Genomic DNA, 229,245 nt, shown 5'->3' with positions numbered 1-229,245 from the left:
TTCTGGCCACGCCGGTCTACGGCCAGGTGGCGCTGCTGCTGGCCGCCATCGTGCTGATCCGTCTGCTGCCGCAAGGCATCACCGGCCGATTCTTCAAGCGAGCAATCTGATGCGTGTACCCGTGATTTCTCTGGGGCTGGGCGCCGTGGCCATCGCGGCCGCGGTGTTCCTGCCCACCGTCGTCGATATGTTCAGCCTGCTGTCCATGACCGTCTACCTGGTCATGGCCCTGCTGGCCCTGAGCCTGGCTTTTGTCTGGGGGCATGGCGGCATCCTGTGCTTTGGACAGGCGGCCTTCTTTGGCCTGGGCGCCTATGCCTGGGCGGTCGGCGCCTTTAACTTCGGGCCGGGCCTGGGGGCCATGGCGCTGGCTGTCGCCGTGCCGGCGGCCTTTGCCGCGCTGCTGGGCTATTTCATGTTCTACGGCAAGATCAGCGACGTGTACCTGGGCGTCATCACGCTGGCCGTGACGCTGATCCTCTTTAACTTGATGAATTCCACGTCGGGCGACAGCTATCGCATCGGCGAGGCCCTGCTGGGCGGCTTCAACGGCATTCCGTCGATCCCGCCGCTGACCTTGCCCGGCGCGGCCGAACCGCTGTCTCCGGAAGGCAGCTTCACGCTGGCTGCCTTGCTCCTGATCGCGGCCTATTTCGGCCTGCGCGCCGTCATGGCGTCGCGCCTTGGACGCGTGGTCGCCGCGGTGCGCGAGAACGAACAGCGCGCCCTGCTGCTGGGCTACGACGCCAGCCTGTACAAGCTGGCCGCCTTTACGCTGGGCGGCGCGCTGGCCGGGCTGGCGGGCATGCTGTACGCGAACTGGGGCGCGTTCGTCAGTCCCGGCGTCTTCGGCCTGTCGCAGTCGGCGCAGATCATCATCTGGGTGATTGTCGGCGGACGCGGCACCCTGATCGGTCCCGTCATCGCGTGCGTGGCGCTGCAAGCCATGGTCACCCAACTGGGCGCACAGCACACCGTGGACACCGGCCTCGTGCTCGGGGTGATCCTCATCCTGTTTGTGCTGTTGATCCCCCGGGGCCTGGCGCCGACGGTGGCCGACGCCGCCCGCCGTCTGTTGCGCTCGCCGAAGGAGCAGGCATGAGTACGCTTTTGTTGGAAACCCAGGGCCTGGGCGTAAGTTTTGGCGGCGTGCACGCGGTGCGTGAAGTCGATTTCCGCCTGGAACTGGGCGAGGTGCGCTGCCTGATCGGTCCCAATGGCGCCGGCAAGAGCACATTCTTCAAGATGCTGTCGGGACAGTTGCGCCCGACCCACGGCGAGATCCGCTTCAAGGGCCAACCCCTGCGCGGCCTGGCGACGCACGAAGTGGCGCGGCTGGGCATCGGCATCAAGACCCAGGTGCCCAGCGTCTTCGAAGGCCTGGACGTGCGCGAGAACCTGAGGCTGGCGGCCGCGCGGCGCGCCGAGGGTGCGCCGGCCGAGATCGCCGCCCAAGTGCTGGCCGAGATCGGCCTGCAGGCGCAGGCCGCCACGCCCGTCAACGCGCTGGCCCACGGTCAACGCCAGTGGGTCGAGCTGGGCATGATCCTGGCATCGCGGCCCGAACTGGTCCTGCTGGACGAACCGGCGGCCGGCATGACGCACCAGGAAGTGCGCAGGACCGCCGAGGTGATCGCGGCCATCAACCGCCACAGCACCGTCGTCGTGGTCGAGCATGACATGGCCTTCATCCGCCTGATCGCGGGCCGCATCACCGTTTTCAACCAGGGCGAAGTGCTGGCGGAAGGCAGTTTCGACGACATCATGGCGCACGAAGGCGTGCGCGCCGCCTATCTGGGCAAGCAAGGAGAAACGCATGCTCCACGCGCATGATCTGAAAGCCGGCTACGGCCGCATCCCGGTGCTGCATGGCGTCAGTTTCCAGATGGCCGCCGGAGAATTCACCGGCATCCTGGGCCGCAACGGCATGGGCAAGACCACGCTGCTGCGCGCGCTGATGGGCGAACTGCCGCTCACCGGCGGCGAGCTGACGCTGGGCGAACGAAAGATAGGCGCGCTGGCGCCGCACGCGCGGGCCCGCCAGGGCCTGGGCTTCGTGCCCCAGGGGCGGCAGATCTTCCCAGCGCTGAGCGTGGCCGAGAACCTGCGCATGGGCTGCGTGAAGAATCTGCGCGAGGCCGACGCCAGGATCGATTCGGTGCTGACGGTTTTTCCGCGCCTGCAGCGCCTGCTGGACCGCCCGGGCGGCAGCCTGTCGGGCGGCGAGCAGCAACTGCTGGCGCTGGCCCGCTGCCTGTGCGGCGAGCCCCGGCTCATGCTGCTGGACGAACCCACCGAAGGCATCCAGCCCTCGATCTGCGATGAGATCGTCGAAGCCTTGCAGACCCTGCGCGCCTCGCATGGCATTGCCATCCTGCTGGTCGAACAGGACATCGACTTTCTGTGCGCGTTGTCCGACCGAATCCTGGTGCTGGAAAAAGGCGAGCTGATCGCCGACGTTCCCACCGCCACCACCACTCCCCAAGAGATCGCCCGGCGTTTCGGCGGTCTGCAATCCTGATACGGAATCCGAGATGTCCCTTCCCCGTCCCACTCTGGAAGCGCTGGACCAGGCCGCGCGCCGCATCGGCCTGAATCTGGACGACGCCACACTGCGGGCCTACGACCGCATTCTGGAGGCCACGTTTGCCGACTATGACCAGGTCGATGCCTTGATCGACCAGCCCCCGGTCGTGCGCTATCCGCGCACGCCGGGCGAGCAGCCCGAAAACAACCCGCTCAACGCCTGGTATGTGCGCACCGACATCGATGGCCGCCCCGGCGGCCCGCTGGCCGGCAAGCGCGTGGTGCTCAAGGACAACGTGTGCCTGGCCGGCGTGCCCATGATGAACGGCGCGGCTACGCTGCGCGGCTATGTGCCGGACCAGGACGCGACGGTCGCCACCCGCATCCTGGACGCGGGCGGCCGCATCGTGGGCAAAGCGCACTGCGAGTATTTCTGCGTGTCGGGCAGCAGCCATACCAATGCCGCGGGCCCCGTGCGCAATCCGCGCAACCCCGACCATTCGGCGGGCGGCTCCTCCTCGGGCGCGGCGGCCCTGGTCGGCGCGGGCGAAGCCGACATGGCGATCGGCACCGACCAGGGCGGATCGGTGCGCATTCCCGCCGCGTACTCGGGCATTTACGGCATGAAGCCCACTCATGGCCTCATCCCCTACACCGGCATCATGCCGATTGAAATGACGCTGGACCACGCCGGCATCATGACCGCCACGGTGGCCGACAACGCCTTGCTGCTGGACGCCATCGCGGGCGCCGATGGCCTGGATCCGCGCCAGCAGAACCTGCCGGCTGGGCGCCCCGCCTATTGCGATGCGCTGGGCCAGCCGCTCAAGGGCTTGCGCATCGGGGTGGTGCCCGAAGGCTTTGGCTGGCACAACAGCGAACCCGAGGTCGACGATGGCGTGCGCCGGGCCGCCGCCGAACTGGCCGCGTTGGGCGCAGAGGTCATCGAACTGCCGGTGCCCCTGCACCGCAAGGGCCACGCGATCTGGACGCCGATCGCCGTTGAAGGCACGACCCAGCAGATGAAGGGCTTCAACTACGGCACCAACTGGAAGGGCCTGTACGTGACCGGCCTGATGCAGGCGCAGCGCCACTGGCGCGACCACGCCGACGAATTCCCCCACGACGTCAAGACCTGCCTGCTGGCCGGCGAGTATTTCTATGCGCGCTACGGCGGCCAGTACTATGGCAAGGCGCAAAACCTCGCGCGCCGCCTGCGCCAGGCCTATGATCAGGCTTTGGCCCGCGTCGACGTGCTGCTGATGCCGACGGTGCCGATGCGCGCGCCGCGCCTCATCGATGCCGGCGCGGCGCCCGACCTCTTCGTGACCCGCGCCCTTGAGATGAACGCCAACACCGCGCCCTTCGACGTCACTGGCCACCCGGCCATTTCCGTGCCCTGCGCCCTGCGCGATGGCCTGCCGGTCGGCATGATGCTGATCGGCCGTCATTTCGACGAATCGACGCTGTACCGCGCCGCCCATGCTTTCGAGCGTTCGCTCGACTGGACGGCGCTGTGAGCCCCGCACACGGTCATCGGGTCGGCCTGCTGTTTTCGCACGAAAGCCTGACGGCGGCCACCGAGGTCACCCAGGAAAACGCCACCCTGCTGGCCATCGACGAGGTCAATGCCGCCGGAGGCATTGCCGGCGTGCCGCTGATCCCGGTGCGCGCCCAGGTCGGCGCGCAGCCGCCCGACTACCGCCAGGCCGCCGAGTGGCTGTGCGACGTGCAGCGCGTGCCGCTGATCTTCGGCACGCATATGTCCAGCACCCGCAAGGCGGTGCTGCCCGTCATTGAAAGCCGCCGCGCGCTGCTGTTCTACGCCACGCTGTACGAAGGCTTCGAGTATTCCCCGAACTGCTTCTACAGCGGCTCGGTGCCCAATCAGAACTCGGTGCAACTGGCCAGCTATGTCATCCGGCACTTTGGCAACCGGGTTTTCTTCATTGGCGGCCAGTATGTCTACCCCCGCGAGTCCAACCGCATCATGCGCGAGCTGTATGAACAGGCGGGCGGCGAGGTGGTCGACGAGGTCTATCTGCCGCTGAACGCCCCGCAAGAGGACGTGACCGAAGTGCTCAAGCGCGCGGTGGCGCTTTGCCCGGACGCCATTTACTCGACGATGGTCGGGCGTGACATCGTCAAGCTGTATCGCGCCTACCGCGAACTGGGCCTGGATCCGGCCCGCATGCCCATCGTCAGCCTCGCCACCAACGAGACCGACGTCGCCGCGCTGACCGCCGAACAGGCCGAAGGGCACATCACGGCCGCGCCGTATTTCGCCACCCTGGACACCGAGCCCAGCCGACGCTTTGCCCACGCCTATCGCGCCCGCTTCGGTGAAGACAGCCCGATCACGGCTGGCGCCGAGGCCGCGTATTTCCAGGTGCATCTGGTGGCCTTGGCCGCGCGCCAGGCCGGCAGCCTGGCCCCGCCCGATCTGGTGCGGGCGCTGGACGGCGCCCAGTTCGAGGCGCCGCAGGGCCTGGTCACCATAGACGGCGACACGCAGCACACCTCGCTCTGGCCACGCATCGCCCGCATCAATGCCCAGCGGCAGTTTGAAATCATTTATGCCGCGCGTGCCGCGGTGCGGCCGGTGCCGTACCTGGTTGACCACGCGCTGGACCCTGAGGCCCTGGCGCTACCGTGACTGCTCCCCCGACCCGGCCCGGCCGCAGCACCACGGCGCTGCGTGAACTCAATGGCCTGCGTGTGCTGGTTCTGCACCCGCAAGACGCCGAGTCGCGCCTGTTAATGTCGCATTTGAAGCGCATCGGCTGCGTGCCGACCCAGCAATGGCCACTGCCCGAAAAGCTTGGCGCCGACGCCGACGTGGTGGTCCTGCCCATCGAGGAAGACCAGCGCGACGCGATCCAGAAGCTGGCCGACGGCTTGAACGAGCTGAGCCCGCCGTTGGTCGGCATCGTCGAATACGAAAACCCGGCCACGTTGCAACTGGTGCTGCAAAGCGGCTGCACCGGCGTCATCGAACGCCCCATCCGGCCCTTCGGTCTCCTGACCCAGCTCCTGCTGGCCCGCACCGCCTGGCGCCAGCAGGCCGCCACGCTGGCCCACGTGCGCAAGCTGGAAGACCGTTACGCCGCCGTCAGCAAGGTCGCCACCGCGAAAACCCTGCTGATCGCCCGCGAGGGCATTACCGAACACGAAGCGCACCGCCGTATCCAGGGCCGCGCCATGGCCACGCGATCCTCGCTGGAAGACGTGGCGCAAACCATCATCAACGAACTCTCCTGATCCCATGTCCGCCTTCTCCTTCCAGACCGTCGCCCACATCCTTGTTGAACCTGGCCTGGCCCGCCGCTTGGGCGCCCTGCTGCGCGAGCGTCATGCCGGCGCGCGAGCCGTGCTGGTAACCGACGCCTTTTTGCACCACAGCGGCGCGCTGGCGCCGGCGCTGGACAGCCTGGCCGACCACGGCTGGCAAACCCTGGTCATCGACGATGTCGTCGCCGACCCGCCCGAAGCCGTGGTCCAGGCCGCCGCCGAGCGCGCGCGCCAGTTCAATGCCGACGTGGTCATCGGCTTTGGCGGCGGTTCGTCGATGGACGTGGCCAAGCTGGTGGCCGTGCTGTGCAAGAGCGAGCAGCCCCTGTCGGCCATGTACGGCATCAATCAGGTCACCGGCTCGCGCCTGCCGCTGATCCAGGTGCCGACCACGGCCGGCACCGGCTCGGAAGTCACGCCCATTTCCATCGTGACCACGGGCGCCACCACGAAAAGCGGCGTGGTCGCGCCGCAGTTGTACGCCGACGCGGCCTTTCTGGATGCCGAACTGACCGTCGGCCTGCCGTCCTCGGCCACCGCCGCCACCGGCGTGGACGCCATGGTGCATGCCATCGAGGCCTACACCAGCAAGCGCCTGAAGAACCCCTTGTCCGATCATCTGGCCATCCTGGCCCTGAAACTGCTCTCCGCCAACCTGCTTACGGTCTGCCGCGACGGCGCCAATCTGCAGGCGCGTTCGGACATGCTGCTGGGCGCCATGCTGGCGGGCCAGGCCTTCGCCAATGCCCCTGTGGGCGGCGTTCATGCCTTGGCCTATCCGATCGGCGGCATTTTCCATGTGCCGCACGGGTTGTCGAACGCGCTGGTGCTGCCCGCCGTGCTGCATTTCAATGCGCAGGCGGCGGCGCCCCTCTACGCAGAGCTGGGACAGGCCGTGGGCCTGCCGCCCGCCGCCGACGCGGCAGCAGGCGCGGCCGCCTTCATCGCCTTTCTGGAAGACTTGATCCGCCAGGCCGAACTGCCACAGGGCCTGCGCGCCGTCGGTATCGGCGAGGCGGATCTGCCCGGCTTGGCCAGCGCCGCCATGGCCCAGCAGCGCCTGCTGATGAACAATCCGCTGCCGATAGACGAGGTCCAGGCCCTGGAAATCTACCGCGCTGCCTTCTGAGGCCCGTCACCCCATCGGCAACCCGGCGTGTCTCCAGCCTTCGATTCCCCCGGCCAGGTAGAACGCCTCGACCCCGTGCGCCCGGAGCGCCAGCGCGACGCTCTGGCTGACTTCATGGCCGTGGACGCAATAGACGATGGCGGGCAGGCCGCGGGCGATGTCGGACTGCCATTGCCCGGCCAAGGCAGGATCGCGCCATTGCGCACCGGGGATCTTGTCCTGCGCGTTGTCGAAAACCGCGCGTCGCCGCACGTCGATGATGGGGGTGCCCGCCTGCCCTTCCGCCTCTGACGGCGAAACGCCCAGCGGCGCGCTGGCGATCTCGATGAGGCGCGCATACTCGGGAGCAATGGATTCCCAACGTACTTGCGCCAGGCAGGCGTCCACGTACGCGCTGGCCTGGCCGCCGAAGCCGTCCAGGAATGCGCGGTCGGACATCTCCAGCGCCAGCAGGATCGTGGCGCCGGCCGGCATCTGGGCGGGATCGTACGTCCAGTGATTGATCAGCCTGGCCTCGCGCCTGGACCACGACAGGGTCGCCCACCCTGCCTCTCCCCCTTGCGACAGGGCCAACGCCTTGAAATCCGCGCGCCAACCGTCCACCGATCCGAAATCCCGCTCCAGGGCCACCGACAGCCCGCCTTGGGGAATGACGCCATCGCCGCCCAGGTAATTCCTTGCGGCGTCGCTGCGCAGCGGCGTGGCGCTCCGACCGGGAACCTGTACCGGATCCCGCGCCTGTGGTTTGGTCAACGCATTCATGGTGATGCTCCTGGGAAGGTTGCGTGGGCGCGGCGGTGCGGGCTCACAAGGCTAGTTTCACTGCCAGTCCAATGGCAGCGCATGCCCCGATGACTTCGATAACGCCGCGCTTGAACTTGAAAAGCGCGATGGCCGCGGCCAGAGCGATCAGCGCCGAACCCAGGTCGAAGCGCCCTGCCAGGCCGTCGGGCCACAGAACGTGGTAGCCGAAGAACACCGCCAGGTTGAGGATGACGCCCACCACCGCGGCAGTGATGGCCGTGAGCGGCGCGGTGAACTTCAGGTCTTCTTTGGTCGCTTCAACCAGCGGGCCGCCAGCCAGAACGAACAGGAACGACGGCAGGAAGGTGAACCAGGTGACGACAGTGGCCGCCAGCGCGCCGGCCAGGAACAAGGCGTCGGGGCCCATGAGCGCCTGGGCGTAGCCGCCGACAAAGCCCACGAAGGCGACCACCATGATGAGCGGCCCGGGCGTGGTTTCTCCCAACGCCAGTCCGTCGATCATCTGAATCGGCGTCAGCCAGGCATACGTGTCGACCGCGCCCTGATAGATATAGGGAAGCACCGCATACGCGCCGCCGAAAGTCAGGAAGGCCGCTTTCGTGAAGAACCAGCCCATCTGCGTGTAGGCGCCCTGCCAGCCATACGCGGCCGTCAGCAACGCCATGGGCACGGCCCAGAGCAAGGCCCCTGTCGCCAGAATGGCCGCCAGGCGTGTCCAGCGGAACCGGGCGTGCGCGGGCGTGGGCGTGTCGTCGTCAACCAGCGCGGGACCGAACCCCCGGGCGCCGGCGCCGTGACGCGCGCCGGTCCGAAAATGGTCGGGCCAGCGCTTGCCTCCGATGAAGCCGATCAGCGCGGCGGCCGCAACGATCAGCGGAAACGGCACATTCAATGCAAAGATCGCCACGAAAGCGGCGCCCGCGATGCTCCACAGCACCGGGCTCTTGAGCGCGCGCGACCCGATGCGGTGCGCCGCATGCAGGACGATTGCGGTGACCGCCGGCTTGATGCCGTAGAAGATCCCGGCGATGACGGGGACGTCGCCATGGGCCACGTAGACCCAGGACAAGCCGATCAGGATGAACAGCGAAGGCAGCACGAACAGCGCGCCGGCGACGATGCCGCCCCAGGTGCGGTGCAGCAGCCAGCCGATGTAGGTCGCCAGTTGCTGGGCTTCCGGCCCGGGCAGCAGCATGCAGTAGTTCAGCGCGTGCAGAAAGCGGCGTTCGCTGATCCAGCGGCGGCGCTCCACCAGTTCGGTGTGCATGATGGCGATTTGACCGGCCGGTCCGCCAAAGCTGATGAAGCCCAGCTTCAGCCAGAACCAGAAGGCCTGGGTGAAGCTGACGGGCTGCGGCAATTCCGCAGGCGCGACGGCCGGCGTGGCCGGCGCTGCCAGGGTGTCCTGCGAGTGGGTATTCATGTTGCGACCTCTTTTCCAAAGCTGGCCGCCAAACCGTCGAAAACGCCGCAGGCCAGGGCAAGCAACTGATCGTCGTCGGGGATGGTGTCGCGCAGCCCGGCCAGGACTTGCTCGACCCCCGCCGCCTCGGCGGGTTGGACGCCACCGACATCCAGGTAGTGCACGATGGCGCCCAGGCGTTCGAGCGCGGGGTTGTGCAGGCCAAACGCCGTCAACAGCGTTTCGAACGTCACCAGCGCGCCCACGTGCGAAAACATTGCGCCATCGAAGTCGAAACCCAGCGCATCGCGGGGACAATCCGCCGGTGATGAGAGCCAGAGGATGCGGGCTTCTGGATCGATATGTCGGCGGATCAGCCAGGCGCTGGCCAACCGGTCCACCCAAGGGCGGGCGCGGGTGGCCCAGGTCCGGCCTCGGTAATCGGCCGTGGGCAGACGGGCAACGGCCGTGCTTACCGCATGCGGTTCATCAGGCGACAAGGCGCGACTGGCGCCCTCTTCCAGCGCGGTCAGCGCGGCCTGCGTCTGCCGCTGCGCCTCGCCCGCAAAAAAGTCGATTGCGGAAATCTGCGTGAACCGCTTGCGCAGCTTGCGCGCCTGTTTGAGCGTTTCCATGGCATTGGCGGTCGTGAGCGCGGCGCGCGCCTGCGCCACTTCCTGCATCAGCTCGGCATAGTCTGCCGAACGGTCGAACAGCGCGCGATACTCGCCCTCGTCCTCCGGCGTACAGGCGGCCGCCTGCAGCAGAAACACGCTGCCCCCGTTATCGCGCACATCTTGCGCGATGGCAGCCAAATCGCTGTCCTGTTGACCGGGCAACAGGTAGACCCCGTCACGCAACACGGCGGCCCCGCAGGACTTCAGGGCTCGCCAGGCGCGCATGCGGGCGGTGGCGTTTTCAGTAGACAGCGAAAGGATGAGGATGAGCCAGTTCATGAGAAAAGCGTACTGCGTAATTGTTGTATACGCTACAGCTATGTAGAGTTTCCTACACAATTAAATTGCCGGATTTCAATAGTTTAATAGTTCAATAATCGTTGTATTATCGACTCATGAACGAAGACCAAGCCATCATGGCGCTCGGCGCCCTTGCCCATCCCCAACGATTGCGGACGTTCCGCGCCCTGGTCGTGGCCGGGCCGCCCGGATTGACGCCCAGCGTGCTGGCGGACCAGCTTGAGGTTGCGCGAAACACGCTGTCTTTCCATCTGAAAGAGCTTGCCCACGCCGGCCTGGTCAGCGTCGAGCAACAAGGACGCAATCTGATTTACCGCGCCGATTTCTCGCGCATGAATGGATTGCTCGGCTATCTCACCGAACACTGCTGCCAGGGCGAATCTTGCGAGGCGTCCGTCCCGGGCGCCTGCACGACCTGCTGATAGGACCACCCCATGTCGCACTCCCCTTTCAATGTGCTCTTTCTCTGCACCGGCAATTCCGCACGCTCCATCCTGGCCGAAGGGCTGCTCAATGGCCTGGGCGGCGACCGCTTTCGCGCCTACTCCGCCGGCAGCTCGCCCAAGGGCGAGGTCCATCCCCTGGCCATCGCCACGCTGGGATCGTATTCACTGCCCACGGCGGGCTATCGCAGCAAAAGCTGGGACGAGTTCGCGGCGCCCGATGCCCCGAAAATGGACTTCATCATCACCGTGTGCGACAACGCCGCGGGCGAAGTCTGCCCGGTATGGCCCGGCCAGCCGATGACCGCGCATTGGGGCGTGTCGGACCCCGCCGCCCATGAAGGCAGCGAAGAAGAACGCCTCAAGGCCTTTCACGATGCGGCCCGCATGCTCAAGCGGCGCATCGAACTCTTCCTGTCCTTGCCGCTGGACCGGCTGGATGCCCTGTCGCTCCAGCACGAGCTGCGCGGCATCGGCCAATCGGGGGAGTGAATCGATGTCGTCCAGCACAAACGCGAACACAAGCGCGAGCACAAACACGGGCACAAACGCGGCATCGGCGCCGACGCCACGCCAGCGCCCCGGCATGAACGTTTTCGAGCGCTACCTCACGGTATGGGTCTTCCTGTGCATCGTGTCGGGCGTGATCCTCGGCCAGGCCATGCCGACGGTCTTCCAGGCCATCGGGCGCATGGAAGTCGCCCAGGTCAATCTGCCCGTGGGCGTGTTGATCTGGGTGATGATCATTCCGATGCTGCTCAAGGTGGATTTTGGCGCGCTGGGCCAGGTCAGGCAGCACTGGCGAGGCATCGGCGTCACGCTGTTCATCAACTGGGCCGTCAAGCCGTTCTCGATGGCGTTCCTGGGCTGGCTGTTCATCCGCCAGGTCTTTTCGCCATGGCTGCCGGCGGACCAGCTGGATAGCTACATCGCGGGCCTGATCCTGCTGGCGGCGGCGCCCTGCACCGCGATGGTCTTCGTCTGGAGCCGGCTGACCGGCGGAGACCCCGTTTTCACGCTCTCTCAGGTGGCGCTGAACGACACGATCATGGTGTTCGCCTTCGCGCCCGTGGTCGGACTGTTGCTGGGCCTGTCCGCCATCACCGTGCCGTGGGACACCTTGCTGGTGTCGGTGGGACTGTACATCGTGATTCCGGTCATCCTTGCCCAGGTCTGGCGCCGGGCGCTGCTGCGTCGCGGCCAGGCGGCGTTCGACGCGGCGTTGGCGCGCATCGGGCCGTTTTCGATGGCGGCCCTGCTGCTGACGCTGGTGCTGCTGTTCGCCTTCCAGGGCGAAGCCATCATCGGCCAGCCGCTGGTGATTGCCATGCTGGCCGTTCCCATCCTCATCCAGGTGTTTTTCAATTCGGGCCTGGCGTACTGGCTCAATCGCCGCGTGGGCGAAAAACACAGCATTGCGTGCCCGTCGGCGCTGATCGGCGCGTCCAACTTTTTCGAGCTGGCCGTCGCCGCCGCGATCAGCCTGTTCGGCTTCCAGTCGGGCGCCGCGCTGGCGACCGTGGTCGGCGTGCTCATCGAGGTGCCGGTCATGCTGCTCGTCGTGCGCATCGTCAATCGAAGCAAGGGATGGTACGAGGCCGGCATCCCGCGGCAATGACGCGGAAGGGCCAACCGCCCTGCCGCGGCATGCGGCCCCCTTTGACATCCATTCCCGCACCCTCAACAGAGACAAGTCATGAGTTCCATCACGATCTATCACAACCCCGCCTGCGGCACGTCGCGCAACGTGCTTGGGCTCATCCGCAATAGCGGCGCGGAACCGACCATCATCGAATACCTGAAAACGCCGCCCGACGCCGATACCTTGCGGTCGCTGCTCCATGCCATGGGAATGCCGGCGCGAGACCTGCTGCGCCAGAAAGGCACGCCGTACGACGAACTCGGGCTCTCGGATCCCGCCTGGACCGAGGATGCGTTGATCGGTTTCATGCTCCAGCATCCGATCCTGATCAATCGCCCCATCGTGACCACCCCGCTGGGCACCCGGCTGTGCCGCCCGTCGGAGACGGTCCTGGACATCCTGCCCCAGCCGCAGCGCGGCGCCTTCAACAAGGAAGACGGCGAGCCGCTCATCGACGCGGAGGGAAACCGTGTCTGAGACGGCGACCGACCTGCCCAATATCGATCCCGCCCTGTTCGCACCGCCCGATACCGGCAAGCTCTACGCCCCGGTGCGCGCCGCGCATGCCCCCCGCATCCTGCTGCTCTACGGGTCCCTGCGCGTGCGGTCCTACAGCCGCCTGGCCGCCGAGGAAGCCGCCAGGCTGGTGCAGGCGCTCGGCGGCGAGGCCCGGTTGTACAACCCCTCCGGGCTGCCGCTGGTGGATGACGCCACCGACGATCATCCCAAGGTCCGGGAACTGCACGAGCTGGTCCAGTGGTCCGAAGGCATGATCTGGAGTTCGCCGGAGCGGCACGGCGCCATGACGGGCCTGATGAAGACGCAGATCGATTGGATACCGTTGTCGGTGGGCGCGTTGCGGCCCACCCAGGGCAAGACCCTTGCCGTCATGCAGGTCTCGGGCGGGTCGCAATCCTTCAACGCCGTGAACCAGATGCGCGTGCTGGGGCGTTGGATGCGCATGCTGACCATTCCCAATCAGTCCTCGGTGGCCAAGGCCTACCAGGAGTTTGACGACGCGGGCCGGATGAAGCCCTCTCCTTACTATGACCGCCTGGTCGACGTCGTGGAGGAGTTGATGAAGTTCACCCTGCTCACGCGGGACGTCGCGCCGTATCTGGTGGACCGCTACAGCGAGCGCAAGGAAACGGCCGCCGCGCTGTCGGGCCGCATGAAACAGGCTTCCCTCTAGGCAGTTGGCGTTTCCCGATGCGTAGATTGACCGGAATCAATATCCGGCGTGCGCGTGCGCTGATACTGGTGGCACGCCCCATCCACCGGAGACCAGCATGTACGAGAGAATCCTTGTTCCCATCGACGGAAGCGACACCTCCCAATTCGGCCTGCAAGAAGCCATCCGGGTGGCCAAGCTGGCGCATGCGCGCATACGCCTGATCCACGTCATCGACGAGCTGTCGTTTGCGCTGACGGTCGACGCCTACAGCTATCACGCCGGCGAGCTGCTGGACCTGATGCGCAAGAACGGCGCCAAGCTGGTGGAAACCGCGCAGAACACGGTCCGCGCCCAAGGCATCGAAGCGGACACGGCCCTGTACGAGAACCTGGATCGGACCGTGCAGCAGCGGGTACTGGACGAAGCCGCCGCCTGGAAAGCCGATCTGATCGTCATCGGCACGCACGGCCGCCGGGGCGCCCGGCGCCTGGTCCTGGGCAGCAGCGCCGAAGGCATCTTGCGGGGAGCGACGGTGCCGGTCCTGCTGGTGCGGTCTCCGGAAGGCACCTCCTGACCTGCCGGGGGCCGCGCCGTGCCGCGGGTGCAACCCATTTGCGCGCAGGTGCTGGCGGACCGTTATGCGGCGCCCGGGGAGCGGGACGCCTTGCGCATCTTTGCGCGCGTGGCGGCGGCGCTCGCCCTCGCCGAGCCCCCCGCGCTGCAGGCCGACCGAGCCAGGCAGTTCCTGGCCAACATGCAGGCCGGCGCGATCGGCGCGGGCCGGATCATGGCGAATGCGGGCACGGACACCTGCGCGACCATGGTGAACTGCTTCGTGCAGCCGGTGGGCGGCGGCCCGGGCGCCCTCTCCTTCGAGGCCGGGCTGGAACAGGCCTGTGCGACATTGGCCATGGGCGGCGGGGTCGGCTATGACTTCTCGGCGCTGGCGCCCGTGGCCGCGGCGGCCGGGACGGCGGCGCCGGCCGTATGCGAGGCCATCGACCGCTACGACACCGCTTGCGCCAGCCTGCAATTCCAGGGCAGCCGGCGCGGGGCGCAGATGGCGGTGCTTTCCTGCGCGCATCCCGACGTGCTGGCGTTTGCCCGGGCCAAGCATGGGCGCCGGCGGTGGCGCACCTTCAACGTGTCCGTCGCGGTCACCGATGCATTCCTGGCCGCGGTGCAGCGCGACGAGCCCTGGCCCCTGGTGCATCCCGCGCCACCCGGGCCTCAGGCCATCGCGGCGGGCGCGTTTCTGCGGGACGATGGCCAATGGCAGTATGGCCTGGCGCCCGCCCGTTCGCTTTGGGACGCCATCGTCCAGGAATCGGTGCATAGCGCGGAGCCCGGCCTGCTGTATATCGACACCATCAACCGGCGCAACAATCTGCGCGCGCTCGAAACCCTGCGCGCCACCAACCCCTGCGGCGAACAGCCCTTGCCCGATTACGGGTGCTGCGTGCTGGGCCCGATCGATCTGACTCGCCTGGTCATGCACCCTTTCGGGCTGGGCGGCCGCGCGGAGCTGGACATGGAGAAGCTGGCCGGCCTGGTCCGGACCCAGGTACGCATGCTGGACAACGTCATCGACCTGACGCGCTGGCCGCTTCCCGCCCAACGCGCCGAGGCGTTGTCCAAACGGCGGGTGGGCGTCGGCGTGACCGGCCTGGCCGACATGCTTACGATGCTGCAACTGCGCTATGACAGCGAATCGGGCAGGCAGGCCGCAAGCGCCGTCGCGCGGTGCCTGCGGGACAGCGCCTATGCGGCATCGGCCGCATTGGCGGCCGAGCGCAAGCCGTTTCCCCTTTACCGGCCCCGCGACTATCTGACGGCGGGCGCCATCGGCGACGCACTCCCGGTCCGCGTGCGCGCGGCAATCCGGCAACATGGCCTGCGCAACAGCCATCTGGTGTCTTACGCGCCGACGGGCAGCGTCAGCCTGGCCTTCGCGGACAACTGCTCAAACGGCATCGAACCGCCCTATGGCTGGGCATACCGCCGCCGGGTCACGCTGCGCGGAACGCCAGTCGACATGACCGTGGAAAACCACGCCTGGCGGCTCTGGCGCAGCCTGCATCCCCACGCGCCCCTGCCCGCGGGCTTTCGCACCGCGGCGCAGATCGCGCCGGAAGATCATGTGGCGATGCTGGGCGCGCTGCAGCCGTTTGTCGACGCCGCCATCTCCAAGACCGTGCCGGTGCCGACGGATTGCAGCGTCGAGCGGGCGCAGGCCCTGTTCATGTCGGCGTGGCGGCTGGGCCTGAAGGGACTGACGCTGTTCCGGCCCGAGCGCGGGCTGGACGCGGTGCTGGGGGATGCGGAAACGGGGACGCCCGCGCCTTGCGAGGTCTGCTTGTGACGCCGGTCCGATGCGAGGCCGGCCAGTGAATCACGACGCTGACCGCACGCACCCCGCCTGGGGCATTCAGGGGACAAGGACCGCCGTCGCCTGGATGCGGCCTTCGCGCAGGTCGTCCAGGGCGCGGTTGGCGTCTTCAAGGCGATAGGTGCGGATGTCGGTGCGCAAATCCCATGCTGCCGCCTTGCCGAGAAACTCCCTGCCGTCTTCGCGCGTGAGGTTGGCGACGGACGAGACGGCGCGCTCGCCCCAGAGCAGGCGATACGGAAACGCCGGAATGTCGGACATGTGGATGCCGGCGCAAACCACCCTGCCCCCGCGGCGCACGGCCTGCAGGGCGCGCGGGACCAGCGCGCCCACGGGGGCAAAAATGATGGCGCCGTCCAGGAGCGCCGGCGGCGCCTGGCCGCTGTCGCCGGCCCAGTCCGCGCCCAGCGCCAGCGCGTGCCGCTGCGCCGGGGCGTCGCCAGGACGGGTGAACGCATAGACTTCCCGCTGCTGGCGCCGGCACACCTGGGTCACGAGCTGCGCGGCCGATCCGAACCCGTAGATCCCCACGCGGTGCGCGTTGCCGGCGGCGCGCAGCGCCCGCCACCCGATGAGCCCCGCGCAGAGCCATGGCGCCACGTGCGTGGCAACGCCCGCTCGCGGCAATGCAAACAGGTAGTCCGCGTCCGCCAGCATGTGCGTGGCAAAGCGGCCATCTCGGGTGTAGCCGTTGAACAGTGCCTCTTCGCAGAGGTTCTCCTGCCCGGCCAGGCAGAATTCGCAATGGCCGCAGGTGCGCGCCAACCAGGCGGCGCCAACATAGTGGCCCAGCAACGCGGCGTCGGCGCCCGCGCCCACCGCTTCGACGATGCCCGCCACTTCATGGCCGGGGATGCGCGGATAGCTCTGGTCGGGCAATTCGCCATCCACGACGTGCAGGTCCGTTCGGCACACCGCGCACGCCAGCACCCTCAACCGGACCTGGCCGGGGCCTGGCTCGGGCGTCGGGCGTGTTTCCAGCGCCAGCGGCATCCCCGCTTCCCGCAGGACCATCGCTCTCATGGCGTCCGCACCAATAGCACGGGAACGTCCGCGACCCGCAGCACGCCATGGGCGTTGCTGCCCAGCATCACGCGCTTGACGCCATGGCGCCCGTGCGTGCCCATGACGATCAGGTCGGCCTTGCGGTCCCGGGCGGACTGGACGATCCGCTCTGCCACCGGCGCCGCGCCCGGCTCCAGCAGCACGGCCTCTGCCTGCACCCCGGCTGCGGCCGCGCGGTCGCGGGCCCGGTCCAGCAGGTCCGCCGCGGCCTGTTTCGTGACTTCGTTCAGCCCGCGCACGTACTCGGCCGCATAGGGATTCGCGCCTATGGCGTCGGCCGGTTCCTCCAGGGCGTGGACGAGTATGAGGCGGCCCCCGGACGCCCGGGCGTTCCCGATGGCTTCGGCCAAGGCGCGTTCGGCGGCGTGACTGCTGTCGATGGCCACGAGGATGCGCTGGTACATGGATTCCCCCGTGTCGGAGGCGCGAGGCGTGCGCCTAGTGGGAAAACAGCACAGGCGCCGTCATCGCCTTGAGCAGCGAGCGCGTCGCGCCGCCCATGACCAGTTCGCGCATGCGGCTGTGCCCATACGCGCCCATCACGATGAGGTCGGCGTTGAAGTCCGCGGCCGCCGTCAGGATGGCGTTGCCGATATCGATATCCCGCGTGTCGCGGTCTTCATGCTCGGGCTGCGGAAAGCCGTGGCAAGAGCAGTAGGCGGCAAGGTCCTCAAAGGGAATCTCGCGGTCGCCCCGCGTGTCGGCGCCTTCGTCCAGGGTCAGCACCTGCAAGGCCGCGGCATGGCGCAGCAGCGGCGCCGCATCGGCCAGCGCGCGGGCCGCCTCGCGGCCACGGTCCCAGCAATACACCACCCGGGTGCCGACCGTGTTGAACGTTCCGGCAAGGGGCAGGACCATGACCGGGCGCCCCGCCGACAGCACGACCTGTTCGACGAAATCGTTGCCGGTGGCGGCTTCGGGATCCTGTGGATTGGCCTGACCGACAACCAGCATGTCTGAGCAGCGCGCATGCCGGGCGGCGCACTCCGCGGGCGTGCCCGCTTCGCCCTGCCGCCAGGAGGCCGCCACGCCGGCATCCTGGGCCGCCTGGCTGAATGACTTCTGCAAGGCGCTGCGGGCTTTTTCATTGATCTGCACGGCCTTGTCCATGGAGCGGACCCAAAGCCCCGCCTCATCGTAGAAGTAGCCCGGCGCGACGTAGCTCGCGTAGATCCCGGTCAGGTGGGCATCGTGCGCCTTCGCGACGCGCAGGCAGAAGTCGATCCGGCGCTGGCAATCGGCGCCATGATCCAAATGGACGGCAATTCGGCGAAACATGGTGACCTCCCGGGGGCGTAAGCAGCGGGGCGTTGCTGGGTGCACGCGGTCATTCGATCCGCAGCGACTTGTGCTGGCGTTTTTGCGGCGGTATCGGGCAAGCGCGCCATGGCTGTCTCCGTCGTGGAAATGACCGGATAGCGACTCCCGCGAATAGCCTCCCGCCTTGAGTCCATCTTGCGCGGTTGAGCCCGGCCAATGTTGACGATTGTCAATGCCAAAACGGGGACGCTGCGATTTGCGCCGACACCCCTGGCTGGCTGAGGCGGCCCGCCGGCCAGATGGATGAGCCCTTGCACGGCAAGGGCGGATGCAAACATTGACCGCCGTCAATGGCTGCGGCAAGGTATGCGTCATGATGGAACCGGACAGCCCTGGCTGTCTTCCGAGACACCCCAACCCGCGAGGCCATTGTGAAGAACGTGCTCATCCCCATCGACGGATCCGAAAACTCCCTGCGCGCGGTCAACTACATGATCGAACACGTCCGGGAATACGGCCCCTGCACCATCCATCTCCTGAACGTGCAGATGCCCATCGTGTCGGGGACGGTTCGCGCGTTCATTTCCAAAGAGATGATCCAGGACTACTACGATGATGAGTCCAAGGCCGCGCTCAACGAGGCGAAAGCGGCATTGGACAAGGCAGGCGTCATGTACCAGCCCGCCATGCGCGTGGGGCAGATCGCCACGACCATCACCGCCTACGCCACTGAACAGGGCTGCGACCACATCGTCATGGGATCGCGGGGCCTGGGCGCGGCGGGCAGCCTGCTGCTGGGGTCGGTGGCCTTGAAGGTGCTGCACACCACCCACGTCCCCGTCGTTCTCATCAATTAGGCCGAGGCCGCCATGCGCAAGGGGACTCCTCGCGGCGCATGGCGTTCCAGCGCGGCCGCCTGCACGCGCCACGTTCTCGGCGCAATCGCGGTATGCCTCGGCGCGGTGCCCGTGCTGGCGCAGGTGTTGCCCGAGGAGGTCGAGCGCGCCTTCCGCCAGGAAGTCTCGCCCGCGCTCGCGCTGCCGAAAGACGAACAAGCCAGGTACGGCGCCCTGGCCGAACAGTCCCTGCACGCGGCCGGCGTGTTAGCGCTGGGACCGCAGTACGTCCTGGTCGTCGACCGCAACGTCAAGGTGCAGGCGGCGATCCTGTACTGGCTGCGCGTCGGGGAGCCGCCCCATTACGTCGGCGCCGCGCCGGTCTCCACCGGACGGGTCGGACAATTCGATCACTTTGAAACGCCTGCCGGGGTGTTTGCCCACACGCTGGCCAATCCCGACTTCCGCGCCGAGGGCACGCCCAACGCCAAGGGCATCCTGGGCTATGGCGCGAAAGGCATGCGTGTGTACGACTTTGGCTGGCAGGACGCCCGCCAAGGCTGGACGCCGGACGGCGTCAGCACCATGCGCCTGCAGATGCACGCAACCGACCCGCGCGTCCTGGAGCCCCGGCTCGGCACCCCGCAGTCCAAGGGCTGCATTCGCATCCCCGCCACCCTCAACCAGTTGATCGACCGCCTGGGCCTGCTGGATGCGGAATACGAACTCGCCGCCGATCTGGTCTCTACACCCTGGGTACTGCGGCGGGACCGCACGCCCGTCCTCGGCGCGGGCCGCTACCTGATCGTCGTCGAGACCATCCGCGATGAGCGGCCGGCCTGGTCGCCCGCGCCGGATCGCCGACGGGACCCACCATGAGGACAGGGCCGCCAAGGCCCAACCGGTGCCGGACCACAGATCGCCGTACCAGCATGGCGGCCAGGCACCCCTGCCGCGTTCAATCCAGCACCGCGGTCTCCGCCTGCTCGACGGCGTGACAGCGCCAGCCCAGTTCGTCCTTGATGCGCAGGCGCAGCGCATCGGCGGCGTCCGGTTCACCGTGCACGATAAACGTGTGCCTGGGCGCCCTGGAAAACCCGCCCAGCCAGCGCATGATCTCGTCCGCATCCGCGTGCGCCGACAGCATCGACAGATTGTCCACTTCGGCGCGCACGGGCACGTATTCGCCGTGGATCTTGACCGTGCGGGCGCCGTCCAGCATCGCCGCGCCCCGGGTGCCCATCGCCTGAAAGCCGGCGAACAGGACCGTATTGCGCGGATCGCTGGCATAGTGCTTCAGATGGTGAATGACGCGCCCGCCCGTCGCCATGCCGCTCGCGGACAGAATGATTTTCGGCATCGGCGAGCGGTCCAGCGCCTTGGACTGCTCCACGTCGGCCACGCAGGTGGCCACGCCGTACGCGGCCCGGGCGTCGTGGCGCGACAGCCGCTGGTCGGCGCTGTGACGCAGATAGACATCGACGGCGCTGCTCGCCATGGGGCTGTCCAGGTAGATTGGCAGGTCGCGCGGAATGCGCCCCGCCTGCTTGAGTTGCCACAGGTGAAACAGCAGCAGTTGCGCACGACCGACGGCAAACGAGGGAATCACGATGGTGCCGCCCCGTTTGATGGTGCGGCCGATGATGGCCGCCAACGCGTCGGACACGCTTTCCGTACCGTGGCGCCGGTTGCCGTAGGTCGATTCGACGATCAGATAGTCCGAGGCGGCGACGGATTCGGGCGGCGGCATCAGCGGGTCGTCATAGCGGCCCAGGTCTCCCGAAAACGCCAGGCTTGCGCCTGGACAGGCAAATTCGACGATCGCGGCGCCCAGGATATGCCCGGCCCGCGTGAACCGGAATTGCAGGCCGGCCGGAAGCGCCGTCATCTGGCCGAACGGCAGCGGCCGCAGCGCGGCAATGGCGCGGTGGGCATCGGCCACGGTGTAGAGCGGCAGCGCCGGCCGGTGCCGCGACAGCCCGTGCCGGTTCAGGTAGTCGGCGTCGGCCTCCTGCAGATGGGCGCTATCCAGCAGCAGCAGCCGGCACAGGTCCAAGGTGGCTTCCGAACAGTAGATCGGACCGGCGAATCCCTCGCGGACCAGCCGGGGCAGATAGCCCGAATGATCCAGGTGGGCATGCGAGAGCACCACCGCCTCGATCTTTGACGGCGCCACGGGAAACGGCGCCCAGTTGAGCTGCCGCAGCGGCTTGACGCCCTGGAACATCCCGCAATCCAGCAGGATCAATCGACCGGCGGCATCGAGCAGGTGGCGCGAGCCGGTCACCGTGCCGGCGGCGCCGCAAAAGTGCAATCGCAGCTTGTGTGCCATGGGTCATCTCCGGACGTCGTCGCGGGCAGGTTCTTGCTTGACGAAAATCAAGATGGCTGCCGTTCGCAGGGTCACCATATAACGGACTAACGGAACAAAGCACATGCCGGGGTACGCCCCGTCACCCTGGAGAAAGCCATGAAAGCGCGCGACCTCATGACCGCAGCCCCCTATTGCGTATCCGCCAGGACCCCTGTCTCCCAGATTATGCATGCCATGCTGAATCAGGACATCAGCGCGGTGATGGTGACCGGGGACGACGGCGCGCTGCTCGGCGTGGTCAGTGAAGGCGACCTGGTGCGGCGCCAGGACAGTGCGCACCAGAAAAAAATGGACCATTGGCTGTCCCTGCTGGCCGAGGGCGAGGCGTTGAACCTGGAGTTCCTGCACAGCCTGCAACTGGGCGAACAGACGGCGTCCGCTGTGATGAGCAGTCCGGCGATCACCGTCGACGAGTCCGCCGACCTGGCCGAAATCGCGGATGTGCTGCTCAAGCGGGGCATCAAGCGCGTCCCGGTGACCAGCAAGGGAAAACTGGTCGGCGTGGTCAGCCGGCGCGACATACTCCGGGCGCTGCTCGCCCAGGAATCCTGAGGCCGCCATTGCGCCAAGGAGCGATCGCCATGCGGATCGGCATTGTTTTCTATTCGCGCACGGGCACCGGGCGCGCGGTGGCCGAGCGTCTGGCATCGATGACCGGCTGGCCGGCCCATGAAGTGCGGGACGCCAAGCCCCGCGCGGGACTCGCGGGGGATCTGCGCTGCGTCGTCGATTGCTTCCTTAAGCGCAGCCCGGAATTTCGGTTCGACGGCCCTGCCCTGGACCAATACGACCATGTGATCCTGATCGCGCCCGTGTGGCTGCGATCGCTGGCCGCCCCGATGCGCGCATTCCTGCAGGCGCAGGGCCGCTTGATCCGGGCCTACTCCGTCATCTGCGTCATGTCGGGATATGGCGGGTTCCGTGCGGTGGACGACGTCGCGGCCATTGCGGGCTCCAAGCCCAGGACCATCCTGCTCCTGAAACAGTACGACGTGCTGGCCGAGGAGTGCGATGCCGCGCTCTGCCGGTTCCGCGACCAGACCCTCGCGGCGGGATCGGGGGGGACCAGCGACGCCCTGCTGTCCTCGGTGGACTGAATCGCGCGCCATGCCGGCCGCAGGCACGGCGCTGAATGCACGAGCACTAGTGCATTCAGCGGACCATGCCACGCGGCTATCGCTGTTCGCGGAAATGTGTGTTGCAATGATCCATGGCCCGCACGACGGGCCGAACCTGGCACACATATCCTGCAATGACGCTCTCCCCTGGTGCGCCTCCGCTGCTCGATATCATCCAGTCCGCCACCGAACCGATCATCACGGTCGACGAGTTGCAGCGCATCGTGATGTTCAACGCCGCGGCGGAGCGCGTATTCATGTGCGCGGCCGCGCAGGCCATAGGCGCCAGCGTGGACATCCTGATCCCCGTGCGCTTCCGCTCGATCCATGCCAAGCACGTCAAGCGCTTCATGGACACCGGCATATCCGAACGCCAGATGGGACTGGGCGCCCCGCTCTGGGGCCTGCGGTCCAATGGCGAAGAGTTCCCGATGGAGGCGTCGATTTCCCAGACGTGCACCGAGTCGGGCGTCTTTCTGACCATCTTCCTGCGCGACATCACCGAGCGCCAGCGCATCGACCAGACGCTGCGCGCCTCGCGCGATGAACTGACCCGCCTGTCCAACGCCTTGCTGCATGTGCGCGAACAGGAGAAAAAGCACATCGCGCGCGAGCTTCACGACGACCTGGGACAGAGCCTGACGGCCTTGACGATGGAACTGTCCCAGCTGGAAGCCGGTCTTGCGCCCGCCGACACCGACGCGCGGGAGCGCGTGCGGGCGATCCGCAAGCTCATCAAAGGCACGTTTGCCTCCTTGCGGCGCATCGCGGCCGACCTGCGGCCCGTCATGCTGGACGACCTGGGGCTGGCCGCGGCGGTCGAATGGCTGGTCGCGAATTTCGTGTCCCGATACGGCATCGACACCGAGACCGACATCCAGATCGGCCCCTCGGAGCCGCCCAAGCAGGTTGCCACGACCCTGTTTCGCGTCGTCCAGGAGGCGCTGACCAATATCGCCAAACACGCCCAGGCCACTACCGTCCACGTTCGGCTGGCCTGCGATGCCACGCATTGCGCGCTCACCGTGCGCGACGACGGCGTGGGCGCCACGCCGGAAAACCTGACCAAGAAGCTGCCCCTCTCGCTCGGTCTGCAAGGCATCCGCGAGCGGGTCCGGCTGCTCAACGGCGAGGTGACGATCCACACGCGCAAGAAAGGCGGATTCCGGCTGGAGGTCTGGATACCGGCCCGGGAGTCCGACACGCCATGGGAGGCCACATGATCACCGTCTTGCTGGCGGATGACCACACGCTGTTGCGCGAAGGCCTGCGCCGCCTGCTGGAGCAGGCCGGAGACATCTGTGTCCAGGGCGAGGCCGGAGACGGGGCCGCAGCGATGAAACTGCTGGGCGAGCGGCAATGGGACCTGCTGGTCCTGGACATGTCCATGCCGGGCCGCGATGGCGTGGACCTGATCCGGCACATAAAAAGCGTGCACCCGAGCGTTCCGATCCTGGTGCTGACGATGCACGGCGAACAGCAGTACGCCGTCCAGGCGATCAAGGCCGGCGCGTCCGGTTACCTGACCAAGGACAGCGCCAGCGAAGAACTGGTCCAGGCGGTGCGCAAAGTCGCGGGCGGCGGACGTTACCTGAGCCAGTCGCTCGCCGAAAGCATTGCCTTTGACCGGCATACGGATGCGGGCGCGCTGCCGCATATGCTGCTGTCGGATCGGGAGCTGTCGGTCTTTCGCCACCTGGCGTCCGGCATGAGCAATTCGGACATCGCAGGCCGGTTGTTCGTCAGCGTGAAGACGGTCAGCACTTACAAGAGCCGGATCCTGATCAAACTGAATCTGCGCAACCAGGCCGATCTGGTGCGCTATGCGATCCGGCACCGCCTGGTCGACGACCAGGATGCGCCGGGCGGCTGACCGCGCCGTGTAGGAATATTCCTACACCTGTCAGCATCCGCGCGCAAAAACTGGCGATCCGCGCTGATAGCCGGACCTGAGCCCGCATCCGATACTACGTTCAGCCAGGCACGAATGGAGGGTTCCTGGCATCAGGCGGGATACCCCCATCATCCAACCCAGTGAGGTGCGGCCATGGACACACCCCTAGTTTTCTCCGGCTCCCGGACATGGCAGGGTACCCTGCCCTCCGGCTGCGAACGATGCGCCCTGGCACGCTTGTGCCACGCGGCCGCCGACGGCCTGTCGACCGCGCCGGCCTCCGCGATACGCTGCCGGCGGCTGGTCCGGCGGGGGGAATCCGTGTTCCGAGCCGGGGATGCGCTGCAGAACCTGTATGAGCTGCGGTCGGGGTCCGTCAAGATGCGCGTCACCAACCGGGCCGGGCTGGAGCAGATCACCGGGTTTCCCTCGGCGGGTGCGCTGCTGGGTATGGACGCCGTGGAAACCGGCACGCACCGTTGCGACGCCATCGCGCTGGAAGACTCGATGGTCTGCATTCTGCCGTTCAGCGACGTGCTGGCGAAGTGCCGCGACGACTTTGTCTTCGCCCAGCAGTTCCACCGGCTCATCGCCCACGACATCGACCAATACCGCAGGCTGCTGCTGACCCTGGGCTGCATGAAGACCGAGGAGCGTGTCGCCGACTTCCTGATCGGCATGTCCGATCAGATGTCGGCCAATGGCTATTCCCCGCACGTCTTCACCTTGAAAATGACGCGCGAGGACATCGCCAACCATCTGGGCATGAAGGTCGAAACCGTCTGCCGCGTGCTGGGCCGTCTGCAGGAAGCTTCACTGGTCAACGTCCGCAGACGGCAACTGGAGATCCGGGACGTCGAAGCCCTTCGGCAGATGAGCTGCGGCTGAGCAAACCGCCCGGGGACGCGCAGACAGTCCCTGCGGAAGTTGAGTTTGGTCAACATCCCGGCGGCTGGACGACCTAACCTGTCTGGATAACGCCTATCGGCGATGCGCATCGTTCGGTAGAACGGCCCGATCGACCTGGAGGATGGTTCCATGCAACCCGACTACGAGCCCTATGTGGCGCTGTACAAGTACGGCCTTCATTCCGCGATGGCCGCGGCAACCGGCTACTTCGAATTCGCGCGGCAACTGCGCGCCCTGCAATTGAAGACCGACAAGGAAATGCTGGCGTTTGCGCAGGAAGTCAACGCCGAGATCGACTCCGCGAACTCGTTCGCGGCGGTCTGCGCCCTGCAGCAGAAATTCGTGACCGATCTGATGAACCGCGAGTTCGGCTATCTGCGCGAAGTGGAGAAAATCACGCGCGAGGCCTCGACCACGACCGCCGCCGCGCTGCGCGACAGCAAGAATCCATGGCAGGAGCGCATGTCGCAGATCGCGGAAAGCACCGCGAAGTTCCTGGCGGACGGCAACGCCAGAAGCGCGATGGCGCGCGCCAGCCATTGATGCCGGCTCATCCACCCCGCCGATGACGCCCGCCAGTGAATTTTTTAACGATGTTGTCCAATGACGTTCACCTGTGAAGCCGGCCTTTGACGTGTGGCTGCCCCGCGAAGCCGGGCAGCCCATTCCCTGCGCGAATGCCGTGCCCGGGACGGATAGTTCCCTGGCGGCGCTGGACTATTTCAGGGCGGCCTTTCTTGCGCAACTGACGGGCGGCATCTCGCCGAACGCCGTTGCGCTCGCGCTGTCCGACTGGCTGCTCCATCTGCACGCGGCCCCTGGCCGGCAACTGGAACTGGCCCTGAAATGGCACGATGCCGTCCAGGAACTGGCCACGCATGCCGCGCTGCTGATGTCCGGGCGCCCGCCCGCGTGCCCGGACGCGCCGTCCGACCGCCGCTGCGCCACGCCCGCCTGGCAAACCGAACCCTTCCAGTTGTGGCAGCATGGCTTTCGGGAAGTCCGGCAGTGGTGGGCCGACGCGACCTGCGGCGTCCCCGGGGTCTCTTCCCATCACACCGACCTCGTTTCGTTCTGCGCCCGCCAATGGTGCGACCTGTTCGCGCCCGCGAACTTTCCCTGGTCGAACCCGGAGGTCTTGGAACGCACGGCTGCCGAGCACGGGCTAAACCTGCTGGCCGGCATGGGCCATCTTGCGGACGATCTCGCGCGCAAGGCCTGGGGCCTGCCGGAACACGGGCTGGAGGACTTCAAGGTCGGCGTCAATGTCGCGGTAACGCCTGGCGCGGTGGTGTTTCGCAACCACCTGATCGAACTCATCCAATATGCGCCGTCCACCGACGAGGTGCGCCCCGAACCCATCCTGATCACGCCGGCCTGGATCATGAAGTACTACGTGCTGGATCTGTCGCCCGGCAATTCCCTGATCCGGTATCTGGTGGCGCAAGGCTTCACGGTCTTCTGTATTTCCTGGCGCAACGTCAGCGCGGGGGACCGGGATCTGTCCCTGGAAGACTACCGCCGGCTGGGTTTCATGGCGGCGCTGGATGCGGTGAACCGCTGCGTACCCGGCCAACGGGTGCATGCGGTGGGCTATTGCCTGGGCGGCACACTCTTGTCGATCGCGGCGGCGGCCATGGCCAGCCAGGCCGACGACCGCCTGGCGACGATCACGTTGCTGGCCGCGCAGACCGACTTCAGCGAACCGGGCGGGCTGGGACTCTACATCGACGCCAGCGAGGTCCACTTCCTGGAAAGCGTCATGTGGGCGCAGGGCTATCTGTCGGCCGACCAGATGGCGGCGGCCTTCCAGTCCCTGCGGCCCATCGAGGACGTGGCGGGCCGCGCGGTGCGCACCTATCTCCTCGGAGAGCGCGCCCACCCCACGGACCTGGTCGCCTGGAACGCGGATTCGACGCACATGCCCTACAGGATGCACGCCGAGTACCTGCGCAAGCTGTTCCTGGAGAACGAACTGGCCGCCGGCCGCTACGAGGTCGACGGCCGCACGATCGCCCTGCGCAACATCCGCACGCCCATATTCGCCCTGGGCACGGTCAATGATCACATTGCGCCGTGGCGTTCCGTGTTCAAGCTCCACTACCTGACCGATGCAGACATCCGCTTCGTCCTGACCAGCGGCGGCCACAATGCCGGCGTGGTCAGCGAACCGGGGCATCCCGGACGCTGGCACCGGCTGTGCCCGCGGCCGAAAAACGGACTGCGCGCCGGGCCCGATGACTGGCTGGCCGCGACGAACTTGTGCGAGGGATCATGGTGGCCGACGTGGGTGGAATGGCTGGCCCACCGATCGGGAGCGCCCCGCCCCGCCAATCCGAGGCTGGGCGAGCCGGACGCCGATTCGGACGCGTTGATGGCTGCCCCGGGCAGCTACGTCCGCCAGGGCTGACCGCCCGCGGCGGCGCGTCGCATCGACGGCCTACTTGTCTTGGTTCAGCAGGGCCCGCGCTTCGGCCCTGCGGCCCTCATCTGCCGTTTCCCGGCCCGGTCGCGGCGGCGCCTTCAAGGCCTTTTCCAGATAGGGAATCGCCTCGACCTTGCGGTTCCGGTACATCAGGTAGTCGGCATAGAAGTAATTGGCGTCGATGCCGTCCGGATTCACGGCCAGGGCCTGTTTCAGCAGCTCCTCGGCCTTCTTGTTGTCGCCGAACCCCACCGGCCAGCCGGGCACCTTGTAGTACAGGACGCCCAGGCTGTTCAGCGCGGATCCGCCCAGCGCCTTGCTGTCGATCGCAATGGCGGTTTCGTATTCGGCCTTGGCCTGCTTGGCCAGGCCAAGCGCCCCAAGCCCGCCCTTGGCGCCTGCCCAGGAGCTGAGGACGATGCCCTCCCAGATGTGCGGTTCCGCACGCCCGGAGAATTGGGCGGTCAGTTCGTGCGCCTGCTTCGATAGCGCTTCGAAGCGCGCGGCGCGCTTGTCAGCGGGGACGGCGTACTGGATCGTGGCCCAGTCCGTCTGCAGCGCCCGGATTCCCTCGTCGAGATCGGGCGCGGGCGCGGCGGCGCCGGCGGAAAATGAAATGGCCAGGCTGGCGAGCATGCCCGCAAGGCCTTGGCGTGCAAGGGTGTTCTGGATCATGAAGAGGCTCCGGAAGGAAATTTCAAGGACGTCAGCGCCCGGCGGTGCTTGGCAAACGCCCCGTCGAGCCATTCGGGGCATATGCCGTTGAGGCGGGCGGCAATCGCCTCCAGCGTGCCCGCATACCGCTGGCGCGACTCGCTTTGCAGCATGCGCGCCACGCACCGGGCCACGGCTTGCGGCGAGTCGCTGGCCGAACCGGTCGCGCTGTTGAACGCCTGCACCTGCGGCGTGTTGAAGCTGGTGTCGATGGCGCGCGGCGCGTAGTACTGGACGCGGATCGCGGAGTCGGCAAGTTCGCGGCGCAACGCTTCGGTGTAGAGGCGCAACGCCGCCTTGCTCGCCCCGTAGACCGCGAATCCGGGGACACCCAGGCTGCCCAATGTCGAGCCGATGTTCAGTATCTGCGCCCGTTCGCGGCTGTGCAGAAGCGGCAACATGCCGGCGGTCAACAACATCGGCGCCACGATGTTGGTCTCGGCGATGCGGCGCGCCACCTCCGGATTCAGGTCTTGCGCGGGGCCAAACGCAGAAATGGCCGCGTTGTTGATCAGGACATTGACCCGCCGGGCCGCGGCGGCGTCGATGATCGCGCGCCGGCCCTCGTCGGTGGTCACGTCCACGACCAGGGCATCCACGCGAGACCGGTCCCCTGCGCCGCCATTCAATGCCCGGGCCAGCGACAACAAGGGGCCGGGCGTGCGGCCGACCAGCAGCAGGCGGGCGCCCTCCTCGAACAGCCGCTGGGCGATGGCGCTGCCCAGGCCGCCGGCGGCCCCGGTCAGCACGACGGAAGCATCCCTGGGGCTCATGCGGCCTCCTCTTGCGGCTGGGCGCGCGGCAAGGCGCGGAAAATCGCGCCGTACAGGCGATAGAACATGTTGGCGGCGTGGATGACGGCGGACTGGTCTTCGGCGCTGTCCAGCCGGTTCATCAACTCGGCGAAGTGCGCCGTGTGCGCCTGGTCCAGGGTGCCGTGCGAGCGCAGGTAGCTGAACGCCGAGGCAGGCAATGCGAGGGCGCGCTGGATCTGGTCGGCCGCGTTCAGCGCGAGCGTGACGCTGGTGCCCTCCAGCACGTGCACCATGCCGAAGAATCCGACGGGATTGCGCCGCGAGATCGTGTCGTAGGCATAGGCGACCATGACTTCCGTCTGGGGACCCGGCCCGGCGCGGCGGACGGCATCGGGGTCGTCGCCCAGCGCGCGCAGGTCGTTCAGGATCCAGGCGTCGTGCCCGGTTTCCTCTTCGATGTATTCATCGATCTCTGGCCGCATCCAGGCCAGGCGCTCGGGAATCCGCGCCCGGCAGGCATGCATCAACGGCACGGTGTGGCTGACATGGTGGTAGGCCTCGCGCAGGAACGCGGCATAGGCGGGCAAGGTGACCTTGCCCTGCAGGCAGTCCTGGATGATGGGTATCGTCACCAGCGACTCGCGGCTCTGCCGGGTGCCGTCCAGCAATTGTTCGAAAAAGGTCATGTCGTCTCTACAGAATGGGTTGCGCGGCTTTCCGCGGAAAAAGTTGATCTGCGTGCAAGGCGGAAATGGCGTCGCGGCGCGGGCGTCCATTCGCCGTGGACAGGCCGCTCGCCACCGTGAACTCGTCCCGCGCCAGCATCCAGGGACCGATGCGCGCGTAGTCAGGCAGCGCGCCGTTCGTGCGTTCGATGGCCGCGTGCAGCTGCGCCTCGCCGATGCCGGGTTGCGGCCAGATCACGGCGCCCAGTTCGGCCTGGCCCTCGCCCAGCACCACGGCCTGCGCAATGCAAGCCTGGCTCGTCAGCAGGACTTCTATCCACTCCGGCGACACGTTGCGGCCAAAGCCGGTGATCAGCAGGTTCTTCTTGCGCCCCTGGACGTGCAGGAAGCCCGCGTCGTCCAGGCGGCCCAGGTCGCCGGTCGGCAGCCAGCGAGGAAGCGCCGTGTCCTGTCCGAGGTAGCCGAGCGCGGGGCTGCCGGCGACCTCGATTTCGCCATCGGGCGCGATCCGCACTTGCGCGTGCGGCAACGGGCGGCCAGCGGAGCCCGGGCTATCGTCGCCCGGCAGGTTCAGGGTCTGCACCGAACAGGCCTCGGACAGGCCATAACCTTCATACGCCGGCAGCCCCTGTGCGCGGGCGGCGGCCAACAGTTCGCGCCCCACCGCCGCGCCGCCCACCGCCAACAGCCGCAGACCGCTCGGCGCCTGAGCGCCCGTTGTGCGCAGCCATCCGGTATATGCCCTGAGCATCTGGGGCAGGACGATGGCGCTTTGCGCGTCGGACGCGCCCAGCGCGGCGTGGAACATGGCGGGGTCGAAACGCGACGACCCTTGCAGTCCGATCCGGGCCAAGGGCTGCGTGATCATTGCCGCGCCTTCGATCAGGGCGGCATAGACCCCCGCGATGTTTTCCAGCAGGACAGGCAGCGGCAAGGCGGTGAGATGACGGCGCACGTTCAGCGGGCGGGTGGCCGCCGCCAGGCCGCTGGCGACGTTGAGCATTTCCTCGGCGCCCAGGCATACGCCCTTGGGCGCGCCCGTCGAGCCGGACGTGAAGGTGATCTTTACCGTCCGGTCCGGCAACGTCACCGGCGTCGCCGAACGATGGAACAAGGACGGGCTGTCCGGCCGCCCGCTGTTCGCCTCGAAACCCCGTTCGAGCAGGATGGGCGCCAGGGAGTCCGGTCCCGCAACGACGTCCGCGCCCGCTGCGTCGATCGTGGCAAGCCATTGCGCCGGCGTGAAGAACAAGGGCAGCGGCACGTGCACGATTCCCAGTTGCAGGCACGCAAGATCAAGAATGATCCAGTCTGCGCCGTTATCCATGACCGAGGCCAGGACACGGGCCGGGCGCGCCGGACGCGCCGCAATGCGTTCGGCGCACGCATCCACCTGGCGCGCCAGGTCCGCGTAGCTCGAGGATTGCGATGCCCCCTGCACCGCCAGGCGGTCCGCCCTGCCGGGTTCGCGCAGGAGAGACAGAAATTCCTGCGCGTTCATGCCTCGATCTCCTGGAACCGTTCGACAATGGTGTGCAGGCGGCCGGCAAAGACCTGGGGCGCGTGCGCATAGTAGCTGCCCCAGTCGCTGCGCGTTTTCTCGTCCAGGTGATGCGCCGTGGCCGCCGAGATGGGTTGATGGGCCAAGCCCATCCGGGCGAAAAGATGGTGCAGCTCTCGGGTCAAGGTGCTGACTGCCCAGCTATACCCTTGCTGATGCAGGTGGCGCGCCAGCAGCGGGACAAGCAGCCTGCCCGCTCCCGGCCGCACCGCGGCGAACTGGCCGGCCTCGACGATAAGGCGGCGCGCGACCGGCGCATCCTCATCGCGCAGATACTGCTCGATGGGCGCGGCAAGGTATCGCTCCAAAAACAGCGGCGTTTCGGCGCCCCGGTAGCCGGCGGCGGCAATGATTTCCCCATTGGTCTGCACGCTGACCAGCGTGGGCAGCCATTCGTTCAGCCTGGCGCCAAACCGTTCCTGGTAGCGCTGGCGGATGTAGGATTCCACCTCTGCGCGCAAGGGGTCGCCGGGCGCGTGGATATGCAGGGTCGACACGGGGGACGGCATCCGCAATGGACTCGCCAGTCGTGTTGGGGGGAGCGAACACTTTGTCAACGGCATGCTGGCGTCCATCTGCTCGGGTTGGTTCATGATGGGGCGCAGCTTAGGCAAGGAACCTTAATGAGAAATTAACGGTCCGGCGGTGCTAATCTGCGTCGAACCTGCCTCAAACGTGTCGCAAAGCTTCACATGCGTATTCTCATCATCGAAGACGACCCCCTGATCGGCGATGGCCTGAAATCCGGCCTGCGCCTGCTCGGCTATGCCGTCGACTGGTTTGCCAACGGTCGCGATGGCGACCAGGCCATGAACGTGGTGCACTACGATGCGGTCGTGCTGGACCTGGGACTGCCCGGCGAGGACGGCGTCGCCTTGTTGACGCGCTGGCGTAACGCCGGCCGCCACCTACCGGTCGTCATCCTGACGGCGCGCGAGTCGGTGGACAGCCGCATCGCGGGGCTGGATGCCGGCGCGGATGACTACCTGATCAAGCCCATCACGCTCGATGAATTGGCGGCCCGTCTGCGGGCGGTGACCCGGCGGGTGGCGGGCAAGCCCGAACCGGTGTGGCGCCACGGCGATCTGGAATACCAGCCTGCCCTGCACGAGGTGAGCTGGAAGGGGCACAAGGTGGACCTCACGACGCGGGAGGCCCTGCTGCTGGAGCTGTTTCTCACGCATCCGAACCGCGTGCTCACGCGCGACTTCATCCGCGACAAACTCTACGATTGGGACGCCGATCTGGAGAGCAACGCGCTGGAGGTATTTGTGCACCATCTACGCAAGAAAATCCATCCCAAGATCGTGCGCACGGTGCGCGGATCGGGATATGCCCTGGGACAGGTGGACGCCGAACCATGACGCTGCAACGCAGGCTGATTTTCGCGGTGCTGCTCGCAGCGCCCCTGGCTTGGCTGATCACCATTGCCGGGACCTACTGGCGGGCCTCCCATGAGATCAACGAACTCTACGACACGGACATGCTGCGGCTGGCGCAGCAGACGATCGCCGTGGCGGCGCTGATCCCTGCGTCGGCCACCTCGGTGCCGGCGCCGGTGCCAGCGCGCTCGCCCGCCTCGGGCGATTACGGCGACGCGGGCCTGGGCGACCTGTCCGTGGCGATCTGGCGCAACGAAGGCGCCCCCCTGGTGCTGGACCCGGAGGCGCTGCAGTTTCCGCGCGCGGCAGAGCGCGAAGGTTTCGTCGACAGCATCGTCAATGGCGTGCCCTGGCGCCTGGTGTATCTGGACGATCCTTCCGGCCGGACGCGCGTTGCCGTCGGCCAGCGCGTGGGCGAACGCAACGATCTCGTCGTGGCCTATATTGCGAGCCAGATCGTGCCGTGGCTGGTCGGCCTGCCCGTGCTGATCGTCCTGCTGATCATCGCCGTCCGGCGGGCGATCAAGCCGGTCCACGACCTTTCGCATCAGCTGGAACGCCGCAGCCCGGACGACGCCTCGCAACTGGAGATTGCCGACGTGCCCGGCGAGCTGCGGGGGTTGGTCAAGGCGATGAACGGCCTGCTGGCCCGTGTCGGGGCCCTGATCGAGCAGGAGCGCCGCCTCACCGCGGACGCCGCGCACGAATTGCGCACGCCGCTGGCCGCCTTGCGGGCGCAATGGGACGTGGTCCAGCGCACCGGCGATCCCGCCCAGGCGCAGCTTGCGCGCACCAGCGTGACGCGCGGCATGGAAAGGCTGGATCGGCTCGTTTCGCAACTGTTGACGATGGCCCGGCTGGATTCCACGAACCACAGCGGCTTTGACCGCTCGGTCGATTGGCGGGCCGTGGCCGAGCAGGCGGTGGGCGATTGCCTCTGGATCGCGGACCGGCGCGACATCGACATTGCCATCGAATGGCCCGAGGCCGGCGTGTTGCCGCTGCCGATGGCCGGCGACGAGACGGCGCTGACGATCATGCTCAAGAACATCCTGGACAACGCGATCCGCTACGGCCCTCGCCATTCGCAGGTGCGGCTGAAATTTTCAGCCGCGCAGATCACCGTGGACGATGAAGGCCAGGGCATCGCGCCCGAAATCCTGCCCAGACTGGGAGACCGGTTCCTGCGCGCGGCGGGCAATGAGGAATCGGGCAGCGGCCTGGGCGTGTCGATCGCCCGGCGGATTGCGCGCAATCACGGGATGCTCGTCAGGTTCTCCATGCGTGAGGCCGCGGACGATTTCGGTCCTGGCCTGCGCGTTTCGATCATGCGCGGCGCGTAGCGCGGCGGCCTCGCGGGCCACGCCGCGATACCGCTACAGCGCCGCAGCGCGCGAGGCAAGCTTGCGGTTGCCAGCACTGTTGGGTTTGAACGCCATGCGCTCGGCGCTCAACGCCTTCGCCAGCGAGCGCGCGCCTTCACGCAGGGCCGCCTCGACCAGCGTCAGCGCCAGCACGTCGCGCTGGGCGTGGCTGCCGCCGAAACGATGCGCAATGAGGCGCACGTCCCGCAGCAGGTCCACGGTCAGCGCGTAGTCTTCGCGCACGAAGGCCACCAGCGCGTGCGCCACCGGCAGTCCCACGTCGCGCGTCATCATGGCGTTGGTGCCCGCTTCCTGCGCGGCGGCTTCCATGGCCTCGATCAGTTGCTGCGCCGCGGCGCCGTCGCCCGAGCCCAGGTAAGCCATCAGGGCGTGCACATCGTTGAAGGCGTAATAGCCCGTCCCGGCGCGCGCCTGCCACACGTCGGCCAACTGGCGCCAGCGCGGGCCGACGTCGACCCCGCGCAGCAACAGCCGCCACAGCATCGCGGAGGCGTCGATCAGGTCCAGCACCTGCCCGGTGGACGATTCGCGCAGGCGCTTGTCGTAAAGCGCCAGCACCTCGTCGGTCTCGTCGCGGTCCAGATGAAACAGCGCCAGGTGCCACCAGTTGTGGATCGACAGCATGTTGTCGGTGGACCAATCGTCCCGGCGGCCGTTCAACCAAGCGACGCCCTCGTCCACCCTGCCCTGCATCTCCAGGACATGCGCCACGGCATGCACGGCCCACGGATCGCGGGGGTTCAGGTCCAGCGCGCGGCGTCCCTGGGCTTCGGCCTTGTCGTACAGGTTGGTCTCTTCCAGCCCGAAGGCATACATGCCCAGCACATAGCCGAAGTCCGGCATGCCCTGGTTCCAGGCGGGCAGGATGCCGGCCACGCGGTCGCGCAGCATGGTGGAACGGCCCAGCAGGAAGTCGCCGATATGGCCGACCTGCAGCGCCAACGTGTCGTGGGGATAGTCGATCAGAATGTCGGCGTAGCGCCGCAGGGAATGGGAGAACTCGCCATCCAGCCATGCCCGCGCGGCCGCCGTGTGGCGCCGTTCGCGCTCATTGGCGATGTCGTACAGGCCTTCCGCCGCCTCCACGCTTTCGCGCAGCAGCGGCTCGACGCACTTGTCGCTGGCCGTGATCATCATCCCGGCCCGCAACAGGTGGCCCATGACGAACACCGGGTCGTCGGCCAAGGCCTGGTCGATGATGCCCAAGGGGTCGCCGTAGTAGCCGTGAAACAGGGTCTGCGCCCGTTCGTAGGCGTCCATGGACGCCTGTTCATCCGTCGAAACGGGATTGCCCCGCACGTCGCTCAGCGCCATGGTGCTCTCCTTGGATGCCGCCCCCGCGTAGGGCTCCGAAAATATAAGCATGAACGCGGCCGCCGGGCAAAGCGCAGTCGCGCTAGTGCGCCTGCACCGGATTTGCGCGGCGGCGCAGCCCGGCGCTATGGTTCCAGGGCGCAGCACCAAACGGCGATACCCGGGCAGGCAGGCTGCCGTCACAGGAGGTCCTATGTGGGAACCCAGCGAAAGCTACCCCGATCCGGCCATCACGGTGCTGGATCCCCGATTCCAGGATATCCGGATCGGCAACGCCGCCGTCGAACGCCTGGCGACGGGAATCCGCTATGGCGAAGGCCCGGTCTGGTTCGGGGACGCCAGGTGCCTGCTCTGGAGCGACATTCCCAACAATCGCATCATGCGGTGGGACGACGAAACCGGCACCGTGTCCGTGTACCGTAAACCGTCCGGCTACGCCAACGGCAACACGCGCGACCGCCAGGGCCGGCTCATCAGTTGCGAACATGGCGAGCGCCGCGTGGTGCGCACCGAGTACGACGGCACGTTGACAGTGCTGGCGGACCGTTTCGAGGGCAAACGGCTCAATGCCCCCAATGACGTCATCGTGCGCCGCGACGGGTCGATCTGGTTCTCGGACCCGCTGTTCGGCATTCTCAACAACTATGAGGGCTACCAGGCGCAACCCGAGCTGCCCACGCACGTCTACCGGCTGGACCCGGTCTCGGGGCGGCTGCAGGCCGTGATCCGGGACATCCGGAATCCCAACGGACTTTGCTTTTCGCCGGACGAAAGTCTGCTGTACGTGGTCGACAACGGCTCCGCGCCGAACCGGATCCTCGTTTATGGGGTGCGGGACGATGGCGCGCTGGACGACGGACGCGTCTTTGTCCAGGCGCATGGCGACAGCATTCCGGACGGCATACGCTGCGACACGGCGGGCAATGTCTGGGCGGGCTGGGGACCGGGACCGGCCCTGAGCGGGGTGATGGTGTATGCGCCGGACGGCACCGCGATCGGCCGGATCGCCCTGCCCGACCGTTGCGCCAACCTGTGCTTTGGCGGGCCGCGGCGCAATCGCCTCTTCATGGTCACGGGGCAATGCCTGTTCGCGCTGTACGTGAATGCGCAGGGCGCAGCCCACTGCTGAACGGCGTGCGTGGCCGGCGCGTCCCCGCCGCCAGCGCCCGGCCAAGGGGCAGGCTGGCCGCTACAGGAATCCGATCCAACGCCCCGCCACCAGGCACCCGAGCCACAGCGCCAGCGAGGCCGCCGCCTGCACACGCAGCGCGCCCGATGGCTGGCGCCCGGCCGCCACGCCGGCCCACGCCCCGCCCTGCCGCACCAGCCAGGCGTTGGCCGCGCCCGCCGCCAGCAGGCCCATCTTCACCCCGAACGCCGGATTCTGCAGATAATCGAAGGGCCGCACCGAAAACAGCATGGCGCCCGTCAGCACGGCCAGCGCCAGGCCCGTGGCCGCGGTGCGCGCCAGCACAGGCGCCAGGACGGCCAGCGGTCCGGGCTTGAGGATCCCGAGCAGGCGCAGATCCAGCGGCACGATGGAGCCGATCAGCAGGCCGATGGCGCCGATATGGGCGGCATTGACCAGCAGATACAAGGTGCCCGACCGGCGCAGCCACAGCGACGGCGGCACGGATTCGAGCTGTTCGAGCGCGAGCCGCAGCAGTTCTGGCATCGGAACCGGCGCGCGCGCTCAGGGCTTTTTGATGCGGCTGGGATAAATGTCGTAGGTCTTGCCGCCCACCGTCACCTGCACGGCCTTCATGCGCTTGTTGGCGGCGTCCTGGTCGCGGTTGCCCACGGCGGTAATGGCGTCGCCCGGCTTGGCCGATCCCTGGACGAATCCGGCCTCTTTGGTCTGCGAGGGGTTGCCGAGTTCGACGGTCCAGAGCCCGTCCTTGGCCCGGACCTTCAGCGTGGGATGCGGCGGCGCGATCTGTACCTGCTCGACCGTGCCCTCCAGGGTCATCTGTTCGGATTCGGCCCAAGTCCAGCCGTGGTGCGCCATCGCCGAGGGGACGGCCCCGGCCGATGCGCATAGCGCCAGTGCTGCAATGGACGCGCGTGGGGAAAGCTTCATGTCATGCCTCCGGAAGTTGCGGTCGCCTGCTGTCCTGTCCCGGCCTCGCGCGGACGCGATCGTCGGTCAAAAGAGCATAGCAGTGTCGCGCGGCCAGACAAGGTGCAGGAAACCGCCGCTTTCGGGCACCGGCGGCGATGCGGCGCGCAGGCTCCCCCAGGAAAACCCTGCGGAACTTTCGTCTTTGGGTTACGGTCGTTTTATGTTCAGACAATTGTCAGCATATGCCGATAGTTGCCTCGAATCCTTCGTCGCGCGCCCCCTCCAGGAGAATTGCATGTCACTGCTCCGTCCGCGTCCCCTCGCGAATCCGCCCTCGACCCCGACCGCGCGACCGCCCGACCATTCCCCTTCAGACGGCCTTTCCGTGCGCGCCGCCCCGAATCTTCGGCGCGCACGCTCATGAGCAGTGTTCCCGACACCCTGAACGAACGCGCGCGCGCCGGCCTGTCGGTCATGGACGCGACGGTGGTGCTGGTCGGCGTGGTCGTCGGCATCGGCATCTTTGGATTTCCTCCGCTGGTGGCGCAGCACGCCGCATCCGAGGCCATTTACATCGGCCTCTGGTGCGCCGGCGGACTGGTCATGCTGGTGGGCGCGCTGTGCTATGCGGAACTGGGCTCGGCCTACCCCGGCGCGGGCGGCGAATACCTGTACCTCACCCGGGCATGGGGCGCGCGCGTGGGCCTGATGTTTGCGTGGGCCCGCTGTTCCGTCATCCAGACCGGCGCCATCGCGGTGGTGGCCTTCATTTACGGCGATTACGCGCAACGGCTGCTGCCGCTGGGGTCGCAGGGACCTGCCGTGCATGCGGCAATCTCCGTCGTCCTGCTGACCGGCCTGAACATGGTCGGCACGCGGTATTCCAAGCGCCTGCAATGGTTCTTTACCGTGCTGACCCTCATCGCCCTGGCTGCGGTGCTGCTTGCCAGCCTCACCGCCTCGGGTGGCGGGTCCGTCGATGCGGCGGCGCCGGCCGCCCCCCTGTCGGGCAATGCGGCCGGCCTGCTGGGGATGGGCATGGTTTTCGTGCTGCTGACGTACGGCGGCTGGAACGAGGCCGCCTACCTCAGCGGCGAGTTGCGCGACCCCGCCCGCAACATGAGCCGGGTGCTGCTGATCGGCACCGCCGTGGTGACCGGCGCGTACGTGCTGACCAACATCGCGCTGCTCGAAATATTCGGCCTGCAGAAACTGCGCGACACGCCCGCGCTGGGGGCCGAAGTCATGCAACTGGCCGCGGGCCCCTACGCGGCGGCGTTGCTCAGCCTGACCATCTGCGCCTCGGCGCTGAGCACGATCAATGGCACGATCATCACGGGCGCGCGGGTGTACTACGCACTGGGCCGCGACGTCCCGCGGCTGCATGCGCTGGCCGGATGGAACGCGCGCAACGAGACCCCGGTCAGCGCGCTGCTGATCCAGGGGCTGATCACGCTGGCGCTGGTGGCCCTGGGCGCATTCAGCGAAAACAGCGTGCAGACCATGGTGGCGTACACCGCGCCGGTGTTCTGGATTTTCATGTTGCTGGTGGCGGCATCCGTGTGGCGCCTGCGCCGCGTGGACCCCGACCGCCCGCGGCCGTTCCGGGTGCCGCTCTTTCCGTTGCCGCCGCTGCTGTTGGCGCTGACCTGCGCCGGATTGGTCGTCTCCAGCGCCATGTACGCCGGCGCGGGCGCCCTGATCGGCCTGGTCGTCCTGGCCGCCGGCGTGCCTTTGATGCGCGTGCTCAAGCCCGCCCCGGCCGCCGGCTGAAACGGTTCATTTCCCACGTCCTCCCCCGTCCAAGGAACCCTCACCATGCAACGCTCTCCCCTGCTACTGAAAGCCGCAACGCGGGTACCCGCCTCCCGCCTACAAGCCGCGATGCTGGCTTCGGCATTGGCGTTCACGCTGCTGGGCGCGGCTGCGGCCATGGCCCAGACCACCGCCGCCCCGCCCGCCAAGGCGGCTGAACAGAAGGCCTATGTACCCGACGTGGGCCAGCAGGGCAAGGACGTCATCTGGGTGCCGACGCCCCAGGCTCTCGTCGACAAGATGCTCGACATGGCCAAGGTGACGCCCAAGGACCGGCTGATGGACCTGGGTTCCGGCGACGGCCGCACCGTCATCACCGCGGCCCAACGCGGGCTGACCGCGCAAGGCATCGAATACAACCCCGACATGGTCGAGCTGTCCCGCGAGAACGCCAAGCGCGCGGGGGTGGCCGACCGCGCCACCTTCGTCGCCGCGGATCTCTTCACCACCGACCTGTCCCAGGCTGACGTGATCACGATGTTCCTGCTGTCGACCATCAACGAAAAGCTGCGGCCGAAGATCCTGGATCTGCGGCCCGGCACGCGGATCGTGTCGAACACCTTCCGCATGGGCGACTGGGAGCCGGACGCCTCGGAGACCTTGACCCAGAATTGCCAGACCTACTGCACGGCCCTGCTCTGGATCGTGCCCGCCAAGGTCCAGGGCAAGTGGGACCTGGACGGCCAGACCTTGCAGCTGGAACAGCGCTACCAGATGCTGTCCGGCAAGCTGGGCGCCACGCCGATTTCCGACGCGCGGCTCGACGGGACGTCCATCACGTTCACGGCGGACGGCGTGCGCTATGCAGGGGTGGTCAATGGCCGCAACATGACCGGCAACGCGGCGGGCAAGGGGCAATGGCAGGCCAAGCGCATGTAGCCGCCTCGCGGCCCGCGTCGGCGCGGGCCGCACCGGCTGTGCGCCGTTGACCCGCCGCGTCCTCATGCAATAGCATCTGTTGCATGAGAAGAGACAGCAAGCTATCCGGGGTCCTGCACGTCCTGCTGCACATGGCCGAACACGCTGGCCCCATGACGTCGGACGACCTGGGCCGCGTCATGCAGACCAATCCCGTCGTCATCCGCCGCATCATGGCCGGCCTGCGCGAACAAGGCCTGGTCCGTTCCGAAAAGGGCCACGGCGGCGGGTGGTCGATTTCCTGCGATTTCAACGCGGTGACGCTGCGCGACATCTACGACGCGCTCGGTGCGCCGGAGATCTTCGCCATGGGCAACCGCAGCGAATCGCCGGGATGCCTGGTGGAAGAAGCGGTCAACGCCTCGCTGGACGACGCTTTCGTGCAAGCCCAGGCGCTACTGCTGGACCGTTTTGACAAGGTGACGCTGGCCGCGCTGAGCCGGGATTTCCACCGGCGCATGTCGGCGCGCGGGCAGGCCTTCGACCCCCAGGCGGCGCACCAGGCCTGAACGCCCTACCCGCCGGGCTGGCGCCACGCCATCAATGACGCCTCCACGTGGGCGATCTCGTCGTCGGACATGCCCGCCGCTTCGTAGTAGCGCCGCCGGTCCCGCACGACGTCGCGCACGCGGTCGATGATGGACTGCGCCGCCGCTTCCGACCGCAGCCCGAAGCGCCGGTACTCGGTCAGGCAGTTGGCGAACGTGCTTTCGCGGCCCGCCGCGCCGATGTGCAGATAGTGCTTGGCCGAGCCCTCCTGCGTGACCACGTCGAACAGCGGCGCCAGCCGGTAGGTCTGCGCCGATTCATCCTTCAGGAAGCCCACGTTCTTCAGATGATCGTCCGTGTTGTGCACCGCGACGTTCAGGATCATGCGCGCATACAGCTCCAGCAGGTCCTGGACGGGATGGGATGAAATGCGGCGCGCGACGTCCGCCAGGCGCGCATAGGAATACGTGGCCTTGCCGCGCGGACCGTCCAGCTCGCGTTTGCCGATCTGCACGGAGGGGCTGATCAGCGACGCGCCGCTCAGAAAGTGCCGCCGCGCGATGATGGGGTCCGCGCCATGCTCGACGGGCAGCAATTGCCGGTCGAACCGGTGCGTCAGCAGCACGGCGCCCAGATGCGTCTGCGCCAGGCGGATCTCGGGGACCGACAGGCCGATGGCCTTGGCCATCTGCAGATTGGCGAACTCCACGCGCTGCCGGTCATAGGAATCGCCCTTGCGCGGGAACTTCGCGATCCACATCTCGCCTTCCGCGTCCCGCACGATCGTCTTGGGGCGCGCGCCTCCGATGTCCCACGAGCTTCCCAGGATGTCTCGGTACAGCCCCTTGGGCTTGATGCCCTGGTCGATGTCGGCAAGCAGGTCCGCCAGCGACTCGAGCTGGCTGACTTCGGGCAACCGGTACGTCTTGCGCATGTTGGGCGTCAGTTGCCGGGCGCTGAAAAAAAGCGCGCCCACGCCCATGCCCCGCCCCTTGAGCAGCACCTCGTTTTCGGTCACGCGGGCGCCAGCGTTGTCGATGCGCATCACGTTGCGGCCCCACGCATCCGGCGCGGCGTCAAAGATGGCGCCCAGGGTTTGATAGCGGCTTTCGGTGCGGAACGTGGTGGTGGCGTCCGAGAGCGGCAGGTTGAGCGGGTCCAGCGAAAACGCGCGCGGATCGTTCACATACGACTGCACGTAGGTGAACTCGGCGAAAAAGTGATTCTCGTCGGTGTCGTCCAGGGTCAGGATGCCCGCCAGCACCGCTTCGCCCCGTATGTCCACGTAGACGAACAGTTCGCTTTCGACGGTTTTGTGTTTTTTGGCAGCCACGATGTGGGACGCAGGGGTTACAGGCTGGCAGGGTCGGTGCGGTGCGAATGCGGCGCTTTGCGGCTGCCGCGGCTGGGTCGGCGCAGGGCATCCAGGCGTTTGCCCACGCCGTCCGCGTCCGGGTCGCCCAGGGCGAACACCTGATCGCCAAAGCCGTAGAGCAACAGCGCCTCGATGGCAAGCGCAAGCGAAACGCCGCCGTCGCCGCGCTCCAGGCGGTTGATGGTGGCGCGCGAGACACCCATGCGGCTGGCCAGCGTGGCCTCGGTCTCGTTACGGCGCAGGCGCGCCGTGCGGACGTTGGCGCCCAGACGGGCCAGGGCCTCGGCCGCTTCGAAGCTGGGTTCGATCTTCTTTTTCATGAATCGATAATAGCGCGTAAAGCCGTTTAATGCACTATTAATGAGTCATTTCGTAGTGACGCTCGCAGCCCAATAGACTAACCATTCTTCGATCTGTTTATCGATCACAAATCGATTTTATGCGCCATTAATAGCACATGGAAACCATAGGCGATCCACATGAAATCGGCATCACATCGCCATCAAATCCCTTAGCCGCGGCGTGACGTGGTCACCGCCTGATCCAACCGCAAGGCGGCGCGCCGGGTGTCCAGCGTCACGCGCGCACCCAGCGGCAGCGTCAGATTGGGCTCGCCATGCCCGCTGGGCCAGCCGGCCAGGACCGGGATTCCCCGGGGGGCAAACTGCTCCAGCAATAGCGGGTACAGCAGGCTCTGCGCCTGCGCGTCGTCCATGTTCGTGCCCAGAATGCGGGTGAACGTGCCTACCACCACCCCTTTGACACCGTCGAACTTGCCCGCGACCGCCAACTGACTGAGCAGCCGGTCCACCCTTGGCAATGCCTCGTTGACGTCTTCGAAGAAAAGAATGGCGTCACGGGTGTCGATCTCGTGCCTGGAACCCGTCAGCGCGGCGATGAGCGCCAGGTTGCCGCCGACCAGACGGCCGCTGGCGGTGCCCGCGACCACCTCCACCGGCCAGCTGTCGGGCGGCGCCTGAATCCAGGCGCCCTCCCCGATCTGGCCGCCGATCATCGCCAACACGTGCGACTCGGTGGGCTCGCGCTTGCCCGCCAGCAGATCCTGCGCCAGCATCGGCCCATGGAACGTCACAAAGCCCGCATGCCGCTGCATGGCCAGGTGCAGCGCGGTGATGTCGCTATAGCCGATGAAGGGTTTGGGATGCTGGCGCAGCAGGCCGTAATCGAGCTTGTCCAGCAGCCGCCACGACCCAAAGCCGCCCTGCAGGCACCACACCGCGCCGACGTCCGGGGCGGCGAATGCGGCGTGCAGATCGGCCAGCCGTTCGGCGTCCGTGCCCGCCAGGTACTCGTACGGCGCCTCGAGCCGTTTGCGCGATGCCGGCATGACCTGCGGCACGAAGCCGCGATCCTCCAGCCATTGCGCCGCAAGATCGCTGGCATTTGGGGCGGCGGACGCAGGCGCCACGATGGCAACCTTCGCGCCAGGCTTGAGCGCCGGCACGGGTGCGGCCGCCGCCTTGGCATTCGAGGGCGGCGGCGCCGGTTGACTGGACGGCGCGCCCCGGGGCGAAACTTGCCGGCCCCCTGCGCATCCGCCCAGGGCCAGGCCCGACAGGCACAACGCGCCCGCGTTCAGCAATAGCCGGCGCCGGCCAGCGTCGGGATAGCCGAGCTTGCCACTCGCCATGCCGTCCGTCGCCCGCCAGGACTGGGCGTCAGCAATCGGGGATCTGGACGGCCCGGACATCAGAATCGCTCGTACTCAAGCCGATACCGCCATTGGCCCACGGCAAGACCGGCCATCGGCAGACGGCCGATGCGCAGGCGCCGCAGCGCCAGCAGGCGCAAGCCTGCCGCCGCGCACAGGGCTTCGATGAAGCCGGGCGCCGGCGTCTTCAAGGCAAACCGCAGGTGACCCTCGCTTTGCCAGCTCACCTTCAGGGGCGTGGCGGGCATTCCTTCGTACGCCATGCCTCGCTGCATCCGAGCTAGATCCGCATCGCTCAACTGCCCTTCGACCTGCGCGACATACTCCTGCTCCACGTGGCGGCCCTCCTCCACGAGCTTGCGGGCCACCGGGTACTCCTGCGTGTAGACCACCAGCCCGCTTGCCGCGCGCTCCAGGGGGGTCACCAGTTTCAGGCCGTTGAATATGCGCTTGAGGAATCGCTGTCCGGACCGGTCGCCCGGCATCAGGTTCTCGGGCAGGATGAGATCGCGCGCCGAGCCAGGCTGGTCGTCGGCGTACATGCCCGCCGGCTTGTGGATCAATATCGTCACGGGGCGCCCCTCTTCGAGCCGCGCCCCGGGCAGGAGCGCGACGGTCTGGGATGGGCCCACCCGCATTCCCGGTTCCTCCTGCACCTTGCCGTCCACCGCGACCCAGCCGCCTTCGATGTAGCGCTCGGCATCGCCGCGCGAACACGACTGCTCGGCCGCAAGCCGCTTTGCCAGACGCACGGTATCGTCCGCTGCGCGGGGTCTGGCCGGGCTCACCGGTCCGCCAGCCTCTCGGCCTTGCGAGGGTTTCGGCGGTCTGGACGGGGTGGGCGGTCTCGGCGATTTGGGCGACTTGGACGATTTGGGCGATTCAGACGAACGAGGGCCGCGTCCAGGCGCCTCGGCGCGGGGCGCCCGGGCGCGACCGGTGTCTGCGCTGCCGCTGTCTGCGCTGCGCTTGGCGGGGCGACGCGCAACGGTCAGCGTGCCAGGTTTGGTGGGCCGCACAGGAGTGCTCATCCGGCCACCTCGCGGCGCAAGGACTTGGGGAGAAAAAGGGAAAGATCGGGCGCGCTCGCGGGCGGCGCGAAGAAATGCATCGTCATGGGTGGTGCCGGGTATTGCGAAAAGCGGGCCACATGGCCAGCGCCTTGGAACGGATGTTACGCCCTTTTCCGGTGCGTTCCAGGCGGCGGCTCTCGCTGCAGGGCCAGCGCGTCCGGATCGACCCGTGCGGGCGGCGGCACCTCGTCCACCCACGCGTTCAACAGCGTCGAGGTCACCGCCAGGATCACCGGTCCGATGAACAGCCCGACGATGCCGAACGCGATCATGCCTCCCAGGACGCCGGACAGAATGAGCAGCATCGACAGGTTCACGCCGCGCTTGATGAGTAGCGGACGCAGCAGGTTGTCCAGCATGCCAACCACGATGGCCCACACCAGCAGGACTGCCGCCGCCAGCTTCATGTCGTGTTGGAACAACCAGGCCACGCCGCCAAGCAGCGGCAGGATCGGCCCGAGCTGGGCCAGGCAAAGCATCAGCATCAGGGCGGTGAGAATGCCGGCGGCTGGCACGCCGGCCATCCACAGTCCGATACCGCCCAGCGCCGACTGCACCACCGCCGTGACCACGATCCCCAGCGCCACGGCGCGGATCGCCGACGCGGCCAGCATGATCGCCGCCACGCCGCGTTGCCCGGCGAGCCGATTCGCAAACCGCCGGACAAATTCCGCAGCCATGTCGCCCTTGGTGTACAGGATGCCCGCAATGATCACGGTGATCAGCATGTGCATCACGAACACCCCGACGATGGCGGCATGGCCCAGCAGCCAGGTGGCGGCCGTGGTCAGGTACGGCTCGATCCGAGCCAGCAGGCCACCAGCGCCCGCGTCCGACAGCGTCTGCCACTCCTGGGCGATTCTCGGCCCCACCAGCGGAAGGCCGCCTATCCACGCAGGCGGCGCGAGCAAGGCATAGTCAGGCAGGCTCTTGACCGCGGCCACGATGGTGCCGCCGTGCTGCGCCAGGGTGGAGATCGCCTGGTACAGCGGCAGCACGATCACGAACAGCAGGATGAGGAGCATTGCCACGGTGGCGATCCACCGCCGCCCGCCGCATCGCCGCTGGATGCCCAGCAGCACCGGCCAGGTGGCCACGACGATGGTCGTCGCCCAGATCAGCCCGGGCAGGAACGGCCGGAGGATATACAGACTGCCGATCATCAGCGCCAAAAGCATCACGATGACAAGCAGGACCCGGGCTATGTCGACTGACTGGCGTGGTATCACCCGATGCTCCTGGCAGGGCTGCCGCCCTCGTTGCGGTGGATGCGGACGGGCGGCGCCCGCCCTGCAAGCCAACGCGATCAGTCGAATGTATCCGAAATCCGCGTGAACCTGAATGGGAAAGTCACGCTTTGCGTCGCGGCCGCGGCGACGTCCGGCGTCGCCCGCCGGCGCCCCTTACGCGGCGCCCAGCATCGCGCGAAGCCGGCCCCGGATCGCACCGGCATACGCCCAGCACCAGACCCCGAGCGCCAGCATGGCCACCGTAAAGTAAGCGCGCGCGCTCTCCGGTATGGGATTCAGGCGGGATAACGTGACAAAAGGCTCGAACCCCAGGAAATCTGTGGCCGCCAGCGTGCTGAAAATCAGGGCCAGGACGGGGCCGGTAAAGTGCGGGCGCTCTCCCCGCGCCTGGGGATCGGCAAGAAAGCGCCAGTGCACCCAGCGTGCAAGCTGGATGCCCACGGCCACCAAGGGAATAAGAAGCGCGCACTGCAGCACCAGCAGCGCCAGAATGACTTGAGTAGGAAGCATGGGCGGATTTTATCGGATCCGTCCAACGGCCCGGATGCGGCCCGAATGCGACCCGAATGCGGCCCGGATGGGGCCCAAGCGGCGAGCCCGCATCCGCGCCGCGCCGTCACAGCGCAGTAACGCGCCGCACTGGTCCTAGGCCCCCAACTGAAATGCACGCCAGCCCGAACCCGCGGCGGTCAGCCATTCCTGCACGTATTCCAGGCTCAGGGCGATCGACAGGACCTCTCCCTGGAACAGCACGTCAGGCTGCGCGCGCAGCCAGTTGAAGTCTTCGATGCCGCGGATGTCGCAGGCCAGCACTCTGAGGCCCTGGCGCGACGCCTGGCCCAGCAGACTGAAAAACCGCTCCTGCAAGCCGCGCTGCCTGTTGATGCCTTCGGGGATGCCGACCCGGATGCCCGTGGCGCGCAGCGTGCCGAACGGCATGGATTCGCCGGCCTGCGAACAGGGCAACAGCCGCACGCGCAGCGCGGGCCGCAGTTCGTTATAGAGATGGAAAAGACTGGAGCCCTCCGCGAGGCGGTCGCTGAGGGGCACGTTGTAGGTGACCTTGGCGCAGGGATAGATCGGCAGGCTGCGGTCTTCAGGGGTGGTCTCGCGCAGCAGATCGCCTTCCACGGCGCCAATGCGCAGATCCTGGCACAACTGTTCGGGTAGGCGGATATCGGAGTTGACGTTGAGGGGATGGTCCATCGTGAGCGGCGCCATGCAGCCCGCCGCCCGAAAGACGCGCCCTGCCCGGCGCAAGGCGTCCGCCGAGGCTTCGTTGGTGATGAAGTGCGGGGTTCGGTTCGTCCACCCGCCTACCAGCGCCATTTCGCGCACGACTCCTTTGGCGTCCAGCACTGGTTGAATTTTTAGCGGCTCGCTCAAGAGCGAGGCGGATTCGACCAAATTGATAGCGTTCATATGAGTTGTGTTGTGGACTCGCCAGTCGTGAAGAAACCGGATACCGTGAAGAACCCGGATACAGCGGCGCGGCGGGGCGAATCTATGGCCGGAAAGTGGCCATGGTCTAGCGATGGCTACGCAGTATAGGAACGGCTATCCCGCACTCCAATAATAAAAATTTGATTTGCGAAAACGCCCGAATACGCCTGTATTTACGGGCCTGGGCGCCCGCCGGGCTGTCAGCGAAATTTCAGAATATTCTTATATCCACTGCCCGGGGCTCTACCTACGATGGGCGCATGCCCGTTCAGGAACCCATCTCTCTCGCGCGCGACGTCCAGCCAGTCCCCCGCGCTCCGACGCTGCTTTTGCATCTGTTCGCCGCCGCGCTGCTCGCCTGCATCGCGGCGGCGGCCGGTTTTTATGTGTACTGGTCGTTCACCGACACCGTTTCCGCGTACCGCCGGCAAATGAACGCCGCCGCGTACAACGCGCAGATCTTCTTCGACCAGCGCGAGTCGCTGGTCCGTTCGCTGGCCTCTTCCTCGGTCCGCAATGCCGATGCCGCCGCGGCTTCCGAAACGCCCCCCTACTTCGGCAACACCCGCCAGATCGAGGTCTTCCCCCTGCACGAAGAGCAAAACGCCTACGACTGGGCCCTGATCCTCACGCCGCGCGACCTCAACGACATTGCCCTCGCGCGTACCCAATTGCTCTTCAGTTCGGCCCGCAATGGCCAGACTGCCTACATCGCGCCGCGTCCCTCGCAGGCGCCCGCCATCGACGCCGCCAAGCAATCCTGGATCGCACGCTCGCTGGCCGTGGCGGATCCCAGCGTCTCGCAAGGCGGCTACAGCCCCATCGTCTGGCTAAAACCGCCCATGGACGTTGCCAGCGCGCTGTACCTGTACACACCCGTGGATCCCGCCACGCCCCGCGCCGGCTGGATCGGCCTTGAAGTCAGCGACATCGATGCGGCGATCGACCTGTCTTCCATGCGCGGCGGCAACTACGCCCTGTACGACCAGAACGACTCGCCGGTCCTGTACAGCCCGGCCGAGGCAAAAGTCGTTGCAGGGCTGGGCAATTACGCCGGCAAGGAGGATTCGTTCGGTTGGTGGGGACCCGGGCTGCTGCCCCGTTTTGTCGTGCTGAACAAATCCGTGGGCGAGGCCGGGTGGCGGCTGGTGTACTACACACCGATCAGCCGGATCCTGGGCGATACCGCCCCTGCCATCCAGGCGGCGCTCGGCGGCGCCGCGCTGCTGTTCGCGATGGTGATCCTGGGCATACGCCACATCAAGAAAAAACTCGTCGCGCCGGCCCTGCGCCAGTACGAAGCCCTGGCCGACAGCGTGGCCCTGAATCGCAAGCTGGTCGAGGTCGCGCCGGTCGGCCTGTGCCTCCTGCGTCGCGCCGATGGCACCCCGCTGCTTTCAAATGAACTTGCGCGGCAATGGCTGCTGGGCGACTCCGAACTGCTAGCCAAGCTGCTGGCAGAGGACAACTTCTGCGCTGAACGTGAATACGTCCTGAGCGACGGACGGTGCGTCTACCTCACCTTCGCCCCGATCACCTTTCATGCCGAGGACGTCGTCCTTTGCGGCATCAACGACATCACCGCATTCAAGCGGGTCGAGCAATCCATTACTCAGGCCAAGCTGCACGCCGACGCCGCCAACCACGCCAAGACGGTCTTCCTGACCACCATGAGCCACGAGATCCGCACGCCCTTGTTCGGCATTCTCGGCACGCTGGAAATGCTGAGCCTGACCGCCATGGACAGCCAGCAGCAGCAATACCTCGAAACCATGCAGCAGTCCTCCGCCACCTTGCTGCGCACCATCAACAATACGCTGGACCTGTCTCGCATCGAAGCGGGTTACCTGACGCTCGAAACGGCCGAATTCTCGCCCGCGGAAATGCTGGACGGCGTAGTCAGCAGCTACGCCGCGCGCGCCGAGGCCAAGGGCCTGCACATCTACGCGCTGGCCGACGTCGCGTCGCCGCCGGTCGTCGTGGGCGATGTCACGCGCGTGCGCCAGATCCTGAACAACCTGGTCAGCAACGCCATCAAGTACACCAGTTCCGGCCAGGTGGTGCTGCGCCTGCAGGCCCTCAGCCAGGACGCGCACTCCGCGACCATGAAATTCCAGGTGGCGGACACCGGCATGGGCATCTCCGCGGAGCATCACGCCCAATTGTTCGAACCCTACTTCCAGGCTGAAAGCGGCTCCACCCAGACCGTTCCCGGCACGGGCCTGGGACTTGCCATCTGCCGGCGGCTGGCCGACATGATGGGCGGCACCCTCAGCGCGGTCAGCGAACCCGGCCTGGGCACCAGCATGTCCCTGGAGCTCACCTTGCCGTTGGCGGGCGACGCGCATTCGGAAATGGGAATACGGCTGGATCCCCGGCCGGTATTCGTGCGGGGCGCCGTCAACGACGTGGTGAACAACCTTTGCCAGTGGCTACGCCACTGCGGCGCCATGGCCATGCCCTACAAGACGTCGCTTCATGGCCGGCTGGAGGGCGGCGTGCTGGTTGAAACCTGGCCCCGCGACTTGACGCCTGCGCCGTGGACCGGCGCCCGGGTGATCGCGCAACCTCCCGGCGTCCGGCCGCGGCTGGAGGGAGGGCGCAACAGCTGGATGGCCAATGCGCATAGCCTGGCCAGCATCGTCGCGGCGGTCCGCCTCGCCCAGGACGGCGTGGCGGCCAAGGTCACGCTCGAACTCAAGGCGTCTCGGGACGCGCTCGACATGCATGTGCTGGTCGTGGAGGACAACCCGATCAGCCGGCAGATATTGCGGGAGCAACTGGAGCACCTGGGATGCACGATTGTCCCGGCCGCCAATGGCAAGGAGGCACTGGAGGTGCCGGACATACCCGGCTTCGATGCCATCTTGACCGACCTGCAGATGCCCGAAATGGACGGCTACGCCCTCACCCGTGCGCTGCGCGGTCAGGGCTATACGCGCCCCATCGTGGGAATCACCGCCAGCGCATTCACGGACGACTTACGGCGCAGCACCGAAGCGGGCATGACGACCGTGCTGCTCAAGCCGCTGCCTATATCCGCGTTGCGTCAGGCCTTAATTGCGCTTAAGGAAGTCATATGATGAAGAAGTTGTCCGACTACAGAATTCTGATCGTGGACGATCATCCGTTTCAATGCGTCCACCTCGCGGATTTGCTGGAGTCGGCAGGGTTCAGCCACGCCGATGTCGCCCCTAGCGCCGAGGCTGCCCTGGAAATGATGGGTCTGCAGGCCTATCACCTTGTGCTGATGGACCTGAACATGGCGGGTATGGACGGCGTGCAATTCATAGACCAGCTCGCCAAGCTGCATCACAACCCGATGCTGGCGATCGTGTCGGCATGCCCCCGGCGCATCATGAACAGCGTTGCCCTGATGGCCAAGGAAAAGGGCCTGGCGGTGCTGGGCACGTTCTCCAAGCCCTTGACTCCTGAACACGCCCGGCATTTGTCCAACCAGCTCCGCCAAAGCCGCCCTGAACCCTCAAAGCCCCAATTCCCGACCGAGGCCGGCACGGTATTTGACCGGGGGTCCCTGGAACACGCCCTGAGCCACGGCCATCTGCGGGCCTGGTTTCAGCCCAAGAAAGCGCTCGCCAGCGGCCGGATCGTGAGCGCCGAGGCGCTGGTCCGCTGGCAGCATCCGGAATTCGGCTTCATGCTCCCGGGATCCTTTCTTTCCGCGGTGCGGCGGCATGGCCTGGACAAGGCCCTGCTGCGGCGCATGCTCGAAGACGCCCTTGACGCTCACCTGCATTGGCGGCAGCAGGGATACCGGATGCCGGTGTCGGTCAACCTGCCCACGCAGCTCCTGGACGACCCGGATCTCCCCGACGAGCTGGAGCAGATAGTCGTGGCCAAGGGGGTGGCGACGCAAGAAATCTCGTTCGAACTGCTCGAAGACGAGACAACCACCATACAAGGCCAATACTATATGGGGGCCAGCAGGCTGCGTCTGAAGGGCTTCGGGCTGGCGCAAGACGACTTTGGCAGAGGATACAGCTCCATGTACAGCCTGATTTCCACGCCATTCACCGAGTTGAAGATCGATCGCGCTTTCGTCAGTGGCGCGGCCAACGATGAAGGACGCGCCGCGGCGCTCGTCTCATCCGTGCAGCTTGGCCGCCAGCTCGGGCTCCAGGTCACCGCCGAAGGCGTCGAAACCAGCAAGGACCTCGAATTCCTGCGGCGCATCGGCTGCGACTGCGCGCAAGGCTTCCTCATTTCGGCCGCCGTGGACATCGACGGATTCAGCCAGTTGCTTGCCATGGAGAGGCAGGCCATGGACCCCTTGCAGCAGTAAGAAGCCGCCCATGCGCAAGCAGGACACGCCTTTTGCCAGGATTACGCGAACCTCGCGCTGGCTGAACTTCGCCCTGTTCGGCATCCTGCCTTTCGCGCTGGTGCTGGTCGGGGCGCTCTATTGGGGATTGAACCGCATCGTCGAGCAGGAACGTGACCGCCTGAAGCTCGACTTTTCCATCCTCGTCGGCTACATCCATGCCCAAGAGCAGTTCCTGGGCAGACTGCGCGCGCAGCACTCTTCCCTGCCCGTGGAAAGCCTGGCCAGCACCATCGACCTGCATGCGGCCGACGTGCCGGAGCGCTTCGGAATGCAGGTCTTCGAGGGACAAAACACCTACGCGGAGATGCCATTTTCGCTGGCGTGCGAAGACGCCTCGGACTGCCCCACCGCAGGCCGCCGGCTTGCGAACCTGGGGGGCTTCCTGGCCGATTTTTATTCCAGCTTCTGGGCCGCGTCGTACTTTCCCGCATCCACGATATTCCTGATCAACCAGGCCGACAGCATCAGTCTGAGCGTGCCCGCCGTGGGCGCCGCATCGGGGTATGAACGCCTCAGCCCCACCACGTTCCTGGCGGTGACGGACGCCGTGCGGGCCGAGCTGCGCCGCCTGCAGACGGTCCAACAGCGTCTCATCGATCACGACGTGCCCGGCCACGCGGAGTCCCCCGGGGCCAACCGCGTCCATTGGTTCAGGACCGACGGGCTTCCCGGCAACATGCTGGGCCTGATCTACGCGGACATGCCGCAAGCGGTCTGGACCAGCGGCCAGGGCAAGCCGTCTGCCGTCTATGCGGTGACCCAGTTCAACCACCAGCGGATCAACATCTTCGAGAAGACCCTGCGCAAGCCGCTGCACGGCGGATTCTGGCTGACCCATCGCGAGGAAGGCCTGCTGCTCGGCGACCGACAGGGTCCCGCGCCAACCGAGGACGGGATGCGCTACACGGCCGACGGCATCGTGTTGCGCATAACGGATCCAACCGGGGTGTGGGCCGGGACATACCGGGTCAGCTATGGCGCATTCTTCCAGGACAATCTCTGGCTTCCCGTCATCGCCGGCCTGTTGCTCCTGCTCAGCCTCGGAACCGGCATCGTGTCGTCGCGCTGGTACAGCCGGCGGGTGATCGCGCCCGCGCTGGACGCGCAGCGCGACATCATCGAAAAAGAAGAATTCAGCCGCACGCTGATCGAAACCGCGCCGGTGGCCCTGTGCGTGCTGGCGCGGCCGGTGGGCGCGGTCGTATTCGGCAACAGCCTGGCGCTGCAATGGTTGGGGGCCGAAGCCGGCCGTGAACTGGACAATTCACCGGAAACCAACCTGTTCCTGCGCCACGTCCTTGGCGCTACCGGTCCCGGCACCATTCCCAGCTTCCAGGCCACCGACGGGCGTCCCCTCTATGTCGCCTACGCCCCCACGCGCTACAACCACCAAGACGTCGTGCTTTGCGCGTTTTCCGACATCAGCGCCCGCGCCGTCATCGAACAGACCCTGGCGCAAGCCAAGCGCGAAGCCGACAAAGCGAGCGAAGCCAAATCCACATTCCTGGCCACAATGAGCCACGAAATCCGCACGCCGCTCTATGGCGTACTGGGCACGCTGGAACTGATGAGCCTGACCTCCCTGGACGCCGAACAGCGGCAACACCTGGAACGCATGCAAAGCTCGTCGGCCATCCTGTTGCAGCTCATCAGCGATATCCTGGACATCACCAAGATCGAGACCGGCCAGCTCGTCCTGGAATCCTCGGAGTTCAATCCGCGCGAACTTGTGCAAGGCTGCACCAACGCCTACGCCGCGATGGCCAGCCAGAAGGGCCTGCTGCTCTTTTCCTGCGTGGACCTTGCCGTGCCCGAATGGATGACGGGCGATGCGGTGCGTATCCGCCAGATCCTGAGCAACCTGCTCAGCAACGCCATCAAGTTCAGCGATTCCGGGCATGTGATCGCCCGCCTGACGGTGGCCAAGGTCGAGCCCGACACGACGCACCTGATGCTGCAGGTGGTCGACACAGGGATCGGCATCGCCAAGGAGGAACAGTCGCAGCTCTTCGTCCCCTTCTACCAGATCAACAGCGGTTCCCACACGGTGCGAGGCACCGGCATCGGCCTTTCGATCTGCGCGCGCCTGGCCGGCCTGATGGGCACCGAAATCCGCGTGACCAGCGAGTTGGGACTGGGCAGCAGCTTTTCGCTGGAGCTTCCGCTGCAGGTCGCCTCCGGCCAGCCCGCCAGCCCGCCCGACCTGAGCAATATCAGCGTGTATGTCCGCAGCCCGCATCACGAACTGTCCGACAACATCTGCCAATGGCTAAAGCGCTGGGGCGCGCAGGCGGTTCCCGCGCCCCAGATCCTGCCGGCCGGCGGCCCGGACGACGTCTTGGTCGACGTCCTGTACCCGGGCAACTTCGACGCGATGGAATGGACAGGACATCATGTGCTGGCCAGCGCCACCGCCAAGCCCCCATCCGCACGGACCATCAAGGTCATCAACAGCGTGGAGCACATTGCCGCGGGCATACTGGCCGCCGTGCGCGGGGAGCGCGCATTGATGCCCCCGACCGACATCGGCGCCTTTGCTCCGCTTGGCCTGTCGATACTTGCTGCCGAAGACAACCCCATCAACCAGGCCACGCTCCAGCATCAGCTCGAACAGCTCGGATGCGAGGTCACCCTGGCGTCCGACGGCGCCGAGGCACTGATGTTGTGGGGGCTTGCGCACTACGACGTCGTCCTGACCGACGTCAACATGCCGCGCATGAACGGCTACGAGCTCGCCAGGGAACTGCGGCTGCGCGGCGCCACCATTCCCATCATTGGCGTTACGGCCAACGCCATGCGCGAAGAGGAGCAGCGTTGCCTGGCCGCGGGAATGACGGCTTGGCTCGTCAAGCCCATCGGCCTGGCCACCCTGCGCTGGCACCTGCAGGGCGACGGCGCGACGTCCCCCAGCCAGGCGGACCCGGACACCCAGCCTCGTCCGTCCTGGGACCCCGAGCCCGCGCCGATCGTGCCCGAAAAATACCGGGCGCTGTTTGTCAGCACGATGGAAGCGGACGTTTCCGAAATGGAACGCGCCCTGGACATCAACGACCAGCGGCTGCTCGGACGGACCCTGCACCGAATGCGTGGCGCGCTTAGCGTGATGCAGATGACGGCGCTGACCGAGCGATTGGAAGCCTTGGAGGCCATGCTGCGCAATTGGGGATTGGATTCCGCCGCGCAAGCCGAAGGCCGGGTCGTGGCCAAGCTACTGCGCGATACGCTGGCTGACATTTGAAGCCCAGGTCGCAACGACTTTGCGTCGGCGGTCACGGACAAGCGACCAGTAACCGACGCCCGTACTGTGCACCTTATGTAACTCTAATTATCGAAACCTTTCTATATTTTTTTGAATGCCCGACAGTTAGATTGAACGGTTCCCCCTTTCCTGGCGAGCCGGATTGCGTCTGGTGTGCCCGGAGACCCAACCGTCACTTCTAGCCTTTTCAGTAGAATTTGGACATAAAATGGACAACGACGGAAGTACTGAGAATCCTGGCGCCCCCGGCCTGGTAGGGCCAGCCACGAACCTACTTCCCAAGACGGGCGCGCTCGTCGAGCAGGACGGACAACCAGGCTCGATCGATTGCCAATCGGACGGCGAATCCATGAGTAAGCTTCCGGCCGGCCAAAACGTGCGGATCATCCTCGCCGATGACCATCCCGTCATCTCCCTCGCGCTTGCTGACTCCCTGAACGAAATCCCCGGATTCACCGTGATCGCCACGGCGCGGTCCGGGCTTGAACTGATCACGGCGGTGCAAGAGGATCCGTGCCATCTCATCGTCACCGACTTTTCCATGAGTTCAAAGTCCGCGGACGAGGACGGCTTGCGCCTGATTCAGCGGTTACAGCGCCTGTTTCCGGATATTCCCATCGTGGTGTTCACGATGCTGTCGAACAGCGGCATTCTGAGCCAACTGCGCCAGATCGGCGTGGCTGGCATCGTCAGCAAGGAAGAACCCATTGAAGCGCTGGTCGCCATATGCGTGCGGGCGTTGACGGAAAAAGGGCCTATCCTGTCCGATAGCATCAGCGCGCGCCTCAGCCACAACGATGTGACGATGGGGCGTGCCAGCCGCACGAAGGGGTTGTCCCCGAAAGAGCTGGAAGTGGTGCGGATGTTTTCGCAGGGGCTTTCGGTGACTGAAATCGCACGCCGCCTCAACCGATCGGTCGCTACCATCGGCACGCAAAAACAATCCGCCATGCGCAAGCTGAATATCGAAACCAACGCCGAACTGCTCAGGTACGCCGATGAGCAGGGCTTTTCCTGACCCTGCTCCCTGCGGCAGTCAAGGATTGCCCTGCGAAGACTCAGCCACCGAACATGAGGAATGAAAAATGAAGCCTCATTGCCGGCAGCGGGGAAAACCCGAAAAATCATAGGATTACGAATAAATGGACGCGCGTCTCACGCGTCCGCGATGCCCTTCGGGATCAGGGCGCCGGGCTGCTGCTGGAAGGCGGCTTGTTCGTGGAGGCGGAGGCGGCCTCCTGGCTGGCCAGGAGGCGGCGTGCCAGGTCGCCGAATTGGGCGTCCCGGGATTTCAACTGGGACAGCAGCTCATCGGACTGCGCGGTCGCCGCGGCGAGTCTGCGCATCAGATCCGCTTCGCGTGATTGGACGGCCTGAAGCGCCTGGGCGGCGACGGCGGACTCGATGTCACGCTGGCGCGCGTCCGCGAGCGCCTGTGCCTGGACAAGCTGCGCGTCCTGTTCGGCCGCGCGCTGCTGCTGTTGCGCTTCTGCCAGGGCCTCGCGCAATTGGTCGGCCTGCTGCTGACTGGCCGCCTGCAGGGCTTCCAGACGCGCCTGCAGGCGCTTGACGGAACTGCGTTCGGTATCCAGCTCGTTCAACCAGCGGCGTTCGTGGGCGGCGTGGCGCGCATCCAGCGCGGCCATGGCTTGCGTGTGGCGCTCGCGCGCCAGATCGGCGTCGGCCAGCAGTGCCTTGTTGGCGCTGCGTGCATCCGTCAGGCTTTCCTGGGCGACGGCCAGCGCCTTGTCGCGCTGGCGCAGTTGCGCTTCGGCGGCTTGCAGGCGTTCTTCGGTGGCGGCCAATTGCGCGGTGGCGACCTTCAGCCCTTCTTGCAGGTCGCGCTCCCGGTTGATCAGTTGGGCCTCGCGCTGCTGGAGCTGCTCGGCCAGGGCCTGGTGACGTTCCGCTTCTCTTTCGAGGGCGTCCCGGCGTTCCTGGTAGGCCTGGGCCTGTTCGGCACGCGCCGCCGCCAACGCGGCGTCCCAGAAATGCGCGGCCGCCTGGGCGATGGGATCGGGCACCTCGGGTGGCGCGGCGAAGGCACGAGGGTCCTTGATGCGGGCGCCCAGCGCGCGGAACCAGGTTTCCAGGTGGGGGCTGACGGTATTTGGCGATCCGCGGCCGATTTTCTGGCGTACCCGCTCGATGGTCGGCCGGGCGCCTTCCAGCAGGAGCGCGTCGGCGGCAGTCCAGACGTCTGATTCAGTAATACCCGTGGCCATGATTGATTTCCTGTCGCCGCGCGAAGAATTACCCACGATAATGGAACCTTATCGTGCGTAAAAAGCTTTCTATGTAAGATATCATACAGCATATGTAGTAGATATATAATTTCATCGCATTTCGGCCTTAGGGCGGCGGATCGCGCCCCATGTACCCCGCTACGGCCGCCCGCAGCTACGTCGCGGCCACGCCCGTGGTTCCTTTTCCCCTTGATGCCAGAACTCTCCTTGCCAAACCCCCGACCTTTACCGGCCTCCCTCCCCGCCCCGGCCTCGCTCCGCCCCCTGGATCCCCAGGCGCTCGATGCACGGGCCGATGCCGCGGTGCGCGGACTCATGCGGGAAGGCAGTTCCGCCAACACGGCTGCAAGCTATCGGGCGGCGATGCGCTACTGGACGGCCTGGTTCGAACTGCGCTATGGCCGTGCGTTCGCCCTGCCCTTGCCCGAGACCGTCGTCATTCAGTTCGTCGTGGATCACGCGCAGCGCTCGACCGAGGACGGACTGGCGTGGGAATTGCCGCTGGCCCTGGATCAGGAGCTGGTGCGGCTGAAAGCCAAGGGCAGGCTGGGAGCGCCCAGCCTGAACACGCTGCTGCAGCGGTTGTCGGTGCTGTCAAAGGCGCATGAACTGCTGGGGCACCCAAATCCTTGCCGCGGGGCCGCGGTCCGAGAACTGCTGTCGAAGACGCGGCGCGCCTATGCCCGGCGCGGCATTGCGCCCGCCAAGAAAGAGGCGCTGACGCGCGAGCCGCTGCAGGCCATGCTAGACACCTGCGACGATTCCTTGCGCGGCAAGCGCGATCGCGCGCTGCTGCTCTTTGCCTGGGCCAGCGGCGGCCGCCGGCGATCCGAGGTGGTGCGCGCCACCATGGAAAACACGCAGCGCACGGCGGACGGCTACCTCTATACGATGGCGCACTCCAAGACCAATCAGACCGGCGCCAGCCGGGCCCAGGACCAGAAACCCATTCTGGGCAAGGCCGCGCAGGCGCTGGACGATTGGCTGGCGGCCAGCGCGATCCGCCAGGGGCCGATCTTCCGGCGGGTGCGGCGCGGCGATGTGATCGGCGAGCCCCTGGCCGCCGCGGCCGTGCGCGAGATCGTGCTGGCGCGCAGCCGGCTGGCGGGATTGGAGGGCGATTTTTCGGCGCACAGCCTGCGCTCCGGCTTTGTCACGGAGGCCGGGCGGCGCAACGTGCCGTTGGGCGACACGATGGCGATGACCGGCCACGCCAGCGTGGCCACGGTGATGGGGTATTTCCGGGCGGGAGCGGCCGCGCTGTCGCCCGCTGCCCGCCTGCTGGACGAACCACAGGCGCCGGACCTACAGGATGACCGGGACCTGCCGTAATGGTGGCGGTGACATTAAAATCACTGCGCCCCGGCCTGCCGGCCCGTCTGACGTCGTCGGATCGTGTTGCCACGGCGGGGCGCCGGCTCGTCCCCTGCCCGTTCCGATCCCATGCAAATCAATCTCCGCGGGCTAGTGCTTGCGCTTACCGTCTTCAGCGCCATCGCCGCCACAGCCAATGCCCTGTATGCCAGCTACCTCGTGCAGCGCGAGCAGTTGATCCAGAACACGCTTGAATCGAACCGCGTGTATGCGGTGAAGCTGGCGGAAAGCGCGGGCGGCTTCCTGAGATCGGCGCAGCAGCAGTTGGCATACAGCGCACGGCACATGCCGGAACTGATCGGGTCGCCCGATCGGCTTGCCGCCGAGGTCATGCGCGTGCAGCAGCAGACGGACAGCTTCAATTCGGTGGGCGTCGTCAGCGCGGATGGCACGATTCTGGCGACGACACAGACGTTCCGCAGCTTCCTGGGCACCCAGATTGACACGCCGGGCAGCCGCGCGGCGCTGCGCACCCGGCAGCCCCTGATCAGCAAGCCCTATGTGTCCATCGCCGGCAACCTGATGATCAATGTCTCCCACCCCATCTACTCGAGCGATGGCGCGTACCTGGGCTATCTCGCCGGCTTGCTCTATCTACGCAACGAAAGCGCCCTGCACGAGCTGCTAGGCAAGCATCACTACCATGACGGCTCTTATCTGTATGTGGTGGACGGAGATGGCCGGCTCATCTATCACACCGACAGCGAGCGCGTGGGAGAAACGGTGCTGTCCAATCCGGTCGTCGCCGCCGTGATCAAGGGCGAGGCCGGCGCGATGCGCGTGGTCAATACCAAGGGCGTGGACATGCTGGCGGGCTATGCGCCGGTGCCGACGAGCGGCTGGGGCGTGGTGGCGCAACGCCCCGCGAAGGTCACGCTGGAGCCGATCCATGATCTGATCTGGGCGCTGCTGGGTTATGCCGCGCCGCTGGCCGTGGCGTTCCTGCTGGCCATCTGGTGGTGCGCCCGCATGATCTCGCTGCCCCTGTCGCAACTGGCCACGACGGTGGAACACCAGGACGTGGACGTTGCGATGCAGCGGGTGCAATCGGTGAGGGCCTGGTATTTCGAGGCAGAACGGCTCAAGCGCGCGGTGATCGCCAGTTTCACCAGCCTGCAGGACAAGATCGGCAAGCTGAACCTCGCCAGCATTACGGATCCGCTGACGGGGCTGCGCAATCGCCGCGGCACGCAGGACGCCGTGGAGCTGATGCAGGCCCGCGCCACGCCGTTTTCGGTCGTGGCGCTGGACATCGACCATTTCAAGCAGATCAACGACACCTATGGCCACAATGCCGGCGACGAGGTGATCCGCGACATGGCGCAGATCATGCGCGAGTGCTCGCGGCCCTCGGACGTGCTTTGCCGCATCGGCGGCGAGGAATTCCTGATCCTGCTGCCGGGCGTCGCCCCCCGCGAAGCGGCCAATGTCGCCGACAGGCTGCGGGTACATATCGCCTCGCGGGAATTGCGCGGGGCCAGCCGCGTCACGATCTCGGCGGGCGTGGCCCACTGGACGTCGAGCGGGCCCGACGTCGACGAAACGTTCCGGGCCGCCGATGCGGCGCTGTATGCGGCCAAGCAGCAGGGGCGCAATCGCGTGGTGATGCACGGCGCATGAGCGGGGGCCGGCGCAGGTGCGCCAGTCACACCAGCAAAGCGGCGTCGATGCAAATTTGCGCAGGAAATTGCAATGAACCGAGTTTCAGCGACATAGTATTGCTGGAATAGATTGAAATGCCGCACGAATTGCTCAAACAGCGTTCGTCGCGCCGGCATTTACAGTATCCTGCGCGGCTTCGACTTCGCATGGATCTGCTTGCCGAGTATGTTGCGCCCCGCCGCCGCGCCCAAATCCCTGGAACGTCATTTCGTCGCGCTGGCCGCAGGCGTGCTGTTGTTGGTGGGGGTGCTGGCCGGCATCCTTCTGTTCCAGAGCTGGCGCTCTTACAGCGCGGCGTCGGAGGCGCGGCAGGCATTCGGATCGGTGCGCGCCACCATCCGGGTCATGGAGTTTACGTCGGCCGAACGCGGACCGATGAACGCCGCCCTGGGCTCGGCCCTGCCCGTGCCGGATTCGGTGCTCGCAAACCTGGGCGCGGCGCGCGCTGGCACCGACAGGCTGGTCGACGCGCTGCTGGCGCTGCATTCGGCGCCAGAAGATGAGGGCAAGCGCGCGGAGCTCGAGCGGATACGCCGGGCGCTGGCCGACGCACGGCGGGAGATCGATACACGTATCGCCACGCCGCGCGACGCGTTGTCGAGTCAGATGCTGTGGGAGTCGGTCAGCGCCATGGTGCGCATCGTTCCGATGTGGCAGGCGAGTCTGGCCGCCAATGCCGGGCTGGTCATGCGCAGCGAAGCCAATGCGCCTAGCCTGCTGTCGCTGGCACTCCTGGCCAGCGAGCTGCGCGAACAAGCGGGCCTGCTGGGGTCCACCTTCACGCCCGCATTGGGCAGGCACCGGAAACTGACCGCCGAGGAACAGTTCCGCATCGAGCGCGTGCTGGGCCGGATTGACGAGTTGCGCGCGCTGATCGATGGCCGCATGGCCAGCTACCGGGATGCGCGGGCGTCCGACGCACAGGCGCGGATGGAACGGCGTTATTTCGGGGAGGGACTGGCGTATCTGGCGTGGGTGCGTGAGGAGGCGTCGCGGCAATCGGAGGCGTCCGTCACGACGCAGGCGGTCGCCACGACGTATGTGCCGCTGATGGGGGCGATCACCGAGTTCCGGGATGTGCTGCTGGACGAGATGGAACGCCACATCGACGCGCATCGTGCGGGCGCGGCGCGGCTGTTGGCGGTGACCCTGGCGGCGACCGCCCTGCTGGCGGCCGCCCTGGCGGTGGCGCTGGTGCAGTTCAGGACGCGGGTGATCCAGCCCTTCGCACTGGCCACGCGCATCATCAGCGCGATTGCGAACGGCCTGGCGCCGGCCCGGATCCCCTCCGGCGGGCACCATGGCGAAGTGCAAGAGGTATTCAATGCCTTGCGGGTGCTCAAGCGGAACGCCGCCGCGCAAATGCGCCTGCAGGCTGAACGGGACCGGCTGATCGAGGACCTGGCCCACATGGCGGAAACAGACTACCTGACGGGGCTGCTGAACCGGCGCGCCTTCGAGACGCGCTTTCAGGCGATACGTGCCCTGTGGGACGAAAACCGGCCAATGCTGGCTTTGGTCCTGTTCGACATCGACCACTTCAAATCCATCAATGACACCCATGGCCACGCAAGCGGCGATCTGGCGCTGAAGGCTGTCGCCGAGCTATGCCGCACGACCTGGCGGCAGCAGGACGTCGTGGCGCGTGTGGGCGGGGAGGAATTTGCGGTGCTGTGCCGCACACGCAGCGCGCAGCAAGCGGTGGAGATGGCTGAGCGCCTGCGCGCCCGCATCTGCGCTTGCGCCGTCACGTCGGAGAACGGCGTCACATTCAACCTGACGGCCAGCTTTGGCGTGGCCTGCGTATCGTGGAGCCAGGCGGAATCCGCCAGCGGCCTGTTCCGGGCCGCGGACGAACTCCTGTATCTGGCGAAGTTGAATGGGCGCAACCAGGTCCAGCAGCGCACCCTGGGTTGAGCGAGGCTTATGCCTTGTCGTGCGAGGCTTGCGCCTTCTTGGATGTGTCGGCGTCGCGGGACGTGGTGTCGCGGCGGTCAGACTGCTTGTTGGCGTCGGGCGCCTTCCAATTCAGCGGGGGGATCTCGAAGCTTCCCTTCTTGGCAGTCAATTGATGAGACATAAGCATGCTCCTGGACAGGCGCATGGCTTCCCCCGCCGAGCATTGCGCACAGATTCAGGCGGGCCATGAATGCCGCGGACGCGGGGGAGCATTCAGGAACGTGGCGGCGCCAGGAAAGATTGCCATCGGCTGGTTTGCAAAAAGCTTGTTCTTATAATTTTGCCGATAGATAAAAGATTTTAGCACAATTATGGTGAAAATAGCCAGCTTTAATCGTGGCGCACGTGGAACCCGGGATTGACCTGCGAGATTGAAGGCAGAACAAGCCGCTGCCCCCGAGGGTCAGCAATGGAAAGCCGCGCGGCGGTTCAGAGGTCGGCCTCGGGGGCCGGAGCGGCACCGTGGGCGTCGATGTGGCCCAGCGAGCGGCCCGGGTCGAGCCGGTCGCGCACGCGCTGTTTCAGGACCTTGGCGTCGGGAAAGCCGCCGTCGCGCTTGCGGTCCCAGATGAGATCGCCGTTGTAGGTGATCTGGAAAATGCCGCCGGTGCCGGGCTGCAGTGCGACTTCGCCCAGGTCGGTCGAAAACGTGGAGAGCAGTTCCTGCGCCATCCAGGCGGCGCGCAGCAGCCACTGGCACTGCGTGCAATACAGGATGACGATGCGAGGGCGCAAGGCGGGCGGGCTCATGGGACAGGCATTCTACGCCAGCCCGCGCGCGGGCGATCATGGATAATGTCGGGTTTTCCCGGGTCTGCAATGGCCCAGAGCCTGCAATGAAGTCTGCCCTGACGCCCCGAGGCCAGCGCTGGCTGATCGGTCTGCTGATGGGACTGGTCACGCTCACGCCGATGGCCATCGACATCTACCTGCCCTCCCTGCCCGCCATGGCGCTCGCTTTTGGCGAGCCCATCGGCGCACTGCAGGCCAGCATCACGCTGTTCATCTTTGCGGTGGGCGTGGGTCAGGTGCTGATCGGACCGCTGGCCGACCGCTATGGCAGGCGGCCGGTGGCCCTGTGCGGCGCGCTGGCCTATCTGCTGGGCTCCGCACTGGGCGCGGTCGCGAATTCGCTCGATGTCTTTTACGCGGCGCGCGTCATCCAGGGACTGGGCGCATGTTCGGCGTCGCTGGTGGCGTTTGCCGCCGTGCGCGATTGCTTCAGCCCGGCGGTCGGCGCGCGCGTGTACAGCTATCTGAACGGGGCGCTGTGCTCGGTGCCGGCGCTGGCGCCGATGGTGGGCGGCGTGCTGGCGGTGCATGCCGGGTGGCGCAGCACGTTTGTGTTCATGGCGCTGTTCTCGCTGGCGCTGGCGGCGCTGCTCGCCCTGCGGTTCGAGGAGACCCGCGCCAAGCCGGCGCACCGGTCCGGCGCGCTCTACAGCCTGCCCCGCTATGCGCCCATCGTGGCGAGCGGCCGGTTTCTGTATTTCGCCCTGTTCGGCACGGCGGGCATGGCGATGATCCTGGTGTTCGTGTCGGCTGCGCCAGTGGTGCTGGTGCAGCAGCTCGGGTATTCCGAGCTGGGGTTTTCCGCCTGGTTCGGCGGCAACGCGGCGATCAATATCGCGGCGTTCTTCGTGGCGCCCGCCTTTATTGCGCGCTACGGCCGCTACACCATGGTGCGCGTCGGCATGGCCGCCCTGCTGCTGGCGTCGGCCATGCATGTCTGCGCATGGCTGTGGGCGCCGGTTTCCGCGTGGATCTTCATGCTGCCCGTGTGCGTGCTGACCGTGGGATTCTCGCTCGCGCTGGGGTCGGGGCTGAGCCTGGCGCTGGAGCCCTTTGCAGACCGGGCGGGCACTGCCGCCGCGGTCTACGGGCTGTTCCAGATGAGCGGTTCGGCGGTCATTGCGACCGTGCTGCTGGACAGCGGCATGGCGCCGCAGGCGGCCATGGCCCTGATCGGCGCCGTGATCGTGGCGCCGCTGCTGTTGCTGGCCCCCGCCCTGGGACGGCGCCTGGCGGCCGGTTCCTGAACGCCGGGGCGCGGCCCGCGGGGTGCGCTAGTATCCAGGAACACTCTTCCTGGAGGCGACATGTCCATCGAAAAACCCGCGGACGAACCGCTGCTGCTGTCCACCGCCCAAGCCGGCGTGGTCACGCTGCGCCTGAACCGGCCATCCCAGTTCAATGCCTTGTCCGAGGCGCTGCTGGCGGCCCTGCAACAAGAGATCGACAGGCTGGCAAGGGACCCGGACCTGCGCTGCGTGGTGCTGGAATCCGCCGGGCGCGCGTTTTGCGCGGGCCATGACCTGCGCGAGATGCGCAGCCAGCCCGACCTGGACTACTACCGCGCGCTGTTCCGCCAATGCGGGCGCGTCATGCAGGGCTTGCAGGCGCTGCCGGTGCCCGTGATCGCCAAAGTGCACGGCATCGCGACGGCGGCGGGTTGCCAGTTGGTCGCGAGCTGCGATATGGCGGTCGCCGCCGATACCGCGAAGTTCGCCGTGTCCGGCATCAACGTGGGCCTGTTCTGCGCGACGCCAGCCGTCGCATTGACGCGCAATGTATCGGCCAAGCGCGCCTTCGAGATGCTGATGACGGCGCGTTTCATCGATGCCGGCCAGGCGGCGGACTGGGGGCTGATCAACGATGCGGTGCCCGAGAGCGAGCTGGACGCACGGGTGCGTGCGCTGGTGGACGACATCCTGTCCAAGAGCCCGACGGCGGTGCGTTACGGCAAGCGCATGTTCTACCAGCAGCGTCAGATGGCGCTGGCCGACGCCTACGACTATGCGGGCGACGTCATGGCCCGCAACATGATGGAAGCCGATGCGTGCGAAGGCATCGACGCCTTCCTGCAAAAGCGCCCCGCCCGCTGGGGCGCATGAGGCCACGCCGGGAGCGGCCGCGCGGCCAGGGCTAGACCAGCCATCCCAGTGTCCAGCCGCTGGCCGCGGCCAGCAGCACCACCCACAGGGGCGACCAACGGGCGTAGACCAGCAGCGCGAACAGGAGCAGCGCAAGGGCAAAGTCGGCCTTGCCCAGGATGGCGCTGGTCCAGACGGGGTCGTACAGCGCGCCCAGCAGGATGCCGACCACGCTGGCATTCACGCCCGCCACCATGTTGCGCACGCCGGGCCGGCGGCGCAGCGTGTCCCAGAACGGCAGGGCCGCGGTCAGCAGCAAGGCGCCCGGCAGGAAGATGACGCACAGCAGCGTCAGCCCGCCCGCCCAGCCGGACAAGGGGCCCGGCGACAGCGCGCCCAGGAACGCCGCGAAGGTGAACAACGGGCCGGGCACGGCCTGCGCCGCGCCATAACCCGCCAGGAAATCCGCGCTGGACACCATGCCCGACGAGACCGACGCGGTCTCCAGCAGCGGCAGCACCACGTGCCCGCCGCCGAAGACCAGCGCGCCGGCACGGTAGAAGTCCGCGATCTGGCCAGCCAGCGCGCTGTCCGACATCAATGCCCAAAGCGGCAGGCCCGCCATCAGCGCCGCGAAGATGCCCAGCGCGGCCAGGGCCGCGCCGCGCGGCACGCCCGAAGCGCCCTGGGACAGGATGGGCCGCGGCGGCAATTGCAGGAAGACCGCGCCCAGCACCGCGCCCAGCAGAACGGCCGCCATCTGGGCAAACGCGGTGGGCAGCACCACGGTGAGCAGCGCCGCGCCCACCGCGAGGGCGGCGCGGGACCGGTCTGGACACAGGGAGCGCCCCATGCCCCAGACTGCCTGGGCGACGATGGCCACGGCGGCCACCTTCAGCCCCTGAATCGCCGCCGATCCCGATAGCCAGCCATAGTGGGAAAGGCCCATCGCGAAGCCGATCAGCGCCAGCGCGGACGGCAGCGTGAACGCCACCCAGGCGGCCAGCATGCCGGACCAGCCGGCCCGGCGCAGTCCGATCGCCATGCCGACCTGGCTGCTGGCCGGCCCCGGCAGAAATTGGCACAAGGCCACGAGATCCGAGAAGGCGTAGTCGTCCAGCCATCGGCGGCGGTCGACGAACTCGGCGCGGAAGTAGCCCAGGTGGGCCACCGGGCCGCCGAAGGACGTTAAGCCCAGGCGCAGGAACACCAGGAAGACTTCGAGACAGGATCCGCGTCCGCCATGGACGCGGGCGCCTGTCGCCGGTTTGCTGTCGACGTGTTCGTCATGGGGGGATGGATGCGGCATCGGCTCGGGCGTCTTGGACAGGCGGGGTGACGATTTTCAGGCCCCAGATCCAAGCTTATAGCCGGGCCGCGCCGGGGATTCAATCGGATAAATGTCAACGGCGCGCGCCCAAGGGGTGCTTGCCCGGCGGCAACATGGCCCATATCGAAAGCCGCTTCATGGCACTTCCGGGTTGGGCCAACGGGCCGCATCATGCGCCTGTCTCCCCTATCACCGACCATTCAGAAAGGCATGACCATGACCCAGCGCGTGAATTATTTCCAGGTATCCGAAGTGCTGTCCAAGAAGTATCTGGACTTCAGCATGGCGCTCAAGAAGACGGCTGTGGTCCAGGAGCTCGGCCATCTGGTCGACATCCGCGCCTCGCAGATCAACGGCTGCGGATTCTGCCTGGACATGCACGTAAAGGAAGCCACGATCAAGGGCGAACGGGCGCTGCGCCTGCATCATGTCGCCATCTGGCGCGAATCGCCGCTCTTTTCGCCGCGCGAACGCGCCGCGCTGGAATGGACCGAGGCGCTGACCAGCTTGGCCCCGCACGGCGTGCCCGACGAGATCTACGAATCCGTCCGCGCCCAGTTCTCGGAAAGCGAGTTGTCGGACCTGAGCTTCCTGGTCGTGGCCATCAACGGCTGGAATCGCCTGAATGTGGGCTTTCGCACCGTGCCCGGATCGGCGGACCAGGCCTATGGGCTGGACAAGGCCGGCCTGAACTGAGCCCCGCCGCCTGGCGTTCACCCTTTCCGTTCACCCCTGTCCGCTCACATGAGCGGCAGGATGCGCCGGGCCAGGTCCTGCGCCTGCTGCGCCGACGCGATATTGGTGAAGCTCATGAGCAGGCCGGAGCGGGCATCGGGGGCCGCCGACCAGCGCGACAAGGCGTGCGCGTACAGGCCGTTTTCGAGCATGCGCGCCGCCAGCGCGCGGTCGGTGTGATAGCCCTCCAGGCGCGCCACCAGATGCATGCCGCCCGGCTGGGGATCGATGCGCAGCCGGTTGCCCAGCACGGCGGACAGGGCCGCCGCCGTCGCGTTGCGCCGTTCGCCGTACAGCCGCCGCATGCGCTGGATATGGCGCCCAAAATGGCCCTCGTTGATGAATGAAGCCAGGATCGCCTGCGTCAGTGCGGGCGCGCCGCCGGCCAGCAGCCGGCAGAGGCGATCGAATCGCGGCGCCTGCTCTTCGGGCACGACCAGGTAGGCCAGGCGCAGGCCGGGAAACAGCACTTTGCTGAACGTCCCCGAATACAGCACGCGGCCCTGGCGATCCAGGCTTTTCAAGGCGGGCAATGGACGGCCGACGTAGCGGTACTCGCCGTCGTAGTCGTCCTCGACGATCCACGCGCTGCTGCGCTCGGCCCAATCCAGAAGCGCCTGGCGCCGGGGCAGCGACAGTGACAGGCAAAGCGGGCTTTGGTGCGCAGGCGTCACGACCGCCGCCCTGGCGCGCGGCTCCAGGGCGATGCCCGCCTCCACCACCAGACCGTCGGCGTCCACGCGCACCGGCACCGCCTGCATGCCGGCCTGCGCCAGCAGCGCCCGCGTGGGCGGATAGCCCGGGTCTTCGACCCAGACCGCATCGCCGGGCTTGAACAGCGCCTGCATGATGAGCTGCATGGTGTGGTGGTAGCCGGACGTGATGAACACCTGCATCGGGCTGCACTGGATGCCGCGCGCCACCTGCAGGTAGGCGGCGGTCGCCGTCCTGAGCGCCAGCAGGCCTGCGGGATCGGGATAGCCCAGCTCCGGCGGCTGCATCGCGCGCAGGTGCCGCGCGCCCAGCCGCGCCCAGATCTTGCGCGGAAAAGCGTCCAGCGCGGGCAGCCCCATCTGGAAGGGCATCAGCGCGGCGGGCCGCTGCCAGTTGTCCTCCTGGACCTCAGCGGGCCGGGCCCTGGGCGCGGGCGCGGCGTGCGCCACCGGCTGCAGGTTGGGCGACACGATGGTGCCGGCCTGGCCGCGCGCCTGGATATAGCCTTCGGCCGCGAGCAGCGAATAGGCGACCTCGATGGTGCCGCGCGCCACGCCGATTTCCTTGGCGAGGGCGCGCGCCGACGGAATGCGGTCGCCGGGCTTGAGCGTGCCTTCGGCGATGGCGCCGCGAAAGCGCTCGTAGACCTGGCGGTAGAGCGGGTGGGCGGCGGTCTCGGAAACCGAATGCAGCCCGTCGGGGGTGGCAGCGATCATGGCATAGTCCAAAAGCATATTTATGGCCCTTCAAATTATGGCATGCGCTTTTTAAGATTCGTACATCTGCTGCAGCGCTTCCTCGCTGCCCCGACTATCGGTACTGATCCATGAACACGCCCACCCCACATGCGGCCTTGCGCCACCTGGAATCCCCGGACGAATGGCGCGCCTGCCTGCCGCTGATGCAGGAACTGCGGCCCCACCTGGCCGACGCGGACGAATTTGTCCAGCGCCTGGCCCGCATGCACCGCGAAAACTATCGCTTGCTGGCCGCGGTAAACGACGGGCGCGCGGTGGCGCTGGCCGGCTACCGCTACCAGGAAAATCTGATCTACGGCCGCTTCCTGTATGTCGACGACCTGGTGGTCGAGTCCTCCGCGCGCGGCAGCCGCTGGGGCGCCCAGTTGCTCGGCGCACTGGACGATCTGGCGCGGGCCACGGACTGCGCCCGGCTCGTACTTGATACCGGGCTGGGCAACGCGCTGGCGCAGCGCTTTTACTTCCGGCAGGGCCTGTTGACCAGCGCCATCCGGTTCAGCAAACCCTTGAAAGGAACCACTTCATGAGCATTCTTCGCATCCGTTGCAGCCCGCGGGGGCTGGACTCGGAAAGCTATCGGCTGTCGCAGCGCATCGTCGAGCGCCTGCTGCAGGCCCGCCCGGCCGGCGGCCTGGACGTGGTCGAGGTCGATGCCACTGCCCTCGCCCATGCGGACAGCGACTATGCGAGCGCCCTGGCCGCGCCCGCGGACCCCGGCGCCGACGTGCTCGGACGCGGGTCGCTGAAGGCGTCCGACGACATGATCCGGATGCTGGAAGACGCCAGCCATATCGTGATCGCCACGCCCATGCACAACTTCACCGTGCCTTCGGCGCTTAAGGCCTGGCTGGACCATGTCGTCCGCGTGCGCAACACGTTCCACATCACGCCGCAGGGCAAGGTGGGCCTGCTGGCGGACCGGCCCGTCTACGTGGCGATTGCCTCCGGTGGCGCGTTCCGGGGCGACGATGCGCGGCAACCCGACTTCCTGACGCCCTATCTACGGCACGTGCTGGCCACCATCGGCCTGACGCAGGTGACGTTCCTGGCCGTGGAAGGCACCGCGCGCGGTCCCGAGTGGCTCGCGCAGGCCCGCCGGGAGGCGGCGCTTGCGCTGGACCGCATTCCGTTCGCGGCCGCCGTGCCGGAAATGACCGCCTGAGCGCGTCGCGGCCGCACCGCGCAGTCCGGCTGCCCGCGGATACCAGCCGGATGGCGGCCGCCTGCCCTGCCGCCGGGGGCAGGCGCAACCCATTCTGGCGATACGATCGCGCCGCATTGACACCCACGATTTAGCCGCTCTACGCTAGGCCGCACTTGCGGTCCAACAGGGGTGTCGTCCTGCCCCGGCGCACCAAGGTGCGGGAGGCGTGTCATGACGCTGTGCAGGTCAGGAACCATCGCGTGCGCGCTGCTGTGGCTGGGTTTGCTGGTCCCTGCCGCGTCGCAGGCGGCATGCAGCGACAAGACCCTGCGTGGGATGGCGGACGCGGGGCGCAGCGTGGCGACGATCGCCAAGCGCTGCGGCATGACGGTTGCGGCCGTGAAGGACCGCCTGGGCACGGGCGACGCGAAGTCCAAGCGGGCGCAGCCCGAGACCCCGCCGCCCGCCCCGACCCGGCCTGCCGCCGAGGCGCCGCCCTCGCCCGCGGCCTCGTCCGCCAGCGGGTCCAAACCCGCCGCAAAGTCGTCCGCAAACCCGTCCGCAAAGCCGGCCGCCAAGCTTGCGCCGGAACCCCAGCCCCATCCGCCCGGCACCGTGCTGGAGCTGTGCGGGTGCTACGGCAACATGCAGTACGGCTTTACCGAGTCGAATGCGCAATGCTTGAGCGGCAAGGCCGTGGCGACGCGGTGCCCGGGGTATTGCCCGGTGAACCGGTCGCCGTGGCGGCGCATCTGCAGCTGAGCATCAATCGGCCGCGCTGGGCTCCGGCTGGCGCGGGCGCGCATGGACCTGGTCGATGCGCAGGCCATCGCGCCGCGTCACTTCGAAGCCCCAATCGCGCAGCATCACGATGTCGCCCGCGTCCGGAATCCGGCCGCCCGCGCGCAGCAGGCAACCGGCAAGCGTGGCATCGGGATAGTCGTCGGCAAGCGCCGGCGCAGCGAGCAGGCGCGCGGCTTCGTCCACCGACAGGCGCCCGCCCAGCAGCCAGGAACCGTCCGACAGCTGCAAGGCCTCGGGCAGGTCTTCCCGGTGTTCGGGCAGGTCGCCCGCCACCGCCGTCAGCACGTCCAGCGGCGTGACCAGGCCCTCGCACACGCCGTGTTCGTCCACCACGATCAGCATGTGGTCGCGCGAGGCGCGCAGTTCGTCAAGCACCTTGAGCACGGGCGTGGTCTCCAGCACGTAGCGCGGCTCGCGCGCCAGTTCGACGAGGTCGATCGGCCCCGGGTTCTGCAGCAGCGGCAGCACGTCCTTGAAGTGCAGCACGCCCAGCACGTTGGCCGGATCGCCCGCGCACAGCGGCAGGCGCGAGTGCCCGCTGGAGAATTTGCGGACGATGCGGTCCGGCGTGTCGGCCACGTCGAGCCAGATCACGTCGCCGCGCGGCACCATGATGGCGCGCACGTCGCGGGCGCCGATGGACAGCACGCGCTCGATCATCGAGCTTTCCTCCGGCGCGAACGCGGGCTCGTCGCCCGCCCCGTCGACCAGGGCCACGACATCATCCACCTGCGACATCGGCTGGCCGGCGCGTCCGCCGCGCAAGAGGCGCAGCACGGCCTGCGCCGTGCGCTGGCGGCGGCCCAAGGCGTGCGTGCCGCGGGCGCGGTTGCGGCGGGCGAGCTGGTTGCAAAGCTCGATCAGGATGGAGAAGCCGATGGCCGCGTACAGATAACCCTTGGGCACATGGAAGCCCAGGCCCTCGGCCACCAGACTGAAGCCGATCATCAGCAGAAGGCCCAGGCACAGGATCACCACCGTCGGGTGGCGGCCGACGAAGGCCATCAAGGGGCGGCTGGCGACCATCATGACGGCCATCGCCACGACCACGGCGATCATCATGATGCTCAGGTCCTGCACCATGCCCACGGCGGTAATGACCGAATCCAGCGAGAACACGGCATCCAGCACCACGATCTGCAGGATGACCTGCCAGAAGACGGCGTGCTGGGGCTTTTGCGCCGAGTCATGGCTGGCGCTGCCTTCGACGCGCTCGTGCAGCTCCATCGTGCCCTTGAAGAGCAGAAAGGCCCCGCCCAGGATCAGTATCAGGTCCCGTCCGGAGATTTCCGCGCCCAATACCGTAAAGAGCGGCGCCGTCAGGGTCACCACCCAGGCGATGCTGGCGAGCAGGCCCAGGCGCATCACCAGCGCCAGCGTCAGGCCGATCAGGCGCGCGCGGTTGCGCTGTTCGGGCGGCAGCTTGTCCGCCAGGATGGCGATGAACACCAGGTTGTCGATACCCAGCACAATCTCAAGCACGACCAGCGTCGCCAGGCCAAGCCAGGCGGTGGGGTCGGACATCCAGTCGAAAATCATCAGGTTTCCACGGAAAACGTGAGGCCGCGCGCAACGGGTGCGCGACGGCGGAAAAGGGACATGTCGAATGCGTGCCGCGCAGTCAGCGGCGCCAGCGGGCGCGGCGGCGCGCGGCCGCCCAGGCGCGGGGTGGCCGCCATGGCGATGAGGGGAACGGCTCGCGGGCAGGCATCGCTTGCCGCGGCAAAATCGGGAGGGGGCGTCGGGCGCCGGCAGTCAGGATGCGGCGCCCTGCTAGGAGGGGGGTCGTCGTTCATAGATGGCGGATGGCGCCGGGCTGCCGGGGCAGCACAAGGCCGGACGCTCCGCCGTGCTCTCTTGCTTACAGGAAACTGAATACTACCTGAAATCTAAATCCGCCCGCGCGGACCCGGCCGGATCGCCGCCCGAAGGGACGGCCCCGGGCCCGTCCCGCGCGGTGGCGGCTTGGGGCGTCAGGTCACGGCGCATCCCTCTTTGCCCTTCGCCACTTTTTCGCGCTGCCCGGCCGGATGGTCCGGTTTGGGCTGGCTGGTCTTGCGGACATCCGCCTCGGCCGTCTTGGTCTGGGCGACCAGCGTTTTCTCGACGGTTTGCGCCGACACGGACGTGGCGAGCAGGCAGGTCAGCGCAGCGGCGCAAAGATACATCTTTCGGTTCTTCATGATGGCTCCTTCATCGGCAACGGTGGCCCGGCGGCGGCCACGCCAGAGGAACCTGGCGCGTCGCCCTGACGCGGGATCGGCAGGCACCCAGGGGCAAGTCGCGTGCCTGAGCCCTGGCTGGGGATCCCGCAAATACGACGCAGGTACAATCACGGTCGCCGCATCCGCAACGGATGCGCGGCCGCGACGCCGTCGCGGTGTTGGATGGACCCGGCTTGCCGGGTGGCTCGGCCGGGCGCCTATCCCTCGGACAACCCTCAAGCACCCCAGGGCGCTCGCCCAACCCTGACGCGCACGCCGCGCAGCGCGACCACGCCCCGCTTGCTCAATTCAACTTACCCAAATCCATGACAGTTCTTTCCAGATTGCGCCGCGAATGGATGGCCAATCCGCGCGCAGACATTCTTTCGGGCGTGCTGGTCGCGCTTGCCCTGATCCCGGAAGCCATCGGCTTTTCGATCATCGCGGGCGTGGACCCCGGCGTGGGGCTGTATGCCTCGTTTTCCATCGCGCTCATCATTGCGTTCACGGGCGGGCGGCCCGGCATGATTTCGGCGGCGACCGCGGCCGTGGCCGTTCTGGTCGCGCCGCTGGTGCGCGAGCACGGCATCGGCTATCTGTTCGCCGCCACGGTCCTCATGGGGCTGTTGCAGATCGTGGCCGGCTTCCTGCGGCTGGACCTGCTGATGCAGTACGTGTCCCGTTCCGTGGTGACGGGCTTTGTGAACGCGCTGGCCATCCTGATCTTCATGGCGCAGCTGCCGCAGCTGATTGGCGTGACATGGATCACCTACGCCATGGTCGCGGCCGCGCTGGCCGTCATCTACCTGCTGCCCAGGCTTACCACCGCGGTGCCGTCGCCGCTGGTCGCCATCATCGTGATGACGGCCGTGTCCATCTATGCCGGCCTGGACGTCAACAAGGTGGGCGATATGGGCGCCCTGCCCTCCACCCTGCCCGCGTTCATGATTCCGGACGTGCCCTTCACGCTGGAGACGCTGCGCATCATCCTGCCGTACTCGCTGACGATGGCGGCGGTCGGGCTGCTGGAATCGATGATGACGGCGCAGATCGTCGACGACATGACCGATACGCCCAGCGACAAGCGACGCGAATGCAGGGGCCAGGGCATCGCCAACATCGTCACGGGCTTTCTGGGCGGGATGGGCGGATGCGCCATGATCGGGCAGTCCGTCATCAATGTCCGCGCCGGCGGCCGGACCCGCCTGTCCACCTTTGTGGCCGGCGTGTTCCTGCTGTTCCTGATCGTGGCGCTCGGCCCGCTGGTGGCGCAGATTCCCATGCCGGCGCTGGTGGCCGTGATGATCATGGTGTCGATCGGCACGTTCAACTGGCGATCGATCCGCAACCTGGGCTCGCACCCCTGGCAGTCCTCGGTGGTCATGCTGGCCACCGTGGCCGTGGTCGTGTGGACCCACGATCTGGCCCGCGGCGTCCTGGTCGGGGTGGTGCTGAGCGGTCTGTTCTTTGCCAGCAAGGTGAAAGGACTGCTCGCCATCGGCACGTCGCTGTCCGACGATGGCCGCACCCGCACCTACCGGGTCTCGGGGCAGGTCTTCTTTGCGTCGGCGTCCCGGTTTTCCGCAGCGATCGACTTCCATGAGGCCGTGGACCGCGTCGTCATCGACCTGACGGATGCGCATTTCTGGGACATTTCGGCCGTGGGTGAACTGGACAAAGTGTCGCTCAAGCTGCGCCGGGCCGGCCGGCAGGTCGACGTGGTGGGACTGAATCAGGCCAGCGCGACCCTGGTCGGCCGCTACGCGCAGCCGGGCGCCAACGCGGGGCATTAGGCCAGATCCGGGCCGGCCGCGCACCCACGCGCGCGGCCGCAGCCGATCGCGCACATAGTTTGTTACGTGGCGGGCACGCCGCTTGCTCCATCCGGCAGATCGTAACCGCCGGAGTTTTCATGCCCGCTTCGCATTACATCGACGCCACGACGCTGACGGTGCTGTCGGTCAATACCCACAAGGGCTTCACCAGCTTCAACCGCCGCTTCATGCTGCACGATCTGCGTGAAGCGCTGCGCACCGCCGCGCCGGACGTGGTCTTCCTGCAGGAGGTCCTGGGCGAACACCAGACCCATGCGGAAAGGCATGAGTCCTGGCCGGACCAGTCGCAGTACGAATTCCTTGCCGACACGCTGTGGACGGATTACGCCTACGGCCGCAACGCCGTCTATCCCGAAGGCCACCACGGCAACGCCATCCTGTCGCGCTATCCGATCGAAACCCATCAGAACCACGACGTGAGCGTTGATGGCCACGAAGGCCGCGGGCTGTTGCACTGCGTACTGCGCCCGCCGTCCCTCGCTTCGCCGGTGCACGCGATCTGCGTGCATCTGGGCCTGCTGGAACGCCACCGGGGCGCGCAACTGCGCCAGCTGTGCGAACTGGTCACTAACGGAGTGCCGGAAGACGAGCCGCTGCTGATCGCGGGCGACTTCAACGACTGGCGCCTGCGCGCGGACACGCTGATGCGCGACTGCGGGACGCGCGAGGTGTTCACCTCGCGGCTGGGCCGCCCCGCCCGGACCTTCCCGGCGCGCTGGCCCCTGCTGCGGCTGGACCGCATCTATGTGCGCGGCGTGCGCGACTGGCAGCCGGTGCCGCTGGCGTCTCGCGTGTGGTCGCGCCTTTCCGATCATGTGCCTATCTGCGCGGAGATTGCGCTATGAACCTCGGCTGGCGTGAAAACAACCGATATACCTTGCTGGAAAACGGCACGGAGTACTTTCCTGCCGTCGTGGAGGCCGTCGACGCCGCGCAGAGCGAGGTGCTGGTGGAAACCTTCATCCTGTTCGACGACGCCGTCGGCCAGGAAATCCAGCAAGCCCTGATCCGGGCCGCCCGACGCGGCGTCAGCGTGGATCTTCTGGTGGATGGTTACGGGTCCGACGAGCTCAGCGACGCCTTCATCGGCGCCATGACCGAGGCCGGCGTGCGCTTTCATGTGTTCGACCCGCGGCCGCGCTTTCTGGGTGTGCGCACGAACGTCTTCCGGCGCATGCACCGCAAGATCGTGGCGGTGGACCGGGAACGCTCATTCATCGGCGGCATCAATTTTTCGGCGGATCACTTGCCCGACTACGGTCCCGAGGCCAAACAGGACTATGCGGTCCTGGTCGAAGGGCCGCTGGCGGCCGACATCGCCGACTATGCGCGCGCCGCGCTGGGCGAAGGCCGGCGACGGTTGCGGCGGCGCCCGGCGCGGCTGGACCCCCTGCCCGCCGGAGATGGCGGCGGCCGGCTGGTGGTGCGCGACAACGACAGCCATCGCAGCGACATCGAACGCTATTACCGCGCGGGCGTGCGCTCGGCGCGGTCCGACGTGCTCATCGCCAATGCGTATTTCTTTCCCGGCTACCACCTGTTGCGCGATCTAGTCAAAGCGGCCCGCCGCGGCGTGCGCGTGCGGCTGCTGCTGCAGGGCGAACCCGACGTGCTCGTCGCCCGCCTGGCGGCGTCGATGCTCTACGACTACCTGATGGACTCGGGCGTGCAGATCTATGAATACTGCAAGCGCCCGCTGCACGGCAAGGTGGCGTGCGTGGACGACGACTGGTCGACGATAGGCTCCAGCAACCTGGACCCCCTGAGCCTCGCGCTGAACCTGGAGGCGAACGTGGTGGTGCGCGACGCCTCGCTGAACGCCGACCTGCGCCAAAGCCTGGACCGGCTGATCGCGGAGGACTGCCGGCCGGTGGAAATGCCCAAGAATTCGCGGCGTCGGCTGCGCCGCCTGTGGCTGGGCGTGGTGGTGTTCCACTTCCTGCGGCGCTTCCCCGCCTGGGCCGGCAGCCTGCCCGCGCACAAGCCGCACTTGCAGACGGTCACGCCAGACACGGGCCGGGAGACGGCATGAAGATCCTCCATACGTCGCCCATGCGGGCCTTGCGCCGTCGCTGGCCCCGCATCAAGCGCGTGCTGCCCGTGCTGGTGCTGATCGTGGTGGCCGCCCTGCTGTATTACTTCGGCCGCTCGGTGGACTGGCCGCAGGTCTGGGTCGCGATGCGCAAGATCCCGGGCCAGACCATCGCGATCGCGGGCGGGCTGGTGGTCGCGGGCTACCTGGCCTACGGCAGCCTGGACCTGCTGGGCAAAAAGTACACGCGCCACAACCTGCCCGCGCCCAAGGCGCTGGGCGTAGCGATGCTGAGCTACGCGCTGAACCTGAACCTGGGCGTGCTGGTCGGGGGGCTGGGTGCGCGCCTGCGCCTGTACACGCGGCTGGGCTGCCGCAAGTCCGTCGCGACCCGCGTGGCCCTGTTTGCGGCGGCCTCCAACTGGATCGGCTACGCCTGGCTGGCCGGGGCGCTGTTCGCGCTGGGCGTGGTCCCGGTGCCGCAAGGCTGGGAAATCGGTTCAGGCATGCTGCGCCTGCTGGGCGTGGGGCTGCTTGCGCTGGGTATCGCCTATGTGGCGACCTGCGCGCGGGCGAAGCAGCGCAGCGTGACCTGGATGGGGCACCACATCACGCTGCCGCGTGTGCGCATGGCGGTGGCCCAGTGCGCCGTGGCGGCGTTGTCCTGGTCCATCATGGGGGCCATCGTCTACGTGTTGCTGCAAGGCAAGGCGAGCTATCCGGCCGTGCTGGGCATCCTGCTGTGCACCAGTTTCGCGTCGGTCATCACGCGCGTGCCGGGCGGGCTGGGCACGACCGAAGCCATTTTCGTGGCCGCGCTGGGTTCGCAGATTCCGCCGACCGAGGTGCTGGGCGCCGCGTTGGCGTACCGCGCGGTGTATGCGTTGGCGCCGCTGTGCCTGGCGCTGGCGGCCTATCCCCTGATCGAGTTGCGGCTGGGCTTGCGGCGGCGCAAGGACGAGGCCGCTCCCCCCACGCAGGCGCGGCGTTCGCTTTGAGGCCCCTATGAGTCATCCGCAAACCCAGGCATCCGGCACGGTCGCCGCCTATCCGCGGCGCGCTGGCGCATCCGAACACGAAATCGCTTCCCAGGAAGCCCTGGCCTTGCGGCTGGCGGCGCTGCTGGGCCGGCGTTTCACGCCAGGCTTTCGGCCGACGCGCAACCGCGGCGAGCCCCCGCCCTATTACGTGCCGGACCGCAGCATCACGAGCCTGGCCCGCGCCAGCAAGCTGGGCATCGCGCGCGCCGCCGACCTGTTCGGCGGCGTGACTCCGCACGCCTTCGTGGCCACGAAGACCATCACCCATGGCCTGGTGGACGCCCAGGCCAAGGCGCCGCAGGGCTGGGTCCGCAGCCTGGGCGAGACGCTGAGCGAGGTCGTCCTGCCCGGATTCAGCGCCTTTACGCTGGACGACGCCCATCGGGCCGGCGAACGGCTGCTCAGGCATGGAGCGTTGCGGCTGAAGCCCGCCGACGCCACCGCGGGCCGCGGCCAGATCGTCGTGCGCGACACGCGCGAACTGCAGGCCGCGCTGGCCGGTCAGGACGCCGCGTCGGTGCGCCGGCTGGGCCTGGTGCTGGAAGAAGACCTGGCGCAGATCGAAACCTACAGCGTCGGCTGGGTGCGCGTGGGCAGGCTGGAGGCGTCGTATGTCGGAACGCAGTGCCTGACCCCGGACAACAACGGCGTGCCGGTCTATGGCGGTTCGACGCTGATGCTCGCCCGCGGCGGTTTTGACCAGTTGCGGGCGTTGGACCTGTCCGGCGAGCAACGGCAAGCCGTGGATCTGGCCTGCCGATACGACACGGCGGTGTCCACCGCCTATCCGGCATTTTTTGCGTCGCGCCGCAATTACGACGTCGCCATCGGCCGCAATGCCCAGGGCGCGCCCCGCGCGGGCGTGCTCGAACAATCCTGGCGCGCGGGCGGCGCCAGCATCGCCGAGATCGCCGCGCTGCAGGCCTTCAGGCTGTCGCCATCGCTCAAGTGCGTCGCGGCGTTCACGCGGGAACGCTACGGGCCAAACGAGCCCGAGCCGACCTCGCAGCACCACGTGTACCGAGGCGAAGATTCCACCGTCGGTATGATCACCAAATCGGGGGGCATCCTGGAGGAAACCCATGGCCGCACTTAGCGACTCGATCGACATCGAAGTGGCGGACCAGCACCTGGCCGGCACGTTTCTCACGCCCGAAAGCAAGGTGCCGGGCGTGCTGTTCATACACGGCTGGGGCGGCGACCAGAAATTCGACCTGGCGCGGGCCAAGGGGATCGCGGCCCTGGGCTGCGTGTGCCTGACGTTTGACCTGCGCGGCCACGCCGCCACGCAGGCCCAGCAGATGCAGGTCTCGCGCGACGACAACCTGCGCGACGTCATGGCGGCCTACGACCGGCTGGCGTCCCACCCGTCGCTCGACAGCGGCTCGGTGGCGGTGGTGGGCAGCAGCTACGGCGGCTACCTGGCCGCCATCCTGAGCGGGCTGCGCCGCGTGCGCTGGCTGGCGCTGCACGTGCCCGCGCTGTATCGCGACGATGAATGGATGCTGCCCAAGAACCAGCTCAACCGCGAGACGCTGCGCGCCTATCGCAACACCCACGTCGAACCCGAAAGCAACCGCGCGCTGGCGTCCTGCGCCACGTTCACGGGCGACGTGCTCATCGTGGAGGCCGAGCATGACATCTACATTCCGCACTCCACGATCATGAGCTATCGGTCGGCTTTCCGGCGCTCGCATTCGCTGACCCACCGCATCCTGGACGGCGCGGACCATGCCTTGAGCGACAAGGCCTCGCAGCAGGCCTACACGTCGATTCTGGTGAACTGGGTGACCGAGATGGTCATGGGCGCGCGCGTCGGGCGGCCACGGCCGGTGCCTTGAACCGGGCGCCGCGGCGCAGACGGTTCACGGCTTTTTCTCTGGCGTCGACTTCTCCGGCGTCGACTTCTCGGGCGACAACAGGTCCGATAGCGCGTTGCCCAGCTCTTTCACCGCACCCGCGACGCCTTCGGCGGCGCCCTCCGCGCCCACGCCGATGGCATGCCCGAAGCCTTGCGCGACCTGGGCCGAGAAGCCGCGCGTGACCGAGAACTTTGGATTGTCCAGCCGTCCGGACAGCGCGAATTCGAAGCGCACCGTGCCGCTCTTGTCCTTGAGCGCCGCCAACACCGCCTTGCGCGGCAGGCTGAAGAGGCTGCCGTCCCCGCTGAATTTCAGGTTGTGCAGCGCGACGGTGCCCGCCGCCTTCAACTCGCGCTCGACGATGGAGGTCTTCATGTCCAGGTCCATCGAGCCGCCCGACAGCGATCCGGCGCCATTCTCGGCCAGGTACGGCGCGGCGTAGCGGATATCCATATTGCGCGCCGCCACGGTCATGTCGGCGTCCGCGCCGCCCACGACGACCTTGCCCTGCGCGCGCACGGTCGCCTCGCCGTTGCGGTTGTCCTGGACGGTGCCGCTGAATGCCATGTCGCTGGCCGAGCCGTCGCCCGGAATCACCAGCGGCTGCAGGCGCGCCTGCACCGCAGTGAAGGGAATGCGGTGCGGGGGCTTTGACACCGCGCCGTCCAGGTATTCCAGGCGCCCGTCGCGCAGGATCAATTCATCGACGTGGACGGGACCATCGCGCCGCGACCTGCCTTCGCCGCCATCGCCCGCCCGAAGCGCGGCCTGCAACGCCGGCGCGATCTGCATGGCGCCATCCGGACTGCGCACGACGGCAAAGTCGAAGCCTTCGACGACGATACGCTTGAACACGGCCTCGCGCCGCAGGAAGGCCGTCCATTCCGGCTCGAGCTCGACGCGGCGCGCGCGCGCGCCCGGCTGGCCGGAGGCGCCAGTCACGGCGACATCGGTCAGCACGACCTGCCGCAGCCCGACCTGCACATTGCCGACCTGGCCGCGCGGCCCGAGGATGCTGGCGATGCGCTGCTCGACCACGCGGGTCGCGGCCAGCGCCAGGACCCCGAGCACCGCGGCGATCAGGAGCAGGATGGCCAGGGCCGTGCCCCAGCGCGACCGGCCGCGCGCGGCGGCTGCATTCGAACTCATTGTGGCTTCCGAATTTGGGTGGGAAAGCGTTGGGTGGGAAAGCGGCACGATGCGCGCCGCCTTCCCTGCACCATAGCGACGCGCGGCGCGCGGCGCAACCCGAGCATCGTCCGGGATGCGCAATCTTTCATCAATGGCCGAAAAGGATGAGGCCGGCCGCCGCGTTCGTGATGATCCGGGTCATGCAATCTGGTCTCTCCGCCACGACAGGCGCCAGTAGCGCTCGGAATGGTGCGCCCCTTGCGCCGCGGCCGCCGGCAATGCCGCCTCGTCGATATTGCCCGCCAGGCAGTTCCTTGCCGCCCGCGCGCGGTCTCGCGCGCGGGCCATGTCGACCTGCGCCGCGACGTCGATCGGCGATGCCAGGATATGCCGCCGCAGCAACGAGGCCAGCCGTTCCTGGACGACACCGGGTTCGCCGTCGGCCACCTCTTCATAGGTGATCCACTCGACGCGCTGGAACAGCGCGCGGATGGTCAGGCAGGCATCGGATACGCGCACGTAGGCCGCGCGGCCCAGCCCCAGCGGCATCAGGATGACGCGCGGCCGCAGCGCGGAAAGAGCCGCGGCCAGGGCGCCCGTCAGCCGCCCCTCTTCCCCGCTGACCAGGTACTGCCCGTCCAGCAGATCCATCTGCGCACTGCGCACGCCCAGCAGGGACAAGGCTCGATCGCTGAGCGCATGGCGGGCCTGCACGGCCTGGCGGCCGCTCGTGAACCCGCGGCTGCGGTCGGCATCGCTCACATGCCCGGCCAGCAACGGCATGCCCGAATACACCGTGAGCACGGTGCTGTCGGGGCGTGCCGCGAGCAGGCCCGCGCAACTGGCCGCGGCGTCGTTGAAATGAGGGGATACCGCAATCAATCTGCCTTCACGGAGCATGCCAACCTCCCTGTGTCCGGGCCTACCAGTAAGGGGGCTGGTTGTAGTACTGATGAATGCCGCGCGCCCAGGTCTCATCGGCCATGCTCGGCCAATTGTCCTTGTCAAAGCCCTCGGCGTTCTTGAGCACCTCCTTGGCCACATTCAGCACGAAGCACTTGCGGTCGGTATCCAGCGTCAGCGCGCTCCACGGAATGGCGTAGAGCTTGTCGCCGATACCCAGGACGCCGCCGCGCGCCAGCACCGCGTAGGCGATGCGCCCGTGCGGCACGTCCAGCATGATGTCCTGGATGCTGCCCAGCGATTCGCCGGCGGGGTTGTAGACGTCATTGCCTTCCAGCGTGCCGGCCGCCATGATCTGCGGGCCCGGGCCGCTCGGATCGCGCTTCGGTCCGCCCACGATCCGGGTCTCGCCCTGCGCCTGACCGGCGCCGGCCGTTGTCGGGTTCATCGTCTGGTTCATGGTGTGTCTCCTGATATGACCGCTTCCCCGCAAGCCATGTGCCATGCCTGTGTCCGTGGCTGGCGGGCAGCGTTTTGGGCTTCTCGTCCCCCAAAACAGGCCGGGGCCGGCCCCGTGCGCTGACGGGACCGGCCCCGGCCGGCCGATTGCGCGCACCGCGCGCGTCAACGACGCCTGCCGTGGTCGGACATCATGCAGATGCCGGCGAGCACGCCGATCAGCGCCGCGCCGGCAATGCTTTTCCACGCGTTCTCATGGACATACTCGTCCGTGGCGTGCGACACCTCGCGCGCACGGTTCCAGGCGGCGCGCTCCCAGCCGCGGGCGTGGTCGCGCGCCGCGTCGAGCTGCTGCTTGAGCTTGTCGCGCGCCGCCTCGATTTCCGTGCCGCTGTAGCTGGCGGTGCTGCGCAGCAGGTCCTCGGTGCCCGATATCAGATCGCGCATCGTCCGTGAGGACGTGTCCGACGTGTCAAACATGTCGCGCAGCCTATCTCGCTTGTTCATATGTTCTCCTATTGAAAAAAAGTGGCGGACCATTGCCCGGTGGCAAGGCGCTCGGGGGATGCCTCCGCAAGCCGCATGCCATGCCCGGACCGGTCACGCCCGGTCATAGCCGGTCGATGCCCGGCGTCTGTTGCGGGTCCACGCCCGGCATGGGGTTGGGAATGCTGTCGGGGGGCCAGCGGCCCTTGTCGTCCTTGCCCGATCCGGGGGGCTTGGGCTGGGGCTGCTCGGCAGGCGCCTGATCAGGGGCACGCTGCCCGCCCTGCCCGGGTGTTGGGGTATCCGTCCCTGCGGGGTTTGCCATGATGTGCTCCTGACTTGTGGGTGGCCTGGAATTGCTGCAACACCCCGGCAGCAACCGCCGTTCCCGCCGAGCGTGGCAAATTGGGTGCATGGCCGCGGCCAAAAATTACAAAGCGGCACGGCATTGACGGGCGGCCCCGGGCCGTTTCCCCCCTTTGGACGAGCGTCATTCTGCTGCACTGCGCAATTTCCGCGTCCCGGGGCGGTTTGGGCACGCCGCTTGCGTAAGGAAAGGCCTCGGCGTCATCGCGATCGAGTCGCTGTACTCGCGACCGCGGCCAAATCACCTGGAGCAAGGCATGGCAAAGACAAGAACCCTGATCGTGGCGGGAGAAGCCTTCCCCCTGGCCAAAACAGGCGGCCTGGGAGATGCCATTACCGGCATGGCGCGCGCACTGGTAGAAGCACGGATGCCCTTGAGCGTGCTGTTGCCGGCCTATCGGGGCGTGCGGGCCAAACTCAATCGTGTGCGCACCGTGGCGACCCTGCAGGACCTGCCGGGCGGGCCCGCCGTGCTTCTGGAGGGCAAGTGCCCGCAATCCGGGCTGGATTACCTGATCCTGGAAAACGACGCCCTGTATGACCGCGGCGGCCTGTATGCCGACGAGAACGGGCGCGAACACCCGGACAATGGCCTGCGCTACACCGCGCTGTCGCACGCCGCGGTGCGCGTGGCCGCGGGCCTGCCCGGCCTGGTGCGCCCCACCCTGGTGCATGCGCACGACTGGCACGCCGGCCTGGTGCCGCTGCTGCTGCGCGCGGCCAACCTGCCCGACGTGAAGAGCGTGGTGACGATCCACAATCTGGCGTTCCAGGGCTTTTTCCCGATGTCGTGCGCGGATGAGTTCGGCGTGCCCGAGTGGGCGCGCAACGACGATGGCGTCCAGGCCTGGGGCCAGATCAATTTCCTGAAGGCCGGCATCCGCTATGCCGACCGCGTCACGACGGTCAGCCACACCTACGCCCGTGAAATCATGACGCCCGCCTTCGGCTGCGGCCTGGACGCGCTGCTGCGCAGCCGCGCCGATGACCTGCTGCCGATTCCCAATGGCATCGACGACGTGCTGTGGAACCCCGCGCGCGACCCGTACCTGCGCAGCCACCGCTATTCGGTGCGCGACATGACGAACAAGATCCACTGCAAGGCGGCGTTGCAGCGCGAATTCGGCCTGCGGCCGGACCCGGGCGCCACCGTGCTGGGCATGGGCAACCGGCTGACCGAGCAGAAGATGGCCGACGTGGCGGTGCATGCGCTGCCCGAGGCGCTGGATCGGCACCCCGGATTGCAGATCGTCATCCTGGGCCAGGGCGACCACCGCCTGGAGGAAGCGCTGAAGGACATCGCGCGCCGCTACCCCGGCCGCTGCGGCGTCCACATCGGCTACGACGAAGGCATCGCGCATCGCCTGCACGCCGGGTCGGACATCCTGCTGCACGCCAGCCGCTTCGAGCCCTTCGGCCTGACGCCGCTCTACGCCATGCGCTACGGCACCTTGCCGATCGGATCGCGCGTGGGCGGGATGGCCGACACCATCCAGGACCCGGGCGCGCGCGCGCCCCTGTCCGCCATGGCATCGGCCAACGGCCTGCTGTTCGAAGGCGATACGCCCCAGGCCATGAGCGCCGCCATTGAACGCGCGATCGACCTGCGCGCGCACGGCATCCTCTGGCGGCTGATGCAGCGCAATGCGATGAACGCCGACTTCGGCTGGCGTTCGGCCGTGAGCCTCTACGCCAGCCTCTACCGCTCGCTGGTGGAGCCCGAATACCGCGACGCGGCGCCCGCGCCGGCCGTGCAACCGGCAAGCGTCTCCGCGGTCAACCGCCGCCCGCAGCGCACGAGTGGCGCCATGCCGGCCGCCATCTGACAAGGAGCGAGCCCGGTGCCCCATCCCACCGTCCCCGCGCCCTCCCGCGCACCCACACGCATCTACCACGCCCGCCAAGGCCTGGATGGCGCACACGCCGCCATCCAGGCCCTGTGCAAGCGGCTCGCGCAGCGCGGCTTCAACGCCGTCCTGCTGCCGGCGCCCTGGCTGACAGGGACGGAACCGGGAACGCAAGCCGCGCCCCTCCCCGGCCCCCGGGCCGCGCAGGACGCCGACAAGACACGGGTCGACGGCGCCGAGACACCCATCACGCAATGGTTCACGCAAGTGTCGGCGCAGTTGGCCGAACACGGCCTGGCCCTGTACGTGGACGTGGTCCTGGACCGCAGCGCACGCGACGCCGTGGAAACCACCGCCGCGCCGGGCTGGTACCGCTCGCTGCATGAAGAGCCGGCGCGCGATCCCCGCGTCAGCGTCGAGGAGCGCGGCGTCATGCATCTGCCCGATGGCCCGCTGCCCCCCGGTTTCCTGGCGTCCTGGACCGAACGGCTGCTTGCCTGGACCGCCAGCGGCGTCAAGGGCCTGGTCTTCCAGGCGCCCCACCGCCTGCCCGCGTCGGCCTGGCGCGAGCTGGGGGCCGCGCTGCGTGCGCAGCACCCCGACGTGCGCCTGCTGGCCTGGACGCCCGGGCTGCCGGCGGAAAGCCTGGCGGGCCTGCGCGATGCGGCGTTCGACGCCGCGTTCTCGTCCCTGCCGTGGTGGGACTTCAAGTCCTCCTGGCTGGCCGAGGAAGATGCACGCCTGCGCGCCATCGGCGAGGTGGTTGCCGCGCCGCCGCACGCGGGCGCCCTGCGGCCGTCGGAAGACGGCAGGCGCGCGCTGTGGAGCGCCGCCGTGACGGGCGACGGACTCATGCTGTCCGACGAGGACGAGCGCCGCCTGCCGGACGTGGAGGCCGCGAATCGCTGGTTCGCCGACTCGCGGCTGCGCGGCCCGCTGCGCATGCTGGGCGGACGCGACGGAAGCTGCACCGCGCTGCTGCGGGACGCGGGCGACGGCGCGACGCTCGCGCTCGCGATCAACCCGTCCGACACCGGCGAGGCCGCCATGGACTGGGATGCGTTGGCGCCGCTGCTGCCCCCCGCGGACGTCGTCCCCTTCACCCCGCCGGCGGGCTTGCAGTCGCAGGCCCGGGCGCTCGAAGCCGGCGAGTGCGCCATGCTGTCGTTCCAGTCCACCGAGCCGGTCCGCGAGGCCGTGCGCCACCACCGCACCCGCGCCGACGATCTGGCGACGCAACGCATCGCGCTGGAAAACATCAGCCCGGCGGTCGATGGCGGCGCTTACCCGGTCAAGAGCATTCCGCATGCGCGCATCGTGGTGCAGGCGGATATTTTCATGGACGGCCACGACCAGCTTGCGGCCGAAGTGCGCTGGCGCGCCAAGGACGAGGCGCGCTGGCACAGCGTGCCCATGACCCGCGGCATGAACGACCGCTGGGAGGCAGACTTCCGGCCGCGCCGCGTCGGCGCCCACGAGTTCGTCGTCGCGGCCTGGTTCGACGCCTGGCACACCTTCTGCCACGACATCGAGGTCAAGCACCAGGCGGGCCGCGACCTGAGCCTGGAGATACACGAAGGACTGGCGCTGCTGCGCGACGCGCAGGCGCGCGCGCAGGCCGGAACGCCGGCGGGCGCCGATGCCGGTCCGGTGCACGATGCGCTGGCCGCATTCGCGCACGCCGATCTGGCGCATCCTGAACCGCCCACCCCGGAACAGGTGGCGCTGCTGCTCGATCCGGCGCTGGCGCGGGCGATGCGCGAGCTGGACGACCGCCCTTTCGAGGCCGTGACCGCCATCGCCTACCCCGTCTGGGTGGACCGCAGCCAGGCCGTCCATTCGGCTTGGTACGAGCTCTTTCCCCGGTCGCAGGCCGCCGAGCCCGGCCGTCACGGCACGTTCGCCGACGTGATCGCCCGCCTGCCCGACGTGCGCGAGATGGGCTTTGACGTGCTGTACCTGCCGCCCATCCATCCGATCGGGCTGCGCAACCGCAAAGGCCGCAACAATAGCCTGCGCGCCGAGCCCGGCGACGTAGGCAGCCCCTACGCGATCGGGGCGCAGAGCGGCGGCCACGACGCCATCGAACCGCAACTGGGCACCTTGGCCGATTTTCTCGACCTGGTCGAGGCGGCGGCGCGGCACGGCATGGAGCTGGCGCTGGACTTCGCCATCCAATGCTCGCCGGACCACCCCTGGCTGGCGCAGCATCCGGATTGGTTCTCGTGGCGGCCGGACGGGTCGCTGCGCTACGCCGAGAACCCGCCCAAAAAGTACGAGGACATCGTCAACGTCGCGTTCTATGGCGGCCAGAACCGCCGCGCGCGCAAGCTGGGCCTGTGGCGCGCGCTGCGCGACATCGTGCTCTTCTGGGTCAGGCACGGCGTGCGCATCTTCCGCGTCGACAACCCGCACACCAAGCCGCTGCCCTTCTGGCAGTGGCTGATCGGCGAGGTCCACGCCCAGCATCCGGACGTCATATTCCTGTCCGAAGCCTTTACGCGCCCGAAGATGATGTACCGGCTGGCGAAGATCGGATTCACGCAGTCTTACACGTACTTCACCTGGCGCAACGAAAAGGCCGAACTGGAGGAGTACCTGGAGGAGATCTCGTCGCCGCCCGCGGCGGACTTCTTCCGTCCGCACTTTTTCGTGAACACGCCGGACATCAACCCGTTCTTCCTGCAGACCTCGGGGCGGCCGGGCTTTCTGATCCGCGCGGCCCTCGCGGCGCTGGGTTCGGGCCTGTGGGGCATGTACAGCGGCTTTGAACTGTGCGAAGGCGCGCCGCTGCCGGGCAAGGAAGAGTACCTGGACTCCGAGAAGTACGAACTGCGCCAGCGCGACTGGCACGCGCCCGGCAACATCCGGGCCGAGATCACGCGCCTGAACCAGATTCGCCACGCCAATCCCGCGCTGCAGACCCACCGCGGACTGACGCTCACCACCAGCGGCAACGACCGCGTGCTGGCGTTCTACAAGTCCACGCCGGGCCATGGGAATGTCGTGCTGGCGGTCATCAGTTTGGACCCGTTCCAGACGCAGCCGGCGCGCGTCGAGGCGCCCTTCTGGCTGTTCGGCCAGGCCGACGCCGGACCGCTGATCGCCGAAGACCTGCTTACCGAAGGCCGCGAGACCTGGCACGAGAAGCACCGCGCCGTCACGCTGACCCCCGACCAACCCTATCGCGTGTGGCGGCTTTCGCTGCATGGATGACGCCCGCGCCCATAGCCATGATGAGTAAAACCCAACCCCTTCAGGACGATCTGCTCTGGTACAAGGACGCGGTCATCTACCAGTTGCACGTCAAGTCCTTCTTTGACTCGAACGGCGACGGGGTCGGCGACCTGCCGGGCCTGATCTCCAAGCTGGACTACATCGCCAGCCTGGGCGTCAACACGATCTGGCTGCTGCCCTTCTACCCGTCGCCGCGGCGCGACGACGGGTACGACATCGCCGATTACCGCGGCGTGCATCCGGACTACGGCACCGTCGCCGACGTGCGCAAGCTGATCCGCGCGGCGCACGCGCGCGGCCTGCGCATCATCACCGAGCTGGTCGTCAACCACACGTCGGACCAGCATCCCTGGTTCCAGCGTGCGCGGGCCGCCAAGCCCGGGTCGGCGGCGCGCAATTTCTATGTCTGGTCGGACAACGACAAAGCCTATGCCGGCACGCGGATCATTTTCTGCGATACCGAAAAGTCCAACTGGACCTGGGATCCGGTGGCCAACGCCTATTTCTGGCATCGCTTCTATTCGCACCAGCCGGATCTGAACTACGACAATCCGCAGGTGCTCAAGGAAGTGCTGTCGGTGATGCGCTACTGGCTGGACATGGGCGTGGACGGGCTGCGCCTGGACGCCGTGCCGTATCTGGTCGAGCGCGAGGGCACCAACAACGAGAACCTGCCCGAGACGCACCAGGTCCTCAAGCAGATCCGCGCCGTGATCGAAGCCGAGTACCCGGGCCGCCTGCTGCTGGCCGAGGCCAATCAATGGCCCGAGGACGCGCAGGAGTATTTCGGCGCCGGGGACGAGTGCCACATGTCCTTCCACTTTCCGCTGATGCCGCGCATGTACATGGCCATTGCGCAGGAAGACCGCTTCCCGATCACCGACATCATCCGCCAGACGCCCGATATCCCGCCCACCTGCCAATGGGCCATCTTCCTGCGCAATCACGACGAATTGACGCTGGAAATGGTGACGAGCCGCGAACGCGATTACCTGTGGAACGTCTATGCCGCCGAGCCGCGCGCCCGCATCAATCTGGGCATCCGGCGCCGGCTGGCGCCGCTGCTGGAACGGGATCGCCGCCGCGTCGAGCTCATGAACAGCTTGCTGCTGTCCATGCCCGGCACGCCGGTGCTGTATTACGGCGATGAGCTGGGTATGGGCGACAACGTGCACCTGGGCGACCGTGACGGCGTGCGCACGCCCATGCAATGGTCGCCGGACCGCAACGGCGGCTTTTCGCGGGCCGACCCCGAACGCCTGCCGCTGCCCGTGCTGATGGGGCCGCTATATGGCTACGAGGCGGTCAATGTGGAGGCGCAGCAGCGCGATCCGCATTCGCTGCTGAACTGGACCCGGCGCCTGCTGGCCCAGCGCGGCCAGAGCCATGCCTTCGGCCGCGGCACGCTGCAGTTCATTTTTGCCGGCAATCGCAAGATCCTGGCCTACCTGCGGCAATGGGAAGACACGACCATCCTGTGCGTGGCCAACCTGTCCAACGCCGCGCAGCCCGTGGAGCTCCCCATGCAGGAGTTCGCGGGCCGGGTGCCGGTGGAGATGCTGGGCGGCACGCCCTTTCCGGCGATCGGCGAATTGCCCTACCTGCTGACGCTGCCGCCCTATGGCTTTTACTGGATGGACCTGAGCCAGGACGCCGCGCCGCCCGAGTGGCACGCCACCGCGCCGGCCCAGATGCCCGAACTGGTGACGCTGGTGCTCAAGGCGCGCGGCGGCGCGGCGCTGACCGACGCGTCGCGCGCCACGCTGGAACGCGAGATCCTGCCGCAGTACCTGGCGCGCCAGCGCTGGTATCCGGGTTCCGAACCGCCGAAGCGCGCGCGGCTGGCCTACGCCACCCCGTTCGAGTCGGCCGACGGCGAATACTACTGGGCCGAGATCGAACCCGAGGACGGCGTGACCGGCATGCGGGCGCAGGCGCCCTTCGTGCTGGTCTGGGACGAAACCGCCGTCATCCAGTACGCCATCGCCCGCGTGCGCCGCGGCGCCGAGGTCGGCGTGCTGGCCGACGCCTTCCTGCAGCCCGGGTTCGTGCTCAGCACGCTCAAGGCCATGCAGGCCGGCGCGGAGCTGGACGGCCGCAGCGCCGGCAAGCCCGGCGACAAGCCGGGCGTCATCCGCTTCCTGCCGGAAGCGGGCCTGAAGGAGCTGAACTTCGAGGGCGACGTCGCGTTGCAGTGGCTGTCGGGCGAGCAGTCCAACAGTTCGGTCATCGTGGGCAACGAAGTCATCCTGAAGCTCATCCGCAGCGTGCAGCCGGGCGTGTCGCCCGAGGCGGAAATGACCCGCTACCTGACGCGCGCGGGCTACGGCAACATTCCTCCGCTGCTGGGCGAAGTGCAGCGCGTGGACGCGGACGGGGTCGTGCACACCCTGGCCGTCGCCCATGGCTACGTGCCCAACGAAGGCGACGCCTGGAGCTGGACGCTGGACTACCTGAAGCGCACGCTGGCCAACGCGCTGCTGGTGGGCAACACGCCCGAGGAATTCGAGGAAAGCCTGCAGGGCTATGCCGTCATGGCCACCACCATCGGCGAACGCCTGGGACAGATGCACGCGCTGCTGGCCGCGCCCACGGACGATGCGAACTTCCAGTCGCGCCCGGCCAGCAAGGAAGATCTGCAAGCGCGCACCGACCACGTGCGCGGCCTGCTCGATCGCGCCGAAAAGCACCTGCGCGCCAGCCTGGACAAGCTTGAGGAACCGTCCCGCGCCTGCGCCGAATGGTTCTTCGAACACCGCGCGCGCCTGGCGGCGCGGGTGGGCGCCATGGCGCAGGCCGAGGCGGACTCGCCCTGGCTGCGCATCCACGGCGACTTCCATCTGGGCCAGGTGCTGGTCGCGCAGACCGATGCCTACCTGATCGACTTCGAGGGAGAACCGATCAGCAGCCTGGAGACGCGCCGCGCGCTGGCCTCGCCCTACAAGGACGTGGCCGGCATGCTGCGCTCGTTCGACTACGCGGCGGCGTCGATTGCGCGCACCGACCTGATCGGCGGCGCACACCTGGACGCCAATGCCGGCGCCGACGAGAGTCCCGCCCCGACGGTCGCGCCCGCCGAACAGCGCGACGCGCTGCTGGCGCGCTTTCGCCACCAGGCCTCCGACGCCTTCCTGCAAGGCTATCGCGGCGCGCGCGGGGCCGGTCTGGACGCGCCCGGCGACAAGGAACATGCCCTGCTCGCCCTGGCGCAGTTGGAGAAGGCCGCCTATGAAGTCAGCTACGAGGCGGCCCACCGGCCCGACTGGATCTCCATCCCGCTGTGCGCCCTGACCGAACTGGCGCGCAGCATCCTGCTGTCCGCCGCCATCGACGCCGAAGGAAAGACCCAATGAGCGGACCCTACGCTGCCCCCGCCGCCGACCACGACGGCCACATTGACGCGCAGGAGTTGACTGCCCTGGCTCACGGGCTGCACGACAATCCCTTTGGCCTGCTGGGACCGCACGACGGATGGGTCCGCGTCTTCGTGCCGGGCGCCCAGGCCGTCGAGGTGCTGGACGAAGACGACGCCCGCACGCCCCTGCGCGAGCAGGGCCAGGGCCTGTATGTGGGCCCCGCGCCTTACGCCCGGCCCGGCGATGGCGCCTCGTACCGCCTGGCGATCCGCTGGCCCGCCGCCGAACAGGTCACCGCCGACCCCTACGCGTTCGGCCCGCTCATCGACGAAGCCACGCTGCAGCGGCTGGCGCAGGGTTCCTGGCGCGATGCCGGGGACACGCTGGGCGCGCATCTGGTGGAAGTGGACGGGGTGAACGGCCTGCGCTGCGCGGTCTGGGCGCCGAACGCCCGGCGCGTCGCGGTGGTTGGCGACTTCAACGGCTGGGATGCGCGGCGCCACGGCATGCGGCTGCGCCATGCGGCGGGCGTGTGGGAAATCTTCATCCCCGGTGTCCAGCCCGGCGACCGCTACAAATTCGCCATCACCGACCGCTCGGGCAACGCGTTCATGAAGGCCGATCCGATGGCGCGGCGCTGCGAACTGGCGCCCGCCACCGCCTCGGTCGTGGACAATCCCGCGCCCTACGCGTGGAACGACGACGCCTGGATGCGCGAACGCGCCGCGCGCCAGTCGCCCACCGCGCCCGTGTCGATCTACGAGGTGCATGTGGGGTCGTGGTCGGCCTGCGACGCGCAACCCTGCGTGTGGGACCAGATGGCCGACAAACTGCCCGCCTACGCACGCGCCATGGGCTTCACGCACCTGGAGCTGATGCCCATCATGGAACATCCCTTCGGCGGCTCGTGGGGTTACCAGCCGCTCGGCATGTTCGCGCCGACCGCGCGCTACGGGCCGCCCGAGGCGTTCGCCCGCTTCGTGGACCGCTGTCACGCCGCCGGCATCGGGGTCATCCTGGACTGGGTGCCCGCCCATTTTCCGGACGATCCGCACGGGCTGGCGGCCTTCGACGGGACCTCGCTGTACGAATACGAGGACCCGCGCGAGGGCTATCACCCCGACTGGCACACCATGGTCTACAACCTGGGCCGCAATGAAGTGAAGGCGTTCATGATCGCCAGCGCCATCCATTGGCTGCGGCGTTTTCACATCGACGGATTGCGCGTGGACGCCGTGGCATCAATGCTTTACCGCGACTACAGCCGCCAGCCGGGCGAATGGATCCCCAACCGCTATGGCGGCCGCGAAAACCTGGAGGCGGTGCAGTTCCTGCAGGAACTGAACGACACCGTGCGCGCCGAGGCGCCGGACGCCATCATGGTGGCCGAGGAATCCACCGCCTGGCCCGGCGTGACCGCGCCCGTGTCCGAGGGCGGCCTGGGCTTTCACTACAAATGGAACATGGGCTGGATGCACGACACCCTGCGCTACCTGGCGCAGGACCCCATCCATCGCCGCCACCATCACCACGACATCACCTTCGGGATGGTGTATGCGTACAGCGAGCGCTTCATCCTGCCGCTCTCGCACGACGAAGTGGTGCACGGCAAGGGTTCGCTGCTGGGCAAGATGCCGGGCGATGCGCCTGCCCGGCTGGCCAATCTGCGCGCCTACCTGGGGTTCATGTGGGCGCATCCCGGCAAGAAGCTGCTCTTCATGGGCGGAGAACTCGCCCAGCCCGCCGAATGGAACCACGATGCCACGCTGGACTGGAACCTGCTGGACCATCCCGGCCACCTGGGCATGCAGCGCCTGGTGGCCGACCTGAACCGGCTCTACCGCGACGTCCCGGCCCTGCACGCGCTGGATGCGGACCCCGCGGGGTTTGCCTGGACGATCCTGGACGACCAGGACAACAGCGTGGTCGCCTTCATCCGCACGGACGGCCAGCGGCCCGTGCTGGCGGTGTCGAACTTCACGCCGGTCACCCGGCACGACTACCGCATCGGCGTCCCGCGCGCCGGGCGGTGGACAGAACTGCTGAACACCGATGCATCCCACTACGGCGGTTCCGGCCTGGGCAACCAGGGCGGGGCCACCACCGGCGACATGGCTGCCCATGGGCAGCCTCAGGCCCTGTCGCTCACCCTGCCGCCCCTGGCGACCCTCTACCTGATGCATGAAGGCTGAATCCATGGACCCGTCCCAACTGACACGTATCACCGCCGGACAACCTTACCCGCTGGGGGCCACCAGCGATGGCCTGGGCGTGAATTTCGCCGTCTTCTCCGCGCACGCCACGCGGATGGAGCTGTGCCTGTTCGACCCCAAGGGCCGCAAAGAACTGCGCCGCTTCGACCTGCCCGAATGCACGGACGAGATCTGGCATGGCTATCTGCCGGACGCGGAGCCCGGCCTGCTGTACGGCTACCGCGCTCATGGTCCCTACGATCCCCACAACGGGCATCGCTTCAATCCGAACAAGCTGCTCCTGGACCCCTACGCCCGCCAGTTGAGCGGACCGCTGCATTGGAGCAACGCGCTGTTCGGCTACCGCATGAACCATTCGCGGCTGGACCTGAGCTTTGACCGCCGCGACAGCGCGCCCGCCATGCCCAAGGCGATCGTGGCCGACGCCACCCCGTTCAACTGGGGCAACCACGAGGCGCCCGCGACTTCCTGGAACGACACCACGATCTACGAGGTCCACCTGCGCGGCGCTTCCATGCAGCGCGAGGACCTGCGCCAGCCGCTGCGCGGCACCTGCGGGGCGTTGGCCGACCCGCGCTTCATCGAGCATCTGCAGCGGCTGGGCGTGACCGCCGTGGAACTGCTGCCGGTCTACGCCTTCCTGCAGGACCACTTCCTGACCGAGCGCGGGCTGCGCAACTACTGGGGCTACAGCACCCTGTCGTACTTCGCGCCCGAGCCGACCTACCTGATGCAGCACCCCAACGAGCTGCGCCAGGCGGTGCGCCGCCTGCACGCGGCCGGCATCGAAGTGATCCTGGACGTGGTCTACAACCACACCTGCGAAGGCAACGAGATGGGGCCCACGCTGTCCTGGCGCGGCCTGGACAACGCCAGCTACTACCGCCTGATGCCGGGCGAAGAGCGCTACTACATCAACGACACCGGCTGCGGCAACACGGTGAACATGTCGCACCCGCGCGTGCTGCAGATGGTGACCGACTCGCTGCGCTACTGGGCCACCTCCTACGGCGTGGACGGATTCCGTTTCGACCTGGGCGTGACGCTGGGGCGCGAAGGCAATGGCTACGATCCCGGCTCGGGCTTTTTCGACGTGATCCTGCAGGACCCGGTGCTGTCCCGGCTGAAACTCATCTCGGAGCCCTGGGACATCGGGCCCGACGGCTACCAGCTTGGCAACCATCCGCCCGGGTTCGCGGAATGGAACGACAAGTTTCGCGACACCACGCGCCGCTTCTGGCGCGGCGATGAAGGCATGCGCGGCGACATGGCGGCCCGGTTGTGCGGCTCGCGCGACATCTTTGACCGCCGCCACCGCCGTCCCTGGTCCAGCGTCAATTACGTCGCGTCGCACGATGGCTTCACGCTGGCGGACATCGTCAGCTACGACAACCGCCACAACGAGGCCAACGGCGAAGACGGCAACGACGGCCATTCCGAGAACTTCAGCCACAACTGGGGCGCGGAAGGCCCCACCGACGACCCGGATATCCTGGAGACGCGCGGCCGGGTGCAGCGCGCGCTGCTCGGCTCGGTGATGCTGTCGGACGGCACGCCGATGCTGCTGGCCGGCGACGAATTCGGCAACAGCCAGGACGGCAACAACAATGCCTACTGCCAGGACAACGCCACGTCCTGGCTGGACTGGACGCAGGCGCAGAGCGACGCCGGGCGCGCGCTCAGCCGCTACGTGGGACGCCTGACCGCCCTGCGCCGCGCCCATCCCAGCGTGCGCATCGCCCGCTACGGCGACGCCGGCCAGGAGATCCTGCCGGGCATACCGGCCATCTCGTGGTTCGACGCCGCCGGCGCGCAACTGGACGCGCCCGCCTGGGAATCGGAACAGGAGCGCGTGATGGGCCTGCGCCGCGCCGCGCAGCGACCCGATGGCGGGGTCGACGTGACCCTGCTGCTGATGAATCCCACGCACGAACCGGTCGACTTCACCCTGCCGGAGCCTGCTCTGCCGTGGTCGCTGGAACTGGATTCGGACCAGCCGGCGGCGCCCCGGCCGTGGGACGATGCGACCGTGACGGTCGCGCCGCACAGCCTGGTCCTGCTGTCCCAGCGCGAGGAATCGGGAGACGCGACATGACGCACGCCTATTCCTTCGGCGCGGTGCCGCTGGACAGCGGCGTGACGCGCTTTCGGCTGTGGGCGCCCAGCGCCCCGGCCGGCCTGGCCCTCGAAGTCGAGGGGCATCCGCCCATCCCGATGCGTCCGGGCCCGGACGGCTACGCGCAGGCGGACGTGGATTGTCCGCCGGGCGCGCGCTACCGCTACCGGCTGGACGCGGACACGGTGGTCCCGGACCCCGCCTCGCGCCTGCAGGATGGCGACGTGCATGGCGACAGCATCGTTGTGGCGCCCGGCGCGTACCAGTGGCGCCATCCGGAATGGACCGGCCGGCCCTGGGAAGAAACCGTCATCTACGAGGTGCATGCGGGCCTGGCGGGCGGCTATGCGGGCCTGGCTGCCCGGCTGCCGGCGCTGGCCGCCATGGGCGTCACCATGCTGGAACTCATGCCCATCGCCGATTTTCCGGGCGAGCGCAACTGGGGCTATGACGGCGTGCTGCCCTATGCGCCCGACACGGCCTACGGCACACCCGACGAACTGAAGCAGCTGATCGACCAGGCCCATGGCCTGGGCATGGGCGTGATGCTGGACGTGGTCTACAACCACTTCGGCCCGGACGGCAATTACCTGTCGGCCTACGCCGCGCCGTTCTTTCGGACCGACATCGACACGCCCTGGGGCGCCGCCATCGACTTCCGCCAGGAAGCGGTCAGCGCCTTCTTCAAGGAAAACGCGCTGTACTGGCTGACGAAATACCGCTTCGACGGCCTGCGCCTGGACGCCGTGCATGCGATCGCGGGGCACGAATGGCTGCACGAGCTGGCCCGTTTCGTGCGCGACGGGGTCTCGGCCGAACGCCACGTGCACCTGGTGGTCGAGAACGACGACAACCGCGCCAGCCTGCTGCGGGGCGACTTCGAGGCGCAGTGGAACGACGATGCCCACCACGTCCTGCACCATTTGCTGACCGGCGAATCGCGAGGCTATTACGCCGACTACGCCGAGGCGCCCGCCCAGGCGCTGGCCCGCTGCCTGGCCGAGGGCTGGCTGTACCAGGGACAGCCCTCGACCTATCGCGGGGGCCAGTTGCGGGGCGAGCCCAGCGCGGACCTGCCGCCGACCGCCTTCGTGCTGTTCCTGCAGAACCACGACCAGACCGGCAACCGCGCGCGCGGCGAGCGGCTGACCGCCCTGGTCGACCATCCCGACCGCCTGCGCGCGGCGGTGGCGCTGCAACTGCTGGCCCCGCAGATTCCCTTGATCTTCATGGGCGAAGAACGCGGCTCGCGCACCCCCTTCCTGTACTTCACCAGCCATGGCGATCCGGCCCTGGCGCAGGCGGTGCGCGAAGGCAGGCAGCGCGAGTTCTCCGCGTTTCCCGAGTTCGCGGGCGATACGCCCGCCGCGCAGGTGCCGGACCCGAACGCGGTGGAGACCTACCGCGCCAGCGACCCGTGGCAGGCGGACGAGGCGGACGCCCAGGACTGGCTGCGCGACTACACCGCGCTGCTGCAGTTGCGCGCTCGGCTGATCACGCCCCGGCTGGCGGGCGCGGTCAGCCTGGGCGCCGCCGCCGTCGGCGACCGCAGCGCCTATGCGCGATGGGAACTGGCCGACGGCGCCCGTCTCACGGTCTACACCAATCTCGGGCCCCACCCGCAGGCGGTAGCGCCCGCGCTGATGCCCGGCCCGGACGTGCAATCCACGCTGCTGTTCGAATCGCTCGCGGGCGGGCGCGCGCGGCTCGAACAGGGCGAGCTGTGCCCGGACTGCACCGTATGGCTGCTGGAGGAGCGGGCATGAAGCGCGGCGCCGCCAACGCCAACACCGACTCCGATGGCCTGTCCGCGCTGGCCGCCGAGGCGGGCATCGCGGAACACTGGTCGGACGCCCGCCAGCGCCCCCAGCGCGTGGCGCCCGACACGCTGCGCGCCCTGCTGGCGGCGATGGACCTGCCGGCCGCCACGGCGCGCGACATCCAGGAGAGCCGCCAGCGCCTGGCGGCGCAGTCCGGCGACGCCCTGCCCCCCATGATCGTCACGCGCTGCGGTACCGAAACGGCGCTGCCCGCAACCGCGCGCGGTCCTTACCGCATCCTGTGCGAATCGGGCCGCGTCATCGAAGGCATGATCCAAAAGGGCCGCGATGGCGCGCCCTGCCTCGTCGCGCCCGACGAGCCCGGCTACCACCGCCTTGTCCTGCTCTCCGTGCAGGCCACACTGGCGGTCGCGCCGTTGCAGGCCCCCAGCCTGGCGGACCTGACCGGCGAGAGCCGTCCGCGCTGCTGGGGACTGGCCGCCCAGGTGTACAGCCTGCGCCAGGAGGCGGACGCGTCCCTGCCGCGCACGCATGGGTTCGGCGATTTCGGCGCGCTGCGCGAACTGGCGGTGGCTGCGGCCCGTCAAGGGGCGGACATGCTGGCCATCAGCCCCGTCCACGCCATGTTTACGGCGCAGCCGGAGCGGTCCAGCCCGTATTCGCCGTCCAACCGCCTGTTCCTGAACGTGCTGTACGCCGCGCCCGCGTCGGTGCTGGGCCCGGACGCCATGGCGCGCGCGCTGGGCGGCACCGCATCGGCCGAACTGAGCGCGCTGGACGGCCTGGATCTCATCGACTGGCCGGCCGCGGCCGCCGTGCGGTTGCGGGCGCTGCGCGCCCTGCATGCGGACTTTGCCAGCCACGGCGACGCCAGCCTGCGGACACGCTACGCGCGATTCTGCGCCGACCGCGGCCAGACCTTGCGTGACCATGCGGTATTCGAGGCGCTGCACGCCGCCCAGCGCAAGCCGGACGGCACGATCCCGCCCTGGCAAGCCTGGCCCGCGGCCCTGCGCGACCCGGCCTCGCCCCAGGTCGCGCGCTTTGCGCAGGACCATACGCTGGAGGTGGACTTCCACCAGTTCGCGCAGTGGCTCGCGGCGGAAAGCCTGGCTGCGGCGCACGACGCGGGCCGCGAGGCCGGGATGCGGCTGGGCCTGCTCGCCGATCTGGCGGTGGGCGCCAGCCCCGACGGCAGCCACGCATGGAGCCGGCAGGCCGACCTGATGGGCCGCATGTCGGTGGGCGCGCCGCCCGACATCTACAACCCGCTGGGACAGAACTGGGGGCTCACGGCGTTCTCCCCGCGCGCGCTGCACACCCAGGGCTATGCCGCCTTCATCGACATGCTGCGCGCCGTGCTGGCGCACACCGGCGGCGTGCGCATCGACCACATCCTGGGCATGGCCCGCCTGTGGCTGGTGCCCGAAGGCGCCTCGCCCGCCGACGGCGCCTACCTGCGCTATCCGCTGCAGGAGCTGCTTGCGCTGACCGCGCTGGAGGCCTGGCGCCACCGCGCCTGCGCCATCGGCGAGAACCTGGGCACCGTGCCCGAGGGCTTTGACCAGCGGCTGGAAGACAACGGCGTGCTTGGCATGAACGTCCTGTGGTTCATGCGTCAGGCCCCCGACGCCCAGCCCGGTCCGGATGCCCCGGACGGCTTCACCGCCCCCGCCGACTGGCCCGCGCACGCCGTCGCCATGACCACGACGCACGACCTGCCGACCCTGCGCGGCTGGTGGGAAGAGCGCGACATCGACTGGCGCGTCAAGCTGGACCTGCTGGGCGCCGACGACGACGAGCAGCAGTTGCGCGCCGGCCGCGCGGCCGATCGTGAACTGCTCGCCCGCACCGCGGACCCGGACGCCGGCAGCCTGCCCAGGCAGGCGCCGATTCCCGCGCTGCTGCGCTTCGTGTCTTCCAGCCCGTGCCCGCTGCTGCTGGTGCCGATGGAGGACATCGTGGGCATGCTGGACCAGCCCAACCTGCCCGGCACCATCGACACCCATCCCAATTGGCGCCAACGCTTGCCCTTGAGCATCCGCGCCATCTTTGCCGACCCCGCCACGCAGGCCCGCCTGGATGCCGCGCGCGACGGAAGGAGAAAACCGTGAGCACACCGCAAGCCACCGCCCGGCTGCAACTGCATGCCGGCTTCACGCTCGACGACGCGTGCGCCCAGGTGGACTACTACGCGGACCTGGGGGTCAGCCATCTGTACCTGTCGCCCATCACCCGTGCGCGAGAAGGCTCCACCCACGGCTATGACGTCATCGACCACGCCGTCGTCAGTCCGGAACTGGGCGGCGAGCCCGCCCTGCTTCGCCTGGCCAGCGCCGCCCGGGCGCGGGGGCTGGGCCTGGTGGCCGACATCGTGCCCAACCACATGGCGGCGAACCCCGCCAACGCATGGTGGCGCGACGTGCTGGCCCAGGGCCCCGCCAGCGCCTGGTCGGCGTATTTCGATATCGACTGGCATCCGCCCGCGCCGGCGCTGCGCAACAAGGTCCTGCTGCCCGTGCTCGGCGACCCGTACGGCGTGTCGCTGGAACACGGCGCCATCACGCCGCAATGGGACGACGACGCGCCCGCGCCCGAACTGGAGGTGCATGGACAGCGCTATCCCCTGACGCCGTCCTCCGTGCCGCGCGGCGCCGAGCGCCAGGCCTGGCTGCGCGAACACGACCCCGCGCAACCGGCCGGGCGCCAGCACCTGCACGCACTGCTGGAACGCCAGCACTATCGCCTGGCCTGGTGGCGCACGGCGCCGGACCAGATCAACTGGCGGCGTTTTTTTGAAATCAGCGAACTGGTCGGCGTGCGCGTCGAGGACGAGGCGGTCTTCGATGCCGTGCACGCGCTGGTGCTGCGCCTGGTTGCGCAAGGCGTGCTGGACGGCCTGCGGATCGACCACATCGACGGGCTGGCCTCGCCGGGCGGCTACCTGCGCCGCCTGTCGGCGCGCCTTGCCGAAGCCGGCGCCAGCCGGCCGGCGGCGCTGCGCCAAGACCAGCCGTACCTGGTGGTGGAAAAGATCCTGGGGCCTGACGAAGTGCTGGATCCGCGATGGCTCACGGATGGCACCACGGGCTACGACTTCATGGACCAGGTGGGCGCCTTGCTGCACGCGCCGCAGGCCGCCGAGCCGCTGCGCGCCTTCTGGCACGCCCTGACCGACGACGGGCGCGAGCCCGGCGAACAGCTACGCGCGGCGCGCGTGCGCATGCTGGCGCGCCATTTCCCGGCGGAGCGGCAGGCGCTGGTGCGTTGCCTGGAGCAGCTTGCCGCGCGGGACCTGCGCACGCGCGACCTCACCGCCACCGCCATCGACCGCGCGCTGAGCGCGCTGCTGGCCGCCTTTCCCGTTTACCGCACCTACGCCGACGATGCGGGCCGCTCGCCCGCGGACGCCCATTGGCGCGCCGTCGCGGTCCGCGGCGCCGCGACGGCGCTGGCCGCGCGCGAGGGGTCTGCCGACGCGGCGCTGCTGGCTCAGCTTGCCCAGTGGCTGGACGGCGACGCGTCCGACCCCACCGTGCTGCGCCGCTTCCAGCAACTGACGCCGCCCCTGGCCGCCAAGGCGCTGGAGGACACGCTGTTCTACCGCTATGGCCCGCTGCTGTCGCGCAACGAAGTGGGCGCATCGCCGGACCGCTTCGGGCTGTCGGCCGAAGACTTCTACGACGCCTGCGCCACCCGCGCGCGCACCCATCCACGCGCCATGCTGGCCACCGCCACGCACGACCACAAGCGGGGCGAGGACACGCGCGCCCGGCTTGCCGTGCTGTCGGAGATGCCCGACCGCTGGCTGGAGCTGGCCGGCGGCTGGATCGACGCGCTGCCGGGCGGCATCACGCGGGCCGACCGCTACATGCTAATCCAGACCCTGATCGGGGCCTGGGCGCCCGCCTGGGGCGCGGACCCGTCCGGCTGGGCGCCCGATGCCTTGCAAGCCTGGCTGGACCGCATCGCGCAGTGGCAGGAAAAGGCCCTGCGCGAAGCCAAGCTGCACACCAGTTGGACCGATCAGGACCCGGCCTACGAGGCCGCGGCCAAGGAATGCCTGACCTGGCTGGGCCAGGATGCCGAGGGGCGCCGGGTGCTCGCCGGCATCGCCGACTTCGCGCTGGAACTGGCCCCGGCCGGCATGGTGAATACCTTCACCCAGACCCTGCTGCGCAATACCCTGCCCGGCGTGCCGGACCTGTACCAGGGAACGGACCTGTGGGATTTCAGCCTGGTCGATCCGGACAACCGGCGGCCGGTCGACTACGCCCTGCGCGCCGCGCTGCTGGCCGAGACCTCGCGGGAAGCAGTGATGGACCTGGCGGCCCCGGCCTGGCAGTCGGGCGCGGTCAAGCAGGCACTGATCCACCGCCTGCTGCTGGCCCGCCAGCGGACGCCCGCGCCGTTCACCGGCGGGGTGTTCCTGCACCTGCGGGCCGAAGGCAGCCAGGCCGGGCACGTGCTGGCCTTCCTGCGCCAGCACGAAGGCCAGACGGCGTTGATCGTGGGATCCCGGCTGTGCGCCCTGCAGGTCCAGGGCTATGCTCGGGGCGAGGCCGAGCAGGCGCGGGCATTCTGGGGCGACACGGCGCTGCGCCTGCCCGAGGGCGGGCCGCGCCTGTCGTTGCACGACGCCCTGACCGGACGCCGTATCCGGGCCGCATCGGGGGACGTGCTGCCGCTGGCGGACGTGCTGCGCGACGGGCCTGCCGCGCTGTGCCTGTCGGCGTAGGCGGAACGAGGATTCAATCGTCCTGGTTCCGGATTTCCGGAGTTTCGGAGTTCCGGAGTTCCGGAAACAGCAAAACGGCCCCGTCCGCGCCACGGAGGAGGCGCGAACGGGGCCGTAAAAAGCTACGCGGCGTCACACGGGCTGGTTACGTGGCGCGCGCAGCCCGCGCGCTCAGCGCTGGGTCTTGTTCTGCTGACCCGGGCTCTGGCCCTGTTGATTGCTGTCTTTTTCCATCTGCTGGCCAGATTGACCGGGTTGCTGGCCCGGCGACTGGTTGCGGTCCCGCGGGTTCTCCTGGGACTGTTGCTTTTGGGGCTGCTTTTGCTGGTCGGGCTGGTTCTGATTGGCCATTACTCGTCTCCTAAGATGCGGAGAGATTCCGCCTGGATAGATGAGCAACCGGCGTGCCCAAACGGCGTCCGCCCGGGGGCCTGGGCAGTGCGGTATCGGGGGACGAAAGCGGCGAGTGTCCCGGCGTCCAATGATCGGTAAAAAGTGCGCTCGGGGGTCGTCCCAGGCGTCGTGGGTGTCCTGGGAATCCTGAGAATTCCAGGGCCCTAAGGGTCCTAATGGGTCCGGATCCAAGGCACTGAACCGGATTCCCGAACCTTCCTACAGCGTCGCGGTGTGATGGGTGGGCCGATCCGGTTCCGCGTCCGTCCCGGGGCTGTCGAAGGCGTTCAGCCAGGCCGACGCATAGGCGGCAGGCGCCGCCAGCGGTTCGCCGCCATCGCGCTGCGTGCGCAGCCGCAGGATCAGTTCGTCCAGCGGCATGGGACGGCCAAGCGAAAAGCCCTGCCCGTATCGGCAGCCGGCCGCGCGCAGGGCGGGAATGTCGGCGACATTCTCGACGCCTTCCGCCACCACGCGCCAGCCCAGCCGCGTGGCCAGTTCCGCGGCGGCGCGCAGCACCTCGAAGGCCACGGCGCTGCGCCGCATGCGCGTGACGAAATACTGGTCGATTTTCACTTCGGACAGCGGAATCGCGGACAACAGTTTCAGGGAGGCATGGCCGGTCCCGAAATCATCCAGACTGACCTCGCAGCCCGCCTCTTCCAGGCGCAGCAGCGACGCGCGCAATACATCCAGGTCCCGGATGGGCTGGTCTTCGGTCAGCTCCACGCGCACCAGCGACGGCGGCAATTCCGCGGCACGGATCCGGTCCAGGAGGAACTCGACCGAGCGCATCTCGGAAAGCGTGGTGGCCGGCGCATTGATCGCCAGCGGGACCGCCAGGCCAGCGCGGCGCAGCGTGAGCAGCGCGTCGATGACCCGCACGCAGACCCGCTCGAACAGCACCCGGTCCAGGCCAAGCCGGTTCACCGCGGGGATGAACTCGGCCGGCATCACGGTGCCCAGCCGGGGGTGTTGCCATCGCACCAGGGCCTCGGCCGACACGATGCGGCCAGTCAGCAGGTCCACCTGCGGCTGCAACAGGACGCGCAGTCCATCCCTGCCCGTGATCATCGCGGCAATTTCCGCATCGCCCACCACGGGGTTTTGGCAAGACTCTGGATTCATCATGGCTTGCTCCCGGCGCGCCCCGGCTGCGGGCCTGCGCGTTCCGGGCGCAGGTCGAGGCGCAGTGATTTCGGGCATTCTGCGCCCTCGCCGCCATAAAGTCACATATATGTAACAACACGTGTTAAGGTGCGCGGATTCATGTTTCCGCGCCCGGCGCGGCATGCCTGCGGGACAAGCCTGCCGGCGTCTTGTCGACATGGTAGGGTTGGCGGCATCCGGCCCGTCCGGCCTCGTCCGGCCCTTACTTTGCTGCTTTCATTCCCGCGTGACTAGTCTGCTTACCCGTTGGCGCGCCGCCGTGCGCAATGTGCTGTGGCTCGACGCCCTGCAAGCCGCCGCCATCAGCGCGGCCCCCGTCATCCTCGCCGTGCTGGTGCACGAACCGCGCCTGGGCTGGACCGCCATCGCGGCGTTCTGGGCATGCTTCGGCGACCCCGGCGGCCCCTTGCGCAAGCGGGCCGGATCCATGCTGGCGCTGGGCCTGATCGGCGCCCTGTTCTGCCTGCTGGCCAGCGCTAGCGCCGCGCATCTGTGGCTGCTGCTGCCGCTCACTTTTGTCTGCTGCACCTTCGGCGGGCTGCTGCGCGTGCTGGGCCCGGCGGCCGCCATCGTCGGCACCCTGCTGTCGGCCGGTTTCGTGGTGGCCGCGGAGCTGCCCGCCCCCACGCTGCTGGAAAGCCTTTGGTACACCCTGTTCTTCCTGGCCGGCGCGGTGTGGGCGATTCTCATGACCGCGCTGGTGTGGCGCCGCCGCCCCTGGAAGGACGCCACCCACGCGGTCGCGCACAGTTATCGCGGCCTGGCCGATTTTGCCGACGCGCTCGCGCGCATGTATTCCGGCCTGGCGCCCGCTGGCGGCCCGCAGGCCTGGAGCGCCGTCGTCCGGCCCCAGCGCAGTGCGCAGCGCGCCGCCCTGGAAGCGGCCCGGGTCCGCATCCGCGAAGTGCTGGACGCCCGCCCGTCGCGCCGCGCCCGCGCCCATCAATTGCTGTACCTGCTGGACAGCGCCGAGGACAGCTTCATCGCGCTGGTCGCCGCCGCCGACCTGCTGGAGTCCAATGCGCCGCGCTGGCTGGGCCGCAGCGCGGGCGCGCACCTGTCGCACGCGCTGCACCGCTACGCCAGCGTCTGCAACGCCATCGCCAGCACCTCCGACGTCAATGACGCCAAACAGGCGGAATGCCTGCGCGAGCGCCTGGCCCATTACAACGCCGGCCTGCGCGACCTGCGTGGCGGCGCCATGGCCTATGCGCCGGATCTCGCCACCGTGGTGCCCGTCCTGGACCGCCTGCTGCACACCGCCCAGGCCGTCATGCACGCGCTGTTCGACCAGGGCCCCGCGCCCGCCGCGCCCGCCCATACCGGCAGCGACGCCAGCGGCGCGCGGCAGGCTTGGCGCACGCTGCGCCAGAACCTGCGCTTCGAGTCCGACGCCTTCCGCCACGCGCTGCGCGTGGGCGTGGGCGCGACCATCGCCGTGGCGCTGTCCAAGACCTTCGCCGTCAACCATGGCTACTGGATGTCGCTCACGCTGGTGTTCATCCTGCAGCCGTATTTCGCGACGACCTGGCAGCGCACCCTCGAGCGCGTCGCCGGGAGCGTCGCGGGCGCCATCGGCGCCTCGCTGCTCGGCCTGTTGCTCAGCACGCCGCTGTCCGTGGCCCTGGCGGTGCTGCCCATCGCGCTGGGCACCTTTGCCGCCCGCACCATCCATTACGCGCTCTTCACCTTTTTCCTGACCTCGCAGTTCGTGCTGGTCAGCCATATCCAGCAACCCGAGATCTACGAGCCCATGCTGGCCGCGCTGCGCGCGTTCAACAGCGTGCTGGGCGGCATCCTGGCGCTGCTGGTGGGTTTTCTGGTCTGGCCCGAAAAAGAGCCCCGCCAGCTCGCCGGCGCCCTGGCCCGCGCGCTGCAGTGCCATGCCGACTACGCGCTTGCCCTCACCCACGAAAAGAGCGGCGCCGGGGCCGAGCGCGACATCGTCGGGTTGCGCAGGCTGGCCTGCCTGTCGGCCGACAACGCCGAGGCGTCTTTGCAGCGGCTGCAGCAAAACCCGGTGCACCGCGACCGGAACGTGGATACCGCCGTAAACCTGCTCAACGCCATGCGCCGCATCACCGCCGCGGGCACGGTGCTGGAAATCCAGCCTGGGCTGCCCGCGGACTCGCCCGCCGCCGCCGCGCTGCGCGACTACGGGACCACGCTGGCGCACGTGCTGCATCCGGACGGGCCGGCCCCTGCAAAGGAAGCCCGCGGCCTGAACGTGCCGACCGCCATCGCCGCGGCCGAGCCGTCGCTGGCCGCGCCCCTGGACCGCATCGGGCAGCAGGCACGGCAGATCCGGCAATTGCGCCAGCAGGTGCAACGCGAGCAGCCCGCCTCCTAGCGCCGGGCATCGCCGGGGGGCGTCGGGTATCGCCGCGCATCGCGGGCGACTTGAGCCGCCTGCGCGAAACTCCGGGCGGCTTGATGCGCATCAATGGGTCTTGGAAGGTAAACGGCAACCATAGGGACATGGCACGCATTTAACCAAGGAGGCCCACCATGTACCGCCGCATTTCCGTCCACCTGGACCACGGTTTCGACTGCTCGCGCCGCACCACGCTGGCGCTGGGCCTGGCCAGGCGCCACAAGGCCGAACTGGTGGGGGTCTACGCCAGCTCCGCACCGCCGCAGTACTACTACGGCGAATCCGTGATGATGTCGCGCACGCTCAACGTCATGAAGGATCTGCAGGCGCAGAACCGCGCCGCGGTGCAGAACGCGTTCCTGGAAGCGGCGGCCAACGCGGACATCCCGGCCATCGTCCGCGCCGGAGAGTCCTCGCCCAGCGCCACCGTCGCCCTGCACGGCCGCGCCACCGACCTCATCATCGTCAGCCAGCAGAACCGCGACGACGTCGAGGCCGCCCACGAGAACGAATTCGTCGAACAGACCCTGCTATCGGCAGGCCGCCCCGTCATGGTCGTGCCCTCCAGCGGCCAGTTCGCGGTCGTGGGCGACCGCGTCCTGCTGTGCTGGGATGGCAGCCGCGAAGCCGCCCGCGCGCTGGCCGACGCCGCGCCGCTCCTGCGCGGGGCCACGCAACTGGTCGTCCTGACCATGGATGAAGGCGCCGCCACCCGCAACGTGGATTCCATCCCGTTCGAAGACCTGGTCACCTATTGCGTCGCGCACGGCATTCCCGCGCCCGACCACGTGCGCCGCGACATCAAGGGCGTGGGCGTGGGCAGCACCATCCTGAACGCCGCCGCGGACTACAGCGCCGACCTGATCGTCATGGGCGCGTACGGGCACAGCAAGTTCCGCGAATGGGCGATGGGCGGCGCCACCGCGTCCATCCTCAAAAGCATGACGGTGCCCATCATGTTCTCGCACTGACGCAGCGCCGGGGGCCGGCGCCGCCCGTGCCGTTCAAGGGGCGGCGGGCTGCGCGTCGCGCACGGGCGTCAGCACGGGCTTGCCCGCGAAATGCGCCCGGGCGTTTTCCAGGAAAAGCGCCACGGTCGCCGCCACGGCCTCGGGCGAACGCCCCGCGCTGTGCGGCGTCAGCACCACGTTGTCCAGACGCTTGAAGGCGTCCGGAACGGCCGGTTCGCCATCCACCACGTCGAGCCCGGCGCCCGCGATGCGCCGTTCAGACAGCGCGGCGATGAGCGCGTGGGTGTCGACCACGCTGCCGCGCGCGATGTTGATCAGATAGCCCTCGGGCCCCAGCGCCTCCAGCACCGCCGCATCCACCAGATGATGCGTGCCTGCGCCGCCGGGCGTGGCCACCACCAGGAAATCCGATTCGGCGGCCAGCGCGCGCGGACTGTCGAAGTACGCATACCCCGATTCCGGGCGGGCGCGGCGGTTGAAGTACCCCACGCGCATGCCAAAGCCGTTCGCGCCGCGGCGCGCGATTTCCAGTCCGATGGTGCCCAGGCCCAGGATGCCCAGGCGCTTGCCGGTCACCTGCGGCCCCATGAAGCCGCTCCAGTGCCCCTGCCGAACCCAGGCGTCGGCCTGCGGCAGCCGGCGCGCGGCGCCCAGCAGCAGCGCCATCGCATGGTCGGCGACCGACACCGCGTTGGCGCCCGGTCCGTGCGTGACCACCAGGCCGCGCGCCTGCGCGGCCGCCAGGTCGATGTTTTCATAGCCCACGCCCAGCGAACACACCAGGCTCAGGTGCGGCATGGCCGCCATCTCGTCGGCGCGCAGGCCGGTCGCACCGCGCGTCAGCACGGCGCGGATCTCGGCGCCATGGCGCGCGATGGCCTGGGCACGGGTCTGGTCGGAGGGAGCGAGAATCGGGCGAAAGCCCTGGGCTTCGATGGCGGGAAGATAGTCCTGGACGCTGTCGATCAGGATCAGTAGCGGAATGGGCATGGCGGGGCTGCGAGTGTGTGGGTTGCTGCGGAAAAACCCGCCGATCTTACGCCCGCCCCGGGGTGCGCGCCATCCGGCTGGCCAAGGGATGACCAGCGGATGGGCAACGGCTGGCCGCGCCCAAATGAAAATCCGCCTGGCTGCCGCGGTGGGCGCCAGGCGGATTCGACACGGCTGTCAGGCCGCTATATCCGTCCCATCAACAGCAGCACGATGAGCACGATCACGACAATGCCCAGCAGGCCGCTGGGGTAGTAGCCCCAGCTGCGGCTGTGCGGCCAAGCCGGCACGGCGCCGATAAGCAGCAGGATCAGGATGATCAGGAGGATGGTCGACATGGTGACTCCTTGTCTTTATTGATTTGAGTTGTTGAGGGGGCAGGCATCCATCAGATGTCTTTCGGCGGCACGATTTCCTTGACCGGCGGCGACAAGGGCGGCAGGTCCACGTCCGGTTCGTCCGTGTCCGGATCGACGGGAAGATCTCCCGGCGGCGAGCCGGGCGGTATCGGGTCCGGCTTGGGCGGCACATGTAACTGCAGGACGGTTTGCATTGCACTCTCCTCTGAAGATTCTCTCGAGGCCGGCGCGGCCGGCCCGCTGGGCGGATCAGGCGACGCGATTGCCGACAGCAGCATCAGCAAGCCCCGTGCCCAAACCGCGCCTTCGCGCCATGCCCAGGCATCGGGAACGGCGCATGCTGGGCCCGGGCGCAGCCCGCGCACACGGAGAATGAATGAGCCCTCGCACGCACCCAGAACAGGCGCCGCCGCCCATCGAGCCGGCCTCGCTGATCTACGTGGACGACACGCAGGCGGGCTACACGCGCGTGCGCGTCAACGGCCACACCTTCCACTATGTCGACGCGCAAGGCAGGCGCATCGCCGATGACGCCGAAATCCAGCGCATCAATGCGCTGGCGATTCCGCCGGCCTACGAAGACGTGTGGATCTGCCCATCGCCGCGCGGGCATCTGCAGGCCACGGCGCGCGATGCGCGCGGGCGCAAGCAATACCGCTACCACGCCGCCTGGACGGCGGTGCGCGACGCCACCAAATACCAGAACCTGCTGTCCTTCGGCCATGCCCTGCCCCGCATCCGCCGCAAGGTCGAACGCGACATGAAGATCCCGGGACTGACGCAGGACAAGGTGATCGCCGTCCTGGTGCGCCTGCTGGAGATCACGCTGATCCGCATCGGCGGGCGCGAGTACGCCCGCGCCAACAAGTCGTATGGCCTCACGACGCTCAAGCGCCGCCACACCACCGTGGCCGGCAGCCGCTTGCGCTTCCAGTTCCAGGGCAAGAGCGGCGTCGCGCACGACGTGACCGTGACGGACCGCCGCCTGGCACGCGTCATCAAGCAGTGCCTGGACATTCCCGGCCAGCAGCTCTTCCAGTATCTGGACGCGGACGGCGCCCGGCGTCCCATCGACTCGGGCGCCGTCAATGCCTACCTGCGCGAGGCGGGCGGCGGCGAGTACACCGCCAAGCACTACCGGACCTGGGCGGGCTCGGTCATGGCCTATGCCGCCCTGCAGGCGCGGCCGTTCGTCGACGAGCGGCAGGCCAAACAGGAAGCGGTGGACGTCATCAAGCAGGTGTCCAAACGCCTGGCAAACACCCCCGCCGTCTGCCGCACCTGTTATGTGCATCCCGCGATTCTGCAGGCCTATCTGACCGGCACGTTGCCGCGTCCCACGGCGGCGCCGCCCGGCCCGCGCGGCCTGGCCGCCGACGAGCGCCGCCTGCTCGCCTTCCTGCACGACCAGGCGGCTGACGATGCGTGATCAGAGAATCGACGACCGGGCGTTCTTGGCGCGAGGCTGCGGCGCGGAGCCGTCGGCCCAATTGGATTCGGTGCGGTTGTCGACCACCTCGCGCTTGTCGCGCGCCGCTTCGTCGGGCGTGCTGGCATCGGGTTTATCCGGTTGTTTTGGCACATCGACGGGACCGCGCGGCGGCAGTATCTTAGCGTTGTCCTGCGGGGTCTCGCCGGTGCGCGCCGACGCGGCGGGCTTGGGTTCGGGCGAAGGTTTCATGGTTCTCTCCAGCCAGTTGCGAACCTTCATCCTACGGCGACAGATCCACGGGAAAAACAGTCAAGCCCTTCAAATTGCAAGCGGATGTGCCGGCTGGCGCACCGCCTCTGGCTGTCCGGGCGGCTGCCGCCGCTCACAAGGAGATGCAATGCGAGACCCAAACTTCGAGCAATGTGTGCAAGCCTGCTATGAGTGCGCGGTGGCGTGCGATGCGTGCGCCGCCGCCTGCCTGCAGGAGGACGCGACCCCCATGAAGCAGTGCATCGGACTGTGCACGGATTGCGCCGCGATTTGCCGCCTGTGCGCGGCGATGCTGGGCCGCAATGGCGAGTTTGCCCATGCGCTGTGCACGCCGTGCGCGCAGGTCTGCGATGCCTGTGCCCGGCAATGCGCCGCGCACGACGCCGAACACTGCAAGATCTGCGCCGGCGCCTGCATCGCCTGCACGCTGGCATGCCGAGATATGGTCGAGGCGTAAGCCTCGCCCCGCCTAGCGGCCGCCCCGGGCCGGTCCGCGCTGGCGCATTTTCCGCCCGATGATCAGGAGCTTTCGATGGCCACGACGAATACCCCCATGCCTTCCGACTTCCCCGAGAACGGCCCCGACAATCGTGGCGCCTACAGGCGCTCCCGGCATCCGGAAAGCTGGATCGACGAGCTGGAAGCCACGCTCAGCGATAGTTCGGCGACGGACCTGGAGGCCTTGAAGGCGCGCTTGAGCGATCAGCTCCAGGCCACGCGCAGAAGCCTGCGCGACGCGTCTGACAACGCCCACGACCTGATGCGTGAAACGCTGGATTGCACCGAGGAATACATCCACGCACGCCCGTGGCAGGCGGTTGGGCTGGCGGCCGGCGCGGCCTTTCTGCTGGGCGTGATCGTCGGCCGCCAATAGGCCGCGGGGCGGGCCGCCGGGAACGGCGTTTGCTCGATGCTCCCATGCATGGCGCATCCCGCGCCGCCCAATGGGAGATCACATGAGTACACCCAAAAGCGCCCAGACCGGCGACCGCCCGCACCCCACCCCGCCCATGCCCGGCCAGCACCTGGACGAGCAGCCCGGTGTCGAAGCCGACATGGTGCTCAAACCGCAGTACCAGGCGCCCGGCTACCAGGGCAGCGGCAAGCTGCAGGACAAGATCGCGATCATCACCGGCGGTGATTCCGGCATCGGCCGGGCCGTCGCGGTGCTGTTCGCGCGCGAGGGCGCGGACGTCGCCGTCGCCTACCTGGACGAACATGAAGACGCCAGGGAGACCAGCCAAGCCGTCCAGGCCGAAGGCCGCCAATGCCTGCTGATTCCCGGCGACGTGCAGGACCCGGCGTTCTGCAACGAAGCCGTGGCGCAGGTCGTCAAGCATTTCGGCAAGCTCGACATCCTTGTCAATAATGCTGCCTATCAACAGCACACCGACACGTTGCCGCAGATCACCGACGAAAAATGGGACAAGACGCTGCGCACCAACATCACGGCCTATTTCTACATGGCGCGCGCGGCGCTGCCGCACCTGAAGGCCGGTGACGCGATCCTCAATACGGGGTCGGTCACGGGCCTGAACGGCAGCGCCGCCCTGCTGGATTATTCGGCGACCAAGGGCGCCATCCACGCCTTCACGCGATCGCTGGCCGCCAATCTTGCCGGCCAGGGCATCCGCGTGAACGCCGTGGCGCCAGGCCCGGTCTGGACGCCGCTCAATCCGGCGGACCGAAGCGCCGAGGCCATCAAGTCATTCGGCGCAAAGACCGACCTGGGCCGGCCCGCCCAACCGGAAGAAATTGCGCCCGCCTATGTGTTCCTGGCCTCGCCGCAATGCGCCAGCTACATCACCGGCATCGTGCTGCCCATCACGGGAAGCGCGGGCGACTGAACGCCCTGCCCGTCCCGGCGGTCCGATTCCGCCGTGCCGCCTCGCCGTGCCGCCTATTTTTGCGGCACGACCGAGGCCGGCGCCTCGCGGGAAGCCGGCGAGATCGCGGGCGCCTCGCCCTTGGGCGCGGGCTGGATCTTGTCCCCGTGGCCCGCGGGTTCCCCCATGAGGGTCCGGCTCATGGCGTAGTGGTCCCTCAGCATCGGCAATGTACGCGCCGCGAATTGCCGGACCTGCGCATCCTCCGCTTCCTTGGCCGCCGTGTCGAACAGCCGGTTGGCGATCGCATGCGCGTCCAGCGCCGCTTTTTCGACGTACAACTGGTCGAACGCGGCGCCCGTCATCCCGCGCAGCCGCTCCAGCGTGGCGCGGTCCGGTTCGGAAGGCTCATCCGGAAGCGACACGTTCTTTGCCGCTGCGAGGGCCTTGAGCTCCTGGTTGACGGCCGCATGCTGCGTCCGCATTTTTTCGGCAAACGTGCGCACCTGCGCATCCTTGGCCCGCTTTTCAGCCAGCGCCGCGGCCTGCACTTCGAACAGGCCCGAGCCCGCGGCCGCCTGCAGGAATCGCGCATCGGACGCCGCCAGCTCCGCGGCCAGCGCGGTCTGCGCCGCCCCGGCCAGCATGACGGCGGCCACAACCCATGCGGCAATGGAAGATATTCTGAGTCGCTTCATCGTGGTGTCTCCAGGCGTGCGGGCGGCAAGCCTCATTGGGCTGTCGTGGGCGCCTCGACGGGCCGTGGCGGGTCCAGGGGATCGAAATCCTGCCATTTGCCGTCCTGCCAGCGCCCGTTGGCGCGTTCGATGTCCGTGCCGCCCGCAGCGCGCAGGATCTGGCGCGCCTGCGCCTCGCGGCCCACATCCACATGCAGGGCCAGCATCACGCCAGCCTGACGCACCGGCGGATGTGAGGCGGCCGGTGCGCCCGGCGCGGTCCGCACCCGCTTCTTGCGGCCCACCACCCACATGGCCCCCATCAGCGCGCCGATATAGGCGCCCACGCCGGCGGCGGCAATCGTGATGAAGATGGACGCGGCCAGGCGCGCCGCGATCAACCCGGCCAGCAAGGCGAATACCAGACCCAGCAGCGAGGCGCCCGCGACCGCGCCGAAATGGCCGCCCTTGGCGTCCGGATCCGCCAGCCGGTCTCCGCCCAGCGGATAGCGGCCGTGCTCGCCCGCGATGCTGACGTAGAACGTATGGACGTCATCTTCGGTATAGCCCTCGGCGAACAGCCTGCGGGCGGCCAGCGTGGCCTCGTCGAAGGTCTGGAACCGTGCAGCGACAATCAATGACATGGCAGTCTCCCGCGTGTGTATGCCCAGCAGGGAGCAACTTCCATACCCGGCACGGCGCTTGCTGCAAAACCGAGGCGAATCGATGGCGCGCGGATCCCGCGTACGCCCGATGCCGTCCCTACCTGGAGACCAGCATGCCCCGTATTCCCAACACCGATTTGCCCGACGACGACAGCGGCCGCCCGGATCTCGGCCCGAGCGATTCGTCGGATTCCGCCAGCGACCTGCCGCGCAACCGCGCTCATACCGACAGCGATGCCCAGGGCACCGGCGAACGCGAAAGCGTGGAGCCGGACCTGCCCGATGAAGACGGCGCCGACGTCGCGCCGGACCGCGTCACCGATGCGGATGAGGCCGGCATTTCGCGGGATGCCCCCGACCCGGTGCGCAACGGCGGACAGGCGGACGATGCGCGTGGCGCCGGCCGGTGAGGCAGGACAATGGAGATTTCCCGCAATGAGGATCCGAGTGCCCAGGACGACGTCCCGGATGCCGAGCCCCAACCCGACGCCGAGGGGTCGCGGCGCGGCCTTTCCGTGCTGGATTGGTCGGCGCTGATGGCGGTGGTGGCCGGCGGCCTGAACTGCGGCCTCATCGCCGCCGTCAAGCTGGACGTGGCCGCCAAGCTCCTGCCGAATGCAACCGCTGCGCGGGTCGTGTACGGCGTGGTCGGGCTGGCGGCATTGCATTGCGTCGTGCTGCTGTTCCGCCTGGCCGAGGAGGCGCGGGATGCGCCAGGCTAGGCGCCCCGCCAGGCTCCCTGCTACACGGGCTTGCGGTTAGGCGCCCCGCTCCACGGACTTGCGGCCAGGCGCCCACGCTCCCGGCAGCCTGCGCCGCAGCGCAGGCCTGCAACCTTCAGTTCCCGTCCGGCCGCTTGCCCGGGTACTGGCCCCCCTCTTCGAATTCGGCCCCTTTGCGATTGGGCGTCTTGTCCGACTCGCGCTTGTAGGGTTGTTCTCCGGGCGACGGCTTGTCCGCGCCGAATTGGCCGCTCTGGCGGGCCGCCTCGGTGTCGTCCTTGGGCGTATTGGCCTTGGATTTTGCCGGCTGTTGTTCGCTGTGCGTGCTCATGATTCATCTCCTGGATACGCGCCCGGCCGCCACTGCGGCCCGGCGACCCTGCATGCGCAAGCGGCGTGCCTGACGCTCCCTGGCGCTGACCCGCGCTGACCGGTGCTGACAGACAAAACCGCAAATCCCGGCAAGCCACACAGACCCAGGCACGCCGCTTGCTCTGTCCCTTTCGGGTCCGCGTGCAATCGGACCAACTACCCAAGGAGTCAGTCATGAAGCTGTCCAAAACGATTTGCCCCGCTTTTGCCCTGTGTCTGTCCGCCCTGGCCTTCTCGGCCACCGCCCAAACCGGCGCGGCCGGTGTGCGCACCGACGACCAGATCGACAATCAGTACAAGATGGACAAGAAACAATGCGACGGGATGAAGGGCAACGCGAAGGACGTGTGCCAGCAGCAGGCCGAGGCGACGCGCGACAAGGCCAAGGCGGACGCCAAGGCCGCCAAGGAAAAGGCTGAGGCCTCGCATGACGCGGCCAAGGCGCGCAACGATGCCGACTACAAGGTCGGCAAGGAAAAATGCGACGCCATGTCCGGTAATGCCAAAGACGCCTGTATGGCCGACCTGAAGACCCGCTACAACAAGTAATCAGGCAGCGGCCTGCCAGGCAGGCAGGCCGTTTTTTCAGGCGATTTTTTAGGCAGATTCCCGGGCGGCGTTGCCCGGCCGGGAATTTTCGCCCGGCAGCGTGTAGCCCGCCGCGGCGTACTCTTCCAGGCGGTTGTACAGCGTCTTGGGACTGATGCCCAACACGGCGGCCGCCTGCTTTTTCACGCCATTGCATCGCTCCAGCGTGGCCAGGATCAGGCGCCGGTCGGCTTCGGCCAGGGTCTCGCCGACAGGCACGCTGACCTGACTGCCCGCCGTCTCGCCCGTGGGCGACACCTGCGGCACCAGCATTTCCAGATCCATCACGTCGCCATCGGCCATGATGAAGGCGCGCCGCACGAAGTTCTTCAGTTCGCGCACATTGCCGGGCCATTCGTACTGTTCCAGGGCCGCGGCGGCCTCGGGCGAGAACGCCTTGTTCTTGCCGGATTCCTCGTTCAGCGTCTGCAGGAAGCGTTCCGCCAGAAAGAGGATGTCGCTGCCGCGATCGCGCAAGGCGGGCAATTCAATGGGGAAGACGCTCAGCCGGTAGTACAGATCCTCGCGCAACTTGCCCTCTTGGACGGCCTGCTCCGGGTTGCGGTTGGTGGCGGCAATGACCCGGATGTCGCAGGCAATCTCCCGATTGGTGCCGACGCGCATGAACTGCCCGGTCTCCAGGACGCGCAGCAGCTTGACCTGCAGGTCCAGCGGCATTTCAGTGACTTCGTCCAGGAACAGCGTGCCGCCGTCGGCGCGCTCGAAATAGCCCTTGTGCTGGCGGTCGGCGCCGGTAAAGCTGCCGCGCTCGTGCCCGAACATTTCGCTTTCGATCAGGTTGGGCGAGATCGCCCCGCAGTTGACCGCGATGAACGGCCGCTGGCGGCGCGGACTGAGCTCGTGGATGGCATGCGCAGCCAGCTCCTTGCCGGTGCCGCTTTCGCCGATCAGCAAGGTGGTGACGTTGGTGGGCGCCACGCGCCCGATCTGGCGGTACAGCTCCAGCATGCGTTCGGATTTGCCGAACAGCTTGCCGAAGCGTCCCGGCTCTTCGAACGGGGTGCCGGGCATTTCGCCGCCCGAATTGGCCATGATGCGCTTGAGGATTTCCTCCAGGCGCTCCATGCAGATGGGCTTGACCAGATAGTCCGTCGCGCCCAGGCGCAAGGCCTGGACCGCGTTGTCCACCGTGCCGTGGCCAGTCATCACCACGACCTCGGCGCTGTGCACGGCGACGTTCTTGAAGATGTCCATCCCGCTGCCGCCCGGAAGGCGGACGTCAGTGAGCACCAGATCCGGCGCCTGTCGTTCGAGCTGGATCATGGCGTCCTTGACGCTGGCCGCCAAGGCCACTGTAAACCCGCTCTCGCGGCCGATTTCGGCCAATGTTTCGCGTATCGCGTCGTCGTCGTCAACGATAAGCAGGTGAGGCATGCTATCTCCGTTTCCCTTGCATAACCCTGAGGATAGTCACTATGGGGGCGGCCGGCGCAAATATTTGACCGTTTCCACCAACGTTTTCGATTACTTGCAACTCGTCGCAATCTGAGCGGGGTCCGCCCTCTACGATGAGCCTGTCACAGGCCCGATTGGGGACTAGGAATCAGCATGGCCACTCGTAACACCGCCACACGAAATACCGCGCCGCCCGCACTTTCCGCTTTTGCCGACACCAGCGGCATGTCGCCGCAGATGCGCAAACTGGGCAACCAGATCGCGCTGGCCGCGGCCACCGACGCAAGCGTGTTCATTATCGGCGAAAGCGGCGCCGGAAAGGAAATCGTCGCCCGCGCCATCCATGAAGCCAGCGAGCGCCGCGACCAGCCTTTCGTTGCGGTCAATTGCGGGGCGATCAGCGGCTCGCTCGCCCACGCGGAACTGTTCGGCCATGAGAAAGGCAGCTTTACCGGCGCGGTGTCCCAGAACGCCGGCTATTTCGAGTACGCAAGCGGGGGCACGCTGTTCCTGGACGAAGTCACGGAAATGCCGCCCGACATGCAGGTCCACTTCCTGCGCGTGCTGGAGGTGGGCACCTATCAGCGCGTGGGCGGCACAGACCTGCTGCGCGCCAACGTGCGCGTCATCTGCGCCAGCAACCGGGACCCGGCGGCGTCGGTCGCCGACGGCAGGCTGCGGCAGGACTTCCTGCATCGCCTGCTGGTGATACCGCTGCGCGTGCCGCCGCTGCGCGAACGCGGCGACGACGTTCTGCTGCTGGCAAACCAGTTCCTGGATACCTTGAACGCGCAGCACGGCACGCAGAAAACCTTTTCCCCGCACATGCTCGAAGCGATCAAGGCGCACGACTGGCCGGGCAACGTCCGTGAATTGCGCAACGTGATCCAGCGCGCCTTCATCATGGCCGACACCCAGCTCGATGCCGACCTGCTCTCGCGCAACCGCGGACCCAACCAGGCCCAGCTGCGCGACGGGTCGCTCAACTTCCCCGTGGGGATGCCGCTGGGCCGCGCGCAGCGCGAATTCATCCTGGCCACCCTGGCCCATCACGCGGGGGATAAGCGCCTGGCCGCGGAAACCCTCGGCGTCAGCCTGAAGACCCTGTACAACCGGCTGGACATCTATGAAAAGGATGAGCCCGAGGCCGCTTGAGCAGTTCTTACCGTCCCCTTGTAATACTGGCCCAGCACGGCGCGTTCCCGACGCGCCGCTGCCCCGGGAGCAGACCTGGCACGATCTTTGCGTCTATTGATGGGATGAGCCGCTTTCCGGCGGCTGCCCCTTCAGGAGACTCGATTGGGCCACCCAATGCAAGAACTTCGCCTGCGCCAGCAAATGACGCTTGCGCCGCGTCTGCAGCAATCCGTCAAGCTGCTTCAGATGTCGGCGCTGGAGTTCACCACGGCCGTGCAGCATGCGCTGGCGAACAACCCGTTTCTCGAAGATCCGGACGATTCGGAGCCTGAGGCCGCCCCGGCCGCGCCCGGCGCCCAGAGCGACACCGTCACGTTCGAAAGCCAGCCCGCCGCCGAGCCCGACAGCGCGCCCGAACGCACCGACGCCGATGAGCTCCCGCCCGATGCGCCCGCCTATTCCGGCGACTATCCCACCCATGCGCCCAACGGCGGCGAAAGCGACCTGGGCCAATGGGCCTGCGCCAGCGTCTCCATGCGCGAACGCCTGTCCAACGAGCTGGGTAACTATCACCTGCAGCCGCGCGACCGCCTGCTGGCCGAATTCATCATCGACGCGCTGGACGATGACGGCTATCTGCGCGTTCCCCTGACCAACCTGTGCCACGCCGCCGATGCGGACATCGACCCGACGCCGGACGAAAGCGAGTGGACCGCCGCCCTGCGCCTGGTGCAGCAACTGGACGCGCCCGGCATCGCCGCCCGCGACCTGCGCGAATGCCTCACCCTGCAACTGGCCGCGCTGCCCGACGAGGACGACGACGACACGCGGGCCCTCGCCCAGCGCATCGTGCAGGAACACCTGGACCGCCTGGCCAAGAACGATTACCTGGGCCTGCGCCGGGTGCTGGGATGTTCCGATGACGCCCTGCGCGAAGCCAGCGCGCTGATCCGCCGGCTGGATCCCAAGCCGGGCGCGCGCTATAGCGGCGAGACCCCCATCTATGTCGTGCCGGATGTGTTCGTGGACAAATGGCAGGGGCGCTGGCGCGTGCTGCCCAACCGCAGCGCGATGCCGCGCGCGCGACTGCACAGCGCCTACGCGGACCTCTTTCGCCGCGCCCGCCTGGACGACCGCAGCCCGATGGCGCAGGAACTGCAGGAAGCGCGCTGGCTGGTGCGCAACGTGGAGCAACGCTACACGACCATCCAGCGCGTGGCCGAGGCGATCGTCAAACGCCAGCAGATGTTCTTCGAATACGGCGAGGTGGCCCTGCGGCCGCTGATGCTGCGGGAGGTCGCGGACGATCTGAACATGCACGAATCCACGGTGTCCCGCGCCACGGTCAGCAAATACATGACGACGCCGCGCGGCGTCTTCGAATTCCGCCACTTCTTCTCGCGCGAGCTGGCCACCGAATCGGGCGGCTCGTGTTCGGCCGCGGCCGTGCGCGCGCTGATCAAGGAGATGGTCGAAGCCGAGGACCCCTGCATGCCGCTGTCGGATGTGGCGCTGACGCAGCAGCTCGCGTCCAATGGCATCCTGCTCGCGCGCCGGACGGTGTCCAAGTACCGCGGTCAACTGCGCGTTCCGCCCGCCGAACTGCGCAGGCAGCATTGAGCGGCGCGCGGCGCCCGCATTTCGCGCCGCCGCGGGATCAAAAAAAGGCTTCCTCGCGGAAGCCTTTTTGCTGGCGGGTTGCCCCGCTTGCTGGATTACTTGCTGGTTTACTTGCTGCCGCCCGTGTTCGGGTAGCCCGGCGCGGGCGTGGCGCCGGCGGCAGGCGTCGCCGGCACGTTGTCATTGGCTTCGCGCTTGCGATTCGGCATCTCCGATTGATGCTTGCCCGAACTCATGTGGCCGCTCTTGTCCAGCTTGGGCGGCGTCGTGGGTGTATTGGGCGCGGCATTCGGCGCCGGCGGAATCGTGCCCGCAGGCACCTTCGTGTTCGGCGGCACCGCGGTGCCATCGTTCGGGGTGTTCGACGGCGAGGTGGTGACGCGCCCGCCCGTCGATTGGGCCATCGCCCCGCCGGCGGTCGCCAGGCCGGCAATCAATGCAAACGCGCAAGTCATGGCACGGTATTTCATAACAGACCTCCTAGGTTGAATTGCATCCTCCTAGTCGCAAGCTGCGTGCCCGCCTTCGCCTGCCGCCCGCCCCGCGCAATAGTTCGCGAGGCAGGGCATTTTTTACCTGCCTTTGCAACACTTGAACCCTAGGCCGCCCGTTGCGGCCCGGCACTCGCCTCCAGCATGCGTTGCACCCGCTCGCCCAGCGCATCCAGCGAGAACGGCTTGACGATGAGCTCCATGCCCTCTTCCAGGAAACCGCGCGTGCTGGCCGCGCTTTCCGCGTACCCCGTCATGAGCAGCACGCGCAGGCCCGGATGCGCCACGCGGGCGGCGTCGGCCAATTGACGGCCGTTCAGGTTGGGCAAGCCCACGTCCGTCACCAGCAGGCTCAGGTTGCGCGTCGACGTAACCAGTTCCAGCCCGGCCTCGCCGTCGGCTGCGGTCAGCACATGCAGGCCCATGTCAACCAGCGATTCCCGAACCATCTCGCGCACGTTCGTGTCGTCCTCCACGACGATGACGAACGCCTGGCCGGGCGAAGCCGCCTGCGCGCCGGTCGCGGACGGCGCCTCGGCCGGCAGTTCGGGCTCGCCCTGATGGCGAGGCAGGTACAGCCGAACCGACGTTCCGACGCCCTCCGCGCTTTCCAGGAGCGCGCTGCCGCCCGCCTGCTTCGCGAACCCGTAGGTCATCGACAATCCCAGCCCCGTGCCCTCGCCCAGCGGCTTGGTCGTGTAGAAGGGGTCGAAGGCATGCGCCAGCACGTCGGGCGACATGCCGCAGCCCACGTCCGAGACCGACACTTCGACAAACGCCCCGGGGCCGATCCCCGTACGCTGGCGCGATGACGAGTCATCCAGGTGCGCGTTGGCGGCGGCCACGGTCAGCACGCCGCCATTGGGCATCGCATCGCAGGCATTGATGACCAGGTTGAGCATGGCGTTCTCGAACTGGTTCTTGTCGCAGTTGACCGGCCAAAGGCCCGGCTCCAGGTCGAAGACCAGGCTGACGCGCTCGCCGGTATAGCGATGGAACAGATCCGTCATGGAGTGCAGCGCGGCCTCGACGCTGAACGGCTTGGGGTCGATCGGCTGGCGCCGCGAAAACGTGAGCAGGCGCTGCGTAAGGTGGGCGGCGCGATTGGCCGAGTCCATGGCCACGGTGATGAAACGCTGCGCCTGTTCCGGCACCCCCGCGGCCAGCTTGCGCTGGATGAGGTACAGGGCGCCGGTGATGCCCTGGAGCATGTTGTTGAAATCGTGCGCGATCCCGCCCGTCAGGCGCCCGACCGCCTCCATTTTCTGCGCCTGGCGCAGCGCATTTTCGGTCTCGGCCAGCGCCTCGGCCTGCGCCTTCAGGTCCGAATCGTCACGGCCCGCCAGGTAAAGGCTGTCCTGCGACCACGACATGCTCCACGTGATCCAGCTGTAGCCGCCCGCGCGCTTGCGCACGCGGTTTTCCAGATGCCGCACGGACTGCGCGCCCGGGGGCCGGTCGGCCAGCGACCAGGCCGCGCGCGTCGCGTCCAGGTCGTCCGGATGGATCAGCTCGGTCAGTCCCATCGACAGGAACTGGTCGGGGCTCCAGCCCAGGATGGGCAGCACGGCCGGGTTGACGCTGACAAAGCGCCCCTTCGTGTCGATGACGGCCAGCAATTCCGGCGACAGGCGCCAGATGCGGTCGCGCTCGGCGATGGCATGCTCCACCCGTTGTTCCAGCATGCGCGAATACTGCGAGCGCTCGACCGCGTCGCACATGCGTTCGGCCACTTCTTCGATGAAGGCCAGGTCGCCCGGCTTGAGCCGGCTGCTGGACAAAGGCCGCACGACCAGCGCGCCGCCTTGCCGCGCCCAGCGGCGCATCGGCACCACGATGGCCGACGGACGGATCTCGCCCCCTTCCTGGGCCAGCAGCGGTTGCAGATAGGTGGTGCGCCCTTCGCGCACCGCCTCGTAGAACTCGTCGCCCAATTGCCCGGGCGCCAACGCGTCCTGCCGCGCCAGGTCGGCGTCGGACCGCCAGCACGTGGACACCACCGGCGCCGCGCCTTCGCCGGCCCAGTCCAGCACGGCGACCAGGCCCAGCGACAGGTGCTGGCCCAGGGCCTCGCACGCCGTCTGCTCGATGGCCGCCTGCAGATGCAGCTCGCGCATCCGGTCGCCCAACGCCAGCAGGAAATTCTTGCGGTGCTGCCCTTCCCAGAGCTCGGACTCGGCAGCCTTGCGCGCGGTCACATCGAGGAACAGCGCCATGATCCGGTCGGCGTCGACCTTGCGGGCCCGCGCTTCATACCAGGCATCCTTGGGCGCGGGCACGGCAAACTCGAACTGGATGGGGTCGCCCGTTTCAACCACCTGCGCGAAGGTGTCCAGAATCTGGCTGGGAACCCCGGGAATCATCTCGCGCAGCGTATGGCCCAGCGTGTCGCCTTCCTGCATGCCGCTTTGGCGTTCGAAGGCCGGATTGACCTCCAGAAAGCGGAAGTCCGTGACGCGGCCCGCGTCGTCGCGCAATGCCTCGGCCAGGAAAAACGCTTCCTGCATGCCGTCGAACATCGCCCGCCACCGTTCGCCACTGTGCCGAAGCGCAAGATCCATCCGATGCCGTTCGATCGCCAGCGCGGCGCTGCGCGTGACGAGCGCGATCGCGTCGATGTCCTGGGCGGACGGCTGGCGGCATTCTTCGTAGTAGTTGGAGAACACGCCCAGTAGCCGCCCGTCCGGCGACTTGATCGGCGTGGACCAGCAGGCGCGCAGGCCATGGGCCAGCGCAAGATCGCGCCACGTCGCCCACCGCGGATCGGTGGCGATATCATCGACGTACACCGGGTTGCCCGCGTGCGCGGCCGCCCCCCACGATCCCGCCATCGGGCCGACCCGCACCCCGTCCACCGCGGCATTGAAAGCGTCGGGCAGGCTGGGCGCGGCGCCATGCCGCAGCACCATCCCCGGGTCGTCCGCCAGCGCGATGGCCGTGCGCAGTTTCACGCTGGACTGCGCCTCGATGGCGTGCAGCACGTGTTCAAGCACCTGCTGCAGCGGTACGCCAGCGGCGATGCGCTCCAGCATGATGCGTTCATCTTCCAGACGAGCAAGCGTGTCGGTCCAGGGGAGGGACACGCGGTCTTGCTTGGTCAACATGGTTCCCCCTATCGCAGATCAGACTGTACGCGATAGGGACCTACTTGGCGAAACCTCTGTAACGTCAGGCCGGACCGGCGACGCCGGCGGCCGCGTGCCGCCGGCCGGTGCGCCAGGCCAGCCCGGCGCTGATGGACAGCGCCACCGCCAGCAACCCGCCCGCCATCGCCGCCACGCCATCCCAGCCGGCGGCGGTCCAGAAATGTCCGCCCAGCGCCCCCAGCACGCTGGACCCCACGTAATAGACCAGCAGGTACAACGACGCCGCGAGCGCCTTGAAGCCGCGCGCCATCTGCCCGACCCAGCCGCTCGCGACCGCGTGGGCGGCGAAAAAGCCGAACGTGAAGACCACAATGCCCGCGATCAGCAGCGGCAGGGAATCCGACAGCGTCAGCAACAGACCCGCCAAGGCCAGGCCCGTGGCCGCCGACAGCATCGCGCCGCGTCCGTGGCGGTCGGCCAGCCGGCCGAAAAAGGTCGAAGCGAAAATGCCGACCAGATAGACGACGAAGATGAAGCCGATAAAGGTCTGGCTGAGCGAGAACGGCGGCAGCAGGAGGCGAAAGCCCACGTAGTTATAGACCGCCACAAAGGCGCCCATCAGGAGCCCGCCCATGGCGAACAGTCCGCACAACGGCCCGTTCTTCAAATGCGCGCCCGCGCCGGCTCGCACGTCGCCCCATACGCCCGCCCATCCCTGCCCGCGCCGCGGCGTGAAACGGCGCGATGCCGGCAGGAGCCACACGAACAGCATGGCCGCGACGATGCCCAGCAATCCGAGCGTGCCCATGGCCGCGCGCCAGCCGTAGTGGTCGGACACCAGTCCGGTGATGACGCGGCCCGACAGGCCGCCGAATGCGCTGCCGCTGATGTACAGGCCCATCGCGAAACCCAGCGTGCCGGGCTCGACCTCTTCGGCCAGGTAAGCCATGGCCACGGCGGGCACCCCGCCCATCGCCACGCCCTGCAGCGCCCGCAACGCAAGCAGGCTGTGCCAGTCGGGCGCGACGGCGGCGATGGTGCCCAGGATGGCCGAGGCGAAGAGCGACAGCGCCATGACGGGCTTGCGCGGCAGGGCCGCCGAAAACAGGCCCACGAAAAATATCGCGATGGCCAGCAGGCCCGTGCACAGCGACAGCACCAGGCTGCTCTGGGCCGCCGAGACGTTGAACGCCCGGGTGTAGATCGGCATCAGCGGCTGCACGCAATACAGCAGGGAAAAGGTGGAAAAGCCGGCGGCGAACAAGGCCCACTGGGCGCGGCGCAGTCCGGGCGTGCCGCGCGCCAGATACGTCGACGGCGCGGCGTCGCGTTCGGTTGCGGGACTTGAGGAAGGGGTAGACATCAGGTTTCTCGAATGACAACGGGCAGCAAGCCCGTAGCGACAAGGTAGACGCTTGCCTTGCATATGTCCAATATATGAAACTGCACCTGTGCATATTTAAAAACGATGGACTGTTAAAACGATGGAACTGCGCCACCTGAGATACTTCACCGCCGTCGCGGAGGAACTGCACTTCACGCGCGCCGCCGCCCGCCTGGGGATCGGCCAGCCCCCGCTGAGCCAGCAGATCCAGCAGCTCGAACGCGAGATCGGCACGGCGCTGTTCCTGCGCCTGCCGCGCGGCATCGCGCTGACCGAGGCCGGGGCGCAGTTCCTGGAAGACGCGCGCGCCATCCTGGCCAGCGCCGACCGCGCCGTGGACCTCGCGCGGCGGCTGGGTCGCGGCGAACGGGGCGCCATCACCGTGGGCTTTACCGCGTCGGCGGTGTTCCATCCTTACCTGCCGCGCGCGATCCGCGCCTTCCGCGACCGCTATCCGGACGTGCGCATCACCCTCACCGAAAGCAATACCCTGACGCTGCTGCGCGGCCTGCGCGCGGGCGAGGTGGATGTCGCCTTCGTGCGGCCGCCCTACGTGCTGGACGCCGAGTTCGAGTCCGAACGCGTCCTGGACGAGCCCATGTTGATTGCCCTGCCCCCCGACCACGCGCTCAGCCGCAAGCGCGCCATCCCGATCGCGGCGCTGGCCGCGGAAGACTTCGTGCTGTATCCCCGTCCCATCGGCGCCGGGCTGTATGACGCCATCCAGTCCGCCTGCCAGCGTGCGGGCTTTGCGCCGCGCGTCATCCAGGAGGCGCCGCAGATGGCGTCGATCGTGAGCCTGGTGGCGGCGGGCGTGGGCATCTCCATCGTGCCCGCCGCCATGCGGCACATGGGCGCGCAGGGCATCGAGTACCGCCCGATCAAGGGCGACGCGCCGCACGCGCTGCTCGACATGGCCTACCGCCGCCACGACCGCTCGGCCGCCGCGGAGAACGCCGTCCAGATGCTGCGGCGTCTGGCGCATCCGGAATCCGCCTGAACCGCGGTATCGCCCTGTCGCGTTTGTCATTTTCTGTAAACCGGCCGGGCTGGGCCGGCGATAGACTCACGCGCTTGCCGCAATGCGTCCCCGTGGGGACGCTCCCGCCCCCCACTTTTCCAAGGTGCTCCCGTGAGACGTACCCTCCTGGCCCTGGCTTTCGCAACCCTCCCCGGCCTCGGCGGCGCCGCCGCGCTGCCCTCCGCCATCGGCGCGGTCACCGTCTACCAGGACCGCGCGGTCGTCACCCGCGCCGCCAGCAGCGACCTCGCCGCGGGCGAACATGAACTCGTGCTGGAAAACCTGCCGGCGACGCTGCAGGACAACTCGCTGCAGGTGTCGGCCCGCAGCACCGGCCAGGCCACGCTGCTGGACGTGAAGGTCCGGGACGCCTACCAGGCGGACGCCGCCAGCGAACGCGTCCGTCAGTTGGAAGCCCAGATCGAGAAACTGGAGGCCCGGCAGGCGGCGCTGGACGACGAAGCGGCCGTGCTGGACAACCAGCGCGAACTCATCCTGATGATGCAGCGCGGGGCGACCGAACCGGCCAAGGATGGCGCCCGCCTCACCCTGGACGAACTCAAGGCGATCCAGGCGCTCAGCGCCGAGACGCTGGGCACGACGCTGGCGGGCCTGCGCGGCGTGGCCGAAAAGCGGGCTGTGCTGGAGCGTGAACTGGCCGCCCTGCAAGCCCAGCTCGGGCAGGTGCGCGGGGCGGCGGGCCGGCGCAGCAAGACGGTCGTCCTGCGTGTCGACATGGCCCGAAGCGGCAAGCTGGACCTTGCGTTGTCCTATGCGGTCGCGGGCGCGCGCTGGACGCCGTCCTACGATGCGCGGCTGCGCCCGGCCGATCGCCATGTGGACCTGGGCTACTTCGGCGTCATCCGCCAGAACACGGGCGAGGACTGGAACAACGTGAAGCTGACCCTGTCCACCGCGCGGCCGTCGCTGGGCGGTGGCGCGCCCACGCTGCGGCCGTGGATCATCGACGTGGCCGCCCCGCCACCGCCCATGCCCGCTCCCGCGCCGGCTCCTGCCGCGGTTCAGGCGGAGATGCAGCCGGAGATGCAGGCCAAGCGCGCGCCCCGCGCCCGCGCCATGGCGGACGCGCAGATGGCGGCCGAACCGGCGCCCGAGGCGATCGACGTCGCCACCGCCCAGGTCCAGAACGCCGCGACCAGCGCATCCTTCCAGATCAAGAATCCGGCCACGCTGCCGTCCGACAACACGGCGCAGCGCGTCGCCATCGCCAGCGCCAGGCTGCCCGCCACCTTGCAGTACCAGTCCACGCCGGCGCTGCGCGAGGCCGCGTACCTGACGGCGCAGGCCAGCAACACCACGGCGTTCCCGTTCCTCGCGGGTCCTCTCAATACCTTCCTGGACGATGCCTTCGTCGCCTCGGGCGCCATGAAAGCCGTGATGCCCGGCGAAAAACTGGAACTGGCGCTGGGCGCCGACGACGGCATTTCGATCAAGCGGCAGCTCGTGAACCGCTACACCGAAAGCACCGGCTTCTCGGGCAGCGGCAAGCGCGTCACCTACGAATACAAGATCACGGTCAAGAACAACAAGACCACCCAGGAACAGGTGTCCTTCAAGGACCGCCTGCCGGTCTCGCGCAACGAGAAGATCGTGGTCAAGCTGCTATCGCCCGCCGACCGCGACATCAAGCGCGAAGAAGACGGCAAGGTGGCCTGGGACTGGACGCTCGAACCGGGCAAGTCGCGCGAGACGGTGTTCAAGTTCTCGGTGGATTACCCGGGCGACATCGACGTGTCCGGCCTGTGAACCGGCTAGCGCATCTGGAACGCTTCCTGGTGGAATAGCTGGCGCACCGGCATGCCGCGCCGGTGCAGGCCGTCTTTCAGCGCGTCGGCAAAACCGGTGGGACCGCAGAACCAGACGCTGGGCCAGGGTGCGCCGTCCGGCCGCTCGCGCGCCAGTTCCGCCGCGCTCAAGGGGCGCTGCTCGTCGCTGTAGCGCACGTTCAGCGTCACCTTGGGCACCCGCGCGCACAGCGCCCGCAGCCGGTCCGCGAATGGCGCATCGGCGGCGTTGCGGGCGCAGTAGTAGAGCGTGGTCTGCGGCGCGCTGTCCGGCGCCGCCTGCAAGGCTTCGAGCCAGGAAATGAACGGGGTGACGCCAATGCCCGCCCCGACCCAGATCTGGGGCCGGTCATCGCCCCGGCGGTAATCGAAACAGCCATAGGGACCCTCGACTGTCACGGGCTGTCCCGCCGCCAGGCTGGTTTGCAGGCGGCGCGTGTAATCGCCGAGCGCCTTGATGGAAAACTGCACCCTACCGGTGCCATCGTCGGCGCCCGACACCGTGAACGGATGCGCGCCTTCCCGGCGATCCGTGGTCAGGAAGGCGAACTGGCCCGCGCGATGGTGCCAATCTCCCTCCACCCGACAGGTCACTCTCAGGATGTCATCCGACAGGTGCTGCACATCCAGCACCGTCGCCCGGTGCCGGCGCGCCTGGCCGACGCGGCCCGTCAGCGCCATCAGCGCGCACACCATGCCCACGCCGGTCGCAATCCCCACCAGCCACCCCGCAGGCTGCCCCCACCAAGCCGCGGGCGTCAGGACGACGCCGTGAAACGCCGCCACGAGGAAAATGACCGCCGCGATGCGATGCACCTGCCGCCACACGTGGTACGGAAACCTGCGCCACAACGTCAGCAGCACCATCGCCACGAGGATCCAGATGGCCCATTCGCCCACGTCCTTGGCCGAGCCCCGGAACACGTCGAGCATGGCGGCCGCGCGGGGCGTCTTGGGCACGGGGTCCACGAACGCCAGCAACAGCGGCTTGCCGAGCTTGATCAGGTAGTGCGCCGCCGCCAGTCCGGTCGCCAGAATGCCGCACCACTTATGCAGCCGGTACATCTTGTCCAGCCCGCCCAAGCGGCGCTCGAGCCACATCGGCCTCACGGAGAGCAGCATGATCAGCGCCATGACCGCATAAGCGGTCAGGCCCGTCAGCAGAATCAGTTGGTCCCGCCACACCCACACGTTGAGTGTGGCGGGCGGTTGCATCCAGAAGGCGGTCGTCCAGGCCAGCATGGAAACCACGAGGACCAAGGTGAGAAGTCTTTGGATCGGCATCGGCATCGCCCCCATTGAACGCCACGAACCCTGCCAAGCAGGCAAGGCTACCGGCCAACAATCGTAGTTTCGCCAACGAACGCCTTTCCTGCCAACCCACCCGATTTTTGACGTGAATCAAACTGCCCAGGCAAAAATGCCCGCGCACGGCCCGCTCAATGCGACCGGCAGAATTCGATGAACTCGTCGGGTTCCAGCGGCACCGAAATCCCGTAGCCCTGCGCGACGTCGCACCCCAGTTCGCGCAGCAGTTGCACGTCGCGCTCCTGCTCGACGCCTTCGGCCACCACGCGACGCCCGAGGACCCGCCCCATTTCGATCGCGGCCGCGACGACCGCGCGCGACGCGGCCTCGCGGTGCATGTGGACGATGAAGTCCCGGTCGATCTTCAGCTCATTGAATGGCATGGCCGAAAACAGCCGCATCGAGGCAATGCCGGCGCCGAAGTCATCCATCGCCAGTTCAAAGCCGCGCACGCGCAACAGATTCAGCGTGGACGAGAGCGCCAGCCAATCGGTCACGGGCTCGTCTTCCGTAAGCTCGACCTTGATCAGCCGGGCCGGCAGGCCGGCCTGCCCGACTTTCTGCTCCAGCAGGCCGGGCAGCTCGCGCGAGCACAGCGTGGACGCGGAGGCATTGATGGCGATCGGCACCGCGATGTCCTCGTCCTGCATCCGCCGCAGCACCTCGATCACCCGGTCCGCCACGCGGCTGAACAGCATCCGGTCCATGCCCAGCCGGTGCGCGGCCGGCACGAAATCGGCCGCGGGGATGGCGCCCAGCTTGGGGTGGACCCAGCGCGACAGCGCCTCGGCCGCGACCACGCGCCCGGTGGACAGGCTGATCTGCGGCTGCAGCACCACGTGCATGCCTTTGCCGGTCGCCAGCGCCTGGCTCAGCGCGGCTTCCATCACCTCGCGCCGCACCGACTTGGGCTTGTGCGGGGACGCCGATTCGTCGTCGATGCTGTGCAGGGCGTTCTTGATGGCCTGCTGCATGGCCGCGCGCGACACGGGCTTGGCCAGCGCCTGCGCCGACGGGCAGCCCGCCTGCAGGGCCAGCCGTACATGGGATTGCAGGAGTTCGTCGCTGAGGCTGCTGATCCAGATGATCGGCGGCATGCTCTTCAGGCGTCCCGCGTCCACCAGCCGGCGCAGGTCATTGGGCAGGCGCGTGCCATCGCCCTCGCCCATCACGATGTCGCTGATCAGGACGTCATAGTATTGGCGCGTCATCGCGCCCACGGCTTCGATGCTGCTTCCCAAGCCCGCCACGCGGCGGTAGCCCAACGCCAGCAGCATGTTCTGCAGATAGGCGCGTTCGACGGGGTGATCTTCCACGAGAAGAAACCGTCGGGACGCTCCGGCATCGGGTTTGGGCATTGCTGACCGTCCTGGAACCTTTACACACGGAAAGAAGCCTCGATCGGCCCCAGCCTGCGCCTGCCGCAAGCCGGTGAGCCCGGCCCCTTGGGAGCACGGGTCAATGCTAAGGCATCCGCGCAAAGCGTGTCTTTATCGATAACGGGTTAATTCAGCCCGTCGCCGATAGTCGTAGGCGCCGGCGCATCCGCCGTCCGGTCCCGTTCCTTGGTGCCTGTCCCCGCCAACCCCGCATCCGCCCCAGCCCATCCGCCTCCACCGTCCGCGGGTGCGATAATGGCGGACTTTCCCGCATCTACGGCACGGAGCTTCCCTTGACCCGCATTGACGACCCCCTGCACGACCGCGAGGTCGGCGCGGCCGACGCCACCCAGGACAACACGCGCACGGACGACACCCGCATCAGCGCGGTGCGTCCGTTGATTTCACCGGCCCTGCTGCAAGACGAACTGCCCGTCTCGACCGAGATCCAGACGCTCGTCGAGCAAAGCCGCGCCGCCATCGCCGACGTGCTGCACGGCCGCGACGACCGCCTGGTGCTGGTGGTGGGCCCCTGCTCCATCCACGACCATGCGCAGGCCATGGAATATGCGCGCCACTTGCGCGCCGCCGCCGACGCGCACAAGGACGACCTGCTGATCGTCATGCGCGTGTACTTCGAAAAGCCCCGCACCACCGTCGGCTGGAAGGGTTATATCAACGATCCGCGTCTGGACGGCAGCTTCCGCATCAACGAAGGGCTGCGCCGCGCGCGCGAGCTGCTGCTGGACATCAGCGGCCTGGGCCTGCCCATCGCCACCGAATTCCTGGACCTGCTCAGCCCGCAGTACATCGCCGACCTGATCGCCTGGGGCGCCATCGGCGCGCGCACCACCGAAAGCCCCAGCCATCGCCAGCTCAGCTCGGGCCTGAGCTGCCCCCTGGGCTTCAAGAACGGCACCGATGGCGGCGTCCAGATCGCGGCCGACGCCATGGTCGCGGCCAGCGCCAAGCACGCGTTCATGGGCATGACCAAGATGGGCATGGCCGCCATCTTCGAGACCCGCGGCAACCAGGACACCCACGTGATCCTGCGCGGCGGCAAGCAAGGGCCGAACTACGACGCGGCCAGCGTCGACGCCTGTTGCGCCGCGCTGCGCGCCGCGGGCCAGCGCGAGCAGGTCATGATCGACTGCTCGCACGCCAACTCCAACAAGTCGCACCTGCGCCAGATCGACGTGGCCAACGACATCGCGGCCCAGATCTCCCAAGGCGACAGCCGCATCACGGGCGTCATGATCGAAAGCCATCTCGAAGAAGGCCGCCAGGACCTCAAGCCCGGCCAGCCGCTGCGCCATGGCGTGTCCATCACCGACGCCTGCCTGGGCTGGGCCCAGACCGAACCGGTGCTCGCCGCGCTGGCGCAGGCCGTGCGCCAGCGCCGGCAGAAGCTCGCCGCGGTCGCCTGACGGGTACGCCGATACGTCGCTACGCCGGTCCGCCGATACGCCGGTGCACCGCCACGCCGCCTGGCGCGGGCGGCGCGCTGGCGGCAGGCCCTGGCTTGCCGCTTGTCATCGTCCTGCAAAGGTCGGGCCAGATCATCTGCGCTGACCGGCCTTCGCCCCGCGGCGGCATTGCTGCTGTTACAGCACGCTCTTGAAACAATTGGTATCATGCGCGTGGTGTTCAAGTCGGAACCGGGCGACACGTTCGTTCCGCATCCTCCAGGGCCCCGCGCCCTTCCCGCAATTTTCCCGTCAGGTATGGAACGTTCTCGCCTCGTGCCGGCCGCGCCGGCTCAATCCGCCCGCGTGCGCCACAGCATTTTCATCTACACCGAAGAACAGCGCGGCAACCAGATGGTCGAGTCGCTGGTGCTCGGCATGCTGTCCGATATCTCCGGTTCGGAGAAACTCATCGTCGTGCAGGATCCGCATCACGGCTTCAAGTATGTCTACCGCATCGATCACGAAAGCAGCAATCTTGATGCGGCGGCCATCACCGAACTGGACCCGTCCGTGTTCAACGGCAAGTCCTCGACCGAAATCAACGCCATGTCGTATCGGTTGGGCACGCCCGAGAACGCCATGAAGCTGCTGCGCGGCAAGACCCACTGGATCCAGGACAAGGGCTCGGTGCTGTCGGTCCTGCTGCAGAATGCTGCGGCGCGCAAGACGCGCTTTGCGCCGCCCCGGATTGAACGCGAACGGATGCGCAAAGTGCCTGAGGGCGTGCCGGTCGAACTACTTCCCGCGTAGATCGGACGGTATCCGGGCGGTTTTTTCTTATCCACAGAATTTGTGGATAAGAAAAACCCAAACGCACGGCTGATGGCCTTTCGGGCGACACGAAACGGCCTGCTCAATTATTGACCAGCCCCTTTTTTTACACCATCCGGATGGCGTCCCCGTTCGATGCCGCGCCGCCGCAACGGCCGGGATGATATTCTGCGCGCAAGAACGCAAGCACATCAGACCGATCGCCGTATTGCTCCCGGGGTCCGCGCGCCGCGCGAGCCCGCCCCCTCTAAGAAACCGCAGCATGACCAGAACACACCTGTTCGCACAAGGAGCGCGAGAGCGCGCCGCGCCGTGACGATCATCGTCGTCGACGACCACGGGGACTGGCGCGAATCCATCGCCGAATACATCCAGGACCTGGGCCTGGACAAGGCCATCCTCACGGCCGGCTCGCTGGCCGAGCTGGACGACCTGCTGCTCACCGTCACCCCCGCCATCCTCGTGCTGGACGCCATGCTGCCGGATGGCGACGGGCTTGCGCGCGTCTCCCACCTGCGCACCACCTACCCGTCCATGGGCATTGTCATGCTGACGGGACGGCTCCTGAGCGAAGACAAGGTGTCCGGGCTGAGCCTGGGCGCCGACCATTACCTGACCAAGCCCGTCAACCTGGCCGAACTGGGCGCCACGCTGGTCGCGCTGTCGCGCCGCCTGCGCGTGGTGCCCGCCGCCGACCTCGACGATACGCAGTCCGGCGCGTGGCGCTTCGACCCGGCGCGCCGCACCCTGACATCGCCCGGCCAGGTCAGCGTCGACATCACCGACGCCGAAAGCCGCCTGATCGGCGCGCTGATCCAGGCGGCCCCCTTACCGCTGACCCGCGCACGCCTCGTCGAAGCCCTGGGCGCCAGCGCGCAGGCCTACGACACGCACCGGCTGGACGCCCACATGCACCGGCTGCGCCGCAAGCTGCGCGCGCACACCGGCGGGGACATCGGCATCCGCACCGTGTATGGCGTGGGCTACGTCTGCACCTCGCCCGTCACCATCGTCGGCAGCCTCCCCAACCGCTGAGACCGCATCCATGAACGCCCCCCTCCGCCCCCGCCGTTCCGTTCTCTACATGCCCGGCGCCAATGCGCGGGCGCTCGACAAGGCGCGCACGCTCGATGCGGACGCGCTGATCCTGGACCTTGAGGACGCCGTGGCGCCCGACGCCAAGGAACTGGCACGCGCGCAGGTGGCGTCGGCCTTGCGCGAGGGCGGTTTCGGACGGCGCGAGTGCATCGTGCGCGTCAATGCCCTGGACACCCCGTGGGGGCTGGACGACGTGCGCGCCATCGCGCAAGCCGGCGCCGATGCCGTGCTGCTGCCCAAGGTCGAATCGGCCGCGCAGCTTGCCGCGCTGGGCGAGGCGCTGGATGCCGCGGGTGCGCCAGCGGACCTGCCGCTGTGGGCCATGGCCGAGACCCCGCTGGGTTTCCTGCGCCTGGACGCCATCGCCGGCGGCCATGCGCGCCTGGCCGCCATCGTCGTCGGCACCTCGGACCTGGTGAAGGACCTGCACGCCCGCCACACGCCCGCGCGCCACGAGACGCTGCTGGCGCGCTCGCTGGCGGTGATGGCGGCGCGCGCGCACGGCCTCGCGGTCCTGGACGGCGTGCACCTGGACCTGAACGACGACGCGGGCCTGCAGGACGCCTGCCGGCAGGGACGCGACCAGGGCTTTGACGGCAAGACCCTGATCCATCCGCGCCAGATCGCGGCGGCCAACGCCGCCTTTGCGCCGACACGCGAGGAGCTCGACGGCGCGCGCAAGCGCCTGGACGCCTGGCAGGCGGCCCAGGCCGCGGGCAAGGGCGTGGCGGTCGTGGACGGCGCCCTGGTCGAGAACCTGCATGCGCGGGAGGCCGAGCGTCTGCTGGCGCTGGCCGCGGCGATCGAGACGAAATAACCCGGTCCGCGCCGGCCCGCTACAATGTCGTCCGCAATCGGATAAGGCTCGTTCCCGTCCGCTTCCGTCTTTCGCGCCCCGCGCCCGCTTTTGCGCATGCGCGAACCCGCCCCGGTTCCCTCTTTTTGGCCGCGCCTTGTGGCGGGAGCCTTGCCGCGCGCCTGCCGCGCCATCCAGCCCAACACCCATGATCCGCTTCCAACAAGTTTCACTCATGCGCGGCGTCAAGCCCTTACTCGACAAGGTCGACCTGCTTCTGAACCCCGGCGACAAGATCGGCCTGATCGGCGCCAACGGCGCCGGCAAATCGAGCCTCTTCGGCCTGCTGCGCGGCACGCTGCACGCGGACCAGGGCGACCTGGACTATCCCGCGAGCTGGCGCGTGGCCCACGTGGCGCAGGAAACGCCCGCGCTGGACCGGCCCGCCATCGAATACGCCATCGACGGCGACGTCACGCTGCGCAAGCTGGAGGCCGAACTCGCGGCGCTCGAAGCCGAACCCGAAAGCGCCGAGAACGGCCTGCGCATGGGCGACATCTACGCCGCCCTGGCCGACGCAGACGCCTACACAGTCCACTCCCGCGCCGAACAGCTGCTGACCGGGCTGGGCTTCTCGCAAGCGCAGATGCACCTGCCGCTCACCAGCTTTTCCGGGGGCTGGCGCATGCGCCTGAACCTGGCGCAGGCGCTGATGTGCCCGTCCGACCTGCTGCTGCTCGACGAGCCCACCAACCACCTGGATCTGGACGCGATCATCTGGCTGGAGGACTGGCTCAAGCGCTACCCGGGCACGCTCATCGTCATCTCGCACGACCGCGACTTCCTGGACGGCGTCGTCAACGTGATCGTGCATATCGACGAACGCAAGCTCAAGCGCTACTCGGGCAACTATTCGTCCTTTGAACGTCAGCGCGCGGCCCAGCTGGAATTGGCGCAGGGCATGATCGAAAAGCAGATGCGCCAGCGCTCGCACCTGCAATCCTTCATCGACCGCTTCAAGGCGCAGGCCAGCAAGGCGCGCCAGGCGCAGAGCCGCATCAAGGCCCTGGCCCGCATGGAAGAAGTGGCGCCGCTACGCGCGGCCGCCGAGTTCTCGTTCGAATTCCGCGAACCGCTGCGCGCGCCCAATCCCCTGCTGACGATGGACAAGGTCAGCGCCGGCTATCGCATCGAGGACGAGGCCACCCAAGACGTATCCGACAAGATCATCGTGTCGGGCATCAATTTTTCGCTGCAGGCGGGCCAGCGGATCGGCCTGCTGGGGATCAACGGCGCGGGCAAGTCGACCTTCATCAAGACCATCGCCGGCGAACTCGATTCGCTGGCCGGCGAAACGCAATTCAACAAGGGCCTGTCCATCGGCTACTTCGCCCAGCATCAGGTCGAGATGCTGCGCCATGACGAATCGCCCCTGTGGCACATGACGAAGGCCGCGCCCACCGTGCGCGAACAGGAGCTGCGCAACTTCCTGGGCAGCTTCAACTTCAACGGCAACATGGCGACCAGTTCGATCGCGCCGTTCTCCGGCGGTGAAAAGGCGCGCCTGGCGCTGGCTCTCATCGTGTGGCAGCGCCCCAACTTGCTGCTGCTGGACGAGCCCACCAATCACCTGGACCTGGAAACGCGCGAGGCCCTGACCACGGCGCTGGCGCAGTTCGAGGGCACGCTGGTGCTGGTGTCGCACGACCGCCATCTGCTGCGGGCCACCACCGACCAGTTCATCATCGTGGCCGACGGCAAGGTCAGTCCGTTCGACGGCGACCTGGACGACTACAAGGACTGGCTCTACAAGACCAAGCTGGCGGCCAAGGCGGCCTGAGCGCTCCACGCGGCACCAAGCACGCCGCCGCGCGCCCGGACGCGTTACAATCGCGCCGAATTGCCTGCATCCAGCCTCAACCTGGGCCCGCGCGGCACCTTCAACCACGTCCCGCTGTATGCGGGACGCGTTTTTTAGCGCCATCGATGCCTATCAAAGACCAACTATTTCTTGCCAGCCAGTATCTCGCTCCGCACCACCTGGTGTCGCGCTTTTTCGGATACGCGTCGGACTGCCGCGAACCCGCGGTGAAGAACTGGATGATCTCGCGCTTTGTCCGCAAGTACGGCGTGAACATGAGCGAGGCCCTGCAAGAAGACCCATTGGCCTATGACTGCTTCAATGATTTCTTCACGCGCGCGCTGAAAGACGGCGCGCGTCCGCTGGACGACGAGCCCGGCTCGGTGGTCTGTCCCGCCGATGGCGCCATCAGCCAGATGGGCGCGATCGAACAGGGCCGCATCTTCCAGGCCAAGGGCCACAACTACGGCCTCGTGGACCTGCTGGGCGGCGATGCCGAACGCGCCGCGCCGTTCCAGGGCGGCCAGTTCGCCACCATCTATCTTTCGCCCAAGGACTATCACCGCGTCCACATGCCCGCCGCCGGCACGCTGCGCGAGATGATCCACGTGCCCGGCCGCCTGTTCTCGGTCAACCCGCTGACGGCGCGCAACGTGCCGCGGCTGTTTGCGCGCAATGAACGCGTGGTCTGCATCTTCGACACGGAACACGGTCCGATGGCGGTGGTGCTGGTGGGCGCGATGATCGTGGCCTCGATCGAAACCGTGTGGGCCGGCCTGGTGACGCCGCACAAGCGCCGCATCCGGTCCGTCCGCTACGACCCCGCGGCGCGCGCGCCCATCCATCTTGAAAAAGGCGCCGAAATGGGCCGCTTCAAGCTCGGCTCCACGGCCATCGTGCTGTTCGGACCCGACAAGGTCCGCTGGGCCGACACGCCGTCGGTGCTGGGCCCCGTGCGCATGGGTGAACTGCTGGCGCTGCCCGTCCAGGGCTGACCGCGCGCTGGCGGCCGCGCCTGGCCGCCACGACGCACGCTCCTTCGCCTGGAGCGAACATGCAATTCGATATTTATTCGCTTTATGCGATGAATCCGGGTTGCTAGATTACGGGCTTTTACCGGCCCGCCATGTCTACCACCGCCCTGCCCGCCCCCGCCCGCGCCGCGGCCCGCCCTCTGCCCCGCGCGCTTGGCCGCATCCTGTCCCTGGACGACTTCGAGGCCGCCGCCAGACGGCGCCTGCCGCGCCCGATCTTCGGCTACATCGCCGGGGCGGCGGAAGACAACCAATCCCTCGCCGGCAACCGCGCGGCGTTCGCGCAGATCGCGTTCACGCCGCGCGTCCTGGTCGATGTGTCGCGCCGCACGCAGCAGACCGAACTGTTCGGCCGCACGTACGCATCGCCCTTCGGCATTGCGCCCATGGGCATCAGTGCGCTGTCGGCCTATCGCGGCGACATCGTGCTGGCGCGCGCGGCCCGTGAAGAGAACGTGCCCGCCATCCTGAGCGGCACGTCGCTGATCCCCCTTGAAGCCGTCATCGATGAGGCCCCGGGCACCTGGTTCCAGGCATACCTGCCGGGCGATCCCGCCAAGATTGACGCGCTGATCGAACGCGCCCGCCGCGCCGGCTACGAGACCCTGGTGCTGACCGTGGACATCCCCGTGTCGGCCAACCGCGAAAACAACGTGCGCACCGGCTTTTCCACGCCGCTCAAGCCCAGCCTGCGCCTTGCGCTGGACGGCCTGGCGCGGCCGCGCTGGCTCGCGGGCACCTTTCTGCGTACGCTGCTGGCGCATGGCATGCCGCACTTCGAGAACTCTTTTGCCACGCGCGGCGCGCCCATCGTGTCCGCGTCGGTGCTGCGCGACTTCACCGCGCGCGACCACCTGAACTGGGAGCACGTGGCGCGCATCCGCCGCGCCTGGCCCGGCGCCCTGATCATCAAGGGCATCCTGCATCCGCGCGACGCGGCGCTGGCGCGCCAGCATGGCGCGGACGGGATCATCGTGTCCAACCACGGCGCGCGCCAGCTCGACGGCGCGATCTCGCCGCTGCGCGTGCTGCCCGCCGTGGTCGCGCAGGGCGGCGCGATGACGGTCATGATGGACAGCGGGGTGCGGCGCGGCGGCGATGTGCTCAAGGCGCTGGCCCTGGGCGCGCGCTGCGTGTTCGTGGGACGCCCGTTCAACTACGCGGCGGCGGTGGGCGGCCAGCAAGGCGTGGCGCACGCCATCGGCCTGTTGCGCGCCGAGGTCGACCGCAACATGGCGATGCTGGGCATCAACCGCCTGAGCGAAATGGACGCCAGCCTCATCTGCCGGGAAGGCGAGCTTCCCGCCTGAAGGCGCGGCGGCGGGCGCAGGCGCGGGGCCCCGGTGTGCCCGGCGGCCCGCGGGGCATAGAATGGCGGTTCCTCCGTTACCCGCGCGCCCGCTCCGGCGCGACCGCCTCCTTCCGTGTCCCTGCGCCAATCCTCATTTTTCCTGCGCTTTCTGACCCTGGGCGCCCTGGCCCATGTGTATGTGGGCGCCCGCCTGATTCCGGACCTGCAGCTTGGCGGCCAAGGCGCCGCCGCCGCCATCCTGGCGCTCGTGCTGTCGTGCGTGCTCATCCCGATGGGCATGCTGGCGCGCTCGTCGGTCCATCCGCCCTGGGGCGACCGCATTGCCTGGGTGGGCCTGCTGGCCATGGGGCTGTTCTCGTCGCTCTTCGTACTGACCGTCCTACGCGACGGCGCGATGCTGCTGCTGTGGCTGGGCAACCTGGCGGCCGGCGCGGCCATGCCCTGGACGGCCCTGCGCGGCGCCAGCGCGTGGGTGGTCATCGGCCTGGCGCTGGCGGGAACGCTCGCGGGCTTCTACAACGCCCGCCGCCGCGCGCGCGTTGTCGACGTCGACGTGCCGATCGCGGGACTGCCGCAAGACCTGGACGGCTTCACCATCGTGCAGATCAGCGACATCCATGTCGGTCCGACCATCAAGCGCCGCTACGTCCAGGCCATCGTGGATGCGGTCAACGCGCAGTTGCCGGACATGATCGCCATCACGGGCGATGTGGTCGACGGCAGCGTCGAGCAGCTCGCCGCCCAGGCGCGTCCCCTGGGTGATCTGCGCGCGCCGCACGGCGTCTACCTGGTCACCGGCAACCATGAATACTATTCCGGCGCCGGCCCCTGGATCGCCGAGTTCCGCCGACTTGGCCTGCGCGTGCTGCTCAATGAACACGCCGTGATCCATCCGTCGGGCCTGCCCGTGGTGGTGGCCGGCATCACGGACTACAGCGCCGGCGCCTATGACCCGCACCAGCGCAGCAATCCCACGGCGGCGCTGGCGGGCGCCCCGGCCGACGCGTTTCCGCGGATCCTGCTCGCGCACCAACCGCGCAGCGCCGCCGCGGCCGAGCCGGTGGGCTACACCCTCCAGTTGTCCGGCCATACGCATGGCGGCCAATTCTTTCCGTGGGGATTCTTCGTGCGGTTCCAGCAGCCTTTCACGGCCGGGCTGCACCGGCTGGGGCGGATGTGGGTCTATACCAGCCGCGGCACCGGCTACTGGGGGCCGCCCAAGCGCCTGTGGGCGCCGTCGGAAATCACGCGGCTGCGCCTGCGCGGGGCCCCAGCCCGGTGATGTGTCGCGCGGGCGGCCTTCAGGCCGCCTCGGGCAGCGGACCGCGTTCCAGGTAGCTGGTCAGGGCGATATCGCTGGTGGTGTTGGAGATGCCTTCGATCTGATGGATGCGCGCCAACAGCAGCTCCAGGGCCTGCGTGTCGCGCACGCGCACCTTGAGCAGCATGGCGCTCTTGCCGGTGATGGTGTGGATTTCCTCGACCTCGTTCAGCTCGGCCAGGCCCAGCACCTGCTGCGTGATGGTCCAGTTGATGGTGTCCACGTGCACAAAGGCCAGCAAGGGCCGGCCCATCTTCGCGCCGTCCAGCTTGGCGGTAATGCCCTTGATCAGGCCGTCGCGCTTGAGCCGCTTGACCCGCTCGTGCACCGCGGGCGCCGACAGGTTGAGCTGCTTGCCCAGTTCCGCATAGCTGGGCGTGGCGTCGTGGGCCAGCAGCGTCAAGAGTTTCCGGTCGCGGTCGTCGAGGTCAGACATGGGAATCAGGTTCGGCCTGCGACGCAGGCCGCCCTTTGATGGAATAAGGGTTGATCGGTGCAAACCCGGATTTTATTCCGTTTGCCCAATCATTCCGTATACCGCTTATTCCGCTGATTCCGCTTGTCCGCTCACCAAGGAAAGGAAATCAGATCCCCGTAGAGCCGCTTGAGCGTGGCCTTCACCTCGGGCGAGTTCTGATAGATGGCGATGAACTTCAGCAGGCGCGGATCCTGCGCCTTTTCCGGCTTGGCGACCCAGCGGATGGCGTAGCGGCGGATGCTGTCCGGGTCCGTATTGTCGAAGGCCAGGCCGTCCTTTTCGTTCAGGCCCGCCTGCTTGGCAAACGTCGTGTAGGTCACCGAGGCCGTCACGTCATCGAACGTACGGGCCGATTGCGACCCTTCGATCTGCACGAACTTGAGCCGCTTCGGGTTGGCCACCACGTCCTGCAGGGTGGCCTGGTGCGCCACGCCCGGCTTGAGCGTGATGAGCCCCATCGTTTGGAGCAGCAGCAAGGCGCGGCCGGTGTTGACCGGGTCGTTGGGCACCGCGATCGTCGCGCCCTCGGGCACCGGATCGCCCTTCTTCAATTTCTTGGAAAACAGTCCGATGGTGGTCGAATAGCCATACGCGATGGGCTGCAGGTTGGCGCCGCGCCGCTGATTGAAGAGTTCGAGAAATGGCGCGTGCTGGAAGAAATTGGCATCCACCGAGCCGTCGGCCACGGCGATGTTGGGCAGCACCCAGTCGTTGAACTCCACCAGCTTGACGTCCAGCCCTTCCTTTTTTGCCTGGGCGATCGCCAGTTCGGTGGCTTCATTGGCGACGCTGGCGATGACGCCGATGCGCAGCGGCTGTTCCTGCGCCGCCGCAGGCGCGACCATGGCCAATCCCAGGGCGGCCACGATGGCCCCGCGCGTCAGTTTCTCAAGCAATTGGTGCAAAAGCATGTCGGCCATCCACAGATTCGGAACGCCGGACGACGGTCCGGCACAGGCGCTATTGTGCAGCACCCCGCCCGCCGCCTCCGGAAAAGCCTTGGTCATGCAATGGCAATGCCAAGCCGCGCCGGTGGCGCTAAGATGGCTGCAAAGACCGGGCCGCCATCCATGGCCAGACATGGCCGCCGAACGCCTTCGGGAGACGCTCATGAGTGCGGTAATGCCCCCTCAGACCGGCGCGCAGTCCGCTGCCAGCCGCCGGGACCATATCGAAGACCAGCTGGGCGCGCACAATTACCACCCGCTGGACGTCGTGCTTTCGCGGGCAAGCGGCGTGTGGGTGTATGACGTCGACGGCCGCAAGTACCTGGACTGCCTGGCCGCCTATTCCGCGGTCAACCAGGGCCATTGCCATCCGCGCATCCTGGCCGCGATGGTGGAACAGGCGGGCAAGCTCACGCTGACCTCCCGCGCGTTCCGCCATGACCAGATGGCGGGCTTCTACGAGGACCTGGCGCGCCTGACCGGCGCCCACAAGATCCTGCCCATGAACAGCGGCGCGGAGGCCGTGGAGACCGCCATCAAGGCTGTGCGCAAATGGGGCTACGAGGTGCGCGGGGTGCCCGAGGGCCAGGCCGAAATCATCGTCTGCGCCAACAACTTCCACGGGCGCACGCTGGGCATCGTCGGGTTTTCGACCGACCCCGACGCTTATGGCCACTACGGCCCCTTCGCGCCAGGCTTCAAGATCGTGCCCTTTGGCGATTTTGAAGCCTTCGACGCCGCCATCACCGACCGCACGGTGGCCTTCCTGGTCGAGCCGATCCAGGGCGAAGCCGGCGTCGTGCTGCCGCCGCCCGGCTACTTCGCCCGCGTGCGGCAGCGCTGCACGGAAAAAGGCATCACCCTGATCCTCGATGAAATCCAGACCGGACTGGGCCGCACGGGCAAGCTGCTGGCCGAGGAACACGAAGGCATCGAGGCCGACGTCACGCTCATCGGCAAGGCATTGTCGGGCGGCTTTTATCCCGTGTCCGCCGTCCTGTCCAACGCCGACGTGCTGGGCGTGTTCCAGCCCGGCCAGCACGGCAGCACCTTCGGCGGCAATCCGCTGGCCTGCGCCATCGCGCGCGCCGCGCTGCGCGTGCTGACCGAGGAAGGCATGATCGACAACGCGGCCACGGTCGGCGCCCATTTCCTGGCGCGGCTGCGCGACCTGCCCGGCCCCGTGCGCGAAGTGCGCGGACGCGGCCTGATGCTGGCCGTCGAACTGGAGCCGGACGCGGGCGGCGCCCGCCTGTGGTGCGAACGCCTGCAGGCGCGGGGCTTGCTGGTCAAGGACACGCACGGCCACACGCTGCGGCTATCCCCGCCCCTGGTCGTCACCCGCGACGAAGTCGACTGGGCCTGCGACCAACTGGCGGCGGTGCTGTCCGCCGCCTGATTCCCCCCATCACGACACCCCTTGAACCGCAACACCGGAGCCCACGACTTGACCAACACCCCCGCCTTGCCCGCCGACGTCACCCTGATTGGCGCGCCCACCGACATCGGCGCCGGCGCGCGCGGCGCCTCGATGGGCCCGGAAGCCCTGCGCGTCGCGAACCTCGGGCCGGTCATCGAGGCCCTGGGCTACCAGGTCCGCGACCGCGGCAACCTGTACGGCCCGGCCAACCCCTGGCTGCCGCCCGTGGACGGCTACCGCCACCTTGCGGAAGTGGCCGCCTGGAACCAGGCCGTGCACGACGCCGTCCACGAGGAGCTGGCCCACGGCCGCCTGCCCGTGCTGCTGGGGGGCGACCATAGCCTGGGCATCGGCTCGATCAGCGCCGTGGCGCGCCATTGCCGCGCCACGGGCAAGAAGCTGCGCATCCTGTGGCTGGACGCCCACGCCGACTTCAACACCAACACGCTCACGCCCACCGGCAACCTGCACGGCATGCCGGTGGCCTGCCTGTGCGGCAACGGACCCGCGCCCCTGACCGGCATGTCGGGCGTCTGCCCGGACATCGACCCGGCCTGCATGCGCCAGATCGGCATCCGCAGCGTCGACCCGGGCGAAAAGCGGCTGCTGCACGACGCCGGCATGGAGGTCTTCGACATGCGTTACCTGGACGAAATGGGCATGCGCGCCACCATGCAGGCCGCGCTGGCCGGCCTGGACGCCCAGACCCACCTGCATGTGAGCTTCGACGTGGACTTCCTGGACCCCGAAATCGCGCCGGGCGTGGGCACCACGGTCATGGGCGGCCCCACGTACCGCGAGGCCCAGCTCTGCATGGAGATGATCGCCGACACCGGCCTCATGCGCTCGCTCGACGTGGTCGAGCTCAACCCCGCGCTGGATGTGCGCAACCGCACTGCCGAACTGGCCGTGGACCTGATCGAAAGCCTGTTCGGCAAGTCGACGCTGGTGCGCCGCGGCGCCTAGCGCGCGGCCATGTTGCGCGGGGCCGCCCGCTCAGCCTTCGCGGTCGCGCCGGATGGCCTCGGCCGCCGCCTGCATGTGAACCAGTTTTGCCTCATGCTGGCCCCACACGCGCGGCGTGGGTCCGGCCAGGCATAGCGCATACCATTCCCCGCCCAGGTCGAGCGCCACGGCCAGGCCGGTCAGGTCCACCACGCTCTCCCCCACGTTCGACGCCCACCCCCGTTCGGCCGCGCGCGCCACGTCGGCCAGCAGCGCGTCACGCGTCGTCAACGTGCTGTCCGTGTAGCGCGTGTACTGCGCCACCGCCAGCACGTGCTCGCGCTCGGCGGCCGGCAGGCGGGCCAGGATGGCCTTGGCGACGGAACTGGTGTGCAGCGGCCGCCGCTCGCCCGGCCGGGCCGCGTAATGCACGGGCTGCGTGGATTCCACCACGTCCAGAAAGACCACCGCGCCGTCCTGGATCTTTCCCAGCATCACGGTTTCGTCGACGGCGTCGCGCAGGACGAGCAGGCGCGGGCGCACCCGCTCCAGCCAGGGATCGCCCGCCAGGATCTGCCCGGCCAGCGCGTGCAGCTTGGCGGTCGGGTAGTAGCCCGCGCGGCGCCGCACTTCGTACAGGTAGCCGCGCGCGACCAGCGTGCGCACCAGCGCCAGACAACTGGACATCGGCGCGCCCAGGCCCTGGGCCAGCTCCGTCAGCGGCATCGGACGGCGCGTGTGCGCAAACAGCTCGATCAATTCCAGCGTCCGCGCGACTAGCTTGACTTCCACTGCGTCGGCCCTCCTTCGTGGCGTCCGATTTCCCGCGTCCGGACCAAGGGACTACGGGACTACGGGGGCTAGGGAACTAAGGAACTAAGGTGTTCCACCGTGTTGACTTTTCATGGTCGGGTACATAAATTCTTGCACAGGAATTTACATTCACCAATAAGAAATAAATTTCAGCCGGCTGGAGACCGGCGCCGCCTTCCGTGTTGCCGCGTCATCCATCACATTCAATAAAAACGGCCCGTCCACGGGCTGGGAGACAGACAGATGCGTATCAAACCCGTGTTGGCGGCCCTTGCCGCCGCCCTGGCCGCCTGCGCGGCCCAAGCCCAGTCCGACGTCGTGCGGCTGGGGGTATCCAACGACCGCTCCGGCATCTATTCCGACCTGGGCGGCCTGGGCTCCGAAATGGCCGTGCGCATGGCCGTGGAAGACTTCGGCGGCAAAGTGGCCGGCAAGACCGTGGAGGTCGTCGGCGCGGACAACCAGAACAAGGCCGACGTCGCGTCCGCGCTGGTGCGCCGCTGGTTCGATACGCAGGGCGTGGTGGCGGTCGTTGACGGCGGCGCCAGCTCGGCCGGGCTTGCCGCCCAGGGCGTGGCGCGCGAAAAAGGCGGCACCGCCCTCATCAGCGGCGGCTTTGCCGGCGACTTCAGCGGCAAGCAGTGCAGCAACCTCAGCACCCAGTGGGCGCCCGACACCTATGCGCTGGCCAACGCCGTGGTCAAGAGCGTCGTCGAAAGCGGCGGCAAGAGCTGGTATTTCATCACCACCGATTACGTGTTCGGCAAATCGCTGGAGAGCAACGCGTCGCGCTTTGTCGAGGGCGCGGGCGGCAAGGTCGTGGGCAGCACGCGCCATCCCCTGGGCGCCCTGGACTTCGCCTCGTTCCTGATCCAGGCACAGTCCTCCAAGTCCGACGTGGTCGGGCTGGCCAGCGCCGGCGGCGACCTGGTCAATCTCATCAAGCAGGCGCAGGAGTTCGGCCTGGGCGGCGGCAAGCAGCGCATGCTGACGTTTCTCACCTTCATCAACGACGTGCACGCCATGGGGCTGCCCGTCGCCCAGGGCCTGGCCTTTCCCACGGGCTTTTACTGGGACGCCGACGAGGACACGCGCGCCTGGACCCAGCGCTGGCAAAAGAAGATGGGCGTCACGCGCGCGCCGTCGATCGTCCAGGCCCTGAGCTACGTCGCCACCACCCATTACCTGCAGGCCGCGCAGGCCGCGGGCACCTTCGACGGGGCGGCGGTCAACCAGAAGATGCGCGAGTTGCCCATCACGACCAAACTGATCAAGAATGCCCGGGTGCGCCCCGAAGATGGCCGCGTCATCATGGACCTGTATCTGGTTGAAGTGAAAAAGCCCGCCGACGCCAAGCATCCGAACGATTACTACCGCATCCTGTCCACGGTGCCGGGCGAAAAGGTCTTCGTGTCGCTCGCCGACAGCGAGTGCCCCCTGGTCAAGAAATAGATCCCGCCGGCGCGCCGGGCTCGCGTCCGGCCGCAAGGCGCAGCGAACATACAAAGGAGACATCCATGAAGTGCTATTGCGTCGTCAATTTCCGCGAACCCCTGCAGGAAATGGACCAGCCCACGCCCACCCCGCAAGGGTCGCAAGTGCTGCTGAAGGTGCGCGCGGCCGGCGTATGCCACAGCGACATCCACTTGTGGGAAGGCGGCTATGACCTCGGCCAGGGCCGCACCTTGTCGCTCAAGGACCGCGGCGTGTCCCTGCCCCTGACCATGGGCCACGAAACGGTGGGCGCCGTCGTGGCGGCCGGGCCCGACGCGCAGGGACTCGCCCCCGACCGCAACTATCTCGTGTATCCGTGGATCGGCTGCGGCAAGTGCCCGTCGTGCATCGCCGGCATGGAAAACCACTGCACCGCGCCGGCCTGCCTGGGCGTGCACCGCGCGGGCGGCTACGCCGACCACATCCTGGTGCCGCACCCCCGCTATCTCATCGACATCGGCGACCTCGAACCGGCGCAGATCGCGCCCTATGCCTGCTCGGGCCTGACCACCTACTCCGCGCTGAAAAAGATCGGCGCCGACGTCTACCGCGAACATCCCGTCGTGATCTTCGGCGCGGGCGGACTCGGCCTCATGAGCCTGACCCTCATCAAGGCGCTGGGCGGCGCGGGCGCCATCGTGGTCGACATCGACCCCGCCAAGCGCCAGGCGGCGCTGGACGCGGGCGCGCTGGCCGCCATCGACGGCGCCGCGCCCGACGCGGCGCAACAGATCATCCAGGCGGCCGGCGGCAAGCCCGTGCAGGCCGCGATCGACCTGGTGGGCGCGCCCGCCACCACGTCGCTGGCCTTCGATTTCCTGACCAAGGGCGGCAAGCTCATCATCGTGGGCCTTTTCGGCGGCGGATCCACCTGGCCCATCGCGCTGATCCCGATGAAGGCCCTATCCATCATCGGCAGCTACGTGGGCAACCTGGCCGAGCTGAAGGAGCTGATGGAACTGGTGCGGGCCGGTAAGGTGCCGCCGATGCCAGTCCACCGCCATGCGCTGGCCGAAGCGGACAGCGTGCTGGCCTCGTTGCGCGCCGGCAAGGTCGTGGGCCGGGCCGTGCTGACGGTGGATTGATCTGGCGGCAGTGGATCGCGCGGGCGCGCTCGGGACCCCGGCGCGCGCCCACGATTACGCTGGCCGCAGCCGCGGGTCGTAGATGAAGCGTTCCCGCCGCACCACCACGATCTGCTCCGCATCGGGATGCGCGGGATTGATCAGGAAATTGCAGTCCGGCACGCCCCGGTACGGCACGATGGCGCTGGGCAGTTCAAGCAGGGCCGACACGCCGGATGCCACCCAGTTGTCGCCGACCGCCTGCGAGGCCTCGGCGAACGGCACCGCATCCCAGAACGGATAGTCTTCCTGCAACTGGGTCAGCGATAGCGCCTGGCGCCCCTCGAACAGCGCGTGGGGCACCGCCAGTTCGATCAGGTAGCGGTTGGCGTGTTCGGACGCGCGCGCCGCAAAGTGCACCACCGTCTCCAGCACCGCCAGCGCCACGCTCGCGGACGCATACACCACCGGCGTTCCCGGGCTGTTGTAACGTCCGCCCACGGCGGCGGCCCCCGCGCCGCTCAGGTCATCCGCCCGGTACTTGCCCGCCGTCGTGCCGATGCGCCACAACGAGACGAAGTCCGTCATGCGTAAACGCCGGCGGCGGCACGGGCCAGCGTGTCTTCGACGATGCGGCTGCTGGCGTCGGAGGTCAGCAGGGACAGCGGCTTGACGTTGCCCAGGGCGGGCACGGGCGTGTTCAGCCAGAGCACGGCTTCTTCATCGCTGCCCAGCACCTGGCGGGCGACGCGCACGACGCGGGCGACGCGGGCCAGGCGGTCGGATTCGCCCAGCGGCAGCGCCTGCCCTTCACGCGTCCAGCGCGACAACGATGCCGCCTTGACCTCGGTGATGGCCATGATTTCAGATTTGGGAACCTGCAGGTAGTCGGCCGCGTCGTCCACCATCTGCGCGGGCAGGCCGCGCCGCACATCGCGCGCCATGTCGATGAGCGGGCTGTCAATCAGGCCGCGAAAAAGCTGCTTGGCGCGGGCCGTGGGATGGCGCGGCGGACGCTTGGCGCTGGCGCCGCGCTTGGCGGGGGACTTGTCGGCAAGGGCGATGGTCATGGGGGGCTCCTGACGCCGCGAAGGGGACTGCCGGCCCGGGCAGGCGGACGATCCACCAGCGGCTGGGTTTCCATATTGAATTTATAATATCCCATTTGGAAATCCCTGGGCAAGGCCGGGTTGCGCTGGCCCAGGGGCGCATCAAGGGTCCACCAAGGCCGCATCAGGGGTCCACCAATGCCCATTCAAGACCCGCCGCCGCCCCCGCCATGCGCCCTGTCCGGCCCGACGTTCGGGCAGACATTCGGGCAGCCATTCGGCCCGAGGTTTCGGCCTATCATAGGCGGCGGCAAATTTCCCCCTCGCATCTCTTACAAGGACTGGCAATGACGGACCGGCAGCTCACGATACTCGCGGCGTTGAATCTCATGGTGGCGGTGGGCGCCGGCGCGTTCGGCGCGCACGGGCTCAAGCGGCTGCTGACGCCGGACCTCCTGGCCGTCTGGCAGACCGGCGTGATGTACCACCTGGTCCACGCCCTCGGCCTGTTCATCATCGCGCTGCTGGGCACGCGCTTCGGCTCGCCGCTGCTGTCGGCCGCGGGGCTCGTGATGTTCGTGGGCATCGTGCTGTTTTCCGGCAGCCTGTACGTGCTGTCGCTGACCGGCGTCCGCTGGCTGGGCGCCGTGACGCCATTCGGGGGGACCGCCTTCCTGGCCGCCTGGGCCATGGTCGCGCTGGCCGCCTATCGCGCCCAGGGCTAAGGCCGCTTTCCCGCTTTCCCTCCCCCCGGCGGCAGGAACCGCCGACTTTGCAGGCTTCAGATGTCCCCCTCCACCGCATTACCCGCCGTCCGTGAACACTCCGCCGCCGCTGGCATCGCCTGCGTGGCGGGCGGCATCTTCTTTCTGACGCTCAGCGACGCCAACGCCAAGTGGCTGGGCGCCCACTACAACCCGCTGCAGATCCTGTTCCTGCGGGCGCTGATCGCATTGCCGTTCGTGACCGCGCTGGCGCTCTGGCTGGGCGGACGCCGCGTGCTGCGCACGACGCACCCCGGCCTGCACCTGACGCGCGGCGCCATCAATGTGGTGTCGGCCTGTTGCTTCTACCTGAGCCTGCAGGCGCTGCCGCTTGCCGAGGCCACGGCCATCGCGTTCGCCGCGCCGCTCTTCGTCACGGCCTTGTCGGTGCTGATCCTGAAAGAACGCGTGGATGGAAAGCGATGGCTGGCCGTGCTGGCCGGCTTTGCCGGCGTGCTCATCGTGGTACGGCCGGGCACGCAGGCGTTCCAGGCGGCGACGCTGCTGCCCCTGACCACCGCCCTGCTCTACGCGGTCATGATGATCACGGCGCGCGGCATCAACCGCGCCGAAGGCATGCTGACCACCACCTTCTACATCGTGCTGGGTCAGTTGGTGTGCAGCGCGGTCGGGCTGCCGTGGGTCTGGCGCGCGCCGGCCGTCGAAGACCTGCCGTATTTCGGCGCGGTCGCGCTGTTCAGCACGCTGGGACTGGCGCTGATCACGCAGGGATTCCGCATCGGCCCCGCGTCGGTCGTGGCACCCTTCGACTACACGGGCCTGGTCTGGGCCACCATCCTGGGATGGATCTTCTGGCGCGAAGCGCCCGATGCCTATGCCTACCTGGGCGCCCTCTTCATTGCGGGCAGCGGCGTGTACATCGCCGTGCGCGAGGCGCGGGGCAAGTCGCGCCGCCGGGCCGCAAGCTGACGCCGCGGGCCGCCCGCCCGCGCTATTCGCTGGGCGGGGGAAAATGCCGCTGCAACACACTGGCCACGTTCGGTTCCAGCGCGGCTTCGCGGGCCACCGCCATCAGGGCCGGGCACATGGCGCTGAACCAGGACGGCCCCGGGCGCCAGTGCGTCATGACGGTCACATACAGGTCCAGCGCCGAAAACCGCCGGCCCAGCATGTGCGGCGTGCCGGCCTGCCGTTCCAGTTCCTGCCACAGCACGGCGCGTCGCGTGTGCACGCGCTCGCGCAGCAGGTCCACCGCCGGGCCCGGCGTCGTCCACTGCGAAGGATCGTCGCCGTACGTGAAGGTGGGATAGATCGCCGCCACGATGCGCATCAACAGATTCAGGAAGCGCGCCCGTTCCGGCTGCCCCGGCGCGGGCGCAAGACCCGCCTCGGGCGCCACGTCGTTCAGGTGCAGGATCATCGCCGCGCTTTCCGTCAACACCTCGCCGTCGGGCAGGACCAGCGTGGGCACCTGGCCCAACGGATTGAGCCGCAACAGGCGGTTGCGCTCGGGACCGGGCTTCAGGTAGGGCACGCTCGTCAGCGTGTGGGGCACGTTGGCCAGCACCAGCGCCATTTCGATGATGGCGGAGCCGCAGCCCGCGGAACCGATGAGTTCGTAGGTTTTCATGACGGTCACCCTCCCGTTTCGGCGGGCGCCAACCGCAGCAATTCACCCGGCGAAGCATCCGTCAGCACATACACATAGCCGTCGGGCCCCTGCCGCACGTCGCGTATGCGGCGCTTGCGGTCGTCGAGCAGCGTTTCCTTTTCGATCACGCGGTTGCCATCGACGGTCAGGCGGATCAGGTTCTGGTTGCCCAGCGCGCCGATGAACACCGAATTGCGCCACGCCGGAAACCGGTCCGCGTCATAGAAGGCCATGCCGCTGATGGCGGGCGACTTCGGCCACCAGAAGACCGGCGGCTCCATGCCCGGCAAGGTCTCGCCCTTGGCCTCGGGAATGGCCAGCCCCGAATAGTTGATGCCGTGGGTCGCCAGCGGCCAGCCATAGTTCTTGCCCGGCTGCACCACGTTGATCTCGTCGCCGCCGCGCGGCCCGTGTTCGTTTTCCCAGAGTTCGCCCGTCCACGGATTGAGCGCCATGCCCTGCGGATTGCGATGCCCGTACGACCAGATTTCCGGCCGCGCGCCCTGCCGGCCGACGAAGGGATTGTCCGCGGGCACGGTGCCATCGACCTTGAGCCGGACGACCTTGCCCTGCAGCTTGTCCAGGTCCTGCGCGGTGGGACGCTGGTTGTTCTCGCCCAACGCGATGTAGAGATGACCCTTGCCGTCGAATACCAGGCGCGCCCCGAAATGCTGGCCGGACGACAGCTTGGGTTCCTGGCGGAACAACACGCGAAAATCCTCCAGGCCGCTGGCGTCATCGGACAGGCGCCCACGTCCCACGGCCGTCCCGCTCTTGCCGCCGTCCGCTTCCGCATAGGCCAGATAGACATAGCGGTCGGTCGCGAAGTCCGGCGACAGCGCCACATCGAGCAGGCCGCCCTGCCCGCGCGCGGCCACCTTGGGCACGCCGGCCAGGGGCTTGGACAGCCCGCCGGGCGTGCGCAGCAGCCGCAGGTTGCCGGGGCGTTCGGTAATGAGAATGCCGCCGTCGGGCAGGAAGGCCATCGACCAGGGATGGTCCAGGCCGCCCACCACGGGCGTCACCCGCGCCGGCGCCGAGGGCGGTTCCTGCGCGGCGCGCGCAATCGCGGGCGCGACGGCACAGGCCAGCGTCAAGGACAGGAAAAAGGGAATCGCGCGCGTGCTCGCGGCGGTGCGTGACGGCATGGACATCTCCGGCGGCGACAGGTTGGAATGCGGGCGCGGAAGGCATGACAGAGAGGCGCGGGGTGCCGGCGAATGGCGCGCCCGCTTGGCGTACCATAGCGCCCAGCGACGGGAGCTCTCCCGTCCTTCCTGTCAGGAGACTCCATCACATGAAACTGTACTACATGCCCGGCGCGTGCTCGCTCGCTTCCCACATCGTTCTGGAGTGGATCGGCAAGCCGTACGAAACGCACAAGCTCAGCCGCGACGCCCTCAAAAGCCCCGAGTTTCTGCAGATCAACCCGCTGGGCGCCGTGCCTGCGCTGACGGTCGACGACTGGACCCTCACGCAGAACGTCTCCATCCTGGAATACCTGGCCGAACAGGCTCCGGAAAGCCAGCTGCTCGGCGACGGCACCCCGCGTTCGCGCGCCGAAGTGCGCCGCTGGGTCGGCTTCATCAACTCCGACCTCCACAAGACCTTCTCGCTGCTGTTCGGCGCGCAACGCTACCTGCAGGACGAAAGCGCGCAGAAGGAACTGGCGGCGTCCGCCTCGGCGCTGCTGACGAAGCTGTTTGCGCAACTGGACGCGCAACTGGCCGGCAAGTCCTATCTCGTGGGCAGCGCGCCGTCGATCGCCGATGCCTACCTGTACGTGGTGCTGCGCTGGGCGCGCGCCAAGGAAGTGAACCTGTCGGGCCTGGACAACCTGTCCACGTTCCATGCGCGCATGGAGGCCGACGCCGGCGTCAAGGCTGCCCTGCAGGCCGAAGGGCTGTAACGCACCGCGCTGCCCGGCCGCCTCATCCCGGCGTCACTCATCCCGGCGTCACTCCTCCCGGCGCCACTTATCCCGGCGCCACGCCGGGCAGCACCTGACCTTCCAGCGTCTTCTTCACCGCCGCCAGGAAGCGCCGCGCCAGCAAGGGCGGCGCGGTCAGGTTGGAATGGGTCGCCCAGATTTCGACGCTGGCCTCGGGCTTGATCGGGCGCAGCGCCATGTGCGCGGCCTGGTCCGGCGTCACGCACCACGCGTCCACCAGCGCCGGCCCCAATCCCTGCTGCACGAACGAACAGGCCGTCACGGGAGAATGCACCTCGATGGCGGCCGCGCAGCGCGGTCCATCGCCAAAGAAAGACTGCAGCGCGCGCCCCAGCGGCGTGTCGCGCGGGTAGCCGATCCACGCCGCCGACGAGAAATCCTCCGGCAGGATCGCATCGTGGCTGGCCAGCGGATGGCCGGGCGGCAGCACGCAGATCACGGGCACCTGCGCGAGACGGACGGAGGTCAGGTTCGGATGGTCGGGCGGCTGCATGGAAATGCCGATGTCCGCCTGGCCGGATAGAAAGTACGCCGCCAGTTCGTCGAAGGTCACGCTGCGGTAATCCACCCGCGCGCCGGCATTGCGGCCACGGAAGCGCTCCAGCGCCATGGGGATGAGGCGCTGGCCGAAGCTGGCGCTGGCCACGATTTTCAGCATCCCCGCGCCCGACTGGCCCAGGCTGGCGGCCAGGTCGTTCACGCGCTGGATGCCGCCGTACACCTGCTCGACCTCGGCATACAGGCGCCGCGCCTCGGCCGTCGGCGACAGCCGGCTCTTCACGCGCTCGAACAGGCGATAGCCCAGGCGGGTCTCCGTCAGGGCCAGCACCCGGCTCACCGCCGGCTGCGACACATGCAGCATGCGCCCCGCCCCGCTGATCGACCCGGCCATCATGATGGCGCGGAACACCTCGATCTGGCGCAGGTTCAGCGGCCGCCCCGCACTCGGACCCACCTCGTCGGCATACGCATCCGCTTCCATTTCTTCCCCTTTTCCAATAACGGGGGATTATAGGTTTGAGACATTTTTCGATGACGCAGTGCCGCATGGCCGGGTGTAATCTGCCCGCTCCACAAAACAACATCAGGGGAAATCCACCATGCGCAACAAGTTCTTCCGCAGCCTTTCCGTGGCGGCGCTCAGCGTCGCCCTGTTCGGCACGGCCTCGGCGGCCGGCTATCCCGACAAGCCCATCACCTTCGTGGTCCCGTCCGCCGCGGGCGATCGCCCGACGTGCTGTCGCGCCTGATCACCACCCAGATCGCCCGCGACACGGGCGCCACCATGGTCATCGAAAACCGCCCCGGCGCCGCCGGCAACATCGGCATCGCGCTGATCAAGCGCGCCGCGCCCGATGGCTACACCGTGGGCTACGGCAACATCAACACGCTGGCCGTGAACCGCTCGCTCTTCAAGCGCCTGCCCTACGACGTCGACAAAGACCTGACCCCGGTCGCCCACATGTTCGATCTCTACAACGCGCTGATCGTCCCGGTCGACTCCCCCGTCAAGAGCGTCCAGGACCTGATCGATCGCGCTCGCAAGGAACCGGGCCGCCTGTCGTACGGCGCGTCGGGCGTGGGCACGACGGGCCACATGGGCGGCGAGCTCTTCAAGAGCATGGCCAAGGTGGACGTGATGTTCATCCCCTACAACGGCGGCCCGGCCGCCATCCAGGACCTGCTCGGCGGCCGCCTGGACTACCTGTTCGTCAACACCTCGGAGGCCGCGCCGCTGGTCAAGAGCGGCAAGGTCCGCGCCATCGGCGTCAGCAGCCTGAAGCGCCTGCCGATGATGCCCGACGTGCCCACGCTGGACGAAGCCGGCCTGAAGGGCTATGAAACCGTCGCCTGGGGCGGCGTGGTGGCGCCCAAGGGCACGCCCGACGACGTGGTGGCCTCGCTGAACGCCGCCGTCCAGAAGGCGCTGCAGGCGCCGGAAGTGCGCCAGGGCCTGGCCACGCTGGGCGCCGAACCGGCCACCGGCTCCCCCGCCGACTTCAAGAAGCTGATCGATCGTGAAACCGCCAAATGGCAGCAGATCATCGACACGGCCGGCATCGATAAGCTCGACTGAGCCAGCGTCATGACGGCAGACACCTTGCAGGCTGACTTCATCGTCGCGGGCGCAACGCTCATCGACGGATCGGGCGGGCCCGCGCGCCAGGGCGACCTGGCCGTGCGCGGCGGGCGCATCGCGGCGGTGGGCGGCTTCGCCCACCCGGACGGAGTGCCCGTCATCGACGGGCGGGGCCAGGTCCTGGCGCCGGGTTTCATCGACTCGCACACCCACGACGATGGTTACCTCCTGGCCCATCCCGACATGCGGCCCAAGGTGTCGCAGGGCATCACCACCGTCGTCACCGGCAACTGCGGGATCAGCCTGGCGCCCCTGTCCCGCACCCAGATCCCGCAGCCGCTGGACCTGCTGGGGCCGCCGGAGCTGTTCCGCTTTGACACCTTCCGCGCCTGGATGGACGCGCTGCGGGCCACGCCCGCGGCCGTCAACGTGATTCCGCTGGTGGGCCACACCACGTTGCGCGTCGCCGTCATGGACGACACCGCGCGCGCGGCCAACGGCGCCGAACGGGCCGCCATGCGCGCGCTGCTGCAGGAAGCGCTGGATGCCGGCGCGTTCGGCGTGTCCACGGGCACGTTCTATCCGCCGGCCAGCGCCGCGCCCACCGACGAGATCGTCGACGTGTGCCTGCCGCTGCGCGGCCGCGCCGGCATCTACGCCACCCACCTGCGCGACGAGGCCGACCACATCGTGCCCGCCATGGAAGAGGCGCTGCACATCGGCCGCGAGATCGACTGCCGCGTCGTCTTCTCGCACCACAAGCTGGCGGGCGAACGCAACCACGGCCGCACCCGCGAAACGCTGGACCTCATCAGCCGCGCGGCGGCCTCGCAGCCCGTCTGCCTGGACTGCCATCCCTACCCCGCCACGTCGACCATGCTGCGGCTGGACCGCGCGCGGCTCGCCAGCCGCACGATGATCACGTGGTCCAAGGGCTACCCGGACGCAACCGGCCGCGACTTCAGCGACGTCATGGCCGAGCTGGGCCTGGACGACGAGGCGGCCGTCGCCAGGCTGGCGCCCGCCGGCGCCATCTACTTCCTGATGGACCCGGCCGACGTCAAGCGCATCTTTGCCCATCCGCTGACCATGGTCGGCTCGGACGGCCTGCCCTTCGATCCCCATCCGCACCCGCGCCAATGGGGCACCTTCACCAACGTGCTGCGCACCCTCGTGCGCGAGCAGCAACTGCTGACGCTCGAATCCGCCATCCACAAAATGACCGGGCTGGCGGCCGCCCAATACGGTGTCGCCGGGCGCGGCCTGCTGCGAGAGGGGTATCATGCCGATCTGGTGCTGTTCGATCCCGCCACCGTCACTGACGCGGCCACTTTTTCAGCTCCCATTCAGGCAAGCCGGGGCATCCACGCCGTGTGGGTCAATGGCAGGCAAGTCTGGGACGGGGAACGGACGGGCGCCGAACGCCCGGGCCAGGTCCTGACGCCCGGTGATGCATGAGCACGGAGTACATAAAGTGAAGACGTTTTCCCAGGGCTGCTACCTGGGTGTATTGGGCGGGATGGGGCCCATGGCCGGCGCGGCCTTTGCCCTCCGCCTGGCGGCGCTGACCCCCGCCACGATCGACCAGCAACACATTCCCACGCTGTTGCGCAACGATCCCCGCATTCCCGACCGCTCCAGCGCCTACATGGCGGGCGGCGAGAACCCCCTGCCCCACATGGTGGACGGCGTGCGCTTCCTGGAGCAGGCCGGCGCCCAGCTCATCGCCATCCCGTGCAACACGGCCCATCTGTGGTTCGACGAGATCGCCGCTTCGACGCCGCTGCCGGTGCTGCACATCATCGAAGCCGTCATCGAAGACCTGCGCCGCCTGGGCCTGCCCAGCGGCCGCATCGGCCTGATGGGCACCGCCGCCACGCTCAAGCTCGGCCTCTACCAGCGCCACCTTCTGGCCCAGGGCTACGAATGCATCGTGCCCGATGACGACGAAGTCGAACGCTACTGCATGGGCTCGATCCGCGCCGTCAAAGGCAACCAGCTCGAAGACGCCTTCGCGCCCGCCGCCGAATGCATCGCCCGCCTGAAGGCGCGCGGCGCCGACGCCGTGGTGCTGGGCTGCACCGAGCTGCCCCTCGCCGTCCCGCACGCCCTGCGCGCCAGCCTGGGCGTGACGCTGACCGACTCCATCGACGCCCTAGCCCGCGCCGCGATCGCGCATTACCAGGCCGACCAGCCGGAACAACGCATCGCGGCCTGAAGACGGCGCAATGCCGCCGTCTGGCGAGCCATACGAAAAAAAAGGCGCATCTTCCGATGCGCCTGCTTCCTTCGCGGGGAAGACGTCAACCGCCCAGATACGCCTTGCGGACCTGGTCGTTGACCAGCAAATTCGCGCCGGTGTCCTGCAACACCACGCGCCCGTTCTCCAGCACGTAGCCGCGGTCGGCCACGCCCAATGCCTTGTTCGCGTTCTGCTCGACCAGGAACACGGTCACGCCCTGTTCGCGGATCTCGCGGATGATGTCGAAGATCTGCGCAATGACCAGCGGCGCCAGGCCCAGCGTGGGCTCGTCGAGCAGCAACAGGCGCGGACGGGTCATCAGCGCACGGCCGATCGCCAGCATCTGCTGTTCGCCGCCCGACATCAGGCCCGCGCGCTGGCTGGCACGCTCTTTCAAGCGCGGAAACAGGCCATAGACATGGTCGATGCCCGCCTGGATCTCGTCGCGCTTGGCGAAAAAGCCCCCCATCATCAGGTTCTCGGCGACCGTCAGGTCCTTGAACACGCGCCGGCCTTCAGGCGAAATGGCGATGCCACTGCGCATGATGTGGTGCGTTTCCTTGTGGGTGATGTCCTCGCCCTCGAACGTGATCTTGCCCTCGCGGGCCCGGGGGTTGCCGCAGACCGTCATCAGCAGCGTCGTCTTGCCCGCGCCGTTGGCGCCGATCAGCGTGACGATCTCGCCCTTGTTGACCTCTACCGACACGCCATTGAGCGCCTGGATGGCGCCATAGTAGGTGTGTATGTTTTCCAGCTTGAGCATCATTCCTCCCCCAGATACGCCTTGATGACGCGCTCGTCGTTGCGCACCTGGTCGGGGGTGCCGGTCGTGATGGGCTTGCCATGTTCCATGACCAGGATGCGGTCCGAAATGCCCATGATCAGGCTCATGTCGTGTTCGATCAGCAGCACCGCGACGCCGAACTCGCGCCGCAACTGGTCGATCAGCGATTGCAGGTCCCGCTTTTCCTGGGGATTCAGGCCGGCCGCCGGTTCGTCCAGCATCAGCAGCCGCGGCTTGGTGATCATGCAGCGCGCGATCTCCAGGCGCCGCTGGTGGCCGTACGCCAGGTTGCCGGCTTCGCGGTTGGCGAACTCGCGCAGGCCCATGAAATCGAGCCATTGCGCCGCGCGCGACAGCGCCTCGGCTTCGGACTGCCGGTAGCCCTTGAGCTTGAGCAGGCCGGGCAGCAGCCGCGCCTCCACCTGCGTGTGCTGCGCGACCAGCAGGTTCTCCAGCACGGTGAGCTGCTTGAACAGGCGCACGTTCTGGAACGTGCGCACCAGGCCGTGGCGCGCCACCTTGTGGCTGGCCAGCCCCGTGATGGGCTTGCCGTCCATGATGATTTCGCCCGCCGTGGGCGCGTAGAACCCGCCCACGCAGTTGAACACGGTGGTCTTGCCGGCGCCGTTGGGGCCGATGATGGCGAACACCTCGTCGGACTTGACCTCGAAGGCCACGCTATCGACGGCCAGCAGGCCGCCGAACCGCATGGTCAGGCCGGATACTTTCAGCAATGCCTCGCTCATTTAGACAGCTCCACGTGGGGACGCTTCATGGGCAACAACCCCTGCGGACGCCACATCATCATCAACACCATCACCAGGCCGAACATCAGCATCCGGTACTCGGCGAACTCGCGCGCCAGCTCGGGCAGCACGGTCAGCAGGATGGCCGCAAGGATCACGCCCACCTGCGACCCCATGCCGCCCAGCACCACGATGGCCAGGATCAGCGCGGACTCGATGAAGGTGAAGGATTCCGGATTGACCATGCCCTGGCGCGCGGCAAAGAACGCGCCGCCAAAGCCCGCGAACATGGCGCCCAGCGTGAACGCGGACAGCTTGATGCGCGTGGGGTTCAGGCCCAGCGAGCGGCAGGCGATCTCGTCCTCGCGCAGCGCCTCCCAGGCGCGGCCCACCGGCATGCGGATCAGGCGCGTGGACACGAACAGCGTCACCAGCGCCAGCAACAGCGCCATCATGTACAGGTAGATCACCAAGTCCTGGTTCTGGAACGTCAGCCCGAAGAAGTCATGGAACGTCTGGTCACCCTCGGTGCTGGCGCGGCGCGTCATTTCCAGGCCGAAGAACGTGGGCTTGGGAATGCCGGAGATGCCGTCCGGGCCGCCCGTCACCGTATTCAGGTTGATGAGCAGCAGGCGGATGATTTCACCGAAGCCCAGCGTCACGATGGCCAGATAGTCGCCGCGCAGCCGCAGCACGGGAAAGCCCAGGACAAAGCCAAACAGCGCGGACATCGCGCCCGCGAACGGCAGCGCCTCCCAGAAGCTCCAGCCGCCCCAGTGATACAGCAAGGCGTAGGTATAGGCGCCCACCGCATAAAAGCCCACGAACCCCAGGTCGAGCAGGCCGGCGAAACCGACCACGATGTTCAGGCCCAGGCCCAGCATGACGTAGATCAGCACCAGCGTGGCGATGTCGACCGAACTGCGGCCCGCGAAGAACGGCCAGATCACCGCGATGGCCAACAGCAGGAACATCAGCGGCTTGTGGGTCTTGGCGGGCGCCGCCGACAAGGTCGGCAGCCCGGTCTTGAGCTTTTGGAATGGAATGGCGATCCAGGGCCGCAGTAGCTGGAATACGAACACCGCCGCGGCGGCAAGCGCCACCAGCGACCAGTTCGATTCCATGGAGGTGCGGGCCCCCTGGCGGATGAGCTGCAGGCCAAAGACCGGCGTGACGATGACCGCCGTCAACACGGCGGCCACGGTGGCGTTTTTGAGATTGTTGTTCGACATCAGACTTTTTCCACCTCAGGTTTGCCCAGCAGCCCGGTGGGACGGAACAGCAGAATCAGGACCAGCAGCGAGAACGCCACGATGTCCTTGTACTGTGACGAGATATAGGCGGCCGCGAAGGTTTCGGCCAGGCCCAGCAACACGCCGCCCAGCATGGCGCCGGGGATGCTGCCGATGCCGCCCAGCACCGCGGCCGTGAAGGCCTTGATGCCGGCCAGAAAGCCGATGAAGGGATTGAGCTTGCCGATGGTGATGGCGATCAGCACGCCACCCACCGCCGCCAGGATCGCGCCCATCACGAACGTGAACGAGATCACGCGGTTGGTGTCGATGCCCAGCAGGTTGGCCATGTGCATGTCCTGCGAGCAGGCGCGCGACGCGCGTCCCATGCGGGAATACTTGATGAACAGCGTCAGCGCCACCATCAGCACCACCGTCACGACGATGATCATGATGCGCGAGTACGGCACCGTCACGTCGAAATCGGTACCCATCTGGAACTGCACGGCGCCGGACACCAGCGCGGGCACGGCCATGTCGCGTGCGCCCTGGCCGAGCGCCACCCAATTCTGCAGGAAGATCGACATGCCGATGGCGGAGATCAGCGCCACCAGGCGGGGGCTGCCGCGCACCGGCCGGTACGCAACGCGTTCGACCGAAAAACCGTAGATGCCGGTGACGGCGATGGCCACGAGCAGCATGGTGGCAATGATGAACGGCATGGGCAGGCCGCTGCCGGTGCCGATGGCCGTCAAGGTGACCAGGCCCACGTAGGCGCCGATCATGTAGATTTCGCCGTGGGCGAAGTTGATCATACCGATGATGCCGTAGACCATTGTGTAGCCGATGGCGATCAGCGCATAGATCGCTCCCAGGGACAATCCGTTGAAGAATTGCTGGGTAAGTTGGGGTATGAGGTCAGACATGATTCTCTTGCTCCAAATGGTTCCGGCCCCGGTAGTGAGACCCGGAGCCGGAAACCTGGGCGTATTTCATAAGGGCCTGTGATCGCCGCCTTGCCGGCCGCACAGCGCTTTTGGCGCATCGCTACGCGGATTACGGCAAGACGGAGACGACAGGCCCTACACGCCGGCAACGCGCCGGCGGGATCGCGTGTTTACAGCTGGGTCTTCTTTCCGTTCTTGTCCCACTTGTAGACGGCGAACTCGAAGTCCTTCAGGTCGCCCTTGGCATCGTATTCGACCTTGCCGATGCCGGTGTTGAAGGTGGTCTTGTGCATGTAGTCCGCGACCTTGGCCGGGTCTTCGCCAACGGCGTTGATGCTGTCGACAAGGATCTGGACCGCGGCGTAGGCCGGCATCTGGAAGGCGCCGTCCGGATCGCGCTTGGCGTCCTTGAAGGCCTTGACGATGGCTTCATTGCCCGGCAGCTTGGTGAAGTCAGCCGGCAGCGTGACCAGCAGGCCATCGATGGCGGGGCCGGCGATGGCCACCAGATCCTGGTTGGCCGTGCCTTCCGGGCCCATGAACTGGACGGTCAGGCCCTGTTCACGCGACTGGCGCAGCAGCAGGCCCAGTTCGGGGTGGTAGCCGCCGAAATAGACCAGGTCCACGCCCGCGGACTTCAGTTTGGTGATGATGGCCGAGTAATCGCTGTCGCCGACGTTGATGCCTTCGAACAGCGCGACGTTGACGTTCTGCTTGGCAAGCGCGTCCTTGACCTGGGTGGCCACGCCCGAACCGTAGGTCTGCTTGTCGTGCAGGACGGCGACCTTCTTGGGCTTGAGCGTCTTGGCGATGTAGTTGGCGGCGTACGGACCTTGCTGGTCGTCGCGGCCGATGGTGCGGAAGAAGAAGTGCGGCTTGATGGTGTCGGTGACCAGCGGCGACGTGGCGCCCGGGGTGATGCCGACGATGCCCTCTTCTTCATAGACCTTCACGGCGGCGACCGTCACGCCCGAGCACGCATGGGCCACGGCGAACTTGGCGCCGGAATTGACCACGCGGTTGGCCGCGGGCACGGCCTGCTTGGGTTCGCAGCCGTCGTCGATCAGGATGGGTTCGAGCTTCTTGCCCTTGACGCCGCCCTTGGCATTGATGGTCTCGATGGCGGTCAGCGCGCCGGCCTGGATCTGGTCGCCGTATTGGGTGTTGGGACCGGTCATGGGCTGGGGAATGCCGATCTTGATCGTATCGGCGGCGTGCGCGGCGCCAGCCAAGGCAAGTGCCCCAAGCGCCATGGCTACCGGGGTAAGGCGATTCAGAAACTTCATGCGGAGTTCTCCAGCGAGGTTTTGAGCGGCTCTGTCCAACACGGGTTATCGGGAGAGTACCCCTTTGTCCGCATTGCCCGTCGCCGGCTTCTTGGGCAAAAACACGATGTGGGCGGTATTCTGAAAGCAAGCCGTCATACTGTCACTGCGTGTAATCCCCAATATTTTGTCAGGGCCTTTTATTCGGGACGGATAGCGGGCGCAAGTCCGTGAATTCCTTGGATAAATCGCAAAAATTCCTGCGTCGATGACTGGTGAAAAAACGATATTTATGCTTGCGTCTTCCGCTTGTGCCAGGGATGGACGGATAAATATACGTAGCTATACGTAGTTATACGCAGCGATTAATACGTCGTTTAATCTCGCATTTAAATACAGTACTTACGCGGGTCTTACACAGCCCTTGCACAACGTGCTGCATCGCACCTGATTAATGCACACGTTAATAATGCAATGCATTCGCGGCGCACCAATATAAAAACGCGCGCCCCGGCATGAAAACATGCCATGGGCGCGCGCATGAACGGCGCCAGACGATGCGCAAGCCTAGGCGTTCGCAGGCCGCGCCAGATTCCACATCAGCGCGCGGAACGGCGCCAGCATGCTGATATTGACCGCCAGCTTGATCGCCAAGTCGCCCAGCATCCACGTCACCCAGGGCGCCCCGCTCGCCGCGAACGCCACGCTGAAGAACACCGCCGTGTCCAGGATCGCGCCCAGCACGCCCGACGCCAGCGGCGCGCGCCACCAGCGCTGGTCGCGCAACCGGTCGAACACCTGGATGTCGACGAGCTGCGCACACAGATAGGCCAGGCCCGAGGCCAGCGCGATGCGCGGCGACGCCACCCAGACCGACACCACCAGCGCGGCCGCAAAGCCGAACCACACCACCCGGCGGGCCGCGGCCGGCCCGAACCGGCGATTCAGCACGTCGGTGACCAGGAACGCCACGGGATATGACAGCCCGCCCCAGGTCAGCCAATCATTGAGCGGCACCTGGACCAGGATGTTGGAGCCCACCACCACGGCCAGCATGCACAGCACCGAGACCCCGAACTGGGTACGGGTCATGGCGGGAAAGCGCGCAACGTCCGCGGTCATTTGCCCGCCCCCCCGGCCAGCGCCGTCCACGCCGCCACGCGGACCGCCAAAGTGTCGTCTTGCCGCGACTGACGCGCGCAAGCCACACCGTCTTCGATGTTCCGTGCAGTGACCGCGAACCTGCGCGCGCGCGAGCGCGCAAGCGCGCTGCCGCAAGCCGCGGCGACAGGCCGGCCGGCCGCCGTCCAGGCGCCCCGGGCATCCTGGTTTATGTCAATGACATGACGGTCATTGGCGGCGCATACTCTGCCGGGCCGGCCCGCCGCCCGACGGGCCGGGGCGTCGCCGATGCCGCGGTTGCCGCCCTTGCCGATGAACGCAATCGAAAGTTCGTTTTTCATAGGCGGCGATTGTAATCGGTCCAATTCCCGGGCAAAGCGGATACAAAATGTTCGTTCGCGCCTGAAACGCGCAATTTGACAGGCGTTTGTAGGGATGTGAAAGTCACGGTTTTGTCACAAACAATTCATAAGGTGTCGTGTTTCATGCGGCCGGACACCCCGTTCGCAACACGCCCAACTGGAGAACCCATTTATGCGATCCCACCGTATTGCCCTGACATTTGCCGCCATCATGACGGCTTTCGCCGGCGCTTCCGCGCATGCGGCCACCGAGATCCAGTTCTGGCATTCGATGGAAGGCGCCCTGGGCGACCGCGTCAATGGCCTGGTCGATGAATTCAACAAGAAAAACCCCGACTACCAGGTCAAGGCCATCTACAAGGGCAACTACGGTGAATCCATGAACGCCGGCATCGCCGCGTTCCGCGCCGGCAACGCCCCGGACATCCTGCAGGTCTTCGAAGTCGGCACCGCCACCATGATGTACGCCAAGGGCGCCATCAAGCCGGTGCAGCAGATGTCCGAAGAAGCCGGCAACCCGATCGACCCGAAGGAATTCATTGGCGCCGTGGCCGGTTATTACTCGTCGGCCGACGGCAAGCTGGTGTCGATGCCCTTCAACAGTTCGACCGTGGTCTTCTACTACAACAAGGACGCCTTCAAGAAGGCCGGCCTGGACGCCGACAATCCCCCCAAGACCTGGGAAGAGCTGGCCGCCGCCGGCCAGAAGCTGAAGGCCGCGGGCCAGGAATGCGGCTACACCACGTCCTGGCCGTCGTGGACCCAGCTCGAGACCTTCTCGGCCTGGCATAACGTGCCGTACGCCACCAAGGACAACGGCTTCGGCGGCCTGGATGCGCGCATCGCCATCAACACCCCGCTGCACGTGCGCCACCTGGAAAACCTCGCCAAGCTGGGCAAGGAAGGCATCTTCATGTACGGCGGCCGCGGCGACGAGCCCAACTCGCTCTTCATCAGCGGCAAGTGCGCCATGATCACCGGCTCGTCCGGCCTGCGCGCCAACATCGCCAAGAACGCGAAGTTCGAATTCGGCACCTCCACGCTGCCCTACTACGCCGACGTCAAGGGCGCGCCGCAGAACACCATCATCGGCGGCGCTTCGCTGTGGGTCTTCGCCAACAAGAAGCCCGAGGTCTACAAGGGCGTGACCGAATTCTTCAAGTTCCTGGCCAGCCCGGAAATCGCCGCCCGCTGGCACCAGCAGACCGGCTACGTGCCCGTCACCAAGGCCGCCTACGAGCTGACCAAGAAGGAAGGCTTCTACGACAAGAACCCGGGCACCGAAGTCGGCGTCAAGCAGCTCAACGTCGAAACCACCGCCCAATCGCGCGGCCTGCGCCTGGGCTTCCTGCCGCAGATCCGCGAAATCGAAGACGCCGAAATCGAACGCATCGTTTCGGGCAAGGTCTCGGCCAAGGACGGCGCCGAGAACATCGTCAAGCGCGGCAACGAGTTGCTGGAAAAGTTCGAGAAGAGTGTAAAGTAACGCCCTTTCGCGCGATCTGACCGCCGCCTTGTCAATCGGCATTTTCCATGTCGCGACAAGGACTTACGAGGCTTAAAGCCCTGGTTTTTTTAGGGCTTTAAGCCTATCGTGTTTTTATGAGTGCCGGTGCTTTTCGGGCTCCGGGCGCCTCGCGCGGCACGCGCGCTGGCGGTTTCAGGCGGCGGTTATTCCAACCGCCGCTTTTCTGTACCTTGGGTTCCCCCTATGGAAAAACGCGTTGTATTCGGGCACAAGACCTTGCCCTATCTGCTGCTACTGCCGCAGTTGATCATTACCGTGGTGTTCTTCTTCCTGCCCGCCGGACAAGCCATGTGGCAGTCCATGCGCCTTGAAGACCCCTTCGGCCTTTCCTCGCAGTTCGTTGGCCTGGACAACTTCGTCGAACTGTTCTCGCAACAGAGCTACCTCGATTCCTTCCGCGTCACCGCCGTGTTTTCGGTGCTGGTGGCCGGCGTCGGCCTTGGCGTGTCCCTGGTGCTGGCCGTGATGGCCGACCGCGTGATCCGCGGCGCCGGACTCTACAAGACCCTCCTCATCTGGCCCTACGCCGTCGCGCCCGCCGTGGTCGGCGTGCTGTGGCTGTTCCTGTTCTCGCCTTCCGTCGGCATCCTGGCCGTAGCCCTGCGCAAGTCGGGCGTGGACTGGAACCCCCGCCTGGACGGCAACCAGGCCATGATCCTGGTGATCATCGCGGCCGTCTGGAAGCAGGTCTCCTACAACTTCCTGTTCTTCCTGGCCGGCCTGCAATCGATTCCGCGCTCGCTGATCGAAGCCGCCGCGATCGACGGCGCCAGCCCGGCGCGCCGCTTCTGGACCATCGTCTTCCCGCTGCTGTCGCCCACCACGTTCTTCCTGCTGGTGGTCAACATCATCTACGCCTTCTTCGATACCTTCGCCGTGATCGACACGACGACGCAAGGCGGCCCGGGCACGGCGACCTCGATCCTGGTCTACAAGGTGTACAGCGACGGCTTCCGCGGCCTGGACCTCGGTTCGTCCGCCGCCCAGTCCGTCGTCCTGATGTTCATTGTGGTTGCCTTGACGGTCGTGCAGTTCCGCTACGTCGACCGCAAAGTGCAGTATTGATTTTGTCCGAGGCTGATAACAATGGTTGAACGCCGTCCCTGGCTGGATATTCTGGCCCACGTCATTCTGCTTTGCGGCGTGGCGATGGTGGCATTTCCGCTCTACGTCACTTTCGTCGCGTCCACCCAGACCGCGCAGGAAGTCGCTCAGGCGCCGATGTCCCTGATCCCCGGTCCGCACTTCGTGGACAACTACATGAAAGCCCTGTTCGGCGGATCGTCCGGCGGTTCGTCGGGCGCGCCCGTCGGCCGCATGATGTACGTGAGCCTGATCATGGCGCTGGCGATCTCGCTCGGCAAGATCGCCATCTCGCTGCTGTCGGCATTCGCGGTCGTGTACTTCCGCTTTCCCGGCCGCATGTTCTTTTTCTGGATGATTTTCGTCACGCTGATGCTGCCGGTCGAAGTCCGCATCGCGCCCACCTACAAGGTCGTGGCCGATCTGGGGCTGCTCAACAGCTACGCGGGCCTGACGCTGCCGCTCATCGCGTCGGCCACGGCGACGTTCCTGTTCCGCCAGTTCTTCCTGACGGTGCCGGACGAGCTGATCGAGGCCGCGCGCATCGACGGCGCGGGGCCCGTGCGGTTCTTCCGCGACGTGCTGCTGCCGCTGTCCAAGACCAGCATCGCCGCCCTGTTCGTGATCCAGTTCATCTACGGCTGGAACCAATACCTGTGGCCGCTGCTCGTCACCACCCAGGAAGACATGTACCCCGTCGTCATCGGCATCAAGCGGATGATCAGCGGCGGCGACAGCGTGACCGAATGGAACATCACCATGGCCACCGCCATGCTCGCCATGATCCCGCCGGCGCTGGTCGTCATCCTGATGCAGAAATGGTTCGTCAAGGGCTTGGTCGACACTGAGAAATGACCCCCACGCCGCGCCCATCCGAACACGACTCCGAACACGAATAACTCATGGCTACTCTCAGCTTCCGCAACGTCAAGAAAACCTATGCCGGCAACGTGCCGGTCATCCATGGCATCGACATGGACGTCAAGGACGGTGAATTCATCGTCATCGTCGGCCCGTCGGGCTGCGGCAAATCCACGCTGATGCGCATGGTCGCCGGCCTGGAGACCGTCACCAGCGGCGAAATCGTCATCGATGACAAGGTGGTCAACACCCTGGAACCGGCCGAACGCGACATCGCAATGGTGTTCCAGAACTACGCGCTCTACCCGCACATGACCGTGTTCGAGAACATGGCGTACGGCTTGAAGATCCGCAAGTTCTCCAAGGACGAGATCAAAAAGCGCGTCGACATCGCCGCGCAGATCCTCGAACTGGGCCACCTGCTGGACCGCCGTCCGCGCGCCCTCTCGGGCGGCCAGCGCCAGCGCGTCGCCATGGGCCGCGCCATCGTGCGCGAACCCAAGGTGTTCCTGTTCGACGAGCCCCTGTCCAACCTGGACGCCAAGCTGCGCGTGGCGATGCGCCTCGAAATCATGAAGCTGCATCGCCGCCTGGGCACCACCAGCCTGTACGTCACGCACGACCAGGTCGAGGCCATGACGCTGGCGCATCGCATGATCGTCATGTACCAGGGCGTGCCCGAGCAGATCGGCACCCCCATGGAAGTCTTCGAAAAGCCCGCCTCCACGTTCGTGGCCGGCTTCATCGGCTCGCCCCCGATGAACCTCATGGAAGTGCAGGTGGCCGGCGACGGCACGGTCAAGACGGCCGACGGCAACGATCTCGAAATCTCGCCGCTGCAGGTGCCTTCGCAGGTGCGCGGCCGCAAGGTCATCATGGGCATGCGTCCCGAGCACATGCTGCTCAATACGCAGGGCATTCCCGCCGAAGTCGAAATGGTCGAAACCCTGGGCTCGGAACAGCTCGTCCACTGCCGCTGCGGCAAGAGCACGCTGGTGGTGCGCTGCACGACGCGCCAGTTGTCCGAGTCGTCCGCCAAGGTCGGCGCCCGCGTCAATGTCGGCCCCGACGGCCGCCATCCCCTGCACTGGTTCGAGGCCGACACGGGCCGCCGCGTGCAAGGCTTGTAAGCCGGCAGCGAGACGCCGCGCTTCTTTGCCGCACAAAAAAACCGGGCCGCAAGCGAAACGCTTGCGGCCCGGTTTTTATTCGGGCGCCAGGCAGGCGCCGCCCGTGCACGGGACGGGCCCCGCAGGACCCGTCGCGCCGCGGTTTACTTGTAGACGGTCTTGGAGCCGTCCTTGTGCCAGACGAACACGTCGAACTGGAAGTTCGTCAGGTCGCCCTGCTTGTTCCACGACACCTTGCCGATCGGCGTGTCGAAGGTGTTCGAATGCAGGTACTTCGCGACCTTGGTGGGATCGTCCGAGCCCGCGCCCTTGATGCCGTCCGCGATGAGCTGGGTGGCCGTGTAGGCGGTCATCTGGAACGCGCCGCCGGCATTGCGCTTCTTGGCTTCAAACGCCTTCACGATGTCGGCGTTGGCGGCGTTCTGGGTAAAGTCCGCCGGCAGCGTCAGCAGCATGCCTTCGACGGCGTCGCCCGCGATGGCATTGATGTCCGGGTTGCCGGTGCCTTCCGGCCCCATCCACTTGGCCTTCACGCCCTGCTCGGCCGACTGGCGCAGCAGCAGCCCCATCTCGGGGTGATAGCCGCCGTAATAGACGAAGTCCACGCCCTGGCTCTTGAGCTTGGTGATGACCGCCGAATAGTCGCTGTCGCCGGCGTTGATGCCTTCGAAGACGGCAACGGTCACGCCGCCCTTCTCGAGGTCGTTCTTGACCGCGGTGGCGATGCCCTGGCCATACGACTGCTTGTCGTGCAGCACGGCGACCTTCTTGGGCTTGATCTTTTCGAGGATGAACTTGGCGGCGGCGGGGCCTTGCTGGTCGTCGCGCCCGATGGTGCGGAAGATGAACTCGTAGTTTTTGCCGTCGGTCACGGCCGGCGACGTGGCGGACGGGGTGATCATCACCACGCCTTCGTTGTTGTAGATGTCGGCGGCGGCGATCGTCGCGCCCGAGCACACGTGGCCCACCACGAAACCGATCTTGCTGTTGACCACGCGATTGGCGGCGACGGGACCCTGCTTGGGCTCGCAGCCGTCGTCGATCACCACGGTTTCCAGCTTCTTGCCATTGACGCCGCCGGCGGCATTGATGCGCTCGACCGCGGTATCGACCCCTTCACGGACCATATCGCCATACTGCGTGACCGCGCCGGTGGTGGGGCCGACGACGCCGATCTTGATGGTCTGGGCGTGCGCGGCCGCGCCAAACGCCAAACCAGCGGCGACGCCCAGCGCTGCAATGACCGGGGTCAGACGGAATACTGGCTTCATGAGTGGACTCCTCGAATGACTTGTAATCGTTGATCCGTCAACGAGCGGACGGCCGGATATCGTTGATGTCGCGCCCGAGACAGTGCATTTGCACGGCAAGCATACACTGAAATATCGCGGCTTTTGGCCGGTTCCGGGGCGGTTTTGCCGCCGTTTCGTATTGCGCCGCGGCATCGCCGCCACGCCCCGCTTTATTCCGAACGCCGTATATGCAAAAGACGATTAATTCGTTTGAGTTACTAAAGCGCGGCGGCATCATGTGCCGCATGAGACTCCAACCGATAATCGTCCCGGGCTGGAAAAACTCCGGCCCCGATCACTGGCAATCCCGTTGGCAGGCCGTCATGCCCCATGCCCGGCGCATCGAGCAGCACGATTGGGACAACCCGTGCGCCGCCGATTGGATTTCCAGCCTGACCGCCAGCGTCGACGAAGCACGCAGCCCGGTGCTGCTCATCGCGCACAGCCTCGGCTGCCTGATCAGCGCCGCCCTGCCCGTGCCGCTTCGGGCCAAGGTCGCCGGCGCGCTGCTCGTCGCGCCCGCGGACGTCGAACGTCCCGACACCCCGCCATGCCTGCGCGGCTTCGCCCCGGTTCCCCGCCAGCCCCTGCCGTTCCAGAGCGTGGTGGTCGCCAGCGATAACGATCCCTACTGCTCGCTGGACCGCGCCATGGCTTTCGCCGCCGACTGGGGTAGCCGCATCGTCGTCATCCCGGGCGCCGGCCACCTCAATGCGGACAGCGGCCTTGCCGACTGGCCGCAAGGATTGAAACTGCTGGGCGCCCTGCGGCGAAGAGCCTCCTGGCGTATCCCCCCGCCCCCCAAACGCATCCCGCCCATTCCGGTGTACGGACTGTAAGCGGTTCTCCCGGCGTCGTGCATGCCACGCGACGGCGTCGCCCAGCCGCCGCCAGGCCATACATATCCCAGCGCCCTCGCGCTTACTGGGGCATTTTCGCCACGCAATTGCATACGTTTACACATTTATTCGCAGATACCCTTCAAATCGATTCTGCGCTTCGATATTCGTTAATAAACGCTAGCGATTATCTTTATTCGGCCAAATGAAATGTCCGAATCTGGGCATCATTGAAGTGATTTGTCGAATTTTGCGCCAATGCAGTTACAAGTAGTTGTTATGCTGGCGCCCGCATTGACCGCGTAGAAGCGAATTTGCTGCTATTGAAGGCCCAATCCGGGCGATTACCGCACTCGCAGCAGAACCCGATTCGGTCGAATTCGATACATATAGTAAAATCGCCTTCTATTTATCCAAATGTCACGGCGTCCGGGCCGCAACACTACCCCGCTTTGCTTGGTATTTAGGTGCGAGCGGCGCAGTCCCACCCCCGGCGCAAGACCGGCATCAAAAATGAATCAGCAGAGCATTACCCTCGCGCCCCGGCTACGGCGCAACTCCCCGCTCCACGGCGACTCCACGCTGCTACCGCATTCCGGACTGGATCGTCCCGTCATCCCCGGCTGAACGGCCCGCGATTGACTGTCGTCGTGGGCTTTCGCCTTTCCGCCAGCCGAGGCGCGCATGACGCGCGCCCCCTGATCGGCGCCCCTGCGATCCCCGTATCCGCTCCACCGCCATTGCTTACTCACCCGCCGCCGCGCTGCGGGGCTTGAAGGACTTCGCATGCGTAAACGCGTCGCCATCATCGGACTTTCGTTCCGGTTTCCCAGCACCACCAATGACAGCTATTGGCCGGCCCTCCTGGAAGGCCGCGATCTGGTGACCCGTGTCGAAAAAGACCGCTGGTCGGCCGACGCCTACCTGCATCCCGCGAAGGACCATCCCGGCACCGCCTACACGTTTGCCGCCGGCTCCATCGGCGACGTTTCCGGATTCGACGCGGCGTTTTTTGGCATTTCTCCGCGCGAAGCCGCGCTCATGGATCCTCAGCAGCGGCTGTTGCTGGAAATGAGCTGGGAAGCGCTGGAGCACGCCGGCATCCCGTCTTCCACCCTGCGCGGCTCCGATTGCGGCGTCTACATCGGCATCGCCAGCAGCGACTACGCCTATCGCCTGGCCGAGGACCTGGGCGCCGTCGACGCGTCGATGGCCACCGGCAACACCGCCAGCATCGCCGCAAACCGCCTGTCCTATTTCTTAGACCTGCGCGGTCCCAGCATCGCCATGGACACCGCGTGCTCGTCCTCGCTGGTCGCCTTTCACCAGGCGTGCCGGGCCATCCTGTCGGGCGAATGCACGCAGGCCTTGGCGGGCGGCGTCAGCCTGCACCTGCATCCCTACGGGTTCATCACCTTCTCCAAGGCGTCCATGCTGTCCCCGCGCGGCCGCTGCAACGTCTTTGACGCCTCCGGCGACGGCTATGTCCGCTCCGAAGGCGGCGGCATGTTCCTGCTGAAGGATTACGACCAGGCGGTCGCCGACGGCGACAACATCCTGGCGGTGGTGGCAGGCACGGCCGTCAACACCGACGGCCGAAAATCCGGCCTGACCGTGCCCAGCGTCGAGGCCCAGGCCGCGCTGATGCGCCAGGTCTACGAACAGGCCGGCATTGCCCCGTCCGAAATCGACTACCTGGAAGCCCACGGCACCGGCACGGCTGTCGGCGATCCCATCGAAACCCGCGCCATCGGCCTGGCCCTGGCGCAGCAGCGAGACAAGGGAGCCCCCCTGCCGATCGGTTCGGTGAAAAGCAACCTGGGCCACCTGGAGGCGGCCTCCGGGGTCGCCGGGCTGGTCAAGGCGCTGCACGTCCTGCAGCACCGCGAGGTGCCCGCCACCATCGGCATCAGAACCCTCAACCCCAAGATCGAGTTCCAGAACTGGAACCTGGACGTCGTCACGCAGAACCGCAAACTGCGTCCCACCGGAAAGCTGGTGGTCGGGGTCAACTCGTTTGGCTTTGGCGGCGCCAACGCGCACGTCATCCTGGAAAGCGCGCCGCCGCGCAGCCCCGCCGCCGAAGGCAAGATCGTCAAGACCGCCCCGATCCCCGTGCTGGTATCGGGCAAGTCCATACCCGCCTTGAAGGCCGCGGCCGGCCAGATGGCCGGCGTCCTGCGCGGACAGCCCGCAAGGTTCCTGTACAACGCCGCCTACCATGCGGCCATGCGGCGCGATTGGCACGGCGAACGCGCCGTCGTGTTCGGCACGCAGTGCGATACGGTCGCCGAAGCCCTCCAGCAATTCGCCGACAGCGGCGATCCCAAGGCGGGCGTGGTAACCGGCAGCGCGCTGGCGCACGCGCGCGGCCCGGTGTTCGTCTACTCCGGCAACGGCTCGCAATGGGCCAACATGGGACGCCGCCTGCTGGCCGACCCGGTGTTTGCCACCGCGATCGACGACGTGGACGCGCAATTCGCGCAGTACGCCGACTTCTCGTTGCGCGCGGAACTGGCCGGCGAAAATGGCGATCATCGCTACCAGCGCACCGAATTCGCCCAGCCCGCCCTGTTTGCGCTGCAGGTCGGCATCACCCGGATGCTGGCGCAGCGCGGCGTCGTCCCGGTGGCCGTCATCGGCCACAGCGTCGGTGAAGTCGCGGCCGCCTGGGCTTGCGGCGCCCTGACGCTGCCCGATGCGGTTCGCGTCATCTTCCAGCGCAGCCGCCTTCAAGGGCAGACCAAGGGCCTGGGCCGCATGACCGCCGTGGGCATCAGCGGCGAGCAGGCGCTTGCCCTGATCGCCGAGCATGGACTGGCCCAGCACGTATGCGTAGCGGGCTTCAACAGCAGCCGTGGCGCCACGGTGGCGGGCGCGCCCGACTCCCTGGCCGTGCTTGAGGCCGCGCTGGCGGAACAATCCGTGTTCTACCGCCGCCTGGACCTGGACTACGCTTTTCACAGCCCCGCGATGGACGCCATCGAGGCAGGCATCCGCGAATCGCTCGCCGACATCCGGCCGCGCACGAGCGACGTACCGTTTTATTCCACCGTCACGGGCACGCCGCTCGACGGGGCCGCACTGGATGCCGCCTATTGGTGGCGCAACGTGCGCGAGGCCGTTCGATTCGAACAGTCCGCCAATCAACTGGCCGCCGACGGCAACAACATCTACATCGAAATCGGCCCGCACCCCGTGCTGCGTTCGTACCTGAACGACACGCTCAAGACGGCCGACATGCCGGGCAGCGTGCTGAGTACCGCCACGCGCGGCGCCGACGATCCGGAGAAGATCTGGGGCGCCGCCGGACAGGTCATCGTGGCCGGTGGCCAGCTCGACATGGCCTCGCTCTTTCCGTGGGCCGCGCCCGCGGTGGATCTGCCGACCTACCCCTGGCAACGCGAACGCCATTGGCACCCGACCACGCCGGAATCGCTCGGCCTGCTTACGCGCCGCCTGGTGCACCCCCTGCTGGGCTACGCCATGCATCAGCATGAGCACACCTGGGAAAACCAGCTCGACACGCAGTCGCACCCCTTGCTGGCCGACCACGTCGTCGGCGACGCCGTGGTGTTTCCGGCCACCGGCTTTGCCGAGGTCGCACTGGCCGCCGCGCTGCGCTGGCAAGGCGGCAGCGCCGACTGCGCCGAATTCGAAGAGCTGGAGATCCACAGCCCGCTGCTGCTCGGCGCCGCCCCCAGCAAGGTGCTGCGCATGCAGCTCGACAACAGCGACGGCCGCTTCCGCATCAACGCCAAGGACATCGGCAGCACCGAGCCGTGGGTCAGGCACGCCAGCGGCCGACTGCTGCGCGAACCCCGCCTGGCTCGCCTGACGCAGCCCGCGCTGACCCTGCCGGCACGCGCGCCCGACTTCACTCGCGAAAGCCACAACGCGCTGACGTGCGCGGTGGGCCTGGACTACGGTCCGGCCTTCCAGGCCGTCAAGCATGGCTGGATGGAATCCGAGACCAGCGTGCTGGCCGTGCTGGAGGCCGACGCCTGCCTGGACGCCGAGCTGGACGCCACGCACTTGCACCCCGCCCTGCTGGACTGTGCCTTCCAGCTCATCATCCAGTTGCTCAAGAAAGACGCGGCCATGGGCCAGGGCATCGCCTATGTGCCGTCCAAGATCGGGCGCCTGAGCCTGCGCGCCAAGGCTGGCCAGCCGACCGCCGCGCGCGTGCGGCTGGAGCGCCGCGCCCCGCATTCGCTCACGGCCACCTTCGAGCTGTACAACGCCCAGGGCGAGCAGATCGCCGCCGTCGAACAAGCCCGCTTCCGAAGCATCCGCTTGCGCAAGGCGGCGGCCGACCACCTGAGCTTTCTGGACACGGTCGCCGTTCCGCGCCCGCATGCCCCCTTTGGCGCCAACCCGATCGACCACGGCGCCTTGCGCACGGCGCTAGCCAAGGCGATCGACCAATGCAGGACGGGCGGCGCGCATGCGCGCTACGCGGAAGAAGTCGACCCGCTGCTGGAAAGCCTGTGCGACAGCTTCGCGTTGGACGCCCTGCGCGCCCTTGCACCGGACGGACGGCAGATTCCGCAGGCCCTGCTGGCTGACATGGGCCGACACACGCCCGGCGCCGCGCCGCTGCTGCAATATCTCGTGGACAGGCTGTCCGCTGCCGGCCATGCCGACTCGCAGGCGTCGGGCATCGCCGTATCCGCCGACCCCGATGCCGACAGCGGCGCGACCGATATCTGGAACACCTTGCTGCGCGAGTACCCGGACTACGCGCAGATCGTCCACGCCGTCGGCCGCATCGGCCTGCACTTGCCCGCGCTACTGCGCGGCGAGGCGTCGGTGGAAGAGATCTGCCCGCGCGCGACCTCCCCGGCCACCATCACCCGCAGCCTGCTTGGCACGGCCAGCGGCCAGACCCTGGGCATCGCACTGCGCAACGTGCTGGAAGCCGCTCAGGCGGCGCGCCTGCCGGGGCAGCGCCTTGCCGTGATGGAGATCGGCCAGGCCACGCCGCTGTTCAACTTCAGCTGCTGCGATGCGCTCGACTTCGACGTGGCGGACTACACCTACGCGTCGACCGACGCGGACGCCCTGGATCACGTCGCCGCCCAACAGGCCGAGCGCTATCCCCACGCCCGCACCGAAAGCGTCACCGAGAACGGCGCCGCGCCCGTCGCGCGCCACGATCTGGTCATCTTCCACTGCGACTTCAACACCCTGGACGCCGCCCGCAACGCGCTCCGGCACGCCCGCGGCAGCCTGCGCGATGGCGGCCTGCTGCTGTTCTGCGCCGCGCACCCGGCCGCCTGGGCCGACTTCGTCTTCGGCGCGCGTGCGCAGTGGTGGCAGCGCGGCGAGCACGGCGAACGGCTTTCCACCCAGCAGCCCGCGGCCTTCTGGCAAGAGGAATTGCAGGGCTTGGGCCTGCAATGCGCAGACGTGCTCGATTTTGCGCAGGCCCCGGCGACCGGCGCCTATGTCCTGACCGCCCGCCTGAATGCCGACGCCTGCGCCGAACCCGCCGCGGCCGCGGCCGAGCCGGCGCGTTGGCTGATTCTTGGCGACAAGAACCCCGAGCATGGCTTGAACCTTGCGCATTCGCTCAAGGACGCCCTGGCCGCCGCGGGCCACAAGGTCCGGCTGGAAGCCAATGTCGCACCCCAGGCCCTTGACGCCCTGCTGGCCGGCGACGCCTCGGGTCCGGTGCAGCACATCGTGCACCTGGACGGCCTCGCCTGGGCCGACGCGCACGAGAAGCCCGACGAACTGCTCGCCAAGCAGACGCGCCGCTGCGCCGTGGCTGCCGCCGCCATCCAGGCGTGCGAACGCACGCAAGTGCCCGCCACCCTGTGGCTCATCACCGCCGACGCCGCGCAGTACCTGCGCCAAGCGCCGCAAACCGCGGGCATGCACGCCCTGAACGACGCCTCGCTGTGGGGCTACGGCCGCACCCTGGCCAATGAAGCATCCAATTTCCGCGTCCGCATGGTCGACCTGCCGCTGGCCGTGGCGGGCCAGATGGCCGACGCCCTGACGCGCGAACTGACGACCCCGGACAACGAGGACGAAATCCTTCTTGCACCGGGCGGCGAGCGCTATGCCCCCCGCATGCGCATCACCCCACGCCCTGCGATTGCCCAGCCCTCCGAAGGCCAGGCCGTGCGCCTGGGCTTCGAATTCCCGGGCCAGTTGCGCAACCTGCGCTGGGAATCCTGCGCGGCGCCCGCCCCGGTCAACGACGAGCTCGAAGTGCGCATCGAAGCCACCGGCTTGAACTTCCGCGACGTCATGTACGCGCTGGGCCTGCTGTCCGACGAAGCCATCGAAAACGGCTTCGCCGGTCCCACCCTGGGCCTGGAATTCTCCGGCACGATCACCCGCGTCGGCCCCGACGCAGGCGGCTACCAGGTGGGCGACGCTGTCGTCGGCTTCGGCCCCGCCAGCTTCGGTGACCGCGTGCTGACGCGGCCCAATGCCATCTCCCACATCCCCGACGGCTTTTCGTTCGAAGCCGCGGCCACGATCCCCAGCACCTTCTTCACCGTCTATTACGCGCTGCACCACCTGGCGCGCCTCGAAGAAGGCGAGAAAATCCTGATCCACGGCGCCGCGGGCGGTGTCGGCATTGCCGCCATCCAATTCGCCCAATGTCTCGGCGCCGAGATCTACGCCACGGCCGGTTCCGACGAAAAGCGCGATCTGCTGCGCCTCTTGGGCGTGCAGCACATCTACGATTCGCGCTCGCTGTCCTACGCCGACGAAATCCTCGCCGACACCGGCGGACGCGGCGTCGACGTCGTGTTGAACTCGCTGGCGGGCGAAGCCATCAACCGCAATCTGCGCGTGCTCAAGCCTTTCGGCCGCTTCCTGGAACTAGGCAAGCGCGATTTCTACGAGAACACCCGCATCGGATTGCGTCCGTTCCGCAACAACATCAGCTACTTCGGCATCGACGCCGACCAGTTGATGAACGAGCGGCCCGACCTGACCCAGCGCCTGTTCGGGCAGATGATGGACCTGTTCCGCCAGGGCGCGCTGCATCCGCTGCCGTATGCCGTCTTCGACGCCAACGACATCGTCGACGCCTTCCGCTACATGCAGCAGGCCCGCCAGATCGGCAAGATCGTCGTCACCTATCGCAATGGCATCAGCGGCGTCCATCACCCACACGCCCGGACCGCACCCGGCCTGACGCTGCCCGCCGAAGCGACCTACCTCGTCACCGGCGGCCTCGGCGGCTTTGGCCTGCGCACCGCGCAATGGCTGGCTGACCGCGGCGCGCGCAACCTGATCCTCATCAGCCGCAGCGGGCCCGCCACCGAGTCGGCCCAGGCCGCCATCTCCGCGTTCGAAGCCCGCGGCGTACGCGTCCACGCCGCCGCCTGCGACGTCACCGACCGCGCGGCGCTCGCGCGCCTGTTGCAGGAAACGGCGCAAACACTGCCGCCCCTCAAGGGCGTAGTCCACGCCGCCGTGGTCATCGACGACGGACTGGCGCGCAACGCCACCTCGGAACAGATCCAGCGCACACTGGCCGCGAAAGTGCTCGGGGCCCAACACCTGCACGAGCTCACCCGCACGCAGGCCTTGGACCTCTTCATCTGCTATTCGTCAGCCACGACGCTGTTCGGCAACCCCGGCCAAAGCAACTATGTCGCCGCCAACGCCTGGCTGGAACGCCTGGCCGCGCAACGCCGCGCCGAAGGCCTGCCCGCCACCTGCGTGCGCTGGGGCGCCATCGATGACGTCGGCTTCCTCGCTCGCAACGAAAAAATCAAGAACGCCCTCCAAAGCCGCATGGGCGGCGGCGCCCTGGCCTCCCAGGTCGCGCTGGACGCGTTGGACGCCATGCTGGCGGCAGACGCGTCCGGCCTGGGCGTGCTGGAGCTGGATTGGCGCGCCCTCAGCCGCTTCCTGCCCTCCGCCGGCCTGCCCAAATTCTCCGACATCGCCCGCCACGCCGGCGATGCCGCAGACGACGAGACCGGCTCGGACGACATCGCCCACCTGATCGCCACCCTGGACGACGAGGCGCTGCACGACCGCTTCGTCGAAATGCTCCAGGCCGAGATCGGCGAAATCCTGCGCGTCGCACCCGACAAGATCGAACCCAACCGCTCGGTCTACGACCTGGGCCTGGACTCGCTCATGGGCGTGGAACTGGTCGTCGCGCTTGAAAACCGCTTCGGCATCCGCCTGCCCGTCATGGCGCTCAACGAAAGCCCCACCCCCGCCAAGCTCGCCCAGAAGCTCGTCGTGCTGCTGCGCGACGAACACGACAGCGCCGACGACGACACCGTCGCAGCCAGCGTGCATCAAGTCGTCGCGAGCCACGCCGCGGAGGTCACCTCCATCTCGGTCTCGGAGTTCGTCGACGAGCTCAAGCTCAACGGCAGCTTCTCCAAGCAACGCATGATCCAGTAGACAGAATTGAGCACCGCAAAAAAGCTGCCCGGCCTTGCCGCCGGCATCAAGGACAAACTCATCCAGCAGGCGCTCGAGCGCAAACTGCGCGCAGCCGCCAGCACAGGCGGCCAGGCGCTGTCGCGCCCCGCGGAGAAAAAGGCCGAGATTCCGGAAGAGCATTACCGCTTTCATCTCCATCCGGGATACCAGCAACTGCGCATCATCAACGACGGCGCCAGCCGCCTGGGCGTCAAGAACCCCTTCTTCAAGCTGCACGACGGCACCGCCGGCGCCAGCACCCAGATCAGCGGCACCGGCTACATCAACTACGCCAGCTATAACTACCTGGACATGTCAGGCGACCCGGTCGTCGCCGCCGCAGCCAAGGCAGCGATCGACCGTTATGGCACGTCCGTATCGGCCAGCCGCCTGGTCTCCGGCGAACGTCCCATCCACCGCGAGCTCGAAACCGAAATCGCCGCGCTGTACGGCGTGGACGATGCGATCACCTTCGTCAGCGGTCACGCCACCAACGTCTCGACCATCGGCTACCTCTTCGGCCCGCGCGACCTGGTCCTGCACGATGAACTGATCCACAACAGCGTACTGCAAGGCATCCAGCTATCCGGCGCACGCCGCCTGCCCTTCCCTCACAACGACTGGGAAGCGCTGGACACGATCCTGAATGAACAACGCCACCAGTTCGAACGCGTCCTGATCGTGCTGGAAGGCATCTACAGCATGGACGGGGATTACCCCGACTTGCCCCGCTTCATCGAAGTGAAGCGCCGGCACCGCGCCTTCCTGATGGTCGACGAGGCCCATTCGCTGGGTGTCATGGGCGCGCGTGGCTACGGGATTCGGGAACATTTCGACCTGGATGGCAAGGACGTCGATATCTGGATGGGGACGTTGAGCAAGACCCTGGCCGGGTGCGGCGGGTATATCGCGGGCGAAACGGCGCTGGTGGAGCATTTGAAGTTCCTGGCGCCGGGGTTCCTGTACAGCGTAGGGATGCCGCCGAGCGTCGCGGCAGCGTCTCTGGCCGCGTTGCGCCGGATGAAGGAAGTACCCGAGCGCGTCGCGGCGCTGCAGGCGCGTGGGCGGTTCTTTCTGGAGCAGGCGAAGGCTGCGGGGATTGATACGGGGACGAGTACCGGGTTGGCAGTCGTGCCGGCGATTATGGGGAGTTCGTTGAAGGCAACGCGCCTCTCCGCGGCGCTCTTCAACGCGGGAATAAATGCGCAACCGATTCTGTACCCCGCCGTGCCGGAAAAGGCCGCACGAATAAGGTTTTTTATCTCCTGCACCCATTCGGAAGCCGAAATTCAAAAAACGGTTCAAGCACTTGCTCGCTCACTTTAATCTTTCGATCAATCCCCTCGCCGCCAACCGCCGATTTCGATAACTGCCTTGTGACAATTGGAACCTATTCTCGTCGCTTGTCTCAACTGCCGGGCATTGAAGCCCTTCTAGGCGAGCGTCTCGTATATTTGCGCCCAGGACAGCCTCCGCACTCCAAATCTATCAGCGCGCTTGCAGGCTGGGGATTTCGCCCATCAACAAAACGGCCTCGCGACATCGCTGCGACGCACGGTCTGCCCTTCATCGGACTTGAAGACGGTTTTCTACGTTCGTATGGCGCTGGCCCCGGATATCCGACGCTCTCCGTGGTCGTGGATAATTGTGGCATTTATTACGCAGCAGACCGGGAGTCTCAGCTCGAAACCTTGCTGTCCTCCGACAGCAACCTTTTGACCGGCAAAGGTTCGGAGTACTCGCGAGCACGAGACCTGATTCTTTCCAAAGGCCTAAGCAAATACAACCTAGCGCCCAATATCGACACTCTGCCCGGCCCGGCAAGCGCCTTCAAGGTACTGGTCGTCGATCAGACCTTCGGAGACGCGAGTGTTGGATTTGGTCTCTCCAGCACCGAGGCGTTCAGTCAAATGCTTCAGTGCGCCAGAGAAGAAAACCAAGGCGCGACGGTATATGTAAAAACACATCCTGAAGTAAGCCAAGGCTTGAAAAAAGGGTATCTCTCGGACACCCGAGAAGACAGCAAAACCATTTTGCTGCGCGATCCGATTTCGCCCAGCAGCCTTCTACGACAGGTCGACCGCGTCTATGTAGTGACATCACACATGGGGTTTGAAGCGCTACTTCATGGTATACCCGTGACATGTTTCGGCATGCCTTGGTATGCCGGTTGGGGAGCAACAGTCGATCGTCTGAAATGCGATAGGCGCAATCGCACACGTAATACTGATGAGCTATTTGCGGCTGCTTATCTGCACTACACTCGCTACCTCAATCCTGAAACCCTTGAGCCGGGCTCCATTTTCGACGTGATGGATTGGCTTGATCTTCAGCGCCGCATGCAGCGTGCCATGACTGGTCGAAGCATTGCGGTTGGCTATCGGCGTTGGAAGGCGGAAAACATCAAACCATTTCTCGGTCCGGATCCAAAAAAAATACATTTTGTTCCGCACATCGAGGCGGCGAAGGAACTGACTCCAAATCCGAAAGACCGAATAATAGTATGGGGTGCATCACCATCCCCCGCCATCGCAGATCTGGCGCAGAGCTCGGGCGCCACCTTGCTTCGCATGGAAGACGGATTCATTCGATCCGTCGGTTTAGGCTCGGATTTCGTCCCGCCGCACGCCCTGGTCCTGGACGCACATGGACTTTATTTCGACGCAAGACAGGCCCACGACCTGGAAACATTACTCAATACTCGCAAATTCACATTGCGCGATAACGAACGGGCGACGAGGGTACGTAGCCTGATTGTCGAGAACGCGTTAACTAAATACAACATAGAACCGACCCAAGCTCCCAACTGGAGCACGTGCCACCGCCATGTGGTCCTGGTGCCAGGCCAGGTAGAAGATGACGCGTCAATCCGCTACGGATGCGGGCCGGTTCACGACAACCTGTCACTCATCAGGGCGGCCCGGCAAGCGCGCCCAGATTCTTACATCGTCTACAAACCACATCCCGATGTTGCAGTGAGGAACCGCAAAGGCAAAGTGCATATCGACGACGCGCTGCGCTATGTAGACCATATAGAAACGGAAGTTTCCATAATAAGTTGCCTAGACGCGTGTGATGAAGTGCATACGATGACCTCGCTTAGCGGATTCGACGCGTTGTTACGCGGCAAGCCTGTAGTTGTCTATGGGATGCCGTTCTATTCTGGCTGGGGGCTCACACAAGACCGAATGACAGTGCCTCGTCGAAAGCGCAAGCTAACGTTGAACGAGCTTGTCGCGGGTGTAATGCTTCACTACCCTATTTATTGGGATTGGACGCTGAACGGCTACACGACCTGCGAAGCATCACTACGCCGGATAATCGTTCAACGGACGAAAATTATCGAGTCGGGAAATCTCCGTTCGGTACGAAAGAACTACTTTCAGCGGCAGTTGCATAAAGTTCGTCTTTGGGCAAAAGCTGGATTTGCATTGAAGCGATGAACGCCAAACAACGGTTTCTTTTCCTGCAGGGCGTCTGTTCTCCCTTCTTTCCGACCCTTGCCAAAGGACTAAGGCAAGAAGGAATGAAGGTCCGAAAAGTCAACTTCTCCGTGGGAGACAGAATCTATTGGCGGCAAGGCGATGCGATCTCGTATCGGGGCTCCATGGACCAGCTGCCGCAATTTTACAGGGGAGAGTTCGACAGGCATGGCATAACCGACGTGGTCCTTTTTGGCGACTGCCGCCCAGTTCATCGCCCCGCCATCGAACTTGCCAGGGACTCGGGGATTCGGGTCCATGTGTTCGAAGAAGGCTACTTCCGTCCTTACTGGGTGACACTGGAGCGCGGAGGAGTCAATGGCTATTCTGCTCTGCCCCGAGACCCCGACTACTACCGGAAACGAGCGAAAGAACTGCCAAACTACGACAATGGGACCTCCTTTACTTCGCCGTTTTGGAAGCGTGCAGCCTATGACGTGGGATACAACTTCTGGGCAGGCCTCAATCCGATTCTTCACCGGGGGGTCAAAAGCCATGTCCCATATAGCCCGGCCACGGAGTATGCAAGTTACCTGCGAAAGGGCATAGGCACTCACATAAGCCGACGACGCGCAAAAGCAATACAAACGATGGTTACGCTGGACGGCCAAACTCCACCGTACTATCTATTTCCATTGCAACTCACCACCGATTCGCAAATTATCCACCACTCCGACTTTTCCAGCATGAGTCAGGCCCTGGATACGGTGATTCGATCCTTTGCGCGCCACGCTCCGGAACAGAGTCTATTACTGATAAAGGCCCACCCTCTTGATCCAGGACTAGTCAATTACTCAAGACTTATTCGTCGATTAAGTAGGCAACTAATGCTAGGGAACCGTGTAGTTTACATAGACGGCGGGCACCTGCCCTCATTGATCAATCGCTGTACAGCGGTAATCACAATAAACAGTACGGTTGGTGCGTCAGCTCTCATACACGGCAAGCCCACGAAGGCCCTTGGGCGAGCGATATATGACATGCCTGGTCTAACAGATCAGAAGGTATTGGATGAGTTCTGGAAACATCAGGACAAGCCGGACGTACATCTGTTCAGAAAATTCCGGAACGTAGTCATACACGACACTCAAATAAACGGCGGGTTTTATTGCAAATCGGGAATCGACCTGTCGGTCACCAATTCGCTCAGAAGGCTCTTGGTTTGAATAACATTAGATGCCAAAAGAGGTCAGAATCGCTCGACAGCTCCAGTCAAATTGGATTAACGCTCTAAGTCATTCCAATGGCCAAGCACATGGATGGCGACAGTCCCCACTGCCTAACCACGTCACTCGGAATACCGATTGAATAGACTGAATTATTTTTTTCGTTATTGGATACGGGCCGGATGCCGCTGGCATTCGCCGTATCATAAAATCGCCTTTGAGCTAGCCACCCGCGCCAATAAAGACACCATTCACCGAATACTTGATTGCGGTTTGATTACCAGAGCGGCAGCGCTGTATCAAGAAAATCCCAAGCTGTTCACGGAGGCTGCACGGGGAAAGCTGGAGTATCTTCGCGGCAATCACGATACTGCAGAGAAACTCCTGGAATCCGCATTACGGTCTTCAATATCAACGGAGCGCCAGCGCGCGGTAAAGCTACTGACCCGCCTGTCGCCTTCCCGTGTCATCGCTTCCGCAAAAAACTCGGGCCAAACTCGGCTCGAGCAATGCCTGCGCATGGCAACGCAGACTAAAAGCTGCGCGCACCCAGACTTGCAAAGTCCGACCGGGGATGAGCATCTGCTAATTGCAAACAACGCGGCGTCCTATCCGGAAAAGCTTCAATATCTGAATGCCTATTGGAAGGAGATGGGATTATCGGCAGTCAGTGGAGCCGATACCGAAAGCAATTTCGACATCCTCGCATTGAGCCCGGAGTCCGCGACGAATTCAGAGCTATCCGCCGATAAAGCGGCAGTCTCGGTAGTTATGACGGTATATAACGGTGGAAAATACTTACGTTCATCGATGCTCTCAATACTACGACAAATGAGTGTCCGCAGCGAGATCGTTATCGTTGATGACGCGAGCACCGACGGTACTTGGGACATTATCCTCAACCTGTCTCGGGATTACCCCGGTCGGGTGATTTCGAGACGGCTTGCCCGCAATGTGGGCACATACGCCGCGAAGAATATTGCCCTGAGACTATGCACCAGGGAGTACATTGCATTCCAGGACGCGGACGATTGGTCGCACCCGGCGCGACTGATAAGCGCTATCACTTGGCTGTCTCTCAGCAAGCAGCACGTTGCTGCGACGTCGCGATATGTCAGAATGGATCAGGAAGGCCGCTTCTTTTCGCCAAATATATGGCCCCTGCGGCAGTGGTCGCCAAATACCCTGGTATTCCGTCGCGCACCGACGCTAGAAATGATCGGGCAGTTTGACCAGATCCGTTTTGGAGCCGATACGGACTTCTTCGAACGCATCCGAGCCTATTTTGGCGACAATCGCGTACTTTTTCAAAAGCAGGTCATGCTTATTGCAATGGGGCTCCCTTCTTCGCTCATGCACGACCCAGCTACCGGGTTGGATGGAAATGGTCATTCAATGAAGCGGGTGACTTACAGAGACGTCAGTGCGGAACGAATTCTAGGGATGGCTCGAGACGGCTCGCATCCGCACCTGCCCGAAGCAAATTGACACGCGCCCTTGTGGCACGTGACTCTAAAAGTCGCTCATCGCATACCTTTACGCATTCCACCAACAATGGACGATCCAGGGCAACGACGCGATGGAATCGCATCGCGCGGGGGGACGTCACTGCGCATCCCCCTCCAGCGCTGGTCTATCCATCTTCTGGGGGGCCTACACCCTACCGAGTGCCAGTTGGACGTGCAACGATCCAGCAACCTGACTGATGTGCGCGCTCTTCGCTCTAGACCTTGCGGCACGGCTGTACATATTCCACAACGTATAGTCATGATAAATGGCAGCGCACGCTGCGGCGAACTCAGTTGGCGTATGCACCTGGATGCCCGCTGTTGACAGATCCTCTGAATGAGATTGAGGCATGGGACGATACACAGTCGGCACCCCAAGCCCCCCCGCTTCGACAGGGATCATTTCGTAAGTGGCATGAGGCGTAAGGCAACAAACGATCCGTCTCGCTGCAAGCCATTCCTCCCATGGTCTGCCATGTGTGTAAGGCAATACGGTCAGTCCCAGATCCCTGTCGATTTTTCCACCGTACTGACGGACGGCATACAACGGTACGCCAGGCAATGCCTTGCGCAAAGCAAGTATCCAATCCTCGACCTCGCCGTCGACCAAGCTTCTATTCAATAGCTTTTGCAGATCGCCAAGGAATATTCCCTCAGTCGAGGCGAAACTAGCTTGCACACCCTCACTGAAATCGATGGATTTCGGAATACATATTAAGTTTGTCCTGACGTCCTGAAAATCCGGCTCGTTCAGAGCTGCGTAGGTAAATAGACAAGCCTTTACCCGGCTTCCATACGCCGAATTCCACCCCCTCAATTTTTCTCTTATCCAGCGAGTGCGGGATGCCATTCGGTTGTACGACAAATTTACATAAACCTGCTTGTCAGCCTTGGCAGCCAGGTTGATAAGCTTTTCCACCGGCGCGAAATCAGGTCGCTCGGGGTCTCCAGGATAAATCCAAACGATATCTGCTGGCTTGATCTGTTCTGATATCGCCCCGAATTCTTGAGAGATTTCGACGTCAATGACACGATGGCCCAGGGCGCGCAACGCCTGGGTAATCAGGCCGCCAGACTTAAGGATTCCGCCCTTCTTCCAGCGGACCGCGTCGACGCGTCCAACATACGCGATGGTATACGACGATCTTAGATATACCGGGGTCGGCGCCTCTGCGCGCCAATCACTCCAATTTTTGACGCATTGATTTTGTATCTCCCTGGTGTCAGCACGAGATCCGGTCTTTTGCATGGATTCACGATGAATGGGCTTGTCATCAGGAATGTCGAGCGGTATGGCTTCGGACGCATCGTGTTTGATCACAACAAAGGGAACGCGCTGTCGCTGGCCAAGCAAAGCGAAATAGACATCGGCCATGTTGGGCGTCAGAAAGTCGCTGTACTTTACGTCGATAGTGTCTGTGTGAAACGACGAGCAGCCCGTTCCGAGGATGTGTACCGGCAGATCTTCGGGGCGGCCGGACCTGAAGGAAAAGACACGACGCGACTCGGGGCTGTAATAGTCGTTGAAAGGCTTTTTCAGCAGAGAGCCGTGCCAGCCCACTACCGCCTTTCGACCGTACTTCTCTATAGCATCGATGCAGTGCTGCACATAATAAGGCGGATAGTCGATATCATCGTCACATGTAAAGAAGTAACCGGAGAAGTTGTCAATATCGTAGAATTTTCCCCGGTCCCCCACATCCCCCTGCTTATGGATCACGGTGATCTTCTCCCGCCGGAGAAAGTTGGGTACCTCGGCGTAATCGTTCAGGTAGACCAAAAGCTCATCTGCCTGATCGTACAAACACTCGATCACTCGGGACAGCGCCGTGCGCCTCACTTCAATTGAAGCAATTCCAATGCGGACTCGATCTCGGTAGCTCGCTTCATTAAATACTTGCCCGCGCTGCGGCGCAGGACCAACCAAGAGCTCCCTGGGATTCTCCGTGCCGGACTCAGGCACAGGCAAAGGGCTCCTTAAAGAGTTGGCATTCAATTTCTTGAAGTCCTGCACCTCGCGAACAACTCGCGCCTCCATGCGCTTTTCAAACGAAGGCCATGTTTCGTAAGGCTTTAGAAATCCAAACGTCAACGGGGAGAGTACTTTCCGGATCTTCCCAAATGTGGCTCTCACGCCCGTCGTATAAAGAACATTCAGACGTCGCGCCGCGTATCTCGCCCGCGTGCGTTCCGTCTGCACGGCTACGATCAAACGATTGACTTCGCTTTGCAGACGCTCGGTCTCTGCATGTGCACGTTCGAGTTCCTTCTCCTTGCGTATTGACTCCTGCCTGCTCTCCAGGCGAAGCCCCTCCAATTCCTTTGTAAGACCACTGTCCCGAGCCGATGCCGCTGTCAAGCTCGCAAGCCCTTCCTGCAAGGACTTCAGGCCAAGCTCAACGGAGTCAGTTAACTCGCATACTGAACTGCCTTGCTCTCTAAGCAAGGCGTGCGTCGTAGACAAATCAACCTTGCCAACCTCAGCAATTTCATTGCTGACAGTTTCCGAAATCTCAGAGAGCCGTAGGTCCAACTCTGAGATGCGGACGTCAAAACGGTCGGCAATTCCTCTCAAAGATTTTTGGCTGCTGTCCAGAAATTCTTGTTGTCGAGCACTCTCCTCGGCAAGCCGGCTTCGATCCTCGAAGAGAACTTCTTCGGCGATCATACGACCGGCTTCCAAAATCTTATTGAGCAGTTCGTCCGTCAAGCTGGACCGAGCCTCTCGATCCAGCTCTAATTCCCGCATGAGCACTCGAAATTTATGCTCAAGTATTTCGGAAAGCAGTTGTATTCTCTGACTTTGTTCCCCCCCTGCACTAGCGACAGCGGTTTTCATATCGCTTGCTAGGGCATTGAGATTCTCCGACATCAAGCTCTTGTGATCCGGCAACGAACCTATCAATGACTTCTGTCGGGACTCCAAAGCGCTACTGAGCTTTTCGAACTCGGCAGTCGACAGCACGCCACGCAGGCTCGATTCAATCCTGGCTAAATAGCTCTGCAGCGTCCTTCTATTGTGATCGACATCGCGCCTAATATAAAAAAGCGAACGCTCCTGGACTGCACCAAGCTTTTCACGATGCACGAAAAAATACGTGGGAGTGATGCCTCGAATTGAAACTGGCACATAATCCCGAGCTGCCAAAAACTGGGATATCTCTCCGAATGCGGCGTTTGTCTGCCCCTCGACAATTAGTGTAGGAGCATCTCTATCCAGAATTTGGATCGCTCCTTGAAGCACTTCAAGCTCGAAGCCCTCTACGTCAATCTTTATCAACGCCACTTTGCTGCTCTTTTCATAGAGCATAGAGTCGAGCGTCACGAGTTGAATCGTCCCGCTATCGTCAAGGGAAAAACTGGATGCACCGAGATTTCCCGGTACAACGTTCATAAGCCCACGACTCTGCCGCGCGCCAACTGCCAATCGGTGGCAGGATACCAATGCCTCGGCTCGATTCAATTGGACATTCCGAACCAACTGCGCGAATGCATCACCCGCCGGCTCGAACGCTTCGACCTCTCTATTCAGAATCAGCGAAAAGAACAGCGTGTGATTGCCAATATTGGCACCGACATCCACAAAAATCCCTTCGCCCAGGGAGAGTCCGGATATCTCCTCTAAAACGTCCAGCTCATAAAACGCCTTAGAGTCAATTATCTTCTTTGAAATATAATCCGTAGCGTCTTGAAAATGGAAGGTGACAGACCTGCCCGCGTACGCGATGCCAAAGAGATTGCCGGAGTTGTTCATTTCTCGTTGTTTTGATCGAAATATTTATGGGTTTTTGGGTTTGGTGGATTAAAGACTCTGATAGGCTGCGATGCCTTTTTCGACGTCTTCATACTGCTCCACCACACCTCCATTTTTGAGAAGCACCACGTAATCACACATCTTCCTGACCTGCCCCATTCCGTGGGTAACGAGAATGAGATTCGACGTTCCAGTTCTCTCAGAAAATAGATGTTGCGCCTTCTCGCGAAAGTGCGCATCCCCAACGGATATGGCTTCGTCTACAAGGTAATAATCAAAATTAAAAGCCAGACTAAGGCCGAAAGCCACACGGCCACGCATGCCTGAAGAATAGGTATTAACTGGCAAATCAAAATATTCGCCAATATCCGCAAATTCTTCGACGAATTTTACGACTCTACGAAGACTGTCTCCGTATGTCCCTTGCACACGAGCAACAAACTTGACGTTTTGCCGACCGGTTAAGGAACCCTGAAATCCACCAGACAAGCCCACCGGCCAAGAGATAGATTTAGTGCTGACGATTCTTCCGCTATCTGGAACGTCCTGCCCCCCCAGAAGCCGCATTAACGTGGACTTACCCGCACCGTTCCGCCCTATTAGCGCAATGTTCTTATTGGACGGCAGCGACAGACTCAAATTGCGAAAGACGAACTTTCTACCTTTATTGGTCAAATACGACTTCGTTACATTATCGATCTGGATCATACCGCCACCAAATTCAAACGCCGCACGCGGTAAAGAGCCAGCCCGACAAATAAAGTCGACAAAGCAACGAAGGAGGCATACCACATGCTGATGCCGGCAACTTGAGGATAGTGCTGAAAAACATTGGCTCGCAAAGAGTCAATCAGATGAAGGTAGGGATTCCAAAGCATAAAGTGCTGAAATTTCTCGGGAATTAGCCAAAGAGGAATAATTATTCCAGACAAAAAATACAGCGGCATATATGAAAGCCGGATAAAAGTCTTACTCTCCGGAAGAGCCTCGGCCACAATACAAAAAATCAACCCCAGGCCGAATGACAAGATCGTGCCTACAAAGAGGACCAACCCCCATTGGATTGGACGATAAATCGAAACATCACTTCCACCCCACAGGCCCAACCCAAACAATATCATTCCATAGACGCAAGCCATCAGCGCACATTCAACGACAACCCGCGCAACTATGGTGTCAATTGGCTTAATCTGTCGATACGCAAATAGGCCTTTGTTCGCATTTACCGCTTCCATTCCTTTAAGTGCGATATTTTTGAACAAAATGAATGGGATGATTCCCGAAACAAGGAAAACCGAAAGATCCAGGCCGCTATTGGCGCGTCCACGCAAAAGCGCGTAAATCGCCATGAGCGCCACTATATGGGCCAAAGGCTCGAATATCAGCCAAAACGCGCCATACCGATGAGTGCCAAAGCGCCCGCGCATCTCTCGCAAGACCAAGGCGAATATGACGGCCCGAACAATACCGGCCGGAGTGCGCCGCGTGATTTCCGCGGCTCCAATCCGCTCATTAGAAGTTCTCAATGGTGCGTCCTAATACCAGCACTTGCACAATCGGCGAAATGATTTTCTGCCATTCATGCACCGCGGCGTTGGTGACAAAAATCGCATCTTCTGGATGAACAAGAAATTGGCGCGCAAGGAACATTGATGCCGGCTCCTTCAAGTTCAACCTGAACACTTGGGCGACTGGTTCACCGCCGTTTTGGTCATTTCGCTCTTCATCGAGACGAAAGACAAAAACGCCGGCCGCATCCGCCTTGATTTCACTGAGTCCTTTCACACTTCCCAGCACTTCGAGCAGACTGGGATTGTTGGAGGGCAGATCATGTAGTCCTGGATCGCCTACAGCTCCCATCGCCACGAAGCGCTTGCGCGCTCGCTCCAGCACCACCTCGGCCCCGGGAGGCAAGACCTGATTGTTTCCGGCGAGCAATTCTTGGTAATTGAACTGGTAGGACTTTTGCCCGGTGCGAACAATTACCTTGATCAAATGTGGTTCCAGGAGCGGCCCTCCAGCCCTATTGATCGCATCCAACAGCGTTAGAGGTCCCTGAAGCGCCGAAAAGCGTCCCGGACTCTTGACGGCTCCGGCGACCAATACCGACCCGGACAAATCTCCGGTCAGCGTTGCCTGGACCTGAACATCACTAGTTATCCCTTTCAGTTTCTTGCGAATGAGCCGCTCAACTTCCTCAAGGGTTTTGCCGGTCACCCGTTCGCGACCCACATACGGGAGGGAAACGGTTCCCTTGCTATCGACGCGGATGTTCTCGAAGATTGTTCCTCCGGTCGCCAACGGGGCAAAGATTGCACCATCCATGGCCGAATCGGCGATCATGATCCGGAGCACGTCGCCTGGAACCAGACTGATGTCAGGAACTGAAGGTAGCGCGACTGTGCTGACGACCTCCGGTTCCGGCGGACGCATATATGGGCTAATGGTCTCCGCCGTCAGATCGACCAAAACATAGTTCTGATCTTGGTCGTTGTTCATGATCGCGAACCGTGAAGGTCCGGCGGACGATAGGAGGCTTCCGCAACCACCCAAAATCAAAGGCAGGATAACCGCAGTCGCACGAACGGATGAAAGCCGAAGTTTCATATTATTTTGGGAACAAGAACATTAGTCTCGATGATCTTCGATCGTCGCAATCACGAATCGAGCGATACCATAGAACAGAAGCAAACCCATAAACAGGGTAATTAGGTTGTATATCCGATCCGGATAAAGTGCCCGATCCGGCTTATTGGGAGACACGACTGTGACGAGACTTCGGAGCTTTTTGCTCGCCTCAATGCGCGCCGACTCCACAGAACTGACTGCAAATTTGTACGCTTCTTCTGCAATAGCGGCATCGATGGTCAGATTGCGATATCGGGACGCAACCACATTTAACTTGTCGCCTCCTTTCTGCGAAACCAAACGTTGAATCTCAGAGGCCAATTGTTGTTCAAGGGCATGAATGCGATTCCGCTGTTGCCGAACTTGCGGGGTATCGGCATTCAACGTTGCGGCGAGGCTTTTTAAAGTCGTTCGCTCTTTCGTCAGACTGGCCTCCAGTTCCGCAATAATTTCGGCCCTGGCCTTAGCCGTTGCCTCTGCGTCGAGCAGATTATTGGAACTTTGGAATACCAGCATATCCTCACGCCGATCTTCATATACGGTGCGAGCTTTGGCCAACTCGCTCTGCGCGAAGGTCATCTGCTCGCGCGCCATACGATGGGACAATTCATTCACAAAACGCTCGCTTTCGCTGAGCATTACTTTCAGCACTCTCTCGGCAAACTGCGGATCAAATGCTTCGACACTCACACTGAGCAAGCCCGTTTGTTCGTCGAAGTGCGCTGTCACAACGCGGCGATAGTAGTCGAGCAGATCCTCTTGCCGCGAACTGTTCGCTAAAAAATACAAAGGATCGCGCCAGTGGCCCGAGTAGTGTTCTGCCCAATTCAGCTTGGTCTGGAGGACCCTGAGCATATCCTGCGACGTGAGGAATTCGCGAAGATACAAGGTTTCCTCCCGTGATGTGGGATTCAATCCGCTCAGCATCACGGCCAATCCGGGGATCTGTGGCGCCTCATTGTTGCCGACCTGCCGAACCGCAACCTGCGCGGTGCTCACATACCGATCCATGGCGAAAAAGCTGTAATAAACTACCGCCGCAAGCATTGGAATGCCTACCAACCACCAAAACAGGCGTCTGGATTTTAGTTTTTCAAAATTGATCATCTAAGCGTTGAAGTTCCAATTAAGCATAATCGCGGTATTTCTCAGAAGCCTGCCGTCGCGGCAAGGCATCTCCTGGGCGCGGGAATTGTACGGTATTTGAAAGTGCCCAATGGTGTGGCTAACTCTCCATGCATGACATTCTCGGATTGCCTGGCGCTTCGCTCGGCCGCGCCTGATTTTTTTCCGTTGTGCGCACAGTCAATAGCCCTGAGGTTCGCAACCACAAGCGGCTAAGCGCGGAAACCTGCTCTGGCTGCACGGGCGCACCGGCGCGCACAGCCGTTTGCCACAAGACATAATCGGTCGTCCCCTCAAGCTCCCCGAGCGCGCGATAAACATTCGGCATGATCGGCACGTGATCGCCGAAAATACATAGGGACGCAGGCCGTCTGCGCTTGATCAGAGCGTCTCTGACCATGCCGAACATGGCGTCGGCATTACGAAGATGCCGCGCGTACGAGACCAACTCCTCGCACTCCTTCGGCATGCGTCCAGTCAGCACGTCTCCAACGTCGGTTTCACTCACGGTTTCCCAATGCAGCGGACCGTGATTTTCCATAGTGATAACGTGCACATAGAGGGGCCGCTCTGAACCTTGCAGAATGCCGTTGACAAAATCAGCCAACGCTCTATCCCCGACGTATGGACCATCTTTCGGCAATGCCGCGAACGCTTCGCCACCAATAAATTCATCAAATCCCAACGCAGGCAAGACCTCATTTCGCCCGTAAAAGCCACGATGATATGGATGCACGCAGACGGTGCGGTATCCGAGGGATTTAAGGTACGACGCGATGGTGGGAAAGCCTCGCTTTGCCAATCTGCGATAGGGGTTGTACTGGTGAATCCCTAAATCGCCCTGTTCCATGCCTGCCAAAAAGGCAAATTCGGTACGTACGGTGTTTGCGCCCCAAGCGGCGACTTTCAATTGTCCATGCGCGACGGCTTCGGACTTGAGCAGGTCGAAGTTGGCCAGTATGTCCGCGCGCAACAGTTTGGAATAGGCCCGCCGCGCATCGAAAAACGACTCGCTTTGAATCGCAACCAAATCGGGCATTGGATCAGGAAGAACCTCTGGCAGCCTGGCGCCAGAAAACGGAGCGCTGGCTCGAAGATCATCCGCAGTCTGCCGTTCGCAGAGACCGTACGACCATAGCGCCGCGACCAAGCCGAGGCGGCGCAGGTCTACGGAAGCATCAAGGCACACCGTATTACGCATTCCAGCAAAGGCAGCTAGGGCGATACCGGCCATGGCGAGCCCCAGAGCATGTACGAAGAACGGCACCATGGGCGCCGTGGGATCGAACATGTGCTCTTGCGGCAACTCTGCGAACGACACCAACCATATTCCGGCGCCGGCCGTGACCGAGTCCTCGAGCACCAATCCCGCCCATAGCGCTGCGCCGTACCCTCCCCCCGCAGCCAACGCACGAGTCACGCCGAAAAACGGCAAGTACAGCCTCGGATGCCGGATCGCGTCCGTGAAGTATTCAAAGTCCGGATAGACAAATGGCTCGCGCAGCGCGCGATATTTTGCGTTGCTGACCAAGACGATGAGCAGTTGAACGGCCAACACATTGAAGACCCCAAAGTATGGCCGCCTGAACAGTGCCAACTCCAACGCAAACGCCAGCGTCCACACCCCCACATGCACGCCGATCGCGGCCGCAGGCCGGCGCCATGGGGCGACCGGACGCGGCGTCAGCAACGTCTCGACTACCCACGACAGCACCAACCCAATCAAATACGGCGGCAACAGCGGTACCCAGAAAGCCTCAATCACCGTAACCCAGCCTTTTCAGGATCCATCCAGACACCGCGGGATGGATCACCGACAGCAAAAAGCATCCCAGATTCAAGGGAAACGGGAAGCTGATCCGGGCACGGTTCACCTGCAGTCCACGTCGGATGACTCGGGCTGCCTTTTCCGGCTTCCACAGGAATGGTTTGGGGCCGGGCATGTCGAAGCACATTTGGGACTCGACATACCCCGGCATGATGACGTTGAACCGTATACCTTCAGCGGCCAACGCATCGCGCATGGCCTCGCCGTAGACTTTTACGGCAGCCTTGCTGGCGCTGTAGCTCGGGGTTTCCGGCAGGCCGCGCCAGGCGGCCAGCGAACTGACCAGTGCGATCTGGCCGTGACCGCGCGCTCGCATGGAGGGCAACACGCCGTGCACGGTGGCGAACACGGCCTTGACGTTGACGTCGAGCAGGCGGTGCACGTCCTGCCACGCTTCGCCCTGTTGTTGCTCGCCGGTATTGATGTTGACGCCCGCATTGGCGATGACGAGTTCCGGCATGTCGGCTTCGCACGCGGCCGACAACCACGTCATTAGCGCCTCGTGGTCGCGCACGTCGAGTTCGTGCGTGACGACACGCGCGCCGTGCGCTTGGCAGGCTGCACTCAACTCACTCAGCCGCGCAGCATTGCGGCCCTGCAAGATAAGCGTCCGGGTGCCGCCGGCCGCGTACTCCAACGCCAAGGCCCCGCCTATGCCGCCTGTCGCTCCAGTAATCAGCACACAACTCGGGAAACCAGGTTCACGGACTTCACTGCCACTGCTACTGCTACTCATGACCTGCCTGGTTGGGGATGGAGGGGCCGCGACGGATGACGGCGCAGCGCGGCCGTGGCGGCGCTTGTGCCGGCTCGCATGTCCGTCAGATACCGGGCGAAGGCGCGCGGCGACAGGCGGGACTGGGCGCTAGAGGATGGAACGGCTTGGGGGGGTAGGTCTTTGGCTTGCTGCGACAGGATGCACAGCGACGCGCGGAGCCAACGCAACGAATGCGCGGAGCAAGAGATGGTGGCAGAAGATGGCGTCTGGGGCGTTAACTGTGGCACGTCGCATAGACATGGCCGCCTCTCGGCGGCCATTGTCAGTGTTCACAAAGTCCGGTCGTCGCCCTTGACGGGTGCGACGGCCGGCTATTGTAAGCGAACTACGAATTGAATTTACTGCAGCAGGCTGCGCAGCATCCACGCGTTCTTTTCATGCACGTCCAGACGCTGCGTGAGCAGGTCGGCCGTGGGCTGGTCGTTGGCGGCGTCGGCCTTTTCGAAGGCGGCGCGGGCGGTCTTGGCGACCGATTCATTGCCGTCGACCAGCAGGCGCACCATTTCCAGCGCGTCCGGCACGGAGTCCGGCTCGGCGATGGACGACAGCTTGGCGTATTCGCGGTAGGTGCCCGGCGCATAGTGGCCCAGGGCGCGGATGCGCTCGGCGATGCTGTCCAGCGCGTTCCATTCTTCGGTGTACTGCGTCATGAACATCAGATGCAGCGTGTTGAACATGGGACCGGTGACGTTCCAGTGGAAGTTGTGCGTCATCAGGTACAGCGTGTACGAATCAGCCAGCAGCTTGGACAGTTCGCCTGCGACCGCGGCGCGGTCCTTGTCCGAAATACCGATGTTGATGCGCGGAACGCTCGAGGTCTTCTTGGTGGACTTGGCCATTGCTAGCTCCTATGGAAAAAGGCGGGAATAAGAATACCACTGCAAACACGACAGAACGGGCGTTGTCGCGGGCCCGATCTCAAGATGGCCTGCGACCGTTTGACGCGGCGCAAAAAACCATCGCGTTGACGAATATGGGTGCGGGCGCGGGTGCGGGCACGCTCGGTCAGTCCTGCATGGCCGCGGCTTCGCCAGCCAGCATCTTCACACCCGGCAGCTCGCATTCGTAGACGGCCTGCGCCAGCGCCTCGATCGCGGCCAGGCGCGGGAAGCTGCGGCGCCAGGCAAGCACCACGCGGCGTTCGGGCACCTGGCCGTCGAAAGGCAGGTACCGCAGCAGGCTGTTGGCGGGCGGATGTTCGGGCACGGCGGTGACCGGCAGCACGGTGACGCCGATGCCGGCGGCGACCATGTGGCGGATGGTTTCCAGGGAGGAGCCTTCGAAGGTGCGCTGGATGCCGTCGCTGGCGGCCGAAAAGCGCGACAGCTCGGGACAGACCTCCAGGACCTGGTCGCGGAAGCAATGCCCGCTGCCCAGCAGCAGCATGGTCTGCTGTTTCAGGTCCTGCGCGTCGATGGACTTGCGTTGGGCCAGTTCATGGTCGTTGGGCACGGCGACGACGAAGGGTTCGTCGTAGAGCGGCTGCATGACCAAGCCGGCTTCGGGCAGCGGCAAGGCCATGATGGCGCAGTCGATTTCGCCCTGGCGCAGCAGTTCCACGAGACGGACGGTGAAGTTCTCTTGCAGCAGCAGCGGCATCTGCGGCGTGCGGCTGATTTGCACGGGCACCAGCTTGGGCAGCAGGTAGGGCCCGATGGTGTGGATGACGCCGACGCGCAGCGGGCCGGCCAGCGGGTCGTGGCCCTGCCTGGCGATTTCCTTGATGCTGGCGCTCTCCTCCAGCACCTTCTGCGCCTGCGCGACGATGCGCTGGCCGATGGGCGTTACGCCGACCTCGGAGCCGCCGCGTTCGAACAGCGTCACGCCCAGTTCGTCCTCCAGCTTGCGGATGGCGACCGACAACGTCGGCTGGCTGACGAAACAGGCTTCGGCCGCGCGGCCAAAATGCCGCTCGCGGGCGACGGCGACGATGTACTTCAGTTCGGTGAGAGTCATGGTGGACTGCGCCCCCGGGGTTACGCGCCGGCCCCGTGGCCGGTGCTTGAGGATTCAAGATGGTGGTCGGGCCGCATGATCAGGTCCGCAGGAAGTCTTCGCGGCCGCGCATCCAGCGGGCCAGATGCGCCTCGACGGCGGCGGGATGTTCGGCGCGCAGCCAAACGGCGGCGTCGCGCGCGTCTTCGGCGATCGCGGCGTCCGTTTCCAGGTCGGCAAAGCGCAGCAGCGCCATGCCCGACTGGCGCGTGCCCAGGAATTCTCCCGGGCCGCGCTGCTCCAGGTCGCGCCGCGCAATCTCGAAGCCGTCCGAGGTTTCGAACATGGCGCGCAGGCGTTCGCGCGCGACCTGGGACAGCGGCGTCTGGTAGAGCAGGACGCAGACAGACTCTGCCGTGCCGCGCCCTACCCGGCCACGCAGCTGATGCAGTTGAGCCAGGCCGAAACGCTCGGCGTGTTCGATCACCATCAGCGAGGCGTTCGGGACGTCCACGCCGACTTCGATGACGGTGGTGGCGACGAGCAGGTCGATGTCGCCGTCGCGAAAGGCCTGCATGACCGCGGCCTTCTCGGCCTGCGGCAGGCGGCCGTGCACGAGGCCGATCCGCAGGTCCGGCAGGTCGGTCCGCATGCCTTCGTAGGTGTCGACGGCGGTTTGAAGTTCGAGGGCCTCGCTCTCCTCGACCAGCGGACAGACCCAATAGGCCTGCTGCCCGCCGCGAGCGGCCTGGGCGATGTGGGCGATGACTTCTTCGCGGCGCGCGTCGGAGACCAGCTTGGTGACCACGGGGCTGCGTCCGGGCGGCAATTCGTCGATCACGGAGACGTCCAGGTCGGCGAAGAAGGTCATGGCCAGGGTGCGAGGGATGGGCGTGGCGCTCATGTTGAGCTGATGCGGCACGATGCGGCCGCGCACGGTCTCGCCTTTGCGCGTCAGCGCGAGGCGCTGGCCGACGCCGAAGCGATGCTGTTCGTCCACGATGGACAGGCCAAGCCGATGGAATTCGACATGGTCCTGGATCAGGGCCTGGGTGCCCACCACGAGCTGCACGCTGCCGTCGGCAGCCGCGGCGGCGGCTTCGCGCCGGGCCTTGGCGGTGAGACTGCCGCTCAGCCAGGCGACGTTCACGCCCAGCGGCTGCAACCAGGACACGAGTTTGCGGAAGTGCTGCTCGGCCAGGATTTCGGTGGGCGCCATCAGCGCGACCTGCGCGCCGCCCGCGATGGCCTGCGCGGCCGCGATGGCCGCCACCACGGTCTTGCCGCTGCCCACGTCGCCCTGCAGGAGGCGATGCATGGGATACGGCTTGGCAAGGTCCGCGGAAATCTCCTGCACGACGCGCTGCTGCGCGCCCGTCAGCTTGAACGGCAGGGCCTCGTACAGCCGGGCGACCAGGCCGCCGCCCCCCGTCTGCGCGGGCAGCGCCTCTGCTTCCTTGATGCGGCGCGCCGCGCGCGCGGCCGCCAGCGAAAGCTGCTGCGCGAGCAATTCGTCGAACTTGATCCGGCGCCATGCGGGGTGCACGCGGTCGAGCAAGGCCTGTTCCGATTCGCCCTGCGCTGGGGTGTGCAATGCGCGGATCGCGGGTTCGAAAGGCGGCAGGTCGTAGCGTGCGCGCGCCTCGTCGGGCAGCGTGTCGGACAGGTCCGCCCGGTCCAGCGCCTGCGCGATGGCGCGGCGCAGGGTCGGCTGGGGCAGCCCTTCGGTGGTGGGATAGACGGGCGTCAGCGCGGTCGGCAGCGGCGAGTCCGCGCTGGTCAGCCGCGGATGGACCATTTCGCGGCCGAAGAGGCCGCCGCGCACTTCGCCGCGGGCGCGCAGCCGCTTGCCCACGGTGACTTGCTTCTGTTGGCTGGGATAGAAGTTCAGCCAGCGCAATTGCAGTTCGCCGCTGTCGTCCGCCAGCGTGGCGGTGAGCTGGCGCCGGGGCCGGTACAGGACCTCGGACTTGGTGATTTCGCCTTCGACCTGGCCGGCAAAGCCGGGCCGCAACGCGCTGATGGGGATGACGCGGGTTTCGTCTTCGTAGCGCAGCGGCAGGTGCAGCACGAAGTCCTCGGGCAGCACCAGGCCCAGGTTACGAAGCTTGCGCTCCGTATCCGTCATCGGTTTGCCGGCGCCGTTCTTGTCGGCGCCGGTGCGTTTGGAGGCCACTGCTGCGGCCGGCATGTAGGAACGAACCCCTGGAATGAAACGTCCGGGCGCGTCTTACAGGACCATGATGGCTTCGACTTCGAACTGCGCACCCTTGGGCAGGCTGGCCACGCCGATGGTGGAGCGCGCCGGGAACGGCTGAGGGATGATCTCGGCCATGATGGCGTTGGCCGCCGTGAACTTGCCCAGGTCGGTCAAAAACAGCGTGAGCTTGACCACGTTGTCCAGCGTACCGCCTGCTGCCTTGATGACCTCCTGCATGTTGGCGAAAGCCTGACGCACCTGGGCGTCGAAGTTTTCGGATACCAGGTCGCCGGTGCCCGGCTCCAGGCCGATCTGGCCCGAGAGATAGACGGTCTTGGTGCCGCTGACGGCAACCGCTTGCGAGTAAGGGCCGACGGCAGCGGGCGCGGCGTCGGTATGAATGATTTGCTTGCTCATGGGCGGAATCCTTCTGGTGACGGATAGAAGCTACAACTATCGGAGTTTAATCAGCAATAGACGTTTGCGAAAGTGGCGGTTCGCCGTATAGATGGGTTAGGACGGGTCGTGCGCCACGGGCCGATGGCCCGCGCCGCCGATGTCCCCCCGGTGCGCGATCAGCAGGTCGGCGAGCGCCTGCGCCGCCACGGACAGGCTGCGGCCCTTGCGCCGCACGAGGTACAGGGGCCGGGTCAGCGCGCGGCCCGCCAGCGGCACGACGCGCAGGTCGTCGCTGCGGAAATGGAACAGCGTCATGGCGGGCACGACGGATACGCCCAGGCCGGCGCGCACCAATCCGGTGACCGTGGCCAGGTGTTCCACCTCGAAGACCGGCAGCGGGGCCTCGGCGCCCAGCGCTTCGTCCAGATGTTTGCGCACACTGCTGCCGCGCGCAAGCTGGATCAGGGGATGGCGCAGGACGTCGCGCAGCCGCACCCGCGGTTGTTGCGCCAGGGGATGGTCCGCGCGGCAGACCAGGAAATAACGGTCGGCGTGCAGGAATTCGCTGTCCAGGTCCGTCATATCAGGGCGGCGCGAGGCCACGGCAAAGTCGACCACCCCGTTTTGCACCATGTCCAGGCAGGGATCGAGCAAGGCGTCGCGCAGGTCCAGCACGATGCCCGGATGCGCCTGCTTGAAGCGCGCCAGCAGGGTCGGCAGCCAGCCGGCCGCCAGCGACGGCAGCGCGGCCAGTGTCACCCTGCCCCGGCGGCGGTCGGCCAGGTCGCGCAGGTCGCCCAGGGCCAGGTCCATGTCCGCAAGCAGGCGGCGCGCCGAAGCGTCCAGCACCCGTCCTTCGGCGGTCAGTTCGACGTGGCGCGTGCTGCGGTCGAACAGCCGCAGGCCGGCGCTGTCTTCGAGCGATCGGATCAGCGCGCTGAACGCCGGTTGGGTCAGGTGGCAGCGCTGCGCGGCGCGGGTGAAGTGCTTTTCATCGGCTAGCGCCACGAAGGCACGCAATTGGCGGGAGGATAGATTCATGGCTTTCTTGGATTAATCGATCCGATTTTTCTATTTTACGGATGATCGCGGCTTGCCTATAGTCGTTCCAACCCTGAACGCGTCTGGACCCGCTCATGTCTCAACCTCCCCTGCTCATAGGCTGCGCCTCCGGATTCTCCGGCGACCGCAGCGACGGCGCCGCTGCCGTGGTCCGCACCCTTGCCGCTCGCGGCGGCGGCACCCTGATTTTCGAGACGCTGGCCGAGCGGACGCTGGCGCTGGCGCAACTGGCGCGCAATGACGATCCCAACCGCGGCTATGAGCCGCTGCTGGACGAGCTGGTCGGCCCGATACTGGCCGATTGCCTGCGCCATGGCATCAACATCGTCAGCAATTTCGGCGCGGCCAATCCGCCCGCCGCCGCAAGACGCATCGCCGAACTGGCGCGCGAACAGGGGCTGCCCGTCCCGCGCATCGCGGTCGTGCATGGCGACGCGCTCAATGGGCCCGAACATCGCGCCCTCCTCAAAGAGCGTCTGGGCGCCGCGCTGGACGGCCTGGACATCGTGAGCGCCACCGCCTATCTGGGCGCCGCGGAAATTGCGCAGGCCTTGTCCGCCGGCGCGCAGATCGTGGTGGCGGGGCGCGTGGCCGACCCGTCGCTAACCCTGGGACCGGCGCTGGCCCATTTCGGCTGGGATCCCGCCGACTGGCCGCGGCTGGGGCGCGCCACCATGGCGGGCCACATGCTCGAATGCGGCTTGCAGGTCACCGGGGGCTATTTCTGCGTGCCGGGGCTCAAGGAGGTGCCGGACGTGCACGCCGCGGGCTTTCCGATCGCGGAGATCCAGGCCGATGGCGAGTTCGTGATCGGCAAGGCCGAGGGCACGGGCGGCGCCGTCGACGCGCGCACCGTCAAGGAACAGCTGCTGTACGAAGTCCATGATCCCGCGCGCTATCTGACGCCGGACGTGGTGGCCGACCTGAGCCAGGCGCGCGTGGTCGAGCTGGGCGGCAACCGCGTCGCGGTCCACGGCATCACGGGCCATGCGCGGCCCGACGAATTGAAGGTCAACGTCTGCTATCGCGGCGGGTGGCTGGCCGAAGCCGAGATCTCGTACGCGGGCGTGCAGGCCGAGGCCCGCGCCCGGCTCGCCGCCGACATCGTGCAAAAGCGCCTGGGCGCCGATTACAAGTTGCGCGCCGACCTGATCGGCGCCATCAGCATCCTGGGCGACGACGCGGGCGCGATGCGGCGCGCCACGCCCGACAGCCACGCCCGCGACGTGCGGCTGCGGCTGGCGACGGAAAACGCCGACCGCGCCCAGGCCGAGCGCGTGCTGCGCGAAGTGACCGCGCTCTATACCTGCGGTCCGGCCGGCGGCGGCGGCGTGCGCACCGCCTTGCGCCCGCGCCTGAACATGATGTCCTGCACCATTCCCCGCGAGGCCGTCCGGAGCGGCTGGAATTTCCTGGAGGAAATCGCGCCATGACCCAGACTTTGCTCGCTGTGCCGTTGTACCGGTTGGCCCATGGCCGCTCCGGGGACAAGGGCGACATCTCGAACCTGAGCCTGATCGCCTGGGACGCCGAATGCTATGACGTGCTGGCCGAGCAGGTGACCGAATCGCGCGTGGCGCAATGGTTTGCCTATCGCCATCCGAAGCGGGTCACCCGCTACGCCCTGCCGATGCTGAACGCCATGAATTTCGTGCTGGAGGGCGTCCTGGACGGCGGCGTCAACGATGCCTTGAACCTCGACACGCACGGCAAGAGCCTGTCTTTCAGATTGCTGGACATGACGGTGGAGGTCAGCCCCGAGCTGGCGAGCCGGCTGCCAGACATACCCGGCGACCGCCCCGCGGCCGCCTGACTGCAGTTCCGATAAGAAAACACCACAGGAGACACACATGCGCATTGCTACCAAGGGCCGGCTGGCCCTGCTGCTGGCCGCCGCCCTGCCCCTTTCGGCCATGGCGCAATTCCCCGCCAAGCCCATCACCTTCATCGTGCCGTTCGCGGCGGGCAGCGCCACTGACCAGATCGGTCGGGCGGTCGGCCAGGGCGTCACGGACCAGACCGGCCAGGCCGTCGTCATCGAGAACAAGCCTGGCGCCAGCGCCATGATCGGCGCGGCGGCGGGCGCGCGCGCCACGCCGGACGGCTACACGGTGCTGATCACCACCAACACCACGCACGCCGCCAACGAACATCTGTACAAATCGCTGACCTACGATCCGGTCAAGGATTTTGCGCCCCTCACGCTGCTGGGCAAGGGCGGCCAGATCATGGTGGTCAATCCTAGTTCGTCTGCCAAGACGGTGGGCGAGTTCCTGGCCCTGGCCAAGCAGTCGCCGGGCAAGCTGAGCTTTGGCAGCGGCAGTTCCAGCAGCCGCATCGCGGGCGAGCTGCTGCAGCAGATGGCGAACGTGCAGTTGCTGCACGTGCCCTACAAGAGCAACCCGCTGGCCGTCACGGACCTGCTGGGCGGGCAGATCGACATGATGATCACCGATTCGGCCACCGGCCTGCCCCAGGTCAAGTCCGGCAAGCTGCGCGCGCTGGGCGTGACGGGCAAGGCACGCTCGCCGCTGGCGCCGGACGTGCCCACCATCGCCGAAGCCGGCGTGCCAGGCTACGAGATGGGCTATTGGTTCGCCGCCTATGCGCCGGCCGGCACGCCGCCCGATGTGGTCAAGCGTCTGAACGAATTGCTGGTCAACGCCACCAAGGGCAAGGCCGCCCAACAGTTCTACGCCCAGACCGGCACCGAGGCCGCCACGTCGACGCCGGACGAGCTGGCGAAGTTCCAACAGGCCGAATCCAGGAAGTGGGGCGACATCATCAAAAAGGCCGGCATCAAGCCGGAATGAACCCCGCGCCGTGCGCCAAAGGCGCACAAGGCAAAAGACAAATGGCAAAAGGCCCATCGCGGTTGCGATGGGCCTTTTTTTGCGGCTGTCGTTGCGGCTGTCGTTGCGAGTGTCGTCAGGACGTTGTCCGGCCGACGTAGCCGCAGCGGTTTATTTGTCCACGAAGGCGCGTTCGACGACGTAATCGCCCGGCTGACCCACGCCCGGCGACACCACGAAGCCGCGGCTGTCGAGCATGGCGCTGATGTCGGCCAGCATATGCGGGCTGCCGCAGATCATGGCGCGATCGGTTTCGGGGTTGATCTGCGGAATGCCGATATCGGCGCACAGCTTGCCGTTTTCGAGCAGTTCGGTGATTCGGCCCTGGTTGCGGAAGGGCTCGCGCGTGACCGTGGGGTAATAGACCAGCTTGTCGCGCACGACGTCGCCGAAGAACTCGTTGTTCGGCAGCTCGTTTTCGATGTAGTTGGCATAGGCCAGCTCGCTGACCCAGCGCACGCCGTGCACCAGGATGACCTTGTCGAAGCGTTCGTAGACGTCCGGGTCCTTGATGATGCTCATGAAGGGCGCGAGACCCGTGCCGGTGCCGAACAGGAACAAGTGCTTGCCGGGCTTGAGGTCGTCGACGACCAGCGTACCCACGGGCTTGCGGCTGACGAGGATGGTGTCGCCTTCTTTCAGGTGCTGCAGGCGCGAGGTAAGCGGACCGTTCTGCACCTTGATGCTGAGGAATTCAAGGTTTTCTTCGTAGTTGGCGCTGGCGATGCTGTAGGCCCGCAGCAGCGGCTTGCCTTCGACTTCGAGGCCAATCATCACGAAGTGGCCATTGTGGAACCGCAAGGCCGCGTCACGCGTCGTGGTGAAGGAGAACAGGGTGTCGTTCCAGTGGTGCACGCTAAGTACGCGCTCAGTGTTGAAAGCAGCCATGTCGTATTCAGTAAGTGCGGACAGTGGACGGGCGTGGCCCGGCTGGCGCCGCGAGGTCATTTCCCGGCCGCGAAAAAGGATGCGGCGGGCATTAGGGTTGACCCTATTCTACAGGGTCTCGATGATAACTGCTCTCATTATTCCGTAATACCCTTATTCCATCTTGATAGGAATCAAGGTCCTGAATCATCGGCTTACGGACAGTTGAACGGCGCATTGCTTCCTGTTATCGTCGCACTCTCACTTGATAATCATTTTCGTTAGCAGACCGTTTTGGCAACGGCGACGGGCAACCGGTTCCGCCTTGCGCCTTGCCGCCCCCTAGGCCATCTTCGATTCAGCCTGAGCTGGAGTTCCTTCATGACCAAGCGTCCCCAATTGAATTCGCTGCTGCGCGCCCTGGCGCTCGCCGGCGCCGCCGCCTTCACCGTTTCGGCCAACGCCGCGGAAGAAGTCAGCCTATACACCACCCGGGAACCCAAGCTGATCCAGCCGCTGCTGGACGCCTTCACCAAGGAAAGCGGCATCAAGGTCAACACCGTCTTCGTGAAGGACGGCCTGCTGGAGCGCGTCAAGGCTGAAGGCGCCAAGTCGCCCGCCGACGTGCTGATGACCGTGGACATCGGCAACCTGCTCGACCTCGTGGACGGCGGCGTCACGCAATCGGTCAAGTCGCAGACGCTGGAATCGGTCATCCCCGCCAACCTGCGCGGCGCCGACGGCAAGTGGTACGCGCTCTCGCTGCGCGACCGCGTGCTGTACGTGGAAAAGGACCTCAAGCTGGAGTCCTTCCGCTACGAAGACCTGGCCGATCCCAAATGGAAGGGCAAGGTCTGCATCCGTTCGGGCCAGCACCCCTACAACACCGCGCTGGTCGCCTCGATGATCGCGCACGACGGCGCCGAAGCCACCGAAAAATGGCTGCGCGGCGTCAAGGCCAACCTGGCCCGCAAGGCCGCCGGCGGCGACCGCGACGTGGCGCGCGACATCCTGGGCGGCATCTGCGACATCGGCCTGGCCAATGCCTACTACGTCGGCCACATGAAGAACGCCGAACCGGGCACCGACGCACGCAAGTGGGGCGACGCCATCAAGGTCATCCGCCCGACCTTCGCCAACGCCAAGAGCGGCGGCACGCACGTGAACATCAGCGGCGCGGCCGTGGCGGCGCATGCGCCCAACAAGGCCAACGCGGTCAAGCTGCTGGACTTCCTGGTGTCCGAGCCGGCGCAGGCCCTGTATGCGCAGGCCAACTATGAATACCCCGTCCGCAAGGGCGTGAAGCTGGATCCGGTCGTCGCGAGCTTCGGCGAACTGAAGGTCGATCCCCTGCCCCTGACCGAGATCGCCAAGCACCGCAAGCAAGCCAGCGAACTGGTGGACAAGGTCGGCTTCGACAACTGATAAGCTGCCGGGCAGCCATGCCCACGGGCATGGCGCAACCCTGCGGCAGTGACACGCAAGCGCCCCGGCAGCGGGGCCACGCGTAGGGCCTGTTCCCGCTTTTCGGGGGAACAGGCCTTGCCTTTGATGCAACCGACTTTGAAGCATGCATACAGATTCCTTGCCCCGGCCGCTGCGGCTGCGCTGGTCTGAACGCGGAACCGGCTGGCTGGCCGGCGCGGCCCTGATCGCGCTGGCGGTGCTTGCGCCGGTATTGACGCTGGGCTGGTGGGCGCTGGGCGGCAGCCTGGAACACTGGCAGCACCTGGCGAGCTACGTGCTGCCCCAAGCCCTGGCGAACACCGCCCTGCTGCTTGCCGGCGTCGGCATCGTGGTGACGCTGCTGGGCACGGGCGCCGCGTGGCTGGTCACGGCGTACGACTTTCCCACGCGCCGGATCCTCACCTGGGCCCTGCTGCTGCCGCTGGCGGTGCCCACCTACATCATCGCCTTCGCCTACCTGGACCTGCTGCATCCCATCGGCCCCATCCAGTCGGCGATCCGCGCGCTGCTGGGCTATGACAGCCCCCGCCAGTTCCGCCTGCCAGACCTGCGCTCGATCTACGGCGCGATCTTCGTGCTGGGCTTCGTGCTGTATCCCTATGTCTACCTGAGCACCCGCGTCATGTTCATGACGCAGGCGGCCAGTCTGCTCGAAGCGGCGCGCACGCTGGGCGCGGGCCGCGTCGCGGTGTTCTGCCGCGTCGCCCTGCCCCTGGCGCGGCCGGCCATCGTGGTCGGCGTGAGCCTTGCGCTGCTGGAGACGCTGAACGACATCGGCGCGTCCGAGTTCCTGGGCGTGCAGACGCTGACCGTCTCCGTCTACACCACCTGGGTCACGCGATCCGACCTGGCGGGCGCGGCGCAGATCGCGCTGACCATGCTGGCCATCGTCATCGGACTGATCCTGCTGGAACGCCATGGCCGCAAGCGGCAGCGCTATGCCAACACGCAGCGCATGCGGCCGATGCAGCCGCGCCGGCTGCACGGCGCGTCCGCCGCGGTCGCGGTCGTGCTGGGCTGGATTCCGGTGCTGCTGGGGTTCGCCGCGCCCGCGCTGTATCTCGTGGTGGAAACCTACAAGCGCCTGCACCTGGTGGGCGGCGTGTCCGACCAGTTGATCCGCGGCCTGAGCAACACCGTGATCGTCGCCTCCAGCGCCACGGTCGTGACCTTGCTGTGCGGCCTGATCGTCGCCTGGGCCGGCCGCAGCCTGCGCGAAAGCGCCAGCTTCAATCCGGGGCGCGCCTGCGCGCGCGTCGCCAGCCTGGGCTACGCCGTGCCCGGCACCGTCCTGGCCATTGGCCTGTTGACGCCGTTCGTGTGGATCGACACCGCGGTCGCGCGCATCTTCGGCGGCACCGGGCTGTTCCTGATGGGTTCCATGGGCGCGCTAGTGTGCGCGTATGCGATCCGCTTCCTGGCCATTTCGACCGGCGCGCTGGAAGCGGGGCTGGCGCGTATTCCGCCTTCGCTGGAGCAGGCTTCCCGCCTGCTGGGCGAGACCTCGGCCGGCACGTTGCGCCGCGTCCACTTGCCGCTGCTGCGTCCCGCGCTGGCCGCCAGCGCGCTGCTGGTGTTCGTCGATGCCATGAAGGAACTGCCCGCGACCCTGCTGCTGCGCCCCATGAACTTCGACACGCTCGCCACCTGGCTCTACGCGGAAGCCGCGCGCGGCACGTATGAGGAAGGCGCCGTGGCGGCCCTGGCCATCGTGCTGGCCGGTCTGTTGCCGGTCATCCTGCTGGCGCGCACCAATCTGAAAATGGGACATTGATCATCGTGCCCGATCTGCTTGAAATCGACCACATCTCCCTGGCCTACGACACGCCCGCCGGCCTGAAGCCGATCGTCCAGGACCTGTCGCTCGGCCTGCCCGCCGGCCACATCGGCTGCCTGCTGGGCGAATCGGGCTGCGGCAAGACCACGGTGCTGCGCGCGATCGCCGGCTTCGAGCCGGTGCGCGCGGGCCGCATCCTGCTGGACGGCGTCGTCATCTCTTCGCCCACCGAACAGGTCGCGCCGGAGCTGCGCCGCGTGGGCATGATGTTCCAGGACTATGCCTTGTTCCCGCACCTCACCGTCGCGCAGAACGTGGCGTTCGGACTGCGCAAGCTGCCGCGTCCCGATCGCGCGCGCCGCGTCGAGGAAATGCTGGAGCTGGTCGGCCTGGCCCATGCCGCGAACAGCTATCCGCACGAGATCTCCGGCGGCCAGCAGCAGCGCGTGGCGCTGGCCCGTGCGCTGGCGCCCTCGCCCGACCTGCTGCTGCTGGACGAACCGTTTTCCAACCTGGACGTGGACACGCGCGAGCGCCTGGCCTTCGAGGTACGCGAAATCCTGAAGACCACCGGCCACACCGCGATCCTGGTGACGCACAACCAGGCCGAGGCCTTCGCCATCGCCGACCGCATCGGCATCATGGCCAAGGGCCGCATTGCGCAATGGGACACGCCCTATAACCTGCACCATCATCCTGCCGACGCCTTCGTGCGCGACTTCATCCGTCGCGAGGCGCTGGAAGAGCAGCGGGAACAGGCGCTGGCGCGCGGCCGCTAGCCGCGCCACGGATGGGACCCTCGGCAGGACCCTCGGCCGTTGAGCGGCCGGGGCCCCGCCCGCCCATCAGTCCGCCGACAGCTTGACCTTTTGCGACAAGGCCTTGAAGGCCTCGTGCTGGCTTTGCGTCAGGCGCTCGACTTCCTGCGGCGTGGAGCCGTAGGGCATGAACCCGGCCTTTTCCAGCTTGTCCTTCACGTCCGGCATGGCGAGCGCCGCCTGAAAGGCATCGCTCAGCGCGCGGGTGACCTCGGGCGACATGCCGGCCGGCCCGTAGACCGCGAACCACGGATCCACCACGGCGCCCGAATAGCCCAGCTCGGCCAGCGTCGGCACGTCCGGCAGCGCCGGCGCACGCTTGCTGCCGGTGACGGCCAACGCGCGGACCTTGCCTGCCTGGATGTGCGGCAGCGATGCGGGCAGGTTGTCGAACATCACCGGCAGGTGCCCGCCCAGCAAGTCATTGAGCGCCTGCGCGCTGCCCTTGTAGGGCACGTGCTGCATGCCGGCCCCGGTCTGTTGGTCGAACATCACGCCTGCGAGGTGCATCGAGGTGCCCGTGCCCGGCGTGCCGTAGGAGGTGCCCGGATGCGTCTTGGCGTAGGCGATCAGGTCCTTGACGCTGTCCACCTTGACCGACGGCCCGACCTCCAGGACCACGGACGACGCCCCCAGCATGCTGATGCCGGTGAAATCCCGGGTCGGGTCGAAGGGCATCTTCGGATACACGAAGGGATTCAGCGCGTTCGTGGAGATGGCGCCAAAGCCGATCACATAGCCGTCCGGGGCCGCCTTGGCCACCGCGTCCATGCCGATATTGCCGCCCGCGCCGGGACGGTTCTCGACGATCACGGGCTGTCCGAGCTTCTCGGCCACTTTCTGGCCCGCGGTGCGCGCGACCAGATCGGTGGTCCCGCCGGCGGTGTACGGCACGATGAAGGTAATGGGCTTGGCCGGATAGCCCGCGGCGTGCGCCGGCGCGATCTGGCTCAGCGCCAGCGCGGCCAGGCCGCGCAGCGCATTCTTGGTGTGGCGATGCATGTTGTCTCCGTCCCGTTTGTCGTTATGCACGGGTAGCGCATCTTATCGCCGGACGGCCCGTTCGCACAGCGGCGAGCGCGGCTTGTTCCGCCAGGTATCAATTCATGTTCCGGCGCGGGCGTTTATCGCCGGCGCGCGCGCTCCTATAGTTCGTCTCACTGTCTGAGCGCGCAGGCACCCTTCACATGCCAGAACCGGAGTATTGAAATGTCCAACAAGACTGTAGTGATCACGGGCGCGTCCAGCGGGATCGGATTCGCCCTGGCGCAGGCCTATCTGCGCCGAGGCGACAACGTGGTGGGCAACGCCCGCAGCCAGGAAGGGCTCGCCGCGGCGGCCGACCGCCTGGGCAATCCCGCCAGTTTCCTTCCCGTCGCCGGCGACATCGCGCTCGCCGGCACCGCCCGCGAGATCGTGGGCCAGGCCATCGCGCGCTTTGGCCGGATCGATGTGCTGATCAACAACGCCGGCATCTTCATCCCCAAGCCCTTGGGCGAGTACACCGACGACGACCTGGACCGCATCATCGACACCAACCTGAAGGGCTTTTTCCATATCACCCAACAGGCGGCGGGCCACATGGCCGCGAACCGCGACGGCCACATCGTGAACATCACGGCCAGCATTGCCCTGCAGCCCAGCATGCGCGTGCCGGCGTTGCTGCCCGTGCTGATCAAGGGCGGCCTGAATCACGCGACGCGGGCGCTGGCAATCGAACTGTCGGACCGGAACATCCGCGTCAATGCGGTGGCGCCCGGCATCATCGAGACGCCGATGCACGATCCCGCCACGTTCAGCTTCCTGAACTCGCTGCAGCCCGCGGGCCGCATGGGCAAGGTAGACGACATCGTCGGGGCGGTCTTATACCTGACGGATTCGGCCTACACCACGGGCGCCATACTGCCCGTGGACGGCGGCGCCGCGGCCGGCCACTGGTAAACAACGAACCCATCACGAACCCATCACGACCCACTACAGCGGAACGCCTTCCCGGCGTTCCGCGCACAGGGATACCGCCATGTCCATTGAAGCCAGATTGGCCGAACTCGGCCTCAGCCTTCCTCCCGCGCCCCAGCCGCTGGGCCAATACACCGCCGCCAGCCAGGCGGGCGATCTGCTGTTCATCTCGGGGCAATTGCCGCTGCGCGACGGCCGCGTCGTGTGGCAGGGGCAAGTCGGCGCGGCCCTCACCGTCGACCAGGGCCGGCAAGCCGCGGAACTGGCGGCGCTGAATGTGCTGGCGCAGATACGCCAGCACGCCGGCAGTTTTGACCGGCTCGACCACATCGTCCGGGTGGAGGGCTACGTCGCCAGCGCGCCGGGGTTCTTCGACCAGCCCGCGGTGCTCGACGGCGCGTCCGGACTCTTTGCGCGCGTCCTGGGCGACAAGGCAGGCCATGCGCGTACCGCCAATTCGGTTTCGCAGCAGCCTGCCAATGCGTCGGTCATCCTGGTGGTGATCGCGCAATTGACGCGCGCCTGAGCGCGCTCAGCGCCCCAGCCTGTCGACCAGGAAGTCGACGAACGCCCGCACCCGGCGCGACACATGCCGGGCATGCGGGTACAGCAACACGAAGGGCCGGGTGCTGCCGCCATGGCGCTGCAGCACCTCGGTCAATCGGTTTGCGCGCAGGTCTTCCTCGACCACGAAACGGTAGGTCTGGAACAGCCCTGCCCCCGCCCGGGCCAGGGACACGCCGCCCAGTACGTCCTCGGCGGTGCCGTAGGGGCCTTCGGTCAGGATGTCGGCGGATTCGCCGTCGCGTTGAAACGTCCACGGTAGGCGGCGCCCGCTGCTGGGCCGGTCGAACTGGATGCAGTCGTGCGCGCCCAGGTCGTCCAGTGACTGGGGCGTACCGCGCCTGCGCAGGTAGTCGGGCGCGCCGACGACCACCAGCTCCGCGTCTTCCAGCTTGCGCGCGATAAGCGTGGAGTCGTCGGGCGCACGGCCGCGCACCGACAGGTCATAACCGTCGTCGGCGAAATCGACATTGCGGTTGCTGATGTGGACGTGGACGTCGACGTTGGGATACTGGTCGCGAAACGCCGGCAGCAGCGGCAGGACGCGGTAATGCGCATACGGCGTGGGCAGGCTGATGCGCAACCGCCCGGCCGCGCCCTGCCCGCCGACCTGGCGCTCCGCGTCGACCAGTTGCGCGATCGCGGGACGTACCTGTTCGAAATACGCCAGCCCTTCGTCGCTCAGGCGGATATGCCGGGTGCTGCGCACGAAGAGCCGTATGCCCAGCCGCGCCTCCAGCCGCGACACGCTGCGGCTGACGGCCGCGGGCGTGACGCCGGCAGCATTCGCCGCCGCGGTGAAGCTGCTCAATTCCGCGGCCAGGCAGAACATCTCGATGCTGCCCAATTGCAGGTCGTCGAAGTGGCGGGTCATGCGGGCTCCTGCAAATAGGCGGGCAGCGTTCCCTGCGGGTCACCCCAGCAGCACGTCGATGATGCGCTGGCCGATGTACTGGCCGTGAGTTTCCAGCGCGAAGTGACCCGTGTCCAGCAGTTCGACGACGGCATCCGGATTGTCGCGGCGGTACGCCTCGGCGCCAGGCGGGATGAAGAACGGATCGTTGCGGCCCCAGATCGCCAGCGTCGGCAGGCGCGATTGGCGGAAGAACGCCTGAAACGCCGGATACCGCTTCAGATTGTTCGCATAATCCAGGAAGAGATCGAGCTGGATGTCCTTGTTGCCGGGACGCTCGAGCAAAGCCGCGTCCAGGGTGTAGCCCTCCGGGGCGACGCTGTCGGGGTCGGCCACGCCGTGCACGTACTGCCACTTCGTGCCTTCCAGGTGCAGGATGGCGTCGTGGATGGTCTGGCGATTTTCGGGCGACGGGTCCTCCCAGTAGGCGCGGATCGGCGCCCAGGCATCGCCCAGGCCCTCAAGGTAGGCGTTGCCGTTCTGGGACACCAATCCCGTCACCCGCTCAGGGTGCGCGAGCGCCAGGCGCAGGCCGGTCGGCGCGCCGTAATCGAAGAAGTACATGGCGTACCGGGTCAGGCCGAGTTCGTCGACAAAGGCTTCCAGCGACTTGGCCAGGTTGTCGAACGTGTAGCGGTAGTCGCGTTCGGCTGGCACATCGGTGAAACCGAAGCCCGGCAGGTCGGGCGCGATGACGCGAAAGCGGCTGGCCAGTTGAGGGATCACATTGCGGAACTGGTGCGACGAGCTGGGAAATCCGTGCAGCAGCAGGAGTACGGGCGCTTGCGGGTCGCCCGCTTCGCGGTAGAAGAATCGCAGGCCATCGGCGTGGGCGTGGCGGTAGTGCACGGTGGGGGTGGCTTGGGCGGTCATATCGGGCTCCGGGATGGGGATAGGGAAAATCGGACGGTGTCGACGCGTCAGAACACAGTCTACGCGCCCTGCGTAACCTGTCAATAGCAGTTTTAAAGGTTACGAAATCGCCAACTGGCCGATTCCCCTGGCATGGGCCCCGCGCATGAAAAAACCCGGCAGGCGTGCCGGGTTTCGTATCTACCCCTACCGATCAGCGAGGCTTGGCGTTCGCGTCGGCCGCCTCGCGCTGCCGGAATGCCGCGACCTTGTGCCGGTTGCCGCACAACGCCATGCTGCACCAGCGCCGCTTGTGCGAACGCGTGCGGTCGTAGAACCAGAGCGAGCACGCCTCGCTTTCGCATTTGCGCACCAGCCCGAATTCGCCGTTAACCAGCAGGTCGGCGGCCGCCTCGGCGACGGGCAGCAACCATTGGGCCGGGGTCTTGGACGGGTAGCGGCGCGCCAGCGACAGGCCTGCGCCTTGCGTCTCGGACAATTCCAGGTGGCTTCCCCCGGCCGCCAGCGCGCGGTTGAGTTCAGAAAGCGCGAGCGGCGCGCCCGATTTGCGTTGCACCACCAGTTCGCGAACCGTTTCGCGCAGGCTGCGGGCGCTTTCCAGCAGGCCGGCCGGCGCGGCGCCCTGCCCGGCGGCCAGCCCGGACAGCGCAAGCCACGCCGACACGTCCGCGTCGGATTGCCAGCGGTCCAGCGGACCGGCGCCGCCTTGTTCGACGGTATTGATCATGTCCAGGGCGACATGGTCGCCCAGTTGCCTGAATTCGGGTGCGTGGGCTTCGGATGCGTGGACTTCGGGTGCGTGCGCGGCGTTCATGGTGACCTCCGAGGACAGTGTAACCCTCAAAAAAACACATTAAAAGTTACACCATCACCGGAGCGAGTGTCATGTCCGTCAGACGCGCGGTTCCGGCAGCGGGATGTATTCGGTCTCGTCGCCCGGCACGATCTGGTCAAAGCGCGTGCGCTGCCAGTCCTGCTTGGCCTGCTCGATGCGGTCCTTGCTGCTGGAAACGAAGTTCCACCACACGAAGCGCGGCCCATCCAGCGGTTCGCCGCCCAGCACGGCAAAGCGCGCAGCCGTTTTGGCGCGGATCTGCACGGGCTTGCCCGGCGCAAACACCACGAGGCGGCCGCTTTCGTAGACCTGGCCCTCGATCTCGACAGTGCCTTGCGCCAGATACGCGGCACGCTCTTCATGTTCGGCCGGCAGCACGGTGGTGGCCCCGGCCTGCAGTTGCAGGTCGCCATAGAACAGGGGCGACAGGGTCTTGACCGACGAGGTCTGTCCGAACAGCGAGCCCGCCACGACCTGGGCGCGCACGCCCTCGCCTTCGACGACCGGCTGCGCGTCCAGACCGTAGTGGGTGAAACCGGGGTCCGTTTCTTCATGGGCCTTGGGCAGGCCTACCCAGATCTGCAGGCCACAGAGCCGCTGCGGCGCAAGACGGCTTTCCGGGGAGGAACGCTCGGAGTGCACGATCCCGCGGCCCGCGGTCATCCAGTTCACCTCGCCGGGCAGGATGGTCTGGGTATTGCCCGCGCCATCGCGGTGCACCATGGAGCCTTCGTACAGATAGGTGACGGTGGACAGGCCGATGTGCGGGTGCGGCCGCACGTCGATGCCGCTGCCGACGTCGAAATCGGCCGGACCCATATGGTCCAGGAAGACGAACGGGCCCACGCTGCGGCGCTGCGCGGACGGAATGGCGCGGCGGACGGAAAACCCGCCCAGGTCGCTGGTGCGCGGCACCACGATGGTTTCGATCTGGCTTTCGCCGGCTTGGGACAAGGTCGACATGGTGCAATGCTCCGCATGAATTGGCCTGGGGCCATCTTAATGGCCTCGCGGCCGATACAGGGTGAAACCGGGCGGATTACGACATCCGCCCGGCGTTTGGCCTCAGGCCAGGTCGAACACCAGCACTTCGGCGTTCTTGCCGCCCGACAGCTCGACGCTGCTGTCGCCGGTGATGGCCACGGCGTCGCCGGCGGCCAGCTCGACGCCGTTGACGGTCAGGCTGCCGCGGGCCACATGGACCCAGGCGCGGCGCCCGGCACCCAGCGTCAGCGCGGCCGACTCGTCACCGTCGAACAGGCCCGCATACAGCCGGGCATCCTGATGGATCTTCATCGACCCGTCGGCGCCGTCGCCCGTCACCAGGGCTTGCAGCCGGCCGCGCTTTTGCGCGTCGCTGAACGCGCGCTCTTCGTACTCGGGCGCAATCCCGGTCACGTCCGGCTCGATCCAGATCTGCAGCATGTGCGTTTCGGCGTCCGGCAGCGGGTTGAACTCGGAGTGCATGACGCCGCGGCCGGCGCTCATGCGCTGAACGTTACCCGGGCGGATGGTGGAGCCGCTGCCCATGCTGTCCTTGTGGGCGATGGCGCCGTCGAGCACGTAGGTGATGATCTCCATGTCCCGGTGGCCGTGGGTCCCGAAGCCGCGTCCGGCCGCGATGCGGTCATCGTTGATCACGCGCAGCGCGCCGAAGCCCATGTGAGCCGGGTCGTAGTAGTTGGCAAACGAGAAAGTGTGGAACGAATCGAGCCATCCATGGTTGGCGTGACCCCGTTCGGCAGCGCGGCGGATCGTAAGCATGTTGAACTCCTGTTTCAATAATATGAATGATTAGGGCTGCAACTCGTCTGGCTCTTTGCCGGTCCGTTTGGCTGCAACCCCGGCATGAGTGATATTCTGCGCGTGCTCCGGGCTGCGTTTGGCGCTATATTTTGATGACTTCGTTCAAATTATTTGAATGCCAATTTCCGCCGCGATTTCCATGCAACCGATTACCCCCGAACTCCTCATCCTGGTCGACGCCATCGCGCGCCACGGCAGCTTCGCCAAGGCGGCGCGCGAACTGGGCAAGGTGCCCTCCGCCGTCACCTATTCCATCCGCAAACTGGAGGACGGCCTGGACGTGCTGCTGTTCGACCGCTCGGGACACCGGGCGCTGCTGACGCCGGCGGGCGAGGCGCTGCTCAAGGACGGACGGCACCTGCTGCAGTCGCTGGACGAGCTGGCCAGCCGCGTCAAGCGCATCGCCACGGGCTGGGAAGTGCAATTGCGCATCGCCGTCAGCGCGGTGCTGCCGTGGCGGCCCATCTATGACCTCATCGACGAATTCCATGCGGTGGGCAGCGCCACCACACTGCGCTTTTCCACCGAGGTGCTGAGCGGAAACTGGGATGCGCTGACGTCGGGCCGCGCCGACCTCGTCATCGGCGCGGGCGCGGCGGGCGAACCCACCGGGCCGTATCGCACGCAGGCGATCGGCGTGATGCAGTTCGGCTTCTGCGTGGCGGCGAACCATCCGCTGGCGTCGCTGCCCCAACCGCTCAGTCGCGCCGACATCACGCGCTATTGCGCCGTGGTGATCGCCGATACCTCGCGCAACCTGCCGGTGCAGTCGCGGGGCATCCTGTCGGAACAACCGACGCTGGTGATGCCGTCGATGCAGGCCAAGATCGAGGCGCAGGTGCGCGGCCTGGGCTGCGGCTACCTGCCGCTGACGCTGGCGGCGCCTTACCTGGCGCAGGGACTGCTCGTGGTGTGCGAAACGGATGAAGGCATGTCCCTGACGGAACACGTCGCGTACGCCTGGCGGGCGGAGCCGCCGGGCGAAGCGATGAAGTGGTGGCTGCAGAAGCTGAAATCGCCGCGGCTGTGCGAAAGCCTGCTGGGTCTGTAGACAGGCGGGCACGCGAGCGGGAATGCACGGCGCGGGCCCGCGAGCCCGGCGCCGGGACGATTACTCGTCCTCGATCCCCAACTCGCGCAGCTTGCGCGTGATGGTGTTGCGGCCGATGCCCAGGCGCGACGCGGCTTCCACGCGCCGGCCGCGGCTGGCGTCCAGCGCACTTTGCAGCAGGATCTTCTCGAATTGGCGCGTCAGCGTGGCCATCACCGCGGGCTCGCCGCGTTCCAGCCGGTACTGCGCATCGCGCAACAAGGAATCCTGCCAGTTGCGGGGCGCGCCATCGTCCGCGCTGGCGGCGGCCGGCGCCCCCGCCGGAACGACCGTGCCCACCCCTGCCGTCGGCACGGCCGGCCGCAGCGGCGCGGCGCCCGCGGGCGGCTGGTGTTCCATCGCCCGGATCTCGGGCGGAAGGTCGATGCGGTCCACCGTCTGGCCGGGCGCCATCACCGTCAGCCAGTGGCAGAAGTTCTCGAGCTGGCGCACGTTGCCCGGAAAGTCGAACTTGGTCAGCACGGCCAGCGCCTCGGGCGTGAGGCGCTTGACCGGCACGCCCAGCGTGCGCGCGCTGGCCGTCAGGAAATGCTGCGCCAGCGCCGGGATATCCTCGACCCGCTCGCGCAGCGGCGGCAGGCGCAGCCGGATCACATTCAGGCGATGGAAAAGGTCTTCGCGGAACAGGCCCTGCTCGACCCGCTGTTCCAGCGGCTGGTGGGTGGCCGCCACGATGCGCACGTCCACGCGCACGGGCTGCGCGCCGCCGACGCGGTAAAAGCTGCCCTCGGCCAGCACGCGCAACAGGCGCGTCTGCAACTCGATCGGCATGTCGCCGATTTCGTCCAGGAACAAGGTGCCGCCATGCGCCTCTTCGAAGCGGCCGCGGCGCAGGTTGTTGGCGCCGGTGAACGCGCCGCGTTCATGGCCGAAGAGTTCGGCCTCCAGCAGGTCGCGCGGGATGGCCGCGGCGTTCAGCGCCACGAAGGGGCCGTTGGCGCGCACGCCGTGGCCGTGCAGCGCCCGGGCGACCAGTTCCTTGCCGGTGCCGGACTCGCCGGTGATCAGCACGGTGACCTTGGATTGCGCCAGGCGCCCGATGGCGCGGAAGACTTCCTGCATCGCGGTGGATGACGACTGCGTCATCATCCAGCGCTCGTTGTTTTGCCCTGCCTCGCCCTGCCCTTCGGGCGCTTCCGGCTGCGCGGACTCCTGCATGGCGCGCTGGATCAGCGCGACGGCTTCGTTCACGTCGAAGGGCTTGGCCAGGTAGTCGAACGCGCCGCCCTGGAAGGCGGACACGGTGCTGTCCAGGTCAGCAAAGGCGGTCATCACGATGACCGGCAGGCCCGGATGGCGCTCCTTCAGTTGGCGCAACAGCTCCAGGCCGTTGCCGCCAGGCATGCGGATATCGGACACCAGCGCGACGGGCGTTTCGCGCGAAAGCGCCTCCAGCACGTCGGCCGACTGGGAAAAGCTGCGGGTGGGGACGCCAGCGCGGGCCAGGGCCTTTTCGAGGACCCAGCGGATGGCCTGGTCGTCGTCGACGATCCATACGGGTTTCATCAGTTTGCGGGCTCCATCGGGAGGACCAGGCGAAACTCGGTGCGCCCCGGTCGGGATTCAAATTCGATGATGCCGCCGTGCTGCTGCACGAAATCCTGCGCCAGGCTCAGGCCCAGGCCGGTACCACCTGCCCTGGCCGTGACCAGCGGATGGAAAATGCGGTCGCGAATGTGGTCCGGCACGCCCGGACCGTTGTCGATGATGGACAGCACCAGCGCCAGGCGGTGCTGCCGGTGCGCCAGCATGACCTGACGCGCGACGCGCGTGCGCAGCGTGACCACGCCGGGCTCGGTCTGCGGGCCTTGCGGGCGCGCCACCAGTTCCTGCGCGGCGTTGCGCGCCACGTTGAGCACGGCCTGCATCAGGCGGGCGGCGTCGCCCTTCAAGTCGGGCACCGAGGCGTCGTAATCCCGCTGGATCGTGACGTCGTTGCGGAACTCGGCCTGGATGAGCGCGCAGACGCGCTCGCAGATTTCATGGATGTTCACCGGCCGCGCGTTCAGCGGCACACGTTGCGGACCGCTCAGGCGGTCCACCAGCGCCTGCAGGCGGTCGGCTTCGGAAATGATGACCTGGGTGTATTCGGCCAGGGCCGCGCTGGGCAGCTCGGCTTCCAGCAGTTGCGCGGCGCCGCGCAGGCCGCCCAGGGGATTCTTGACTTCATGCGCCAGATTGCGCAGCAATTCGCGGTGGGCTTCGATCTCGTCCACCAGCCGGTGGTTGCGATCGGCCAGGACGCGCTGCTCGATTTCGCGCGTCTCGATCAGCACCGGCCAACGCTGGCCGGTCAGGCCGACGGTCGTCACGGCGACTTCCACGGATTCGGCGGCGCGGCGCAGCGAGGCCAGTTGCCTCACGTCCGCGTACCGGCCGCCCGCGGCGCGGTCGATCGATGACTGGATATTCTCTGGATTGTCGAACAGGGTGGCGGCGGACTGCCCGCCCAGTTGCTTGCGCGAGCGGCCGAAAAGGTCCTCGGCGGCTGCGTTGGCGTATTCGATGTGGCCGCGCTCGTTGACCAGGAAAACTGACGTGGCTAGCAGATCGAGAGCTTCTACATTCATTTTCAACGTACCCGAATGGACAGGGGAAAGCGGAACGCGTCCGCGACGGGGGCGCCGGGCCGGCGCCCTGCCCGCCGGCGCGGGCCGGACAGGCAGTTCGTCGGACGGCGACCTGGTGGTGCGCATGGTGTGGGCCCTGGTGTCTGCCTACATCATCGCGCTCCCCCCAGCCACGGCCTCAATGCATCAGAGGCTGTAGTACATGTCGAATTCGACCGGGTGCGTCGTCATGCGCAGACGCGTCACATCGGCCATCTTCAGGTCGATGTAGGCGTTGATCATGTCGTTGCTGAACACGCCGCCTCGGGTCAGGAACTCGCGGTCCTTGTCCAGGGCTTCCAGCGCTTCTTCCAGCGAGGCGCAAACGGTCGGGATCTTCGCGTCTTCTTCCGGCGGCAGGTCGTACAGGTTCTTGTCGGCCGGATCGCCCGGGTGGATCTTGTTCTGGATGCCGTCCAGGCCGGCCATCATCAGGGCCGAGAACGCCAGGTACGGGTTGGCCAGGGGATCCGGGAAGCGCGTTTCGATACGGCGGCCCTTCGGGTTGCCCACGTAGGGAATGCGGATCGAGGCCGAGCGGTTGCGGGCCGAGTAGGCCAGCTTGACGGGCGCTTCGAAGTGCGGGACCAGGCGCTTATACGAGTTCGTGCCGGGGTTGGTGATGGCGTTCAGGGCACGCGCGTGCTTGATGATGCCGCCGATGTAGTACAGGGCGAATTCGGACAGGCCGGCGTAGCCGTTGCCCGCGAACAGGTTCTGGCCGTCCTTCCAGATGGACTGGTGGACGTGCATGCCGGAGCCGTTGTCGCCGACGACGGGCTTGGGCATGAACGTGGCGGTCTTGCCGTAGGCGTGGGCCACGTTGTGCACGATGTACTTGACGATCTGCGTCCAGTCGGCGCGCTGGACCAGCGTGCTGAACTTGGTGCCGATTTCGAGCTGGCCGGGGGCAGCCACTTCGTGGTGGTGCACTTCAACCGGCACGCCCATCTGTTCCATCAGCAGGCACATTTCCGAGCGCATGTCCTGGAACGAATCGACCGGCGGGACGGGGAAGTAGCCGCCCTTCACGCCCGGACGATGGCCGGTGTTGCCGCCTTCGAATTCCAGGCCGGTGGACCAGGGCGCTTCTTCGGACTTGATCTTGACGAAGGTGCCCGACATGTCGGTGTTCCAGGTCACGCCGTCGAACACGAAGAATTCGGGTTCCGGACCGAAGTAGGCGGTGTCGCCCAGGCCGGAGGACTTCAGGTAGGCTTCGGCGCGCTTGGCCAGCGAACGCGGGTCGCGGTCATAGCCCTTCAGGTCCGACGGTTCGACCACGTCGCACGACAGGATCAGGGTCGGCTCTTCGCGGAACGGATCCAGGTTCGCGGTGGAGCAGTCGGGGATGAGGAGCATGTCGGAGGCTTCGATGCCCTTCCAGCCCGGGATCGACGAACCGTCGAAAGCCTGCCCGCTTTCCAGCTTGTCTTCATCGATAGCAGTGGTGGGCACGGAAACGTGGTGCTCACGGCCAACCGTATCGGTAAAGCGGAAATCCACGAATTTCACTTCGTTATCGGCGATCTGTTTCAGGACGTCTTTCGGGCTTGCCATGTCATCTCCATTAGATAAAAGGGTCGAGGGCTTTGCCCGTCGACTGGCATAAAAGAAGGAAGCAATATGCGTGCCAGGTTTATCCCCCGGTATTCCCGGGGGGAGGCGGTGCGGGTTTGGGGAAATGTAGCACCGTTATGGTGCAAAAGATGGGGCACGATCGCCCCATCATGGTGCTTGCACCTTACAGGAACATTTCCTGCAGGTCATTGAGGAATCGCCAGCCCAAGGGCGTGGCCCGCAGGCGAGTGGGATCGGCGTCCAGCAGGCCCCGTTTCGAGGCTGCCTCCAATTGGTGCGCGATGACGGCAAGCGACAAGCCGGTGCGTTCATGGAAGGCGGTGGCCGCCACGCCTTCTTTCAGGCGCAGCGCATTGAGCATGAACTCGAACGGCAGCTCGTCCGGCCCGACCTGGCGGCTTTCGGCCAGATGGCTGCCGTCGCGCGCCATGGCCGCCTGCATCCAGGAGTCCGGGCTGCGCAGCCGGGCCTCGCGCACGATGCGGTCGTGAAACGACAGCTTGCCGTGCGCGCCGGGACCGATGCCCAGGTAGTCGCCGAATTCCCAGTAATTCATGTTGTGCCGGCAACGCGCGCCCGGCTTGGCGTAAGCCGACACCTCATAGCGCGCCAGCCCCGCCGCGGCCAGCTCCGCTTCCACCGCGTCCTGCATGGCGGCGCTGGTGTCGTCGTCGGGCAGGTCTTCGGGCGGGAACTTCGCGAAGACCGTATTGGGCTCCATGGTCAGGTGATACAGCGACAGATGCTCGGTGCCGAAGGCAATGGCCTGCCGCAGATCGGTCCTACAGGCGTCCAGCGTCTGGCCGGGCAAGGCGAACATCATGTCCAGGTTGACCCGCGGCGCGGCGCGCTGGGCCATGTCGATCGCGGCGCGGGCCTGGGCGGCGTCATGGATGCGGCCCAGCTTCTTGAGTTGCGCGTCGTCAAAGCTCTGGATGCCCAGCGAAAAGCGCGTGACGCCGCTGGCCGCGTAGTCCCTGAAGCGGTCCGCCTCGCCGGTGCCGGGGTTGGCCTCCATCGTGATCTCGGCGTCCGGCCACAGATTCAAATAGGCCCGAAGCATGGCCAGCAGTTCGTCCAGCCCGGCGGCGGACAGCAGGCTGGGCGTGCCGCCGCCAATGAAGACGGAAATCACCTGGCGGCCCCAGATCGACGGCAACGACTGCTCCAGGTCGCTGCGCAGGGCATCCAGATAAGCGCGTTCCGGGATTTCGCCCGGCGCGGCGTGTGAATTGAAGTCGCAATAAGGACACTTGCGCACGCACCAGGGCACGTGGACGTAGACCGACAGCGGCGGCAGGCTGGTCAGCGTGGCGCCCGCGGGCACGACCAGTCGCGACGCGGGTGCGCCCATGTCATTGCGGATGGGTATGGTGATGGACATGCAAAATTCCTGGCGCCCCGGGGGCGCCTTGGTCAGGCCTGGCTCAGCTTGCTGAGCAGCTCGCGCAGCGCCCGGGCGCGGTGGCTGACCCGGTTCTTTTCGTCGGGATCCAGCGACGCGGCGGTCAGCGCCATGTCGGGCAGGTAGAAATGCGGATCGTAGCCAAAGCCGTTGGCGCCTTCGGGCACGTCGATGATCTCGCCGTGCCACAGGCCTTCGCCGATGAGCGGGCGCGGATCGTTTTCGGATCGCACCAGGGCCAGAACGGCCACGTACCAGGCGCTGCGGTCGGCTACGTCCGCCAGGTTGCGCACCAGCAGCGCGTTGTTGGCCGCATCGGACTTTTCTCCGCCGTGCATCTTGGCATAGCGCGCCGAATAGACGCCGGGCGCCCCGTCCAACGCAGCCACGCACAGGCCGGAGTCATCGGCCAGCGCCGGCAGCCCGGTGAGGCGGCTGGCGTGGCGCGCCTTGGCCAGCGCGTTTTCGACGAACGTGACGTGCGGCTCTTCGGCTTCAGGCACGCCGAGGTCGCCTTGCGGAACCAGTTCAATGCCCAGGGGCGCGAACAAGGCGGAAAACTCACGCAGCTTGCCGGCATTGTTGGACGCCAGGACGACGCGGCGCAGGGTATCGGGAATCTTGGGGGAAGTCATAGCGCGGATTGTATAGGCCCCGGCCCCCTGCGGGAGCGCATTCCACGATGCAGGCGCGGATACCGCCGGGGACCGCAAATGCCAGTTGACACTTTTGTAACAGCGACTGAATATTGCACGTCACGATTCGGCGCAACAATGCGACGCGACAGCGCGGCGCAACAACGCAGACATATTTTGTCGTCAATATGACCCATCTTGTCACTGATCGTATCTCAATGCCCCGGCGATGAACTCACTTCACGCTTTGCCCAGGCCGGCCGCGTCCCGCGCGCTCCTCAACCCAGCCCACGGAGCGCCCGCCCATGCCAGCCTGGCCGGCATCCTGCGCGAAAGATTGTTGCGTCCGCGCTTCCAGCCGGTGGTCGACCTGTCGCACAGCCGCATCTATGGCCACGAGAGCCTGATCCGCGGCCCCGCCGACACTCCCCTGCACTTTCCCGATGCCCTGTTCGCCGAGGCGCGCCGCCAGGGGCTGCATCCGCAGCTCGAACTGGCCAGCTTCCGCGCCGGGGCGCGCGGGTTTGAACAGAACGACGCCGCCGGCAAGCTGTTCCTCAACCTGTCCGGATCGGCCCTGCTCCATTACTGGACGCTGTGGGGCCACGACATGCCGGCCCGGCTGCTCAAGGATTGCGCGCTCGAACCGGGCAGCATCATCGTCGAACTCACCGAACAGGATCCGCTGTCGGACCGCATGGGCGAGCTGCACGACGCATTCGCCTGCCTGCGCGAGGCCGGCATGCGCATCGCGCTCGACGACTACGGCGTCGGCAATTCCAATCTGCAACTCTGGGCTGAAACCCAGCCCGAGCTGGTCAAGATCGACCGTTACTTCTTTGACGGCATCGGCCACGACGAGCGCAAGCAGAACATGGTGCGCGCCATTCTGAAGGTCGCGCAGCACCTGGGCACCTCCGTCGTTGCCGAAGGCATCGAAACCGCCGCGGACCTGGCGGTGGTGCGCGAGCTGGACATCCGCTACGCGCAGGGCTGGTTCCTGGGCATGCCCGACGAGACGCTGTTGACCGAACTGACGCCGCCGCTGCGCGATTCGCTGCGCTCGCGCTCGTCGGCCCCGGTGTCGCAACGCTCGGCGGGCGGTACCGCGGCCAGCCTGCGGGTCGAGGCCCCGGCCGCCCTGCTGACCAAACACACCAACGACGACGTGCACCGGCTGTTCATCGAACACAAGAACCTGCACGCCGTGGCGGTGATCGACGGCGACAACCGGCCGGTCGGCATCATCAACCGGCGGGATTTCTCGGAACACTACGCCCAGCGCTACACGCGCGAGCTGTTCGGGCGCGATGCCTGCTCGACCTTCATGAATGCCGAGCCCGTGCTGGTGGACGTGAACGTGTCCATCGACCAGTTGAGCCATGTGCTGATCTCCGAAGACCAGCGCTACCTGATGGACGGGCTGATCATCACCCGCGAGGGCCGCTACGACGGCCTGGCCACGGGCGAGACGCTGGTGCGCTCGGTGACCGAAATGCGCATCGAGGCCGCCCGCTACGCCAATCCGCTCACGTCGCTGCCGGGCAACATTCCCATCAGCCGGCACATCGCCACGCTGCTGGAAGACGCCGCCGACTTCACCATCTGCTACGGCGACCTGAACAACTTCAAGCCGTTCAATGACGTCTACGGTTACTGGCGCGGCGACGACATGATCATGCTCACCGCCGAGGTTATCAAACGCCACTGCGATCCGCAGCGCGATTTCGTGGGACACGTGGGCGGCGACGACTTCGTCGTACTGCTGCGCAGCGCGGACTGGATGGCGCGCATCGAGCGCATCATCGCGGAGTTCAACGAGGCGGCGGTGGCCCTGTACGACGAACAGGGCCGCCGCAACGGCGGCATCGAGGCCGAGGACCGCTACGGCGTGCCGCGCTTCTTTCCCTTCGTGACGCTGGGCGTGGGCGCCCTGACCGTCACGCCCTCGCTATGCGAGCGCATCCGCCCGGAGGACATCGCGTCGGCTGCCGCGCATGTCAAGCACAAGGTCAAGCACGGGAACCTGTCGCTGGTGGCCGAGCGCTACGCCGGGGCCATCCTGCCGCAGCTCACCGGCTAAGGCCTGGACGCCGGCGGGCTGCGCCCCCTGGGCGATCTGGAACTTGGCCACGGCGCGGCGCAATCCCTGCGCCTGCGATTCCAGCGCGGCGGCGGCCGCCGCCGTCTGCTCGACCATGGCGGCGGTTTCCTGCGTGGAGCGCTCGATGTCGGCCACGGCATCGTTCACCGACGCAATGCCCGCAGCCTGTTCGGCCGTAGCGCTGGAAATCTCGGCCACGATCTGCGTGACGCTATCCACGGACGCGACCATGTCGCGCATGGTCTCGCCCGCCAGCTTCACGTGGCGCACGCCGGCGTCCACCCGCCCGGCCGAATCTTCGATCAGGCCCTTGATCTCGCGGGCCGCCTGCGCGCTGCGCTGGGCGAGCGACCGCACCTCGCCCGCCACCACGGCAAATCCCTTGCCCTGCTCGCCGGCGCGCGCCGCTTCCACCGCCGCGTTGAGCGCAAGAATGTTGGTCTGGAAGGCGATGCTGTCCACCACGCCCACGATCTCGCCGATACGCCGCGCGCTGTCGGCGATGCCCTGCATGCTGTGCACGACTTCATCGACCGCCTGGCCGCCGCGCTGCGCCAGTTGCGTGGCGCTCAGCGCCTGGCGGCTTGCCAGGTCGGCATTGCCGGCGGTCAGCTGCACGGTATGCGCAAGCTGCGTCATGTTGGCCGCCGCTTCCTGCAGCGACCCGGCCTGGCGCGCCGCGCGGTCCGACATGTCGGCGCCCCCGGCCGCGATCTCGCCGGACCCCGTGTGGATTTCCTCGACGCCCTGGCGCACCGATGCCACCGCGGCCGACAGCCCCGTCTGCATGCGCCGCATTGCGGAATACAGCACCCCGATCTCGTTGTCGCCGCGCAGGGCGATCGCGCCCGTCAGGTCCCCGTCCGCAATGCGGTCAAAGTGCGCCCCGGCCTCGTTGAGCGGGCGCAGGATGCTGCGGCGAAATGCCAGGCGGATCAACACCGCCAGGATCAGCACAAAACCCAGCACGCCCGCCGCGACCACGATCACCCGCTCCAGGGTGCGGCTTGCGCCCGCCACCGCCTGCTGGCCCTGCTCGCGGGCATAGGTTTGATAGGCCTCGGCCCGCTGGACGTAGGCCGCGCCGCTCGTGGGCAAGGCCTTGTCCGTCAGGCGGTTGACCTCGATGCCGTTCCAGCCCTGGATCGCCTTGTGCATCGGCGCCAGGGTCTGGTCCGCGAAGGCGGCATAGGCCGCCAGCACCTGCCCGAAAAGCGGCGCGCCCTGCGCACTGTCGTCCGGATTGGCGCGCAGCCGCGCCAGGCTGGCCGTGGCCTGCTTGAGCAAGGCGTCGGCCTGCGCGAGCGACGCGTTGCGCGCCTCTTCAAGGCCGCCCTCCATGGCGGTCTTGGCGTCCGTCAGGGCCGCGCGCGCCTGGAACAGCCGGCTGGTCATGTCCGCGAGGTCGCTGGCCCTTTCGATGCTGCCGCGGCCCAAGGCCTCGATATCCGCGCGGTTGTCGCGCAATACCGTGATGCCCGCCGCCGCGGCGACCGCGAACAGCACGACGAACAAGGCAAGAATGGCCGACAGCGCCGTCGTGACCCTCAGATTTTTCCGCATATGAATCCGTGTGTAGCCTCGCCGCCTGCGCGGCAGTGCTGCGGATTATGACCACCCAGTTTGGCAATTTCTTGACACAACCTCGGAACCGCATGTCGCACTGCCGTCATGAAGGCGCGCTTTTGCGATCAGGAACCCCGTATTAATGAATTGTGAATTGGCACGTCTGCCGCGTTGCGGCACATTCGATGCTGAATCGAACCATCCCACCCACCCGATAAGCAGCCCTATGCCCCAAGCCTCCCACGCCTACCAGGACATCCGTGAAGCCGTGCGCGACCTCTGCGCCCAGTTCCCTGCCGACTACTTCCGCAAGATCGACGAGGCGCGCGGCTACCCCGAGGATTTCGTCCGCGCCCTCACCGAAGCCGGCTGGCTGGCCGCCCTGATCCCGCAGGAATACGGCGGCTCGGGCCTGGGACTGACCGAGGCCTCGGTCATCATGGAAGAAATCAACCGCAGCGGCGGCAACTCCGGCGCCTGCCACGGCCAGATGTACAACATGGGCACGCTGCTGCGCCACGGCTCCGAAGCCCAGAAGCGCGAATACCTGCCCCGCATCGCCGCCGGCGAACTGCGCCTGCAGTCCATGGGCGTGACCGAACCTACCACTGGCACCGACACCACCAAGATCAAGACCACCGCGGTCAAGCGCGGCGACCGGTACGTCATCAACGGCCAGAAGGTCTGGATCTCGCGCGTGCAGCATTCGGACCTGATGATCCTGCTGGCGCGCACCACGCCGCTCGACCAGGTGACGCGCAAGTCCGAAGGCATGTCGATCTTCCTGGTCGACCTGCACCACGCGGTCAAGCACGGCATGTCGATCCGCCCCATCCCCAACATGGTCAACCACGAGACCAACGAGCTCTTCTTCGACAACCTGGAAATCCCCGAAGAAAACCTGATCGGCGAAGAAGGCAAGGGCTTCAAATACATCCTGGACGGCCTGAATGCCGAGCGCACGCTGATCGCCGCCGAGTGCATCGGCGATGGCTACTGGTTTGTCGACAAGGTCACCGCCTACGCCAAAGAGCGCGTGGTATTCGGCCGTCCCATCGGGCAGAACCAGGGCGTGCAGTTCCCCATCGCCCGCGCCCACATCAACGTCGAGGCCGCCAGCCTGATGCGCTACGAGGCCTGCCGCCTGTTCGACGCCCACGAGCCGTGCGGCGCCCAGGCCAACATGGCCAAGCTGCTGGCCGCCGACGCGTCCTGGGAAGCGGCCAACGCCTGCCTGCAGTTCCACGGCGGCTTCGGCTTTGCCAACGAGTACGACGTCGAGCGCAAGTTCCGCGAAACCCGCCTCTACCAGGTCGCGCCCATCTCGACCAACCTGATCCTGTCGTACGTCGCCGAACACATCCTGGGCCTGCCCCGCTCCTTCTGACACGCCACCCTTGCCCATGAACGCTGACCAAGACACCCCGCACCTGAGCGCCCAACTCGCGGCCTTTGCCGCCAACCTGCGCTACGAAGACATCCCGGCGCCGGTGCTGCGCCGCGCCGAAGACCTGCTGCTCGATTGCCTGGCCTCGATCCTGGCCGGGGCCTCCGCCCGCGCCGTCCAGGCCATCGACCGCTACGCCGCGGCGATGGGCCCGGCGGACGGTCCCAGCGAAGTCCTGATCACCCGCCGCCGCACGACGCCGCTGTTTGCCGCCATGGTGAACGCGGCCGCCGCGCACGTGGTCGAACAGGACGACGTGCACAATGGGTCGGTCTTCCACCCCGCCGCGGTCGTGTTCCCCCCTGCCCTGGCCGTCGCCCAGGCCTTGGGCGCGTCGGGCCGCGACCTGCTCACCGCCGCGGTGGCGGGCTACGAGGTCGGCATCCGCGTGGGCGAATTCCTGGGCCGGTCCCACTACAAGATCTTCCACACCACGGGGACGGCGGGCACGTTGGCCGCCGCCGTCACCACCGGCCGCTTGCTGGGCCTGACGCCCGAGCAGATGCTCCACGCGCTGGGTTCGGCCGGCACGCAGGCGGCCGGACTCTGGGAGTTCCTGCGCGACGCCGCCGATTCCAAGCAGCTTCACACCGCCAAGGCGGCGGCCGACGGCATCACCGCGGCCTACCTGGCCCGGGAAGGTTTCACGGGCGCCCGGCACATCCTCGAAGGCCCGCAGGGCATGGCCGCCGGCATGTCCACGGACGCTGATCCCAGCCGCCTGTGCGACCGCCTGGGCCAGCGCTGGGCGTTGGCCGAAACCTCGTTCAAGTTCCACGCGTCATGCCGGCACACGCATCCGGCGGCCGACGCCCTGCAGCAGGCCCTGCGCGACAACGGCCTCACCGAAGCCGACGTCGAGCGCGTCGTGGCGCACGTCCACCAGGGCGCCATCGATGTGTTGGGCCCTGTCGTCAACCCGCAGACGGTGCACCAGTCCAAGTTCTCGATGGGAACGGTGCTGGCGCTGATCGCCCGCAAAGGTCGCGCCGGGCTGGCGGAATTCGACGCCGGCCTGGATGACCCCGGCGTCGCGGCCTTCCGCGGCAAGGTGGAAATGGTGCTGGACGACGAAGTCGATGGCGCCTATCCGCAGCGCTGGATCGGCAAAGTCACGGTGCATACCCGCGACGGTCGCACGCTGCATGGACGGGTGGACGAACCCAAGGGCGATCCGGGCAACACCCTGAGCCGCGCGGAGATCGAGGACAAGACGCTCAGCCTGGGCCGCTATGCGGACGCCGCGACCGAACCCGAACTGCGCGAGCTGATCGCCACGATCTGGGCACTGGAGAACCGGGGCAAGGTGGACGCGCTGCTGCCCCGGCAATCCGCCTGACCGGCCGCTACGCCAGGGCGGCGCGCTGGGCCTGCACCAGGTTGGCGATGCCGTTCTCGGCCAGCACCAGCATCGTATCCAGTTCGGCACGCGTGAAGGTCGCCCCTTCGCCCGTGCCCTGCACTTCCACGAAGGCGCCGCCGCCGGTCATGATGACGTTCACGTCGGCGTCGCAGGCGGAATCTTCCTGATAGTCCAGGTCCAGCACCGCCTGCCCGCCCACCAGCCCCACGGACACCGCGGCCACCGCGTCGCGGATGGGATTGGCCGTCAGGTCGCCCCGTTTCATCAGCAGCGCGACCGCATCGGCCGCCGCCACCCAGGCGCCGGTGATGCTGGCGCACCGCGTACCGCCGTCGGCTTGCAGCACGTCGCAGTCCAGGTGGAGCGTGCGCTCGCCCAGCGCCTTCATGTCGAACACGGCGCGCAGGCTGCGGCCGATCAGGCGCTGGATTTCCTGCGTGCGGCCGCTCTGCTTGCCGCGCGCCGCCTCGCGGTCGCCGCGCGTGTGGGTGGCGCGCGGCAACATGCCGTATTCCGCCGTCACCCAGCCTTCGCCCTTGCCCTTGAGGAAAGGCGGCACCTTGTCCAGGACGCTTGCCGTGCACAGCACGTGGGTATCGCCCGCCTTCACCAGCACCGACCCTTCAGCGTAGCGCGTGAAGGCGCGCTCCAGGCTGAAAGGACGCAGTTGGTCGACGGCGCGGCCCGAGGGCCGGGCAAGGGTGGATAGAGTGGTCACAGCGGGCTCCAGACGTGGCTTCGATTCGCGGCATTGTACGGGCAGGCGCCACGGGAACAGCGCGCTTGGAGTATCCTGCCGCGATGCATCCGGTTGAAAACACAGACCCGCTGCCCACGACCTGGGCGCCGCGGGCCCCGGCGCAACCGGCTTCCACCCCAAGAATCACCAGGACACGCCCATCATGATCCGCAGCATGACC

200 protein-coding genes, 2 pseudogenes and 1 other annotated feature (2 of these 203 only partly in view) are annotated in these 229,245 nt (G+C 66.6%); of the genes and pseudogenes, 111 read left to right on the top strand and 91 right to left on the bottom strand.

Annotated elements, in window-relative coordinates; translation table 11 throughout:
* The 8 genes in view from BMW75_RS02070 to BMW75_RS02035 are tightly spaced (at most 13 nt apart) and all read left to right on the top strand, a layout consistent with a single transcriptional unit that may run on beyond the window.
* On the top strand, positions 1-110 hold the final stretch of the coding sequence (locus tag BMW75_RS02070; protein ID WP_076520848.1) for an ABC transporter permease subunit. The gene continues 760 nt to the left of window position 1, outside the view; the window shows 110 of its 870 coding nt (coding positions 761-870); the start codon falls outside the window, past its left edge; the stop codon is at positions 108-110.
* Complete coding sequence (locus BMW75_RS02065; protein ID WP_092576049.1) at positions 110-1,102, top strand: ABC transporter permease subunit; 993 nt, start codon at positions 110-112, stop codon at positions 1,100-1,102. Before BMW75_RS02070 ends, BMW75_RS02065 begins: the two co-directional genes overlap by 1 nt.
* Positions 1,099-1,833: an ATP-binding cassette domain-containing protein gene (locus BMW75_RS02060; RefSeq protein WP_092576047.1), complete on the top strand. Its 735-nt coding sequence runs from the start codon at positions 1,099-1,101 to the stop codon at positions 1,831-1,833. The genes BMW75_RS02065 and BMW75_RS02060 overlap by 4 nt, the downstream gene beginning before the upstream one ends.
* Positions 1,817-2,521 carry an ABC transporter ATP-binding protein gene (locus tag BMW75_RS02055; RefSeq protein ID WP_092576044.1) on the top strand — a complete coding sequence of 235 codons (705 nt, stop codon included), beginning with the start codon at positions 1,817-1,819 and terminating at the stop codon, positions 2,519-2,521. The genes BMW75_RS02060 and BMW75_RS02055 overlap by 17 nt, the downstream gene beginning before the upstream one ends.
* A 13-nt stretch (positions 2,522-2,534) precedes the next feature.
* On the top strand, positions 2,535-4,046 hold the full coding sequence (locus BMW75_RS02050) for an amidase (RefSeq protein WP_092576041.1): 1,512 nt from the start codon (positions 2,535-2,537) through the stop codon (positions 4,044-4,046).
* Positions 4,043-5,182 carry a transporter substrate-binding domain-containing protein gene (locus BMW75_RS02045; RefSeq protein ID WP_092576038.1) on the top strand — a complete coding sequence of 380 codons (1,140 nt, stop codon included), beginning with the start codon at positions 4,043-4,045 and terminating at the stop codon, positions 5,180-5,182. Before BMW75_RS02050 ends, BMW75_RS02045 begins: the two co-directional genes overlap by 4 nt.
* Positions 5,179-5,787, top strand: a complete 609-nt coding sequence (locus BMW75_RS02040) for an ANTAR domain-containing response regulator (protein ID WP_092576035.1) — start codon at positions 5,179-5,181, stop codon at positions 5,785-5,787. Before BMW75_RS02045 ends, BMW75_RS02040 begins: the two co-directional genes overlap by 4 nt.
* Positions 5,788-5,791: 4 nt before the next feature.
* Positions 5,792-6,946 carry an iron-containing alcohol dehydrogenase gene (locus BMW75_RS02035; RefSeq protein ID WP_092576032.1) on the top strand — a complete coding sequence of 385 codons (1,155 nt, stop codon included), beginning with the start codon at positions 5,792-5,794 and terminating at the stop codon, positions 6,944-6,946.
* 6 nt (positions 6,947-6,952) lie between these two features.
* Here BMW75_RS02035 and BMW75_RS02030 read toward each other — a convergent pair whose 3' ends face one another.
* From BMW75_RS02030 to BMW75_RS02020, 3 genes are read right to left on the bottom strand one after another with little or no spacing between them, the layout of a single operon-like run.
* A complete protein-coding gene (locus tag BMW75_RS02030) occupies positions 6,953-7,708 on the bottom strand; it encodes a Fe-Mn family superoxide dismutase (RefSeq protein ID WP_092576029.1) in 756 nt (251 codons plus the stop codon).
* 43 nt (positions 7,709-7,751) lie between these two features.
* On the bottom strand, positions 7,752-9,134 hold the full coding sequence (gene chrA, locus BMW75_RS02025; RefSeq protein WP_092576026.1) for a chromate efflux transporter: 1,383 nt from the start codon (positions 9,132-9,134) through the stop codon (positions 7,752-7,754).
* Positions 9,131-10,069, bottom strand: coding sequence for a chromate resistance protein ChrB domain-containing protein (locus tag BMW75_RS02020; protein ID WP_092576023.1), 939 nt, complete (start codon positions 10,067-10,069; stop codon positions 9,131-9,133). Before BMW75_RS02020 ends, chrA (BMW75_RS02025) begins: the two co-directional genes overlap by 4 nt.
* Positions 10,070-10,185: 116 nt before the next feature.
* Between BMW75_RS02020 and BMW75_RS02015 the strand changes: the two genes are divergently transcribed.
* The 7 genes from BMW75_RS02015 to BMW75_RS01985 all read left to right on the top strand — a co-directional run bounded on the left by BMW75_RS02015 (position 10,186) and on the right by BMW75_RS01985 (position 15,711).
* On the top strand, positions 10,186-10,512 hold the full coding sequence (locus BMW75_RS02015) for an ArsR/SmtB family transcription factor (protein ID WP_092576021.1): 327 nt from the start codon (positions 10,186-10,188) through the stop codon (positions 10,510-10,512).
* Positions 10,513-10,524: 12 nt separating this feature from the next.
* Positions 10,525-11,025, top strand: coding sequence for an arsenate reductase ArsC (locus tag BMW75_RS02010; RefSeq protein WP_092576018.1), 501 nt, complete (start codon positions 10,525-10,527; stop codon positions 11,023-11,025).
* 4 nt (positions 11,026-11,029) lie between these two features.
* Positions 11,030-12,151, top strand: a complete 1,122-nt coding sequence (gene arsB / locus BMW75_RS02005) for an ACR3 family arsenite efflux transporter (RefSeq protein ID WP_371466519.1) — start codon at positions 11,030-11,032, stop codon at positions 12,149-12,151.
* A 78-nt stretch (positions 12,152-12,229) separates the two neighbouring features.
* Positions 12,230-12,652, top strand: a complete 423-nt coding sequence (arsC, locus tag BMW75_RS02000; protein WP_092576014.1) for an arsenate reductase (glutaredoxin) — start codon at positions 12,230-12,232, stop codon at positions 12,650-12,652.
* Positions 12,645-13,367 (top strand): arsenical resistance protein ArsH, encoded by a 723-nt coding sequence (arsH, locus tag BMW75_RS01995; protein WP_092576011.1) that lies wholly within the window; start codon positions 12,645-12,647, stop codon positions 13,365-13,367. The genes arsC and arsH overlap by 8 nt, the downstream gene beginning before the upstream one ends.
* A gap of 97 nt (positions 13,368-13,464) precedes the next feature.
* Complete coding sequence (locus BMW75_RS01990; protein WP_076520865.1) at positions 13,465-13,923, top strand: universal stress protein; 459 nt, start codon at positions 13,465-13,467, stop codon at positions 13,921-13,923.
* Between the two features lie 27 nt (positions 13,924-13,950).
* A complete protein-coding gene (locus BMW75_RS01985; protein ID WP_254791914.1) occupies positions 13,951-15,711 on the top strand; it encodes an adenosylcobalamin-dependent ribonucleoside-diphosphate reductase in 1,761 nt (586 codons plus the stop codon).
* 66 nt (positions 15,712-15,777) lie between these two features.
* Here BMW75_RS01985 and BMW75_RS01980 read toward each other — a convergent pair whose 3' ends face one another.
* Genes BMW75_RS01980 through BMW75_RS01970 form a run of 3 tightly spaced genes read right to left on the bottom strand, consistent with a single transcriptional unit; the run spans position 15,778 to position 18,081 of the window.
* The gene (locus BMW75_RS01980) at positions 15,778-16,761 is read right to left on the bottom strand and encodes a zinc-dependent alcohol dehydrogenase family protein (RefSeq protein WP_092576005.1); all 984 of its coding nucleotides are present in this window, start codon (positions 16,759-16,761) and stop codon (positions 15,778-15,780) included.
* Positions 16,758-17,207: a universal stress protein gene (locus tag BMW75_RS01975; protein ID WP_092576003.1), complete on the bottom strand. Its 450-nt coding sequence runs from the start codon at positions 17,205-17,207 to the stop codon at positions 16,758-16,760. The genes BMW75_RS01980 and BMW75_RS01975 overlap by 4 nt, the downstream gene beginning before the upstream one ends.
* A 34-nt stretch (positions 17,208-17,241) precedes the next feature.
* Positions 17,242-18,081 (bottom strand): universal stress protein, encoded by an 840-nt coding sequence (locus BMW75_RS01970; protein WP_092576000.1) that lies wholly within the window; start codon positions 18,079-18,081, stop codon positions 17,242-17,244.
* Positions 18,082-18,494: 413 nt separating this feature from the next.
* Between BMW75_RS01970 and BMW75_RS01965 the strand changes: the two genes are divergently transcribed.
* Complete coding sequence (locus BMW75_RS01965; protein ID WP_076520871.1) at positions 18,495-18,920, top strand: universal stress protein; 426 nt, start codon at positions 18,495-18,497, stop codon at positions 18,918-18,920.
* A gap of 12 nt (positions 18,921-18,932) precedes the next feature.
* Positions 18,933-19,778, top strand: coding sequence for a L,D-transpeptidase (locus BMW75_RS01960; RefSeq protein WP_254791913.1), 846 nt, complete (start codon positions 18,933-18,935; stop codon positions 19,776-19,778).
* 79 nt (positions 19,779-19,857) lie between these two features.
* On the opposite strand, the gene BMW75_RS01955 is transcribed toward BMW75_RS01960, so the two are convergent.
* A complete protein-coding gene (locus BMW75_RS01955; RefSeq protein ID WP_092575998.1) occupies positions 19,858-21,231 on the bottom strand; it encodes an MBL fold metallo-hydrolase RNA specificity domain-containing protein in 1,374 nt (457 codons plus the stop codon).
* 138 nt (positions 21,232-21,369) lie between these two features.
* On the opposite strand from BMW75_RS01955, the gene BMW75_RS01950 reads away from it, so the two are divergent.
* From BMW75_RS01950 to BMW75_RS01920, 7 genes are all read left to right on the top strand, one after another.
* Complete coding sequence (locus tag BMW75_RS01950; protein ID WP_076520874.1) at positions 21,370-21,825, top strand: CBS domain-containing protein; 456 nt, start codon at positions 21,370-21,372, stop codon at positions 21,823-21,825.
* Between the two features lie 29 nt (positions 21,826-21,854).
* A complete protein-coding gene (locus tag BMW75_RS01945) occupies positions 21,855-22,370 on the top strand; it encodes a flavodoxin family protein (protein WP_092575995.1) in 516 nt (171 codons plus the stop codon).
* A gap of 155 nt (positions 22,371-22,525) precedes the next feature.
* Complete coding sequence (locus BMW75_RS01940; RefSeq protein ID WP_092575992.1) at positions 22,526-23,614, top strand: PAS domain-containing sensor histidine kinase; 1,089 nt, start codon at positions 22,526-22,528, stop codon at positions 23,612-23,614.
* Entirely contained in the window at positions 23,611-24,264 is a 654-nt protein-coding gene (locus BMW75_RS01935; RefSeq protein ID WP_092576304.1) for a response regulator, read from the top strand. Before BMW75_RS01940 ends, BMW75_RS01935 begins: the two co-directional genes overlap by 4 nt.
* A gap of 174 nt (positions 24,265-24,438) precedes the next feature.
* The gene (locus tag BMW75_RS01930; protein ID WP_092575990.1) at positions 24,439-25,173 is read left to right on the top strand and encodes a helix-turn-helix domain-containing protein; all 735 of its coding nucleotides are present in this window, start codon (positions 24,439-24,441) and stop codon (positions 25,171-25,173) included.
* A gap of 150 nt (positions 25,174-25,323) precedes the next feature.
* Positions 25,324-25,737 (top strand): hypothetical protein, encoded by a 414-nt coding sequence (locus BMW75_RS01925; protein ID WP_092575987.1) that lies wholly within the window; start codon positions 25,324-25,326, stop codon positions 25,735-25,737.
* A gap of 73 nt (positions 25,738-25,810) precedes the next feature.
* The gene (locus tag BMW75_RS01920) at positions 25,811-27,604 is read left to right on the top strand and encodes a PHA/PHB synthase family protein (protein WP_254791911.1); all 1,794 of its coding nucleotides are present in this window, start codon (positions 25,811-25,813) and stop codon (positions 27,602-27,604) included.
* A gap of 30 nt (positions 27,605-27,634) precedes the next feature.
* On the opposite strand, the gene BMW75_RS01915 is transcribed toward BMW75_RS01920, so the two are convergent.
* From BMW75_RS01915 to BMW75_RS01895, 5 genes are read right to left on the bottom strand one after another with little or no spacing between them, the layout of a single operon-like run.
* A complete protein-coding gene (locus BMW75_RS01915; protein WP_092575984.1) occupies positions 27,635-28,294 on the bottom strand; it encodes a tetratricopeptide repeat protein in 660 nt (219 codons plus the stop codon).
* Positions 28,291-29,106: an SDR family oxidoreductase gene (locus BMW75_RS01910; RefSeq protein WP_092575982.1), complete on the bottom strand. Its 816-nt coding sequence runs from the start codon at positions 29,104-29,106 to the stop codon at positions 28,291-28,293. The genes BMW75_RS01915 and BMW75_RS01910 overlap by 4 nt, the downstream gene beginning before the upstream one ends.
* On the bottom strand, positions 29,103-29,774 hold the full coding sequence (locus BMW75_RS01905) for a TenA family transcriptional regulator (RefSeq protein ID WP_092575979.1): 672 nt from the start codon (positions 29,772-29,774) through the stop codon (positions 29,103-29,105). The genes BMW75_RS01910 and BMW75_RS01905 overlap by 4 nt, the downstream gene beginning before the upstream one ends.
* A gap of 7 nt (positions 29,775-29,781) precedes the next feature.
* Entirely contained in the window at positions 29,782-31,275 is a 1,494-nt protein-coding gene (locus BMW75_RS01900) for an AMP-binding protein (RefSeq protein ID WP_092575977.1), read from the bottom strand.
* Complete coding sequence (locus BMW75_RS01895) at positions 31,272-31,832, bottom strand: thermostable hemolysin (protein WP_231952147.1); 561 nt, start codon at positions 31,830-31,832, stop codon at positions 31,272-31,274. Before BMW75_RS01895 ends, BMW75_RS01900 begins: the two co-directional genes overlap by 4 nt.
* Before the next feature lie 195 nt (positions 31,833-32,027).
* On the opposite strand from BMW75_RS01895, the gene BMW75_RS01890 reads away from it, so the two are divergent.
* Both BMW75_RS01890 and BMW75_RS01885 read left to right on the top strand, forming a co-directional pair.
* Positions 32,028-32,699, top strand: a complete 672-nt coding sequence (locus BMW75_RS01890; RefSeq protein WP_092575974.1) for a response regulator — start codon at positions 32,028-32,030, stop codon at positions 32,697-32,699.
* Complete coding sequence (locus BMW75_RS01885) at positions 32,696-34,060, top strand: ATP-binding protein (RefSeq protein ID WP_092575971.1); 1,365 nt, start codon at positions 32,696-32,698, stop codon at positions 34,058-34,060. The genes BMW75_RS01890 and BMW75_RS01885 overlap by 4 nt, the downstream gene beginning before the upstream one ends.
* Positions 34,061-34,093: 33 nt before the next feature.
* Here the strand turns inward: BMW75_RS01885 and BMW75_RS01880 are convergent, their stop codons facing one another.
* The gene (locus tag BMW75_RS01880; protein ID WP_092575969.1) at positions 34,094-35,416 is read right to left on the bottom strand and encodes a tetratricopeptide repeat protein; all 1,323 of its coding nucleotides are present in this window, start codon (positions 35,414-35,416) and stop codon (positions 34,094-34,096) included.
* 193 nt (positions 35,417-35,609) lie between these two features.
* On the opposite strand from BMW75_RS01880, the gene BMW75_RS01875 reads away from it, so the two are divergent.
* Positions 35,610-36,545 carry an SMP-30/gluconolactonase/LRE family protein gene (locus tag BMW75_RS01875; protein WP_092575966.1) on the top strand — a complete coding sequence of 312 codons (936 nt, stop codon included), beginning with the start codon at positions 35,610-35,612 and terminating at the stop codon, positions 36,543-36,545.
* 60 nt (positions 36,546-36,605) lie between these two features.
* Here BMW75_RS01875 and BMW75_RS01870 read toward each other — a convergent pair whose 3' ends face one another.
* Together BMW75_RS01870 and BMW75_RS01865 are read right to left on the bottom strand one after the other, a co-directional pair.
* Complete coding sequence (locus BMW75_RS01870; protein ID WP_092575963.1) at positions 36,606-37,091, bottom strand: DUF6644 family protein; 486 nt, start codon at positions 37,089-37,091, stop codon at positions 36,606-36,608.
* Positions 37,092-37,109: 18 nt separating this feature from the next.
* Positions 37,110-37,496, bottom strand: coding sequence for a DUF6152 family protein (locus BMW75_RS01865; protein ID WP_092575960.1), 387 nt, complete (start codon positions 37,494-37,496; stop codon positions 37,110-37,112).
* A 402-nt stretch (positions 37,497-37,898) separates the two neighbouring features.
* Here BMW75_RS01865 and BMW75_RS01860 point away from each other — a divergent pair, with 402 nt between their 5' ends.
* The 3 genes from BMW75_RS01860 to BMW75_RS01850 all read left to right on the top strand — a co-directional run bounded on the left by BMW75_RS01860 (position 37,899) and on the right by BMW75_RS01850 (position 40,720).
* Positions 37,899-39,251: an APC family permease gene (locus tag BMW75_RS01860; RefSeq protein WP_254791910.1), complete on the top strand. Its 1,353-nt coding sequence runs from the start codon at positions 37,899-37,901 to the stop codon at positions 39,249-39,251.
* 45 nt (positions 39,252-39,296) lie between these two features.
* The gene (locus tag BMW75_RS01855; protein ID WP_092575957.1) at positions 39,297-40,172 is read left to right on the top strand and encodes an SAM-dependent methyltransferase; all 876 of its coding nucleotides are present in this window, start codon (positions 39,297-39,299) and stop codon (positions 40,170-40,172) included.
* Positions 40,173-40,255: 83 nt separating this feature from the next.
* Positions 40,256-40,720: an Rrf2 family transcriptional regulator gene (locus BMW75_RS01850; RefSeq protein WP_092575954.1), complete on the top strand. Its 465-nt coding sequence runs from the start codon at positions 40,256-40,258 to the stop codon at positions 40,718-40,720.
* A 5-nt stretch (positions 40,721-40,725) separates the two neighbouring features.
* Here BMW75_RS01850 and BMW75_RS01845 read toward each other — a convergent pair whose 3' ends face one another.
* The 7 genes from BMW75_RS01845 to BMW75_RS01815 all read right to left on the bottom strand — a co-directional run bounded on the left by BMW75_RS01845 (position 40,726) and on the right by BMW75_RS01815 (position 47,492).
* Positions 40,726-42,033, bottom strand: coding sequence for a type II toxin-antitoxin system HipA family toxin (locus BMW75_RS01845; RefSeq protein WP_254791909.1), 1,308 nt, complete (start codon positions 42,031-42,033; stop codon positions 40,726-40,728).
* 17 nt (positions 42,034-42,050) lie between these two features.
* Entirely contained in the window at positions 42,051-42,395 is a 345-nt protein-coding gene (locus BMW75_RS01840; RefSeq protein ID WP_076520892.1) for a helix-turn-helix transcriptional regulator, read from the bottom strand.
* A gap of 191 nt (positions 42,396-42,586) precedes the next feature.
* Complete coding sequence (locus BMW75_RS01835; RefSeq protein ID WP_092576295.1) at positions 42,587-43,540, bottom strand: S66 peptidase family protein; 954 nt, start codon at positions 43,538-43,540, stop codon at positions 42,587-42,589.
* Positions 43,541-43,785: 245 nt separating this feature from the next.
* Positions 43,786-44,499, bottom strand: a complete 714-nt coding sequence (locus BMW75_RS01830) for an RNA pseudouridine synthase (protein WP_254791908.1) — start codon at positions 44,497-44,499, stop codon at positions 43,786-43,788.
* A gap of 422 nt (positions 44,500-44,921) precedes the next feature.
* Positions 44,922-45,998, bottom strand: coding sequence for an AI-2E family transporter YdiK (gene ydiK / locus BMW75_RS01825; RefSeq protein WP_092575946.1), 1,077 nt, complete (start codon positions 45,996-45,998; stop codon positions 44,922-44,924).
* Positions 45,999-46,223: 225 nt separating this feature from the next.
* Entirely contained in the window at positions 46,224-46,580 is a 357-nt protein-coding gene (locus BMW75_RS01820; protein WP_092575943.1) for a hypothetical protein, read from the bottom strand.
* Positions 46,581-46,715: 135 nt separating this feature from the next.
* Complete coding sequence (locus BMW75_RS01815) at positions 46,716-47,492, bottom strand: hypothetical protein (RefSeq protein ID WP_139208467.1); 777 nt, start codon at positions 47,490-47,492, stop codon at positions 46,716-46,718.
* A 281-nt stretch (positions 47,493-47,773) separates the two neighbouring features.
* On the opposite strand from BMW75_RS01815, the gene BMW75_RS01810 reads away from it, so the two are divergent.
* The 4 genes from BMW75_RS01810 (at position 47,774) to BMW75_RS01795 (ending at position 56,135) form a co-directional block, all read left to right on the top strand.
* Entirely contained in the window at positions 47,774-50,596 is a 2,823-nt protein-coding gene (locus BMW75_RS01810) for an ATP-binding protein (RefSeq protein ID WP_254791907.1), read from the top strand.
* On the top strand, positions 50,596-51,816 hold the full coding sequence (locus tag BMW75_RS01805) for an EAL domain-containing response regulator (RefSeq protein WP_175493075.1): 1,221 nt from the start codon (positions 50,596-50,598) through the stop codon (positions 51,814-51,816). The genes BMW75_RS01810 and BMW75_RS01805 overlap by 1 nt, the downstream gene beginning before the upstream one ends.
* Positions 51,817-51,826: 10 nt before the next feature.
* Complete coding sequence (locus BMW75_RS01800; RefSeq protein ID WP_092575934.1) at positions 51,827-55,096, top strand: hybrid sensor histidine kinase/response regulator; 3,270 nt, start codon at positions 51,827-51,829, stop codon at positions 55,094-55,096.
* A gap of 229 nt (positions 55,097-55,325) precedes the next feature.
* Positions 55,326-56,135 carry a response regulator gene (locus tag BMW75_RS01795; protein ID WP_254791906.1) on the top strand — a complete coding sequence of 270 codons (810 nt, stop codon included), beginning with the start codon at positions 55,326-55,328 and terminating at the stop codon, positions 56,133-56,135.
* 163 nt (positions 56,136-56,298) lie between these two features.
* On the opposite strand, the gene BMW75_RS01790 is transcribed toward BMW75_RS01795, so the two are convergent.
* The gene (locus BMW75_RS01790; protein WP_092575931.1) at positions 56,299-57,342 is read right to left on the bottom strand and encodes a DNA-binding protein; all 1,044 of its coding nucleotides are present in this window, start codon (positions 57,340-57,342) and stop codon (positions 56,299-56,301) included.
* 213 nt (positions 57,343-57,555) lie between these two features.
* Here BMW75_RS01790 and BMW75_RS01785 point away from each other — a divergent pair, with 213 nt between their 5' ends.
* The 3 genes from BMW75_RS01785 (at position 57,556) to BMW75_RS01775 (ending at position 62,316) form a co-directional block, all read left to right on the top strand.
* Positions 57,556-58,695: a site-specific integrase gene (locus BMW75_RS01785; protein ID WP_092575929.1), complete on the top strand. Its 1,140-nt coding sequence runs from the start codon at positions 57,556-57,558 to the stop codon at positions 58,693-58,695.
* A gap of 111 nt (positions 58,696-58,806) precedes the next feature.
* Positions 58,807-60,357: a sensor domain-containing diguanylate cyclase gene (locus tag BMW75_RS01780; RefSeq protein ID WP_092575926.1), complete on the top strand. Its 1,551-nt coding sequence runs from the start codon at positions 58,807-58,809 to the stop codon at positions 60,355-60,357.
* Between the two features lie 111 nt (positions 60,358-60,468).
* Entirely contained in the window at positions 60,469-62,316 is a 1,848-nt protein-coding gene (locus BMW75_RS01775; protein WP_254791905.1) for a GGDEF domain-containing protein, read from the top strand.
* A 7-nt stretch (positions 62,317-62,323) separates the two neighbouring features.
* Here the strand turns inward: BMW75_RS01775 and BMW75_RS29385 are convergent, their stop codons facing one another.
* Both BMW75_RS29385 and BMW75_RS01770 read right to left on the bottom strand, forming a co-directional pair.
* Positions 62,324-62,479, bottom strand: coding sequence for a hypothetical protein (locus tag BMW75_RS29385; RefSeq protein WP_172805886.1), 156 nt, complete (start codon positions 62,477-62,479; stop codon positions 62,324-62,326).
* A gap of 308 nt (positions 62,480-62,787) precedes the next feature.
* Positions 62,788-63,108 carry an Rdx family protein gene (locus BMW75_RS01770; RefSeq protein WP_092575921.1) on the bottom strand — a complete coding sequence of 107 codons (321 nt, stop codon included), beginning with the start codon at positions 63,106-63,108 and terminating at the stop codon, positions 62,788-62,790.
* A gap of 86 nt (positions 63,109-63,194) precedes the next feature.
* Between BMW75_RS01770 and BMW75_RS01765 the strand changes: the two genes are divergently transcribed.
* Positions 63,195-64,397, top strand: coding sequence for a multidrug effflux MFS transporter (locus BMW75_RS01765; RefSeq protein WP_092575918.1), 1,203 nt, complete (start codon positions 63,195-63,197; stop codon positions 64,395-64,397).
* Between the two features lie 60 nt (positions 64,398-64,457).
* Positions 64,458-65,252, top strand: a complete 795-nt coding sequence (locus tag BMW75_RS01760) for an enoyl-CoA hydratase (RefSeq protein ID WP_092575915.1) — start codon at positions 64,458-64,460, stop codon at positions 65,250-65,252.
* 31 nt (positions 65,253-65,283) lie between these two features.
* Here the strand turns inward: BMW75_RS01760 and chrA (BMW75_RS01755) are convergent, their stop codons facing one another.
* Positions 65,284-66,540: a chromate efflux transporter gene (chrA, locus tag BMW75_RS01755; RefSeq protein ID WP_092575913.1), complete on the bottom strand. Its 1,257-nt coding sequence runs from the start codon at positions 66,538-66,540 to the stop codon at positions 65,284-65,286.
* 237 nt (positions 66,541-66,777) lie between these two features.
* Here chrA (BMW75_RS01755) and BMW75_RS01750 point away from each other — a divergent pair, with 237 nt between their 5' ends.
* Positions 66,778-67,257, top strand: coding sequence for a carboxymuconolactone decarboxylase family protein (locus BMW75_RS01750; protein ID WP_092576289.1), 480 nt, complete (start codon positions 66,778-66,780; stop codon positions 67,255-67,257).
* 44 nt (positions 67,258-67,301) lie between these two features.
* Here BMW75_RS01750 and BMW75_RS01745 read toward each other — a convergent pair whose 3' ends face one another.
* Entirely contained in the window at positions 67,302-68,726 is a 1,425-nt protein-coding gene (locus tag BMW75_RS01745) for a MocR-like pyridoxine biosynthesis transcription factor PdxR (RefSeq protein ID WP_092576286.1), read from the bottom strand.
* Positions 68,727-68,836: 110 nt separating this feature from the next.
* On the opposite strand from BMW75_RS01745, the gene BMW75_RS01740 reads away from it, so the two are divergent.
* The 3 genes from BMW75_RS01740 to BMW75_RS01730 all read left to right on the top strand — a co-directional run bounded on the left by BMW75_RS01740 (position 68,837) and on the right by BMW75_RS01730 (position 70,674).
* Positions 68,837-69,295, top strand: a complete 459-nt coding sequence (locus BMW75_RS01740; RefSeq protein WP_092575910.1) for a GNAT family N-acetyltransferase — start codon at positions 68,837-68,839, stop codon at positions 69,293-69,295.
* On the top strand, positions 69,292-69,930 hold the full coding sequence (locus BMW75_RS01735; protein WP_092575908.1) for an FMN-dependent NADH-azoreductase: 639 nt from the start codon (positions 69,292-69,294) through the stop codon (positions 69,928-69,930). The genes BMW75_RS01740 and BMW75_RS01735 overlap by 4 nt, the downstream gene beginning before the upstream one ends.
* 213 nt (positions 69,931-70,143) lie before the next feature.
* Positions 70,144-70,674: a hypothetical protein gene (locus BMW75_RS01730; RefSeq protein WP_092575905.1), complete on the top strand. Its 531-nt coding sequence runs from the start codon at positions 70,144-70,146 to the stop codon at positions 70,672-70,674.
* Positions 70,675-70,677: 3 nt separating this feature from the next.
* Here BMW75_RS01730 and BMW75_RS01725 read toward each other — a convergent pair whose 3' ends face one another.
* Together BMW75_RS01725 and BMW75_RS01720 are read right to left on the bottom strand one after the other, a co-directional pair.
* Positions 70,678-72,255 (bottom strand): TerC family protein, encoded by a 1,578-nt coding sequence (locus BMW75_RS01725; RefSeq protein WP_092575902.1) that lies wholly within the window; start codon positions 72,253-72,255, stop codon positions 70,678-70,680.
* A 434-nt stretch (positions 72,256-72,689) separates the two neighbouring features.
* Positions 72,690-72,899: a hypothetical protein gene (locus BMW75_RS01720; RefSeq protein WP_092575900.1), complete on the bottom strand. Its 210-nt coding sequence runs from the start codon at positions 72,897-72,899 to the stop codon at positions 72,690-72,692.
* Positions 72,900-73,102: 203 nt separating this feature from the next.
* Positions 73,103-73,155, top strand: a sequence feature (sul1 is cis-regulatory element that is thought to sense ions involved in sulfur or methionine metabolism; They are found in Alphaproteobacteria).
* Positions 73,156-73,246: 91 nt separating this feature from the next.
* On the opposite strand from BMW75_RS01720, the gene BMW75_RS01715 reads away from it, so the two are divergent.
* The 6 genes from BMW75_RS01715 to BMW75_RS01690 all read left to right on the top strand — a co-directional run bounded on the left by BMW75_RS01715 (position 73,247) and on the right by BMW75_RS01690 (position 79,668).
* On the top strand, positions 73,247-74,713 hold the full coding sequence (locus BMW75_RS01715; protein WP_092575897.1) for a SulP family inorganic anion transporter: 1,467 nt from the start codon (positions 73,247-73,249) through the stop codon (positions 74,711-74,713).
* Between the two features lie 119 nt (positions 74,714-74,832).
* Entirely contained in the window at positions 74,833-75,600 is a 768-nt protein-coding gene (locus BMW75_RS01710; protein WP_092575895.1) for an endonuclease/exonuclease/phosphatase family protein, read from the top strand.
* On the top strand, positions 75,597-76,787 hold the full coding sequence (gene clsB, locus BMW75_RS01705) for a cardiolipin synthase ClsB (RefSeq protein WP_092575893.1): 1,191 nt from the start codon (positions 75,597-75,599) through the stop codon (positions 76,785-76,787). The genes BMW75_RS01710 and clsB overlap by 4 nt, the downstream gene beginning before the upstream one ends.
* Positions 76,784-77,785, top strand: a complete 1,002-nt coding sequence (locus BMW75_RS01700; RefSeq protein ID WP_092575890.1) for a lysylphosphatidylglycerol synthase domain-containing protein — start codon at positions 76,784-76,786, stop codon at positions 77,783-77,785. The genes clsB and BMW75_RS01700 overlap by 4 nt, the downstream gene beginning before the upstream one ends.
* Positions 77,786-77,792: 7 nt before the next feature.
* Positions 77,793-78,923 carry a DUF3182 family protein gene (locus tag BMW75_RS01695; protein WP_092575888.1) on the top strand — a complete coding sequence of 377 codons (1,131 nt, stop codon included), beginning with the start codon at positions 77,793-77,795 and terminating at the stop codon, positions 78,921-78,923.
* A complete protein-coding gene (locus tag BMW75_RS01690) occupies positions 78,910-79,668 on the top strand; it encodes an alpha/beta hydrolase family protein (protein WP_092575885.1) in 759 nt (252 codons plus the stop codon). The genes BMW75_RS01695 and BMW75_RS01690 overlap by 14 nt, the downstream gene beginning before the upstream one ends.
* A gap of 24 nt (positions 79,669-79,692) precedes the next feature.
* Here BMW75_RS01690 and BMW75_RS01685 read toward each other — a convergent pair whose 3' ends face one another.
* The 5 genes from BMW75_RS01685 to BMW75_RS01665 all read right to left on the bottom strand — a co-directional run bounded on the left by BMW75_RS01685 (position 79,693) and on the right by BMW75_RS01665 (position 82,993).
* Complete coding sequence (locus tag BMW75_RS01685; RefSeq protein WP_092575883.1) at positions 79,693-80,838, bottom strand: DUF748 domain-containing protein; 1,146 nt, start codon at positions 80,836-80,838, stop codon at positions 79,693-79,695.
* Between the two features lie 180 nt (positions 80,839-81,018).
* Positions 81,019-81,720 (bottom strand): PIG-L family deacetylase, encoded by a 702-nt coding sequence (locus BMW75_RS01680; RefSeq protein ID WP_139208465.1) that lies wholly within the window; start codon positions 81,718-81,720, stop codon positions 81,019-81,021.
* Between the two features lie 22 nt (positions 81,721-81,742).
* On the bottom strand, positions 81,743-82,183 hold the full coding sequence (locus BMW75_RS01675; protein WP_254791904.1) for a PRC-barrel domain-containing protein: 441 nt from the start codon (positions 82,181-82,183) through the stop codon (positions 81,743-81,745).
* A gap of 164 nt (positions 82,184-82,347) precedes the next feature.
* Positions 82,348-82,689, bottom strand: coding sequence for an ElaB/YgaM/YqjD family protein (locus BMW75_RS01670; protein ID WP_092575878.1), 342 nt, complete (start codon positions 82,687-82,689; stop codon positions 82,348-82,350).
* Between the two features lie 103 nt (positions 82,690-82,792).
* A complete protein-coding gene (locus BMW75_RS01665) occupies positions 82,793-82,993 on the bottom strand; it encodes a hypothetical protein (RefSeq protein WP_076520922.1) in 201 nt (66 codons plus the stop codon).
* A gap of 298 nt (positions 82,994-83,291) precedes the next feature.
* On the opposite strand from BMW75_RS01665, the gene glgA reads away from it, so the two are divergent.
* From glgA to treY, 8 genes are read left to right on the top strand one after another with little or no spacing between them, the layout of a single operon-like run.
* On the top strand, positions 83,292-84,860 hold the full coding sequence (gene glgA / locus BMW75_RS01660) for a glycogen synthase GlgA (RefSeq protein ID WP_092575876.1): 1,569 nt from the start codon (positions 83,292-83,294) through the stop codon (positions 84,858-84,860).
* 15 nt (positions 84,861-84,875) lie between these two features.
* Positions 84,876-88,097 (top strand): alpha-1,4-glucan--maltose-1-phosphate maltosyltransferase, encoded by a 3,222-nt coding sequence (locus BMW75_RS01655; RefSeq protein WP_092575873.1) that lies wholly within the window; start codon positions 84,876-84,878, stop codon positions 88,095-88,097.
* Positions 88,094-91,471: a maltose alpha-D-glucosyltransferase gene (treS, locus tag BMW75_RS01650; RefSeq protein WP_371466501.1), complete on the top strand. Its 3,378-nt coding sequence runs from the start codon at positions 88,094-88,096 to the stop codon at positions 91,469-91,471. The genes BMW75_RS01655 and treS overlap by 4 nt, the downstream gene beginning before the upstream one ends.
* Entirely contained in the window at positions 91,468-93,666 is a 2,199-nt protein-coding gene (gene glgB, locus BMW75_RS01645) for a 1,4-alpha-glucan branching protein GlgB (protein ID WP_092575868.1), read from the top strand. The genes treS and glgB overlap by 4 nt, the downstream gene beginning before the upstream one ends.
* Before the next feature lie 4 nt (positions 93,667-93,670).
* Positions 93,671-95,782 (top strand): glycogen debranching protein GlgX, encoded by a 2,112-nt coding sequence (glgX, locus tag BMW75_RS01640; protein ID WP_092576280.1) that lies wholly within the window; start codon positions 93,671-93,673, stop codon positions 95,780-95,782.
* A complete protein-coding gene (gene treZ, locus BMW75_RS01635) occupies positions 95,779-97,569 on the top strand; it encodes a malto-oligosyltrehalose trehalohydrolase (RefSeq protein ID WP_092575866.1) in 1,791 nt (596 codons plus the stop codon). Before glgX ends, treZ begins: the two co-directional genes overlap by 4 nt.
* Positions 97,566-99,698: a 4-alpha-glucanotransferase gene (gene malQ, locus BMW75_RS01630; protein WP_092575864.1), complete on the top strand. Its 2,133-nt coding sequence runs from the start codon at positions 97,566-97,568 to the stop codon at positions 99,696-99,698. Before treZ ends, malQ begins: the two co-directional genes overlap by 4 nt.
* Entirely contained in the window at positions 99,695-102,322 is a 2,628-nt protein-coding gene (gene treY, locus BMW75_RS01625) for a malto-oligosyltrehalose synthase (protein ID WP_092575861.1), read from the top strand. The genes malQ and treY overlap by 4 nt, the downstream gene beginning before the upstream one ends.
* A 171-nt stretch (positions 102,323-102,493) precedes the next feature.
* Here the strand turns inward: treY and BMW75_RS01620 are convergent, their stop codons facing one another.
* Entirely contained in the window at positions 102,494-102,673 is a 180-nt protein-coding gene (locus BMW75_RS01620) for a hypothetical protein (protein ID WP_076520929.1), read from the bottom strand.
* 261 nt (positions 102,674-102,934) lie between these two features.
* Complete coding sequence (locus tag BMW75_RS01615; protein ID WP_092575858.1) at positions 102,935-103,846, bottom strand: EAL domain-containing protein; 912 nt, start codon at positions 103,844-103,846, stop codon at positions 102,935-102,937.
* 265 nt (positions 103,847-104,111) lie between these two features.
* Here BMW75_RS01615 and BMW75_RS01610 point away from each other — a divergent pair, with 265 nt between their 5' ends.
* Both BMW75_RS01610 and BMW75_RS01605 read left to right on the top strand, forming a co-directional pair.
* Positions 104,112-106,235, top strand: a complete 2,124-nt coding sequence (locus BMW75_RS01610) for an FUSC family protein (RefSeq protein ID WP_092575855.1) — start codon at positions 104,112-104,114, stop codon at positions 106,233-106,235.
* A gap of 158 nt (positions 106,236-106,393) precedes the next feature.
* Complete coding sequence (locus BMW75_RS01605; RefSeq protein ID WP_092575852.1) at positions 106,394-107,230, top strand: universal stress protein; 837 nt, start codon at positions 106,394-106,396, stop codon at positions 107,228-107,230.
* Between the two features lie 33 nt (positions 107,231-107,263).
* On the opposite strand, the gene BMW75_RS01600 is transcribed toward BMW75_RS01605, so the two are convergent.
* The 3 genes from BMW75_RS01600 to BMW75_RS29380 form a co-directional block, all read right to left on the bottom strand.
* Positions 107,264-108,220, bottom strand: coding sequence for a 2-hydroxyacid dehydrogenase (locus BMW75_RS01600; protein ID WP_092575849.1), 957 nt, complete (start codon positions 108,218-108,220; stop codon positions 107,264-107,266).
* A gap of 185 nt (positions 108,221-108,405) precedes the next feature.
* Positions 108,406-108,558 (bottom strand): DUF3309 family protein, encoded by a 153-nt coding sequence (locus BMW75_RS01595; RefSeq protein WP_076520934.1) that lies wholly within the window; start codon positions 108,556-108,558, stop codon positions 108,406-108,408.
* A 50-nt stretch (positions 108,559-108,608) separates the two neighbouring features.
* On the bottom strand, positions 108,609-108,773 hold the full coding sequence (locus BMW75_RS29380; protein WP_172805887.1) for a hypothetical protein: 165 nt from the start codon (positions 108,771-108,773) through the stop codon (positions 108,609-108,611).
* Between the two features lie 182 nt (positions 108,774-108,955).
* Here BMW75_RS29380 and BMW75_RS01590 point away from each other — a divergent pair, with 182 nt between their 5' ends.
* Positions 108,956-110,008, top strand: a complete 1,053-nt coding sequence (locus BMW75_RS01590; RefSeq protein WP_092575847.1) for a DNA topoisomerase IB — start codon at positions 108,956-108,958, stop codon at positions 110,006-110,008.
* Here BMW75_RS01590 and BMW75_RS01585 read toward each other — a convergent pair whose 3' ends face one another.
* Positions 110,009-110,260: a hypothetical protein gene (locus BMW75_RS01585; protein WP_092575844.1), complete on the bottom strand. Its 252-nt coding sequence runs from the start codon at positions 110,258-110,260 to the stop codon at positions 110,009-110,011.
* Positions 110,261-110,408: 148 nt separating this feature from the next.
* Here BMW75_RS01585 and BMW75_RS01580 point away from each other — a divergent pair, with 148 nt between their 5' ends.
* The 3 genes from BMW75_RS01580 (at position 110,409) to BMW75_RS01570 (ending at position 112,128) form a co-directional block, all read left to right on the top strand.
* Positions 110,409-110,738 carry a four-helix bundle copper-binding protein gene (locus tag BMW75_RS01580; RefSeq protein WP_092575841.1) on the top strand — a complete coding sequence of 110 codons (330 nt, stop codon included), beginning with the start codon at positions 110,409-110,411 and terminating at the stop codon, positions 110,736-110,738.
* Positions 110,739-110,813: 75 nt separating this feature from the next.
* Positions 110,814-111,155, top strand: a complete 342-nt coding sequence (locus tag BMW75_RS01575) for an ElaB/YgaM/YqjD family protein (RefSeq protein ID WP_076520938.1) — start codon at positions 110,814-110,816, stop codon at positions 111,153-111,155.
* 82 nt (positions 111,156-111,237) lie between these two features.
* Positions 111,238-112,128, top strand: a complete 891-nt coding sequence (locus tag BMW75_RS01570) for an SDR family oxidoreductase (RefSeq protein ID WP_092575838.1) — start codon at positions 111,238-111,240, stop codon at positions 112,126-112,128.
* 53 nt (positions 112,129-112,181) lie between these two features.
* On the opposite strand, the gene BMW75_RS01565 is transcribed toward BMW75_RS01570, so the two are convergent.
* Both BMW75_RS01565 and BMW75_RS01560 read right to left on the bottom strand, forming a co-directional pair.
* The gene (locus BMW75_RS01565; protein WP_254791903.1) at positions 112,182-112,805 is read right to left on the bottom strand and encodes a DUF4142 domain-containing protein; all 624 of its coding nucleotides are present in this window, start codon (positions 112,803-112,805) and stop codon (positions 112,182-112,184) included.
* Between the two features lie 32 nt (positions 112,806-112,837).
* Positions 112,838-113,428, bottom strand: a complete 591-nt coding sequence (locus BMW75_RS01560; RefSeq protein WP_092575835.1) for a hypothetical protein — start codon at positions 113,426-113,428, stop codon at positions 112,838-112,840.
* Positions 113,429-113,562: 134 nt separating this feature from the next.
* On the opposite strand from BMW75_RS01560, the gene BMW75_RS01555 reads away from it, so the two are divergent.
* The gene (locus BMW75_RS01555; protein WP_092575832.1) at positions 113,563-113,859 is read left to right on the top strand and encodes a hypothetical protein; all 297 of its coding nucleotides are present in this window, start codon (positions 113,563-113,565) and stop codon (positions 113,857-113,859) included.
* A 9-nt stretch (positions 113,860-113,868) separates the two neighbouring features.
* Positions 113,869-114,171: a DUF378 domain-containing protein gene (locus BMW75_RS01550; RefSeq protein ID WP_092575830.1), complete on the top strand. Its 303-nt coding sequence runs from the start codon at positions 113,869-113,871 to the stop codon at positions 114,169-114,171.
* A 115-nt stretch (positions 114,172-114,286) separates the two neighbouring features.
* On the opposite strand, the gene BMW75_RS01545 is transcribed toward BMW75_RS01550, so the two are convergent.
* Positions 114,287-114,502, bottom strand: coding sequence for a hypothetical protein (locus BMW75_RS01545; RefSeq protein ID WP_092575828.1), 216 nt, complete (start codon positions 114,500-114,502; stop codon positions 114,287-114,289).
* A gap of 215 nt (positions 114,503-114,717) precedes the next feature.
* Here BMW75_RS01545 and BMW75_RS01540 point away from each other — a divergent pair, with 215 nt between their 5' ends.
* Positions 114,718-115,092 (top strand): hypothetical protein, encoded by a 375-nt coding sequence (locus BMW75_RS01540; protein WP_076520945.1) that lies wholly within the window; start codon positions 114,718-114,720, stop codon positions 115,090-115,092.
* Between the two features lie 48 nt (positions 115,093-115,140).
* On the opposite strand, the gene BMW75_RS01535 is transcribed toward BMW75_RS01540, so the two are convergent.
* Positions 115,141-116,526, bottom strand: coding sequence for a sigma-54-dependent transcriptional regulator (locus BMW75_RS01535; RefSeq protein WP_092575826.1), 1,386 nt, complete (start codon positions 116,524-116,526; stop codon positions 115,141-115,143).
* Positions 116,527-116,700: 174 nt separating this feature from the next.
* On the opposite strand from BMW75_RS01535, the gene BMW75_RS01530 reads away from it, so the two are divergent.
* Together BMW75_RS01530 and BMW75_RS01525 are read left to right on the top strand one after the other, a co-directional pair.
* Entirely contained in the window at positions 116,701-117,702 is a 1,002-nt protein-coding gene (locus BMW75_RS01530) for a sigma-54 interaction domain-containing protein (protein WP_092575823.1), read from the top strand.
* 156 nt (positions 117,703-117,858) lie between these two features.
* Positions 117,859-119,304, top strand: coding sequence for an RNA polymerase factor sigma-54 (locus BMW75_RS01525; RefSeq protein WP_092575820.1), 1,446 nt, complete (start codon positions 117,859-117,861; stop codon positions 119,302-119,304).
* Positions 119,305-119,411: 107 nt separating this feature from the next.
* Here the strand turns inward: BMW75_RS01525 and BMW75_RS01520 are convergent, their stop codons facing one another.
* The 3 genes from BMW75_RS01520 to BMW75_RS01510 form a co-directional block, all read right to left on the bottom strand.
* Positions 119,412-119,774 (bottom strand): superantigen-like protein SSL4, encoded by a 363-nt coding sequence (locus tag BMW75_RS01520; protein ID WP_092575817.1) that lies wholly within the window; start codon positions 119,772-119,774, stop codon positions 119,412-119,414.
* 128 nt (positions 119,775-119,902) lie between these two features.
* A complete protein-coding gene (locus BMW75_RS01515; protein ID WP_092575814.1) occupies positions 119,903-122,899 on the bottom strand; it encodes a PAS domain S-box protein in 2,997 nt (998 codons plus the stop codon).
* Positions 122,900-122,963: 64 nt separating this feature from the next.
* On the bottom strand, positions 122,964-124,244 hold the full coding sequence (locus BMW75_RS01510; protein WP_092575811.1) for an MFS transporter: 1,281 nt from the start codon (positions 124,242-124,244) through the stop codon (positions 122,964-122,966).
* 121 nt (positions 124,245-124,365) lie between these two features.
* Between BMW75_RS01510 and BMW75_RS01505 the strand changes: the two genes are divergently transcribed.
* Complete coding sequence (locus BMW75_RS01505; RefSeq protein ID WP_076520951.1) at positions 124,366-125,265, top strand: LysR family transcriptional regulator; 900 nt, start codon at positions 124,366-124,368, stop codon at positions 125,263-125,265.
* Positions 125,266-125,397: 132 nt separating this feature from the next.
* Positions 125,398-127,053 carry a mucoidy inhibitor MuiA family protein gene (locus BMW75_RS01500; protein ID WP_254791902.1) on the top strand — a complete coding sequence of 552 codons (1,656 nt, stop codon included), beginning with the start codon at positions 125,398-125,400 and terminating at the stop codon, positions 127,051-127,053.
* A 5-nt stretch (positions 127,054-127,058) separates the two neighbouring features.
* On the opposite strand, the gene BMW75_RS01495 is transcribed toward BMW75_RS01500, so the two are convergent.
* Together BMW75_RS01495 and BMW75_RS01490 are read right to left on the bottom strand one after the other, a co-directional pair.
* Positions 127,059-128,375 (bottom strand): ferredoxin reductase family protein, encoded by a 1,317-nt coding sequence (locus BMW75_RS01495; RefSeq protein ID WP_254791901.1) that lies wholly within the window; start codon positions 128,373-128,375, stop codon positions 127,059-127,061.
* Positions 128,376-128,530: 155 nt separating this feature from the next.
* Entirely contained in the window at positions 128,531-129,757 is a 1,227-nt protein-coding gene (locus tag BMW75_RS01490; protein WP_092575808.1) for an EAL domain-containing response regulator, read from the bottom strand.
* A gap of 314 nt (positions 129,758-130,071) precedes the next feature.
* Here BMW75_RS01490 and BMW75_RS01485 point away from each other — a divergent pair, with 314 nt between their 5' ends.
* From BMW75_RS01485 to BMW75_RS01450, 8 genes are all read left to right on the top strand, one after another.
* Complete coding sequence (locus tag BMW75_RS01485) at positions 130,072-131,205, top strand: 3-deoxy-7-phosphoheptulonate synthase (protein ID WP_092575806.1); 1,134 nt, start codon at positions 130,072-130,074, stop codon at positions 131,203-131,205.
* A 297-nt stretch (positions 131,206-131,502) separates the two neighbouring features.
* Positions 131,503-131,997, top strand: coding sequence for a hypothetical protein (locus tag BMW75_RS01480; RefSeq protein ID WP_092576269.1), 495 nt, complete (start codon positions 131,503-131,505; stop codon positions 131,995-131,997).
* A gap of 333 nt (positions 131,998-132,330) precedes the next feature.
* Positions 132,331-133,053, top strand: a complete 723-nt coding sequence (locus tag BMW75_RS01475) for a response regulator transcription factor (protein WP_092575803.1) — start codon at positions 132,331-132,333, stop codon at positions 133,051-133,053.
* 10 nt (positions 133,054-133,063) lie between these two features.
* On the top strand, positions 133,064-133,933 hold the full coding sequence (locus tag BMW75_RS01470; RefSeq protein ID WP_092575800.1) for an HpcH/HpaI aldolase/citrate lyase family protein: 870 nt from the start codon (positions 133,064-133,066) through the stop codon (positions 133,931-133,933).
* 187 nt (positions 133,934-134,120) lie between these two features.
* Positions 134,121-135,752, top strand: coding sequence for an ATP-binding cassette domain-containing protein (locus BMW75_RS01465; RefSeq protein WP_076520958.1), 1,632 nt, complete (start codon positions 134,121-134,123; stop codon positions 135,750-135,752).
* Between the two features lie 146 nt (positions 135,753-135,898).
* Positions 135,899-136,768: an archaetidylserine decarboxylase gene (asd, locus tag BMW75_RS01460; RefSeq protein WP_092575797.1), complete on the top strand. Its 870-nt coding sequence runs from the start codon at positions 135,899-135,901 to the stop codon at positions 136,766-136,768.
* Between the two features lie 131 nt (positions 136,769-136,899).
* The gene (locus tag BMW75_RS01455; protein ID WP_092575794.1) at positions 136,900-138,117 is read left to right on the top strand and encodes an alpha-hydroxy acid oxidase; all 1,218 of its coding nucleotides are present in this window, start codon (positions 136,900-136,902) and stop codon (positions 138,115-138,117) included.
* A gap of 114 nt (positions 138,118-138,231) precedes the next feature.
* Positions 138,232-139,401, top strand: a complete 1,170-nt coding sequence (locus BMW75_RS01450) for a metallophosphoesterase (protein WP_092575791.1) — start codon at positions 138,232-138,234, stop codon at positions 139,399-139,401.
* A 19-nt stretch (positions 139,402-139,420) separates the two neighbouring features.
* On the opposite strand, the gene BMW75_RS01445 is transcribed toward BMW75_RS01450, so the two are convergent.
* Together BMW75_RS01445 and BMW75_RS01440 are read right to left on the bottom strand one after the other, a co-directional pair.
* A complete protein-coding gene (locus BMW75_RS01445; protein WP_076520962.1) occupies positions 139,421-139,876 on the bottom strand; it encodes an Lrp/AsnC family transcriptional regulator in 456 nt (151 codons plus the stop codon).
* A gap of 131 nt (positions 139,877-140,007) precedes the next feature.
* On the bottom strand, positions 140,008-140,763 hold the full coding sequence (locus tag BMW75_RS01440; RefSeq protein ID WP_076522106.1) for a MetQ/NlpA family ABC transporter substrate-binding protein: 756 nt from the start codon (positions 140,761-140,763) through the stop codon (positions 140,008-140,010).
* 277 nt (positions 140,764-141,040) lie between these two features.
* Here BMW75_RS01440 and rocD point away from each other — a divergent pair, with 277 nt between their 5' ends.
* Both rocD and rocF read left to right on the top strand, forming a co-directional pair.
* Positions 141,041-142,264, top strand: a complete 1,224-nt coding sequence (gene rocD / locus BMW75_RS01435; protein ID WP_092575787.1) for an ornithine--oxo-acid transaminase — start codon at positions 141,041-141,043, stop codon at positions 142,262-142,264.
* Positions 142,265-142,312: 48 nt separating this feature from the next.
* Positions 142,313-143,251, top strand: a complete 939-nt coding sequence (gene rocF, locus BMW75_RS01430) for an arginase (protein ID WP_092575784.1) — start codon at positions 142,313-142,315, stop codon at positions 143,249-143,251.
* Positions 143,252-143,281: 30 nt separating this feature from the next.
* On the opposite strand, the gene BMW75_RS01425 is transcribed toward rocF, so the two are convergent.
* Entirely contained in the window at positions 143,282-144,022 is a 741-nt protein-coding gene (locus tag BMW75_RS01425) for an IclR family transcriptional regulator (protein ID WP_092575782.1), read from the bottom strand.
* A 264-nt stretch (positions 144,023-144,286) separates the two neighbouring features.
* On the opposite strand from BMW75_RS01425, the gene BMW75_RS01420 reads away from it, so the two are divergent.
* Both BMW75_RS01420 and BMW75_RS01415 read left to right on the top strand, forming a co-directional pair.
* A complete protein-coding gene (locus BMW75_RS01420) occupies positions 144,287-145,495 on the top strand; it encodes an ABC transporter substrate-binding protein (protein WP_092575779.1) in 1,209 nt (402 codons plus the stop codon).
* A gap of 65 nt (positions 145,496-145,560) precedes the next feature.
* Positions 145,561-146,622, top strand: coding sequence for an alcohol dehydrogenase (locus BMW75_RS01415; RefSeq protein WP_092575777.1), 1,062 nt, complete (start codon positions 145,561-145,563; stop codon positions 146,620-146,622).
* A 54-nt stretch (positions 146,623-146,676) separates the two neighbouring features.
* On the opposite strand, the gene BMW75_RS01410 is transcribed toward BMW75_RS01415, so the two are convergent.
* The gene (locus BMW75_RS01410; protein ID WP_092575774.1) at positions 146,677-147,189 is read right to left on the bottom strand and encodes an RES family NAD+ phosphorylase; all 513 of its coding nucleotides are present in this window, start codon (positions 147,187-147,189) and stop codon (positions 146,677-146,679) included.
* Complete coding sequence (locus BMW75_RS01405) at positions 147,186-147,671, bottom strand: type II RES/Xre toxin-antitoxin system antitoxin (protein WP_076520969.1); 486 nt, start codon at positions 147,669-147,671, stop codon at positions 147,186-147,188. Before BMW75_RS01405 ends, BMW75_RS01410 begins: the two co-directional genes overlap by 4 nt.
* A gap of 326 nt (positions 147,672-147,997) precedes the next feature.
* Here BMW75_RS01405 and BMW75_RS01400 point away from each other — a divergent pair, with 326 nt between their 5' ends.
* Together BMW75_RS01400 and BMW75_RS01395 are read left to right on the top strand one after the other, a co-directional pair.
* Positions 147,998-148,375, top strand: coding sequence for a DUF423 domain-containing protein (locus BMW75_RS01400; protein ID WP_076520970.1), 378 nt, complete (start codon positions 147,998-148,000; stop codon positions 148,373-148,375).
* 60 nt (positions 148,376-148,435) lie between these two features.
* The gene (locus BMW75_RS01395; protein WP_092575772.1) at positions 148,436-149,344 is read left to right on the top strand and encodes a DMT family transporter; all 909 of its coding nucleotides are present in this window, start codon (positions 148,436-148,438) and stop codon (positions 149,342-149,344) included.
* 22 nt (positions 149,345-149,366) lie between these two features.
* On the opposite strand, the gene BMW75_RS01390 is transcribed toward BMW75_RS01395, so the two are convergent.
* Entirely contained in the window at positions 149,367-150,005 is a 639-nt protein-coding gene (locus BMW75_RS01390; protein ID WP_092576264.1) for a glutathione S-transferase family protein, read from the bottom strand.
* Between the two features lie 5 nt (positions 150,006-150,010).
* Complete coding sequence (locus BMW75_RS01385) at positions 150,011-151,174, bottom strand: PQQ-dependent sugar dehydrogenase (RefSeq protein WP_092575769.1); 1,164 nt, start codon at positions 151,172-151,174, stop codon at positions 150,011-150,013.
* 149 nt (positions 151,175-151,323) lie between these two features.
* Here BMW75_RS01385 and BMW75_RS01380 point away from each other — a divergent pair, with 149 nt between their 5' ends.
* Entirely contained in the window at positions 151,324-151,935 is a 612-nt protein-coding gene (locus BMW75_RS01380) for a glutathione S-transferase family protein (RefSeq protein ID WP_092575766.1), read from the top strand.
* A 67-nt stretch (positions 151,936-152,002) separates the two neighbouring features.
* Here BMW75_RS01380 and BMW75_RS01375 read toward each other — a convergent pair whose 3' ends face one another.
* Positions 152,003-152,959, bottom strand: a complete 957-nt coding sequence (locus BMW75_RS01375) for a LysR family transcriptional regulator (protein ID WP_092575763.1) — start codon at positions 152,957-152,959, stop codon at positions 152,003-152,005.
* Positions 152,960-153,077: 118 nt separating this feature from the next.
* Between BMW75_RS01375 and BMW75_RS01370 the strand changes: the two are divergent.
* The 3 genes and pseudogenes from BMW75_RS01370 (at position 153,078) to BMW75_RS01360 (ending at position 156,275) form a co-directional block, all read left to right on the top strand.
* Positions 153,078-154,054 (top strand): annotated as a pseudogene (locus tag BMW75_RS01370) (Bug family tripartite tricarboxylate transporter substrate binding protein).
* 9 nt (positions 154,055-154,063) lie between these two features.
* Positions 154,064-155,515, top strand: coding sequence for an N-acyl-D-amino-acid deacylase family protein (locus BMW75_RS01365; protein ID WP_092575762.1), 1,452 nt, complete (start codon positions 154,064-154,066; stop codon positions 155,513-155,515).
* A 16-nt stretch (positions 155,516-155,531) separates the two neighbouring features.
* Positions 155,532-156,275: a cysteate racemase gene (locus BMW75_RS01360; protein ID WP_092575759.1), complete on the top strand. Its 744-nt coding sequence runs from the start codon at positions 155,532-155,534 to the stop codon at positions 156,273-156,275.
* Between the two features lie 85 nt (positions 156,276-156,360).
* Here BMW75_RS01360 and BMW75_RS01355 read toward each other — a convergent pair whose 3' ends face one another.
* From BMW75_RS01355 to BMW75_RS01325, 7 genes are all read right to left on the bottom strand, one after another.
* Entirely contained in the window at positions 156,361-157,062 is a 702-nt protein-coding gene (locus BMW75_RS01355) for an ABC transporter ATP-binding protein (protein WP_076520978.1), read from the bottom strand.
* Positions 157,062-157,829, bottom strand: a complete 768-nt coding sequence (gene livG, locus BMW75_RS01350) for a high-affinity branched-chain amino acid ABC transporter ATP-binding protein LivG (RefSeq protein ID WP_092575756.1) — start codon at positions 157,827-157,829, stop codon at positions 157,062-157,064. Before livG ends, BMW75_RS01355 begins: the two co-directional genes overlap by 1 nt.
* Entirely contained in the window at positions 157,826-159,061 is a 1,236-nt protein-coding gene (locus BMW75_RS01345) for a high-affinity branched-chain amino acid ABC transporter permease LivM (RefSeq protein WP_175493063.1), read from the bottom strand. Before BMW75_RS01345 ends, livG begins: the two co-directional genes overlap by 4 nt.
* Positions 159,061-159,987 (bottom strand): high-affinity branched-chain amino acid ABC transporter permease LivH, encoded by a 927-nt coding sequence (gene livH / locus BMW75_RS01340; RefSeq protein ID WP_076520981.1) that lies wholly within the window; start codon positions 159,985-159,987, stop codon positions 159,061-159,063. The genes BMW75_RS01345 and livH overlap by 1 nt, the downstream gene beginning before the upstream one ends.
* Before the next feature lie 191 nt (positions 159,988-160,178).
* Positions 160,179-161,294 (bottom strand): high-affinity branched-chain amino acid ABC transporter substrate-binding protein, encoded by a 1,116-nt coding sequence (locus tag BMW75_RS01335; RefSeq protein WP_076520982.1) that lies wholly within the window; start codon positions 161,292-161,294, stop codon positions 160,179-160,181.
* Between the two features lie 546 nt (positions 161,295-161,840).
* Complete coding sequence (locus tag BMW75_RS01330) at positions 161,841-162,395, bottom strand: queuosine precursor transporter (protein ID WP_092575751.1); 555 nt, start codon at positions 162,393-162,395, stop codon at positions 161,841-161,843.
* Positions 162,392-162,736 (bottom strand): hypothetical protein, encoded by a 345-nt coding sequence (locus tag BMW75_RS01325; RefSeq protein WP_092575748.1) that lies wholly within the window; start codon positions 162,734-162,736, stop codon positions 162,392-162,394. Before BMW75_RS01325 ends, BMW75_RS01330 begins: the two co-directional genes overlap by 4 nt.
* A 193-nt stretch (positions 162,737-162,929) precedes the next feature.
* Between BMW75_RS01325 and ugpB the strand changes: the two genes are divergently transcribed.
* The 4 genes from ugpB (at position 162,930) to BMW75_RS01305 (ending at position 167,359) form a co-directional block, all read left to right on the top strand.
* Positions 162,930-164,243, top strand: a complete 1,314-nt coding sequence (ugpB, locus tag BMW75_RS01320) for a sn-glycerol-3-phosphate ABC transporter substrate-binding protein UgpB (protein ID WP_076520985.1) — start codon at positions 162,930-162,932, stop codon at positions 164,241-164,243.
* A 225-nt stretch (positions 164,244-164,468) separates the two neighbouring features.
* On the top strand, positions 164,469-165,350 hold the full coding sequence (gene ugpA, locus BMW75_RS01315; protein WP_092575745.1) for a sn-glycerol-3-phosphate ABC transporter permease UgpA: 882 nt from the start codon (positions 164,469-164,471) through the stop codon (positions 165,348-165,350).
* A 21-nt stretch (positions 165,351-165,371) separates the two neighbouring features.
* Positions 165,372-166,223 carry a sn-glycerol-3-phosphate ABC transporter permease UgpE gene (gene ugpE, locus BMW75_RS01310; RefSeq protein ID WP_076520987.1) on the top strand — a complete coding sequence of 284 codons (852 nt, stop codon included), beginning with the start codon at positions 165,372-165,374 and terminating at the stop codon, positions 166,221-166,223.
* Positions 166,224-166,270: 47 nt separating this feature from the next.
* Positions 166,271-167,359, top strand: a complete 1,089-nt coding sequence (locus BMW75_RS01305; RefSeq protein WP_076520988.1) for a sn-glycerol-3-phosphate import ATP-binding protein UgpC — start codon at positions 166,271-166,273, stop codon at positions 167,357-167,359.
* 143 nt (positions 167,360-167,502) lie between these two features.
* Here BMW75_RS01305 and BMW75_RS01300 read toward each other — a convergent pair whose 3' ends face one another.
* Positions 167,503-168,630 (bottom strand): branched-chain amino acid ABC transporter substrate-binding protein, encoded by a 1,128-nt coding sequence (locus tag BMW75_RS01300; RefSeq protein ID WP_092575742.1) that lies wholly within the window; start codon positions 168,628-168,630, stop codon positions 167,503-167,505.
* A gap of 266 nt (positions 168,631-168,896) precedes the next feature.
* Between BMW75_RS01300 and BMW75_RS01295 the strand changes: the two genes are divergently transcribed.
* The 6 genes from BMW75_RS01295 (at position 168,897) to BMW75_RS01270 (ending at position 184,044) form a co-directional block, all read left to right on the top strand.
* A complete protein-coding gene (locus BMW75_RS01295; RefSeq protein ID WP_092575740.1) occupies positions 168,897-169,490 on the top strand; it encodes an RBBP9/YdeN family alpha/beta hydrolase in 594 nt (197 codons plus the stop codon).
* Between the two features lie 786 nt (positions 169,491-170,276).
* On the top strand, positions 170,277-177,887 hold the full coding sequence (locus tag BMW75_RS01290; RefSeq protein WP_092575737.1) for a type I polyketide synthase: 7,611 nt from the start codon (positions 170,277-170,279) through the stop codon (positions 177,885-177,887).
* Positions 177,888-177,893: 6 nt separating this feature from the next.
* Positions 177,894-179,234, top strand: coding sequence for an aminotransferase class I/II-fold pyridoxal phosphate-dependent enzyme (locus BMW75_RS01285; protein WP_092575735.1), 1,341 nt, complete (start codon positions 177,894-177,896; stop codon positions 179,232-179,234).
* Between the two features lie 50 nt (positions 179,235-179,284).
* Positions 179,285-181,351, top strand: coding sequence for a capsular polysaccharide biosynthesis protein (locus BMW75_RS01280; RefSeq protein WP_254791900.1), 2,067 nt, complete (start codon positions 179,285-179,287; stop codon positions 181,349-181,351).
* The gene (locus tag BMW75_RS01275) at positions 181,348-182,556 is read left to right on the top strand and encodes a capsule biosynthesis protein (RefSeq protein ID WP_092575733.1); all 1,209 of its coding nucleotides are present in this window, start codon (positions 181,348-181,350) and stop codon (positions 182,554-182,556) included. Before BMW75_RS01280 ends, BMW75_RS01275 begins: the two co-directional genes overlap by 4 nt.
* A 138-nt stretch (positions 182,557-182,694) precedes the next feature.
* The gene (locus BMW75_RS01270; RefSeq protein WP_139208463.1) at positions 182,695-184,044 is read left to right on the top strand and encodes a glycosyltransferase family 2 protein; all 1,350 of its coding nucleotides are present in this window, start codon (positions 182,695-182,697) and stop codon (positions 184,042-184,044) included.
* 165 nt (positions 184,045-184,209) lie between these two features.
* Here BMW75_RS01270 and BMW75_RS01265 read toward each other — a convergent pair whose 3' ends face one another.
* The 12 genes from BMW75_RS01265 to BMW75_RS01210 form a co-directional block, all read right to left on the bottom strand.
* On the bottom strand, positions 184,210-187,818 hold the full coding sequence (locus BMW75_RS01265; protein ID WP_092575727.1) for an FkbM family methyltransferase: 3,609 nt from the start codon (positions 187,816-187,818) through the stop codon (positions 184,210-184,212).
* A gap of 48 nt (positions 187,819-187,866) precedes the next feature.
* The gene (locus BMW75_RS01260) at positions 187,867-188,526 is read right to left on the bottom strand and encodes an ABC transporter ATP-binding protein (RefSeq protein WP_092575725.1); all 660 of its coding nucleotides are present in this window, start codon (positions 188,524-188,526) and stop codon (positions 187,867-187,869) included.
* Complete coding sequence (locus tag BMW75_RS01255; RefSeq protein WP_231952153.1) at positions 188,523-189,344, bottom strand: ABC transporter permease; 822 nt, start codon at positions 189,342-189,344, stop codon at positions 188,523-188,525. Before BMW75_RS01255 ends, BMW75_RS01260 begins: the two co-directional genes overlap by 4 nt.
* Positions 189,331-190,317 (bottom strand): polysaccharide biosynthesis/export family protein, encoded by a 987-nt coding sequence (locus tag BMW75_RS01250; protein ID WP_254791899.1) that lies wholly within the window; start codon positions 190,315-190,317, stop codon positions 189,331-189,333. Before BMW75_RS01250 ends, BMW75_RS01255 begins: the two co-directional genes overlap by 14 nt.
* Before the next feature lie 129 nt (positions 190,318-190,446).
* On the bottom strand, positions 190,447-191,553 hold the full coding sequence (locus tag BMW75_RS01245; protein ID WP_076520998.1) for a KpsE/RkpR family capsule polysaccharide export protein: 1,107 nt from the start codon (positions 191,551-191,553) through the stop codon (positions 190,447-190,449).
* Positions 191,554-191,671: 118 nt separating this feature from the next.
* Positions 191,672-193,336, bottom strand: a complete 1,665-nt coding sequence (locus tag BMW75_RS01240) for an LTA synthase family protein (RefSeq protein WP_092575720.1) — start codon at positions 193,334-193,336, stop codon at positions 191,672-191,674.
* A complete protein-coding gene (locus BMW75_RS01235; protein ID WP_092575718.1) occupies positions 193,329-194,135 on the bottom strand; it encodes an SDR family NAD(P)-dependent oxidoreductase in 807 nt (268 codons plus the stop codon). Before BMW75_RS01235 ends, BMW75_RS01240 begins: the two co-directional genes overlap by 8 nt.
* Positions 194,136-194,515: 380 nt before the next feature.
* Positions 194,516-195,016 carry a Dps family protein gene (locus BMW75_RS01230; RefSeq protein WP_063954941.1) on the bottom strand — a complete coding sequence of 167 codons (501 nt, stop codon included), beginning with the start codon at positions 195,014-195,016 and terminating at the stop codon, positions 194,516-194,518.
* A gap of 166 nt (positions 195,017-195,182) precedes the next feature.
* Positions 195,183-196,133: a LysR substrate-binding domain-containing protein gene (locus BMW75_RS01225; RefSeq protein ID WP_076521001.1), complete on the bottom strand. Its 951-nt coding sequence runs from the start codon at positions 196,131-196,133 to the stop codon at positions 195,183-195,185.
* A 79-nt stretch (positions 196,134-196,212) separates the two neighbouring features.
* Complete coding sequence (recG, locus tag BMW75_RS01220) at positions 196,213-198,303, bottom strand: ATP-dependent DNA helicase RecG (protein WP_092575715.1); 2,091 nt, start codon at positions 198,301-198,303, stop codon at positions 196,213-196,215.
* 39 nt (positions 198,304-198,342) lie between these two features.
* The gene (locus BMW75_RS01215) at positions 198,343-198,729 is read right to left on the bottom strand and encodes a Rid family detoxifying hydrolase (RefSeq protein ID WP_076521003.1); all 387 of its coding nucleotides are present in this window, start codon (positions 198,727-198,729) and stop codon (positions 198,343-198,345) included.
* A 96-nt stretch (positions 198,730-198,825) separates the two neighbouring features.
* Positions 198,826-199,752: a LysR family transcriptional regulator gene (locus BMW75_RS01210; protein WP_092575713.1), complete on the bottom strand. Its 927-nt coding sequence runs from the start codon at positions 199,750-199,752 to the stop codon at positions 198,826-198,828.
* A gap of 95 nt (positions 199,753-199,847) precedes the next feature.
* Here BMW75_RS01210 and BMW75_RS01205 point away from each other — a divergent pair, with 95 nt between their 5' ends.
* The 3 genes from BMW75_RS01205 to BMW75_RS01195 are packed head-to-tail and all read left to right on the top strand — an operon-like array spanning position 199,848 to position 202,586.
* Positions 199,848-201,206 (top strand): acyclic terpene utilization AtuA family protein, encoded by a 1,359-nt coding sequence (locus tag BMW75_RS01205; protein WP_092575710.1) that lies wholly within the window; start codon positions 199,848-199,850, stop codon positions 201,204-201,206.
* Positions 201,203-201,586, top strand: coding sequence for an AtuA-related protein (locus BMW75_RS01200; protein WP_092575707.1), 384 nt, complete (start codon positions 201,203-201,205; stop codon positions 201,584-201,586). Before BMW75_RS01205 ends, BMW75_RS01200 begins: the two co-directional genes overlap by 4 nt.
* 37 nt (positions 201,587-201,623) lie before the next feature.
* Complete coding sequence (locus BMW75_RS01195; RefSeq protein ID WP_092575704.1) at positions 201,624-202,586, top strand: Bug family tripartite tricarboxylate transporter substrate binding protein; 963 nt, start codon at positions 201,624-201,626, stop codon at positions 202,584-202,586.
* Positions 202,587-202,736: 150 nt separating this feature from the next.
* Here BMW75_RS01195 and BMW75_RS01190 read toward each other — a convergent pair whose 3' ends face one another.
* Positions 202,737-203,513 carry a ferredoxin--NADP reductase gene (locus tag BMW75_RS01190; protein ID WP_076521008.1) on the bottom strand — a complete coding sequence of 259 codons (777 nt, stop codon included), beginning with the start codon at positions 203,511-203,513 and terminating at the stop codon, positions 202,737-202,739.
* 360 nt (positions 203,514-203,873) lie between these two features.
* On the opposite strand from BMW75_RS01190, the gene BMW75_RS01185 reads away from it, so the two are divergent.
* The 3 genes from BMW75_RS01185 (at position 203,874) to BMW75_RS01175 (ending at position 207,515) form a co-directional block, all read left to right on the top strand.
* Entirely contained in the window at positions 203,874-204,917 is a 1,044-nt protein-coding gene (locus BMW75_RS01185) for a Fe(3+) ABC transporter substrate-binding protein (RefSeq protein WP_092575701.1), read from the top strand.
* A 145-nt stretch (positions 204,918-205,062) separates the two neighbouring features.
* Complete coding sequence (locus BMW75_RS01180; protein WP_092575697.1) at positions 205,063-206,733, top strand: ABC transporter permease; 1,671 nt, start codon at positions 205,063-205,065, stop codon at positions 206,731-206,733.
* A gap of 5 nt (positions 206,734-206,738) precedes the next feature.
* On the top strand, positions 206,739-207,515 hold the full coding sequence (locus BMW75_RS01175; protein ID WP_076522110.1) for an ABC transporter ATP-binding protein: 777 nt from the start codon (positions 206,739-206,741) through the stop codon (positions 207,513-207,515).
* A 66-nt stretch (positions 207,516-207,581) separates the two neighbouring features.
* Here BMW75_RS01175 and BMW75_RS01170 read toward each other — a convergent pair whose 3' ends face one another.
* On the bottom strand, positions 207,582-208,556 hold the full coding sequence (locus BMW75_RS01170) for a Bug family tripartite tricarboxylate transporter substrate binding protein (RefSeq protein WP_092575694.1): 975 nt from the start codon (positions 208,554-208,556) through the stop codon (positions 207,582-207,584).
* 207 nt (positions 208,557-208,763) lie between these two features.
* Here BMW75_RS01170 and BMW75_RS01165 point away from each other — a divergent pair, with 207 nt between their 5' ends.
* Together BMW75_RS01165 and BMW75_RS01160 are read left to right on the top strand one after the other, a co-directional pair.
* Positions 208,764-209,495, top strand: coding sequence for an SDR family NAD(P)-dependent oxidoreductase (locus BMW75_RS01165; RefSeq protein WP_092575692.1), 732 nt, complete (start codon positions 208,764-208,766; stop codon positions 209,493-209,495).
* A 79-nt stretch (positions 209,496-209,574) separates the two neighbouring features.
* Complete coding sequence (locus tag BMW75_RS01160) at positions 209,575-210,039, top strand: RidA family protein (RefSeq protein WP_092575689.1); 465 nt, start codon at positions 209,575-209,577, stop codon at positions 210,037-210,039.
* Between the two features lie 6 nt (positions 210,040-210,045).
* On the opposite strand, the gene BMW75_RS01155 is transcribed toward BMW75_RS01160, so the two are convergent.
* From BMW75_RS01155 to BMW75_RS01135, 5 genes are all read right to left on the bottom strand, one after another.
* Positions 210,046-210,951 carry a LysR family transcriptional regulator gene (locus tag BMW75_RS01155; protein ID WP_092575687.1) on the bottom strand — a complete coding sequence of 302 codons (906 nt, stop codon included), beginning with the start codon at positions 210,949-210,951 and terminating at the stop codon, positions 210,046-210,048.
* A gap of 39 nt (positions 210,952-210,990) precedes the next feature.
* Complete coding sequence (locus tag BMW75_RS01150) at positions 210,991-211,863, bottom strand: alpha/beta fold hydrolase (RefSeq protein WP_092575685.1); 873 nt, start codon at positions 211,861-211,863, stop codon at positions 210,991-210,993.
* 193 nt (positions 211,864-212,056) lie between these two features.
* Complete coding sequence (locus BMW75_RS01145; protein WP_092575682.1) at positions 212,057-212,677, bottom strand: CGNR zinc finger domain-containing protein; 621 nt, start codon at positions 212,675-212,677, stop codon at positions 212,057-212,059.
* A gap of 78 nt (positions 212,678-212,755) precedes the next feature.
* Positions 212,756-213,661: a pirin family protein gene (locus tag BMW75_RS01140; protein ID WP_092575679.1), complete on the bottom strand. Its 906-nt coding sequence runs from the start codon at positions 213,659-213,661 to the stop codon at positions 212,756-212,758.
* 102 nt (positions 213,662-213,763) lie between these two features.
* Positions 213,764-214,462, bottom strand: coding sequence for a pirin family protein (locus BMW75_RS01135; protein ID WP_092575677.1), 699 nt, complete (start codon positions 214,460-214,462; stop codon positions 213,764-213,766).
* Positions 214,463-214,643: 181 nt separating this feature from the next.
* Here BMW75_RS01135 and BMW75_RS01130 point away from each other — a divergent pair, with 181 nt between their 5' ends.
* Positions 214,644-215,555 (top strand): LysR family transcriptional regulator, encoded by a 912-nt coding sequence (locus BMW75_RS01130; protein WP_076521017.1) that lies wholly within the window; start codon positions 214,644-214,646, stop codon positions 215,553-215,555.
* Positions 215,556-215,615: 60 nt separating this feature from the next.
* Here BMW75_RS01130 and ntrC read toward each other — a convergent pair whose 3' ends face one another.
* The 5 genes from ntrC to rdgB all read right to left on the bottom strand — a co-directional run bounded on the left by ntrC (position 215,616) and on the right by rdgB (position 221,845).
* The gene (ntrC, locus tag BMW75_RS01125) at positions 215,616-217,121 is read right to left on the bottom strand and encodes a nitrogen regulation protein NR(I) (protein ID WP_092575671.1); all 1,506 of its coding nucleotides are present in this window, start codon (positions 217,119-217,121) and stop codon (positions 215,616-215,618) included.
* Positions 217,121-218,185 (bottom strand): nitrogen regulation protein NR(II), encoded by a 1,065-nt coding sequence (gene glnL, locus BMW75_RS01120; protein WP_076521019.1) that lies wholly within the window; start codon positions 218,183-218,185, stop codon positions 217,121-217,123. The genes ntrC and glnL overlap by 1 nt, the downstream gene beginning before the upstream one ends.
* A 186-nt stretch (positions 218,186-218,371) precedes the next feature.
* Positions 218,372-219,784, bottom strand: a complete 1,413-nt coding sequence (gene glnA / locus BMW75_RS01115; RefSeq protein ID WP_076521020.1) for a type I glutamate--ammonia ligase — start codon at positions 219,782-219,784, stop codon at positions 218,372-218,374.
* A 184-nt stretch (positions 219,785-219,968) separates the two neighbouring features.
* Complete coding sequence (hemW, locus tag BMW75_RS01110; RefSeq protein ID WP_092575668.1) at positions 219,969-221,189, bottom strand: radical SAM family heme chaperone HemW; 1,221 nt, start codon at positions 221,187-221,189, stop codon at positions 219,969-219,971.
* 32 nt (positions 221,190-221,221) lie between these two features.
* On the bottom strand, positions 221,222-221,845 hold the full coding sequence (rdgB, locus tag BMW75_RS01105; RefSeq protein WP_092575665.1) for an RdgB/HAM1 family non-canonical purine NTP pyrophosphatase: 624 nt from the start codon (positions 221,843-221,845) through the stop codon (positions 221,222-221,224).
* Between the two features lie 229 nt (positions 221,846-222,074).
* Between rdgB and BMW75_RS01100 the strand changes: the two genes are divergently transcribed.
* Entirely contained in the window at positions 222,075-223,928 is a 1,854-nt protein-coding gene (locus tag BMW75_RS01100) for an EAL domain-containing protein (protein WP_254791898.1), read from the top strand.
* Positions 223,929-224,078: 150 nt separating this feature from the next.
* On the opposite strand, the pseudogene BMW75_RS01095 reads toward BMW75_RS01100, so the two are convergent.
* A pseudogene (locus BMW75_RS01095) lies at positions 224,079-225,512 on the bottom strand (methyl-accepting chemotaxis protein); the annotation flags it as partial.
* Positions 225,513-225,741: 229 nt separating this feature from the next.
* Here BMW75_RS01095 and BMW75_RS01090 point away from each other — a divergent pair.
* The gene (locus tag BMW75_RS01090; RefSeq protein ID WP_092575660.1) at positions 225,742-226,902 is read left to right on the top strand and encodes an acyl-CoA dehydrogenase family protein; all 1,161 of its coding nucleotides are present in this window, start codon (positions 225,742-225,744) and stop codon (positions 226,900-226,902) included.
* 16 nt (positions 226,903-226,918) lie between these two features.
* Positions 226,919-228,301, top strand: a complete 1,383-nt coding sequence (locus BMW75_RS01085) for an MmgE/PrpD family protein (RefSeq protein WP_092575657.1) — start codon at positions 226,919-226,921, stop codon at positions 228,299-228,301.
* 7 nt (positions 228,302-228,308) lie between these two features.
* On the opposite strand, the gene rph is transcribed toward BMW75_RS01085, so the two are convergent.
* Complete coding sequence (gene rph / locus BMW75_RS01080) at positions 228,309-229,043, bottom strand: ribonuclease PH (protein ID WP_092575655.1); 735 nt, start codon at positions 229,041-229,043, stop codon at positions 228,309-228,311.
* A gap of 184 nt (positions 229,044-229,227) precedes the next feature.
* Here rph and BMW75_RS01075 point away from each other — a divergent pair, with 184 nt between their 5' ends.
* Positions 229,228-229,245, top strand: partial view of a YicC/YloC family endoribonuclease gene (locus BMW75_RS01075; RefSeq protein WP_076521027.1) — the 5' portion only. The gene runs 915 nt beyond the window's last position; only the first 18 of its 933 coding nucleotides appear in the window; it begins with the start codon at positions 229,228-229,230; the stop codon falls past the right edge of the window.

Source organism: Achromobacter sp. NFACC18-2 (assembly GCF_900108985.1).
In the GTDB taxonomy this organism is placed as follows: domain Bacteria; phylum Pseudomonadota; class Gammaproteobacteria; order Burkholderiales; family Burkholderiaceae_B; genus Achromobacter.
This window is presented reverse-complemented; position numbering and strand designations above follow the sequence as displayed.

Excerpts from the sequence above, each read along its gene's own strand:
- BMW75_RS02015 (WP_092576021.1), top strand. The coding sequence starts at position 10,186 with ATGAACGAAGACCAAGCCATCATGGCGCTCGGCGCCCTTGCCCATCCC.
- BMW75_RS01545 (WP_092575828.1), bottom strand. The coding sequence starts at position 114,502 with ATGAGCACGCACAGCGAACAACAGCCGGCAAAATCCAAGGCCAATACG.
- BMW75_RS02060 (WP_092576047.1), top strand. The coding sequence starts at position 1,099 with ATGAGTACGCTTTTGTTGGAAACCCAGGGCCTGGGCGTAAGTTTTGGC.
- BMW75_RS01390 (WP_092576264.1), bottom strand. The coding sequence starts at position 150,005 with ATGAAAACCTACGAACTCATCGGTTCCGCGGGCTGCGGCTCCGCCATC.
- BMW75_RS01225 (WP_076521001.1), bottom strand. The coding sequence starts at position 196,133 with ATGACTCTCACCGAACTGAAGTACATCGTCGCCGTCGCCCGCGAGCGG.
- BMW75_RS01445 (WP_076520962.1), bottom strand. The coding sequence starts at position 139,876 with ATGTCTGACCTCGACGACCGCGACCGGAAACTCTTGACGCTGCTGGCC.
- BMW75_RS02055 (WP_092576044.1), top strand. The coding sequence starts at position 1,817 with ATGCTCCACGCGCATGATCTGAAAGCCGGCTACGGCCGCATCCCGGTG.
- BMW75_RS01265 (WP_092575727.1), bottom strand. The coding sequence starts at position 187,818 with ATGAACAACTCCGGCAATCTCTTTGGCATCGCGTACGCGGGCAGGTCT.
- BMW75_RS01780 (WP_092575926.1), top strand. The coding sequence starts at position 58,807 with ATGCAAATCAATCTCCGCGGGCTAGTGCTTGCGCTTACCGTCTTCAGC.
- BMW75_RS01790 (WP_092575931.1), bottom strand. The coding sequence starts at position 57,342 with ATGGCCACGGGTATTACTGAATCAGACGTCTGGACTGCCGCCGACGCG.
- BMW75_RS01565 (WP_254791903.1), bottom strand. The coding sequence starts at position 112,805 with ATGAAGCGACTCAGAATATCTTCCATTGCCGCATGGGTTGTGGCCGCC.
- BMW75_RS01185 (WP_092575701.1), top strand. The coding sequence starts at position 203,874 with ATGACCAAGCGTCCCCAATTGAATTCGCTGCTGCGCGCCCTGGCGCTC.
- BMW75_RS01980 (WP_092576005.1), bottom strand. The coding sequence starts at position 16,761 with ATGAGAGCGATGGTCCTGCGGGAAGCGGGGATGCCGCTGGCGCTGGAA.
- BMW75_RS01200 (WP_092575707.1), top strand. The coding sequence starts at position 201,203 with ATGACCCAGACTTTGCTCGCTGTGCCGTTGTACCGGTTGGCCCATGGC.
- BMW75_RS01195 (WP_092575704.1), top strand. The coding sequence starts at position 201,624 with ATGCGCATTGCTACCAAGGGCCGGCTGGCCCTGCTGCTGGCCGCCGCC.
- BMW75_RS01670 (WP_092575878.1), bottom strand. The coding sequence starts at position 82,689 with ATGAACAAGCGAGATAGGCTGCGCGACATGTTTGACACGTCGGACACG.
- arsB (WP_371466519.1), top strand. The coding sequence starts at position 11,030 with ATGTCGTCCAGCACAAACGCGAACACAAGCGCGAGCACAAACACGGGC.
- BMW75_RS02050 (WP_092576041.1), top strand. The coding sequence starts at position 2,535 with ATGTCCCTTCCCCGTCCCACTCTGGAAGCGCTGGACCAGGCCGCGCGC.
- BMW75_RS01580 (WP_092575841.1), top strand. The coding sequence starts at position 110,409 with ATGCGAGACCCAAACTTCGAGCAATGTGTGCAAGCCTGCTATGAGTGC.
- BMW75_RS01735 (WP_092575908.1), top strand. The coding sequence starts at position 69,292 with ATGAGCATTCTTCGCATCCGTTGCAGCCCGCGGGGGCTGGACTCGGAA.
- BMW75_RS01335 (WP_076520982.1), bottom strand. The coding sequence starts at position 161,294 with ATGAAGTTTCTGAATCGCCTTACCCCGGTAGCCATGGCGCTTGGGGCA.
- glnA (WP_076521020.1), bottom strand. The coding sequence starts at position 219,784 with ATGGCAAGCCCGAAAGACGTCCTGAAACAGATCGCCGATAACGAAGTG.
- ugpA (WP_092575745.1), top strand. The coding sequence starts at position 164,469 with ATGGAAAAACGCGTTGTATTCGGGCACAAGACCTTGCCCTATCTGCTG.
- BMW75_RS01540 (WP_076520945.1), top strand. The coding sequence starts at position 114,718 with ATGAAGCTGTCCAAAACGATTTGCCCCGCTTTTGCCCTGTGTCTGTCC.
- BMW75_RS01810 (WP_254791907.1), top strand. The coding sequence starts at position 47,774 with ATGCCCGTTCAGGAACCCATCTCTCTCGCGCGCGACGTCCAGCCAGTC.
- BMW75_RS01515 (WP_092575814.1), bottom strand. The coding sequence starts at position 122,899 with ATGTTGACCAAGCAAGACCGCGTGTCCCTCCCCTGGACCGACACGCTT.
- BMW75_RS01940 (WP_092575992.1), top strand. The coding sequence starts at position 22,526 with ATGACGCTCTCCCCTGGTGCGCCTCCGCTGCTCGATATCATCCAGTCC.
- BMW75_RS01150 (WP_092575685.1), bottom strand. The coding sequence starts at position 211,863 with ATGACCGCCCAAGCCACCCCCACCGTGCACTACCGCCACGCCCACGCC.
- BMW75_RS01385 (WP_092575769.1), bottom strand. The coding sequence starts at position 151,174 with ATGCCGTCACGCACCGCCGCGAGCACGCGCGCGATTCCCTTTTTCCTG.
- glnL (WP_076521019.1), bottom strand. The coding sequence starts at position 218,185 with ATGAATGTAGAAGCTCTCGATCTGCTAGCCACGTCAGTTTTCCTGGTC.
- BMW75_RS01145 (WP_092575682.1), bottom strand. The coding sequence starts at position 212,677 with ATGAACGCCGCGCACGCACCCGAAGTCCACGCATCCGAAGCCCACGCA.
- arsC (WP_092576014.1), top strand. The coding sequence starts at position 12,230 with ATGAGTTCCATCACGATCTATCACAACCCCGCCTGCGGCACGTCGCGC.
- BMW75_RS01935 (WP_092576304.1), top strand. The coding sequence starts at position 23,611 with ATGATCACCGTCTTGCTGGCGGATGACCACACGCTGTTGCGCGAAGGC.
- asd (WP_092575797.1), top strand. The coding sequence starts at position 135,899 with ATGCCTATCAAAGACCAACTATTTCTTGCCAGCCAGTATCTCGCTCCG.
- BMW75_RS01860 (WP_254791910.1), top strand. The coding sequence starts at position 37,899 with ATGAGCAGTGTTCCCGACACCCTGAACGAACGCGCGCGCGCCGGCCTG.
- BMW75_RS01875 (WP_092575966.1), top strand. The coding sequence starts at position 35,610 with ATGTGGGAACCCAGCGAAAGCTACCCCGATCCGGCCATCACGGTGCTG.
- BMW75_RS02010 (WP_092576018.1), top strand. The coding sequence starts at position 10,525 with ATGTCGCACTCCCCTTTCAATGTGCTCTTTCTCTGCACCGGCAATTCC.
- chrA (WP_092575913.1), bottom strand. The coding sequence starts at position 66,540 with ATGCCGCATCCATCCCCCCATGACGAACACGTCGACAGCAAACCGGCG.
- BMW75_RS01945 (WP_092575995.1), top strand. The coding sequence starts at position 21,855 with ATGCGGATCGGCATTGTTTTCTATTCGCGCACGGGCACCGGGCGCGCG.
- BMW75_RS01400 (WP_076520970.1), top strand. The coding sequence starts at position 147,998 with ATGACGGACCGGCAGCTCACGATACTCGCGGCGTTGAATCTCATGGTG.
- BMW75_RS01595 (WP_076520934.1), bottom strand. The coding sequence starts at position 108,558 with ATGTCGACCATCCTCCTGATCATCCTGATCCTGCTGCTTATCGGCGCC.
- BMW75_RS01960 (WP_254791913.1), top strand. The coding sequence starts at position 18,933 with ATGCGCAAGGGGACTCCTCGCGGCGCATGGCGTTCCAGCGCGGCCGCC.
- BMW75_RS01560 (WP_092575835.1), bottom strand. The coding sequence starts at position 113,428 with ATGTCATTGATTGTCGCTGCACGGTTCCAGACCTTCGACGAGGCCACG.
- BMW75_RS01130 (WP_076521017.1), top strand. The coding sequence starts at position 214,644 with ATGCAACCGATTACCCCCGAACTCCTCATCCTGGTCGACGCCATCGCG.
- BMW75_RS01925 (WP_092575987.1), top strand. The coding sequence starts at position 25,324 with ATGCAACCCGACTACGAGCCCTATGTGGCGCTGTACAAGTACGGCCTT.
- BMW75_RS01490 (WP_092575808.1), bottom strand. The coding sequence starts at position 129,757 with ATGCCCAAACCCGATGCCGGAGCGTCCCGACGGTTTCTTCTCGTGGAA.
- clsB (WP_092575893.1), top strand. The coding sequence starts at position 75,597 with ATGAACCTCGGCTGGCGTGAAAACAACCGATATACCTTGCTGGAAAAC.
- BMW75_RS01950 (WP_076520874.1), top strand. The coding sequence starts at position 21,370 with ATGAAAGCGCGCGACCTCATGACCGCAGCCCCCTATTGCGTATCCGCC.
- BMW75_RS01665 (WP_076520922.1), bottom strand. The coding sequence starts at position 82,993 with ATGGCAAACCCCGCAGGGACGGATACCCCAACACCCGGGCAGGGCGGG.
- BMW75_RS01680 (WP_139208465.1), bottom strand. The coding sequence starts at position 81,720 with ATGCTCCGTGAAGGCAGATTGATTGCGGTATCCCCTCATTTCAACGAC.
- BMW75_RS01140 (WP_092575679.1), bottom strand. The coding sequence starts at position 213,661 with ATGTCGACCTTGTCCCAAGCCGGCGAAAGCCAGATCGAAACCATCGTG.
- BMW75_RS01480 (WP_092576269.1), top strand. The coding sequence starts at position 131,503 with ATGGAACGTTCTCGCCTCGTGCCGGCCGCGCCGGCTCAATCCGCCCGC.
- treS (WP_371466501.1), top strand. The coding sequence starts at position 88,094 with ATGACGCCCGCGCCCATAGCCATGATGAGTAAAACCCAACCCCTTCAG.
- BMW75_RS01575 (WP_076520938.1), top strand. The coding sequence starts at position 110,814 with ATGGCCACGACGAATACCCCCATGCCTTCCGACTTCCCCGAGAACGGC.
- BMW75_RS29380 (WP_172805887.1), bottom strand. The coding sequence starts at position 108,773 with ATGCAAACCGTCCTGCAGTTACATGTGCCGCCCAAGCCGGACCCGATA.
- BMW75_RS01165 (WP_092575692.1), top strand. The coding sequence starts at position 208,764 with ATGTCCAACAAGACTGTAGTGATCACGGGCGCGTCCAGCGGGATCGGA.
- BMW75_RS01880 (WP_092575969.1), bottom strand. The coding sequence starts at position 35,416 with ATGGCGCTGAGCGACGTGCGGGGCAATCCCGTTTCGACGGATGAACAG.
- treZ (WP_092575866.1), top strand. The coding sequence starts at position 95,779 with ATGACGCACGCCTATTCCTTCGGCGCGGTGCCGCTGGACAGCGGCGTG.
- BMW75_RS01085 (WP_092575657.1), top strand. The coding sequence starts at position 226,919 with ATGAACGCTGACCAAGACACCCCGCACCTGAGCGCCCAACTCGCGGCC.
- BMW75_RS01900 (WP_092575977.1), bottom strand. The coding sequence starts at position 31,275 with ATGAACGCGCAGGAATTTCTGTCTCTCCTGCGCGAACCCGGCAGGGCG.
- BMW75_RS01410 (WP_092575774.1), bottom strand. The coding sequence starts at position 147,189 with ATGACGGACTTCGTCTCGTTGTGGCGCATCGGCACGACGGCGGGCAAG.
- BMW75_RS01840 (WP_076520892.1), bottom strand. The coding sequence starts at position 42,395 with ATGAAAAAGAAGATCGAACCCAGCTTCGAAGCGGCCGAGGCCCTGGCC.
- BMW75_RS02035 (WP_092576032.1), top strand. The coding sequence starts at position 5,792 with ATGTCCGCCTTCTCCTTCCAGACCGTCGCCCACATCCTTGTTGAACCT.
- BMW75_RS01510 (WP_092575811.1), bottom strand. The coding sequence starts at position 124,244 with ATGTCTACCCCTTCCTCAAGTCCCGCAACCGAACGCGACGCCGCGCCG.
- BMW75_RS01970 (WP_092576000.1), bottom strand. The coding sequence starts at position 18,081 with ATGTTTCGCCGAATTGCCGTCCATTTGGATCATGGCGCCGATTGCCAG.
- BMW75_RS01805 (WP_175493075.1), top strand. The coding sequence starts at position 50,596 with ATGAAGAAGTTGTCCGACTACAGAATTCTGATCGTGGACGATCATCCG.
- BMW75_RS01620 (WP_076520929.1), bottom strand. The coding sequence starts at position 102,673 with ATGGCCAATCAGAACCAGCCCGACCAGCAAAAGCAGCCCCAAAAGCAA.
- BMW75_RS02020 (WP_092576023.1), bottom strand. The coding sequence starts at position 10,069 with ATGAACTGGCTCATCCTCATCCTTTCGCTGTCTACTGAAAACGCCACC.
- BMW75_RS01865 (WP_092575960.1), bottom strand. The coding sequence starts at position 37,496 with ATGAAGCTTTCCCCACGCGCGTCCATTGCAGCACTGGCGCTATGCGCA.
- BMW75_RS01295 (WP_092575740.1), top strand. The coding sequence starts at position 168,897 with ATGAGACTCCAACCGATAATCGTCCCGGGCTGGAAAAACTCCGGCCCC.
- BMW75_RS01675 (WP_254791904.1), bottom strand. The coding sequence starts at position 82,183 with ATGAACCAGACGATGAACCCGACAACGGCCGGCGCCGGTCAGGCGCAG.
- malQ (WP_092575864.1), top strand. The coding sequence starts at position 97,566 with ATGAAGCGCGGCGCCGCCAACGCCAACACCGACTCCGATGGCCTGTCC.
- BMW75_RS01325 (WP_092575748.1), bottom strand. The coding sequence starts at position 162,736 with ATGAAAAACGAACTTTCGATTGCGTTCATCGGCAAGGGCGGCAACCGC.
- BMW75_RS01550 (WP_092575830.1), top strand. The coding sequence starts at position 113,869 with ATGGAGATTTCCCGCAATGAGGATCCGAGTGCCCAGGACGACGTCCCG.
- BMW75_RS01930 (WP_092575990.1), top strand. The coding sequence starts at position 24,439 with ATGGACACACCCCTAGTTTTCTCCGGCTCCCGGACATGGCAGGGTACC.
- BMW75_RS01525 (WP_092575820.1), top strand. The coding sequence starts at position 117,859 with ATGCAAGAACTTCGCCTGCGCCAGCAAATGACGCTTGCGCCGCGTCTG.
- hemW (WP_092575668.1), bottom strand. The coding sequence starts at position 221,189 with ATGTCCATCACCATACCCATCCGCAATGACATGGGCGCACCCGCGTCG.
- BMW75_RS02030 (WP_092576029.1), bottom strand. The coding sequence starts at position 7,708 with ATGAATGCGTTGACCAAACCACAGGCGCGGGATCCGGTACAGGTTCCC.
- BMW75_RS01915 (WP_092575984.1), bottom strand. The coding sequence starts at position 28,294 with ATGATCCAGAACACCCTTGCACGCCAAGGCCTTGCGGGCATGCTCGCC.
- glgB (WP_092575868.1), top strand. The coding sequence starts at position 91,468 with ATGAGCGGACCCTACGCTGCCCCCGCCGCCGACCACGACGGCCACATT.
- BMW75_RS01910 (WP_092575982.1), bottom strand. The coding sequence starts at position 29,106 with ATGAGCCCCAGGGATGCTTCCGTCGTGCTGACCGGGGCCGCCGGCGGC.
- BMW75_RS01365 (WP_092575762.1), top strand. The coding sequence starts at position 154,064 with ATGACGGCAGACACCTTGCAGGCTGACTTCATCGTCGCGGGCGCAACG.
- BMW75_RS01530 (WP_092575823.1), top strand. The coding sequence starts at position 116,701 with ATGGCCACTCGTAACACCGCCACACGAAATACCGCGCCGCCCGCACTT.
- BMW75_RS01600 (WP_092575849.1), bottom strand. The coding sequence starts at position 108,220 with ATGCCCATTCCGCTACTGATCCTGATCGACAGCGTCCAGGACTATCTT.
- BMW75_RS01710 (WP_092575895.1), top strand. The coding sequence starts at position 74,833 with ATGCCCGCTTCGCATTACATCGACGCCACGACGCTGACGGTGCTGTCG.
- BMW75_RS01745 (WP_092576286.1), bottom strand. The coding sequence starts at position 68,726 with ATGATCGCTGCCACCCCCGACGGGCTGCATTCGGTTTCCGAGACCGCC.
- BMW75_RS01470 (WP_092575800.1), top strand. The coding sequence starts at position 133,064 with ATGAACGCCCCCCTCCGCCCCCGCCGTTCCGTTCTCTACATGCCCGGC.
- BMW75_RS01850 (WP_092575954.1), top strand. The coding sequence starts at position 40,256 with ATGAGAAGAGACAGCAAGCTATCCGGGGTCCTGCACGTCCTGCTGCAC.
- rocD (WP_092575787.1), top strand. The coding sequence starts at position 141,041 with ATGCCCCCTCAGACCGGCGCGCAGTCCGCTGCCAGCCGCCGGGACCAT.
- BMW75_RS01520 (WP_092575817.1), bottom strand. The coding sequence starts at position 119,774 with ATGAAATACCGTGCCATGACTTGCGCGTTTGCATTGATTGCCGGCCTG.
- BMW75_RS01355 (WP_076520978.1), bottom strand. The coding sequence starts at position 157,062 with ATGCTCAAGCTGGAAAACATACACACCTACTATGGCGCCATCCAGGCG.
- BMW75_RS01795 (WP_254791906.1), top strand. The coding sequence starts at position 55,326 with ATGGACAACGACGGAAGTACTGAGAATCCTGGCGCCCCCGGCCTGGTA.
- BMW75_RS01230 (WP_063954941.1), bottom strand. The coding sequence starts at position 195,016 with ATGGCCAAGTCCACCAAGAAGACCTCGAGCGTTCCGCGCATCAACATC.
- BMW75_RS01395 (WP_092575772.1), top strand. The coding sequence starts at position 148,436 with ATGTCCCCCTCCACCGCATTACCCGCCGTCCGTGAACACTCCGCCGCC.
- BMW75_RS01275 (WP_092575733.1), top strand. The coding sequence starts at position 181,348 with ATGAACGCCAAACAACGGTTTCTTTTCCTGCAGGGCGTCTGTTCTCCC.
- livH (WP_076520981.1), bottom strand. The coding sequence starts at position 159,987 with ATGTCTGACCTCATACCCCAACTTACCCAGCAATTCTTCAACGGATTG.
- BMW75_RS01260 (WP_092575725.1), bottom strand. The coding sequence starts at position 188,526 with ATGATCCAGATCGATAATGTAACGAAGTCGTATTTGACCAATAAAGGT.
- BMW75_RS01955 (WP_092575998.1), bottom strand. The coding sequence starts at position 21,231 with ATGGCACACAAGCTGCGATTGCACTTTTGCGGCGCCGCCGGCACGGTG.
- BMW75_RS01100 (WP_254791898.1), top strand. The coding sequence starts at position 222,075 with ATGAACTCACTTCACGCTTTGCCCAGGCCGGCCGCGTCCCGCGCGCTC.
- BMW75_RS01785 (WP_092575929.1), top strand. The coding sequence starts at position 57,556 with ATGCCAGAACTCTCCTTGCCAAACCCCCGACCTTTACCGGCCTCCCTC.
- BMW75_RS01725 (WP_092575902.1), bottom strand. The coding sequence starts at position 72,255 with ATGATTTTCGACTGGATGTCCGACCCCACCGCCTGGCTTGGCCTGGCG.
- ntrC (WP_092575671.1), bottom strand. The coding sequence starts at position 217,121 with ATGAAACCCGTATGGATCGTCGACGACGACCAGGCCATCCGCTGGGTC.
- glgA (WP_092575876.1), top strand. The coding sequence starts at position 83,292 with ATGGCAAAGACAAGAACCCTGATCGTGGCGGGAGAAGCCTTCCCCCTG.
- BMW75_RS01250 (WP_254791899.1), bottom strand. The coding sequence starts at position 190,317 with ATGAACAACGACCAAGATCAGAACTATGTTTTGGTCGATCTGACGGCG.
- BMW75_RS01380 (WP_092575766.1), top strand. The coding sequence starts at position 151,324 with ATGAAACTGTACTACATGCCCGGCGCGTGCTCGCTCGCTTCCCACATC.
- rdgB (WP_092575665.1), bottom strand. The coding sequence starts at position 221,845 with ATGACTTCCCCCAAGATTCCCGATACCCTGCGCCGCGTCGTCCTGGCG.
- BMW75_RS01135 (WP_092575677.1), bottom strand. The coding sequence starts at position 214,462 with ATGCTTACGATCCGCCGCGCTGCCGAACGGGGTCACGCCAACCATGGA.
- BMW75_RS01815 (WP_139208467.1), bottom strand. The coding sequence starts at position 47,492 with ATGAACGCTATCAATTTGGTCGAATCCGCCTCGCTCTTGAGCGAGCCG.
- BMW75_RS01210 (WP_092575713.1), bottom strand. The coding sequence starts at position 199,752 with ATGAATCTATCCTCCCGCCAATTGCGTGCCTTCGTGGCGCTAGCCGAT.
- BMW75_RS01870 (WP_092575963.1), bottom strand. The coding sequence starts at position 37,091 with ATGCCAGAACTGCTGCGGCTCGCGCTCGAACAGCTCGAATCCGTGCCG.
- BMW75_RS01720 (WP_092575900.1), bottom strand. The coding sequence starts at position 72,899 with ATGAAGAACCGAAAGATGTATCTTTGCGCCGCTGCGCTGACCTGCCTG.
- BMW75_RS01990 (WP_076520865.1), top strand. The coding sequence starts at position 13,465 with ATGTACGAGAGAATCCTTGTTCCCATCGACGGAAGCGACACCTCCCAA.
- BMW75_RS01905 (WP_092575979.1), bottom strand. The coding sequence starts at position 29,774 with ATGACCTTTTTCGAACAATTGCTGGACGGCACCCGGCAGAGCCGCGAG.
- BMW75_RS01570 (WP_092575838.1), top strand. The coding sequence starts at position 111,238 with ATGAGTACACCCAAAAGCGCCCAGACCGGCGACCGCCCGCACCCCACC.
- BMW75_RS01585 (WP_092575844.1), bottom strand. The coding sequence starts at position 110,260 with ATGAAACCTTCGCCCGAACCCAAGCCCGCCGCGTCGGCGCGCACCGGC.
- BMW75_RS01090 (WP_092575660.1), top strand. The coding sequence starts at position 225,742 with ATGCCCCAAGCCTCCCACGCCTACCAGGACATCCGTGAAGCCGTGCGC.
- BMW75_RS01975 (WP_092576003.1), bottom strand. The coding sequence starts at position 17,207 with ATGTACCAGCGCATCCTCGTGGCCATCGACAGCAGTCACGCCGCCGAA.
- BMW75_RS01800 (WP_092575934.1), top strand. The coding sequence starts at position 51,827 with ATGCGCAAGCAGGACACGCCTTTTGCCAGGATTACGCGAACCTCGCGC.
- BMW75_RS01770 (WP_092575921.1), bottom strand. The coding sequence starts at position 63,108 with ATGAGCCCGCCCGCCTTGCGCCCTCGCATCGTCATCCTGTATTGCACG.
- BMW75_RS01760 (WP_092575915.1), top strand. The coding sequence starts at position 64,458 with ATGTCCATCGAAAAACCCGCGGACGAACCGCTGCTGCTGTCCACCGCC.
- BMW75_RS01205 (WP_092575710.1), top strand. The coding sequence starts at position 199,848 with ATGTCTCAACCTCCCCTGCTCATAGGCTGCGCCTCCGGATTCTCCGGC.
- BMW75_RS29385 (WP_172805886.1), bottom strand. The coding sequence starts at position 62,479 with ATGTCTCATCAATTGACTGCCAAGAAGGGAAGCTTCGAGATCCCCCCG.
- BMW75_RS01505 (WP_076520951.1), top strand. The coding sequence starts at position 124,366 with ATGGAACTGCGCCACCTGAGATACTTCACCGCCGTCGCGGAGGAACTG.
- BMW75_RS01750 (WP_092576289.1), top strand. The coding sequence starts at position 66,778 with ATGACCCAGCGCGTGAATTATTTCCAGGTATCCGAAGTGCTGTCCAAG.
- BMW75_RS01465 (WP_076520958.1), top strand. The coding sequence starts at position 134,121 with ATGATCCGCTTCCAACAAGTTTCACTCATGCGCGGCGTCAAGCCCTTA.
- BMW75_RS01715 (WP_092575897.1), top strand. The coding sequence starts at position 73,247 with ATGACAGTTCTTTCCAGATTGCGCCGCGAATGGATGGCCAATCCGCGC.
- BMW75_RS01245 (WP_076520998.1), bottom strand. The coding sequence starts at position 191,553 with ATGATCAATTTTGAAAAACTAAAATCCAGACGCCTGTTTTGGTGGTTG.
- BMW75_RS01190 (WP_076521008.1), bottom strand. The coding sequence starts at position 203,513 with ATGGCTGCTTTCAACACTGAGCGCGTACTTAGCGTGCACCACTGGAAC.
- ugpE (WP_076520987.1), top strand. The coding sequence starts at position 165,372 with ATGGTTGAACGCCGTCCCTGGCTGGATATTCTGGCCCACGTCATTCTG.
- BMW75_RS01420 (WP_092575779.1), top strand. The coding sequence starts at position 144,287 with ATGCGTATCAAACCCGTGTTGGCGGCCCTTGCCGCCGCCCTGGCCGCC.
- BMW75_RS01415 (WP_092575777.1), top strand. The coding sequence starts at position 145,561 with ATGAAGTGCTATTGCGTCGTCAATTTCCGCGAACCCCTGCAGGAAATG.
- chrA (WP_092576026.1), bottom strand. The coding sequence starts at position 9,134 with ATGAATACCCACTCGCAGGACACCCTGGCAGCGCCGGCCACGCCGGCC.
- BMW75_RS01495 (WP_254791901.1), bottom strand. The coding sequence starts at position 128,375 with ATGCCGATCCAAAGACTTCTCACCTTGGTCCTCGTGGTTTCCATGCTG.
- BMW75_RS01730 (WP_092575905.1), top strand. The coding sequence starts at position 70,144 with ATGACGCTGTGCAGGTCAGGAACCATCGCGTGCGCGCTGCTGTGGCTG.
- BMW75_RS01615 (WP_092575858.1), bottom strand. The coding sequence starts at position 103,846 with ATGATGAATCCAGAGTCTTGCCAAAACCCCGTGGTGGGCGATGCGGAA.
- BMW75_RS01300 (WP_092575742.1), bottom strand. The coding sequence starts at position 168,630 with ATGAAGCCAGTATTCCGTCTGACCCCGGTCATTGCAGCGCTGGGCGTC.
- BMW75_RS01155 (WP_092575687.1), bottom strand. The coding sequence starts at position 210,951 with ATGACCCGCCACTTCGACGACCTGCAATTGGGCAGCATCGAGATGTTC.
- BMW75_RS01180 (WP_092575697.1), top strand. The coding sequence starts at position 205,063 with ATGCATACAGATTCCTTGCCCCGGCCGCTGCGGCTGCGCTGGTCTGAA.
- BMW75_RS01345 (WP_175493063.1), bottom strand. The coding sequence starts at position 159,061 with ATGTCGAACAACAATCTCAAAAACGCCACCGTGGCCGCCGTGTTGACG.
- BMW75_RS01170 (WP_092575694.1), bottom strand. The coding sequence starts at position 208,556 with ATGCATCGCCACACCAAGAATGCGCTGCGCGGCCTGGCCGCGCTGGCG.
- BMW75_RS01695 (WP_092575888.1), top strand. The coding sequence starts at position 77,793 with ATGAGTCATCCGCAAACCCAGGCATCCGGCACGGTCGCCGCCTATCCG.
- BMW75_RS01290 (WP_092575737.1), top strand. The coding sequence starts at position 170,277 with ATGCGTAAACGCGTCGCCATCATCGGACTTTCGTTCCGGTTTCCCAGC.
- ugpB (WP_076520985.1), top strand. The coding sequence starts at position 162,930 with ATGCGATCCCACCGTATTGCCCTGACATTTGCCGCCATCATGACGGCT.
- BMW75_RS01405 (WP_076520969.1), bottom strand. The coding sequence starts at position 147,671 with ATGACCATCGCCCTTGCCGACAAGTCCCCCGCCAAGCGCGGCGCCAGC.
- BMW75_RS01215 (WP_076521003.1), bottom strand. The coding sequence starts at position 198,729 with ATGAGCAAGCAAATCATTCATACCGACGCCGCGCCCGCTGCCGTCGGC.
- BMW75_RS01605 (WP_092575852.1), top strand. The coding sequence starts at position 106,394 with ATGTACCGCCGCATTTCCGTCCACCTGGACCACGGTTTCGACTGCTCG.
- BMW75_RS01765 (WP_092575918.1), top strand. The coding sequence starts at position 63,195 with ATGAAGTCTGCCCTGACGCCCCGAGGCCAGCGCTGGCTGATCGGTCTG.
- BMW75_RS01535 (WP_092575826.1), bottom strand. The coding sequence starts at position 116,526 with ATGCCTCACCTGCTTATCGTTGACGACGACGACGCGATACGCGAAACA.
- BMW75_RS01375 (WP_092575763.1), bottom strand. The coding sequence starts at position 152,959 with ATGGAAGCGGATGCGTATGCCGACGAGGTGGGTCCGAGTGCGGGGCGG.
- BMW75_RS01685 (WP_092575883.1), bottom strand. The coding sequence starts at position 80,838 with ATGAGTTCGAATGCAGCCGCCGCGCGCGGCCGGTCGCGCTGGGGCACG.
- BMW75_RS01820 (WP_092575943.1), bottom strand. The coding sequence starts at position 46,580 with ATGCTTCCTACTCAAGTCATTCTGGCGCTGCTGGTGCTGCAGTGCGCG.
- livG (WP_092575756.1), bottom strand. The coding sequence starts at position 157,829 with ATGAGCGAGGCATTGCTGAAAGTATCCGGCCTGACCATGCGGTTCGGC.
- BMW75_RS01890 (WP_092575974.1), top strand. The coding sequence starts at position 32,028 with ATGCGTATTCTCATCATCGAAGACGACCCCCTGATCGGCGATGGCCTG.
- ydiK (WP_092575946.1), bottom strand. The coding sequence starts at position 45,998 with ATGCTTTTGGCGCTGATGATCGGCAGTCTGTATATCCTCCGGCCGTTC.
- BMW75_RS02065 (WP_092576049.1), top strand. The coding sequence starts at position 110 with ATGCGTGTACCCGTGATTTCTCTGGGGCTGGGCGCCGTGGCCATCGCG.
- BMW75_RS01330 (WP_092575751.1), bottom strand. The coding sequence starts at position 162,395 with ATGACCGCGGACGTTGCGCGCTTTCCCGCCATGACCCGTACCCAGTTC.
- BMW75_RS01305 (WP_076520988.1), top strand. The coding sequence starts at position 166,271 with ATGGCTACTCTCAGCTTCCGCAACGTCAAGAAAACCTATGCCGGCAAC.
- BMW75_RS01885 (WP_092575971.1), top strand. The coding sequence starts at position 32,696 with ATGACGCTGCAACGCAGGCTGATTTTCGCGGTGCTGCTCGCAGCGCCC.
- BMW75_RS01455 (WP_092575794.1), top strand. The coding sequence starts at position 136,900 with ATGTCTACCACCGCCCTGCCCGCCCCCGCCCGCGCCGCGGCCCGCCCT.
- recG (WP_092575715.1), bottom strand. The coding sequence starts at position 198,303 with ATGCCGGCCGCAGCAGTGGCCTCCAAACGCACCGGCGCCGACAAGAAC.
- BMW75_RS01235 (WP_092575718.1), bottom strand. The coding sequence starts at position 194,135 with ATGAGTAGCAGTAGCAGTGGCAGTGAAGTCCGTGAACCTGGTTTCCCG.
- BMW75_RS01855 (WP_092575957.1), top strand. The coding sequence starts at position 39,297 with ATGCAACGCTCTCCCCTGCTACTGAAAGCCGCAACGCGGGTACCCGCC.
- BMW75_RS01440 (WP_076522106.1), bottom strand. The coding sequence starts at position 140,763 with ATGGTCGCGCCTGCGGCGGCGCAGGAACAGCCGCTGCGCATCGGCGTC.
- BMW75_RS01160 (WP_092575689.1), top strand. The coding sequence starts at position 209,575 with ATGTCCATTGAAGCCAGATTGGCCGAACTCGGCCTCAGCCTTCCTCCC.
- BMW75_RS01700 (WP_092575890.1), top strand. The coding sequence starts at position 76,784 with ATGAAGATCCTCCATACGTCGCCCATGCGGGCCTTGCGCCGTCGCTGG.
- BMW75_RS01740 (WP_092575910.1), top strand. The coding sequence starts at position 68,837 with ATGAACACGCCCACCCCACATGCGGCCTTGCGCCACCTGGAATCCCCG.
- BMW75_RS01590 (WP_092575847.1), top strand. The coding sequence starts at position 108,956 with ATGAGCCCTCGCACGCACCCAGAACAGGCGCCGCCGCCCATCGAGCCG.
- BMW75_RS01555 (WP_092575832.1), top strand. The coding sequence starts at position 113,563 with ATGCCCCGTATTCCCAACACCGATTTGCCCGACGACGACAGCGGCCGC.
- glgX (WP_092576280.1), top strand. The coding sequence starts at position 93,671 with ATGGACCCGTCCCAACTGACACGTATCACCGCCGGACAACCTTACCCG.
- BMW75_RS01690 (WP_092575885.1), top strand. The coding sequence starts at position 78,910 with ATGGCCGCACTTAGCGACTCGATCGACATCGAAGTGGCGGACCAGCAC.